The organism is Arthrobacter sp. MOO21 (genome assembly GCF_057369995.2).
This window is the reverse complement of record NZ_CM170671.2, coordinates 2382487-2610971: the sequence shown is the minus strand read 5'-3', so window position 1 is coordinate 2610971 and position 228485 is coordinate 2382487. Positions and strand designations below refer to the sequence as shown.

At 67.5% G+C, this 228485-nt stretch carries 203 protein-coding genes, 1 tRNA gene and 7 pseudogenes (2 of these 211 only partly in view); 92 read left to right on the top strand and 119 right to left on the bottom strand.

Translation table 11 applies throughout. The features are described from left to right. From pdhA to AC2JAJ_RS12070, 6 genes are all read right to left on the bottom strand, one after another. Positions 1-469: the 5' end (the start) of a pyruvate dehydrogenase (acetyl-transferring) E1 component subunit alpha gene (pdhA, locus tag AC2JAJ_RS12095; RefSeq protein WP_486415700.1), read on the bottom strand. The gene continues 602 nt to the left of window position 1, outside the view; the window shows 469 of its 1071 coding nt (coding positions 1-469); it begins with the start codon at positions 467-469; its stop codon lies off the left edge, out of view. Beyond that, on the bottom strand, positions 466-2322 hold the full coding sequence (gene acsA, locus AC2JAJ_RS12090; protein WP_486415701.1) for an acetate--CoA ligase: 1857 nt from the start codon (positions 2320-2322) through the stop codon (positions 466-468). Before acsA ends, pdhA begins: the two co-directional genes overlap by 4 nt. Before the next feature lie 36 nt (positions 2323-2358). Beyond that, entirely contained in the window at positions 2359-3630 is a 1272-nt protein-coding gene (locus AC2JAJ_RS12085; RefSeq protein WP_486416697.1) for an erythromycin esterase family protein, read from the bottom strand. 83 nt (positions 3631-3713) lie between these two features. Then, complete coding sequence (locus AC2JAJ_RS12080) at positions 3714-5054, bottom strand: phosphoribosyltransferase family protein (protein WP_501053474.1); 1341 nt, start codon at positions 5052-5054, stop codon at positions 3714-3716. Positions 5055-5059: 5 nt separating this feature from the next. Next, a complete protein-coding gene (locus AC2JAJ_RS12075; protein WP_221386196.1) occupies positions 5060-5407 on the bottom strand; it encodes a CU044_2847 family protein in 348 nt (115 codons plus the stop codon). A 14-nt stretch (positions 5408-5421) separates the two neighbouring features. Next, positions 5422-5778 carry an SPW repeat domain-containing protein gene (locus tag AC2JAJ_RS12070; protein ID WP_486415702.1) on the bottom strand — a complete coding sequence of 119 codons (357 nt, stop codon included), beginning with the start codon at positions 5776-5778 and terminating at the stop codon, positions 5422-5424. A gap of 243 nt (positions 5779-6021) precedes the next feature. On the opposite strand from AC2JAJ_RS12070, the gene AC2JAJ_RS12065 reads away from it, so the two are divergent. After that, complete coding sequence (locus tag AC2JAJ_RS12065; protein WP_486415703.1) at positions 6022-7170, top strand: alkaline phosphatase family protein; 1149 nt, start codon at positions 6022-6024, stop codon at positions 7168-7170. Between the two features lie 77 nt (positions 7171-7247). Then, positions 7248-8876, top strand: coding sequence for an alkaline phosphatase family protein (locus AC2JAJ_RS12060; RefSeq protein ID WP_486415704.1), 1629 nt, complete (start codon positions 7248-7250; stop codon positions 8874-8876). Positions 8877-8882: 6 nt separating this feature from the next. On the opposite strand, the gene AC2JAJ_RS12055 is transcribed toward AC2JAJ_RS12060, so the two are convergent. Together AC2JAJ_RS12055 and AC2JAJ_RS12050 are read right to left on the bottom strand one after the other, a co-directional pair. After that, entirely contained in the window at positions 8883-10031 is a 1149-nt protein-coding gene (locus AC2JAJ_RS12055) for a carboxylate-amine ligase (RefSeq protein WP_486415705.1), read from the bottom strand. After that, the gene (locus AC2JAJ_RS12050) at positions 10012-10248 is read right to left on the bottom strand and encodes a hypothetical protein (protein ID WP_486415706.1); all 237 of its coding nucleotides are present in this window, start codon (positions 10246-10248) and stop codon (positions 10012-10014) included. Before AC2JAJ_RS12050 ends, AC2JAJ_RS12055 begins: the two co-directional genes overlap by 20 nt. Before the next feature lie 60 nt (positions 10249-10308). Between AC2JAJ_RS12050 and AC2JAJ_RS12045 the strand changes: the two genes are divergently transcribed. Further along, positions 10309-10512 carry a hypothetical protein gene (locus AC2JAJ_RS12045; RefSeq protein WP_486415707.1) on the top strand — a complete coding sequence of 68 codons (204 nt, stop codon included), beginning with the start codon at positions 10309-10311 and terminating at the stop codon, positions 10510-10512. Positions 10513-10638: 126 nt separating this feature from the next. Here AC2JAJ_RS12045 and AC2JAJ_RS12040 read toward each other — a convergent pair whose 3' ends face one another. Together AC2JAJ_RS12040 and AC2JAJ_RS12035 are read right to left on the bottom strand one after the other, a co-directional pair. Further along, positions 10639-12021, bottom strand: coding sequence for a phenylacetate--CoA ligase family protein (locus AC2JAJ_RS12040; RefSeq protein WP_486415708.1), 1383 nt, complete (start codon positions 12019-12021; stop codon positions 10639-10641). A gap of 9 nt (positions 12022-12030) precedes the next feature. Continuing rightward, positions 12031-14466 carry a heavy metal translocating P-type ATPase gene (locus AC2JAJ_RS12035; protein WP_486415709.1) on the bottom strand — a complete coding sequence of 812 codons (2436 nt, stop codon included), beginning with the start codon at positions 14464-14466 and terminating at the stop codon, positions 12031-12033. Positions 14467-14614: 148 nt separating this feature from the next. Between AC2JAJ_RS12035 and AC2JAJ_RS12030 the strand changes: the two genes are divergently transcribed. From AC2JAJ_RS12030 to AC2JAJ_RS11985, 10 genes are all read left to right on the top strand, one after another. After that, on the top strand, positions 14615-15070 hold the full coding sequence (locus tag AC2JAJ_RS12030; protein WP_501053132.1) for a hypothetical protein: 456 nt from the start codon (positions 14615-14617) through the stop codon (positions 15068-15070). Between the two features lie 133 nt (positions 15071-15203). Continuing rightward, the gene (locus tag AC2JAJ_RS12025; RefSeq protein ID WP_486415711.1) at positions 15204-15872 is read left to right on the top strand and encodes a DUF305 domain-containing protein; all 669 of its coding nucleotides are present in this window, start codon (positions 15204-15206) and stop codon (positions 15870-15872) included. Positions 15873-15955: 83 nt separating this feature from the next. Further along, positions 15956-16825 carry a F510_1955 family glycosylhydrolase gene (locus tag AC2JAJ_RS12020; protein WP_501053131.1) on the top strand — a complete coding sequence of 290 codons (870 nt, stop codon included), beginning with the start codon at positions 15956-15958 and terminating at the stop codon, positions 16823-16825. A gap of 70 nt (positions 16826-16895) precedes the next feature. Then, positions 16896-17618: a VIT1/CCC1 transporter family protein gene (locus AC2JAJ_RS12015; RefSeq protein WP_486415713.1), complete on the top strand. Its 723-nt coding sequence runs from the start codon at positions 16896-16898 to the stop codon at positions 17616-17618. Positions 17619-17776: 158 nt separating this feature from the next. Next, a complete protein-coding gene (ctaC, locus tag AC2JAJ_RS12010) occupies positions 17777-18691 on the top strand; it encodes an aa3-type cytochrome oxidase subunit II (RefSeq protein WP_486415714.1) in 915 nt (304 codons plus the stop codon). Next, entirely contained in the window at positions 18691-20445 is a 1755-nt protein-coding gene (gene ctaD / locus AC2JAJ_RS12005) for an aa3-type cytochrome oxidase subunit I (protein ID WP_486415715.1), read from the top strand. The genes ctaC and ctaD overlap by 1 nt, the downstream gene beginning before the upstream one ends. A gap of 238 nt (positions 20446-20683) precedes the next feature. Further along, positions 20684-21739 carry an iron ABC transporter substrate-binding protein gene (locus AC2JAJ_RS12000; RefSeq protein WP_473696286.1) on the top strand — a complete coding sequence of 352 codons (1056 nt, stop codon included), beginning with the start codon at positions 20684-20686 and terminating at the stop codon, positions 21737-21739. A gap of 4 nt (positions 21740-21743) precedes the next feature. Beyond that, the gene (locus AC2JAJ_RS11995; RefSeq protein ID WP_473696284.1) at positions 21744-23333 is read left to right on the top strand and encodes an ABC transporter permease; all 1590 of its coding nucleotides are present in this window, start codon (positions 21744-21746) and stop codon (positions 23331-23333) included. Further along, a complete protein-coding gene (locus tag AC2JAJ_RS11990; protein ID WP_486415716.1) occupies positions 23330-24487 on the top strand; it encodes an ABC transporter ATP-binding protein in 1158 nt (385 codons plus the stop codon). The genes AC2JAJ_RS11995 and AC2JAJ_RS11990 overlap by 4 nt, the downstream gene beginning before the upstream one ends. Before the next feature lie 199 nt (positions 24488-24686). Next, the gene (locus tag AC2JAJ_RS11985) at positions 24687-24914 is read left to right on the top strand and encodes a hypothetical protein (RefSeq protein ID WP_486415717.1); all 228 of its coding nucleotides are present in this window, start codon (positions 24687-24689) and stop codon (positions 24912-24914) included. A gap of 29 nt (positions 24915-24943) precedes the next feature. Here AC2JAJ_RS11985 and nhaA read toward each other — a convergent pair whose 3' ends face one another. Next, the gene (gene nhaA, locus AC2JAJ_RS11980; protein ID WP_486415718.1) at positions 24944-26296 is read right to left on the bottom strand and encodes a Na+/H+ antiporter NhaA; all 1353 of its coding nucleotides are present in this window, start codon (positions 26294-26296) and stop codon (positions 24944-24946) included. 83 nt (positions 26297-26379) lie between these two features. Next, a complete protein-coding gene (locus AC2JAJ_RS11975; protein WP_473696276.1) occupies positions 26380-27054 on the bottom strand; it encodes a PAS and ANTAR domain-containing protein in 675 nt (224 codons plus the stop codon). Between the two features lie 270 nt (positions 27055-27324). On the opposite strand from AC2JAJ_RS11975, the gene AC2JAJ_RS11970 reads away from it, so the two are divergent. From AC2JAJ_RS11970 to AC2JAJ_RS11920, 11 genes are all read left to right on the top strand, one after another. Then, a complete protein-coding gene (locus tag AC2JAJ_RS11970; RefSeq protein ID WP_486415719.1) occupies positions 27325-27666 on the top strand; it encodes a heavy-metal-associated domain-containing protein in 342 nt (113 codons plus the stop codon). A gap of 86 nt (positions 27667-27752) precedes the next feature. Then, entirely contained in the window at positions 27753-29897 is a 2145-nt protein-coding gene (locus AC2JAJ_RS11965; RefSeq protein ID WP_486415720.1) for a heavy metal translocating P-type ATPase, read from the top strand. A gap of 49 nt (positions 29898-29946) precedes the next feature. After that, on the top strand, positions 29947-30354 hold the full coding sequence (locus tag AC2JAJ_RS11960) for a DUF6153 family protein (RefSeq protein WP_486415721.1): 408 nt from the start codon (positions 29947-29949) through the stop codon (positions 30352-30354). A 56-nt stretch (positions 30355-30410) separates the two neighbouring features. Further along, complete coding sequence (locus AC2JAJ_RS11955) at positions 30411-31028, top strand: DUF305 domain-containing protein (RefSeq protein WP_221386173.1); 618 nt, start codon at positions 30411-30413, stop codon at positions 31026-31028. Between the two features lie 114 nt (positions 31029-31142). Further along, entirely contained in the window at positions 31143-31802 is a 660-nt protein-coding gene (locus tag AC2JAJ_RS11950; RefSeq protein WP_486415722.1) for an arsenate reductase/protein-tyrosine-phosphatase family protein, read from the top strand. A gap of 134 nt (positions 31803-31936) precedes the next feature. Next, positions 31937-32698: an LCP family glycopolymer transferase gene (locus tag AC2JAJ_RS11945; protein ID WP_501053130.1), complete on the top strand. Its 762-nt coding sequence runs from the start codon at positions 31937-31939 to the stop codon at positions 32696-32698. Next, positions 32679-33095, top strand: a complete 417-nt coding sequence (locus AC2JAJ_RS11940) for an LCP family glycopolymer transferase (protein WP_501053129.1) — start codon at positions 32679-32681, stop codon at positions 33093-33095. The genes AC2JAJ_RS11945 and AC2JAJ_RS11940 overlap by 20 nt, the downstream gene beginning before the upstream one ends. 31 nt (positions 33096-33126) lie before the next feature. After that, positions 33127-34272 carry an LCP family protein gene (locus tag AC2JAJ_RS11935; RefSeq protein WP_486415724.1) on the top strand — a complete coding sequence of 382 codons (1146 nt, stop codon included), beginning with the start codon at positions 33127-33129 and terminating at the stop codon, positions 34270-34272. Positions 34273-34370: 98 nt separating this feature from the next. Then, positions 34371-36059 (top strand): alkaline phosphatase D family protein, encoded by a 1689-nt coding sequence (locus AC2JAJ_RS11930; protein ID WP_486415725.1) that lies wholly within the window; start codon positions 34371-34373, stop codon positions 36057-36059. 84 nt (positions 36060-36143) lie between these two features. Further along, positions 36144-36950, top strand: a complete 807-nt coding sequence (locus AC2JAJ_RS11925) for a histidine phosphatase family protein (protein WP_473696259.1) — start codon at positions 36144-36146, stop codon at positions 36948-36950. Beyond that, positions 36934-37863, top strand: coding sequence for an NAD(P)H-hydrate dehydratase (locus AC2JAJ_RS11920; protein ID WP_501053128.1), 930 nt, complete (start codon positions 36934-36936; stop codon positions 37861-37863). Before AC2JAJ_RS11925 ends, AC2JAJ_RS11920 begins: the two co-directional genes overlap by 17 nt. Before the next feature lie 179 nt (positions 37864-38042). Here the strand turns inward: AC2JAJ_RS11920 and AC2JAJ_RS11915 are convergent, their stop codons facing one another. From AC2JAJ_RS11915 to AC2JAJ_RS11900, 4 genes are all read right to left on the bottom strand, one after another. Continuing rightward, positions 38043-38465, bottom strand: coding sequence for an Hsp20/alpha crystallin family protein (locus tag AC2JAJ_RS11915; protein ID WP_486415727.1), 423 nt, complete (start codon positions 38463-38465; stop codon positions 38043-38045). 224 nt (positions 38466-38689) lie between these two features. Beyond that, positions 38690-38878, bottom strand: coding sequence for a hypothetical protein (locus AC2JAJ_RS11910; protein WP_221386165.1), 189 nt, complete (start codon positions 38876-38878; stop codon positions 38690-38692). A 148-nt stretch (positions 38879-39026) separates the two neighbouring features. After that, positions 39027-40640 (bottom strand): FAD-dependent monooxygenase, encoded by a 1614-nt coding sequence (locus AC2JAJ_RS11905; RefSeq protein WP_486415728.1) that lies wholly within the window; start codon positions 40638-40640, stop codon positions 39027-39029. Between the two features lie 43 nt (positions 40641-40683). Further along, complete coding sequence (locus tag AC2JAJ_RS11900) at positions 40684-41250, bottom strand: hypothetical protein (RefSeq protein WP_473696253.1); 567 nt, start codon at positions 41248-41250, stop codon at positions 40684-40686. Between the two features lie 152 nt (positions 41251-41402). On the opposite strand from AC2JAJ_RS11900, the gene AC2JAJ_RS11895 reads away from it, so the two are divergent. Beyond that, positions 41403-43634, top strand: coding sequence for a S9 family peptidase (locus AC2JAJ_RS11895; RefSeq protein ID WP_486415729.1), 2232 nt, complete (start codon positions 41403-41405; stop codon positions 43632-43634). Positions 43635-43708: 74 nt separating this feature from the next. Then, positions 43709-46264 (top strand): AMP-binding protein, encoded by a 2556-nt coding sequence (locus AC2JAJ_RS11890; protein ID WP_501053127.1) that lies wholly within the window; start codon positions 43709-43711, stop codon positions 46262-46264. Positions 46265-46278: 14 nt separating this feature from the next. On the opposite strand, the gene AC2JAJ_RS11885 is transcribed toward AC2JAJ_RS11890, so the two are convergent. Continuing rightward, positions 46279-46719: an SRPBCC family protein gene (locus AC2JAJ_RS11885; RefSeq protein WP_486415731.1), complete on the bottom strand. Its 441-nt coding sequence runs from the start codon at positions 46717-46719 to the stop codon at positions 46279-46281. 85 nt (positions 46720-46804) lie between these two features. Here AC2JAJ_RS11885 and AC2JAJ_RS11880 point away from each other — a divergent pair, with 85 nt between their 5' ends. Next, the gene (locus tag AC2JAJ_RS11880; protein ID WP_454482049.1) at positions 46805-47011 is read left to right on the top strand and encodes a hypervirulence associated TUDOR domain-containing protein; all 207 of its coding nucleotides are present in this window, start codon (positions 46805-46807) and stop codon (positions 47009-47011) included. A gap of 4 nt (positions 47012-47015) precedes the next feature. Next, positions 47016-48212 (top strand): NAD(P)/FAD-dependent oxidoreductase, encoded by a 1197-nt coding sequence (locus AC2JAJ_RS11875; RefSeq protein ID WP_486415732.1) that lies wholly within the window; start codon positions 47016-47018, stop codon positions 48210-48212. A 12-nt stretch (positions 48213-48224) separates the two neighbouring features. Here the strand turns inward: AC2JAJ_RS11875 and AC2JAJ_RS11870 are convergent, their stop codons facing one another. Further along, a complete protein-coding gene (locus tag AC2JAJ_RS11870; RefSeq protein WP_486415733.1) occupies positions 48225-49379 on the bottom strand; it encodes an acetate kinase in 1155 nt (384 codons plus the stop codon). A 56-nt stretch (positions 49380-49435) separates the two neighbouring features. Further along, on the bottom strand, positions 49436-49792 hold the full coding sequence (locus AC2JAJ_RS11865) for a VOC family protein (RefSeq protein ID WP_486415734.1): 357 nt from the start codon (positions 49790-49792) through the stop codon (positions 49436-49438). 95 nt (positions 49793-49887) lie between these two features. Between AC2JAJ_RS11865 and AC2JAJ_RS11860 the strand changes: the two genes are divergently transcribed. Beyond that, positions 49888-50181 (top strand): hypothetical protein, encoded by a 294-nt coding sequence (locus AC2JAJ_RS11860; RefSeq protein WP_486415735.1) that lies wholly within the window; start codon positions 49888-49890, stop codon positions 50179-50181. Positions 50182-50261: 80 nt separating this feature from the next. Here the strand turns inward: AC2JAJ_RS11860 and AC2JAJ_RS11855 are convergent, their stop codons facing one another. The 4 genes from AC2JAJ_RS11855 to AC2JAJ_RS11840 form a co-directional block, all read right to left on the bottom strand. Beyond that, a complete protein-coding gene (locus AC2JAJ_RS11855; RefSeq protein WP_486416698.1) occupies positions 50262-51449 on the bottom strand; it encodes a fumarylacetoacetate hydrolase family protein in 1188 nt (395 codons plus the stop codon). Between the two features lie 2 nt (positions 51450-51451). Continuing rightward, entirely contained in the window at positions 51452-52957 is a 1506-nt protein-coding gene (locus AC2JAJ_RS11850) for an aldehyde dehydrogenase (NADP(+)) (protein WP_486415736.1), read from the bottom strand. After that, complete coding sequence (locus AC2JAJ_RS11845; RefSeq protein ID WP_486415737.1) at positions 52954-54300, bottom strand: L-fuconate dehydratase; 1347 nt, start codon at positions 54298-54300, stop codon at positions 52954-52956. Before AC2JAJ_RS11845 ends, AC2JAJ_RS11850 begins: the two co-directional genes overlap by 4 nt. Before the next feature lie 194 nt (positions 54301-54494). Next, a complete protein-coding gene (locus AC2JAJ_RS11840; protein WP_221386154.1) occupies positions 54495-55217 on the bottom strand; it encodes a GntR family transcriptional regulator in 723 nt (240 codons plus the stop codon). A gap of 232 nt (positions 55218-55449) precedes the next feature. Here AC2JAJ_RS11840 and AC2JAJ_RS11835 point away from each other — a divergent pair, with 232 nt between their 5' ends. Further along, positions 55450-56781 (top strand): MFS transporter, encoded by a 1332-nt coding sequence (locus AC2JAJ_RS11835; protein WP_486415738.1) that lies wholly within the window; start codon positions 55450-55452, stop codon positions 56779-56781. Between the two features lie 76 nt (positions 56782-56857). Here the strand turns inward: AC2JAJ_RS11835 and pta are convergent, their stop codons facing one another. Continuing rightward, on the bottom strand, positions 56858-58972 hold the full coding sequence (pta, locus tag AC2JAJ_RS11830; protein ID WP_486415739.1) for a phosphate acetyltransferase: 2115 nt from the start codon (positions 58970-58972) through the stop codon (positions 56858-56860). Positions 58973-59325: 353 nt separating this feature from the next. Here pta and AC2JAJ_RS11825 point away from each other — a divergent pair, with 353 nt between their 5' ends. From AC2JAJ_RS11825 to AC2JAJ_RS11805, 5 genes are all read left to right on the top strand, one after another. Then, on the top strand, positions 59326-59784 hold the full coding sequence (locus AC2JAJ_RS11825; RefSeq protein WP_221386151.1) for a hotdog fold thioesterase: 459 nt from the start codon (positions 59326-59328) through the stop codon (positions 59782-59784). Between the two features lie 6 nt (positions 59785-59790). Next, the gene (paaK, locus tag AC2JAJ_RS11820) at positions 59791-61167 is read left to right on the top strand and encodes a phenylacetate--CoA ligase PaaK (RefSeq protein WP_486415740.1); all 1377 of its coding nucleotides are present in this window, start codon (positions 59791-59793) and stop codon (positions 61165-61167) included. A 58-nt stretch (positions 61168-61225) separates the two neighbouring features. Then, positions 61226-61864, top strand: a complete 639-nt coding sequence (locus AC2JAJ_RS11815) for a TetR/AcrR family transcriptional regulator (protein ID WP_221386149.1) — start codon at positions 61226-61228, stop codon at positions 61862-61864. Between the two features lie 101 nt (positions 61865-61965). Then, positions 61966-63105 carry a S1C family serine protease gene (locus AC2JAJ_RS11810; protein ID WP_486415741.1) on the top strand — a complete coding sequence of 380 codons (1140 nt, stop codon included), beginning with the start codon at positions 61966-61968 and terminating at the stop codon, positions 63103-63105. 31 nt (positions 63106-63136) lie between these two features. Next, positions 63137-63439, top strand: coding sequence for a hypothetical protein (locus AC2JAJ_RS11805; protein WP_486415742.1), 303 nt, complete (start codon positions 63137-63139; stop codon positions 63437-63439). A gap of 85 nt (positions 63440-63524) precedes the next feature. Here the strand turns inward: AC2JAJ_RS11805 and AC2JAJ_RS11800 are convergent, their stop codons facing one another. Together AC2JAJ_RS11800 and paaZ are read right to left on the bottom strand one after the other, a co-directional pair. After that, on the bottom strand, positions 63525-63932 hold the full coding sequence (locus AC2JAJ_RS11800) for a VOC family protein (protein WP_221386146.1): 408 nt from the start codon (positions 63930-63932) through the stop codon (positions 63525-63527). A gap of 138 nt (positions 63933-64070) precedes the next feature. Then, positions 64071-66182: a phenylacetic acid degradation bifunctional protein PaaZ gene (paaZ, locus tag AC2JAJ_RS11795; RefSeq protein ID WP_486415743.1), complete on the bottom strand. Its 2112-nt coding sequence runs from the start codon at positions 66180-66182 to the stop codon at positions 64071-64073. A gap of 142 nt (positions 66183-66324) precedes the next feature. Between paaZ and AC2JAJ_RS11790 the strand changes: the two genes are divergently transcribed. Continuing rightward, positions 66325-66756, top strand: a complete 432-nt coding sequence (locus tag AC2JAJ_RS11790) for a PaaI family thioesterase (protein ID WP_486415744.1) — start codon at positions 66325-66327, stop codon at positions 66754-66756. Positions 66757-66775: 19 nt separating this feature from the next. On the opposite strand, the gene AC2JAJ_RS11785 is transcribed toward AC2JAJ_RS11790, so the two are convergent. Both AC2JAJ_RS11785 and AC2JAJ_RS11780 read right to left on the bottom strand, forming a co-directional pair. Further along, positions 66776-69358, bottom strand: coding sequence for a S1 family peptidase (locus AC2JAJ_RS11785; RefSeq protein WP_486415745.1), 2583 nt, complete (start codon positions 69356-69358; stop codon positions 66776-66778). Positions 69359-69416: 58 nt separating this feature from the next. Then, positions 69417-70148 (bottom strand): tyrosine-protein phosphatase, encoded by a 732-nt coding sequence (locus AC2JAJ_RS11780; protein ID WP_486415746.1) that lies wholly within the window; start codon positions 70146-70148, stop codon positions 69417-69419. A 107-nt stretch (positions 70149-70255) separates the two neighbouring features. Here AC2JAJ_RS11780 and AC2JAJ_RS11775 point away from each other — a divergent pair, with 107 nt between their 5' ends. Next, positions 70256-70864, top strand: coding sequence for a GDSL-type esterase/lipase family protein (locus AC2JAJ_RS11775; RefSeq protein WP_486415747.1), 609 nt, complete (start codon positions 70256-70258; stop codon positions 70862-70864). After that, positions 70861-71175, top strand: a complete 315-nt coding sequence (locus AC2JAJ_RS11770; protein ID WP_486415748.1) for an SGNH/GDSL hydrolase family protein — start codon at positions 70861-70863, stop codon at positions 71173-71175. The genes AC2JAJ_RS11775 and AC2JAJ_RS11770 overlap by 4 nt, the downstream gene beginning before the upstream one ends. Positions 71176-71181: 6 nt before the next feature. Here the strand turns inward: AC2JAJ_RS11770 and AC2JAJ_RS11765 are convergent, their stop codons facing one another. Then, positions 71182-71790, bottom strand: a complete 609-nt coding sequence (locus tag AC2JAJ_RS11765; protein WP_486415749.1) for a GNAT family N-acetyltransferase — start codon at positions 71788-71790, stop codon at positions 71182-71184. Positions 71791-71866: 76 nt separating this feature from the next. Here AC2JAJ_RS11765 and AC2JAJ_RS11760 point away from each other — a divergent pair, with 76 nt between their 5' ends. Beyond that, positions 71867-72100: a DUF6480 family protein gene (locus AC2JAJ_RS11760; RefSeq protein ID WP_221386140.1), complete on the top strand. Its 234-nt coding sequence runs from the start codon at positions 71867-71869 to the stop codon at positions 72098-72100. 18 nt (positions 72101-72118) lie between these two features. On the opposite strand, the gene AC2JAJ_RS11755 is transcribed toward AC2JAJ_RS11760, so the two are convergent. The 4 genes from AC2JAJ_RS11755 to AC2JAJ_RS11740 all read right to left on the bottom strand — a co-directional run bounded on the left by AC2JAJ_RS11755 (position 72119) and on the right by AC2JAJ_RS11740 (position 75832). Further along, positions 72119-73003, bottom strand: a complete 885-nt coding sequence (locus AC2JAJ_RS11755) for a 3-hydroxyacyl-CoA dehydrogenase family protein (protein ID WP_486415750.1) — start codon at positions 73001-73003, stop codon at positions 72119-72121. Then, positions 72996-73808: an enoyl-CoA hydratase/isomerase family protein gene (locus AC2JAJ_RS11750; protein ID WP_486415751.1), complete on the bottom strand. Its 813-nt coding sequence runs from the start codon at positions 73806-73808 to the stop codon at positions 72996-72998. The genes AC2JAJ_RS11755 and AC2JAJ_RS11750 overlap by 8 nt, the downstream gene beginning before the upstream one ends. Further along, a complete protein-coding gene (locus AC2JAJ_RS11745) occupies positions 73808-75034 on the bottom strand; it encodes a thiolase family protein (protein WP_486415752.1) in 1227 nt (408 codons plus the stop codon). Before AC2JAJ_RS11745 ends, AC2JAJ_RS11750 begins: the two co-directional genes overlap by 1 nt. Before the next feature lie 117 nt (positions 75035-75151). After that, the gene (locus tag AC2JAJ_RS11740; protein ID WP_486415753.1) at positions 75152-75832 is read right to left on the bottom strand and encodes a pentapeptide repeat-containing protein; all 681 of its coding nucleotides are present in this window, start codon (positions 75830-75832) and stop codon (positions 75152-75154) included. A 106-nt stretch (positions 75833-75938) separates the two neighbouring features. Between AC2JAJ_RS11740 and AC2JAJ_RS11735 the strand changes: the two genes are divergently transcribed. Further along, the gene (locus tag AC2JAJ_RS11735) at positions 75939-76115 is read left to right on the top strand and encodes a CsbD family protein (protein WP_221386135.1); all 177 of its coding nucleotides are present in this window, start codon (positions 75939-75941) and stop codon (positions 76113-76115) included. Between the two features lie 124 nt (positions 76116-76239). On the opposite strand, the gene AC2JAJ_RS11730 is transcribed toward AC2JAJ_RS11735, so the two are convergent. Next, complete coding sequence (locus AC2JAJ_RS11730) at positions 76240-77307, bottom strand: DNA polymerase IV (protein WP_501053126.1); 1068 nt, start codon at positions 77305-77307, stop codon at positions 76240-76242. Positions 77308-77529: 222 nt separating this feature from the next. Further along, positions 77530-78990 (bottom strand): amino acid permease, encoded by a 1461-nt coding sequence (locus AC2JAJ_RS11725; RefSeq protein WP_486415755.1) that lies wholly within the window; start codon positions 78988-78990, stop codon positions 77530-77532. A gap of 207 nt (positions 78991-79197) precedes the next feature. On the opposite strand from AC2JAJ_RS11725, the gene AC2JAJ_RS11720 reads away from it, so the two are divergent. From AC2JAJ_RS11720 to AC2JAJ_RS11700, 5 genes are all read left to right on the top strand, one after another. Continuing rightward, positions 79198-79959, top strand: coding sequence for a CPBP family intramembrane glutamic endopeptidase (locus AC2JAJ_RS11720; RefSeq protein ID WP_486415756.1), 762 nt, complete (start codon positions 79198-79200; stop codon positions 79957-79959). A 49-nt stretch (positions 79960-80008) separates the two neighbouring features. After that, entirely contained in the window at positions 80009-80449 is a 441-nt protein-coding gene (locus tag AC2JAJ_RS11715; RefSeq protein ID WP_473697645.1) for a VOC family protein, read from the top strand. Positions 80450-80471: 22 nt separating this feature from the next. Further along, positions 80472-81440 (top strand): 1,4-dihydroxy-2-naphthoyl-CoA synthase, encoded by a 969-nt coding sequence (locus AC2JAJ_RS11710; RefSeq protein WP_486415757.1) that lies wholly within the window; start codon positions 80472-80474, stop codon positions 81438-81440. A 13-nt stretch (positions 81441-81453) separates the two neighbouring features. Then, positions 81454-82665 carry an AMP-binding protein gene (locus AC2JAJ_RS11705; RefSeq protein WP_486415758.1) on the top strand — a complete coding sequence of 404 codons (1212 nt, stop codon included), beginning with the start codon at positions 81454-81456 and terminating at the stop codon, positions 82663-82665. 75 nt (positions 82666-82740) lie between these two features. Next, positions 82741-83622 (top strand): 1,4-dihydroxy-2-naphthoate polyprenyltransferase, encoded by an 882-nt coding sequence (locus AC2JAJ_RS11700; protein WP_221386125.1) that lies wholly within the window; start codon positions 82741-82743, stop codon positions 83620-83622. Here the strand turns inward: AC2JAJ_RS11700 and AC2JAJ_RS11695 are convergent. Beyond that, positions 83619-83924, bottom strand: a complete 306-nt coding sequence (locus AC2JAJ_RS11695) for a DUF4229 domain-containing protein (protein WP_221386124.1) — start codon at positions 83922-83924, stop codon at positions 83619-83621. The two genes, AC2JAJ_RS11700 and AC2JAJ_RS11695, sit on opposite strands and share 4 nt — an antisense overlap. Before the next feature lie 61 nt (positions 83925-83985). On the opposite strand from AC2JAJ_RS11695, the gene AC2JAJ_RS11690 reads away from it, so the two are divergent. Together AC2JAJ_RS11690 and AC2JAJ_RS11685 are read left to right on the top strand one after the other, a co-directional pair. Then, a complete protein-coding gene (locus AC2JAJ_RS11690) occupies positions 83986-84375 on the top strand; it encodes a PLD nuclease N-terminal domain-containing protein (RefSeq protein ID WP_473696185.1) in 390 nt (129 codons plus the stop codon). Between the two features lie 5 nt (positions 84376-84380). Beyond that, a complete protein-coding gene (locus AC2JAJ_RS11685; RefSeq protein ID WP_486415759.1) occupies positions 84381-84944 on the top strand; it encodes a hypothetical protein in 564 nt (187 codons plus the stop codon). On the opposite strand, the gene AC2JAJ_RS11680 is transcribed toward AC2JAJ_RS11685, so the two are convergent. The 10 genes from AC2JAJ_RS11680 to AC2JAJ_RS11635 form a co-directional block, all read right to left on the bottom strand. After that, complete coding sequence (locus tag AC2JAJ_RS11680; RefSeq protein ID WP_486415760.1) at positions 84941-86422, bottom strand: dynamin family protein; 1482 nt, start codon at positions 86420-86422, stop codon at positions 84941-84943. The two genes, AC2JAJ_RS11685 and AC2JAJ_RS11680, sit on opposite strands and share 4 nt — an antisense overlap. Then, positions 86419-88302: a dynamin family protein gene (locus tag AC2JAJ_RS11675; RefSeq protein ID WP_486415761.1), complete on the bottom strand. Its 1884-nt coding sequence runs from the start codon at positions 88300-88302 to the stop codon at positions 86419-86421. The genes AC2JAJ_RS11680 and AC2JAJ_RS11675 overlap by 4 nt, the downstream gene beginning before the upstream one ends. Before the next feature lie 63 nt (positions 88303-88365). Continuing rightward, complete coding sequence (locus AC2JAJ_RS11670) at positions 88366-89334, bottom strand: IniB N-terminal domain-containing protein (RefSeq protein WP_486415762.1); 969 nt, start codon at positions 89332-89334, stop codon at positions 88366-88368. A gap of 160 nt (positions 89335-89494) precedes the next feature. Further along, positions 89495-91621 (bottom strand): LuxR C-terminal-related transcriptional regulator, encoded by a 2127-nt coding sequence (locus tag AC2JAJ_RS11665; protein WP_486415763.1) that lies wholly within the window; start codon positions 91619-91621, stop codon positions 89495-89497. 1 nt (position 91622) lies between these two features. Next, positions 91623-93722, bottom strand: coding sequence for an Hsp70 family protein (locus tag AC2JAJ_RS11660; protein ID WP_486415764.1), 2100 nt, complete (start codon positions 93720-93722; stop codon positions 91623-91625). Positions 93723-93920: 198 nt separating this feature from the next. Continuing rightward, complete coding sequence (gene ccsB / locus AC2JAJ_RS11655) at positions 93921-95006, bottom strand: c-type cytochrome biogenesis protein CcsB (protein WP_473696173.1); 1086 nt, start codon at positions 95004-95006, stop codon at positions 93921-93923. Continuing rightward, positions 95006-96766: a cytochrome c biogenesis protein ResB gene (resB, locus tag AC2JAJ_RS11650; RefSeq protein ID WP_486415765.1), complete on the bottom strand. Its 1761-nt coding sequence runs from the start codon at positions 96764-96766 to the stop codon at positions 95006-95008. Before resB ends, ccsB begins: the two co-directional genes overlap by 1 nt. After that, positions 96766-97521, bottom strand: coding sequence for a cytochrome c biogenesis CcdA family protein (locus AC2JAJ_RS11645; protein WP_473696169.1), 756 nt, complete (start codon positions 97519-97521; stop codon positions 96766-96768). The genes resB and AC2JAJ_RS11645 overlap by 1 nt, the downstream gene beginning before the upstream one ends. 11 nt (positions 97522-97532) lie before the next feature. After that, a complete protein-coding gene (locus AC2JAJ_RS11640; protein WP_486416699.1) occupies positions 97533-98093 on the bottom strand; it encodes a TlpA family protein disulfide reductase in 561 nt (186 codons plus the stop codon). Positions 98094-98146: 53 nt separating this feature from the next. Further along, positions 98147-98827 (bottom strand): histidine phosphatase family protein, encoded by a 681-nt coding sequence (locus tag AC2JAJ_RS11635; RefSeq protein ID WP_486415766.1) that lies wholly within the window; start codon positions 98825-98827, stop codon positions 98147-98149. 198 nt (positions 98828-99025) lie between these two features. On the opposite strand from AC2JAJ_RS11635, the gene AC2JAJ_RS11630 reads away from it, so the two are divergent. Together AC2JAJ_RS11630 and AC2JAJ_RS11625 are read left to right on the top strand one after the other, a co-directional pair. Further along, positions 99026-99574 (top strand): YceI family protein, encoded by a 549-nt coding sequence (locus AC2JAJ_RS11630; RefSeq protein WP_486415767.1) that lies wholly within the window; start codon positions 99026-99028, stop codon positions 99572-99574. A 220-nt stretch (positions 99575-99794) separates the two neighbouring features. After that, the gene (locus tag AC2JAJ_RS11625; RefSeq protein ID WP_486415768.1) at positions 99795-100607 is read left to right on the top strand and encodes a YybS family protein; all 813 of its coding nucleotides are present in this window, start codon (positions 99795-99797) and stop codon (positions 100605-100607) included. 94 nt (positions 100608-100701) lie between these two features. On the opposite strand, the gene AC2JAJ_RS11620 is transcribed toward AC2JAJ_RS11625, so the two are convergent. Next, a complete protein-coding gene (locus AC2JAJ_RS11620; protein ID WP_486415769.1) occupies positions 100702-101427 on the bottom strand; it encodes a redox-sensing transcriptional repressor Rex in 726 nt (241 codons plus the stop codon). Between the two features lie 12 nt (positions 101428-101439). Next, complete coding sequence (locus tag AC2JAJ_RS11615) at positions 101440-101694, bottom strand: glutaredoxin family protein (RefSeq protein ID WP_221386111.1); 255 nt, start codon at positions 101692-101694, stop codon at positions 101440-101442. A 78-nt stretch (positions 101695-101772) separates the two neighbouring features. On the opposite strand from AC2JAJ_RS11615, the gene AC2JAJ_RS11610 reads away from it, so the two are divergent. Further along, complete coding sequence (locus AC2JAJ_RS11610) at positions 101773-102591, top strand: HAD family hydrolase (protein WP_486415770.1); 819 nt, start codon at positions 101773-101775, stop codon at positions 102589-102591. Positions 102592-102715: 124 nt separating this feature from the next. Here AC2JAJ_RS11610 and AC2JAJ_RS11605 read toward each other — a convergent pair whose 3' ends face one another. The 8 genes from AC2JAJ_RS11605 to AC2JAJ_RS11570 form a co-directional block, all read right to left on the bottom strand. Continuing rightward, positions 102716-102814: a 30S ribosomal protein bS22 gene (locus AC2JAJ_RS11605; protein WP_003792170.1), complete on the bottom strand. Its 99-nt coding sequence runs from the start codon at positions 102812-102814 to the stop codon at positions 102716-102718. 147 nt (positions 102815-102961) lie between these two features. Further along, positions 102962-103174 carry a helix-turn-helix domain-containing protein gene (locus AC2JAJ_RS11600; protein WP_141946079.1) on the bottom strand — a complete coding sequence of 71 codons (213 nt, stop codon included), beginning with the start codon at positions 103172-103174 and terminating at the stop codon, positions 102962-102964. Positions 103175-103317: 143 nt separating this feature from the next. Continuing rightward, on the bottom strand, positions 103318-104424 hold the full coding sequence (locus AC2JAJ_RS11595; protein WP_486415771.1) for a 3-deoxy-7-phosphoheptulonate synthase: 1107 nt from the start codon (positions 104422-104424) through the stop codon (positions 103318-103320). Between the two features lie 239 nt (positions 104425-104663). Continuing rightward, entirely contained in the window at positions 104664-105683 is a 1020-nt protein-coding gene (locus AC2JAJ_RS11590; RefSeq protein ID WP_486415772.1) for an acetylxylan esterase, read from the bottom strand. Positions 105684-105745: 62 nt separating this feature from the next. Next, on the bottom strand, positions 105746-107218 hold the full coding sequence (locus tag AC2JAJ_RS11585; RefSeq protein ID WP_486415773.1) for a rhamnulokinase: 1473 nt from the start codon (positions 107216-107218) through the stop codon (positions 105746-105748). Continuing rightward, positions 107215-109251 carry a bifunctional aldolase/short-chain dehydrogenase gene (locus tag AC2JAJ_RS11580; RefSeq protein ID WP_486415774.1) on the bottom strand — a complete coding sequence of 679 codons (2037 nt, stop codon included), beginning with the start codon at positions 109249-109251 and terminating at the stop codon, positions 107215-107217. Before AC2JAJ_RS11580 ends, AC2JAJ_RS11585 begins: the two co-directional genes overlap by 4 nt. A gap of 6 nt (positions 109252-109257) precedes the next feature. Then, entirely contained in the window at positions 109258-110424 is a 1167-nt protein-coding gene (rhaI, locus tag AC2JAJ_RS11575) for an L-rhamnose isomerase (RefSeq protein ID WP_221386106.1), read from the bottom strand. Positions 110425-110487: 63 nt separating this feature from the next. Further along, positions 110488-110838 (bottom strand): L-rhamnose mutarotase, encoded by a 351-nt coding sequence (locus AC2JAJ_RS11570; protein WP_221386105.1) that lies wholly within the window; start codon positions 110836-110838, stop codon positions 110488-110490. A gap of 167 nt (positions 110839-111005) precedes the next feature. Here AC2JAJ_RS11570 and AC2JAJ_RS11565 point away from each other — a divergent pair, with 167 nt between their 5' ends. Continuing rightward, positions 111006-112028 carry a LacI family DNA-binding transcriptional regulator gene (locus tag AC2JAJ_RS11565; protein WP_486415775.1) on the top strand — a complete coding sequence of 341 codons (1023 nt, stop codon included), beginning with the start codon at positions 111006-111008 and terminating at the stop codon, positions 112026-112028. A 30-nt stretch (positions 112029-112058) separates the two neighbouring features. On the opposite strand, the gene AC2JAJ_RS11560 is transcribed toward AC2JAJ_RS11565, so the two are convergent. Next, positions 112059-112436 carry a DUF7793 family protein gene (locus AC2JAJ_RS11560; protein ID WP_221386103.1) on the bottom strand — a complete coding sequence of 126 codons (378 nt, stop codon included), beginning with the start codon at positions 112434-112436 and terminating at the stop codon, positions 112059-112061. 282 nt (positions 112437-112718) lie between these two features. Here AC2JAJ_RS11560 and AC2JAJ_RS11555 point away from each other — a divergent pair, with 282 nt between their 5' ends. After that, entirely contained in the window at positions 112719-113279 is a 561-nt protein-coding gene (locus AC2JAJ_RS11555) for an ABC transporter substrate-binding protein (protein WP_221386102.1), read from the top strand. A 50-nt stretch (positions 113280-113329) separates the two neighbouring features. Here AC2JAJ_RS11555 and AC2JAJ_RS11550 read toward each other — a convergent pair whose 3' ends face one another. The 6 genes from AC2JAJ_RS11550 to AC2JAJ_RS11525 all read right to left on the bottom strand — a co-directional run bounded on the left by AC2JAJ_RS11550 (position 113330) and on the right by AC2JAJ_RS11525 (position 118894). Continuing rightward, on the bottom strand, positions 113330-113983 hold the full coding sequence (locus tag AC2JAJ_RS11550; protein WP_486415776.1) for a DUF1961 family protein: 654 nt from the start codon (positions 113981-113983) through the stop codon (positions 113330-113332). Beyond that, positions 113984-114691: a rhamnogalacturonan acetylesterase gene (locus tag AC2JAJ_RS11545; RefSeq protein WP_486415777.1), complete on the bottom strand. Its 708-nt coding sequence runs from the start codon at positions 114689-114691 to the stop codon at positions 113984-113986. It lies immediately after the preceding gene. Positions 114692-114714: 23 nt separating this feature from the next. Further along, complete coding sequence (locus AC2JAJ_RS11540; protein WP_486415778.1) at positions 114715-115587, bottom strand: carbohydrate ABC transporter permease; 873 nt, start codon at positions 115585-115587, stop codon at positions 114715-114717. Positions 115588-115589: 2 nt separating this feature from the next. Beyond that, positions 115590-116564, bottom strand: coding sequence for an ABC transporter permease (locus tag AC2JAJ_RS11535; RefSeq protein ID WP_486415779.1), 975 nt, complete (start codon positions 116562-116564; stop codon positions 115590-115592). Further along, the gene (locus tag AC2JAJ_RS11530) at positions 116565-118094 is read right to left on the bottom strand and encodes an extracellular solute-binding protein (protein ID WP_486415780.1); all 1530 of its coding nucleotides are present in this window, start codon (positions 118092-118094) and stop codon (positions 116565-116567) included. It lies immediately after the preceding gene. 116 nt (positions 118095-118210) lie between these two features. Further along, positions 118211-118894 (bottom strand): YesL family protein, encoded by a 684-nt coding sequence (locus tag AC2JAJ_RS11525; RefSeq protein ID WP_486415781.1) that lies wholly within the window; start codon positions 118892-118894, stop codon positions 118211-118213. 247 nt (positions 118895-119141) lie between these two features. Here AC2JAJ_RS11525 and AC2JAJ_RS11520 point away from each other — a divergent pair, with 247 nt between their 5' ends. Then, positions 119142-120344, top strand: a complete 1203-nt coding sequence (locus AC2JAJ_RS11520; RefSeq protein WP_486415782.1) for a Gfo/Idh/MocA family protein — start codon at positions 119142-119144, stop codon at positions 120342-120344. A 16-nt stretch (positions 120345-120360) separates the two neighbouring features. On the opposite strand, the gene AC2JAJ_RS11515 is transcribed toward AC2JAJ_RS11520, so the two are convergent. The 5 genes from AC2JAJ_RS11515 to AC2JAJ_RS11495 are packed head-to-tail and all read right to left on the bottom strand — an operon-like array spanning position 120361 to position 125479. Next, a complete protein-coding gene (locus AC2JAJ_RS11515; protein WP_501053125.1) occupies positions 120361-121635 on the bottom strand; it encodes an MFS transporter in 1275 nt (424 codons plus the stop codon). 2 nt (positions 121636-121637) lie between these two features. Further along, positions 121638-122267, bottom strand: a complete 630-nt coding sequence (locus AC2JAJ_RS11510) for a Poxvirus protein I5 (RefSeq protein ID WP_486415784.1) — start codon at positions 122265-122267, stop codon at positions 121638-121640. Positions 122268-122279: 12 nt separating this feature from the next. Next, complete coding sequence (locus AC2JAJ_RS11505) at positions 122280-123194, bottom strand: carbohydrate ABC transporter permease (RefSeq protein WP_486415785.1); 915 nt, start codon at positions 123192-123194, stop codon at positions 122280-122282. Beyond that, positions 123191-124144: a carbohydrate ABC transporter permease gene (locus AC2JAJ_RS11500; protein WP_221386091.1), complete on the bottom strand. Its 954-nt coding sequence runs from the start codon at positions 124142-124144 to the stop codon at positions 123191-123193. The genes AC2JAJ_RS11505 and AC2JAJ_RS11500 overlap by 4 nt, the downstream gene beginning before the upstream one ends. Before the next feature lie 45 nt (positions 124145-124189). After that, positions 124190-125479 carry an ABC transporter substrate-binding protein gene (locus AC2JAJ_RS11495; protein WP_221386090.1) on the bottom strand — a complete coding sequence of 430 codons (1290 nt, stop codon included), beginning with the start codon at positions 125477-125479 and terminating at the stop codon, positions 124190-124192. A gap of 172 nt (positions 125480-125651) precedes the next feature. On the opposite strand from AC2JAJ_RS11495, the gene AC2JAJ_RS11490 reads away from it, so the two are divergent. Beyond that, positions 125652-127667, top strand: a complete 2016-nt coding sequence (locus AC2JAJ_RS11490) for a beta-galactosidase (protein WP_486415786.1) — start codon at positions 125652-125654, stop codon at positions 127665-127667. 242 nt (positions 127668-127909) lie between these two features. Beyond that, positions 127910-128896, top strand: a pseudogene (locus tag AC2JAJ_RS11485) (HNH endonuclease); the annotation flags it as partial. Here the strand turns inward: AC2JAJ_RS11485 and AC2JAJ_RS11480 are convergent. The 3 genes from AC2JAJ_RS11480 to AC2JAJ_RS11470 all read right to left on the bottom strand — a co-directional run bounded on the left by AC2JAJ_RS11480 (position 128893) and on the right by AC2JAJ_RS11470 (position 132336). Further along, positions 128893-130251, bottom strand: coding sequence for an ABC transporter substrate-binding protein (locus AC2JAJ_RS11480; RefSeq protein WP_486415787.1), 1359 nt, complete (start codon positions 130249-130251; stop codon positions 128893-128895). The pseudogene AC2JAJ_RS11485 and the gene AC2JAJ_RS11480 sit on opposite strands and share 4 nt — an antisense overlap. A 206-nt stretch (positions 130252-130457) precedes the next feature. Beyond that, positions 130458-131402, bottom strand: a complete 945-nt coding sequence (locus AC2JAJ_RS11475; protein ID WP_486415788.1) for a carbohydrate ABC transporter permease — start codon at positions 131400-131402, stop codon at positions 130458-130460. Continuing rightward, a complete protein-coding gene (locus tag AC2JAJ_RS11470) occupies positions 131392-132336 on the bottom strand; it encodes a carbohydrate ABC transporter permease (protein WP_473696119.1) in 945 nt (314 codons plus the stop codon). Before AC2JAJ_RS11470 ends, AC2JAJ_RS11475 begins: the two co-directional genes overlap by 11 nt. Positions 132337-132821: 485 nt before the next feature. Here AC2JAJ_RS11470 and AC2JAJ_RS11465 point away from each other — a divergent pair, with 485 nt between their 5' ends. The 3 genes from AC2JAJ_RS11465 to AC2JAJ_RS11455 are packed head-to-tail and all read left to right on the top strand — an operon-like array spanning position 132822 to position 137169. Continuing rightward, positions 132822-133982, top strand: a complete 1161-nt coding sequence (locus AC2JAJ_RS11465; RefSeq protein WP_486415789.1) for an acetylxylan esterase — start codon at positions 132822-132824, stop codon at positions 133980-133982. Beyond that, a complete protein-coding gene (locus AC2JAJ_RS11460; RefSeq protein WP_486415790.1) occupies positions 133979-136057 on the top strand; it encodes a DUF6807 family protein in 2079 nt (692 codons plus the stop codon). The genes AC2JAJ_RS11465 and AC2JAJ_RS11460 overlap by 4 nt, the downstream gene beginning before the upstream one ends. Next, entirely contained in the window at positions 136054-137169 is a 1116-nt protein-coding gene (locus AC2JAJ_RS11455; protein WP_501053124.1) for a M24 family metallopeptidase, read from the top strand. The genes AC2JAJ_RS11460 and AC2JAJ_RS11455 overlap by 4 nt, the downstream gene beginning before the upstream one ends. A 75-nt stretch (positions 137170-137244) precedes the next feature. Here AC2JAJ_RS11455 and AC2JAJ_RS11450 read toward each other — a convergent pair whose 3' ends face one another. The 5 genes and pseudogenes from AC2JAJ_RS11450 to AC2JAJ_RS11430 form a co-directional block, all read right to left on the bottom strand. Beyond that, positions 137245-138696, bottom strand: coding sequence for an aldehyde dehydrogenase (NADP(+)) (locus AC2JAJ_RS11450; RefSeq protein ID WP_486415792.1), 1452 nt, complete (start codon positions 138694-138696; stop codon positions 137245-137247). Positions 138697-138730: 34 nt separating this feature from the next. Beyond that, positions 138731-139834, bottom strand: coding sequence for a mandelate racemase/muconate lactonizing enzyme family protein (locus tag AC2JAJ_RS11445; RefSeq protein WP_486415793.1), 1104 nt, complete (start codon positions 139832-139834; stop codon positions 138731-138733). Further along, positions 139834-140739 (bottom strand): 5-dehydro-4-deoxyglucarate dehydratase, encoded by a 906-nt coding sequence (locus AC2JAJ_RS11440; RefSeq protein WP_486415794.1) that lies wholly within the window; start codon positions 140737-140739, stop codon positions 139834-139836. Before AC2JAJ_RS11440 ends, AC2JAJ_RS11445 begins: the two co-directional genes overlap by 1 nt. Then, the gene (locus AC2JAJ_RS11435; protein WP_486415795.1) at positions 140736-141695 is read right to left on the bottom strand and encodes an NAD-dependent epimerase/dehydratase family protein; all 960 of its coding nucleotides are present in this window, start codon (positions 141693-141695) and stop codon (positions 140736-140738) included. The genes AC2JAJ_RS11440 and AC2JAJ_RS11435 overlap by 4 nt, the downstream gene beginning before the upstream one ends. A gap of 9 nt (positions 141696-141704) precedes the next feature. Then, positions 141705-143119: pseudogene (locus tag AC2JAJ_RS11430) on the bottom strand (Gfo/Idh/MocA family protein). Between the two features lie 297 nt (positions 143120-143416). On the opposite strand from AC2JAJ_RS11430, the gene AC2JAJ_RS11425 reads away from it, so the two are divergent. After that, complete coding sequence (locus AC2JAJ_RS11425) at positions 143417-144451, top strand: LacI family DNA-binding transcriptional regulator (protein WP_486415797.1); 1035 nt, start codon at positions 143417-143419, stop codon at positions 144449-144451. Here the strand turns inward: AC2JAJ_RS11425 and AC2JAJ_RS11420 are convergent. Next, positions 144448-145142, bottom strand: a pseudogene (locus tag AC2JAJ_RS11420) (FadR/GntR family transcriptional regulator). The gene AC2JAJ_RS11425 and the pseudogene AC2JAJ_RS11420 sit on opposite strands and share 4 nt — an antisense overlap. A 66-nt stretch (positions 145143-145208) precedes the next feature. Here AC2JAJ_RS11420 and AC2JAJ_RS11415 point away from each other — a divergent pair. Beyond that, on the top strand, positions 145209-146549 hold the full coding sequence (locus tag AC2JAJ_RS11415; protein WP_486415799.1) for an alpha-hydroxy acid oxidase: 1341 nt from the start codon (positions 145209-145211) through the stop codon (positions 146547-146549). A gap of 24 nt (positions 146550-146573) precedes the next feature. On the opposite strand, the gene AC2JAJ_RS11410 is transcribed toward AC2JAJ_RS11415, so the two are convergent. After that, complete coding sequence (locus tag AC2JAJ_RS11410) at positions 146574-147191, bottom strand: ArsR/SmtB family transcription factor (RefSeq protein ID WP_486415800.1); 618 nt, start codon at positions 147189-147191, stop codon at positions 146574-146576. 150 nt (positions 147192-147341) lie between these two features. Here AC2JAJ_RS11410 and AC2JAJ_RS11405 point away from each other — a divergent pair, with 150 nt between their 5' ends. Beyond that, positions 147342-147857 (top strand): hypothetical protein, encoded by a 516-nt coding sequence (locus tag AC2JAJ_RS11405; RefSeq protein ID WP_486415801.1) that lies wholly within the window; start codon positions 147342-147344, stop codon positions 147855-147857. A 25-nt stretch (positions 147858-147882) separates the two neighbouring features. On the opposite strand, the gene AC2JAJ_RS11400 is transcribed toward AC2JAJ_RS11405, so the two are convergent. Further along, positions 147883-149094 carry an acetoin utilization protein AcuC gene (locus AC2JAJ_RS11400; RefSeq protein ID WP_486415802.1) on the bottom strand — a complete coding sequence of 404 codons (1212 nt, stop codon included), beginning with the start codon at positions 149092-149094 and terminating at the stop codon, positions 147883-147885. Between the two features lie 103 nt (positions 149095-149197). Between AC2JAJ_RS11400 and AC2JAJ_RS11395 the strand changes: the two genes are divergently transcribed. Together AC2JAJ_RS11395 and AC2JAJ_RS11390 are read left to right on the top strand one after the other, a co-directional pair. Beyond that, positions 149198-150634, top strand: a complete 1437-nt coding sequence (locus AC2JAJ_RS11395) for a TrkH family potassium uptake protein (protein ID WP_486415803.1) — start codon at positions 149198-149200, stop codon at positions 150632-150634. Positions 150635-150674: 40 nt separating this feature from the next. Further along, on the top strand, positions 150675-151313 hold the full coding sequence (locus AC2JAJ_RS11390; protein ID WP_171059109.1) for a potassium channel family protein: 639 nt from the start codon (positions 150675-150677) through the stop codon (positions 151311-151313). Between the two features lie 3 nt (positions 151314-151316). Here the strand turns inward: AC2JAJ_RS11390 and proC are convergent, their stop codons facing one another. The 5 genes from proC to AC2JAJ_RS11365 all read right to left on the bottom strand — a co-directional run bounded on the left by proC (position 151317) and on the right by AC2JAJ_RS11365 (position 158374). Next, positions 151317-152150, bottom strand: coding sequence for a pyrroline-5-carboxylate reductase (gene proC / locus AC2JAJ_RS11385; protein ID WP_221386072.1), 834 nt, complete (start codon positions 152148-152150; stop codon positions 151317-151319). 234 nt (positions 152151-152384) lie between these two features. After that, complete coding sequence (locus tag AC2JAJ_RS11380; protein WP_221386071.1) at positions 152385-153374, bottom strand: Ppx/GppA phosphatase family protein; 990 nt, start codon at positions 153372-153374, stop codon at positions 152385-152387. Positions 153375-153381: 7 nt separating this feature from the next. After that, positions 153382-153801, bottom strand: coding sequence for an SseB family protein (locus AC2JAJ_RS11375; protein WP_486415804.1), 420 nt, complete (start codon positions 153799-153801; stop codon positions 153382-153384). A 60-nt stretch (positions 153802-153861) separates the two neighbouring features. Next, complete coding sequence (gene topA / locus AC2JAJ_RS11370) at positions 153862-156588, bottom strand: type I DNA topoisomerase (RefSeq protein WP_486415805.1); 2727 nt, start codon at positions 156586-156588, stop codon at positions 153862-153864. A 124-nt stretch (positions 156589-156712) separates the two neighbouring features. Then, complete coding sequence (locus AC2JAJ_RS11365; RefSeq protein WP_501053123.1) at positions 156713-158374, bottom strand: DUF7059 domain-containing protein; 1662 nt, start codon at positions 158372-158374, stop codon at positions 156713-156715. A gap of 44 nt (positions 158375-158418) precedes the next feature. Between AC2JAJ_RS11365 and AC2JAJ_RS11360 the strand changes: the two genes are divergently transcribed. Next, on the top strand, positions 158419-158907 hold the full coding sequence (locus AC2JAJ_RS11360; RefSeq protein ID WP_486415807.1) for a DUF6023 family protein: 489 nt from the start codon (positions 158419-158421) through the stop codon (positions 158905-158907). 51 nt (positions 158908-158958) lie between these two features. Continuing rightward, complete coding sequence (locus AC2JAJ_RS11355) at positions 158959-159534, top strand: DUF6023 family protein (RefSeq protein WP_486415808.1); 576 nt, start codon at positions 158959-158961, stop codon at positions 159532-159534. A 13-nt stretch (positions 159535-159547) separates the two neighbouring features. On the opposite strand, the gene trhO is transcribed toward AC2JAJ_RS11355, so the two are convergent. Beyond that, entirely contained in the window at positions 159548-160444 is an 897-nt protein-coding gene (gene trhO / locus AC2JAJ_RS11350; RefSeq protein WP_486415809.1) for an oxygen-dependent tRNA uridine(34) hydroxylase TrhO, read from the bottom strand. A 150-nt stretch (positions 160445-160594) separates the two neighbouring features. On the opposite strand from trhO, the gene AC2JAJ_RS11345 reads away from it, so the two are divergent. Next, positions 160595-161287 carry a GNAT family N-acetyltransferase gene (locus AC2JAJ_RS11345; RefSeq protein WP_473696074.1) on the top strand — a complete coding sequence of 231 codons (693 nt, stop codon included), beginning with the start codon at positions 160595-160597 and terminating at the stop codon, positions 161285-161287. Between the two features lie 72 nt (positions 161288-161359). After that, positions 161360-163735, top strand: coding sequence for a DEAD/DEAH box helicase (locus AC2JAJ_RS11340; protein WP_473696072.1), 2376 nt, complete (start codon positions 161360-161362; stop codon positions 163733-163735). A 32-nt stretch (positions 163736-163767) separates the two neighbouring features. Here the strand turns inward: AC2JAJ_RS11340 and AC2JAJ_RS11335 are convergent, their stop codons facing one another. The 7 genes from AC2JAJ_RS11335 to ssd form a co-directional block, all read right to left on the bottom strand. Then, positions 163768-164193, bottom strand: a complete 426-nt coding sequence (locus AC2JAJ_RS11335; protein ID WP_486415810.1) for an Rv3654c family TadE-like protein — start codon at positions 164191-164193, stop codon at positions 163768-163770. Next, positions 164190-164534, bottom strand: coding sequence for a TadE family type IV pilus minor pilin (locus AC2JAJ_RS11330; protein WP_486415811.1), 345 nt, complete (start codon positions 164532-164534; stop codon positions 164190-164192). The genes AC2JAJ_RS11335 and AC2JAJ_RS11330 overlap by 4 nt, the downstream gene beginning before the upstream one ends. Positions 164535-164668: 134 nt before the next feature. Next, positions 164669-165064 carry a DUF4244 domain-containing protein gene (locus tag AC2JAJ_RS11325; RefSeq protein WP_486415812.1) on the bottom strand — a complete coding sequence of 132 codons (396 nt, stop codon included), beginning with the start codon at positions 165062-165064 and terminating at the stop codon, positions 164669-164671. Positions 165065-165213: 149 nt separating this feature from the next. Continuing rightward, a complete protein-coding gene (locus tag AC2JAJ_RS11320; RefSeq protein WP_486415813.1) occupies positions 165214-165819 on the bottom strand; it encodes a type II secretion system F family protein in 606 nt (201 codons plus the stop codon). Further along, positions 165816-166640, bottom strand: a complete 825-nt coding sequence (locus AC2JAJ_RS11315) for a type II secretion system F family protein (protein ID WP_486415814.1) — start codon at positions 166638-166640, stop codon at positions 165816-165818. Before AC2JAJ_RS11315 ends, AC2JAJ_RS11320 begins: the two co-directional genes overlap by 4 nt. Beyond that, positions 166637-167983, bottom strand: a complete 1347-nt coding sequence (locus AC2JAJ_RS11310; protein ID WP_486415815.1) for a TadA family conjugal transfer-associated ATPase — start codon at positions 167981-167983, stop codon at positions 166637-166639. Before AC2JAJ_RS11310 ends, AC2JAJ_RS11315 begins: the two co-directional genes overlap by 4 nt. After that, complete coding sequence (ssd, locus tag AC2JAJ_RS11305; protein ID WP_486416700.1) at positions 167980-169014, bottom strand: septum site-determining protein Ssd; 1035 nt, start codon at positions 169012-169014, stop codon at positions 167980-167982. Before ssd ends, AC2JAJ_RS11310 begins: the two co-directional genes overlap by 4 nt. Before the next feature lie 288 nt (positions 169015-169302). Between ssd and AC2JAJ_RS11300 the strand changes: the two genes are divergently transcribed. Together AC2JAJ_RS11300 and AC2JAJ_RS11295 are read left to right on the top strand one after the other, a co-directional pair. Continuing rightward, positions 169303-171042, top strand: coding sequence for a bifunctional 3'-5' exonuclease/DNA polymerase (locus AC2JAJ_RS11300; RefSeq protein ID WP_486415816.1), 1740 nt, complete (start codon positions 169303-169305; stop codon positions 171040-171042). 147 nt (positions 171043-171189) lie between these two features. Then, entirely contained in the window at positions 171190-171381 is a 192-nt protein-coding gene (locus AC2JAJ_RS11295; protein ID WP_221386043.1) for a YegP family protein, read from the top strand. A gap of 13 nt (positions 171382-171394) precedes the next feature. Here the strand turns inward: AC2JAJ_RS11295 and AC2JAJ_RS11290 are convergent, their stop codons facing one another. From AC2JAJ_RS11290 to AC2JAJ_RS11280, 3 genes are all read right to left on the bottom strand, one after another. Then, positions 171395-172072 (bottom strand): NUDIX hydrolase, encoded by a 678-nt coding sequence (locus tag AC2JAJ_RS11290; protein ID WP_221386042.1) that lies wholly within the window; start codon positions 172070-172072, stop codon positions 171395-171397. Next, positions 172069-172863 (bottom strand): endonuclease III, encoded by a 795-nt coding sequence (nth, locus tag AC2JAJ_RS11285; RefSeq protein WP_221386897.1) that lies wholly within the window; start codon positions 172861-172863, stop codon positions 172069-172071. Before nth ends, AC2JAJ_RS11290 begins: the two co-directional genes overlap by 4 nt. Positions 172864-172946: 83 nt before the next feature. Further along, positions 172947-174134 carry a hypothetical protein gene (locus AC2JAJ_RS11280; protein WP_501053122.1) on the bottom strand — a complete coding sequence of 396 codons (1188 nt, stop codon included), beginning with the start codon at positions 174132-174134 and terminating at the stop codon, positions 172947-172949. A gap of 550 nt (positions 174135-174684) precedes the next feature. Between AC2JAJ_RS11280 and acs the strand changes: the two genes are divergently transcribed. Beyond that, positions 174685-176709 carry an acetate--CoA ligase gene (gene acs / locus AC2JAJ_RS11275; protein ID WP_221386896.1) on the top strand — a complete coding sequence of 675 codons (2025 nt, stop codon included), beginning with the start codon at positions 174685-174687 and terminating at the stop codon, positions 176707-176709. A 94-nt stretch (positions 176710-176803) separates the two neighbouring features. Further along, positions 176804-177580, top strand: a pseudogene (locus AC2JAJ_RS11270) (DeoR/GlpR family DNA-binding transcription regulator); the annotation flags it as partial. Between the two features lie 23 nt (positions 177581-177603). On the opposite strand, the pseudogene AC2JAJ_RS11265 reads toward AC2JAJ_RS11270, so the two are convergent. Continuing rightward, positions 177604-178623, bottom strand: a pseudogene (locus tag AC2JAJ_RS11265) (LacI family DNA-binding transcriptional regulator); the annotation flags it as partial. Between the two features lie 14 nt (positions 178624-178637). After that, positions 178638-179840 carry a Gfo/Idh/MocA family protein gene (locus AC2JAJ_RS11260; protein WP_486415820.1) on the bottom strand — a complete coding sequence of 401 codons (1203 nt, stop codon included), beginning with the start codon at positions 179838-179840 and terminating at the stop codon, positions 178638-178640. 182 nt (positions 179841-180022) lie between these two features. Here AC2JAJ_RS11260 and AC2JAJ_RS11255 point away from each other — a divergent pair, with 182 nt between their 5' ends. The 5 genes from AC2JAJ_RS11255 (at position 180023) to aroQ (ending at position 186238) form a co-directional block, all read left to right on the top strand. Continuing rightward, the gene (locus AC2JAJ_RS11255) at positions 180023-180973 is read left to right on the top strand and encodes a carbohydrate ABC transporter permease (RefSeq protein WP_454487102.1); all 951 of its coding nucleotides are present in this window, start codon (positions 180023-180025) and stop codon (positions 180971-180973) included. Positions 180974-180983: 10 nt separating this feature from the next. Then, on the top strand, positions 180984-181925 hold the full coding sequence (locus AC2JAJ_RS11250; RefSeq protein ID WP_486415821.1) for a carbohydrate ABC transporter permease: 942 nt from the start codon (positions 180984-180986) through the stop codon (positions 181923-181925). Positions 181926-181997: 72 nt separating this feature from the next. Next, positions 181998-183335, top strand: coding sequence for an ABC transporter substrate-binding protein (locus tag AC2JAJ_RS11245; RefSeq protein ID WP_486415822.1), 1338 nt, complete (start codon positions 181998-182000; stop codon positions 183333-183335). 146 nt (positions 183336-183481) lie between these two features. After that, on the top strand, positions 183482-185692 hold the full coding sequence (locus AC2JAJ_RS11240) for an alpha-galactosidase (protein WP_501053121.1): 2211 nt from the start codon (positions 183482-183484) through the stop codon (positions 185690-185692). An 81-nt stretch (positions 185693-185773) separates the two neighbouring features. Further along, positions 185774-186238: a type II 3-dehydroquinate dehydratase gene (gene aroQ, locus AC2JAJ_RS11235; protein WP_486415824.1), complete on the top strand. Its 465-nt coding sequence runs from the start codon at positions 185774-185776 to the stop codon at positions 186236-186238. A 4-nt stretch (positions 186239-186242) separates the two neighbouring features. Here the strand turns inward: aroQ and AC2JAJ_RS11230 are convergent, their stop codons facing one another. Then, entirely contained in the window at positions 186243-187427 is a 1185-nt protein-coding gene (locus AC2JAJ_RS11230) for a MarP family serine protease (RefSeq protein ID WP_486415825.1), read from the bottom strand. Between the two features lie 196 nt (positions 187428-187623). Between AC2JAJ_RS11230 and AC2JAJ_RS11225 the strand changes: the two genes are divergently transcribed. The 3 genes from AC2JAJ_RS11225 to AC2JAJ_RS11215 all read left to right on the top strand — a co-directional run bounded on the left by AC2JAJ_RS11225 (position 187624) and on the right by AC2JAJ_RS11215 (position 189725). Then, positions 187624-188301: a Crp/Fnr family transcriptional regulator gene (locus AC2JAJ_RS11225; RefSeq protein ID WP_013602309.1), complete on the top strand. Its 678-nt coding sequence runs from the start codon at positions 187624-187626 to the stop codon at positions 188299-188301. A 102-nt stretch (positions 188302-188403) separates the two neighbouring features. After that, on the top strand, positions 188404-188874 hold the full coding sequence (locus tag AC2JAJ_RS11220; protein WP_364275310.1) for a helix-turn-helix domain-containing protein: 471 nt from the start codon (positions 188404-188406) through the stop codon (positions 188872-188874). Between the two features lie 14 nt (positions 188875-188888). Continuing rightward, complete coding sequence (locus AC2JAJ_RS11215; RefSeq protein WP_479775556.1) at positions 188889-189725, top strand: IS3 family transposase; 837 nt, start codon at positions 188889-188891, stop codon at positions 189723-189725. 603 nt (positions 189726-190328) lie between these two features. Here the strand turns inward: AC2JAJ_RS11215 and arfA are convergent. From arfA to sp36, 8 genes are all read right to left on the bottom strand, one after another. Next, on the bottom strand, positions 190329-191867 hold the full coding sequence (gene arfA / locus AC2JAJ_RS11210; RefSeq protein WP_486415826.1) for an arabinosylfuranosidase ArfA: 1539 nt from the start codon (positions 191865-191867) through the stop codon (positions 190329-190331). 55 nt (positions 191868-191922) lie between these two features. Beyond that, positions 191923-192819, bottom strand: coding sequence for a carbohydrate ABC transporter permease (locus AC2JAJ_RS11205; RefSeq protein WP_221386027.1), 897 nt, complete (start codon positions 192817-192819; stop codon positions 191923-191925). A 2-nt stretch (positions 192820-192821) separates the two neighbouring features. Continuing rightward, positions 192822-193796 (bottom strand): carbohydrate ABC transporter permease, encoded by a 975-nt coding sequence (locus AC2JAJ_RS11200; RefSeq protein ID WP_486415827.1) that lies wholly within the window; start codon positions 193794-193796, stop codon positions 192822-192824. 26 nt (positions 193797-193822) lie between these two features. Further along, the gene (locus AC2JAJ_RS11195) at positions 193823-195157 is read right to left on the bottom strand and encodes an extracellular solute-binding protein (RefSeq protein ID WP_486415828.1); all 1335 of its coding nucleotides are present in this window, start codon (positions 195155-195157) and stop codon (positions 193823-193825) included. A 197-nt stretch (positions 195158-195354) separates the two neighbouring features. After that, on the bottom strand, positions 195355-196356 hold the full coding sequence (locus AC2JAJ_RS11190) for a LacI family DNA-binding transcriptional regulator (RefSeq protein ID WP_486415829.1): 1002 nt from the start codon (positions 196354-196356) through the stop codon (positions 195355-195357). A 58-nt stretch (positions 196357-196414) separates the two neighbouring features. Next, positions 196415-197326, bottom strand: coding sequence for an NUDIX hydrolase (locus AC2JAJ_RS11185; RefSeq protein WP_486415830.1), 912 nt, complete (start codon positions 197324-197326; stop codon positions 196415-196417). 15 nt (positions 197327-197341) lie between these two features. Beyond that, positions 197342-197875, bottom strand: coding sequence for a RidA family protein (locus AC2JAJ_RS11180; RefSeq protein WP_473696010.1), 534 nt, complete (start codon positions 197873-197875; stop codon positions 197342-197344). Position 197876: 1 nt separating this feature from the next. After that, complete coding sequence (gene sp36 / locus AC2JAJ_RS11175; RefSeq protein ID WP_009359196.1) at positions 197877-198032, bottom strand: Sp36 family protein; 156 nt, start codon at positions 198030-198032, stop codon at positions 197877-197879. Positions 198033-198069: 37 nt separating this feature from the next. On the opposite strand from sp36, the gene AC2JAJ_RS11170 reads away from it, so the two are divergent. From AC2JAJ_RS11170 to AC2JAJ_RS11150, 5 genes and pseudogenes are all read left to right on the top strand, one after another. Next, complete coding sequence (locus AC2JAJ_RS11170; RefSeq protein ID WP_486415831.1) at positions 198070-200379, top strand: transglycosylase domain-containing protein; 2310 nt, start codon at positions 198070-198072, stop codon at positions 200377-200379. Between the two features lie 6 nt (positions 200380-200385). Continuing rightward, the gene (locus tag AC2JAJ_RS11165) at positions 200386-201330 is read left to right on the top strand and encodes a metallophosphoesterase (RefSeq protein ID WP_501053120.1); all 945 of its coding nucleotides are present in this window, start codon (positions 200386-200388) and stop codon (positions 201328-201330) included. Positions 201331-201463: 133 nt separating this feature from the next. After that, a complete protein-coding gene (locus tag AC2JAJ_RS11160) occupies positions 201464-203272 on the top strand; it encodes an ABC transporter ATP-binding protein (RefSeq protein WP_486415833.1) in 1809 nt (602 codons plus the stop codon). Beyond that, positions 203269-205096, top strand: a pseudogene (locus tag AC2JAJ_RS11155) (ABC transporter ATP-binding protein). Before AC2JAJ_RS11160 ends, AC2JAJ_RS11155 begins: the two are co-directional and overlap by 4 nt. A gap of 108 nt (positions 205097-205204) precedes the next feature. Continuing rightward, positions 205205-205281 (top strand) — tRNA-Pro (locus tag AC2JAJ_RS11150). A gap of 126 nt (positions 205282-205407) precedes the next feature. Here the strand turns inward: AC2JAJ_RS11150 and AC2JAJ_RS11145 are convergent. Further along, positions 205408-205626 carry a hypothetical protein gene (locus tag AC2JAJ_RS11145; RefSeq protein WP_221386017.1) on the bottom strand — a complete coding sequence of 73 codons (219 nt, stop codon included), beginning with the start codon at positions 205624-205626 and terminating at the stop codon, positions 205408-205410. A gap of 126 nt (positions 205627-205752) precedes the next feature. On the opposite strand from AC2JAJ_RS11145, the gene AC2JAJ_RS11140 reads away from it, so the two are divergent. Then, positions 205753-207018 carry a helix-turn-helix domain-containing protein gene (locus tag AC2JAJ_RS11140; RefSeq protein WP_486415835.1) on the top strand — a complete coding sequence of 422 codons (1266 nt, stop codon included), beginning with the start codon at positions 205753-205755 and terminating at the stop codon, positions 207016-207018. Positions 207019-207076: 58 nt separating this feature from the next. Here the strand turns inward: AC2JAJ_RS11140 and AC2JAJ_RS11135 are convergent, their stop codons facing one another. Both AC2JAJ_RS11135 and purD read right to left on the bottom strand, forming a co-directional pair. Further along, positions 207077-208015 carry a phosphoribosylaminoimidazolesuccinocarboxamide synthase gene (locus AC2JAJ_RS11135; RefSeq protein WP_501053119.1) on the bottom strand — a complete coding sequence of 313 codons (939 nt, stop codon included), beginning with the start codon at positions 208013-208015 and terminating at the stop codon, positions 207077-207079. Position 208016: 1 nt separating this feature from the next. Next, positions 208017-209333 (bottom strand): phosphoribosylamine--glycine ligase, encoded by a 1317-nt coding sequence (gene purD / locus AC2JAJ_RS11130; protein ID WP_486416702.1) that lies wholly within the window; start codon positions 209331-209333, stop codon positions 208017-208019. A gap of 98 nt (positions 209334-209431) precedes the next feature. Here purD and AC2JAJ_RS11125 point away from each other — a divergent pair, with 98 nt between their 5' ends. The 3 genes from AC2JAJ_RS11125 to AC2JAJ_RS11115 all read left to right on the top strand — a co-directional run bounded on the left by AC2JAJ_RS11125 (position 209432) and on the right by AC2JAJ_RS11115 (position 212565). Next, complete coding sequence (locus AC2JAJ_RS11125; RefSeq protein ID WP_501053118.1) at positions 209432-211018, top strand: molybdopterin-dependent oxidoreductase; 1587 nt, start codon at positions 209432-209434, stop codon at positions 211016-211018. Positions 211019-211066: 48 nt separating this feature from the next. Further along, positions 211067-212083 (top strand): asparaginase, encoded by a 1017-nt coding sequence (locus AC2JAJ_RS11120; protein ID WP_501053117.1) that lies wholly within the window; start codon positions 211067-211069, stop codon positions 212081-212083. 80 nt (positions 212084-212163) lie between these two features. After that, a complete protein-coding gene (locus AC2JAJ_RS11115; RefSeq protein ID WP_473695993.1) occupies positions 212164-212565 on the top strand; it encodes a sterol carrier family protein in 402 nt (133 codons plus the stop codon). On the opposite strand, the gene AC2JAJ_RS11110 is transcribed toward AC2JAJ_RS11115, so the two are convergent. Genes AC2JAJ_RS11110 through AC2JAJ_RS11100 form a run of 3 tightly spaced genes read right to left on the bottom strand, consistent with a single transcriptional unit; the run spans position 212562 to position 215673 of the window. Continuing rightward, positions 212562-213317, bottom strand: coding sequence for an SDR family oxidoreductase (locus tag AC2JAJ_RS11110; RefSeq protein WP_486415838.1), 756 nt, complete (start codon positions 213315-213317; stop codon positions 212562-212564). The two genes, AC2JAJ_RS11115 and AC2JAJ_RS11110, sit on opposite strands and share 4 nt — an antisense overlap. 13 nt (positions 213318-213330) lie before the next feature. Then, positions 213331-214074 carry an aspartate/glutamate racemase family protein gene (locus AC2JAJ_RS11105; protein ID WP_473695989.1) on the bottom strand — a complete coding sequence of 248 codons (744 nt, stop codon included), beginning with the start codon at positions 214072-214074 and terminating at the stop codon, positions 213331-213333. Between the two features lie 30 nt (positions 214075-214104). Then, a complete protein-coding gene (locus AC2JAJ_RS11100; RefSeq protein WP_486415839.1) occupies positions 214105-215673 on the bottom strand; it encodes an NCS1 family nucleobase:cation symporter-1 in 1569 nt (522 codons plus the stop codon). A 310-nt stretch (positions 215674-215983) separates the two neighbouring features. Here AC2JAJ_RS11100 and aceE point away from each other — a divergent pair, with 310 nt between their 5' ends. The 4 genes and pseudogenes from aceE (at position 215984) to nboR (ending at position 220518) form a co-directional block, all read left to right on the top strand. Beyond that, positions 215984-218752, top strand: a complete 2769-nt coding sequence (gene aceE, locus AC2JAJ_RS11095; RefSeq protein ID WP_486415840.1) for a pyruvate dehydrogenase (acetyl-transferring), homodimeric type — start codon at positions 215984-215986, stop codon at positions 218750-218752. 100 nt (positions 218753-218852) lie between these two features. Beyond that, a pseudogene (locus AC2JAJ_RS11090) lies at positions 218853-219386 on the top strand (NAD(P)H-dependent flavin oxidoreductase); the annotation flags it as partial. A gap of 16 nt (positions 219387-219402) precedes the next feature. Further along, positions 219403-219840 (top strand): nitronate monooxygenase, encoded by a 438-nt coding sequence (locus AC2JAJ_RS11085; RefSeq protein WP_501053116.1) that lies wholly within the window; start codon positions 219403-219405, stop codon positions 219838-219840. A 33-nt stretch (positions 219841-219873) separates the two neighbouring features. Then, positions 219874-220518: a nicotine blue oxidoreductase gene (nboR, locus tag AC2JAJ_RS11080; RefSeq protein WP_486415842.1), complete on the top strand. Its 645-nt coding sequence runs from the start codon at positions 219874-219876 to the stop codon at positions 220516-220518. Positions 220519-220551: 33 nt separating this feature from the next. Here nboR and AC2JAJ_RS11075 read toward each other — a convergent pair whose 3' ends face one another. The 7 genes from AC2JAJ_RS11075 to AC2JAJ_RS11045 form a co-directional block, all read right to left on the bottom strand. After that, positions 220552-222003 carry an HNH endonuclease signature motif containing protein gene (locus AC2JAJ_RS11075; RefSeq protein ID WP_486415843.1) on the bottom strand — a complete coding sequence of 484 codons (1452 nt, stop codon included), beginning with the start codon at positions 222001-222003 and terminating at the stop codon, positions 220552-220554. A gap of 50 nt (positions 222004-222053) precedes the next feature. Next, on the bottom strand, positions 222054-222704 hold the full coding sequence (locus tag AC2JAJ_RS11070) for a uracil-DNA glycosylase (protein WP_486415844.1): 651 nt from the start codon (positions 222702-222704) through the stop codon (positions 222054-222056). Then, positions 222701-223441: a HEAT repeat domain-containing protein gene (locus tag AC2JAJ_RS11065; protein WP_486415845.1), complete on the bottom strand. Its 741-nt coding sequence runs from the start codon at positions 223439-223441 to the stop codon at positions 222701-222703. The genes AC2JAJ_RS11070 and AC2JAJ_RS11065 overlap by 4 nt, the downstream gene beginning before the upstream one ends. A gap of 41 nt (positions 223442-223482) precedes the next feature. Further along, entirely contained in the window at positions 223483-224463 is a 981-nt protein-coding gene (locus AC2JAJ_RS11060; protein WP_486415846.1) for an aldo/keto reductase, read from the bottom strand. A 105-nt stretch (positions 224464-224568) separates the two neighbouring features. Next, positions 224569-227397, bottom strand: coding sequence for a molybdopterin-dependent oxidoreductase (locus tag AC2JAJ_RS11055; RefSeq protein ID WP_486415847.1), 2829 nt, complete (start codon positions 227395-227397; stop codon positions 224569-224571). A 24-nt stretch (positions 227398-227421) separates the two neighbouring features. Further along, positions 227422-228336 carry an FAD binding domain-containing protein gene (locus AC2JAJ_RS11050; RefSeq protein WP_486415848.1) on the bottom strand — a complete coding sequence of 305 codons (915 nt, stop codon included), beginning with the start codon at positions 228334-228336 and terminating at the stop codon, positions 227422-227424. Beyond that, a protein-coding gene (locus tag AC2JAJ_RS11045; RefSeq protein ID WP_486415849.1) for an XdhC family protein crosses the window boundary here: on the bottom strand, positions 228327-228485 show its 3' end. The gene runs 1080 nt beyond the window's last position; the window shows 159 of its 1239 coding nt (coding positions 1081-1239); the start codon falls outside the window, past its right edge — the gene reads right to left on this strand; it ends in the stop codon at positions 228327-228329. Before AC2JAJ_RS11045 ends, AC2JAJ_RS11050 begins: the two co-directional genes overlap by 10 nt.

Here is a 228485-nt window from a genome sequence, read left to right as displayed (position 1 = left end):
CCGCCACGGCACCTTCGCCGAAGAAGCAGACGGTCACCCGCTGGCGCCCCGCCATCCGGTCCGCGAGCGCCAGGCCGACGGCGAGCGGCAGCCCGCCTGCCACGATCGCGTTGCCGCCGTAGAAGCGGGTGGCGGCGTCGAAGAGGTGCATGGAACCGCCGCGGCCGCGGCAGCAGCCCTCGGCGTGGCCGTACATCTCGGCCAGGATGGACCCTGCGGAGACGCCGCGCAGCAGGGCGTGGCCGTGTTCGCGGTAAGTGGCCACCACGGCGTCCTCCGGTGCCAGGGCTCCCATCACCCCTGCGGCCACGGCTTCCTCGCCGATGTAGACGTGCAGGAAGCCGCGGATCTTGGCGGCGCTGTACAGCTCGATGCATTTTTCCTCGAGCCGGCGCACCCGCAGCATCTGCCGCAGGAGGTGCAGGGCGTGCTCCGGGTCCGGGACGCCCTGGCCGCGCACGCTGCTCATGGCTGCCCTCCTTCGCGTGGTTCCGGCTCGTGTCCCTGCGGCGTTTCCAGCGTGGAGAGGTCGCCTTCGGGCAGGCCGAGTTCGCGGGCCTTCAGGAGCCGGCGGAGGATCTTGCCGCTGCGGGTCTTGGGCAGGTTGGCGGTGAATTCCAGCAGCCGCGGTGCCACCGCGGCGCCGAGCCGTTTCCGCGCGAAGCCGATGATGTCCAGCTGCAGGTCCTCGGTGGCTTCGTTGCCGGGCCTGAGCTCCACGAAGGCTTTGACCACTTCGCCGGCCACGGGGTCGGGCACGCCGATCACCCCGGCTTCGGCCACCGCCGGGTGCTCCATGAGGCAGCTTTCCACCTCGAAGGGGCCGATCAGGTGGCCGGAGGATTTGATGACGTCGTCGCCGCGGCCCACGAACCAGAAGTAGCCGTCGGCGTCGCGCTTGGCCAGGTCCCCGGTGAGGTACCAGCCGCCGGCGAAACAGCGGCGGTAGCGCTCCTCCTCGTTGAGGTAGCCGCGGAACATGGACGGCCAGCCCGGGCGCAGCGCCAGTTCCCCCATTACATCCGGTTCTGTGACCAGCTGGACCCCGCCGTCCCGGACCACCGGTTTGCCGTCCGCGTCCCGGGCCACCAGCGCCGCTTCGATGCCGGGCAGCGGGCGTCCCATGGAACCGGGGCGGATGGGCATGGCCGGGTAGTTGGCAATCATGATCCCGCCGGTCTCGGTCTGCCACCAGTTATCGTGCACCGGGAGCCCGAAGACGTCCTTGCCCCACACCACGGCCTCGGGGTTCAGCGGTTCCCCCACGCTGGCCACGAAGCGCAGGGCCGAGAGGTCATGCCCGGCGGCGCGTTCCGCCCCAGCCTTCATGAGCATCCGCAGCGCCGTAGGGGCGGTGTACCAGACGGTGACGCGCTGTTCGGCGAGGATCCGGTACCAGCGGTCCGCGTCCAGTTCCTCCTGGTCCACGATGGCGGTGACGCCGTGCACCAGCGGGGCGATGATGCCGTAGGACATGCCCGTCACCCAGCCGGGGTCGGCGGTGCACCAGTAGATGTCGTCCGGGTGCAGGTCCAGGGCGAAGCGTCCGGTGGCGTAGTGCGCGGCCACCGCGTCGTGGACGTGGATGGCTCCCTTGGGCGTGCCGGTGGTGCCGCTGGTGAAGTGGAGCAGTGCCATGTCCTCGGGCTGGGTGTCGGCGATGTCCCCGGCCGGATCAGCCCCTGCCGGATCAGCCCCTGCCAGGAGTTCGGCCAGGTCCAGGGTTCCGGGTTCGGGGGCACCGGCGGCGTCCACCAGCAGGACGAAGCGCAGCTCCGGAAGGGTATCCCGGACGGGTGCCACCTTCTTGCGGTACAGCGCCTTGGTGGTCACCAGGGCCCGGCCCGCGCCCAGGTGCAGCCGCTGCCGGACGGGTTCGGGCCCGAAGGCGGAGAACAACGGGCAGAAGACGCTGCCGGTCTTGAAAGTGCCCAGGACGGCGGTGTACAGCTCCGGGCTGCGGCCCAGGAGCGAGAATACGCGCTCGCCGCGGCCCACCCCCAGGGAACGCAGGACGGCGGCGAACCTGCCGGACTGCACGGCCAGGTCGCCGTAGCTCAGGGACGTGGTGGAGCCGTCGGCACGGACGAAACGCAGGGCCTCTTTGCCCGCGTTCGGTCCGGCCGCGTGCCGGTCCACAGCTTCATAGGCGATGTTCAGCCCCCGGCCGCCTGGCAGGCCGGACAGCGCCTGCCGGGCCTGGTCCCAGCTGAAGTCGCGCCGGGCGGCCTCGTAGTCCAGCAGGTTGGGCTGCACGGGGAAGGCGGCCACATCCTTGGTGATGGTGGGCCAGCGGGTGGCGCCCTCGACTCCGGTGGTCATAACGCTCCTCTGGTCATCATGTTCCTTCGGTGTGGGCTAGAAGCCGGTGGGCTCGGTTTCCAGTTCCGGCTCGCCGGGGACGTACTCGTGGTGCAGCGGGCGCAGCGCTTCGGTCCGGGGGTGCCAGAACAGCGCGTCATACCGTTCCCCCATGCGGGTGGGCACGTAGTTCCCCCGCTCCCGGTGCGGGTTGTACACCACCCCGATGGCCCGGTGCCCGCGCCAGGATCCAAGCCACGGGCCGGACCGTTCCGCCCCGAACACCAGCAGCGAGGGCTCCCCCAGCGCCTGGTTGAGGAGTTCCTCATGGCTGCCGTGTGCGGCGGCCGGGACGTCCATGGTCCATTCCGGCGAGCCCCACGATTCCGCGGCCGTGACGGATCCGGCGAAGGATGCGAACCCGGCCAGCACCACTTCGCCCGGATGGCGCTGGCGCACCAGCTGCCCGATGTTCACCATGCCGTCGTGCGCCATGTCCGTGGCCCGGGCATCGCCCACGTGCGTGTTGTGCGCCCACACCAGTCCTTTGGAACCGGGTCCGTGGTGTTCGGCGAGGCGGTCGATGGTGTCGCTCATGTGGTGGTCGCGGATGTTCCAGGACTGCCGGTCACCGCGGACCATGGTGCGGTAATAGCGTTCGGCATTGGTGGCCACGATGGCGTTCTGGACGGCGTCGAAGGCGGCGGGATCGTCATGCACCCGGCCGAGTGCCCGGCGTCGTACTTCTGCCAGCAGGGACACCACGTCCGCTTCGCAGGACTGCGGTACCAGGCGGTTGCTACAGGCATATCGCTGCGGGTCTTCGCGGTACGGCACGAAGCAGCGCCAGGCCTGGTGGGCTGCCGGAAGGGCGTCGGCGGCGTTGGCCTCGAGCCAGGTGAAGATTTCGCGCAGCGAATCCCAGAGGGAGTAGACGTCCAGGCCGTAGAAGCCGGTGCGCTGGTGTTCGGGCAGGCGCAGGTTCCAGCCGCGAAGCCAGGTCAGGAATTCCGCCACCTCGTGGTTGGCCCACATCCAGGTGGGCCAGCGTTCGAAGCCCGCCAGGAGCCGGCGGGCTTCCAGGTCCTGCCCGGCCTCGCCGCGGACCCAGCGGTTGATGCGCCAGCAGTCCGGCCAGTCGCCCTCCACGCCGATCCACGTGAAGCCGTATTCCTCGATCAGCCGGCGGCTCAGCAGCGCACGCCAGTGGTAGTACTCCTGGGTCCCGTGGGACGCCTCGCCCAGGCAGACGAAGCGCGCCGGCGCGGCGAGGCGGACGAGTGGTTCAAGGTCGTCAGCGGAGGCCAGCGGGTGCGCCAGGGAGCGGATCTGCCGGGTCTCCGCGGCGCGCTCCGCCCCGTGTTCCGCCCAGCGGCCTGCGCCGCCGTTGCCAGGGCCGGTGTATCCGCCGCTCACGTCCGTGCCTCCGGGGCGGACCGCACCGCGTGAGCCGGCAGCAGGTACTGCCGGAACCAGTCCGCGGCCAGGGTGGCGGCCATGGCCAGGGTTCCCGGTTCTTCGAAGAGGTGCGTGGCGTCCGGGACCACCTCCAGCCGGGTGGGCGCCGTCATCTGCGCCATGGCCTGCCGGTTCAGCGCCAGCACCTGCGTGTCGGCGCCGCCAACGATCAGGAGGGTGGGGGCCCGTACATCGGAGAGCCGCGGGCCTGCAAGGTCCGGGCGCCCGCCACGGGAGACCACCGCCGCAACCCGCGACCCTGGTTCGGCCGCGGCCCACAGCGCGGCGCCGGCGCCGGTGCTCGCCCCGAAATAGCCGACGCGTCCGGCGTAGGTGTCCTGCCGCGATTGCAGCCAGTCAGTCGCCCGCACCAGCCGCCGCGCCAGCAGGCCGATGTCGAACACGTTGGCCCGGTTGACCTCCTCCTCGGGAGTCAGCAGGTCCAGCAGCACCGTGCCGAGGCCGGATCCGTGCAGGACCGACGCCACGAAACGGTTGCGCGGGCTGTGCCGGCTGCTGCCGCTGCCGTGGGCGAACAGGACCGTGGCCTCGCAGCCGGGCGGCAGGTACAGGCTGCCGCGCAGGGCCACCCGTCCCGCGGAAATCTCCACGTCCTCCTCCACCGCGCCGTCGCCCCCGTCCTGCCGCTGGTGGTGCGCGGGCCGGGCGGCGGCGTCGAGCAGCTGCACCACCTCGCCGTCCTCCGTGGGCGAGAAGTCGTGGTAGTAGTACCCCACGGCCTGGAAGTTCTGCGGCGACAGCAGGCAGACGACGTCGTCCGGTTCCTTAAGCTCCACGACGGCGCGGGCGGGGGCAACGGGCACTGCCAGGATCACCCTGGCCGCGCCGAGCTGCCTGGCCACCAGGCAGGCAACCCGCGCTGTGGAGCCGGTGGCGATGCCGTCGTCAACGATGACGGCAGTGCGGCCGGCGAGGTCTACCCGCCGGCGTCCCTGGCGGAACCGCGCCACCCGGCTTTCCAGGAGCGCGCGCTCCTGCCGTTCCACCTGCCGCAGGTCCGCTTCGGTGACGCGGGCCAGGGAGATGGTCCGCGGATCGATGACCCGCGTGTCCCCTTCCCCGATGGCCCCCATGGCCACTTCCGGCTGGAACGGGACGCCAAGCTTGCGCACCACGATCACGTCCAGCGGCGCGTCGAGGGCTTTGGCCACCTCGTACGCCACCGGGACGCCGCCGCGGGGCAGGCCCAGCACCACCACGTCCTGGCCGCGCAGGCCGGCTAGCCTCTTGCCCAGCCGCCGGCCGGCGTCGGCCCTGTTGAGGAACGCAACCATCCCCGTCACCCGCCGTACGTATCTTCTTCCCCGTGCGGGGCGGCCGCCTCGGGTGTCCAGGTCATGCGGAGGATAAAGTGGGCGTCCGAACTGCTTTTGGCAATCACCGCCCCCGCATCCCCCGCGAGTTTTACGCCGAATTCAACTTCGATCTGTTCGGGGGTGAGCTCCGCCATGGCCTCCAGTGCTGCGCGGGCGGCGGGGCGAACGCTGGCAAGTGCATCTTCCAGGCGCCTGCCCGTGTCCAGGATCCCCTGTTCGTTGCGGGCCGGATGGTCCACGCCGTAGCTGTTGTCCGCAGCCTCGACCAGGACGGTCCCGGAGCCCACTTCATAGCGCATCACTTCGGTCATGGCGGATCCCCGTATCAATGCGAGACGCGGTAGGTGTGGCGGAGGTCGGTGCTCGGCTTAATAGCCACCGCTGTGACCACGAGCGCCACTGCCCCTGCGATCCATGATGTCCAGGCGGCCCCCGTCGCGCCCGTGTACGTCCCCAGCCAAGGCGAGAGGACCAGAGCAGCAGCAATGACAGCCTGGACGTATTCCATGGCCGGCGTGCCGGGCATGGCCAGGTTGATGATGCCGCTGACAATCAGCAGCCCGCCGAACAGCAGCATGAGCGTGGTGGACATGCCTTCCTGCCGGGTGAACAGGACCGCGAGGGCGGTGAAGAGTCCGGCGGCAGCCGCTACATAGTCCTGCCACCGATACCACTTTTTCACTGACTTTCCTTTCTGTCGGGGCGGGAGCCGCCTTCTGCGGCTTCCCGTCCGGCGGGCCTTACTGCCCGCAATTCAAGTCAACTCCCGGGGAGCACCGCCTTCTAGGGCAGAAAGACCTACCGCATGCGGCGCCCGGATTCATGGTGAATTCACAGGTGTTGCCGGTGGCACGGCAGGGGTCCGTGTGCGATAGTGGCCACAACGCTGGGGCGTCAGATGGTGATGAGCAAGCAAAGGCCGAAAATGTTGCGAAGACCGGGCCCAAGACCAGCTGGTGAAGGGTGGGCCGGCGCCCGCCTGCTGCCGGTCCTGGCCCTGCTGCTGTCGCTGCTGACCGCCTGCCAGCCCGCCGATCCCGTGATCGGAAACCCCAGCCAGGCAGGGGTTGGAGACGCAGCGCAGCCCAGCCCGCACCGTGGCCGCACGCCGGGGCACGTGTTCGTGATCAACCTGGAAAACAAGGGGTACGACAAGGTCTGGGGCGACGGCTCCCCGGCCCCCTATCTCTCCCAGACGCTGCGGAAGCAGGGCGTGCTCCTGGAGAACTACTACGGCATCGCCCACAACTCATTGCCCAACTACCTGGCGCAGATCTCCGGCCAGCCGCCCAATCCCAGCACCAAGAAGGACTGCCACACCTACACGGAGTTCATGGCGCGGTCCACGGACAACCTGGGCAGGATGGACGGCGACGGCTGCGTCTATCCGGCCGATGTTCCCACGGTGGCGGGCCAGCTGTCCGCGGCGGGGAAGACGTGGAAGGGCTACATGGAGGACATGCAGCACCCGTGCCAGCACCCGTCCCTCGGCTCCGACGACACCCACGTGAAGGCGACGGTGGGGAACATGTACGCCACCAAGCACAACCCGTTCGTCTACTTCCGCTCCATTACATCAACGCCGGCGTGCAGCCAGAACGTGGTCCCCTTCTCCGACCTGGCCCGGGACCTGGCCTCGGTAGACACCACACCCAACCTGGCGTACATCACCCCCAACCTCTGCCACGACGGGCATGACCGCCCCTGCGTGGACGGCACCCCCGGCGGCCTGCCCACCTCCGACCAGTGGCTGAGCGCGGAGGTGCCGGCCATCCTGGCCTCGCCGGCCTACCGGCAGGACGGGATGCTGGTGATCACCTTTGACGAGTCCGACGGCGGCGCCACCGGCCCGGAGGAAGGCACCCCCGGCAGCGTCCCCGGCGGAACGGGCGGCGGCAAGATCGGGACCCTGGTCCTCACGCCCTTCAGCACCGCCGGGGCAAAATCCGTCCAGCCCTACAACCACTACAGCCTGCTGGCCAGCATCGAGGACTACTTCTCCCTCCCCCGGCTCGGCGGCGCCCGGGACCGCGGCGTCACCGCCTTCGGCGACGACGTCTACCAGGGCTCATAGGGCTGGCAAACACGGTGGCACGACGGCGGCCGGCGGCTCCCTGGCGGCCGGTGACCCGACCGCGTCGTTGGCGGCCGGTGACCCGACAGCGGCTGCTGGCCGCGGCTGCGGCGGTTGCCGCCGTGGTGACGGTGCTGGCAGTAGTGGTTGCCGGCGTCGTACGCTCCGGCCCTGACGCCGGCGGTGCACCGGCAGCCACCGGGATCCACAAGATCAAGCACGTAGTGGTCATTACCCAGGAGAACCGGTCGTTCGACAGCTACTTCGGCACCTATCCGGGAGCGGACGGGATCGCAATGCAGGACGGCCAGCCGGCCGCATGCCTGCCGGACCCCTCCACGGACGGCTGTACGCGGCCGTTCCACAACCCCGCCGACAGCAACACCGGCGGCCCGCACAGCCACGCCGACGCGCTCAAGGACATCGACAACGGCGCGATGGACGGGTTCGTGGCCCAGGCGGCGAAGGCCCTGTCCGGCTGCAAATCCACTGACACCGCGTGCCTGCACAACGCCAAACCCACGGACGTGCTGGGCTACCACGACCGCAACGAGCTGCCCACCTACTGGGCCTACGCGGACAACTTCGTCCTGCAGGACCACATGTTCGCGGCCACCGCTTCCTGGAGCCTGCCGGCGCACCTGTATCTCGTCTCGGAATGGTCGGCCAGATGCACCAAAGCCGGGGACCCGTCGTCGTGCGCCAATGCCATCCAGGATCCTGCCGACGCGCCCTACAAGGTCACCATCCAGGACACCCTGATCGGCAAGTGCCAGGACAGCCTGCACCTGGCACCGTGCCAGGCCGCGCTGTCCGCCGCCGGCATCAGCCCGGACCTCGCGGCGCAGATCGACCAACTGGTCGCTGCCAGCTGCAAGCCCGGCGATACCTACGCCGCCTGCAAAGCCGCCGTGGACGCCGCCGATGTCCCCGCGGACCTGAAGCAGAAACTCGCCGACGCCGCCAGGAAGCTGGACGTGCCCGACTACGCCTGGACGGACCTGACCTACCTGCTGCACAAACACTCGGTGCCCTGGGCCTACTACGTGTTCAGCGGCACCGAGCCGGACTGCCGGAACGACGCCGCCACCTGCGACCCCGTCAGGCAGGACTCCAAAACACCAGGCCACTGGAACCCGCTGCTCTACTTCGACACCGTCAAGGAGGACGGCGAACAGGGCAACATCAAGCCGCTGGACGGCTTCTACGACGACGCCCGTGAGGGGCGGCTGCCTGCCGTCACCTGGGTGGCGCCCACCAACGAGGTCAGCGAGCACCCGCCGAGCAAGGTCAGCACCGGGCAGGAGTACGTGGCCGGGCTCATCAACGCCGTCATGGCCGGGCCCGACTGGGACAGCACCGCGATCTTCCTGACCTGGGACGACTGGGGCGGGTTCTACGACCACGTGGCGCCCCCTGCGGTCGATGGCAACGGTTACGGCATGCGCGTCCCCGGCCTGGTGATCAGCCCCTATGCGAAGCAGGGCTACATCGACCACCAGGTCCTCAGCCACGACGCCTACAACAAGTTCATCGAGGATGACTTCCTCGGCGGCGAGCGGCTCGACCCCGCCACCGACGGCCGGCCCGACCCGCGTCCCGGCGTCCGGGAAGGCAGCCCCGCGCTGGGAAACATCGCCGCCGCCTTCGACTTCAGCCAGTCCCCGCGGCCTCCGTTCCTCCTGCCCAACGCCACCACGTACTGACTTTCGTCACCCGGCTCCGCTGACAGTACATACGGCCGCGTCCGCCACCACTTCCTCGAGGTCCCCGGTGCGGTGCAGCACCTCCAGCTGCCGGGCGGCGCCGGTGCCGCGGGCCAGCGTGCGGTCCACCAGTTCCTCCACCCGGTGCAGGTCCCCGATGTCCGCCAGTGCGTCGTGGATATGGTTCAGGAGCGAATTGACGACGGCGAGCGCCGCGGCCGGACGGTGGGTGTGCGGATCCAGCAGCTCACCGCGCAGGCCCCAGCGGCTGGCCTTCCAGCCGGCCAGCCGGAGCAGCGCCGCCGGGACGGCCACGGGTTCCATCCCCTCCCGCCATTCGCGTGCCGCGGTCTCCACCAGGCCCCTGGCGATCCCCGCCAGCAGCACCGTGTTCTCCGGCCACAGGCACACGTCCGCCACCCGGATCTCCACGGTGGGGTAGTGCCGGGAGAGGCGGGCGTCGAAGTAGATCATTCCCTCGTCCATGGCAACGCCGGTGCTCACCATGTCATGCACCAGCTGGTGGTAGGAGTCCGGGCTGCCCATGATCTCCAGCGGCCCGGCGGACGGCCACCGGTTCCAGACCTGGGAACGGTAGCTGGCGTAGCCGGTGTCCTGGCCGTGCCAGAACGGGGAGTTGGCACTGAGCGCCACCAGCACCGGCAGCCAGTTCCGGATTCGGTCAAGCACCCCCACCGCTTCCTCCGCCGATTCCACCGAGACGTGGATGTGGGAGCCGCAGGTCAGCTGCTCGCGCGCGGTAAGCCCGTACTCCTCCGTCATGGCCCGAAACCGCCGGAGCTGCACGGGGTGGGGATCGGCCGGAAGCGGTGAAGTGCCCAGCGCCGCCACCCGCACACCCACGTCCCCCGCAGCCTGGTGCGCGATGGACCTGCCCGCGATGATGTCCCGCTCCAGTGCGGCCAGGGTGGCGTGCGGCGGCGTGACCACCTCGATCATTTCCTGCTGGAACTCGGCCGTCAGGAGAGGGCCCGCCGCCGCCTCCAGCGGGCGGACGTACAGGTCCAGGAGTGCGCCGGCCAGGGGTGTGGCTTCCCCGGTGGCAGGATCCACCAGGAGCAGCTCCTCCTCGATGCCGAACGTCCGGCTGCCTGCTCCTGCGCCGCCGGTGCCGTTATTGCCGTAGGTGTCCATCGCCGTCGTCCTCTATCCCTTGCATCGTTGCAAGCTCGTCCCGGAAGCGTGCCAGTGCTCCTCCACCGGGCCCGGCGGACGTCCTCGGGAAGCGGCCAGACGCCGCCATGAAATTCAGCTCCCACTGCCGGAAGTGAAGGTAGGCACGCAGCTGGGCGGCGTCGTCGCGGCCGTTCCTGTTGCGGAAACCCGCGCCGTGCTGCGGTGCCTTGTTCATCCCGTCGTTCTCCATACTCTGTGCGGAGGGACATTATGATAAGCACCCTTACCAATTGGTGTGAAGGGCCTTGCCGGCCTGCCCGCTTGTCCGCACGGCCTGTATGTCAGTTGGTGCGCCCTGCACGGATTTACCGCCAAGCCGGACCAGGCCTTCCGGGCCGGGATGCGGCGCTGCGGCGTCGATGTCCGGAATTCGCAGTTGCGGATGAAGGGCCCTGCGGCGGCCGACTATATCCTCAGCAGCTACCCCGACGTCGCCTGACGACTGCTCCTCAGGCGGCCACGGGTTTTGACCCTTGCCAGCCGGAGCAGCGCAGCCTGCAGGCCCTGGCGGCCAACGGGCTCATTGGCCGGGCTCCTGTGCAGTACGCGCCGTACGCGTGCGAGGTCAGCCGCCCGGGGGATGATTTTGCCCCTTGAGCGCCCGCACAAAAGGCGCCTTGCCGAGGGCTGTGCGCTGGAGCTCCGCAACGGGCTCCACGTCAACCGGAACTGCTGCCGCGCCTGCTGCTTCGAGGGCGGCGCCCACTGCGGAACGGATTCCCTGCACGGAATGCCCCGGCACCATGCCGGCCACGAGGACGCGCAGCCGTCCGGCCTCCTGGATCACTTGCCAGCCTGACGTGCCCACCTCGTCCAGTACATGGTGGAACACGTCAGGGTGGACGCTGACGTTCCCTTTTTCCCCCGGGAGCACCAGGACGTCCTCCACCCGCCCCGCGACGTCCTCGAGCAGCCGGAAGGAGCGTCCGCAGGGGCAGCCGCGCCCTCCCAGCCTGATGCTGTCCGACATCTCATAGCGGATCAGCGGCAGGGTGCGGGAGAACAGCACGGTGACCAACACCTTGGCCCCTGTTGTGCCCGGTTCCACGGGGTTGCCGGACTGGTCCACGGGCTCGACAAGCACCAGGTCCTCGTAGACGTGGCGGTTCCGGTGGGTGCAGGGTGAGGCGATGCCGGCTGTTTCCGTGGCCGCGTAAACATCGAAGGGGTCGGTCCCCCATGCCTCCCGCATTTCGCTGGCCGCCTGCCGGGTGAGCACTTCGGAGGCGGACATCACGCCCTCGGGTGCGATGCGCAGCCGCCCCGTGAGCTGTTCGGCCGCCAAGGGTTTCAGGGCGGAGGCGTAGCCCACGAGGACCGTCGGCTGGAACGAATTCAGCGCGGCCACCATCCCGCCCATGGGCGCGGTGACATCCAGCCGCAGGGCAGGGATCAGGCGGGTGTCCAGGGACGCCGCCACCACGGCGGACTGGTGCGTGGGGTTGCGGGAGCTGACCAGTGCCATCTTCACTGGCCGTCCCGGCCCCGGTCCTGTCGAAATGCCTGCCCAGTCGTAGGCCCGCGCATACGAGGCCAGGACCCTGGCCCATTCGGAGCGGTTCCAGGCGAAGATTCCGCGCCTGCCCGTGGTCCCCGCAGTGGCGGCCACCCACCACCGTCCGTTCCACGCCCGCCCCGGGTCGCCGCCGCCTTCGGTGAGGACGCGCAGGTGGTTTTCCAGCCCGGCGAGGTCCAGGTCCGGCGTCGTGATGGCTTCGTCGAAGTGCTCCATCAGGTCCGCCTTGGTTACGGGCGGCAGCTCGCGCAAGGGGGCATCGTGCAGGCCCGCGTGGTGGCGCCGGTAGAACTCCGAGCCGGCGTAGGCCGCCGCCCGCAGCCGGAGCAGGGCGCGCTCCTGGTGGGCGGCGATGCGGGCGGTGTCCCACCGGTCCCTGCGCCGCCACTGCGCCCGCAGGAACAGTACCTGCGGGATGAGGCGGGCGTCCATGGCGGTGCCTCAGTAATGGCCGGCCGGCGCAGGCGAGAGCGGCCGGGCAGGGCGGGCCGTGGTGGCTTCGGGCGTGTCCGGACGGGGAAGCCGGAGGCGCTTGAGGAGCAGGGCGTTCACTGCCACCAGGAAGCTGGAGCCGGACATGGACAGGGCGGCGATCTCCGGGCTGAGGACCACTCCGGCGAAGGCGAAGACCCCGGCAGCGATGGGGAGGGCGATCGCGTTGTATCCCACGGCCCAGCCCAGGTTCTGCCGCATTTTGCGCAGGGTGCCTTTGCCGATCCGCAGCGCCGTGGGAACGTCCAGGGGGTCCGAGCGCATCAGGACGACGTCGGCTGTTTCGATCGCGACGTCGGTCCCGGCGCCGATGGCAATGCCGAGATCGGCCTGGGCCAGGGCCGGGGCGTCATTGACACCGTCGCCCACCATTGCCACTTTCCTGCCGGTGTGTTGCAACTCGGCGATCTTCGCTGATTTGTCCCCGGGCAGGACCTCGGCGATGACGGTGTCGATCCCGAGTTGCCCGGCGATGCGCCGGGCAGTGGCCTCGTTGTCCCCGGTGAGCATGACGACCTCAATACCGGCCTCGTGCAGCGCAGCGACGGCCGGCGCGGCCGTGGGCCGGGCGGCATCGGCCAAGGCAATGACGCCGGCCGCCAGGCCGTCGACGGCGACGAGCACCGCCGTGCGGCCGGTGCCCGCAAGTTCGTCCCGCACAGCCGCGAGGCGGCCCAGGTCGACTCCTTCGTTGGCCAGGAGCTTGCGGTTGCCCACCAGCACCCGGTGCCCGTCCACCATGGCGCCGGCCCCGTGCCCGGGAACGTTGCGGAAACCCTCGGCCGCCAGTGCAGCGGCATCCCGTTCGCGGGCATGCTGGACGACGGCGGCGGCGAGCGGGTGCTCGGATTCCTGCTCCACTGCTGCAGCCAGCGCCAGCAGCCTGTCGCGGTCGATGCCTTCCTCGACGACGTCTGTCACCTCCGGCTCGCCCTTGGTCAGGGTGCCGGTCTTGTCCATCACCACGGTATCGATCCGTGCCGAGACTTCCAGGGCTGTGGCGTTCTTGAACAGGACTCCCCGTTTGGCCCCGAGGCCGGTGCCCACCATGATGGCCGTCGGCGTGGCCAGGCCAAGGGCGTCGGGGCAGGTGATCACCACGACGGTGATGGCGAACAGCAGTGCGGCCTGGACCCCGGCCCCGACCGCCAGCCACGCGGCGAATGTCACGGTGCCGCCAACCAGGGCCACCAGGACCAGCCAGAACGCTGCCCTGTCGGCCAGCCGCTGGCCCGGGGCCTTGGAATTCTGTGCTTCCTGGACGAGGGCCACGATCTGGGCGAGGGCCGTGTCGGCCCCGACCTTCGTGGCACGGACCCGCATGGTGCCGGTGGTGTTGATGGATGCCCCGATCACCTCCGAACCGGCGCTCTTGGTGACGGGGAGGCTTTCGCCTGTGACCATGGACTCGTCCACTTCGGACTGTCCGTCTTCGACCTGGCCGTCGACGGGGATTTTCGATCCGGGCCGGATGTGCAGGAAGTCCCCTGCTTGGACTTCGGAGGTGGGGACCTCCACAGTCTCCCCGTCACGGATGACCACGGCCACCGGCGGGGCGAGTTCAAGCAGGGTGCGGATGGCTTCGTTTGCGCCGCCGCGCGCACGCATCTCGAACCAGTGGCCCAGCAGCACGAAGGAGGCCAGGACGGTGGCGGCTTCGTAGAACACCTCGCCGCCGCCGGTGAGGGTGATCCAGACGCTGTAGAGCCAGCCGGTGCCGATGGCGATGGCCACCAGGACCATCATGTCCAGGGTGCGGGCGCGCAGTGCCCGGTAGGCGCCGTCGAAGAAGATCCATGCTGAGTAGAAGATGACCGGCAGGGACTGGATCAGGGCCATCACGTCGTCGCGCAGGCCGAACGGTGTGGGGGCCGTGAAGCCGAGCATGCTCCTGCCCATGGGCGACCAGAGCGTCACCCCGATGGACAGGACCGCTGCCACGATGAAGCGGTTGCGCATGTCCTTGACCATGCTGTCCATGGACATTCCGGCGTGGCCGCCGTGCCCCATCATGTCCTGTGCGCTGGGAGCCATCTGCTCGTGGGGGACGTGCGCCATCTGCTCGTGGCCAGCGTGGGCCATCTGCTCGCGCCGTACGGGGTGGTGTTCCGCCGGGTGCACGGGCATGTCCTGCATCGGGTAGCAGATGTGGTCCGGTACTGCTTCGCCCCGGCAGTGGTAGCCGCAGTCGCGTACCCAGCCGGCGATTTCTTCGATGGACGTGACCGCCGGGTCGAAGCTAACGGTTGCGGTCTGGGCGACAGGATTAGCCTCGACGCCCTCGACTCCGGGCCGGCGCATCAGGACCTGTTCCACAACCGCTTTCGACGTGGCCCAGTGCAGGCCGCCCACCTCCACGACGGTGCGCCTTAACGTTGGTGGCACGGTTCCTCCTTCCGAGGTGTATTTTCGTTGCTCCCCGCCTGGAGCGTCAGGGTCTTTGGTCCGGCGGGCACAGGCAAAGCCCACCCGCGCCAAGGCGACCGATAGTCTTGACAGTGAAACAGCCGGCTTGCAGGGAAGGAGCGTGGTCATGGCCCTAGGTTCGCTGCCGTCGTCGTTCCTTCGCCGGCTCAGCATGGTTCCGCTGCTCCTGGCCATCATCGGAGGCATCTTCGGAATGCATGTCCTGGCCGGGCACCACGTCCAGCACGGATCGCTGGCGGCCGGTCCTGCCGTCGAGGCAGCCCCGGAGCGCGCGGCAGCCGTGGATGCCCACGGAACGCACGCGCACTCCGCCGCAGCCACGTCCGATAACGCCGGTCAATTGCCGGCCGGCGCCGCTTGCAGTTCCGGCGACTGCGCCACCATGCACGCAGCACCGGCCCTTTGCATACTCTCTGCCGCGGCCGGTTCGCTGGCCGCACCGCCCCCGGGGACGTCCCCCCAGCCACACTCTTCCCCCGCCGCCGCCGCGGCCACTGCGGGCGGCTACCCATATCTTCCCGGCACGCCAACGCCTGCCGAGCTGTGCATCAGCAGAACGTAAAACGTGCCCGGCCGTCCCTTCCCGCGGCACGCACCCACCCGGCGGACCACGCCGCCCCGCGCAGCACCCTGCGCTGACCAGTACAGACTCCCGCGGCGCACGCGCGCCCATTCACGAAGAGGACACGTTTCCCATGAACAAGACCGCCCTCACGCTCTCCGCAGCCGCAGTCGCAGCGACCCTCGCCCTGGCCGGATGCAGCTCCCCGTCCGGCAATTCGTCCGGCGGCAACTCCATGTCCGGCATGGATCACAGCGGCACTGCCATGGCCTCGGCCACCGCCTCCCCGACTGCCCCTGCCTCTGCCTCTGCCTCTGCCTCTGCCGACGCCGACGCCAGCGCCCACAACGCGGCGGACACGATGTTCGCGCAGATGATGATCCCGCACCACCGCCAGGCCGTGCAGATGAGCGACATCATGCTGAAGAAGCAGGACCTGCCTGCCGACGTCGCTGAACTGGCCGGCGAGATCAAAGCCGCCCAGGGCCCCGAGATCGAGACCATGGCCTCCTGGCTGAAGGGATGGGGCGAGCCCACTGAAGCAGCCGCCGGCCACGACATGGCATCCATGGAGGGCATGATGAGCGACGCCGACCTGGCAAAGCTCGACGCCGCCCAGGGCACCGAGGCGGCGAAGCTCTTCCTCGAGCAGATGATCGAGCACCACGAGGGCGCAGTGAAGATGGCCAAGGCCCAAAGCACCGACGGCAAAAACGCCTCCGCTGTAGCCCTCAGCCAGAAGATCGTGGAAGACCAGGAAGCTGAAATCAGCAAGATGAAGGCCTTGCTGCAGAACCTCTAGCCCGCAGCCCACAAGCAGGTGCCGGCCCGGCCAGGGCCGGCTCCTGCCCTCCTCGTTTGTCCCACCGCCCCTGGAGCCCAGCCATGCCTTTCCCCTTCCCTCCCCGGCCTCTGCCCGCCCTTGCCGCAGCGGCCGCCGTCGTCCTTGCACTCGCCGGCTGCACCAGCGCCGGCACCGGCGCCCCCGGCACCGCAACCGCCGCGCCGGGGCTGCCCAGCAGCCACGTCCACGCCCTTGACGTCAACCCGGAAACCGGCCAGGTCCTGCTGGCCACCCATGAGGGCCTGTTCGACGTCACCACCGAACCAGCCCGGAAGATCGGTGCGACGAACGATCTCATGGGCTTCACGGCCGGGCATGACCGGGGATTGTTCTTCGCCTCCGGTCATCCGGGAAAGGGCTCGCAGCTGCCCAACCCGTTGGGCCTGGTGGCCTCAAGCGACGGCGGAGCGACCTGGGAGCCCTTGTCCCGGCAGGGCGAGTCGGACTTCCACACCCTCACCACCACCAAGTCCGGAATCATCGCCTTCGATGGCACCCTCCGTACCAGCCCCGACGGCAAGACCTGGACCACCGTCGATGTCCCCTTCAAACCTGCCGTCCTCGCGGGCCACCCGGTCAGCAACACCGTCCTGGCCACAACGCCTGCCGGAATCCAGCGCTCAACCGACGGCGGCGCCACCTGGGCGCTGCTCAGCGCCGGGCCCGTGATCCAGTTCGCCGGCTTTGCCAGTCCAGATGAAGCCGCCGGAATAGCACCCGACGGTACCGTCCACACGTCCACGGACGGCGGTGCCACCTGGACACCCACCGGGCGGATCGACGGCGAAGTCCAGGCCGTCTCCGTGGTGAAAGGTACCACGGGCAAGCCGTGGATCTGGGCCGCCACCTCTGCGGGGATCTCCGTTTCCACCGACGGCGGAGCCACCTTTAAACCCCACAAACCCGCCTGAACCGGCCCCGAAGGGTTAGGGGATGCAACCCTTCGTGGCACCGGCGCCTGCCCGGTGGTTTACTGCCGACATGTCCGAAACCCTGAAGCAGAGCCACCTCGAACCCCACGACGGCAGCCTGGCCGCGCGGCTGAACTGGCTGCGGGCCGGTGTCCTTGGCGCGAACGACGGTATTGTCTCCGTTGCCGCAACGGTGGTAGGCGTTGCCGGCGTGACGAACGATCTGCCGCCCATCCTGGTGGCGGGCACCGCTGCCGTGGTGGGCGGCGCGGTCTCCATGGCCCTCGGCGAATATGTCTCCGTGAGCAGCCAGAGCGACAGCCAGCGGGCACTGATCGAAAAGGAACGCCAGGAACTGAGGGACGACCCCGAGGGTGAGCTGGCGGAACTGGCGGGAATCTACCAGGCGAAGGGGCTGAGCGAGACCACAGCCCGGACGGTCGCGGTAGAACTGACCGCCAAGGACGCCCTCAAAGCCCACCTCTCCGCTGAGCTGAACATCGACGAAGCCGAGGTAGCCAGCCCGTGGCACGCGGCCTTCGCCTCCGCCGTCGCTTTCACCATCGGCGCCGTGCTGCCGATGCTGGCCATCATCCTTCCGCCTGCCGAAGCCCGTATCCCGGTCACCTTCGCTGCGGTAGTGCTGGCCCTGGCCCTGACCGGAACCGTCAGTGCCCGGATTGGAGGAAGCTCCAAGCGCAAGGCAACACTGCGGCTGGTGCTCGGCGGCGCGCTGGCCATGGCCTTCACTTTCGCGGTGGGAAGCCTTTTGGGCACTACGGGCATAGCCTGACCGGATCGCAGGCCGGGGCGGCGAAAACCCCTTCCCCTCGGCATTTTCCGCGCGTATGGTGGGCCGCATAACCGCTGGCCCCAAGGGGCCGCGGCGGGCTCATGCAGCTGGGCTTCGGGAGCATGCCGGAGGGACCACTTGTGGGTACAAAACCGTTCATGAACCACAGCATGCGGCGCTTCGCGGCACTGGCCGCGGGGCTTGCCACCGTGCCCGCGCTGGCATCGTGCTCTGCCGAAGTGTCCCGCGGCTTCCTGCCGGGCAACCGTGAAACCACCAGCAACACCCCGCTGATCATGGACCTGTGGGTCAACTCGTGGATTGCCGCGCTGATCGTCGGGATCATCACCTGGGGGCTGATGCTCTGGGTGATCATCGCCTACCGGCGCCGGAAGGACACTGTGGGCTTCCCGCCCCAGATCAGCTACAACCTGCCACTGGAAGTCTTCTACCTGTCCATCCCGCTCATCGTGATCGGGGTCCTGTTCGTCTTCACGGACAGGGAGCAGCGCGCCATCGACGAGCGGTTCCCCAATCCCGACGTGGTGATCGATGTCTTCGGCAAGCAGTGGTCCTGGGACTTCAACTACGTCAAGGAGGACGTCCACGAGGACGCCGGGCAACAGGCCCACCTCACCGGCAACTGGGGAACCCCGGACCGGCTGCCCACCCTCTACCTCCCGGTGGGGAAGAAGGTTGAACTGCACCTGCAGACCCGCGACGTCCAGCACTCCTTCTGGGTGGTGGAGTTCCTGCAGAAGCGCGACATGTACCCGGGCCACGAACAGTTCAACCCCTACATCAGCATCACTCCCAACCGCACGGGCGAATACATGGGCAAATGCGCCGAGCTCTGCGGCGAATACCACTCCGAGATGCTCTTCAAGGTCCGGGTGGTCAGCCAGCAGGAGTACGACAGCCACATCGCCGATTTGAAGGCCCGCGGCAACACCGGCCAGCTGGGCGTTGACTACGTCAGGCGGCCGGAGTCGGCACCGGCCCCGGCAGGTCTGGCCTCGGCGGGCGTGGAACCGCAGGCCCTGGACATCCCACAGCAAAGGACGGCGCAGTAATGTCCACCACAAGTCAACGGCCGGGCGGGACCCCAGCAGCTGCCCCGCCACCTCCGGTCCGCCGCGCCAAGGGCGCCATCGTGGTCAACTGGATCACCTCCACCGACCACAAGACCATCGGGTACATGTACCTGATTTCATCCTTCGTGTTCTTCTGCGCCGCGGGCGTCATGGCGCTGCTGATCCGTGCGGAGCTGTTCGAGCCCGGCATGCAGATCCTGCAAACCAAGGAACAGTACAACCAGCTGTTCACCATGCACGGCACCATGATGCTGCTGATGTTCGCCACCCCGCTGTTCGCCGGTTTCGCCAACGTGATCATGCCGCTGCAGATCGGCGCCCCGGACGTGGCGTTCCCGCGCCTGAACGCACTGGCGTTCTGGTTCTTCCTGTTCGGCTCCACCATCGCCGTCTCCGGCTTCATCACCCCGCAGGGCTCGGCGTCGTTCGGCTGGTTCGCCTACGCGCCGCTGTCCAACACCACATTCACCCCGGGCGTCGGCGGTGACCTGTGGGTGTTCGGCCTGGCGCTGTCCGGCTTCGGCACCATCCTCGGCGCGGTCAACTTCATCACCACCATCATCTGCATGCGGGCCCCCGGGCTCACCATGTGGCGCATGCCGATCTTCACCTGGAACACCCTGGTCACCGCGATCCTGGTGATCATGGCATTCCCGCCGCTGGCCGCGGCACTGTTCGCGCTCGGCGCGGACCGGAAGTTCGGTGCCCACATCTTCGATCCCGCCAACGGCGGCGCCATCCTCTGGCAGCACCTGTTCTGGTTCTTCGGCCACCCCGAGGTGTACATCATCGCGCTGCCGTTCTTCGGCATCGTCTCCGAGGTTTTCCCGGTCTTCAGCCGCAAACCGATCTTCGGTTACAAGGGCCTGGTGTACGCCACCATCGCCATCGCCGCCCTTTCGATGACCGTGTGGGCGCACCACATGTACGTCACCGGCGCTGTATTCCTGCCGTTCTTTGCCTTCATGACCATGCTCATCGCGGTCCCCACGGGCGTGAAGTTCTTCAACTGGATCGGCACCATGTGGGGCGGATCCCTGACGTTCGAGACCCCGATGCTGTGGAGCATGGGGTTCCTCGCCACGTTCCTCTTCGGCGGGCTGACCGGCATCATCCTGGCCTCGCCGCCCATGGACTTCCACGTCTCGGACTCCTACTTCGTGGTGGCACACTTCCACTACGTGGTGTTCGGCACGGTGGTGTTCGCCATGTTCGCCGGGTTCTACTTCTGGTGGCCCAAGTTCACCGGGAAGATGCTCAACGAGCGCCTGGGCAAGATCCACTTCTGGATGCTGTTCCTGGGCTTCCATGCCACGTTCCTGATCCAGCACTGGCTGGGCGCCCTGGGCATGCCCCGGCGGTACGCGGACTACATGCCCGAGGACAACTTCACGGGCATGAACCAGTTCTCCACCCTGGGCTCCTACCTGTTGGGCGCGTCCCTGGTCCCGTTCCTCTGGAACGTCTACATCACCTGGCGGACGGGCCGGAAGGTCACGGTGGACGATCCCTGGGGCTTCGGCGCCTCCCTCGAGTGGGCCACGTCCTGCCCGCCGCCGCGCCACAACTTCACCTCGCTCCCCCGGATCCGTTCCGAGCGCCCCGCCCTGGACCTGCACCACCCCGAGCTGAGCATCCGCGAGCATCCACCGGTGCACGGCCCCACGGCGGACGTGCTGGGGGCAGCGGACATCGGCGAAAAGGACGTCCGGTCCCCGAACCCCAACGAGTAGGCAGGGAAGGATCGACGGCGGCACTCACCCGGGTGCCGCCGTCGAACCTTCCGGCGCCGCAACCGCGGCAATTACGTCACGCAACGTTTTCGTAATTGATGTGAACCTCGTCACTTAAAGCGCTTTCTGGCTTTATGCTTAGGTTTGCCTACCCTACAGTTTCCTGACAGGGGCTCCCTTCCCGGACGCCTCCCAGGACGCAGGTCCACGCAGACTTTTTCCCACGAAAGCAGCCTCAATGAAGATCCGCAACAACGCGCTGGCAGGCATCGCACTCGCCGCCACCGCAGCCCTCGGCCTGACCGCCTGCGGCGGCGGCACCCCCGCAGGTGGCAGCTCCTCTGCAGCGTCCGGCGGCTCCTCCGCCGGTGAGATCACGGTCTACAACGCCCAGCACGAGAGCCTCACCAAGGAATGGGTTGACGCCTTCACCGCGGAAACCGGCATCAAGGTGACCCTCCGCCAGGGCGACGACACCGAGATGTCCAACCAGATCGTCCAGGAAGGCCAGGCGTCCCCCGCCGACGTATTCCTCACCGAGAACTCCCCCGCCATGACGCAGGTGGAGAACGCCGGGCTGTTCGCGGACGTGGACAAGGACACCCTGGCCCAGGTCCCTTCCGAGTTCTCGCCGTCCACCGGCAAGTGGACGGGCATCGCCGCCCGCTCCACCGTCCTGGTGTACAACAAGACCAAGCTCACCGAGGACCAGCTGCCCAAGTCCATGCTTGACCTGGCCAAGCCGGAGTGGAAGGGCCGCTGGGCAGCCTCCCCCACCGGCGCCGACTTCCAGGCCATCGTCTCCGCGCTGCTGGAACTCAAGGGCGAGGCCGCCACCGAGGAATGGCTGAAGGCCATGAAGGACAACTCCAAGGCGTACAAGGGCAACAGCACGGCCATGAAGGCTGTCAACGCCGGTGAAGTGGATGCCGCGCTGATCTACCACTACTACTACTACGGCGACCAGGCCAAGACCGGCGAGAACTCCAACAACGTCACCCCGTACTACTTCAAGAACGAGGACCCGGGCGCGTTCCTGTCCGTCTCCGGCGGCGGCGTGCTGAAGTCCTCCAAGAACGCGGCGGCGGCCCAGCAGTTCCTGAAGTTCATCACCGGCAAGAAGGGCCAGGAAGTCCTGAAGAACGGAACGTCCTTCGAGTACGCCATCGGCTCGGACGTCCCCGCCAACGACAAGCTGGTCCCCATCAAGGACCTGCAGGCTCCCAAGGTGGACGCCGCCAAGCTCAACTCCCAGAAGGTCAGCGACCTGATGACCCAGGCAGGACTCCTCTAAGTCAGTGACCACCGATCTATCGGCTCCGCCAAGGCAGGGCACGACGACGGCGGGCCGGGGCAAGCGCCCCCGCCCGCCTTTCGGCGTTTCCGCCGTGTCCATCCTGGCGGTGCTGATCGCCCTGTTCTCCCTCGTCCCCCTGGGGTACGTCGCGTACATGACGGTGGCAACCGGGTGGGACACCGCCGTCGCACTCATCCTCCGGCCCCGCGTGGGCGAACTGCTGCTGAACACCCTGCTGCTGATGGCAGCCACCATCCCGCTGTGCCTGCTGCTTGGCGTGGCGGGGGCGTGGCTGGTGGAGCGGACCAAGCTGCGCGGCCACCGGATCTGGGCGGTGCTGCTGGCGGCGCCGCTGGCCATCCCGGCGTTCGTCAACAGCTACGCCTGGGTCTCGGCGATCCCGTCGCTGGGCGGCCTGGGCTCCGGGATCCTGATCTCCACGCTGTCCTACTTCCCGCTCGTGTACATCCCCGCCGCCGCCACGCTCAGCCGCCTGGACCCGGCCATCGAGCAGTCCGCCGCGGCCCTGGGACTGGGCGCCTGGCGGTCGTTTTTCCGGGTGGTGCTCCCCCAGCTCCGGATCGCGATGACCGGCGGGGCCCTGCTGGTGGGGCTGCACCTGCTCGCCGAATACGGCGCCTTCGCGATGATCCGGTTCGATACCTTCACCACCGCGATCATGACCCAGTACCGGTCCACCTTCAACGGCGCGGCAGGCAACATGCTGGCCAGCGTGCTGGTGTTCTTCTGCCTGATCCTGCTGATGGCCGAGGTTCGCAGCCGCGGCACGGCACGCTACGCACGGATCGGCTCCGGCGCGCAGGCCAAGGCGCTGCGGCTGCCGCTGCACGCCTACCAGGTCCCCGCCCAGCTCTTCCTCCTCGCCCTGACAGCTCTCGCGTTCGGGCTCCCGCTGTACTACGTGCTGCGCTGGACCGCGGCCGGCGGGGCCGGCGCCTGGACCGCAGCCGAGTTCCTCCCCGCCCTCCTGGCCACGTTCTGGTACGGGCTCGCGGGCGCGGCAGCCACCATTGTGGTGGCCTTCCCCATGGCCTACCTCGCCGTCCGGCGCCCCGGCTGGTTCAGCAAGACCCTGGAACTGTCCAACTACGTCACCAGCTCGATGCCCGGCATCGTGGTGGCCCTCGCGTTCGTCACGGTGAGCATCCGCGTGGTCCCCGGGATCTACCAGACGGCGGGGGTCCTGGTGGCGGCGTACGTGCTGCTGTTCCTTCCCCGCGCCCTGGTGAACCTGCGGGCCGGCCTGGCGCAGGCCCCCAAGGAACTCGACGAGGCCGCGCAGGCGCTGGGCAAGCCCCCGCTGCTGGCGTTCATCCAGGTCACGCTGCGGCTCACCGCCCCCGCTGCCGCCGGCGGTGCCGCCCTGGTGTTCCTGGCCATCGCGAACGAGCTCACCGCCACCTTGCTGCTGTCCCCCAACGGCACCAGGACCCTGGCTACCGAGTTCTGGATCAAGAGCAGCGAGATCGACTATGTGGGTGCCGCACCCTACGCGCTGCTGATGATCCTGCTCTCGGCGCCCATGACCTACCTCCTCTTCCAACAGTCCAAGAAAGTAGCCGGACAGTGACAGCACCATCCACGCGCAGGCTGCCCGAGCCGCGGGTCTCTCCCTCCGTGGCAGCAACCACCAACAGCCACCTGCAGATCACGGACGTCACCAAGAACTTCGGATCGCAGGCGGTCCTGAAGGGCGTCAACCTCTCCGTGGCCAAGGGCGGAACCACCGCCATCGTGGGCCCCTCCGGCTCGGGCAAGACCACGCTCCTGCGCCTGATCGCCGGCTTCGAGCACCCGGACACGGGAACCATTTCACTCAACGGAACCCTCGTGGCCGGAGACGGTGCCTGGCTTCCCGCGCACAAGCGGCAGATCGGCTACGTGGCCCAGGACGGCGCCCTGTTCCCGCACCTCACCGTGGGCCAGAACGTCGCCTTTGGCCTGAACCCGGCCAAGCTCGACGGCGGCCGGCGCGCCGTGGCAGGGCGGGTGGCGGAACTGCTCGAGATGGTGTCGCTGGACGCCTCGATGGCCAAGCGCCGCCCGCACCAGCTCTCCGGCGGCCAGCAGCAGCGCGTGGCCCTGGCCCGGGCGCTGGCGCGCGAGCCCGAGCTGATGCTGCTGGACGAGCCGTTCTCCGCTTTGGACGCGGGCCTTCGCGTGGCAACCCGCCGCGCCGTGGCCAAGGTCCTGGCCGAACACGGAGTCACCACCATCCTGGTCACCCACGACCAGGCCGAGGCCCTGTCCTTCGCCGACCAGGTGGCCGTGATGCGGGGCGGGAAGCTGGCGCAGATCGGAAACCCGTTCGTGGTGTACACCCGCCCCGCAGACCGCGCCACCGCGGAGTTCCTGGGCGACGCCGTCATCCTGGACGCCTGGCTGGAAGGATCCCTGGCCACCTGCTCGCTGGGCGGCATCCCGGTCCGCCGGCCTCCGGCCCAGGGCCGCGTCCAGCTCATGCTGCGGCCCGAACAGATCCGCATCGCCGAGGACGGCCCCATCCGGGGCGTGGTGGTGGACACCGACTACTTCGGCCCCGAAACGACGGTGCGGCTGAAGCTGAACGTGCCCAAGGAAGTGGCCGAGCACGCCGACCACCGGTACCCCGGCGGCGGCGAAATCATCACCATCCGGCACTGGAACGCCTCCATCGCCCGGCCCGGAATGGAGTTGTGCCTGCGCGTGGTGGGCGAAGGCGTCGCGTTCCCGGTGGAGGACTGACCAGCTCCGCACGGCCCGCCGCGGCCTGTCAGAACCTTGTTCGCGGGCCCGAACCTTCAAGGCACCGATCAGCGAACAAACCTCTGACCGGCGCCGCCGGTCACCGGCGACACAGAAAAAACACCACGCGGAAACACTTCGGCAACCTGTCCACGGCAAGCTGTGCTTACGGGGATACAACAGCAGGAGGCAGCCCATTATGGAGGCACAAGGAATACGTACGGCCCAGCTTCGCGTCGGGGACCAGATTGAAGCGTGGCACCGGGGCAAGCTCTTCCACCGCGGCCGGGTGACCGACGTCGTACCGGCCTTGGAACTCTTCTGGATCCTGGACGCCCGGACCGGCACGCGCAAGCTGCTGGACCCGGAGGCCCTGGAAATCCGGCACGTTGAGGACACCGCCACGCCGCCGCTGGCCACCGCCTGACCCGACCCCCGGAGTTTCCAGGGGGAAGCTTAGGCGTGTTCCTGGTAGACGTCCGGGACACCGTCCTGGTCCGAATCCACCTGCTCCAGCTCTTCGGCGATCCGGTACTGCCGGTTCCGGGTGCGCAGTACCGCTGTTGCCAGCAGCGCGGCGATCAGCGATGCGGCCAGGATTCCCACCTTGGCGTGGTCGTCGTACAGGCTGCCGTGGCCGAAGCTGAGCTCTGCCACCAGCAATGACACCGTGAACCCGATACCTGCCAGCAGCGAAACACCGAACACGTCGATCCACTTGAAGGACCGGTCCAGGGTAGCCCTGGTGGCTTTTGTCAGGACCCATGTGGTGCCCATGATGCCGATCGGCTTGCCCAGGACCAGGCCCAGGATGATGCCCAGCGCCACGGGGTCCGCCAGGGCCGAACCCAGGCCTTCCCACCCGCCAACGGCCACCCCGGCGGAGAAGAACGCGAAGATGGGGACCGCCACGCCCGCGGAAATGGGCCGGAACCGGTGCTCGAAGATCTCGGCCAGCCCGGGTCCGGCGTCGGGGCCGCCGGCCGCCTGCGACCGGATCACGGGAATGGCGAAGCCGAGGAGCACACCGGCCACGGTGGCATGGATGCCGGAGGCGTGGACCAGCGCCCAGGTCACTGCGCCCAGCGGCAGCAGGATCAGCCATGCGGCGGCGGCGTGCCGGCCGAAGAAGTGCCGGTACTTCTGCGCCAGGAAGGCATAGATGGCCAGCGGGATCAGCGCCAGGAGCAGCGGGGCGGCCTGGATGTCGGTGGAGTAGAAGAAGGCGATGATGGTGATGGCAATGAGGTCGTCCACCACGGCCAGCGTCAGCAGGAAGATCCGCAGCGCGCTGGGCAGGTGGGACCCGATGATGGCCAGGACCGCCACGGCGAACGCGATGTCCGTTGCGGTGGGAATGGCCCAGCCGCGCAGCGTCTCCGGGCTGGTGAGATTGACGACGGCGTAGATCACCGCCGGGACTGCCACGCCTCCCACCGCGGCCGCGACAGGCACGATCGACTTGCTGATCTGCCGCAGGTCGCCGGCCACGAACTCGCGTTTCAGTTCCAGGCCCACCAGGAAGAAGAAGATCGCCAGCAGCCCGTCGGCCGCCCAGGCCCCGAGGCTCAGCTCCAGGTGCCAGGGCTCATAGCCCACCTTGAAGTCGCGGAGGGCAAAGTAGCTGTCCGACGCCGGGGAGTTGGCCCAGATGAGGGCGGCCACCGCCGCGATAACCAGGAGGGCGCCGCCTACGGTTTCCTTGCGGAGGATCTCCCCGATCCGCAGCGCTTCGGCGTAGCTGCCGCGCGAGAAGACCGTGGAGCCCAAAAACTTGTTCCGGCTGGGAGGTGGCGTCGTGGAGTTCATGAAGGCGTCCTTAGATCCGGGTTCGACAAAGCAATGCCGACCAGACTTCCCGGCGCACCTTCTCCCATCTTACGGGAAACGTCCTAGCGGGTGCGGTGGCCTCCCGCGCCCGCCGCTTGCCCGTGCAGCTGGATGGCCCGCACGGCCCGGTCCAGATACCTGCGCGCCTCGGCGGAGTTGGCCAGCTGCACCAGTTCTGCCGCCACCACCACCAGTTTGACGTTGCGGTGGCTGCTGGTGCTCACCAGCATTTGGAAGGCGTCTTCCGAGCCCAGTTTAAGTTGGCCCATGAGGATCCCGCGGGCCTGGTCGATGACGGTCCTCGTCGAAGTGGCACCGGCCACCGCCTCCCGGGCGGTCTGCTCGGTCTCGCGCTGCAGGGTCCGGGTGAGGTCCACCATCACGCCCTCGAGGACTGTCGCCTTCCGTTCCGCGTCCACCATGGCCTCGCCGGAGGTCAGGACCCGCCGGGTGCGCCCCCTGGCGTCCACGATCCGGTGGTACATGCAGAAGAAGCCGCCGGTCCGGGCCACCTGGGCCACGATCTCTTCACACTTGGACCGGTCCTCCGGGTGCTTGTGGGCGAACACAAGCTCCATGGTGGGGACAACCTCGCCGCGCCGGTACCCGTGGAGGCGGAACATCCCGTCCGACCAGAGGATTTTCCGTTCCATGAGATCGATGCGGAAGGTCCCCGCGTCGCACTCGTCGCCATTCAAGGCGCTCGAATAGGTGTACAGATCGCTCAGCTCCGCCACAGGTCCACCTCCCGTGCATCCACCTGCCCCCAGCGGGCCGGCGCTGTGCTCGCTCGTTCCAGTATGGCCTCCCTGGAAGGCCGAAGATAGGGCCGGAAGCCCCAAGCGGCAGGACCGCTACGACGCTTGAGACCCTTGACCTCAATACCCCTAGGGGGTATATTGGGCGGTGTTGTCAGTGAAGTGGTATGTCCCGGCTGGTGCCCAGCACCGCCTTCACAGCCGTTCAACCCCAGCGCCCATTGATCCTCATCAAGGAATGGAACTGACATGAACATCGGAAACCGCCCCCAGCTTCCCCTCACGTCCTCCGGCTGCAGCTGCTGCGGTCCGTCCGCTGCCGCCCACCGCTCCGGCACCGCAAAGGCGCCTGTGGCCGCCGGTGCACCCTCCGACGGCGGAACCTCCAGCCAGCGCAGCTTCGCCGTCGGGGGCATGACCTGCGGGCATTGCGTCCAGAGCGTGGAAGCTGCCCTCTCCGCCCTTGACGGCGTCACGTCGGCGTCCGTGGGCCTGGTGCCTGGCGGCCTTTCACGCCTCACCGTGGAGGGCCCTGCTCCCGACGCGGCAATCCGCGAAGCCGTCACCGCCGCCGGTTACGCCCTGGCCTGACCCGCATTCCACCGCGCCCGAGGGCGCGTCCAGCCGACATCCGCCCGAAACCGCCGGGCAACCACTGCCCTCTCCAAGGAGGAACCATGCAGGACCACCACGGCATGCACCATATGCCTGAGCACGAACACACCGACAGCCAGACACTGACCGAACCGCCGGCCTCCGCCCATGCACACGCGCAGCACGGGGGACCTTCGCAGCATGCCCACCACACCGGCGACGACCACACCGTCCATACCCATGGCCAGCATGCCGGGCACAGCACCGCCATGTTCAAGAACAGGTTTTGGCTGACGCTGGCCCTCTCCGTCCCCGTGGTCTACTTCAGCCCCATGGTGGGCCACATCCTCGGCTACATGGCGCCGGACTTCCCGGGCTCGGCTTGGATCCCGCCCGTTCTGGGCACCGTGATCTTCCTGTACGGGGGCCAGCCGTTCCTGAAGGGCGGCCTCCAGGAGCTCAAGGACCGCACGCCGGGAATGATGCTGCTGATCGGCATGGCCATCACGGTGGCCTTTGCCGCGTCCTGGGTCACCAGCCTGGGGATCGGTGGCTTCGACCTGGACTTCTGGTGGGAACTCGCCCTGCTGGTGGCCATCATGCTGCTGGGGCACTGGATCGAAATGCGTGCCCTCGGCTCGGCGCAGGGAGCACTGGATGCGCTGGCCGCGCTGCTGCCCGATGAGGCCGAACGCATCACGGACAGCGGAACCGAAACCGTGCCCGTTTCAGAACTCAACGCAGGCGACCTCGTCCTGGTCCGCTCCGGCGCCCGGATGCCGGCGGACGGCACCGTGGCGCAGGGGCAGGCGGAGTTCGACGAATCCATGATCACCGGCGAATCCAAGACCGTTCCCCGCGGCCCTGGCGACCCGGTAGTGGCCGGAACCGTGGCCACGGACAGCAGCGTCCGGGTGCGGGTCACGGCCGTGGGCGACGACACCGCCCTGGCAGGCATCCAGCGGCTGGTGGCCGAAGCGCAGGAGTCCTCCTCCCGCGCCCAGGCCCTGGCCGACCGTGCCGCGGCGTTCCTGTTCTACTTCGCCGCCGGTGCCGGTGTCCTGACCTTCATCGCGTGGACGCTGATGGGCAGTGTCCCCGAGGCCGTCACCCGCACCGTCACCGTGCTGGTGATCGCCTGCCCGCACGCCCTGGGCCTGGCCATTCCGCTGGTCATCGCCATCTCCACCGAGCAGGCAGCCCGTGCCGGCGTGCTCATCAAGAACCGGATGGCCCTGGAGCGGATGCGCACCATCGACGTTGTCCTGTTCGACAAGACCGGCACGCTGACGACCGGAGAGCCTGAGCTCATGGACATTGCCGTGGCCGACGGCGGAAATCCGGACGCGCTGCTGGAACTGGCCGCCGCCGTCGAATCGGACAGCGAGCACCCCGTGGCCCGGGCCATCGTCCGGGCCACCCGCAGCCGGAACCTGGCCGTGCCCGCAGCTGCCGACTTTACCTCGCTGACCGGGCGTGGAGTCCAAGCCACCCTGGACGGACGCACGCTGCACGTGGGCGGGCCGGCGCTCCTGCGCGAGCTGGGCGCCGTCGAACCTGCCGAAGTGGCCGCTTCCACCCGCGCGTGGATGGACCGCGGGGCAGCCGTGCTGCACGTGCTCGACGGCGGCCGCGTCCTGGGTGCCGTCAGCCTGGAGGATTCGGTGCGGCCGGAGTCCCGGCAGGCGGTCGCGGCGCTGCAGAGCCGCGGCGTCAAGGTGGCCATGGTGACCGGCGACGCGCACCAGGTGGCGCAGGCCGTGGCGGCTGACCTGGGCATCGACGAGGTGTTCGCCGAAGTGCTGCCCGCGGACAAGGACAAGAAGGTGGCAGAGCTGCAGGGGCGCGGCCTGAAGGTGGCCATGGTGGGCGACGGCGTCAACGACTCCCCCGCACTGGCCCGCGCCGAGGTGGGCATCGCCATCGGCGCCGGGACGGATGTGGCCATGGAATCCGCCGGCGTGGTGCTGGCCGGAAACGATCCGCGCGCCGTGCTGTCCATGGTGGACCTGTCCCGGGCAAGCTACCGCAAGATGTGGCAGAACCTGGTGTGGGCCACCGGCTACAACATCCTCTCCGTGCCGCTGGCCGCGGGCGTCCTGGCCTTCGCCGGCGTGGTGCTCTCGCCCGCCGCCGGGGCGGTCCTGATGTCCGCGTCCACCATCGTGGTGGCGCTGAACGCCCAGCTCCTGCGGCGCCTGAAGCTGAACCCGTCCGGGGTACGTTAGAACAAGACCGCCGCCGCGGCCCGGCACTGCTACGGAAGGAGGGACCGCCATGAGCACGCCAGCCCGCGCCCTGGTGTCCCTGCTCCGTGCTGCCTGGCTGCTCGCAGGCATCCTGGCGCTTATCGCCGGAATCCTGGGGATGCACGTCCTGACGTCCAGCCACGCCTCGCATGCGGCCGCTTCGGCAGGGCACGCGGCAGCCTCGGCGCGGCACGTTCCGGCCTCGCCGGGGCACCTGGCCGGGGACCCCGCCGCGTGCGGCGACACATGCCCCGGCGTGCATGAATCGGGAGCCCCCTGCATCCCGTCTGCACCGAACAGCCCTGTCACCCTCTACCCGCCGCAGGCAGCCCCTGCCCCGGTTCCGGCCCAGCCCGGCCACGGCAGCCCCGCGGCCGCCTATTCCTACTCGCCGCCGGGCCCCACGCCCTGCGAACTGTCCATCAGCCGGACGTAAACCGGACTGCGCCCCCACCACAGGCCCAGTTCCACCAACATCCCTGAAGGACAACCATGAACACCATCAAAACCATGTCCGTTGCCGCTGCCCTCGCCGCCTCGCTCGGCCTCGCCGGGTGCGCCGCCGGCTCCACTGCAAGCCCCATGCCCATGGACCACGGCAGCTCCGGCCCCATGACGAGCACAATGCCCAGCGCTATGCCCGGCGCCAGCGCGGACCACAACCAGGCCGACACCATGTTTGCCCAGATGATGATCCCGCACCACGCCCAGGCCGTGGAGATGAGCGGCATCATCCTGGCCAAGCCGGACATGCCCGCCGAGATCACCGCCCTGGCCACGAAGATCAAGGACGCCCAGGCCCCGGAGATCGAGCAGATGACCGGCTGGCTCCAGGGCTGGAACGCGCCCACCACGGGCGACCACTCCGGGCACGGCATGTCCGGCATGGTGGACGACGCCGGGATCGACAGGCTCAAGGCCGCCACCGGCACGGAGGCCGCGCGCCTGTTCCTGGAGCAGATGATCGGCCACCACGAAGGCGCCATCGACATGGCCCAGCAGGAAATCAGCGCCGGGAAGTTCCCCGACGCGCTCCAGCTCGGCCACGCGATCATTGAGGCCCAGCAGGCGGAAATCACCGAGATGAAGCAGCTGCTCGCAGGGCTCTGACCCGTCCACCACACATCCCTCCCACCTTCCACCGGGAAGGTGGGAGGGATGCGTGTTAAGTTGAAAAGCACGGGCCGGACGGCCCGGGCACCGGCTGGAAAGAGACAAATCCCCGTGGACACATCCGCACCAGTAAGAATCCTGACCGTCTGCACCGGCAACATCTGCCGGTCCCCCGTGGCCGAACGGCTGCTGCAGGCGGGACTCAACCAGGTGGTGCCGGGCGGCTTCGAGGTGTCCAGCGCCGGCACCCGCGCACTCGTGGGTGAGCCGATGCAGCCCATCTCGGCAGACATCGTACGGACCTTCGGCGGCGACCCCGATGGTTTCGCCGCCCGTCAGCTCACCCCCAGGATCCTGCGGGGCGTGGACCTGGTACTCACCATGACCTCGGGCCACCGCGGCGAGGTGCTGCAGCTGGATGCGTCCCTGCTCAAGCGGACGTTCACCATCCGCGAGTTCGCCCGCATGCTCGACGTCCTGGACGAACGGGGCACGGGCGCGTCCCGAACCGCCGCGGAAGACGCGTCCGACGACGGCGGCTGGCTGGCTGCCAACGCCGTGTTCTGGCGGGGCTTGCCGGCACGCGCCGCCGGGGTGCGGCACCTGGCCCTTCCCCCGGACCCGGCCGACAACGACATCGTGGACCCCTACCGCCGGGCGCCGGAGGTCTACCGGCAGATGGAGGACCAGCTCGCGCCGGCGATCGTTTCGATCCTCCGCCATGCCCGCCTCAACGCGGCTGCCAGCCCCGACGCGGCCGCCCAGCCGTAAAGGGGGCACCTGACGGGGCGTCCGGGACCGGCGTCGACGCCTGCCAGATGCTGCGTCCCGCTGCGGGACAGACTGCGGGTTTTCTGTGGATTCCCCCGATGTAAGGCCATTGGAGCCGATGCTAATTTTCCGAAATGGGCATCCAGCTGAACCCTTCCCGCACAGACGCCAGCCGCGCCGCAGTACCGCCGGCGCGCCGCCGACGCCCCCTGCGGACCGCCCTGCTGGTGCTCGCCGGCATAGTGGTCCTGGTAACCGCCGCGGCCGGGGCCTACCTGTTCAACCTGGGGCAGACGTTCGATTCCCAGGCCAGGATCATTGAAAGCCCGTTCCCGCCCGAGTCCAGCCGCCCGCAGCCAGGTTCACAGGCGCCGGCAGGCGAAGCAGCAGGGCAGCAGGCTCCCGACGCTCCAGGGAACGTGCCGGCGGCCGGACCCGCCGCAGCAGAGGGCACCGCCGGAGCAGCAGCCGGCGGCCTGAACATCCTGGTGATGGGCAGCGACAGCCGCGGGGCCACAGTGGATGAGGCGGTATCAGGCAGCAGTTCCAACCAGCGCGCCGACACCCTGATGCTGGTCCACATTCCGGCGGACCGCTCCAACATCTTCGCCATCTCCCTGATGCGCGACCTGTGGGTCGATATTCCCGGGAACGGCCAGGCCAAAATCAACGCTGCGCTCGCCTACGGGGGCGTGCCCCTGATGGTGCAGACGGTGGAATCCTTGTTCAACCAGCGCATCGACCACGTGGCCATGATCGACTTTGAAGGCTTCGTTGGCCTCACCGACGCCCTGGGTGGGGTGGAGGTGAACATCAAGCAGCCCTTCGTCTCCGCGCACGACGGCTTCAACTTCAAGCAGGGGCCCAAGGTGCTCGATGGCCTGGCACGCGCTTGAGTTCGTCCGCGAGCGCTACGCCTTCAGGGACGGCGATTACCAGCGGGTGCGGAACCAGCAGGCGTTTGTGAAGGCGCTGTTCGCCAAGAACCTCAGCGCGGAGACCCTCCTCAACCCGGTGAAGGTGCACAACGTGGTCAGCTCCATGGCACCGTACATCAGCGTGGACAGGGGCCTGAACGCGGCCGCGCTGGCCGGCCTGGCCGTGGAACTGCGCAACGTGCGGGCCGGGGACATGGAGATGTTCACCCTTCCCACCCTGGGCGTGGGCACCTCCGCGGACGGCCAGTCGATCGTCCTGCCGAATTACGCGGCCATCAGGGACATCAGCGAGGCGCTGGCAGGTGACAGTTTGGATACGTATGTAGCCAGCAAAGGGTTGCCCGACGGACACTGATCGCACCTGTTCACAATGAGGTGGAGTCGTCATGAGCATCCCAGGCGGTCCTGATCCATCCGGGCCAGGCGGTCCCGGCAACGCCGGTCCCCCGCGTCCACAGTCCCACCGGCCCGCATGGATTGTTGCCTTGGGCCGGCGCCGCTGGATCGCCGCCCTGCTGGCGCTGGCGCTCGTCGCGGCCGCCGGGATCGCGGTCTTCAGCCTGAACCGTGCGGGCCAGCAGGCGCAGCCCGCCGCCACCCAGACCTCCACTCCGTCACCCAGCGAAACACCGACGCCTACGCCCACACCGTCCGAAACCCCGCCGCCGGCCCCTGCACCGCCGCCACCGCCCGCCCCGATTCCCGAGCTACCGGCCGCACCGATGAACATCCTGATCATCGGCAGCGACATCCGCGGCACTCCCGCGCGGGATGCAGCGGCCCACACGGCGGCCACCGGCGAGTCTTCGGACCAGCGCTCCGATGCGTTGATGGTGGTCCACGTTCCCGCCGACCGGCACGCCCTCTACATCATCTCGATCATGCGCGACCTCTGGGTGGACGTGCCCGGCGTCGGCGGCTCCAAGATCAATGCGGCGCTCGAGTACGGCGGCATCGACCTCACGACCGCCACGGTGCAGCAACTGCTGGGCATCACCATCGACCACACCCTGATGCTGGACTTCGGCGGGTTCAAGGCCATGGTGGACGGCCTGGGCGGCATCGACGTGGATGTCCCCTTCGCTTTCCAGTCCACCATCGAAACCGAACACGCCTTCACCCAGGGGGTCAACCACCTTGACGGGCAGGCAGCCCTGGAGTTCAGCCGCGAGCGCCATGCCTTCACCGACGGGGACTACCAGCGGGTAGTGAACCAGCGCATCATGGTCCGCGCCGTCCTGGCCCGGTTCACCAGCAGCGGCGCCCTCACCGACGTGAACGCGGTCCGGTCGCTGGTGGACTTCGCGTCCTGCTGCCTCACCGTGGACAAGGGCTTCGACCCGGTCCAGGCAGCCATCCTCGCCTACAGCCTGCGGAACCTGGACGTGAACGCGATCGGCACCATGACGCTGCCCACGGCAGGAACGGGGATGGCGGCCGGCCAGTCGGTGGTGTTCCCCGATTACGGCGGCATCGCGGCGGTGGGGGCGGCCCTCCGGGAGGGCAGGATCGCGGACTTCGCGGTCCCGTAGGCGGTGCGCGCCGCAGGGCACCCCGTGTTCAGCATCGGCTCACCTTCAGTTCACCGGCGGGACAGGGTCCGTGCGTCCGCCGGCGGAAACCTGTGGGCATGACCAACAACTCCTCCGTTTCCCGCCGCACCGTCGTCAAAGGCTCCATCCTCGCCGCGGCCCTCGCCTCCGCCCCTTCCGCAGCGAACGCCGGCACGCCGCCACGCCAGTCCACCGGCGTCGCCCTGGTCCGCAACCGGCTCACCCTGCCCAGCGGCATCGCCACCGGCGACGTCACCTCGGACACGGCGGTGCTGTGGTCCAGGGCGTCGGGCGCCGGCCGGATGACGGCGGTGCTGCGGGCAGTGGACGACGGCGGGGAGGTCCTGCGCGGGCGCGGCGCCTTCGAGCGGGTGCTGCGCGGGCCCCGGGCAACCCAGGCCTCCGACTTCACCGCCAAGATCCACGCCGGCAACCTGCCGTCCAACACCCGCTTTGCGCTGGAGATCAGCTTCGAGGACGAAGCCGGTGCTGCCAGCGAAATGGTTCGCGGCAGCTTCCGCACGGCACCGGACGCAGGATCGGTCAATGGCAAGGGCCGCACCGGTGACACCAGCAACGGCGGTGAGGTCCCGGCGTCGTCCGGGCAAAGCTTCGTGTGGACCGGCGACACCGCGGGCCAGGGCTGGGGCATCAACGAGGAAATCGGGGGAATGCGCGGCTACCGGGCCATGCACCAGACCCGCCCCGACTTCTTCATCCACTCCGGCGACACCATCTACGCCGACGGCCCCATCCCCGAATCCGTGGTGGAGAAGGACGGCCGGGTGTGGCGGAACCTGGTCACGGAAGAGGTTTCCAAGGTGGCCGAAACGCTCACCGAGTTCCGCGGCCGGCACCGCTACAACTCCATGGACGCCAACATGCGGGCCATGTTCGCGGACGTTCCCGTGATCGCCCAATGGGACGACCATGAGACCCACAACAACTGGTACCCCGGCCAAATCATTGACGACTCCCGTTACACCGTGCGGGACGTCAATACCCTCGCTGCCCGCGGCCGGCAGGCGTGGCAGGAGAACATGCCGATTGCGGACAGCTCGGCGATCTGGCGCCCGGGAACGTTCGACGACGCCGGCCAGTACCAGCCCGCCCGCATCTACCGGAAGATCAGCCGCGGCCCGCAGCTTGACATCTTCTGCCTGGACATGCGCACGTTCAAGTCCCCCAACACGGACGGCAAGGAACCCTACGCCACCAACATCCTGGGCCAGGAGCAGGTGGACTGGCTGATCCGCGAGGTGACGAAGTCCAAGGCGACGTGGAAGGTGATCGCCGCCGACCTCCCGCTGGGCATCGTGGTGCCGGACGGCCCGGTCAACCAGGAAAGCCTGTCCAACCGCGACGCGGGTGCCCCGCTGGGCCGCGAGCTGGAAATCGCCGGCGTACTGAGCGCCTTCAAACGCAACGGCGTGAAGAACACGGTGTGGCTCACCGCCGACGTCCACTACTGCGCCGCCCACCACTACTCCCCCGAGCGGGCCGCCTTCACCGACTTCGACCCGTTCTGGGAATTCGTCGCCGGGCCCATCAACGCAGGCTCCTTCGGCCCCAACGCCATGGACGGCACGTTCGGTCCGGAGGTGGTGTTCTCCAAGGCCGGGCGTTTCGCCGGCGAATCACCGCGCGACGGCGAAAACCAGTTCTTCGGGCATGTCCAGCTGGGCGGGGACAACAGCTTCACCGTCAGCCTCCGGAACGCCAACGGCGGCACCGTCTTTTCCAAGGTGCTCACGCCCGAGCGGTAGCCACGGCTGTTATTTTCCCCGCCTCCTGGGTACGCCGCTGGTAGTGTTCCTGCATTCGGCACGGCAATCGGACGGGGTGGTTTCTTGACGGGCGATTCTACGAACAGCGCTTCCTCCAAGGAGGACGGTCTGACCGAGGCCGTCCAGGAAGCCGGGGCGGTGGAGCTGCTCCTGATCCGGCACGGTGAGAGCGAAGGCAACGTGGCAGCCACCGAGGCGCGCGCCGCCGGGGTGGAGGTCATCGAGGTTCCCGCCCGGGACGCCGACGTGGACCTGTCCGGCACGGGCAAGGAGCAGGCCACGGCCCTGGGCAAGGCGCTGGCCCGCATCGCCGAGGAGTTCCGCCCGGACGCCGTCGTATCCTCCCCGTACGCCCGGGCCCGCCAGACGGCCGAAATCGCGGTGGACACCGCCGGGTGGCCGCTGAAGGTGCGCACGGACGAACGGCTGCGGGACCGTGAACTCGGCATCCTGGACCGGCTCACCCGGCTGGGCGTGGAAAACCGCTACCCGGGGGAGTCCGAACGGCGGGACTGGCTGGGCAAGTTCTATTACCGGCCGCCGGGCGGGGAGTCCTGGGTGGACGTTGCCCTGCGGCTGCGCTCGGTCCTGGCCGAACTGAACAGCCTGGGCATGGGCCACCGCGTCATGCTGGTGTGCCACGATGCCGTCATCATGCTGTTCAGGTACGTCCTGGAAGGCCTCAGCGAGCAGGAGCTGCTGGACCTGGCGGCCAGGGAGGCCATCCTCAACGCCTCGGTGACCCGGTTCGTCCGCCCGTCCGGCGCTGGCCCGTGGACGCTGGAGAGCTTCAACGTGGCGGACCACCTGACCGAGTTTGGCGCCACCGTGACCGAACATGCCGGAGACACCCGTGTCCAGCCAAAGTGAGACGGCTGCGGCCACGTTGGTGACGCCATCGCTCCTGCGCGGCTGGCCGCTGCCCGCTCCCGGTGAGGACAAGTACTCGCGCGGATCGGTGCTGGTGGTCGGCGGTGCCCGCGCCACTCCCGGGGCAGCCCTGCTGGCGGGTGTGGCCGCCCTGCGCGCCGGCGCCGGAAAGCTGACCCTGGCCGTGGCCGAGTCGGTTGCCGTCCAGGTGGGCGTGGCGCTGCCCGAGTGCGGGGCGATCGGCCTGCCGGAGACGCCTGCAGGCTCAGTTACGGCCGAGCTGGAGCGGATCGGCTCCTACCTGGACCGGGCGGACGCCCTCCTGGTGGGCCCGGGGCTGGATGATGAGGACCTTGCCGCGGAGCTTCTGCAGGCGCTGCTCAAGCGGGAGGACGGCAAGCGGGAGGACACCGCAGGTGCCCGCCCGGATGGTCCCGCCGTCGTTCTCGATGCCTATGCGCTTGGCGCGCTGGCAGGCTTGGAGGACCAGCTGGATCCGTGGCGCGGACGCCTGATCCTTACCCCGAACCCGACGGAGGCCGGCATCCTCCTGGGCCGGGAGCCCGACGACCTGGAAGTGGACGTGGCCGCGATTGCGCGCCGGTATGACGCTGTGGTCAGCTGCCAGGGCTTGATCGCCCGGCCGCCCGGGGATGCACCGGAGGAACCCGAACTGTGGAAGATCACCACCGGCTACGGCGGTCTGGGGACCTCGGGCAGCGGGGACGTCCTGGCCGGGGCCATCGCCGGGGTCCGGGCCCGCGGCACCAGCAGCGCACAGGCTGCCTGCTGGGGAACGCACCTGCACGCCGCGGCGGCTGACCGCCTGGCCAGCCGCCTGGGGCCGCTCGGCTTCCTCGCCCGCGAACTGTCCGACGAACTGCCGGCCCTGATGCTGGAACTCGGCTCCTAAGCCTCCGGCGGCACTGCGGCGGCACGGAGATGGCCCCCGGCCGAAGCCGGGGGCCACCAGGTCGGGAAGCTAAGGCCTCAGCTGCCGGTGCGCTGTCTGGCGCTGTGGCGTGCACAGAGTGGCGATTCGCCCCAAAAAGGCAGTCAACAGATCTACCCGCTTCCCGGTTCTTTCCGGAACTAGGCGGCGATTTCCTGCTTTGCCCCCTTCGTCTCAATCTCGATCTTGCGCGGCTTCGCCTTTTCGGCGACGGGGATCCGCAGCGTCAGGACGCCGGCGTCGTAGCTGGCCTTCACGTGCTCCGTGTCCAGCGTGTCGCCAAGAATCAGCTGGCGGCTGAAAACGCCGCGGGGCCGCTCGGAGGCGATCAGTTCGGTCTCCTTGCCGACGGGATCCGGGCGCTCGGCCCGCACCGTCAGCACGTTCCGTTCAACATCCAGGTCCACCGAGTCCACGGCGACGCCGGGCAGGTCGAAGGCAACCACAAAGTCGTTGCCTTCACGCCATGCATCCATCGGCATCGCCGCCGGGCGTGCAGCCGTACCGAGGACCTGCTGGGCCAGCCTGTCCAGCTCGCGGAACGGATCGGTTCGCATCAACATGGCTTCCCTCCTCGTAAGAGTTGGTCCAACATCGTTTTCCACTCAGCCTGATCTGTATTGGCTGATATAGATTTTTTAGCACCAGAGAGGCAGGTCTTCAAGGGGTTCCGGGAGCGGTTTCGGGAGATTTTTTCGCCGTGGCAGTGCACGGAAAAGGGGGCCTTCCGCCCTGCTGCTGCAGGTGCGGAAGGCCCCCTTTCCAAGGGGTCTTCCTGCCCCGGAATTCAGTCCCTGGTGGGGTCCGGACGGAGCGGCGCTGGACCGGGGTCCGGAATGGGCAACGGCCCGGGAGGCTGCGGTGCAGGGAACGGGTTGGGCGACGGCGGCCCCGGCTGGGTGGGGTCCGGGGAGGTGGGCTCCGGACCGGGCTCGGGCGGGAACGGCTCAGGTTCGTGCACTGGCGGGATGGTCATGCAACTTCCCCTCTCATGCTGGGCGGATGTGCCTTGAACTGAACAGGATACGCCTGCGGCCCCTCGGCAACTACCCTCCGGTTGCTCTATCAGCTTTGGTCGTTAAGACGGCGGTTTAGGGGCCAAAAGTGATAGAGCATCACCGCTGTCAGTCCCGGACAGCGCCTGCCAGCCGCAGCCAGGCGCGCAGCCGGCCAGGATCCACCTCGCCGCAGCGGAAGCCCACGTATCCGTCCGGACGGACCGCAACGATGCCCCGGCCGGGATGGCTGGTGAGCCGGTGGACGTGGACCAGCGGCCCGCGTTCCGCCGCGGCCGGCGCGGCCAGCTCCTTGGCAAGGTCCGTGCCCAGGGCGTCCGGGCCGGCGTCGCGCTCCAGGAAGAGGTGGACCCCGGGCGCCGCGGTCAGCCCGTGCAGGCGGACCGTGCGGCCCCCTGCACTGGCCGGTGCGTCCGGCAGGCGGTCACCGGGCCGCGGCCACCTGCCGTTCCGCGGTGCGGCGTCCAGCGACAGCGCGCTGTGCCGGTACCGGACGAAGGGCTGGGCCAGCAGCCTGATCCCCAGCGACGTGAGGCGCTGCCGGCGGAGCAGCACCGGCAGCAGCGGGGCAACAGCGGGCAGCAGGCCGCGGACCAGGCGGGCGGCGGGATGTGGCGAGGCTTCGAAGAAGAAGATGAGATGCGTCAGGGCAAGCACGCGCCGTGCCGCGAGCCGCCGCTCCTGCCCGTAGCTGGCGAGCAGTTCCGGAAGGGGGCAGCCGGCGGTCGAGGCGAAACCAAGCTTCCAGCCGAGGTTGAGCGCGTCGAGGATCCCGTTGTTCATGCCCTGTCCCCCGGCCGGAGAGTGGGCGTGCGCAGCGTCCCCGGCCAGGAAGATGCGGCCGGCGCCGAACGTGCCGGCCAGGCGGTGCTGGAGCGGGATCTTCGCCGACCAGCGCATGTCCCGGACGGTGGCTCCCAGCCCCGATTCCCGGACCAGCCGTGCCACGTCCGCGGGCGGTATGGCCGGGCTGGGCTGCCCGAAGCGGGCGTCCGGCGACGGTTCGGCCAGGCGGGTGGCCAGCAGGCGCCACGTGGCACCCTCGCCGAGTGCGAACAGGAACGCCAGCCCGGAGCGTCCGACGGCGGCGTGCAGCACACCGGGATCCAGGGCGCCGTCAAGCTCCAGGTCCGCCAGCACTGCCTCCACGGGATAGGGCCCCCCGCGCCAAGGGACACCCAGGACGGAGCGGACGGTGCTGGACTGCCCGTCGCAGCCGGCCAGGAAACGGCTGCGGTGCAGTTGGGGGCCGCGCCCGTTCCTGTGCAGGCCGGCGGAGACGAGGCCTTCCGTTTCCTCCGGCGCCAAGCCCCGGAACTCCACCCCCCAGTCCACCGGCACGCCCCGGGCCTGGAGCTCCCGCCACAGGACATCCTCGACGTCGGCCTGCCGCACCAGGGTCAGGTGCGGAAAGGCTGTGTCCGGCAGGTCTGCGTGGCCCATCCGGGCGTCGACGACCCGCTGGCCCAGGTGGATGCGCGCCTCCGGCCCGGTATCGGCCCTGGCCAGCAGTGCATCGGTGACACCCAGCGGGCGCAGTCCCTCAAGCGCACGGGCGTGAAGCATCATGGCCCGGGAAGGGCGGAACCGCTCCGTCCGCCGGTCCACCACACGCACCGTCGCGCCGTGGGCATGGGCCTGGAGGGCTGTGGCGAGTCCCGCGGGTCCGGCACCGACCACCAGGACGTCCGTGTCCGCCGTCGGACCTTCCGCTGCCACCATGACCCGCCGTTCCTCCGCTACCCCGCACCACTACCGAGCGCCGTTACGCCGGGCTGAGCAGCCGCCACCAGGAGTGGTCCGGTTCCGCTGTGGTGAGCATGCGCGCCGGATCCGCCAGCGCTTCATCCCGGTGCAGCCCGGGCAGCACCTTATAGCTGATGGACCCGGGCACGCTGACCAGTTCCAGGACCCGCCACAGGGCAGCGGCGTAATCCTCCGCCTGCGCCGGACCATCCCACTCGTAGAGGCCGCGGTAGGCGCCGAACGTGTCATGGGCGCACCAGAGCTTGGAGACGAACCCCGGGAAGCCGACGAACAACGGAGTGTTCAGGATGCTTTCGGCCTCGAAGAGCCGGTGCGCCCTGCCCCGCACCAGCCGGAGCCTGAACGAAACAACCAGGACGCACGGCTCCCGGGGCGGTTGACGGCGAACGGCAGTCTCCCGGTAGACACGCGCGGTGCTTCCGTCCGCGAAGCGCAGCATCCTGCCCAACTGCCCCTTCGGCAGGTAGACCCGCCGGCGGGCGAGCAGTGCGCAGCTGGTTCCCATGCAACGGGCAACAGCACGCCATGCCTTGGTTCGTGGTGCCGGACCTGGCTCGGGTGACATGGCATCTCCTTCCTGCCCCCCGCCTGCAACTGTCCTTCCAGCCTGCCGGTACCAGCCAGCACACCCCAGAGTCTTTGGCCCCCTCCGCGCCTCCTCTCCCCCGTCAGCGAACGGCCTGCCTTGTGGCGGGGGCTGGTCTATATATTGAATCCATGACCTCCACTCCCCTGCAGGACGCCACCAACACCGCCATCCCGGCACCCCCGGTCGCCAAGAAGATCCCCACCGAACGGACCCACCACGGGGAAACGTACGTGGACAACTACGAGTGGCTCCGGGACAAGGAATCCGCCGAGGTCATCGAGCACCTGCGGGCCGAGAATGCGTACCAGGAAGCGGTCACCGCGCACCAGGAACCGCTGCGCGAGGCGATCTTCCAGGAGATCAAGGGCCGCACCCAGGAAACCGATCTTTCCGTCCCGCACCGCAAGGACGGCTGGTGGTACTTCAGCCGTTCCGCCGAAGGCAAGGAATACGGCATCCACTGCCGCGTCAAGGCCCGGGACACAGGCGACAAGGTGGCCGACTGGACACCGCCCGCGGTGGAGGCCGGCGTCGAAATCCCCGGCGAGGAAGTCCTGCTGGACGGCAACGTGGAAGCCGAGGGCAAGCCGTTCTTCTCCGTGGGCGGCACTGCCGTAACGATTGACGGCACCCTCTACGCCTACGCCGTGGACAATTCCGGCGATGAACGCTTCACCCTCCGGATCAAGGACCTGCGCACCGGCGAACTGCTGCCGGATGTCATCGAGAACATCTTCTACGGCGTTGCGTTCTCACCCGACGGCACCCGGATCTTCTACACCGTGGTGGACGACTCCTGGCGGCCTTACCAGGTGAAGGCACACGTCCTGGGCACGCCCGTGGCCGAGGACACGGTGATCTACCAGGAGGACGACGCCGCCATGTGGCTGGGTTTCGAGCTCTCCGCGGACCGGCGCCACCTGGTGCTGGGCATCGGGTGCTCGGAGTACAGCGAAACCCGGCTGCTGCGCTTCGATGACCGCACCCGGACCCTGACCACGGTGATCTCCCGCAACGAGCGGGTCCTCTACGAAGCAGAGCCCTTCCTGCTCGAAGGCCCGGACGGGCAGAAGACGGAGAAAATCCTCCTCACGCACAACCGCGGCGCCATCAACTCCATGGTCTCCCTGGCGGACCCGGCCGAGCTGGAAAAGCCCCTGGCCGGGCAGTCCTGGCAGACCGTCGTCGAGCATTCCGACGAGGTCCGCGTCAACGGGGCGGGCGTCACCGCCACGCACCTCATCGTCTCCATCCGCAAGGACACCATCGAACGGGTCCAGGTAATGGGCCTGGCCGGGCTGGGGACGCCGGCGCAGCAGGCACCCGTGGAACCGGCCTTCGACGAGGAGCTGTACACCGCGGGCGTGGGTGGCTCGGACTACGACGCGCCCCTCATCCGCCTGGGCTACACGTCCTACTTCACGCCGTCGCGCATCTACGACTTCGTGCTCCCCACGCCGGAGCAGCCCGCCGGGGACCTGCTGCTGCGCAAGGAAAGCCCCGTCCTGGGCGGCTACGACGGCAGCGACTACGTGGCAACCCGCGAGTGGGCGACGGCGGGGGACGGCACCCGCATCCCGCTCTCGATGCTGCGGCACAAGTCCGTAACGCAGGATGCGACGGCGGCCGGGCTGGTCTACGGGTACGGCTCCTACGAGATGAGCATGGATCCCGGGTTCGGCATTGCGCGGCTGTCGCTGCTGGACCGGGGCGTGGTGTTCGTGATCGCGCACATCCGGGGCGGCGGCGAGCTGGGCCGGCACTGGTATGAGGACGGCAAGAAACTCACCAAGAAGAACACCTTCACCGACTTCATTGATGCCACGGGCTGGCTGGCAGACTCCGGGTGGGTGGATCCGGCCCGGATCGCCGCCCTGGGCGGCTCCGCGGGCGGCCTGCTGATGGGCGCGGTGGCCAACATGGCTCCGGAAAAGTATGCGGCAATCGTGGCGCAGGTGCCGTTCGTGGACCCCCTTACCAGCATCCTCGATCCCGACCTTCCGCTGTCCGCGCTGGAGTGGGAGGAATGGGGCAACCCCATTACCGATCCGGCAGCATACGCGTATATGAAGTCCTACTCCCCTTACGAGAACGTGCGGGAGGTGGCCTACCCGAAAATCGCGGCGGTCACATCCTTCAATGACACCCGGGTCCTGTACGTGGAACCCGCCAAGTGGGTGCAGGAGCTGCGGAACAAGACCACCGGTTCCGAGCCCATCGTCATGAAGATCGAGATGGACGGCGGGCACGGCGGCGCGTCCGGACGGTACGTGCAGTGGCGGGAGCGGGCGTGGGACTACGCGTTCATCGCCGATTCGCTGGGCGCCACCACGCTCCTCCCCGGGGCGGGGCTGAAGTAGGACCCGTATTTCTCCAGCGACTTTCCTATAACGGCGATTTTTGTTAGGTAAGCCTTAACTAATAACATCGACGGATGACCACGCAGCTTGACCACGCGCGGGCATCTTTCGCCGCCGGCCTTGCCGGCTTTGGAGACAGCCCTGCCATCCACGCCGACGGGCTTACCCTGACCTACCGCGAGCTCGCCGGGCGTGTCGAAGACCTCGCCGCCAGGCTGGGCAGGGAACGCCGGCTGGTCGCCCTGGCGGCGTCGAACGACGTCGACTCGCTGGTGGCCTACCTTGCCGCGCTGGCGGGCGGGCACCCGCTGATCCTGCTTCCGGAGGACAAGCCTGCCGCCCTTGCGTCCCTCGTCGCCGCCTACGACCCGGACGTGCTGTTGCAGCCGGCCAGGGGCGGGCTGCAGCTGGATGAACGCCGGCCCGGGACCAGGCACGAGCTGCACCCGGACCTGGCCCTGCTCCTGAGCACCTCCGGCTCCACGGGCTCGCCCAAGCTGGTGCGGCTATCCCACGCGAACCTGCAGGCCAACGCCGAATCGATCGCCACCTACCTCGGAATCACGGCCGCAGACCGTGCGGCCACCACGCTGCCCATGTCCTACTGCTACGGGCTTTCGGTGATCAACAGCCATCTGCTGCGCGGAGCCAGCCTAGTCCTGACCGGCCTGTCCGTGGTTGACCCGTGCTTTTGGGAGCTGTTCCGGCACCGGCAGGCAACCTCGTTCGCGGCAGTGCCCTACACCTTCGAACTGCTGGAACGCGTCGGCTTCGCCGACATGGAGCTGCCGTCCCTGCGCTACGTCACCCAGGCCGGCGGCCGGCTCGATCCCGGCCGTGTACGGCACTACGCAGACCTCGGACGCCGGCAGGGCTGGGACCTTTTCGTCATGTACGGGCAGACGGAAGCCACGGCGCGGATGGCCTACCTGCCGCCGCATCTCGCCACCGCCCAGGCCGGCGCCATCGGCGTCCCGGTCCCCGGCGGGTCCTTCCGGATCGACCCCGTGGACGGGCTGGCCGACGGCGAACTCGTGTACACCGGACCCAACGTGATGCTGGGCTACGCCGAGGACCCCCGCGATTTGGCGCTGGGCCGGACGGTGACGGAGCTGCGCACCGGCGACCTTGCGCGGGTGAACGACGCCGGGCTCTACGAACTCCTGGGACGGCGCAGCCGGTTCGTCAAGATCGTGGGACTCAGGGTCGATCTCGGCCAGGTGGAGCGGCTCCTGGCGGACATGGGTGTCACGGCGGCCAGCACCGGCAGCGACCGGAGCATCGTCGTCGCCGTCGAAGGCCGGCACGACACCCAGCTGCTGGCCAAGGTCCTGGCACAGGGCCTGGGCCTGCCCCGCGCCGCCGTCGACCTCCACGCGGTGGACGAACTGCCACGCCTGGCGACGGGCAAGATCGACTACCCTGCCGTGGCGGCGCTGCCGGCGGCCCGGGATACCCACGCCCCGCGCGACCCCTCCCCCGCCTCCGCGCCGGACACCGTCCGCCGGATCTTCGAGGACACCCTGGAACGGACCGGCATCTCCGGCACGGACACGTTCGTCTCGCTCGGCGGCGACTCCCTCTCCTTCGTGGCGGCCTCGGTCCGGCTCGAGCAGTTGCTGGGGCACCTGCCGCCGGACTGGCACGTCACGGCGGTCCGCGACCTGGAGCCGAAAGCGCAGGCAGCTCCGGACACGAAGATTCCCCTCGGGCAACGGCTCCTCGCACCGATGGACACCAGCATCGTCCTGCGGGCGGTGGGCATCGTCTTCATCGTCAGCACCCATATCGGGCTGTTCGAGTGGCAGGGCATGGCGCACGTGCTGATAGCGGCCGCGGGCTTCAACTTCGCCCGCTTCCAACTGGCCGGCGAAGGTGCCGCCCGCCTCCGCCGCCAACTCACCAGCGTGGCGCGGATCGTGGTGCCCAGCATGGTGTTCATCGCGTTCGCATTCCTGGTCACCGACCGCTACAGCCCTGTGAACATCGTGCTGCTGAACGCCATCCTCGGCCCCGAGAAGGTGACGACGCAGTGGCATTTCTGGTTCATCGAGGTCATCGTCTACATCCTCCTGGCCATGACCGCCCTGCTCGCCATCCCGTGGCTGCACCGCAGTGAGCGCCGGTTCCCGTTCCTCTACCCCCTGGCCCTGTTCGGCGCCGGACTGCTGACGCGCTTCGAACTGGTCGATCCGGACGTCCCGCACACCGTTCCCGCTTTCTGGCTCTTCGCCCTGGGCTGGGCGGTGGCGCGCGCCCGGAACCTTCCGCAGCGCTGCCTGGTCACGGCCCTGGCACTCCTCACTGTCCCGGGCTTCTTCGAGAACCCCAACCGGGACCTCACCGTGATCGCCGGCATCCTGCTGCTCACCTGGCTCCCCACCCTCCCCGTGCCGCGGGCCGCGAGCCGCCTGACCGTCCTGCTGGCCAGCGCGTCCATGCACATCTACCTGGTGCACTGGCTGGTCTATCCCCCGCTGGCCGGCCTGGGGCTGCCCCTGGCGGTGGGCGCATCGCTGGCGGCAGGGGTGGCGTACTGGGCGGCCTGCAACAAGGCCACCGCTCTACTGCACCGGCTTCGGGCCCATTTTGGCGGTGGAGGGCGGACCCCTGCCGCCGTCGAACGCTGACCGCAGCCGGATGATCAGGGTTGCGGGTGCTCGGCCATCCATTCCGCCAGGGTTTCGAGATTGGCCCGGACCGTCCGGCCCTGCGCCCTCTCCACCAGCGGGTCGGCCAGCTTGCCAAAGATGCCGCCGAGGCCGGACGCGGCGTCAATCCGCTGCGTGACGCGCGTCCCGCCGTCGGCAGGTTCCAGCGTGAACGTCACTGCGAAGTCGAGCTTCCCTTCGACCGACCGGGACACCATGCGCCGGGGCGGATCGAATTCGGTGACCTCGACAGTCCAGTCGAAGTGCCGCCCCATGACTTTGCTGGTTCCCCGGCCGCGGGTGGCCCAGCAACAGGTTGAGCTTGGTGTTGGGGGCTGATGGCCCTGGACGCAGCCGGTGTCAACGCCCCCTCCCGCGCTGCCACAGACCTGCCTCCGGTTCGGACCCGCAGCTGCCCAAAACAAGGTAGCCATGCTTACTATTGGCTCCGGGGCGCCCTGGGGTAACCGGGGGCGCAGAACAGCACACACCCACGTATCGCCCAGCGAAGGAGTCCAGATGTCATTGAGCAAGGGAACGCGCGTGGAGTGGAACACCTCCCAGGGCAAGACGCACGGGAAGATCGTGGAAAAGAAGACCAGCGACTTCGAGCTGGACGGCAACACCCACCGCGCGAGTGAGGATGAACCGCAGTACGTGGTGGAGTCGGAGAAGACCGGCGCCCGCGCAGCGCACAAGGCATCGGCCCTGACCGAGAAGAAGTAGCGCCATGGCTGCCCGGCACGAGGTCCTCATCATCGGCGGCGGCAACGCCGGCATCTCCCTGGCCGCGCGGCTACACCGCTACGGCGTCAAGGACGTGGCAGTGATCGAGCCCAAGGACCACCACCTTTACCAGCCGCTGTTCTCGCATATCGCCGGCGGCCGCGCCCAGGCCGGGGAAGCCATCCGGACCCAGGAATCCGTCACGCCCAAAGGCGTCACCTGGATCCATGACGCCGCTGCCGACGTCGACCCGGAGGCCAACACCGTCACCCTCGCCTCAGGCGCCGTGGTGGGCTACGGGCAGTTGGTGGCGTGCCCGGGGCTGCAGTTCGACTGGGCGGCAGTGCCGGGACTGGCCGAGGCCGTGCACTCGCCCCACGGGGCATCACACTACGAGTTCGACCTCGCCCCCAAGGCGTGGACGCTCCTGAGCAGCCTGACGGCCGGCACGGCGGTGTTCACGATGCCTGCCGGGCCCATCAAGTGCGGCGGGGCAAGCCAGAAGCCGATGTACCTGGCCTGTGACTACTGGCGGGAACAGGGGGTACTGGACAAGATCCGCGTGGTGATGGTCCAGCCGTATCCCACCGTGTTCGGCGTCCCGGAAGTGGACCGGGAGCTGGACCGCAAGATTGCCGAGTACGGGATCGAGCTGCGCACCAACAGCGAACTGGTGGCGGTGAACCCGGCCGAACGCAAGGCCACCATCCGTGACAATGCAGCCAACACCACCGAAGACCTGGCGTATGACGTGCTCAACGCCGTACCGCCGCAGTCGGCTCCGGACTGGCTGAAGTCCACTACCCTGCCAAATCCGGGGGATGCCGGCGGATTCGTGGAGGTTGACCGGCAGACGCTCCGGCACCTCCGCTACCCCAATGTCTGGTCCCTGGGCGACGCCGCCGGCACCACGAATTCCAAGTCCGGGGGCTCGCTGCGCAAACAGGCCAAGGTCCTGGCGAAGAACCTCGTGGCGGCGCGGAAAGGCAAGCCGCTGAAAGCCAAGTACAACGGGTACTCGGTGTGCCCGTTCACGGTCTCACGGGACACGGTGGTGTTCGCCGAGTTCGACGACCGCTACCGTCCCATGCCCACCATCCCCCGGGTCCCCACCTGGAACGAGAGCAAGCTGTCCTGGGTGGTGGACCGCGACCTGTTCCCCAGGATCTACTGGAACCTGATCCTCAAGGGCCGCGCGTAGGGAAAGGCAGGATCAACCGCGGACGACGGCGGCCGTCGCCTCAGCGATGGCGCGTTCCTCGTCCGTGGGGACCACCAGGACGGGGATCGCGGACGACGCCGTGGAAATCACCCGGGGTTCCTTGGACCGCCCGGTGTTGAGGCCGGCGTCGAGCTCTATGCCCAGCGCGCCCAGCCGCTCGGCTACCAGCGCGCGGAACTGGTGAGAGTTCTCACCGATGCCCGCGGTAAAGACCAGCGCCTTGGCCCCGCCAACGGCCACGTGGTACCCGCCGATGTACTTGGCGAGCCGGTAGGACGCCACCGCCAGCGCCACGGAGGCCTTGGCGTTGCCGCCCTCCGAGGCCTCCACCACGGAGCGCATATCGTTGTTCCCGGCCAGGCCCTTCAGCCCGGATTCGCGGTTCAGCATGGAGTCGATGTCCTCGGGCGTCCACCCGGCCCGGCCCAGGAACACCAGGATGGAGGGGTCCAGGTCACCGGACCGCGTGCCCATCACCAGGCCTTCCAGCGGGGTGAAACCCATCGACGTGTCCACGGAGCGGCCGCCCTTGATGGCGGTCACCGAGGCGCCGTTGCCCAGGTGGGCGATGACGCCGTCGAACTCCTCCACGGGGATGTCCAGCAGGGCCGCAGCCCGGCGCCCGACGTATTCGTGCGAGGTGCCGTGGAAGCCGTAACGGCGGATCCCGTGGTTGGTGTAGAGCTCGTCGGGGACGGCGTAGCGCCAGGCATGCTCGGGCAGCGTGCGGTGGAAGGCGGTGTCGAACACGGCCACCTGCGGCATCTGCGGCCACTTCTTCGTGATGGCCCGGATGCCCAGGACGTTGGCGGGGTTGTGCAGCGGCGCCAGCGGATTGAGCCGCTCGATGGCGCGCGTGATCTCATTGTCGATCAGCACGGGCTCGGCGAACCGCTCCCCGCCGTGCACCACGCGGTGGCCCACCGCTGCGAGCTCCTGGTCGCCCAGCTCCCGATGGATGGCGGCATCCACCAGCTCCAGCGCCTCCGCGTGGTCCCGCGGGCCCTCGATCTCCCCGTCCCCGCCGCCGCCGTTGCCCATGCCGATCTTCTCGATCAGCCCCTCGGTGAGGACGGTTCCCTGGGCCACGTCGCGGACCTGGTACTTGAGCGAGGACGAGCCGGAATTGATGACGAGCACGAGCATGACGGGCCTCCCGGGGCTGGCTTCTGCAGTTCCACCCAGCCTATAGGCGGCGGCCGTCAGCGGTCGGTCAGCAGCAGGGTGTTGCCGTCCGGGTCCTGGACGGTAATAAAGAGGCAGATGTCGGGCGAACCTTGGACAGGACCGGCGGCGACCCCGCTGCCGGCCAGTTCCGCGCGGCACCGGGCAAGGTCTTCCACCCTGAAGTTGCACGTGGCCCAGGCGAGCCCCGGGCTGGTCTTGATGCCGCTGTCCGGCCCCATCAAGGTCACGGATGCCGTTCCCGCGCCGGAGAGGACTGCGGAGAAGGAATCCGCCTTCACGACGTCCAGGCCCAGCATCGCGCTGTACCACCCGGCAGACGCCACGGGGTTCCGGACGGGGATGAACGCTGTGGTGATAGCGGTTACAGGCATGCCAGTGATGCTAGCCCACCGGGCTCCTTGCGGATGAAGGGCCGCTGTGCGTATGGTCGGCGGGACACGCTGGACCAGGCCGAGAGGACAATTCCATGACGAACGAGCCCACTTCGATCGACGAGAACGACCCCACCAACACGGGATCCAGCAGCACCGCCCCGCTCAACGCGCAGCCGGACTCAGGCTCCGGCAAGCAGGATCCCACGGGTGTAGAGGGAGGCAATCCTGCCCTGGACGACACCGGCAACCTCAAGGCAGCCGAAACCGGCGAAGCCCCGGAGGCGCCGGAGAACCCGGAGGACCTGGACCTCACGCCGCAGGGCCTCTCCGATGAGCCCGCCAAACAGGAGGACAAGGAAAGCCTGGCCAAACCGGACAACAGCTAAGCCAGGCAGGCAAAGGGCGACGGCGGCACCCACCTTGGGTGCCGCCGTCGCCCTTTGCCGTCCACGACCCGCGTTGAACCTCAGGCCCGCGCTTCCTGCCGCTGCTTCGCCAGGTAGTTGAACAGCTCGCGCAGGCCGAAGGACCAGGCGGGCAGCTCCTCGCACGGCCCCACCCGGTTGACCAGGGCGCCCAGGTGGCGGCTGCGGATGGTCACGACGTCGCCGTGCTTGTGAGTGAAACCCTGCCCCGGGACGTCCCGGTCCTGCGTGGGGGCGAACAGCGTCCCCGTGTACAGCGCGAACCCGTCCGGGTACTGGTGATGGCGGCCGTGCGTTGCCGCCACCAGCTCCTCGAAGGGCCGGCTGATCCGGGCCACGCTGTTCCGCCCTTCCAGCACGTACCCGTCCGGGCCTTCCACCCGAAGCAGGATCTCCTCGTCGCGCAGGGTCTCGAGGGTGAAGGACCCGTCGAAGAGCCGGATCAGCGGGCCGAGCGCGCTGGAGGCGTTGTTGTCCTTGGCCTTGCCCAGCAGCAGGGCGCTGCGGCCCTCCACGTCGCGGAGGTTGACGTCGTTGCCCAGCGTCGCCCCCACCACCTGGCCCCGGGACGTGGCGATGAGCACCAGTTCCGGCTCAGGGTTGTTCCAGGAGGAGAAGGCCGGGATGCCGATGTCCGCGCCGAGCCCCACCGAGGACAGCACGGGCGCCTTGGTGAAGACCTCCGGGTCCGGGCCGATCCCCACCTCGAGGTACTGCGACCACAGGCCTTCGGCAATCAGGACCCGCTTGGCTTCCGCGGCCTCGGCCGAGCCCGGGCGCAGGTCCGCCAGGCTGCCGCCCAGGGCACGGCCCACGAGGTCGCGCACCTCGGCGGCCCGTGCGGCGTCGCCCGCGCAGCGTTCCTCGATGACCCGTTCCACCATGCTGTCCACAAAGGTCACCCCGCAGGCCTTGATGACCTGCAGGTCAACGGGGGCCAGCAGCCGCGCGCGGGTGCCGTCCCCTGCCAGGGAAGCGCTGACGACGTCGGCCGTCGCCCACCGCGGTTCGGCCAGGCTGGGATTGGCCAGGGCCGAGCGGACGGTGGCCGCGGGCTCCGGCAGTTCCAGCAGGTCCGCGACGGTCCCGGCGAGGCGGTGCAGGTCGAAGACAGAGTCCCCGCTGACGGCCACGACACGCGGTCCCCCGGTCTCCGGGTCCCAGACGCGGCCGATGAGCAGCGCCTGGTCGGCGTCCTCGGGCAGGACGGAACCTACGGCGTGGGACAGGCTCACTGCAGTCCCTCCTTCACTGCGCGGGCCGGGTGCTGCCAGATGCCGTCCACCCGTTGCGGTACGCGCCAGGGGTTGCTGTCCTGCAGGGGTTCGGGCAGCCGCGACGCCGGGAACTGCTGGAACGCCACGGGCCGCAGGAACCGGCGGATGGCGGCCGTTCCCACCGAGGTGGTGTTCGAGGTCGTGGCCGGGTACGGCCCGCCATGGTGCTGGGCGTAGCTGACGGTGACGCCGGTGGGCCAGCCGTTCCACAGGACCCGGCCGCTGATGTCCGCCAGCCGGGCAGCCAGGGCGGTGACGTCGTCGTCCGCTTCCGCCTGCAGCGTGGTGGTGAGCTGCCCTTCCAGCAGTTCCGCGAGCGCCGGCAGCTCTGCCTCGTCCGCGTACTCCACCACCAGGCTTGCCGGGCCGAACATCTCCTGCCGCAACAGCTCCGGGTTGCTGCGCACTGCCGCGGCCGTGGTGTGCAGGACGGTGGGGGCGGGCTCGTCCGCGAAGTCACCCTCCACGAGGACGTCCACGCCGCCGCTACCGCGGAGCCGGGCGACGGCCTCCGTGTAGCCGGCGTGCAGGCGCGGGCTGAGCAGCCGGGCGGGCGTGAAGCCGGCCAGCGCCGCCTGCAGCTCCCCGCGGATCCCCTCAGCGTGGCCGGCGGGGACGAACAGCAGCCCGGGCTTGGTGCAGAACTGGCCCATGCCCAGCGTGAAGGAACCCGCGTAGCCGCTGATGATCTCCGCGCGCCGGGCCGCCCAGGCGCCCGGCGTGACGAACACCGCGTTGATGCCGCCCAGCTCGCCGAAGAACGGGATGGGCTCGGGGCGTGCGGAGATGCGGTCCAGCAGCGCGCGGCCCCCAGCGGTGGAGCCGGTGAAGCCGACGGCCTTGACCAGTGGGTGGTCCACCAGGGCCTCGCCTGCCTTCCGGCCGGTCACCAGGGAGAACAGGCCCGACGGCGCGCCGGCACCTTCCAGCGCGTCCAGGACGGCCCGGGCCGTCCTGGCAGCGAGTTCGCGGTGCGCATCGTGGGCCTTGTGCACCACGGCGCAGCCGGCCGCCAGTGCCGAGGCAGTGTCTCCGCCCATCACGCTGAAGGCGAAGGGGAAGTTGGAGGCGCCGAAGACCCCCACCACGCCCAGCGGCACGTTGTACCGGCGGAGGTCGGGGCGGGGGCCCATCCCCCATTCCGGGTCCGCGTGGTCGATGGTGGCGTCGAAGTGCTCACCCAGCCGGATCTCGTCGGCGAAGAGCCGCAGCTGGAAGACTGTGCGCTTCAGTTCACCTTCCAGCCTGGCTGGGGCAAGGTGGGTCTCCTTGACGGCTGTCTCCACGAGTCCCGCTGCGTCGTGCTCCAGCCCGGCGGCCACGGCCTCAAGCCAACCGGCGCGGGTGCCGGGGTCAGCGAGGCGGGCCTGTTCGAAGGCAACCTGTCCGGCTTCGACGGCTGCGTTCAGGTCCTCGGCGGTGCTTGGACCGGCCACGACGGTTTCCGGCGCTGCGCTCATCGGCCGGCTCCGGCTGCGCTGAGGGATCCGCCCGTGACGGCGGCGCGGTTGCCCACTTCCTGCCAGCCGGTGCCGCCCGGGAACTCCCAGTGGCTGCGGGAGGCACTGAGCATCTCGGCGCCGGTGCCCGGCAGTTCCGGTGCGGCGTAGCGGCCATCGACGATGCGGACGGGCTCGGCGAAGTGCTCGTGCAGGTGGTCCACGAACTCGATCATCCTGTTGTCCTGGCTGCGGGCCACCACGGCGTAGTCGAAGAAGGAGAAGTGCTGGACCAGTTCGCACAGGCCCACGCCTCCAGCATGCGGGCAGACGGGCACCCCGAACTTGGCGGCCAGGAGGAGGATGGCGATGTTCTCGTTGACGCCGGCCACCCGGGTGGAGTCAAGCTGCAGCACGTCGATGGAACCGGCCTGCAACAGCTGCTTGAAGATGATCCGGCTCTGCACGGCTTCACCGGTGGCCACGCGGACGGGGCTGACACCCTTGCGGATCTCGGCGTGGCCCAGGACGTCGTCGGTGCTGGTGGGTTCTTCGATCCAGTAGGGGTTGAACTCGGCCAGCTGGTTGACCCACTCCACGGCTTCGGACACTTCCCAGCGCTGGTTGGCATCGATGGCGATGGGGAGGTTGCCCACGGCTTCACGGGCCAGGGCCATGCGGCGGCGGTCGTCGTTGATGTCGCCGCCCACCTTGAGCTTGATCATGGAGAACCCGTCGGCGGCGGCTTCCTTGCTGAGCCGCACGAGCTTCTCGTCGCTGTAGCCGAGCCAGCCCGGGCTGGTGGTGTAGGCGGGGAAGCCGCCGGCCTTGAGCTCGGCAATGCGCTGCTCCTTGCCTTCCTGGCCGGCCCGGAGGATCTCCAGCGCTTCCTCGGGGCTGAGGGCGTCGCGTATGTGGGTGAAGTCCACCACGCTGACCAGTTCCTCCGGCGTCATCTCGCTGAGGAGCAGCCAGAGGGGCTTGTTCTCCCGGCGGGCCCGGATGTCCCAGAGAGCACTGACCAGGGCACCGCAGGCCATCTGCGTGACGCCCTTTTCGGGTCCGAGCCAGCGGAGCTGGGAATCGTGGATGAGGAGCCGGGACGCAGCGCCGAGGTCGGAGATCAGTTCGTCGATGTCGCGTCCCACCAGCAGGCGTGCGTAGGCATCGATGGCGGCGGTCAGGATCTCGTTGCCGCGGCCGCAGCTGAAGACGAAACCGTGGCCTTCGTCGCCCGCGTCGGTGCGGATCACCACGTAGGCGGCGGAGTAGTCGGGGTCAACGTTGACCGCGTCTGAACCGTCAAGCTCCAGGGACGTGGGAAAGCGTACGTCCTGGGTCTTGATGGAGGTGATGGATGGCATGGGGCTTCTTCTTTCGTGAAAGGGCGTCATTCGAGGTTCCTATATGAATTACAATAATCATATAGGAACTGTGATGCACGTCAATCCTCCGGCTCCTCCGGAAGGGCCGGCCCCCGGGCCGCACGCCAAAAAGCCCCGGCCGCAGCGAACGGGTTCGGTTGCTGCGGCCGGGGCCATGACATGTGCTTGGCACCCTAGGTGATGATGCGCTTCCGCGGCGGTCCACTGTCCGCCAGCGGCTCCAGTCCGCCCCCGAACGCCTGGGCGAACCTGTCGAAGGAGTTGTGGATATGGGTGGTCATGGCAGCCTCCGCCCCCTCCGGATCGCAGGCCGCGATGGCTTCCCGCACCGCGGTGTGTTCGGCCACCGTGATGGCTCCGTCCACGTCCGCCGGGTACAGCCGGAACGTGTGCAGGTGGCAGTGCGTTTGGGCGAACGCGTGGCGCACCACCGGGTTTCCGGAGGCCGCGAGGATGGTGTCATGGAAGCGCGTATCGTGTGCCACCAGGTCCTGCCGCAGGTCGCCGGCGGACTTCATGGCGTCCCTGAACCCGGCCAGCTCCTTCTCCAGTGCGGCCGCCGGGTTGGCCAACCGGTCGACGGCGGCGGCGCGGGCCGCCCAGGGCTCCACCAGGAGCCGGAATTCGAACAATGACCGCAGCTCGGGCAGGCCGAGCAGCGGCGTAGTGCTGTAGCCGCGGCCAGGGTTGTAGACCACCAGGTTGTCACCCTCGAGCCGCTGCAGCACCTCCCGCACAGGCGTCTGGGACACGCCCAGGCTGCGGGCCACGCCGTCGATGTTGATGCGCGTGCCCGGTGAAATTTCGCCTTCAAGGATGGCGGCGCGCATGGAGGCATAGACGTCCGCGGACGCGGCCTTGCCTCGGGATGTGTCGGACGATGGACGTGGGGGCACGCGTGGACCTCTGGGTTCGAAAAACGGAAGGGACTTGCTGTGGGGAATCATAAGCCACCGCCGCTTCCGGAACGGCTGCCGGACGGATTTTGGGGAAGGGCTTGATCCAGATCACAAAATCTATATGATTAACCAGATTCCTATATGATTTGGCGCCGTGATCTTCGGCGTTCTTCCCCTCCCCGCCGGTGCCCCAGGCACCCAAAGCCATGTTTACGTCGAAGGAGACCGCATGACTGCGCTCGGCAACAACACCAATGCCGCCACCTCCACCGCAGCGCCGCGACTGATGACCCGCAAACGCTGGGTCATCATCTGGCTTGCCTTTCTAGGCCTCAGCATCAACTATCTCGACCGTTCCAGCCTGAGCGTCGCCCTGCCGTTCATGGGCAAGGACTTCGAACTCAGCGCCACACAACAGGGCCTGATCTTCGCCGCCTTCTTCTGGGCCTACGACTTCTTCCAGCTCGCCGCCGGCTGGTACGTGGACAAGGTCGGCCCGCGCCGGTCCTTCTCACTGGCCGCCGTATGGTGGTCCGTGTTCACGATGGTCACCGCAGCGGCAACGAGCTTCTGGTCGCTCTTCGCCGCCCGCTTCCTCCTTGGCGTCGGCGAGAGCCCCGCGCCCAGCACCGCAGCCAAGGTGGTGGCAACCTGGTTCCCCGTCCGGGAGCGCGCCTTCGCCACCAGCATCTGGGACTCCGGATCCCGCGTCGGCGCGGTGATTGCCCTGCCGATTGTCACCCTGATCGTCGCGTTCACCTCCTGGCACGCGGTCTTCATCATCATCGGCGTCCTCGGAATCATCTGGGCGGCCGTGTGGTGGAAGTACTACCGCAGCCCGGAAGAGCACGCCGGCGCCAACGAGGCAGAGGTCAGCTACATCCAGGAAGGCGGCGCCCGCGGTGCGGCAAGCGATGACGAAGGCGCAGCCAAGCTCCCCTGGCGCTCACTCTTCAAGTACCGCACCATCCTCAGCATGATGTTCGGCTTCTTCTGCCTGAACAGCGCCATCTACTTCTTCATCACGTTCTTCCCCAGCTACCTGGTGAAGGAACGCGGTTTCGACCTCCTCAAGCTCGGCTTCTTCGGCGCCATCCCCGGCATCTGTGCCGTCCTGTTCGGCTGGCTCGGTGGCTACCTGGCAGACCGTGCCGTCCGCGCCGGTTCCCCGGTCAGCAAGGTCCGCAAGACGGCCATCGCCGGCGGCCTTGCCGGCGGCTCGGTCATCATGTTCGCCGCGCTGGTTCCGGAGGCCTGGATGGCCCTGGCCCTGCTGTCCGTCGCGTACTCCAGCCTCACGGTGGCCGCCACCGGCATCTGGTCGCTGCCGGCCGACGTCGCCCCGAGCTCACGCCACGTCGGCTCCATCGGCGGCCTGCAGAACTTCGCCTCCAACCTGGCCGGTATTTTCACCCCCATCCTGATCGGCGTGCTGGTTGACCAGACCGGTTCCTTCGTGGCACCCCTTGCCGTGATCGGCGCCATCTCCCTCATCGGCGCTGCGAACTACCTGTTCGTCATCGGCAAGATCGAGCCCCTGAAGGTCAAGGCAGCCGCCTGACCCCAAAGCACCCCACGGATAAGGACGACGCCGGCACCCGCGAAAGTGCCGGCGTCGTCCTTTGCGGGTTGCGGCCTTAGACGCCCGCCGCGTGCGCCGGGCCCTGGTCCCGCGCCGGAACCTGCGCCTGCGCCTGGATCGCCGTAATGGCCACCGTGTTCACGATGTCCTCCACCGTGCAGCCGCGCGAGAGGTCGTTCACGGGCTTGCGCAGCCCCTGCAGGACCGGACCGACGGCGACCGCGCCGGAGCTCTGCTGGACCGCCTTGTACGTGTTGTTGCCCGTGTTCAGGTCCGGGAAGATGAAGACCGTGGCCTGCCCCGCCACCGATGACCCCGGCATCTTCGACGCCGCGATGGAAGCGTCCACGGCGGCGTCGTACTGGATGGGCCCCTCCACGGCGAGGTCCGGGCGCCGCTCGCGCACCAGTTCGGTGGCCTGCCGCACCTCGTCCACCGCCTCCCCGGCACCGGAGCCGCCCGTGGAGTAGGACAGCATGGCCACCCGCGGCTCCACCCCGAACTGCGCGGCGGTCTCGGCAGACGCCAGCGCGATGTCCGCCAGCTGCTCCACGTTCGGGTCCGGGTTTACGGCGCAGTCGCCGTAGACCAGCACCCGGTCCGGCATGAGCATCAGGAACACCGAGGACACGATCTTCACGCCGGGCCGGGTCTTGACGAACTCGAGGGCCGGCCGGATGGTGTGGGCCGTGGTGTGCGCGGCGCCGGACACCATGCCGTCCACCACGCCCAGCTGCACCATCATGGTGCCGAAGTAGCTCACGTCCTGCATGATCTCCAGGGCCTTGGCCAGGTCCACCCCCTTGTGCGCCCGAAGCTCGGCGTACTTCTCCGCGAACGTCTGCCGCAGGTCCGACGTCGCCGGGTCCACGATGTTGATACCCGTGAGGTCGATGCCGCTGGCCGCCGCGAGCTCGCGGACATCCGATTCGGGGCCGAGGACCGTGAGGTCGCAGACACCGCGGCGGTGCAGTATTTCGGCCGCCCGCAGGATGCGCACATCCGTCCCCTCGGGCAGCACCACGTGCCGGCGTTGGGCCCTGGCCCGCTCGATGAGGTCATGAAGGAAGCGCAGCGGCGTCATCCGCTCGGGCCGCGGCAGGTGCAGCCGCTCCACCAGCTCGGTCTCGTCCACCCGGCGCGACCACAGCCCCAGGGCGGACGCCACCTTGCGCCGGTGCCCGGACCAGATCTCGCTGCGGACCTCCGAGACGCGCTTTGCAGTGGTGTAGGTATCGTCCTGCGCGGCGAACACCGGGAACGGGGCCTGCGCCAGCAGCGGATAGATGTTGGCGTCCGGCGCCAGGCCGCCGGTGAGCACCAGGGCCGAGGGAACGGGAAATTCCGGCGAGAACGACGACGCCAGGCAGGCCACCATCACGTCAGCCCGGTCGCCCGGCACGATCACCAGGGCGCCCTCGTCCAGCACGTTGAGGAAGTTGCCCACGTTCATGGCGGCCACCTTGATGTCCTTGACGTCGCGCTCCATGTCCGCCCGGCCCGCGATCTGCCGGACACCAAGCGCCGCGGCCACCTCGCCGGTGGTGGGCCGGGCGATGTCCTCCAGCTCGGGAAAGATGTACACGGGCCGGTTCGAGGCGCCGGGCTTGAGGGCCGCGGCGATCCCGTCCAGGTCCTCCGGGTCCGCGCGGTTCACCATGATGGCCAGCAGCGAGCACCGTTCGGCGGCAAGCTCCTTGCGCGCGACTTCGACGGCTGCGGCGGCCTCGGCCACGGTGCGCCCCTTTGCCCCCACCACGGCCACCACCGGCGTGGCGAGGTTGTTGGCCAGGCGTGCGTTGAGGTCGAATTCGACGGCGGCGTCCTGGCCCGTCAGGTCCGTCCCCTCCACGATCACCACGTCGCAGTGCCGGGCGATCTCCGCGTAGATTTCCACGCAGCGCGCGTCGATTTCGGCCCGGTTGCCTTCGGCCAGCAGGGTGCGGACCTCCTCGAAGGTCAGGCCGCCGCGGCAGAGCCGGTCCTCCAGCCCGAACCGCGATTTCATCAGGGCCACCATGGGGTCGTCGAAGGCCGTGCGGCCGGTGACCACCGGTTTGAAGAAGCCGATCCTGTCCGCGTGCCGGTGCAGGGTGTCCGCCAATCCCAATGCCACCAGGGACTTGCCTGATCCGGGAGTGGTTGCGCTGACGTAGATGCCCTTGGCCATGGTCCGCCCTTTGCTTGTTGCTGGTGCCGGTTGCGTTCCATCCTTGCACTTCCGTCCACGCCGGATGCCACTCCACCCGGCATCGGCTGGTCCGTAGCTGCCGTTTTGAGCAGCCCAAAGGACGACGACGCGGCCCACGCCGGCCGGGTTCCCTTGTGCCTTCCAGCCCAGTTGCTATTTCCCTCCAACGAGCGGCGCGCCGCGGACGACGGCGTGTCCCCGCCTTCGGTCCCTCGAACCGGCCGAGTAAGCGGGCAGGAAGGCACGCATCAAGTCCTCCTCCCCTTGACACCGGACCCCCTGATGGGATTACCTAATGAACATTCGGTAAATAAAGCTGGAGGCAATGACGCATGGCTGAAGCAACAATCTCCGGGGCCACCCACCCCATCCTGGAAAACGACTACGCCTCCGAATGGATGGGAATCGAGGTCCTCGCCCTCAGCGACGGCCACGCCACCATCCGCATGACCCTCCGGCAAGAAATGCTCAACGGCTTCGGCATGGCCCACGGCGGAATGATCTTCGCCTTCGCGGACTCCGCCTTCGCCTTGGCGTGCAACCCCGCCACCCCGGCACCCGGCGAGGAAAACAACATCACCGTGGCAGCCGGCGTCGACATCAATTTCCTCAAGCCCGCCTACCGCGGCCAGGTGGTCACCGCCATCGCCAACCGGCGCTCAACGGTGGGCCGCAGCGGCCTGTACGACATCCAGATCTTCGCCGCCGACCCCACCCAGCAGCCCGCCGCCACCCCGGGCGAACTCATTGCCGAGTTCCGCGGACGCAGCCGCACCATCTCCAAGAAGTAGGAACCCATGACCCTGCATGCCCCCGAAACCCCCGCCACCACCGCTCCCGCCTCAACGGACACCACGGCCACCGACGCCGTCCTGGACCGCGAGGAAACCATCTCCCGCGACGAGCTCGAAGCCCTCCAGCTCAAGCGGCTGCAGGACACGGTGGCGTACGCCTACGACCGCGTGCCGCTGTACAAGCGCAAGTTCGACGAGGCCGGCATCCACCCCAGCGACCTGCGCGAACTGGAGGACCTGGGCAACTTCCCCTTTACCACCAAGGACGACCTGCGCGCCGAATACCCGTTCGGCATGTTCGCCGTACCGCAGAGCGAAGTGGCCCGCATCCACGCCAGCTCGGGCACCACGGGCCGGCCCACCGTCGTCGGCTACACCAAGCAGGACCTGGCGGACTGGGCCAAGCTCGTGGCCCGCAGCTTCCGCGCCTCCGGCATCCGCCCCGGCATGAAGGTCCACAACGCCTACGGCTACGGCCTCTTCACCGGCGGCCTGGGCGCGCACGCCGGCGCCGAAGCCCTGGGCTGCACCGTCATTCCCATGTCCGGCGGCCAGACCGAACGCCAGATCCAGCTGATCCAGGACTTCCAGCCGGACGCCATCCTGGCCACCCCCACCTACCTGCTGACCATCGCCGACGCCATGGCGCACATGGGCATCGACCCCGCCTCCACGTCGCTGAAATTCGCCGTGCTCGGCGCGGAACCGTGGACCCAGGAGATGCGGCACGAGCTCGAGGTCATGATGAACATCAAGGCCTGCGACATCTACGGCCTGTCCGAGGTCATGGGCCCTGGCGTGGCCGGCGAAGCCGTGGAAACCCAGGACGGCAGCCACATCTGGGAGGACCACTTCCGCCCCGAGATCATCGACCCCTTCAACCCCGCCCCAGGCAAGGAAAACGTCCTGCGCGACGGCGAACACGGCGAGCTGGTCTTCACCTCGCTCACCAAGGAAGCCCTGCCGATCATCCGCTACCGCACCAAGGACCTCACCCGGCTCCTGCCGGGCACGGCCCGCCCCGCGCACCGCCGGATGGGCCGCATCACCGGCCGCAGCGACGACATGATCATCCTGCGCGGCGTGAACCTGTTCCCGTCCCAGATCGAGGAAATCGCCCTGCGGATCCCCGAACTGAGCCCGCACTTCCAGCTCGAGCTCACCCGGCCCGAAGGCCAGCGGATGGACCAGCTGACCGTCCGGATCGAGCGCCGGGACGCCGTCACTGTTGAGCAGAGCACGACGGCGGGACGCACACTGAAGGAGCAGATCAAGATCCACGTGGGTTCTTCGTGCACGGTGGACGTGGTGGAACCCGGCTCGCTGGAGCGGTCCAACGGCAAGCTGCGCCGGATCTACGACCTGCGGCCGAAGGGATAGCCGCGGCGGCACCGCACGCGTCCCGGACCTACCGAACGTTCATGAGAAACTAGCCTCTATGCCCAGCCCCACTGAAACCACCAGCACCAACGGCACGGCCGTCAACGGCACAGCCAAGCGGGGCCGGCCCGGCTACGACCAGCAGTCCGTGCTGCGGATCGCTGTGGACGTCTTCAACCGGCACGGCTATGACGCCACCTCAATGGGCATCCTGGCCGAGAACCTGGGCATCTCCAAGTCCGCCATCTACCACCACGTGCCGTCCAAGGGCGATCTGCTCAAGCTCGCCCTGGACCATGCCCTGGGCGGACTGGAGGCCATCCTGGAGCAGCCCGAGGCTACCTCCGGCGCGGCGGACGCCCGCCTGGAGTTTGTGCTGCGCGAGACGGTGGCCGTGCTGGTGGACCGGCTGCCGTTCGTCACGCTGCTCCTGCGGCTGCGTGGCAACACGGAGATCGAGCGGGATGCGCTGGAACGCCGGCGCGCGTTCGACCACAAGGTGGCCGGCCTGATTTCCGCGGCCCGGGACGAGGGCTCGCTGCGCCAGGACATCGACCCCCGGACCGTCTCCCGGCTCCTCTTCGGCATGATCAACTCGATCGTCGAGTGGTACCGGCCGGGCGGCTCCCTGTCCCCCAAACGGCTGGCTGACGACGTGATCACCATGGCGTTCGACGGCCTTCACGCGGACGCATAGGCATCCCGCAGCCCTCCCGGCGCCAATAATAAGCGTGCTTGGTATTTTCCCTGCTCCCCGGCTACGGTGGTAGAAAGCCACCGTCCGCAGGGAGGTTCCAGATGCCACTGGCCACCAGTCCGGCCCGCCCTACCCGGCACCGGACCGCCACCGGAGCAGCGCTGCTGGCTGCCGCCGTCGCGCTTTCCGCCTGCACCGGCTCGCCCGCTCCCCCGGCTCCCACCGGGTCCTCCACGGGCCAGCCATCGGCCTCCGCCGGCTCCGCGCCGGCCCCCTCCACCGCCGGGTCCACCTCCGGGGCGGCCCCGGCAACCGGCACGGACGCGGGCACTGCGGCAGGCAACCTGCCGCAGCTCGTCGAAAACCTCTCGCCCTCCGTGGTCACCATCTTCACCGAGGGCGGACTGGGCAGCGGCGTGGTGTACTCCGCGGACGGGCTGATCCTCACCAACGAACACGTCATCCGCGGCGCCACCAACGTCGAGGTGGGGTTCGCCGACGGCCAGCGGGTGGAAGGGACGGTCAAGGCCAGCGACGCCGTGACGGACCTGGCGCTGGTGCAGGCCAAACGTACCGGCCTGCCGAAGCCCACTTACCAAAGCAACCTGCCCAAGGTGGGCGAGGGCGCCCTGGTCCTGGGCTCCCCCCTTGGCTTTGAGAACACCGCCACCGCCGGCATCATCTCCGGCCTGCACCGCTCCATCCCCGGCTCGGCCTCCAACAGCCTGTCCCTGGTGGACCTGATCCAAACCGACGCGCCGATCAGCCCGGGGAACTCCGGCGGCGCCGTCATCAATATGCGCGGCGAGGTGATCGGTATCAGCGAGGCCTACATCCCGCCGTCGTCCGGCGCTGTTTCCCTGGGCTTCGCCATTCCCGCGGCCACTGCCGTTGACGTCGCCGAGGAGCTGCTGGCCACCGGCAGCGCCAAGCACGCCTACCTGGGCCTGACCCCCGGCGAGCTGACGGCGCAGATCGCCGAGCAGCTGGGCGTCGAGGAAGGGGCCGGCGTCGTGGTGCTCGCCGCCGACGCAGACGGACCGGCGGGGCGCGCAGGAATCCGTCCGGGCGACGTCCTGGAGTCCATGGAGGGGGCGAAACTCACCACTCCCGAGCAACTCCTGGCGGAACTGCGCAAGCGCAACCCCGGCGATACCGTGGGGTTGAAGGTCAAGCGCGGCGACCAGAGCCTGGATGTCAAGGTTGACCTCACCGACCGGCCCGCCGGAACCAACCGATAGTCCAACCACCACCCGATAGGAAGGTAAGAACATGAGCCACAAGGAAGAACCCGACGCAGGCTTCATCGTGCCCGATCCGTCCAAGATCCGCGAGGACATTCCCGGCGATGCCGGCGATGAAGCAAACGTGATCCGCTTCAGCGAGGAGCAGGCCCTGATCGAGGAACAGTCGCACGGTATCAGGCCCGAAACCTACAGCGTTCCCTCGGGAGGGCCCACCATGGAGGAGGCCCGCGGGAACATGGACCTCTCCGACCGCAGCGAGTCCGGCGGCGGCACGGGCCCGGAGGATGACAGCAGCGACGACAGCCTGCACGGCGGCGCCGAAAGCTGAACCGCACCGCATATCTGGGCCGTACGGCACAGACCGCAGCAGGGGCGTCCCGATCCGACCGGGGCGCCCCTGCTGTCTTGTGCAGCTAGAGCTGGTACTCGAGCCTGCCGCCGAGGTTTTCATGGACGCACAGGATATTGTGCTCGGTGTCCATGAACCAGGCGCACTTCTCCGAGTCCGTGGTGCAGATGTGGTTCTCCGTCTTCAGGGTGGGCAGGTTGTAGTCCTGGAACCTGACACCCCGGGCTTCCATGTCCCGGACGGTCGCCTCGATGTCCGTGACCTCGAAACTCAGGGCGGTGTGCTCTGAGTGCTTCCCGTCGGATACCGTCATCAACTCCAGCAACGGGCCGCCGTCGATACCGAGCAGTTCGTTGCCGTCGTCCGTCACTCCGCGGTGCGGCAACCCGAGCTTCTCGGTGTAAAAACGGCGGGCGCGTTCCGCGTCATCGACCGGCAGGATGGTTATGGCCGAGTTCATTGTCAGATGCATGGCGCACCTCCTTGTGAGCAGAATCTTACGCCCGCGAAACCTAAAAGGAACCCGCCCTTCTTCCCCCGATGCTCTATCACTTTTGGTCCCTAAAACCGGGGTTTAGGGACCAAAAGTGATAGAGCAACTGGAGGGTTGTTACTTCTCGACGAGGGTGAGGACGTCGTAGGTGGCCACGATGTCGTCGTCCTGGTTGGTGAGGACGGCGTCCCAGGCCACCTCGCCGTATTCATCGGTTTCGCGCGGGGTGATCTTCTTGGCCGTCAGCGTCACCCGGATGGAGTCGCCCGCTGCCACGGGCGTAATGAAGCGCAGGTTCTCCAGGCCGTAGTTCGCCAGGACGGGGCCCGGGGCCGGCTCCACGAACAGGCCGGCACCCCAGGACAGCAGCAGGTAGCCGTGCGCGACGATGCCCGGGAAGAAGGGGTTGGCTTCCGCGGCCTCTTGGTTGGTGTGCGCGTAAAACGTGTCCCCGGTGGAGTTGGCGAACGCCGTGATGTCCTCCAGGGTGACCTGCCGGAGGTCGGAGCGGACGGCGTCGCCGATCCGGAGGCTGGAAAGGTGCTTCCGGAACGGATGCGTCCCCTCGGTCTCGAGCGTGAAGTTCCGGTCCGCTCCGGCATGCCAGACGCCGGTGACAGCAGTGAGCATGTTGGGCGAGCCCTGGATGGCGGTGCGCTGCATGTGGTGCAGGACGGAGCGGATGCCGCCAAGCTCCTCGCCGCCGCCGGCGCGGCCGGGTCCGCCGTGGACCAGGTGCGGCACGGGCGAGCCGTGGCCGGTGGACGAGCGGGCATCCTCGCGGTTGAGCATCAGGACGCGGCCGTGGTGTGCGGCGATGCCGGTGACCAGTTCCCGAGCCACGTCGGCATCGTTGGTGCACACGGACGCCACCAGCGACCCGCCACCGCGGGCGGCGAGGCGGACGGCGTCGGGGAGGTCCTGGTAGCCAACCACGGAGGATACGGGCCCGAACGCTTCCAGCGAGTGGATGGCTTCGGCCTCCGGGTTGTCCCAGTTCAGGACCACGGGGGCCATGAACGCGCCACCCTCCACTACCCCGGTGGTTCCGTCGGCGGAGGTGACCGACGGCGATTCGAGGGTTCCGTACGCAAGCTCACCGCCGGCGTCGAGCATGGCCTGCACGGCCGCACGGACGTCCTCAAGCTGCTCCACGGACGCCAGCGCGCCCATGGTGACGCCCTCGCCGCGGGGGTCGCCCAGGACAACCCGTTCAGAGATCCGCTTGCCGATGGCGGCGGAGACGGCGGGGACCAGTTCCTGCGGCACGATGGCGCGCCGGATGGCGGTGCACTTCTGGCCGGCCTTGACAGTCATCTCGGTGACCACGGACTTGACGAAGGCCTCAAATTCCGGGGTGCCCTCCACGGCGTCGGGCCCAAGGATCGCGGCGTTCAGGGAGTCGGTCTCCGAGGTGAAGCGGACGCCGCCCTCCACCACATTGGGGTGGGACTTCAGGGACTTGGCCGTGGAGGCGGAACCGGTGAAGGCCACCAGGTCGCGGTAGTCCAGCACATCCAGGAGGCCGCGGACCGAGCCGGAGACCAGCTGCAGCGAGCCCTTGGGCAGGATGTTGGACTCAACGATGGCCTTGACCACGGCTGCTGCAACGTAGCCGGTGGGGGTTGCAGGCTTGACGATGGTGGGGACTCCGGCGATGAACGCGGGGGCGAATTTCTCGAGCATGCCCCAGACCGGGAAGTTGAACGCGTTGATCTGCACTGCGACGCCCGGGATCCGGGTGTAGATGTGCTCGCCGGCGAAGGAACCGTCCTTGGACAGCACCTCCATGGGCCCGTCCACCACCACCTGCGAGTTGGGCAGCTCGCGGCGGCCCTTGGAACCGAACGTGAAGAGGACGCCGATCCCGCCGTCGATGTCCACCATCGAATCGATCTTGGTGGCGCCGGTCTGGTAGGAGAAGCCGTAGAAGTGCTCCCTGCGGGCGTTCAGGTACTGGGCCAGCTCTTTGAGCTTGAGGGCACGCTGGTGGAAGGTCAGCTTGCCCAGCTCGGACTGGCCTGTGGTGCGGCCGTACTCAACCACTGCTCCGAGGTCCAGGCCCTCCGTGCTGACCTTGGCCAGGATCTCCCCCGTGCTCGCATCACGGACAGGGACAGCGGAAGCCGACAATCCGGCGTCGGGCGTCCACCAGGCATCCATGACGAAGCTGGGCACTGTCTCCACGGTGTCGACCGTGGCCTGGGGAGCTGTGGCGGTGGTGGTCATCGTTGACGGGTCCTTCCAACAAGGGTGCAGGAAACAGGCAGATCATTACTGACCGTCCGTTCGGTAATATATTTACCATACAGGAATGTGCCCCGGTGCACACTAGAAGCCGGTGCATAAACCGCCATCCGAAGGAGAGCACATGAGCGTCCCCACCCCCGACCACTCCCCCACCCAGCACGAACTGTGGAAGATTACGCTCGGCGAGCTTGACGAGAAGATGGGCGTGAAGATCCTGGAGGAGTCCGTGGAGCGCGTGGTGGCCACCATGCCCGTGGAGGGCAACCGGCAGTCCTTCGGGCTGCTGCATGGCGGCGCCTCCTTGGCCGTGGGCGAGGCCGTGGGGTCCTGGGCCGCCGTTATCCACGCCAGCACCATGGGCAAGACGGCGGTGGGCGTGGACGTCTCCGCCACGCACCACCGTTCCGCCCGCGAGGGCCAGGTGACCATCACGGCGACCCCGATCCACCTGGGCGGCACGCTGACCACGCATGAGGTGCTGATCACCAACGACGCCGGCCAGCGGCTTTGCACCCTGCGCATCACCAACCTGCTGATGCGGCGCCACAAGTAGCGGCTACCGGGGGTGCCGGCTACCGGGTGGAACGCTTCCGGCGCCGGACCACCACCGTCAGTAGGGCCCCGGCGACGACGGCCGCCACGGCGGCCATCGCTGCGGGGACCAACGCGGAGGAGCCAGTGTATGCGAGACCGCCAGCGGCGGAGCGGCCGGTGTTTCCGCCCGTATCGGCAAGGGCAGCGGGTGCAGTGGCAGGCGGGGCATCAACGGAAAACGTGACGCGGGCCGGGGCCGAATCAACACCGTCCACTGCTTGCGTCACCAGCATGGTGTGGCTGCCGACAGCCAGTCCTGCGGGAAACGGTGCGGTCCATCCGCCACCTGCCACCAGGACCAGCGGCGACAGGGCGTTTCCGGCAGAGCGTGCTCCCGCAGTCCCGGCAACCACCGTGCCACCGGCAGGCTTCCCGTCGATGGACACAGCCACATCCGCGCCGTCCACTCCGGTCCCCGAGATCGTTGCCGGCAGGGCGTCCTGCACGAGGTGCTGCCCCTCGGAAATGCTCGACACCGCCGGGGGCGGCGGCATGACGGCAAAGTTCGCCGATGTTGCAGGGCTGTCCGGGAGTCCGGGGTAGGACTGCACTGCCGTTACGTGCACCGTTCCGTACGCGCCCGGGGTGGCCAGCTTGATCGACCAGCGGCCGTCCGCGCCGACCAATGCCGAGCCGGCGACGTCACCGGACAGGGCCACCGTGGCTCCGGGCGTCCCGGTGCCTTCGACCGTTTCCAAGGCGGGCAACGGATCTGCGGCGGCGGTGATGGTCGGCGCGGGAAGGAACGAGGGGGAAATGGTGACGCTTAGTGGTACCGCACCGGACCGGCTCAAGCCGTTCACGGTCTCGGCCTCGAACGTGAACGGGCCCGGTGCTTCCGGCGCCGTGAAGGACCAGTTGCCGCCGGCATCCACGGGTACCTCAAACGGCTGCCGTCCGGCGTAGGTGATGCGGACCTGCGATCCGGCGGCCACGGCGGAAGCGGGGGCTGCCGGGACGCGGCCGGTGATGCTGGTGCCGGCCTTGAACGTATTGTCGGCTGGGCCCACCAGCGCGGGCTTGTTCAGGAAGAGCTCCAGCTGGTAGCCGGGCAGGACTTTGAGGGAGTCCTGGAGGGTGGCCGCCACGGCAATGTTCTGGGCACCGCCCGACTCCCCGGCGGAATGCGTGCCAACCGCGAAGTTTCCGCTGATCCACGGACCGCCCGAGTCGCCTCCGGCGGACTGCACGTCGTAGGACAGGAACCCGTTGAACGCGCGGATGTCGTTGTGACGGGGATCCGTGGGGTCGTCGACGTAAGTGGGGCCGCCAACCAGGAAGATCCCGACGGCGCTGATGTGGCCGCAGGACCATCCCGTCCTCCACCCGGAGCGGCAGACCGGCATGCCCACCACCGGCGGAGCGGTTCCAATGATTTTGACGTCCGGGCCCGGCTCCGACGGGCTTTCATATGTACTGCTGGCCGGCAATGGGTCCAGGTCCTGCCTGATGTCTCCGATGACTGCAATGTCCGTTCCCACATTGCCCGGGGTGGGGCTGTTTGGATTCAGCACCGGGGTGTTTCCGGGACCGCCAAACTGGCTGAACTGGAAGCTGCCCAGCCGGCCGGCTGTGTTTCCCCCAAGAAGCAGGTCCACTGTGGTTGCTGTCCCATCTTCTGCGCAGTGTCCGGCCGTCAGCACAGCAGGCAGCCCCGCGGGATCGAAGGCGGAGAAGCCTGTGGAACAGGTGAACCCGGTATCGGACCTGTAGCCGACACCGCCGGGGACCTCAGCTTCCGGCTTGAGGGGGGCGGCGCCGTCGAGCACAACGTTGGCGTACCTGGAGACGAACTCGGCCGGTGTTATTTTTCCGGGACTGGCGCCAGCCCCTGCCGTTGCGGGGGCCGCTGCGGGAGCCGTTGCCGTTGCCTTACCGTCACGTGCCGATTGGGCCGCGGCAACTCCGCCCGTGCGGATCACGAACTTTCCGGCGTCTGAAACCACGGCCTGCAACCCTGTTGTCCCCACCTCGCGGAGGTAGGCCTGGAAGAGCTGCTCAGCGCTGACTGCGATTTCGCGGGCAGGAGGCGCCTCGCCAGTTGAAGAACCCTGAGGCTGCTGCGGCACGGTGGACGGTGTTTGCGGTTCCGGTGCAGGGGCGGCTGGAGCCGTCGGGGCCACCACCACGAACTCCGCCCCACCGGACTTGTTCAGTTCATCCACCCGGGCCTGGAGGGCAGGGCCGCTGCCTTGGACCTGGATCTTTCCGTTCCCGAGGCTGAGACCGACGTACCCCGCGATGCCCCGCAGGGAGTCCAGGGCCTGCATCGCTTTCCGGCCAAGCTCGCCGCTGGCGTTGAATTCGGCCAGGCTCATGCCCAGGTCGCGGAGGACCGCCTCGGACAGACCATCGCTGGACAGACCATCGCTGGACAGGCCCTCGCCGCTCAGGCCATCACCGGGGACGGCAGCCGAAGCCGGGGTGCCCGCGGGAGCGGGGCGGGCATCGGGGGTCTCGGCGAACGCGGTGGGCCCAAGGCCGGCACCCAGCGTGAAGAAGACACCGGCCATCGCCCCTGCCGCAAGAATCCTGTTCCTTGGTGCTGCGGTTCTGCTCATGTTCGTCTCTCCGCCGATCGACGTGACTGAGGAACTTGAGCACCTCATGTCACACAGGTCACATGAGCCCCATTGTATCCGCGCCGGCGGCACAGAGTGCCAGGACGGCCTCCAGTTCCGCCTCCCGGAGCCCGTGCGCCAGGAGGAAAGAGCGCGTATCCAGCTCCCGGACAAACGCCACGACGGCCAGTCCGCGCTCCTCCAGCAGCGGTGCAAGGTCCGGCTCCGGCAGGTACCGCTCACGGTCATGCGGCGGCCCGTGGGTGCGGTACCGTTCGTTGATCCCGCGGGCGCCCTGCCGGTAGCCCTCCGCGATGGCGTGGTCCGAGTGGCCCGCGAGGTCCTGGACCATGGCCGCGACGAGCCCGCTGCGGTCCCTGCCCGCGGCACAGTGCAGCACCACGCGCCCCCTGGGGGCCACCAACGCCAGCGCCCGGAACACGCCCACCAGTTTGTCCGGGAAAAGCCGGGCGTTCTCGGCGTAATGGGCGGGATCGTTGAGGTAGGGCCCCGTGACGGCGGCGAACCGCGGGTCGCCGGGCTCCTCGGTGGGCGCGGATACCACGTCGAAGCCGGCCAATGCAGCGGCCGTAATCTTAGGGTCTTTGTCCCGGCGCCGCGCCTCAGCAGCGTTGCGGAGATCGATGACAGTGCGGACGCCGTCGTCGAACGCCTGCCTCCACCCGGCCTCCGTCAGCCATTCGCGCCGTCCCATCCGGTAGACGCCGCCCGCAACGTGCCATGCGTTGACAGCGCCCTCCCAGTCCAGGGGCCCGCGCCGGTTGCTCATCCGCCCAGCTAACCACACGGCGGGAACCCGTGACAGCCGGGACGGACGGGAGTACCGTGGCTGCCACGTGCCCGGGCCGGGGACAGCTGAGCACTGAGGGGGAATTCATGAAGACTTCATTGGCACGACGGCGGCAGCCGGCTTTCGGAGCCACGGCGGCGGCCCTGGCAACGGCCGTGGGCATCGGCGCCGTTCCAGCCGCAGCCGCCCCGCCGTCACCGCATGTTGACGTTGTGGCGCTGGGCGATTCGTACACCGCCGGCACCGGCGCGGGCACCTGGGCCTGGACCTTTCCCTGCATCCAAACGGACGGCGGATACGTGGATGTGCTGGCCGCTGATCCGCTCGTGGAATTGACCCGGAACCAGGCCTGCCACGGAGCGCTGCTGGATTCGGCGGCCCAGCCCGGGAACGTCCCCAGCGTCATGGACCAGGTGCATGCCCTGACGGTTTCCGGGGAGCTGTCCGGGCGGACTGAACTGGTCACCCTCACGGCGGGTGCCAATGATGTGGGCGTAAATACGACGCTGTTCGCGTGCAGCACCGGCACCTACCAGGCCTGCCAGGACGCCGTCCGGACCAGCACCGAGGCACTCTACGCCCTCAAGCCCGCACTCACCCAGGCCTACGTCGCCATCCACGAGGTGGCCCCCGGGCAGCCATCGCCGTGCAGGGGTATCCGTTACTCTTCGACCCCGCCGCCGGCTACCCCGTGATTCCGGTCGAAAACCAGCAACTGGCCAACCACGGCACCACCGCCCTTAACCAGGCGCTGGCGGAAGCCGCCGCGGACGCCACCAACAAGTTCCGGGCCAACGTGAAGTTCGTGGACGTTACCGCGCGGTTCACCGGACACGCCGCAAACTCCCTGGATCCGTGGGTCTACTTCAGCCCTGTTCCGGTGCCGGCTCCCGATGGCAGCCTGACGCCGGACCCGCGGAACTTCCACCCGAACAGCACCGGACACCATCAGTACGCGGCGGCAGTGGAGGCCGTGGTCCCGCTGCCGGCACTTGCCCGGCGGTAACCCAGCCTAGCCGCGACGGTCCAGCCGGTATTCCAGTCCGGCGCGGACGGCCGGCCACTCGTGCTCCAGGATGGAGAACACCACCGTGTCGCGCAGGTTCCCGTCACTGGTTCTTGAGTGGTTGCGGAGCACGCCGTCCTGTTTGGCGCCCAGCCGGATGATGGCCTGCCGTGACTGGTGGTTGAGCCAGTGGGTGCGGAACTCCACCGCCGGGCAGCCGATGGTTTCGAAAGCGTGGCGGAGCAGCAGGAGCTTCGAGTCCGGGTTGGTGCCTGTCCCCTGGGCAGAGGCCGCGTTCCATGTGGAGCCGATCTCCACCCGGGGCGTGGCAGCGTCGATGTTCATGTAGGTGGTCATGCCGATGATGCGCCCGGGGCCGCCACTTTCGGCGTCGATCAGGCGCGAGGTGAACGGCAGCATGGAGCCCTGCTCCTGCAGGTGCAGCCGGCGCCGGATTTCGGCGGCCATGTGTTCGGGGGCCGGCACCGACGTGTACCAGAGTTTCCAGAGCTCGCCGTCTGTTGCCGCCTCCACCAGGCCGTCATGGTGTTCCTCGGCGAGTGGCTCCAGGATTACGTGGCGGCCGGTCAGGGTAAGGGGTTCAAGGAAAGTCACAGCACCCAGCCTAGGCCCGCCCACCAGGGCCGGTTACGCTGGGGCAAGCACCAGGACGGCAACCAAGGGAGTTATCGTGTCAGGCACCAACCCGGATCCGCAGGACGACAAAATCACTGGCCTGGAGCCTGGCGGCGGGGTTCCGCCGGGCGAGACCCCGCCGGGGGAAGCGTCGACGGCAGGCCCGCAGGGGCACGACGAACACGGAACCCGCAAGGGCACGCAGTTCCTGTGGATCGCCATCATCGGCGTCGTCGTCCTGCTGTCCCTGCTCTATTTCATCGGCTACATCGTGGGATTTTTCGACTAGGCCCATGGGCCGGGAGGCTCAGCTGGGCCAGTCGAAAAAGCCCTTGCCGGTCTTGCGGCCAAGTTCGCCCCGGGCCACCTTGTCCTTGAGGATCTGCGGCGGCGCGAAGCGCTCGCCCAGGGTGGAGTGCAGGTACTCCGCGATGCCCAGGCGGACGTCGAGGCCCACGATGTCAGTGGTTCTAAGCGGCCCGGTGGGGTGTTTGTAGCCCAGCACCATGGCGGCATCGATGTCCTCGGCCGATGCCACGCCCTCCTCCACCATCCGCATGGCCTCCAGCGCGATGGCCACGCCCAGCCGTGAGGACGCGAAACCCGGCGCATCGTTGACGACGACGGCGGTCTTGCCGAGTGCCTCCACCCAGGATTTTGCCGCGGCGGCGAGTCCGGGAGACGTGCGCTCGCCCAGCACCACCTCGATGAGGGTCGATGCCGGCACGGGGTTGAAGAAGTGCAGGCCGAGGAAATTTTCCGGCCGCTTCAGTTCGCGGGCGAGGCCGTTGACGGACAGCGAGGACGTGTTGGACGCGATGAAGTCGTTCTCCCCCAGCCGTTCCTCGATGCCCCGCAGCGCGGTGACCTTGAGGTCCCAGTCCTCGGGAACGGCCTCAACCACGAGCTTCCGCCCCGCAAAGTCGTCGTAGTCGGTGCTGACGGTGAGGCGGGAAACGAGCTCCTCGAAGTTGGCGTCCACGCCGCCGCGTTCGATGCTTTTCAATGCTGCGGATTCCACCCGTTCGCGGGCCGCCTCGGCGGAGACGTCGTCGCGCTCCACCACCAGGACGTCGGAGCCCTTGATGAGGAAGGCGTGGGCGATGCCGGCGCCCATGCGGCCGCCGCCGAGCACCCCCACGAAGTGGGGCAGGTCAGTGGGAAGGGCGGGGTTCACTGGTGACTCACTCATGGGTCTGCTTTCCGTCGGCGGGGTTGGCGGCGGCCTTCTTCGCGGCGTTGCGGTCGAGGAACGCCTGCATGCGGTCGAACTTGGCCTGGGATTCGAAGAGGATGCCCTGGGCGAGCTGGTCAATGAGCGGATGCGCTTCGGCCGGGGCGTGGAACACGGACTTGGTGATCCTGACGGCGAGCGGGTCCTGGCGGCCGATCCGGTTGGCGAGGCTGTGGGCCGCTTCCAGCAGATCGGCGGGGTCGTGGATCTCGGTGATGAGGTTGATGGCCCGGGCTTCCTCGGCGCCGAGCACCAGCCCGGCCAGGAGGATCTGCTTGGCCATCGGTTCGCCCACGAGTTCCTTGAGCCGCCAGCTGGCACCGGCGGCCGCGAGGATTCCCAGCCCTGTTTCCGGGTTGCCGATCCGCACGTTGGGGGTGCCGATCCGGAAGTCGGCGGCGTAGGCCAGTTCCGCTCCGCCGCCCAGACAGTAGCCGTCCAGGGCGGCGATGACCGGCATGGGCAGCTTGGCGATGCGGACGAAGATGGTGGAGTTGATGCCCTGCAGGGCGTCGTCCCGGCGCCGTTCCCGGAGCTGGGCGATGTCGGCGCCGGAGGCGAACACCCCGTCAACGCCGGCGATGACCAGGATTTTGGGGTTTTGTTCCAGTGCGGCGCAGACGGTGTGCAGTTCATCCACCATCTGTTGGTCGATGGCGTTCTTCACCTCTGGACGGTTGAGCAGCACCACCACGCGGTCGTCCCGCTCCTCGACCAGGAGGGCGGTGAAATCCTCCGCCGCCAGGTCTACCGGGGCCGCCATCAGATCTTCTCCAGGAGCATCGCGGTGCCCTGGCCGACGCCCACGCACATGGTGGCGAGGCCGATCCTGGCGTCTTCGCGTTCCATCCGGCCCAGCAGGGTGATGGCGAGCCGGGAGCCGCTGGAGCCAAGCGGGTGTCCCAGGGCGATCGCGCCGCCGTCGCGGTTCACGATCTCCGGTTCCAGGCCCAGCCGCCGGATGCAGGCCAGGGACTGCGTGGCAAAGGCTTCGTTAAGTTCGACGGCGGACAGGTCGCCGACGCTGAGGCCGCTGCGCTTGAGCACCTTCTGCGTGGCCGGGACCGGGCCGATGCCCATGATTTCGGGCTCGCAGCCGGCGGAGGCGCCGTCGATAATCCTGGCGCGGGGCGTCAAGCCCAGCCGTTCAATGGCGGCCTCGGAGGCGATGATGATTGCCGAGGCGCCGTCGTTGAGGGACGAGGAGTTTCCGGCCGTCACCACGGAGCCGCCGTGCGCCACGGGCTTCAGGCCGGCCAGGACGTCGAGGGTGGTGCCGGGGCGCGGGCCTTCGTCGGTGTCCACTACGGATTCGGATTTGCGGGTTTTGACGGTGACCGGGACGATCTCGTCCTTGAAGCGGCCTGCTTCAATGGCTTCGAGGGCCAGCTGGTGCGAGCGGACGGCGAACGCGTCAGCGTCCTCGCGGGAAATGCCGTCAACCCGTGCCACTTCCTCCGCCGTTTCCGGCATGGAGTAGGTCATCTTGCCGTCACGGGACAGGCCGCCGTGCTGGAAATGCGGGTTCGTGAAGCGCCAGCCGATCGAGGTGTCGAAGATCTGGCCCGGCTTGGCGAAGGCGCTGGTGGGCTTCTCCTGCACCCAGGGTGCCCGGCTCATCGATTCGACGCCGCCGGCGATGACGATGTCTGCGGCCCCAGCCTTGATCATGTGGCTCGCCTGGATGATCGCGCTCAGGCCGGAGGCACACAGCCTGTTGACGGTGATTCCGGGGATGTGGAGCGGCAGCCCGGCAAGCAGGGTGGCCATTCGGGCAACGTTCCGGTTCTCCTCCCCGGCCCCGTTCGCGTTGCCCAGGATCACCTCGTCGATGCTCTCCGGGTCAAGGCCCGCCCGTTCCACAGCCTCCCGGAGCACGAGGGCGGCCAGGTCGTCAGGCCGTACGGAAGCCAACGCACCTCCGTACCTGCCCACCGGAGTACGGACCCCGCCAACAAGGAAAGCCTGCGGACCTGCACCTGCAGCCATGGAAACACCCTTCACGCGAAAACAGCACTGTCATCGGCGCCGGCATCGCAGACTTAATCCACTTACCGACCGTTCGTTCTGTAAATAGTACATGCCAGCCGGAAGATGCGCACCCGGTTAGAGGACGGTGACACCGAGGTGCGCGGCGAGCAGCGGCGCCAGCAGGCCCAGCTGGTACTCGTCGATCACCAGCCCGGACAGGCTGCCCAGCCCGCTGATGCGGCGGAAAACGGTGCCGCGGATGTCGAAATCCTTCAGCCCGGCGCCGGCAAGATCCAGCGATCCCACGGTGCAGCGCTCCAGCTTCACGCGGGCCGCGGACGCGCCGCCGAGGTCCAGTTCATTGATGATGCAGTCCGTGATGAGCACGTCCGAGAGTTTGGCGCCCCGCAGGTTCAGGAAGTCCAGCTTGCCGCCGTCGATGCGGACAGACTGCCAGCCGCTCTCATACAGTTCGGCAGACCCCAGCCGGGGATTGTGGAATTCGACGTCGCGCCAGGTGGAACGGGCGGCGCGGAAGACCGGCGCATAAAGCTCGGACAGCACGCAGTCGCGGAAGGAGGCGCCGCGGAGCTGGGTGTCATTGAAGGACGCCCCGTCGAACCTGCACTCGGCAAAGACTGCCTCAGCCAGGTCCAGCCCGTCGGCCGACGCCCCGCTGTACCGGACGGCGTCGTGCCTTCCCCCGCGGCGGAAGGCCGTCCCCGGCTGATCCGCGGGCTGATCCAACACCGCAGGCAGCGCCACGGGCGAAAGCCGGGGTGCGGCGGTCTTGGCTGGGGCAGCACGCTTGGTCATACCCCTGAGCCTAGCGGCGGCCTGCAGGGCAAGAAGAAAGTAAGCATGCTTCGTGTTAGGGTGAAAAAGCACTGTTGATCAACGGAAACGAAAGGAGGCCACCACCATGGGCCTCGGAGACAAGATCAGTAACGCTGCAGAAGACCTGGGCGGCAAGGCCAAGGAAGCCACGGGCAACGCCACGGACAACGACCGCCTGAAGGCGGAGGGCCAGGCGGACCAAGTCAAGGCCGATGCCAAGAAGGTTGGCGAAAGCGTCAAGGACGAGTTCAAGCGCGACTAGGTCCTTGGCTGTTGCAGCCGCAGCGAACGGCGTGCTGCAGCAGCCCGAACGGCGGCGGATTCCTACGGGATCCGCCGCCGTTCTGCTGTCCGGGACGTTCCTGCTGGCCGGGCCGTGTGCGTCACTATCCGCTCCGGGTTGGCGTGTGACCCTTCCGTGAGTCTTCGGGCATCGTCATCTCGGCCCGCAGCCCGAGGAGCCGGATGGGACGGCCGGGCTCGATCTTCGACACCAGGTCGAGGGCGCGTGCCAGTACCTCCGCGGGATCCGGGGTTTCCGGGATCTTCCGTGCATAAGTCCTGGTGAGGAACGGGGCGTAGCGGACCTTGAGCGTCAGGCCAATCACCGGCCGCCCTTCGGCAGCGACGTCGTCCATGACGTGCGCCGCCAGGTCCCGCACCGCGTCCTCGATCTGCTGCGGGTCTGTCAGGTCGCGCTGGAAGGTGGTTTCGCGGCTGTGCCCCCGCGCCACCCAGGGTGTGTCATCGACGGTCCTTGAGCCGTCGCCCCGCCCGAGCTGCGCATACCAGGGCCCCATCTTCGGACCGAATTCCGGGACCAGGTCGTCGGGGTTGCAGGCCGCAAGCCCGGCAACGGTCCTGATGCCGAGCTTGGCGAGGCGGGCCGACACCTTGGTCCCCACGCCCCACAGTTCCACCGTCGGCCGGCTCCCCATGACATCGAGCCAGTTGTCCGCGGTGAGCCGGAAAACGCCGGCCGGCTTGCCGAACGTCGTCGCTACCTTGGCCCGGAGCAGGGTGTCGCCGATGCCCACGCTGCAGTGCAGCCGGGTTTCGGCGAGGACGGCTTGCTGCAGCTGCCGGGCGTAGGCCTCGGGGTCCGGAGTCCGCACGCCAACGAACGCCTCGTCCCAGCCGAGCACCTGGACGGTGGCGCCGGGCTGGGAGCGCAGCACCGCCATGACTTTTTCGGAAGCTTCCATGTACGCCTCGTGGTCCACGGGGAGGATGACGGCGTCGGGCACCTTCCGTGCCGCGACGCGCAGCGGCATGCCGGAGCCAACGCCAAACGCCCTGGCCTCGTAGGACGCGGTCGAGACCACCGCCCGCTCGGTGGGATCGCCGCGGCCGCCGACGATCACCGCCTTGCCCGCGAGCTCGGGCCGGCGGAGCACTTCAACGGCTGCGATGAACTGGTCAAGGTCCACGTGCAGCACCCAGGGTTCGCCCACAGCCATAGTCTGCCCCGAGGACGGCCCGTCGCCAAGCAAACACGTGCGTGCTCCCGCCCGGTTACTTGAGCGGAACAGCGGTCCCAGATGGGGACACGCCGCACTCCCCGGCGGGCCGTCACGGGCAAGCGGGCAGGAACGCACGCAGGAAACGCCGACGGCGGGCCCGCCCTCCCCAAGGGGCGTCCCGCCGTCGTACGTTTGCTCAGGAGAGCGCGTGCATCAGGTGTACAGCGCGCTCTTGGGCTCGTTGTTCTTGACCTTCTGCCAGCCCAGCCACAGGAGCACGGCGAAGAACGGAACGGTACCCAGGGTCCAGAGGCCCAGGTAGAACACTTCCCCGTCCTTGCTGGTCATGGTGTCGAAGCCGATGAGCACGGTGATGGCCAGCAGGCCCACCAAGCCCGCCCAGCTGGTCCACGGGGAGCCTGGCATGGGCAGGGTAGAGGCGTTGCCGACCTTCTTGCGCAGCATGATCTGGCTGGCAAAGATGGAGCCCCAGCAGAAGATCACGCCGATGGAGGCGGTGTTCAGTGCCAAGTCGAAGGCGTGCGAGCCGCCCAGCCAGATGTTCAGCAGGATGCCCACCAGGTAGAAGGCTGCGATCGCCAGGATGGCCGCGTACGGGACGTGCCGCTTGGACATTTTGGTGAGCCACTGCGGGGCGTGGCCGTTGTTGGCCATGGTGCGGAAGACGCGGCCGATCGAGTACAGGCCGGAATTGCACGAGGACAGGGCCGCGGTGATGACGATCATGTTCATCACGTCGCCCACCCAGCTGAGGCCCATCTGGCCAAAGACGGTGACGAACGGGGAGGTGCCGGCCTTGTACTGGTCGGACGGCAGGAGCATGGCGAGCAGGGTCACGGAACCGACGTAGAACACCACGATGCGCAGGACGACGGCGCGGATCGCCTTGGGCACTTCGCGTTCCGGGTTCTGCATCTCGCCGGCGGTGATGCCGACGAGCTCGATGCCGTTGTAGGCGAAGATCACGGCATTGAGGACGAGGACCATTACCAGGGCGCCCTTGGGGAACATCCCGCCTTCGGCCGCGAACAGGTTGGCGACGGAGGCGTGGCCTGCGCCGACCTGCGCGTTGGTGACCACCATGAAGGTGCCCACGGCGAGGAAGATCAGGATGGCGCCCACCTTCAGGCAGGAGGCCCAGAACTCGAATTCGCCGAACGCCTTGACGCTGAGCAGGTTGACGGCCACCAGGAGCGCCAGCGCGGCGATGGCCGAGGCTTCCACCGGGACGTTGGGGAAGAAGAACTGGAAGTACAGGCCGATGGCGATGAGTTCGGCGATGCCGGTCATGCCCCAGTTGATGAAGTACATCCAGCCGGACAGGTAGGCGCCCTTCCTGCCGAACATTTCGCCCGCGTAGCTGACGAAGGAGCCGGAGGTCTGGCGGTACATGATGAGTTCGCCCAGGGCCCGCATCAGGAGGTAGGCGATGACGCCGGCGATGGCGTAGGAGAAGATGAGGGCCGGGCCGGTGGAGGCGAGGCGGCCGCCGGCGCCCATGAAGAGGCCGACGCCGATGGCGCCGCCCATGGCGATCATGGTGACGTGGCGCCGGCCCAGCGTCTTGCTGTAACCCTCGGCGCTGAGGGTGGGGTCGACGGCGGTGGATGGTGCCGTGCTGTTCTGCAGTTCTTGGGGGGTACTTTGAGGCACAACGGTTCCTTGTGGGTTGGGGGGTGACCGCATCCGGGATACGAATGATCCAGCTCACAAAATTCGGCCTTTTGGCTATAAGGCCATCGTTTGTGAGCGCGATTGTTCGTGCAGCCGAAGCTTCACGCGGCTCGACTATCCTACTAGACCGCAGCGGGTGGTACGTGACGTGGGCTACACGCCCCCGCCCGGGGATAGGCTGAAGGCATGGCCACAGCCCACCGTTTACCGCCCGCTCCGCAGCCCCAGCTGTACCGGTTCTCGCCGATGGACGGCGCCACGCTGTGCCTCTACGTGGCCATCGCCGCGTTCTTCGCCGTCGCCGGGGACCTGGTGGCGCCGCTGCTCCGGCAGATCGCTCCGTCCCCTGCCGCCGCCTCCTACGCGGTGAACCTGCTGTTTTATGCCTCCGTGGGAATACTCGCGCTTTTGGCCGCGCGCAAGGTGGTGGTGCGCGACCTCAAGGTCCTGGCGACCCGGCCATGGTTCACGCTCCTCATGGTGCCCGCCGCCGTGATCGCCATGATGATCCTCACCGCAGTGGTGGTGGCGGCGAGCGGCCAGGTGGAGACTTCGGTGAACCAGGCCGGGCTGCAGGCGCTCATGCAGCAGGTCCCCGCCTGGCTCATGGTTCCGCTGCTGGTGGTGGTGGGCCCGTTCGTGGAGGAGTACATCTTCCGGCACCTGCTGATCGGGAAGATGAGCCGGCGGGTGAACATCTGGATCTGTTGCGTCCTGTCAGCGGTCCTGTTCGCCGCACTTCACATTGTGGGGCAGGAAACGATCACCCTGGCGGTGCTGCTCCCCTACCTGGCCATGGGCGCCACCTTGGTGTTCGTCTACGTGTGGACCGGCAAGAACGTGATGTTCTCCTACTTCGTGCACGCGGCCAAGAACCTGCTGGCCGTTATCCTGATCTACGCCATCCCGTCGGAACTTTTCGAGCAGATGCAGCACGTCCAGGCCTAGCCATCCGGGCACCTTCCGCAACCCGCGCCTGCCGCTTTACGGTGGTGGCATGGGACTGAACATCCAGATCGTCATCGATTCAGCAAAGCCGCACGAACTTGCCGACTGGTGGGCCGAAACCCTGCAGTGGGAAGTGGAGCCGCAGGACGCGGACTTCATCAGGTCCATGATCGAGCAGGGCTATGCCACGGAGGGCCAGACCATGACCCACCGGGGAAACCTGGTATGGAAGGACGGGGCCGCCATCCGCCCGCCCGAGGAGATCGAGGCGAAGTCACCTGAGCGCCGCATGCTGTTCCAGACGGTGCCGGAGGGCAAGACCGTCAAGAACCGGGTGCACTGGGACGTGCGACTGGACGGCCGGGACAAGGACGAGGTACGCCGCGAACTCGAAGCCCGGGGAGCAAGGTTCCTCTGGACTGCGCACCAGGGGCCGCATTCCTGGCACACGATGGCGGACCCCGAGGGCAACGAGTTCTGCATCAGCTGAGCCCGATTACTAGACTTGGACGGTGAGCAACCAGATCCCCGCCCCGGTGTCCGACGTCTTCGATCCCACCCGCTGGCGGGAGGTGTCCGGTTTCGAGGACTTCCAGGACATGACCTACCACCGGCAGGTGGAGCGGGATTCCGGCGGCGGCTGGGTGCGCGACCTGCCCACGGTCAGGATCGCGTTCAACCGGCCCGAGGTCCGCAACGCATTCCGGCCCGGGACGGTGGATGAGCTGTACCGCGCCATGGACCACGCCCGGATGACGCCCGACGTCGCCACGGTCCTGCTCACCGGCAACGGCCCCTCCCTCAAGGACGGCGGGCATTCGTTCTGCTCGGGCGGGGACCAGCGCATCCGCGGCAGGGACGGCTACCGGTACGTAGTACAAAACACAGCCGACGGCGAGACCCAGGAAACGATCGACCCCGCGCGTGCCGGCCGGCTCCACATCCTGGAAGTCCAGCGGCTCATGCGCACCATGCCCAAGGTGGTCATCGCCGTCGTCAACGGCTGGGCAGCCGGCGGAGGGCACTCGCTGCACGTGGTGGCGGACCTCACCATCGCCTCACGGCAGCACGGCAAGTTCAAGCAGACGGACGCCACGGTGGGAAGTTTCGACGCCGGCTACGGCTCCGCGCTGCTGGCGCGCCAAGTGGGGCAAAAGACCGCCCGCGAGATTTTCTTCCTGGCCCGCGAATATTCCGCTGACGACATGGTCCGCATGGGGGCGGTGAACGAGGCCGTGGACCACGAACGCCTGGAAGAGGTTGCCCTGGAATACGCGGCGGACATCGCCCGGCAGTCCCCCCAGGCCATCCGCATGCTGAAGTTCGCCTTCAACCTCGCCGACGACGGCCTGGCCGGCCAGCAGGTCTTCGCCGGCGAAGCCACCCGCCTGGCATACATGACCGACGAAGCCGTGGAAGGCAAGGAGGCCTTCCTGCAAAAACGCGACCCCGACTGGTCACGCTTCCCGCACTACTTCTAAGGCAGGACGGCATATGAACAGCGAAACTTCCCCCGACCAGGGCCCGGGCGGTCCCCTCAACATCGAGCCTGCCCTGAAAGCCCTGGCGGCCGCGCTTCACGGCGAGGGCCCCGCCGTCGAACTGTCCGTTGGCCCCGACGGCAGCCTCGTCGTGGGGCACGTGGAGACCCCCGGGTGCGACGACGCCGTGGCAGTGGTCCGCACCTCCGGCTCCACCGGCACGCCCAAGGCAACGTTGTTGACGGTGGAATCGCTGGCGGCATCCTCCATGGCCACCGCGCTGCGGCTCAAGGGCGAGGGCCAATGGCTCCTGGCGCTGCCCGTGCAGTTCGTCGCCGGCATCCAGGTGCTGGTGCGGTCCCTGTTCGCCGGCACCCGCCCCTGGGTCATGGACATGTCCGGCGGCTTTACGCCGGAGGCCTTCACCGCCGCCGCCCTGGAACTGACGGACAAGATCCGCTTCACCTCCCTGGTGCCCACCCAGCTGCAGCGGCTCCTCGACGACCCGTCGCCGGACACCCTCGCGGTGCTGCGCAGGTTCAACGCCATCCTGCTGGGTGGGGCCCCGGCGCCGGCATCCCTGCTGGCGGCTGCCCGCGAAGCCGGCGTCCGGGTGGTCACCACGTACGGGTCGGCGGAAACCTCGGGCGGCTGCGTGTACGACGGCTACCCGCTGGAAGGCGTGTCCGTCCGGGTGGATGGGGAGGGCAGGATCCTGCTGGGCGGCGACACCGTCGCCGCCGGCTACATCGAAGCGCCGGATGAGGAAACCGGGACCTTCTTCGAGGAGGACGGCGTGCGCTGGTTCCGCACCAGCGACCTTGGCAGGATCGACGACGACGGCCGGCTCACCGTGCTGGGCCGGGCCGACGACGTGATCATCACCGGCGGCGTCAAGGTGTCCGCCGCCCAGGTTCAGGAAGAGCTGGAAAAGTCCGACGCCGTCAGCGCAGCTTTCGTGGCAGGCGTCCCTTCCGCGGAATGGGGCCAGGCGGTGGCGGCGTACGTCGCACTGGCCGGGGACGGCGCTGCTGCACAGGATGCGCCGGGGCCGGACAAAGCCGGGGACACCGCCGTCGTCCTCCAGCAGCAATGGCGCGGCACGCTGGGGGTCCTGGCGCCCAAAACCGTCCTCGCCGCGCCCGCCCTCCGGATGTTGCCCAACGGCAAGCCGGACCGGCTGGCCATGACCGCCGAACTCAGTGCCCTGCACGAAGGAAAGTAAAGTGGACCTGCACCCCCGCGGCGGGTGCGCCCGTTCCATCCTGCCGTCCTACCGAAACAACATGAGGTACTAACCGTGGCCACAGCCACCCAATGGATCCAAGGCGCCCGGCTCAGGACGCTGCCCGCAGCGATCGCGCCGGTGCTGATCGGCTCTGCCGCAGCCTACGAGATGGACTCGTTCCTTCTGCCCAACGCAATCCTCGCGGCGCTGGTGGCGCTGCTGCTCCAGGTGGGCGTGAATTTCGCGAACGACTACTCCGACGGCATCCGCGGCACCGACGACGACCGGGTGGGTCCGCTGCGGCTGGTGGGCTCTGGAGCGGCCAAGCCGGAGCACGTCAAGTGGGCGGCCCTCGGCACGTTCGCGCTTGCCATGGTGTTCGGCCTGGTCCTGGTGCTCCTCACCCAGGCATGGTGGCTGATCCTGGTGGGGCTCGGCTGCGTCATGGCGGCCTGGGGCTACACGGGCGGTAAGAATCCGTACGGCTACATGGGCCTGGGCGACCTTTTCGTGTTCGTGTTCTTCGGCCTGGTGGCCACGCTCGGCACCACCTACACCCAGGCCGGGCAGATCAACCTGTCCGCGGTGATTGGCGCCATCGGCACGGGGCTGATTGCCACGGCGCTGCTGATGGCCAACAACGTCCGGGACATCCCCACGGACATGCAGGCCGGCAAGAAGACCCTGGCCGTGCGGCTGGGCGACAAGCACGCACGCGAAAGCTACGTCCTGATGCTCGCCGTCGCCATCCTGCTGGTGGTGGTCCTGGCCCCCGGCCGGCCGTGGATCCTGATCGTGCTGCTGCTCATCCCGGCGTGCCTGATGCCTGCCTGGCTGATGATCAACGGCCGCAAACGCAAGAGCCTCATCCCGGTGCTGAAGCAGACCGGCCTGATCAACCTCGGCTACAGCCTGCTGTTCTCACTGGGCCTGGTGCTCAACCACGGGTTCTAGTTCTTCTCGCCCTTGGCGTTGTTGATGGCGATGTCCGGGTTGGCGTCGAGCAGGGCGTCCTCGGCGTTGGCGTCCTGGATCTCGCCCGCTGAACGCAGCGGCTTGGCCTTGCCGGAAAAACGGTGCTGCAGGGCGGCCGTGGCGGCGTCCCGCTGCTTCTGGAAAAACAGGTAGCTGATGGCAAAGGCAATCAGCGCGGCGCAGATCACGGACATCAGCACCCCAAGCTGGAGGAGTGCAAACAGCACGAACAGGGGCACAAAGAGCGCCAGCCGGATCAAGGAATATTTCAAAAAGGCCACTATCCAAGTTTAGCGGCCCCCGCCGGCGGCCCCTGCCCGTCCTGACGATAGACTTAATGGCATGCTCTTCCGTGTGGCTTTGGCCGTGGCAGTCCTCGTCATCTTTGTGTATGGCCTGGTGGACGTGATCCGCACCGAGGGCCGGCTCACCCGGGGAATTTCCAAACCCGCCTGGATCATCGTGATGATCATCCTTCCCGTCCTGGGCGCAATCTTGTGGCTGCTGATCGGCAGGCCACGGGGCACCCGTCCCCAGCCGCAGGCATTTCCGCACCCCACCGCTCCGGACGACGACCCGGACTTCCTGCGCAACCTCGAAGCCCGCCGCCGCAACCAGGCCGAGGCCGAGCGCCTGAGGAAGCTCAAGGACGAACTGGATGCCAAGGCCCGGGAGAACAACGGCAAGGGCCAGCGGGGGACCGACGAACACGATACCGACGGACTGAAATAAGCCACATGGCGTTCCAACCCGGCGGAGAAGAGCGGCGCGCGCCCGCTCCTCCGCCGCGGCCCGGCCCCTCCTACTCAGCCCCGCCGCCCATACCGGCGGTCCCGGCACCTCCGCGCGCTGTCCGCGCCGCCCGGAGGCTGTGGCTGGCCAGCTTCGTGGCCGGGCTTGCCGTACTCGCCGGCTCTTTCCTGACCCGCGACTCCCACCTCCGGCGGCTGCACGGCGTGGTGGAGGACATGGCCCCGGGCAGCAGCGCCGGCGCCGTGGGTGCCGCCGCGGACACGGTCTTCTGGGGAAGCATTGCTGGCCTGCTGCTGTTCATCCTTCTCGAAGCCGCGGTGTTGGCCCTGGTGATGGGCCGCCGGAGGCGGGCCCGCTGGGCGCTGGTCCCACTGCTGGCGGGCCATGCGCTGGTCCTGCTGGTGGCGTCTTCCTTCCTGCTGCCGGAGGGCGAGGCCGGCGGCCATGTGGTGCTGCTGTGGGCAGGTGCGCTGGTCCTGGCGTGTGTGGGCCTGGTGCTCCTGTTCCTGCCCTCGGCCGGCGCCTGGCTCACGCCGCCCAGGCTTTAGGCCACCTTGGCGCCGGACAGCTCCGCCAGCATGCCCTCGCAGCTGCGGATCACCACCCGGCATGTTTCCAGCGCCGAACGGGCGGTCAGCGGGTTGCCGGCCAGCTCCCGCCAGCGGGCAAGGCAGGACCGGGCCTCGGCTGCCAGTTCCGCGGCGCCGGCGTCCGGGGCAAGTCCCAACCGGAGGGACACTGCCGCGCCCTGGCCGCCGATGAGCCGCTCCGCCTCGGCTGCCAGCTCCGGGGAAATCTCCACCGCGGTGCTCCGCAGGTCCGCCAGCAACCGAAGTTCGCGGAACTCGTGGGCGCTGGCCTGCAACCGTTCAAGCGCCGCAGCGAGGGCCTCGGTCCCCTGCCTGGGACGCGTGTGCAGGAGGTTCTCCACTGCCGCCACCGCAGTCCGCGCTTTCAAGGCCTCCGCCCTTGCCTGGAACTGGCGGTCCAGCAGCTCCAGCAGCGCATCCAGCCCGCTGCGGCGGGCCAGCTCATGCGCCAGCGGGGTGGGGTCCGGGAAGCCGTTGCGGATCAGGACCGCTGCCAGGCGGATCCCGAAAAGCCCGTAGCGCTCCAGCAGGGACGTTTTGGCCTCCACGGTCAGTCCCTCCGGGTCCGTCGACCGGCGGAACCTGTCGGCGGAGAGCATCATCCGCTCGCGGGCTTCACGGTCCATTCCCGCGAGCACCTGCAGGGAGTCGAAGTCGGCCTGGCGCAGGGTCCGTGCGCTCTGGGCCAGGAGCCCGGCCACCGGAACCACCCCCAGCGCCAGCTTCCGCAGGCTGTTGTCACGGCTGTACCTGTCGGCGATGACCGCTGCCGAGATGAGTGAATCTATGCGCCCTGCACCCACTTCATCGGCGCGGGAAAGCACCGCGATGGCGTTGACCGTGCCGGGGCGGCCCGCCCCGTCGTCGTGGAACGACTCCAGGAACCGCAGATCGGAGGCGTGCAGGTGCCGCATCAGGTAGATGACGGCGTCGGCTTCCGACGGCGCATCCTCCGGGGCCAGGAACTGCGTGGACCTCGCAGACACATCCTGGGACAGGGAGGCGATCCCGGGGGTGTCGATGAGGGTCATGCTGAGCAGGGCCGGGGACGGCCACTCGACGTCGAGCCGGTCCACGTCCTCGGCCCGCGCACCGTCCAGGACGAAGACCAGGCGGCCGTTGGCCCGCTTCAGCGGCAGGGTCCTGGGTTCCCCCGACTTTGGGTACAAGGTGATCCGGGGTGTGTGTCCGTGCCGGTACCACGTGACGATCCTGGTGCATTCCCCTGTGTCGGTGGGGGCGATCTCTTCGCCCACGATGGCATTCAGGAGCGTGGATTTGCCCGCCTTGACCATCCCGGCGATGGCGACGCGCAGGGGTTCGGCAAGCCGCCGCCGGTATCGTTCCAGTTCCTCGACGGCCGCGGGCTCATCACAGTAGGCGTCCAGCGCCTCCTGGAGCAAGGCTGCGGCGCGGGCCGTGGGGGACGCCGTCATGCCACCCCCGCTGCCGAGGGCGCCCCCACCGCCACGCCGGCGGCCACCGCTTCCGCCGCCCGGTGAAGGGCATCGACCTTCTGCAGTTCTGCCCTGATCTCCCGGATCCGCCCCTCCTTTTCCCGCGCGTAGGAGTTGGCCGCCTTCTGCGCTGCGGCGACCGAGTCCGCCAGTGACCGGTGGTACTCGTCCGCAATCCCCGTGAAGTGGTCACGGATGGTCCGCTGCACCAACCGCAGCCGGTCCTTTAGTTGCTTTCCCACCTGGAAGGTCACGTCGTCAAGCTGGCGCCGCACCAGAGCCTTGGCTTCGTTCTGGCGGCGTTTCAGCCGAACTTCCTTGTCCTCCCGGTAGGCCTTGCGGCCCAGCAGCAACCCGGCACCGACGGACAGGGGGTTGATCAGGGCCATGCCGAAAATGCCCGTCAGGAGACCGAACATCAGGATGCCGCCGTAGGAGCCGCGCATCCCGATCAGGACCTTCTGCACGGGGTTCACGCGCCCGGGATCCAGCCCGGGCATTCCATCCACCGGGTCCAGGGCGTCGCCGGAGTCGGAGACATGCAGCACCGGCAGCGACACCTCGTCAGCGGCGAAGTGTTCGGCCACCTGGGTGGCCAGCCACTGGGACCGCTCGCTGGTCCACACAAAGGTATCGGAGATTGCGGCCGCCACGGATTCCTCCAGCCACTGCGAAAACTGCGGCCAGACCGGCCCGGGATCCCCTTGGTCGATGGCCGATTCGGCGTCCCGCTGGATCCGGCGGAGGCGGTCCCGGAGGTCGTATTCCATGTCGGCGATGAGGTCGTTGATGCCGTCGCTGAGCGTGAGCTGCCACCGCGCGGACCGTTTACGGAGTTCATCGGCCTCAGCCTTGGCGTGTTCCAGGGCGGCCACCATGTGCGGCGTCTGTTCGGGCTTTTCCAGCGCCTCGAGCTCGGACTGCAGGGACAGCCGCAGGTTGCCGGTGACGGACAGCAGGTCCTGGCTGACGGAACGGCGCTGGAGCCGCTGCGCGTTTCCTACGATGTCGTTCCGGAGGTGGGTTACCAGGGCGGGAAAGCCCGACTCGGTGTTGAGCTCGGCGTCCTGCAGCCGCGAGGCCTCGAGGCGGAGATCGGCGGACAGCGGAAACAGCGGAATGTCCGGGGCCACGTTGTGCAGGTGCTCCCGGTCCAGTTCTTCCACCTGGCGCCAGTCCGGGTAGAGGTCCGTCTTCGAGAGCACGGCGGCGACGCTGGGGGTGATGCGCATGGCCTGGCGGAGGAACCGCATTTCTGGCTCGGTGTATTCCTGCGAGGCGTCAGAGACCAGGAGCATGGCATCTGCGGTGGGAAGTGCCGTGAGGGTGGTCAAGGTGTGCGTGGAGCCCATGCCGCCCACGCCGGGCGTGTCGATAATGGTCAGGCCGCCGGTCAGCAGTTTGCGGGGCAGGCAGACCTCTGCCGCCGCCAGTTTCCTGCGGTTACCCGGATTGCCCTGTTCGGAAACGAACTCGGGGAGGTCTGCCAGGTCGATCGGCTGGCGCTCCAGGCCGTTGCCCTCCCCGCCGGCGCTGTCGGCAGCGGGGACCAGGATCGCGGCGGACGCCGGCTCGCCATAGCGGACAATCGTGGGAGTGGAGGTGGCGACGTCGTCATCCACGGGGCATACCGGGGCGTTGACCAGGGCATTGATGAGCTTGCTCTTGCCCTGCTTGAACTCCCCCACCACGATCACCCTGATGCTGGGATCCTGCAGCCGGGCCATGGCCTGGTCCAGGCGTTTGCGGAGGTCGGCCCGGTCACCGGTTCCCACCAGCTGGAGGCCTTGCTCCACCAGCCGCACCAGTTGTCCCGCCAACGCCGGGGCCGGCGGCCTTGCAGGTCCTGCTTCTGCCACAGACTCTCCTCTCCTGCCGGGCTGTGTTCCTTGCGGAACAAGCACATTCCCGGAACAAGCGTGTTACAGCGCAGGGGAGTCGTCAATCACCGAATCGTCGATGCTGGCCTGGTGGTCCACCTCCACGTCGGTCTGGCTGGAGTTGTCCTCCGTGAAGTCGGGCTGGTTGTCGGCGGCCACCCCGTTGTCCTCCACGATGCTGGTGTCCGAATTGTCTTGGAAGGAGTCCGCCATGGTGACGTCCACGGCCGTATCGGTGGAGTTGTCCTCGTTGAAGGAGTCGTCCTGGTTGAAAGAGTCCGCCACGTTCGTGCTGAGGGAGTGGTCGGAGTTGTCCCAGGTATCGGAGTGGTCGGAATCGTCGTTGAAGGAATCATCCATGTCGAAGGCAACGTCGGTGTTGAAGGAGTCCTCGACGCTGGTCTCTTCATTGCCGATGCTGATGCTGGCGCCGGCGTAGAGCGAGTTGTCCGTGGAATTGTCGCTGGAGCCGTCCGTGTTGTAGGCGTCCCTGATGTTGTTGGAGTCCCGGACGTCCGCATGGCCGCCGGCGGCGACCGCCTGGTCGCCGGATGCCACGACGGCGTCGTTGTCGAACCACTGTTCCACGTCACCGTCGGCCCAGATGTTCTGGCTCACGGACTGGTCGGTGATGGTAACCCTGTCGCCCACTATCGCGGTGCTGGCGGTGTAGGAGTAGTGGTTCACCACATGGTGCAACTGCTGGACCGCGTAGGCGTGGTCGTCGTGCCCCTGGTGCCCGCCGGCGGCGGGGGAGACGCTCCAGCCGGTGTGCGCCGTGCCGGCGCCGTTGCTGCCTGAGTGGTCATCCCTGTCGAAGGAGGCGTTGACGGTGATGGGTGCGTAATCGAGGACGACTGGCATTGCAGCGTCAACATCGGCCGAGCCGACGTTGCCCAGGCCGTGGTCCGCGAGCGCCCGCTCCGGGTTCTCCAGGAATTCCAGGGTTGCCTGCGGGTTGCCGAAAAGGTGCATCAGGAACTGGACAAGGTCGTTTGCGAGTGTTGCCATGTGCGTGGTCCTCACATCTTCTCGTTGGCGACGTCCGGCGTCGTTACCTGGTTGCTTCAAACCTAGGTTTGCCGCCGGGCACGGGCATCGGGTCCTTCCCCCTTACCCGTTGGTGCACTTCCGGGGCGCGCAGCCTCCTGCCGATAGGGGCATTAGGGGTTCATTCCTGCTGGTGGTGGTCCGGCCCGAGGGCGAGGCGCAGCCGCGCAAGCAGGTCGGACCGGTTCTCGGCACCGAGGCGGCGGCGGATGCGTGCGATGTGGTGCTCCGCTGTCCGGGGCGAGATGTAGATGGCCTCACCGATCTCCCGGTAGGTCTTTCCCTCGAGGACCAGCCTGGCCACTTCCTTCTCCCGTTCGCTCAATCCCGAGGCATCCTGCTGAACCCCGTTGCCACTGCCATCCCCTGCGGCGCTCCCCCGGGCCGCAGCCGCGCGGGACCCGCCAGTTGCGGGGGTGCCTTGCGGGTGGAGCTCCCGGGCGCAGGAAAGCAGGCGCATCATGTCCCTGCGCTCATCGGCCCGGGCGGCGGCGTGGCCAGCAAGCCGGGCCCCTTCCCACGGCATGCCAACGGCCGCGAGCCCCCGCGCTGCCGCTTCCACGTCTGCCGGCCGGAGCCGTCCGGCGAGCACAGAAACCCAGGCCTTGCCGGCGGCGGTAAAGACCGCGGCGAGATGGCTGTGCACCGAAGCCCTCGCCAGCGCCGCGGCATGCGGGGCGAGCTCTGCGGGGCTTTCGCCCAGGAGTGCGGCCTGGACGGCGGCCCAGTGCAGCGGCACGGACCACAGCAGTGGATCGCCCAGCCGGCCCAGCAGCCGCCAGGCCTCTTCCATGTGATGCGCCACGCGGCGGCCTTCACGCAATCGGGCAGCGGCGATCATCAGTTCGCCCCAGGGCAGCAGGGCGTACAGGTCAACGGACGTGTGCAGCATCGCTTCCCGCGCCCGCTCCCAGGACCTGAGGAGCTCCGGGACGTCCCCGTTCCTGCGGGCAAGACCGACTTCCAGGGCGGCACACAGGATTTCGTCCCTGGGGACCAGTGGCCAGTGGTTTGCCTTGGACGCCTCGGTGGCTGCGAGCCGGGCGTCCTCCAGCTTGTCCTGCATCATGGCTGCCCAGCCCTGCAGCAGGAGGAGCCGGGGTTGGGCTGCGTTGCCTCCCTGGTTGGCCGTGACCGCCGCATGGCAGACCGATTCCGCCAGGTGCGGCTCACCACTGTGCATGGCGAGCAGGGCTGCCAGGGCGGCTGGAGTTTCGGCCAGCGGCAGCGCCACCGCCGCAGAGTTCAGCATGTCCGACGCATGGATCAGGACCGGAATACCCTGCTGGGGATGATCCCCCAGCGAGGCCAGGACGCCCCGCCCGGTCTGCGCCAGGGCAGCGGCCAGGAGCGTGGGCGAAAGGGGCGGCGCGTCCGGCCGGAAGAACGCTTCCGCACCCTGCCGGTCGCCGGAACCGGCAAGGGCGACGACGCCGAGGGGTGCGGATGATCCGATCCGTTCGGCGCCCAGCCAGCTGTAGACCTCCGCTGCACGTGCCAGCATGCCGCGCTGCGCCCAGACCGACGCGGCCACGTCCGCGCCGCGGCGCAGGTCCGGCGGGTCGGCGCGGACCAGGAGGCTGTCGATGATCCGGGCGGCCGCATCCAGGTCGCCGTCACCGGCCGCGGCCTGCGCCCGCCGCGCTGCGGTGCGTATGGGATCGGCACCGGCCAGCAGTGCCTCGTCGTAGAGCTGGACTGCCAGTGCGGGGTCGTGCTCCAGCGCCGCGTCCGCCGCTTCCTCAAGCTCGGCGGCGACGCGGGGATCGGCGAGGCCGCCCCTGGCGAGGTCGCGGGCGAGGGCGCCCAGCGGCTGGCCGGTCGAGGCGAAGACGGTAACAAGCTCGCGCTCGAGTGCATGTTTCTTGGCGATGGGGGTCACGGCGAGCAGTGCATGCTGTACGGTGCCCACCACAGTGCCATCGGGCCGCAGGAGCCCGGAGGCCTCGGCGCGTTCCACCAGTTCGTCCAGGCTTTCCACGGCGCCGTTGCTGATCCTGTTCTGCAGGTCCGCCGGCAAGGGCCCGGGCAGGGCGAACCCGACTGAGAGGGCGAGCAGCAGCTCCCGCACGGCAGCGTTGGCCCCCTTTAACTGCTGGGACATCAGCTCGGCCGTGTGGGGCGGCTGCCCCTGGCGGTCCAGTTCACTACGCCGGTCCAGTTCGCTGCGCCGGCCCAGTTCGCTGTGCCCGTCCAGATCAGGTTTCGGGGACGCCGCCTGCTGCGACTGCTGGAAATGGCCGTCCATGTCAGGCCGCCGGAAGCGTGGTCAAGGCCGTTTCGCTGGCGGTAACGGTTGATGTTGCCCCGGCGTAGGGATCCGGGGTGGGCGTCGCCGTGGGGCCGCTCATCGGCTCGGGGGCAAGCTCCGTGGATGTGGCCGGGTCCGTGGATGTCGCAGGGTCCGTGGCGGCCGGATCGGCTGAAGCCGGATCCGTGGCCGGCGCATCGCTTGTGGCGGACGGGTCCGGTGAGGGAGTGTCCGTGCCGGTCGTCTCACCCGGGGTCGGTTCCGGTGTGCCGGAGCCTGTCGATCCGGGGTCGATGGTCCCGGGGTCGGTCGGCGTGGGCCCTGGCGTGCCGGTTTCCGGGGTTCCCGCGGGCGTTCCGGTGTCCGTGCTGACCGGCCCGGGGGCGGCGTCCAAGACTATGCCGGTTCCAGCTCCCCCGGCCCCACCAGATGCAGCACCGTCCGTGGTGCCGTCCGCTCCGGTGCCTGCGGCCACCGCCCCGGTGCCCGGGACGGACGCGTCGATGCCAGCCTGGGCATCGGTGCCTTTCCTGCTGGCGCTGGCCTCGATGCCTGCGAGCGGCATGGGCGCCGGGACCGCCGCCAGGGTGCCGGGCCCGGTGGCTCCCCCCGGAGTACCGGCCGCAGTGGACTCAGGGGTGGCCCCGCCGTCGGATCCGGCAGAGCCTCCCGTGGTGCTGGCACCGGCCTGTGGCACAAACACCGCTGTGAGGTTGCCAAAGCCGTCGGGGCTCTGCGCCGCCGTGGCGGTGAGGACCGTCAGGAGGGCCGCCGCAGCGGCGACAGCTGTCAGCCGGACCGTGGGCGTCGGCGCGTGGGCACCCCGCTGCCTGCGGGCACCGGAAAGGGCGCCAAGGCCGGCCGGGAGTCCCGCTGGCACCGCAGTCCCATGTTGCCAGCCGGGCCGCCGCGGGATCCTGGGTGCTCCGGAGAGATCGGAAGGTCCGACGCCGGACTGGGCGGCTTCCCCGGTTGCTCCAGGCTCCGCCGCAGACGCCAGGGCATGGGCCGCCGCCTGGTGCTCCAGCAGGGCGGCCACCGCCGCCCCGAGGCAGATCGAGGATTTGGGGTCCGCGTCGACGGCGATGGGCCGGTCCAGCTGTTCCGACACCAGCTGCGCCACCAGCGGGATGCGCGAGGACCCGCCGATCAGCAGCACTGCGGAGAGGTCTGCGGGTTCCAGGTGCAGCTGGGACAGCGATTGTTCCAGCGCATCCACCGTCTCGCGGATCGGTTCCTCGATGAGCGCCTCAAAGTCGGCCCGGACCAGGCGGACCTGTTGCTGGATTCCGGGAAGCAGCACCTGGATGCTGGCCTCGCTGTCCGCAGAGAGGGCCTCCTTCGCTTCCACGCACTCGCGCCGCAGCCTGGTGAGCGCCGGCAGCACGGTGGGGTCCTTGGGATCGAGGCGGGCCAGGACGTCACCCGTGTGGCCGGCGACGTAACGGAAGACGGCGGCGTCGAAGTCTGCGCCGCCAAGGTCTTCGATGCCGTCGGGCCGTCCCACCAGTTCGAAGCGGCTGCTGCCGGATTTCCGCAGCACCGCGGTGTCGAACGTGCCACCGCCGAGGTCGTACACGGCAATGGTGCTGCCCTCCTCGACGCGCACCTGCGAGGCGTAGTGCAATGCGGCAGCCTCAGGTTCGGAAAGCAGCGTGACATCTGCCAGGTCCTGGGCGGCGAGGGCGTCCCGGATGACCGAGAGCCGGTGGGTCCGCCAGGCCGCGGGGTGGGTGAGGAAGACCGCCGACGCCGGTTCGCCCTCACGTTCGGCGGCGCGGTCGCAGACCCAGCGGGCCATGGTGGCGAACACGTCCTCCGGGCGCACGGACAACAGGCCCAGGGAGAATGGAACGTCGTCGCCGATCCGGCGCTTGAATTCGCGGACCACGCGTGCCGGGGAGTCCAGCCCGCGGCGCTCGGCCGCCTCGCCCACTAGGACGGGGCCTTCCTCGGGGTAGTACACCACCGAAGGCACAGAGGTACCCCGGAGGCCAAGGGGCAGGCACTCCGGAACAGGTGAAGCTCCCTGGTTGAAACGCACTACGGCGGCCGCCGTGAAACTGGTCCCGACATCGACGGCGAGAACGTAGCTCATGGGTACCTCGGAAAAGGCTGGTGTTTCGCCTGCAAGCTTCATCACAGGGGAACCCCACCAACGTAGCATTACCGAAGTACGGGCAACACCCCTATTTGCTACATCGAATGGTGATTTGTGGCCGCTACCGGCCGGTACTGCGAAGGTCCGCAGCAGGGGCGCGTGGAATCACCGCCTGAAGGGCCTGAAATGCCGCGTTTAGAGGCCTGAGTAGGAGTGGAGCCCGTTGAAGAACGTGTTCACGATGGTGAAGTTGAAAATCACGCACAAGTAGCCCACGATCGAGAGCCACGCTGCGCGTGTTCCGGTCCAGCCGCGGGTGGCGCGCGCGTGCAGGTAGCCTGCGTAGACCACCCAGATGACAAAGGTCCACACTTCCTTGGTGTCCCAGCCCCAGAACCGGCCCCAGGCCTTTTCCGCCCAGATGGCGCCGAACATCAAGGTGAAGGTCCAGCCGATGAAGGCGATGGCGTTGATGCGGTAAGAGAGGTTTTCCAGGCTCAGCGCGGACGGCACCAGGCGCATGAAGCCGAGCTTGTCCGTGCCGCCGGCGGCTACCGTCTTCTGCCGGTGGGACTGCACCAGCTGCAGGGCGGACATCGCGAACGTCAGGGTGAACAGCGCGGATGAGAGCACGGCAATGGAGACGTGGATGACCAGCCAGTAGCTCTGCAGTGCGGGCACCAGGTGCCCCACGGGGGTCCAGAAGGCCACCGACGCGGCAACCAGCATGATGATCACCAGGCCGACGACGAACGTGCCCAGGAAGCGCAGGTCGCGCCGGATGAGCGCGAGCAGGAAGACGGCCGCCACCAGGAATGCGCCGGTGGTCAGGAACTCGTACATGTTGCCCCACGGCACGCGTCCGGCGCCGAGTGCACGCGTCACCACACCGGCGCCGTGGATCACGGCGCCCAGGACGGTCAGTGCCACGGCTACACGGGCCGGAACCCGGCGCTCCGCAGCGTATTTCATGTCGCCGTCTGCCGTGGCGGCACCCCCGGCGGCGTTTGCCGCTGACTTGGTGGACGACGTCGGCCGTTCAGCCCGGTCGGCGGGCCCACCGAGGCGGGATCCCGCGGAGTCCGCGGCCACTCCGGCGGCTACGGGCACCTTGGCGGCGGATACGGACTGCGCCGCCTTAAGGTCCACCGCGCGCAGGGCCTTGCTGCTCTTGGCCAGGTCCCAGGCGAAGGCGATAAAGGCCACCGTGTAGGTCCCTGCCGCCAGCAGCATGAACAGCTCGCTGTACTGGCCCATGGTTTCGTTGATTCCAAATGGCATTACTGGTCCTTTTCGGGCCCGGTGGGGCCTGCTGGGGTGGTGACGGAGCCCGGAGCATTGTCGGCGGCGTCATTATCGCCCGCCGGGCTGGGAGTTTGCTGGGATTGGGGCGTGCGTTCAGCTGCAGTGTCTTCAGCTGCGAGCTGCCATTCCCCGGAGAACAGCTTGCGCAGGGCCGCGGCCTCACCGGCCAGGCGGTGGTCCTCGCCGCGGGCCAGGAGGCCGTATTCCACCATCGTGCGGCCATCGGCCGCGGTGCCGGTGCGCACCCAGACGCGCCTGCGGTTGACGTAGAGCGAAAGGATCAGGCCGGCCACTGCCAGGAGTGCGAACACCAGGGCGGACACCTGGCCCGGGTTGTGGTGGATGTCCACGCCGATGTAGCGCTTCACGCCGTCGAAGCTGATGGTGCCCTTGCCGTCCGGCAACGTGTACGTGGAGCCCGGGGTCAGGGTGATGCCCTTCGTCGGGAGGTTCCGTGCGTTCAGCGGGGTGAGCTTCTTGACGTCCAGTTCGAAGACGTTCTGCGGGGCACCGGCGTCCAGGCCCAGGTCGCCGTAGTAGGAGTTCAGGGACAGCTGGGGGTTGAACAGCTCGGGGTCGCCGCTGAAGGAAACCCCTTCGTCGGTGACGAACGCTGTGGGCAGGAAGAACCCGGCGAAGCCGAGCTGGTCGGGCTTGGCGTCGGGGACCTTGATCACCACGGAGGAGTAGTAGTTGTCGCCCTGCAGCTTTGCCACCACCGGCCCCTGCATGGCCACGTTGCCTGCGCCGTCGCGGATAGTCACCACCGGGGCGTAGCCGTTGCCCGTGAGGTAGATGCTGGTGCCGCCCAGGGTTACGGGGTCGTTGACCTTCAGGATCTCCTGCTTGGCTGGGGCATCCGGGTTTTCCCTGGTGGTCACCGTGGCCGCGAAGTCGATGGGCTGGCCGAACTTGCCCCTGGATTCGCGGTCGAAGGTGATGTTGAACTTGTCCAGCTGGAGCGAGTACGGCTGCAGCTGGCTGGGCTGGAAGTTGGTGCCGGGGTTGAACTGGTCGTAACCCACCAGGGTGTTCACGAACGTATCGCCCTCCACCAGGATGCGCTGCCCGCTGTACCCGAACAGGCCGCCGGCGGCCACGGACACCAGTACGCCAATAAGCGAAGTGTGGAACACCAGGTTGCCCACTTCCTTCAGGAAGCCGCGTTCTGCACCCAGGGACGGAAGGGCGCCGTCGGTATCCCTGACGTCCACCCGGTAGCCACGTTTCCGCAGCACTCCGGCGGCACTGTTGATGGCGTCCGACGCCGGGATCCCGGCGTCGGAAGGAATCACCATGGTGCCGTATTCGGGGAGCCGGGAGAGGCGCTGGGGCGTACGCGGCGGCTGGGAGCGCATGGCCCCGTAGTGGGCGATGGCGCGCGGCACCACGCAGCCGATCAGCGAGATGAACAGCAGCAGGTAGATTGCCGAGAACCATGCGGAGGAATAGACGTCGTAAAGCTGCAGCGAATCAAGCAGCTTGCCGTAGTCCGGATGGTCCTTGATGTACTGCGTGACGACGGCGGGGTTGGCGGGGCGCTGCGGAAACAGCGAGCCCGGGACGGCCGCGACGGCGAGCAGCAGCAGCAGGAACAGTGCGGTGCGCATGCTGGTCAGCTGGGTCCAGGCCCAGCGCAGCATGCCCTTCGCGCCGAGGGCCGGCAGGGCGGCGTTGGTTTTCGCTTCTGCGGCAGGGGCGGATTGCTTCTTTTTTACCTTCACACGCTCGCTCATCAGATCGGCAACTTCACGTCGGTTTGGAACCAGTACTGCAGCCCGGTCACCCAGGCGCCCCAGACTCCGCTGGCCATCAGGATCCCGAGCACCACCAGGATTGCGCCCCCGGTCCGCTGGATGGCCAGGCGGTGCTTGCGGAAGAACGCCATGACGCCCATGCCCCGGCGCAGCGCCAGCGCGATCAGCAGGAACGGGATGCCCAGCCCCAGGCTGTAGACGAACGCCAGGAAGGCGCCCTTGGCGGCGGAGGAACCGCCCGAGAGGCTCAGCAGCTGGACGGCGGAGTAGGTGGGGCCGATGCACGGCGCCCAGCCCAGCCCGAAGGTCAGGCCCAGCAGCGGCGCACCCCACAGCCCGGCCGGCGGCTTGGCGTGGATTTTCGCGTCGCGCTGCAGCCAGCTGAAGCCGCCCATGAACACAATGCCCATGATGATCACCAGGACCCCAAGGAGCTGGGTGATCCAGGCATTCTGGCCGCCGCTGATCAGGGTGCCCAGCTGCCCGAACGCACCGCCCAGAAGGACGAAGATCACCGAGAAACCCAGGACGAACAGGCCGATCCCGGCCAGCATGCGGCCGCGCTTTTGCTTCTGCAGATCCACGCCGCTGAGCCCCGTGACGTAGCCGAGGTATCCGGGGACCAGGGGCAGCACGCACGGCGACAGGAAGGAAACCAGTCCGGCCAGCAGGGCCACGGGAATGGCAAGCAGGATGGATCCGTTCAGGATGGCTTCGGCGAAGGGGCTGTTCACGTGCCCGTCCCCTACTCGGCCACAGCGGCGGTGATGAGGGCCTTCAGAGTGCCCTTTTCAATTTCGCCGAGGACTCGGGAGGCCACCCGGCCCTGCTTGTCCAGGACCAGCGTGGTGGGTACGGCGCCCGGCGGCACCAGCCCGGAGACGGACAGCAGCACGCCGCCGTCCTTGTCGTCGAAGCTGGGATAGGTCAGGTTGAAGGTTTTCTCGAACGCCTCAGCCGTAGGCTTCTCGTCCCGGAGGTTGACGCCGAAGAACTGGACGCCCCGGTCCTTGAACTCCTGGTGCAGTTCCTCGAGGATGGGTGCTTCCACCCGGCAGGGGGCGCAGGCGGCGAACCAGAAGTTCAGGACCGTCACCTTGCCCTGGAAATCGGCGGGCGTGACCGCGGTGCCGCTGAAGAGCGTGCCCTTGACCTGCACGGGTTCCTTGCGGTCGGCCGCGGCGAATTCGGTGACGGAGCCGTCGCCGGCCACGTAGTTCTTGTTGTCCCCCGCCTTGGCCTGCTTGGCCAGCGCATCCTCCTGGGCGCAGCCGGACAGGCCCATGGTCAGGGCGGTCAGGGCCATGCCGCCCGCCGCCAGGAGGCTGCGGCGGGAAGGAAGGTTGTGGTTGCTCACTGCTAGGCTCCAGGGGTGCTGGCGGCACCGGGAAGAAGGGACGCCGCCGGTTCGGTGTACTCGACGCGCAGAAGCGCGCCAGCGTCGTCGAACACCAGCGACGTGACGGATGTCAGCGTGCACTCACGCTTGCGGGGGTCGTGCCAGAGGGGCCTGCCCTCGGCGCTGAGCCGGGTGGCCCAGATGGGCAGCTGGTGGCTGACCAGGATGGCCTCGGGCCCCTCGGCGCCGAAGTCGCCGGCGGCCAGCTCAATGGCCTGGCGGCGTGCATCCTGCACCGCCGCGGCAACGCGCGCCGCCTGCTGCTTGTACGGTTCGCCCCAGGACGGACGCAGAGGGTTGACCAGCCGCGGCCAGTGCCTGGGGCGCCGGAGTTCGGCCTTGGTGACCTTCATGCCCTCGAAGTAGTTTTCGGCTTCGATGATGCGCTCGTCAGTGTGGATCTGCAGCTGGAGTGCTTCCGACGTCGGCCGCGCGGTTTCCTGCGCACGGTCAAGCGGTGAGGCTGCCAGATAGGTGATGCGGGCACCGTGCTCGGCGCGCTGCCGGAAGTGCTCAGCGAGCGTGCGGGCCATCTCCTGCCCCAGCTCGGAAAGGTGGAAATCCGGGAGCCGTCCATAGAGAACGCCGTCGGGATTATGGACCTCGCCGTGGCGGAGCAGATGGACAGTGGCTTGAGGCATGTTTACCAGTTTCTCAAAGATGGCGTGCGATCCGAAATCTTCTACGTCCAGTAGAACTCAGGTTTTTGAAGAAATGTTCCGAAGCCGGGAACAAAACATGCAAATGCATGTTTATACTGGATGCAGCAGTTAGTTGAGGCTTCAACAGATGAAGCTTCAATTCCATTGACAGCAAGCACAGCACAAAGGAGCAACAACATGGCACTTCCCGCAGACGTCACCACCGGCACCTGGACCCTCGACAACTCGCACAGCGAGATCGGCTTCACCGTCCGGCACGCCGGCATCAGCAAGGTCCGCGGCCAGTTCACCGAAGCCGCCGCCACCCTGGACCTGGCCGAGGATGTGGCCGACTCCAGGATCAACGCCACCATCCAGGCCGCCAGCTTCGACTCGGGCGACGCCAACCGCGACGGCCACGTCAAGGGCGAGGACTTCTTCGACGTGGAGAAGTTCCCGGAGATCTCCTTCGTCTCCAACGGCCTGGTGGCCAAGGGCAACAGCTACGAGCTCACCGGTGACCTCACCATCAAGGGCGTCACCCGCCCGGTCACCCTGGAGACCGAGTTCAATGGCGTCGCCGTGGACCCCTTCGGCAACACCCGCGCCGGCGTCTCCGCCGAGACCACCATCAGCCGCAAGGACTTCGGCCTCACCTGGAACGCAGTCCTGGAAACCGGCGGCGTCCTGGTCAGCGACAAGGTCGCCATCAACCTCGAACTGGCCTTCATCGCCCCCGCGGCATAATTCCGCCCCGGGATTCCCAGGCAGCACGGAACCCCGGCACCGCGCCTCATGGCGTGGTGCCGGGGTTCTTCCCCTTAAGGCTGCGGATGCCTGAATACCCCTGCGGAATCACGCACAAGCACAGCCCCCGGGGGTACGGTGGACTTAAGCCATGCCGGGGGGAGGCACAGGACCGATTCCCGGCAGCCTACCTGGATCCCGACATGCAAAAGGAACGCTCATGAGTACTCCTCCCGTCCCGCCTCCCGTGCCCAATGACCCCCATTCCGGGAACGGCCAGGAAGGCAGCCCCGAGTCCGCCGGCCATGAGCCGCGCTACGGGCAGAACGCACCCCAGTACGGCCAGCAGTTCGGGCAGGGCGCTCCGCAGTATGGCCAAAACCCTCCGCAGTATGGGCAGAACGCACCGCAGTACGGCCAAAACGCACCGCAGTATGGCCAGAACGCACCCCAGTACGGCCAGCAGCCCTACGGCCAGAACGCTCCGCAGTACGGGCAGCAGCCTTACGGCCAGTCCCCCTACGGCCAGTACCCGTCGGAGCAGCCGCAGGCAGCAGTCGCCGGCGGCGTCCCGCAGCTGGTCAACATCTCGTTCTGGCTCCTGATCGCGTCGGGCATCATCTTCGTCATCTCCGTGCTGACCGGGCTGACCCAACTGGATGATCCGGCCTTCAGGCAGACATTCGAGCAGCAGATGCAAACCAGCGGCGCCAGCGGTGTCACCTACGAGGACATCAAGAGCGTCATCGCCGGGACGCTGGTGGTCTTCGCCATCATCGGCGCCGGGCTCTACCTCCTGGTCGCTTTCTTCATCCGCAAGGGCAGGAACTGGGCACGCATCCTGGGAACTGTGTTTGCGGCCCTGTCCGTGCTGGGCCTCTTCGGCGTCCCCACATTCGCCACCCTCGGGACCGTCCTGGGGATCGCGGCCATCGTGCTGCTGTACCTTCCGGCGGCGTCTCCTTACTTCCGGAAGCAGCAGCCGTTCAGCAATCCCTACTCAGGCGGCTTCGGCAACCCGTACGGACGGTAGGCGCCGGCCGAACAGCAAGAAAGCGACGGCCAGGGATTGATTCCCTGGCCGTCGCTTTTTCAGTGCTGGCGCGGCGGAAGCAGGCTGCGCTGCGCTAGGCAGTCTGCCCGGGTGCCTCTGCGGGCTGCGCCGGATCCTGCACGCGCTGGGCGTGGTAAGCCAGGATCTGCAGCTCCGTGGCCATGTCCACCTTGCGGAGGTTGACCCCTTCGGGCACCTGGAGCATCACGGGAGCGAAGCTCAGTATGCTGCGCACACCCGCTGTCACCACCCGGTCGCAGACCCCCTGGGCCACCGCGGCCGGAAGGGCCAGCACCACCATGTTCGCGCCCGTCCGGTGCAGGACGGTTTCAAGGTCCGCGACGTCGCTGACCCGCAGCCATCCCACCTCGTTGCCCACCACCATCTGGTCGGCGTCGAAGATGGCCACGACGTCGAATCCCCGGGATTCGAAGCCGCCGTACCGGGCGAGCGCCTTGCCCAGGTTTCCGGCACCCACAATGGCGACTTTCCAGTCGTGTGTCAGCCCTAAGGCGGCGGCGATGTGGCGGCTGAGGTACTGGACCTCATAACCCACTCCCCTGGTCCCGTATGAGCCCACATGGGAGAGGTCCTTGCGCAGCGTCGAGGAACTGACCCCGGAGGCCTCGGCAAGGGACTCGGAGGAAACGCGCTCCACCCCGTCCGCCATCAGGGTGTTCAAAGCACGGAGATAGAGCGTCAGCCTGGCCACGGCAGCAGGCGGAATCTGCTTGGCGGTCGTACCCGTGGCGCCCGGCAGGTCCGGGACAGGCTGCGGCGTTGAACCCAGCGACGTCACCCGCACCTCCCCCTACTGCGCCATGGCGCGCTGCAGGACGCGTGCCAGACGGGCCTCGTCGATTTTCCAGAAGTCACGCTGCACCCCGTCCACCAGCACCACCGGGATCTCTTCGGCATACCGTTCCCGCAGCTCGGGCTGGTGGTCCACCTGCTCTTCGCTCCAGGACAGTCCCAGCGAGGCAGTGACCCGGCCCACGGCGTCGCGCGCTTCTTCGCAAAGGTGGCAGTCAGCTTTGGTGACCAGGACGACGCGGGGTGTAGCCATGGCTTAACCGTAGCGCCGTTGGCGGCCCGCGGGCGACGCCGACGGCGGCAGTGCGGTGCATTGACTAGACTCAACTCCATGCCCGAGGAGAAATACGTCGCCGTAGTCACGCGGCCCGAACCTGCGCCGCAGCGCGGCGAGGCGGCGTTTTTCGACGTTGACAATACCCTCATGCGAGGCGCCAGCCTCTTCCATGTGGCACGCAAGATGCACCAGCGCGGCGCTTTTACCCTGGTGCAGGCTGCAGGCTTCGCCTGGAAGCAGTTCAAGTTCGTGGCGCGCGGGGAAAACATCGACGACGTCCATGCCGTCCGCGACTCGGCCCTGACGCTGGCCGCCGGCATCACCGTTGACGACGTCAAGGCGCTCGGCGAAGAAGTCTATGACGAGATGATTGCCTCCCGGATCTGGCCCGGAGCCAAGGCGCTGGCCGAACAGCACCTGCGGGTGGGCCGGCGCGTCTGGCTGGTTACGGCCACACCCATCGAGGTTGCAACAGTGATTTCCTCCCGGCTGGGACTGACCGGCGCGCTGGGGACGGTGGGGGAAGTCTCGGAGGGCATGTACACAGGCCGGCTGGTGGGAGACATCCTGCACGGCTCGGCCAAGGCCGTGGCCGTCCAGGCCATCGCCGACGAGGAGGACCTGGATCTCAAGCGCTGCTGGGCCTACAGCGACTCCTACAACGACATCCCGCTGCTCTCGCTGGTGGGCCACCCCGTGGCCATCAACCCGGATGCCAGGCTCCGCCGCCATGCCCGCGACCACAACTGGCCGGTCTACGATTTCCGCGCCGGCCGCCGAGCAGCCACGTTCGGCCTGAAGGCGGCCACGTTCGGCGGTGCCGTCTACGGATTATGGAAGGGCTTCGCCCGCTTCCGTGGCCCGCGTATCTAGGCAGCAGCAGATGTCGTTTTGAGCGCCCAAAACGACACCTACTGCTGCCCGGTTGGATGCCGGGCGACAAAAATGCCCGCCACCTCGTAAGGTGGCGGGCATTTTTACGCTGTTCGAAGTATTGCTACTTCTTGTTGCGGCGCTGGTGACGAGTCTTGCGAAGCAGCTTGCGGTGCTTCTTCTTGGCCATACGCTTGCGACGCTTCTTGATAACTGAACCCACGAAAGTTCCTTACAAACTAGATGCAGTACCTGTCTGATGGAAAAGGTCCGTGGACAGAGCTACGAACTGAACAACTGACAGATTCTTACAATGACGTAAAACGTTCCTTAACAGGGTACCGCCTATCGGGAGCGGCTTAGGACAGGCTCAGGCGGTCTCGGTGTGGCCGTCCACCACGGCGCCCCTGAGATACTGCTCCACTGCGTTTTCGGGGACCCGGTAGGAGCGGCCGAAACGCACTGCAGGCATTTCCCCTGAGTGGACCAGCCGGTAAACGGTCATTTTGGAGACGCGCATGACCTCGGCTACTTCAGCCACGGTCAGGAACTTCGCGTTGGAGAAGTTCTGTTCTGCCGACATTTCCCTATTTTCCTTTGCTGACGGATGGACAACAGTGACCCCAGGTACATGCCAATGCGGTGTTCCGATGCTGAGCCATCCACCAACCACCTATCCAGATACTCTAGATGTTCATGGGGCAGAAGTGAAAGTAGCAAACTACCCTATTTCGCCTGCCGCCGCTTACGGGCCGAGGCCGCAAGCTGCTCCAGGACCGAGGCGGAAACGTCCCAATCCATGCACGCGTCCGTGACGCTCTGCCCGTAAACCAGCTCCGATGTCCCGGCAGCGTTTTCCGCAACGTCCAGGTTTTGGGCGCCGCCCACCAGGAAGCTTTCCAGCATGACGCCGGCGATCGCCTGCGCGGAGGTCCCGCCGTCCTCGAGCTGGGCGCCGATTTCGAGGGCAACTTCCGCCTGCCTGTGGTGGCTCTTGCCGCTGTTGGCATGGCTGGCGTCAACGATCAGGCGCGGGTTCAGGCCCTTGCCGGCCAGCTCGCCGGAGGCCTTTTCGACGTCGGCAGCCGAGTAGTTGGGTCCCTTGCGGCCGCCGCGGAGGATGACGTGGGTGTCGGGGTTTCCGGCGGTGGACACCAGCGCGGCCCTGCCGTCGCCGTCGATCCCCAGGAAGGCCTGGGCCGCCGCGGCGGCACCGCAGGCGTCGATCGCAACCTGCAGGCCGCCGTCGGTCCCGTTCTTGAAGCCGATGGGCATGGAGAGGCCGGAGGCCAGTTGCCGGTGGATCTGGCTCTCGGTGGTGCGGGCGCCAATGGCGCCCCAGGAGATCAGGTCGGCCATGTACTGCGGGCTGATCGGCTCCAGGAACTCGGTGGCCGTGGGCAGCCCCAGGGCCGTGACCTGCTGCAGGAAGTTGCGGGCGGTGCGCAGGCCGGTGACCATGTCGTGGCTGCCGTCCAGCCGCGGATCGTTGATCAGGCCCTTCCAGCCCACGGTGGTACGGGGCTTTTCGAAGTAGGTCCGCATGACGATCAGCAGGTCTTCCTTGTGCTTCTCGGCCTGGCTGACCAGCCGGCGGGCGTACTCCAGGCCGGCCTTGGGATCGTGGATGGAGCAAGGCCCGACGATGACCAGCAGTCGGTCATCCACGCCGTCCATGATGGCGCGGACTTCGTCGCGTCCGCGTTCGACGACGGCCGCGGCCCGGGCGTCAAGGGGCAGCTCGGCGAGAAGCTCGGAAGGCGTGGGCAGCGCGGTGAATTCGCTGACGCGCAGGTTGGACGTGGATGGTGCGGCTGCTGTTGCGGTGCTCATGTTCGGGTCCTGTTCCAGATGGGAAGCGGGCCCGGATTTCAGAACCCGCCGGAGAAACGGCGAAGGGCAGAGAATCATCTCTGCCCTGTTGGCTCTGAAGGAAAGTTGGATGCGTGTCAGTTAGACGCGGGCCCCTCCAGAGCCAACGAAAAATACGCATACCAACGGTTAGTCATGGAAGAGACCATAACCCCGGCTGGCGCCGCCGCAAAATCAGCTGCGTCACATTTCGGCGCAACCTACCCCAGAAGCTTGCGCAGGAACAGCAGCTGCCGGATCCAGTGGTGCTCCTGGCCGCCTTCGTGGTTGTTGAACCGGTACACCTCGATCTCCTTGGCGGCTCCCGTGGCGGACGCGGCGGACGTCCCCGCCCCGTAGGCGTTGAAACTGGCAAACACCGTGGATGCCGGGCAGATGTCGTCCATCAGCGCAGCCGAGTACAGCGCCGGCGCCGTGGCGTACCGGGCCAGGTTGACGCCGTCGAAATAGCGCAGGACCTCGAGCGCGGGCTCGTAGCGTTCCCGGTGCCGGGCCAGGAACTGGGCGATCTCCGGGTAGGGCCCGCGCGGGGTGATGTCGATGGCGTGGGGGAAGTCCTGCAGGAACGGGACGTCGGGTAGCGCGGCGATGACGCCGTCGAGCCGTCCCGCCGCAAGCCCTGCCGTGGCAACCACCAGCCCGCCGCCCTGGCTGACGCCGGCCAGCACCACCTTGGCGGGATCGACGGCGGGATGGGCCTGTGCGGCTTCAACGGCGCGGAAAGCGTCCACGTAGACGCGCCGGTAGTAGTACTCCTCCCTGCTGGCGATACCCCTGGTCATCAGGCCTGCGTGCGCCACGTCCCCGGCGGAAGGGTGCGGATCCGGCGTCTCCCCCAGGGTGAAGCCGTACCCCTGGCCGCGGGTGTCCATGATGAAGTGCGCGTACCCGGCCTGCGCCCAGCGCGTGTCCTGGTTGACCACGCCGCGGCCGCCGGAGTAGCCGATGTAGTTCACCACCACGGGAAGCGTGGCCCCTGGTTCCCGGTTGGCCGGAAGATGCAGCCATCCCTTGACCGGCGCCCCGCCGTAACCTGCGAACGTGACATCGTAGCTTTCGATCACTGTGAGGTAGTTCTCCACGTGCTCGAAGGACGCCTCCAGCGGGAACGCGCGGGATTCCGCGACCGTGGCATCCCAGAACGCGCCCAGGTCCTCCGGCGGCGTGACCTCGGAGGTGTAGCTGCGCAGCTGGGCCAGGGGAAGGTCGAAGAGGGGCATCGAAAGTCCGTTCTATGGGTGTTCGCCGCTTGCCTGCAGCCTACTGCAGGTTCAGTAAGCGGTCAGGTCCAGGGTTCGTAACGGCGGAGGCTGGTTCCTGCACCGATGATGGCGCGCAACTGCGGCAGCCCGCCGGCGGCAGCCCCGGCGGCCCGGGCCTGGACCAGGACGTTGCCCAGTGCGGTGGCTTCGACCGGCCCGGCGATGACGGGTTTGCCTGCTGCCTTGGCGGTGAGCTGGCAGAGCAGGGTGTTCTGCGAGCCACCGCCCACTACGTGCACCACGTCCGCCCGACGGCCGGCGAGGCATTCCGCGGCGCTGATGGTCCTGGCGTATGCGGTGGCGAGGCTGTCCATGATGCAGCGGGTGATGGCCGCGGGATCGTTAGGCAGGACGTCGCCGGTGCGGCGGACAGCCGCGCGGATGCGCTCCGGCATGTTGTCCGGGGAAATGAAGTACGGATCGTCCGGGTTGATCTGGGTGCCGCCCGGTGGCAGCGCTCCGGCGGCGGTGAGCAGTGCGGTCAGCCCGGGCCGGAACCCTTCCTGCGCCCAGGTCCGCTGGCACTCACTGAGCAGCCAGAGGCCCCCCACGTTGCGCAGGTAGCGGATGGTGCCGTCCACGCCGCGTTCGTTGGTGAAGTTCGCCTCGCGGCTGGCCTCGGTGAGGACCGGATGATTGAGCTCCAGGCCCACCAGGGACCAGGTGCCCGAGGAGATGTACGCGAAGTCCTCCCCGCCGTCGCCTGCTGTGGCAGGCACGGCGGCGACGGCCGAGGCGGTGTCGTGGGAGCCCACGGCCACCACGGTGGTTTCGCGGGGCAGCCCGACGGCGGTGGCGATGTCCGCCAGCAGGTTCCCGTAGGTTTCCCCGGGCTGGATGAGCGGCGGGAACAGGTTCCTGCGCAGTCCGAGGGCGGCAAAGAATTCGGTGGCCCACTCCCCCGCCACAGCGTCGAAGAGGCCCGTGGTGGAGGCGTTGGTGGCCTCGGTGCGGCGGACACCGGTCAGGAGGAACGCGATCAGGTCCGGGATGAGCAGCGCCTGGAGGCCGTCCAGGTCCTGCTCGGTGGCCAGCTGGTAGATGGTGTTGAACTGCAGGAACTGCAGGCCCGTGGTCCGGTAGAGGCGTGCCGGGCCCAGCTTCCGGTGGACGGGTTCGACGGCGGCACGGCTGCGGTCATCCCGGTAGCTGAAGGGCTGGGCCACCAGCGTCCCCGAGCGGTCCACCAGCCCGTAGTCCACGGCCCAGGTGTCGATGCCGATGCTGGCGATCTTTTCGCCCTGCACCGCGGCGATCGTAGCCGCTGCGCGGAGGCCCTCAAGCACCTCCACGAACAGGGCGTCGAAGTCCCAGCGGAGGCCGCCGTCGAGCTCCACCACCCCGTTGGGGAAGCGGTGCACCACCTCAAGCTGGACACCTGCTCCTGTCACCCGGCCCAGCATGACCCGGCCGGAGGAGGCGCCGATGTCGACGGCGGCGAACACGCCCGGGGTGGGCACGCCGCCGTCGGCACCTGAAACCTGGGCGCTCACCGCAGGAAGGCTGCGGCCACTCCGGCGTCCACGGGGATGTGCAGGCCGGTGGTGTGGGACAGTTCGTTGCTGGTGAGGACGGCGGCGGCGTTGGCGACGTGCTCGGGCAGGACCTCGCGCTTGAGCAGGGTGCGCTGGGCGTAGTACTCGCCCAGTTTTTCCTCGTCCACGCCGTACACGGCGGCGCGCTTGGCGCCCCAGCCGCCGGCGAAGATGCCGGAGCCGCGGACCACGCCGTCGGGGTTGATGCCGTTGACGCGGATGCCGTGCTCGCCCAGTTCGGCGGCGAGCAGGCGCACCTGGTGGGCCTGGTCCGCCTTGGTGGCGGAGTAGGCGATGTTGTTGGGGCCGGCGAACACGGAGTTCTTGGAGGAGATGTAGATGATGTCCCCGCCCAGGCCCTGGGCGATCATGACCTTCGCGGCGGCCTTCGCCACCAGGAAGGAGCCCTTGGCCATGACGTTGTGCTGCAGGTCCCAGTCCTTTTCGGTGGTTTCCAGCAGCGGCTTGGAGATGGACAGACCGGCGTTGTTCACCACCAGGTCCACGCCGCCGAACGCCAGGACGGCGGCGTCGATCGCGGCCGCGACCTGGGCTTCGTCCGTGACGTCGGCCTGGACACCTACAGCGATGTCGGGTCCGCCGAGTTCCTCGGCGACCTTCTGGGCGTTTTCCAGGTTCAGGTCGGCGATGACCACGCAGGCGCCCTCCGCGGCGAGGCGGGTGGCGATGGCCTTGCCGATCCCAGAGGCCGCACCGGTCACCAGCGCGATCCGGGTGGCGTGCGACTTCGGCTTGGGCATCCGGGCCAGCTTGGCCTCCTCCAGCGCCCAGTACTCGATCCGGAACTTCTCGGATTCCTCGATCGGGGCGTAGGTGGAGATGGCTTCGGCGCCGCGCATCACGTTGATGGCGTTGAGGTAGAACTCACCGGCAACCCGGGCGGTCTGCTTGTCCTTGCCGAAGGAGAACATGCCCACGCCCGGGACCAGGACGATGGCCGGGTCAGCGCCGCGCAGGGCAGGGCTGTCAGCATCTTTGTGGCGGTCGTAGTAGGCCTGGTAGTCCTCGCGGTAATCCGCGTGCAGCTCCTGCAGCCGCGCAATGGAGTCCTCGACGGACGCGTCCGCGGGCAGGTCCAGGATCAGCGGCTTGACCTTGGTGCGCAGGAAGTGGTCCGGGCAGGAGGTCCCCAGCGCTCCCAGGCGCGGGTGCTCTGCGGATTCCAGGAAATCAAGGACGACGGCGTCATCGCTGAAGTGCCCCAGCTGCGGCTTGTCCGTGGAGGCCAGGCCGCGGATCACCGGTGCCAGGGCTGCGGCCTTGGCGCGGCGCTCGGCCTCCGGCAGGGCATCGTAGCCGGGCAGCGTGGCCCCGAAGGGCTCGGCCTTGCCGTTCTCTCGGATGTATTTCTCGGCCTGGTCGATGATCCACAGCGAGTTCCGCTCCGCCTCTTCGCTGGTGGCGCCCCAGGCCGTGATGCCATGGCCGCCCAGGATGGTGCCGATGGCCTGGGGGTTGGCGTCCTTGATCGCGGCGATGTCCAGGCCCAGCTGGAACCCGGGACGGCGCCAGGGGACCCACACCACCTTGTTGCCGAAGATCTTGGTGGTCAGCGCCTCGCCGTCCGCCGCCGTCGCAATGGCAATGCCGGAGTCCGGGTGCAGGTGGTCCACATGCGCGGCGTCCACCAGCCCGTGCATGGCAGTGTCAATGGAGGGGGCGGCGCCGCCCTTGCCGTGCAGGCAGTAATCGAACGCAGCCACCATCTCGTCCTCGCGCTCAACACCGGGATAGACACCCTTCAGGGCGTTCAACCGGTCCAGGCGGAGCACCGCCAGGTTCCCGGCCTTCAGGGTGCCGAGGTCCCCGCCGGAGCCCTTGACCCACAGCAGTTGGACATCCTCGCCCGTCACGGGATCCTTTGCCATGCCCTTGGCCGAGGTGTTGCCGCCGGCGAAGTTGGTGTTCCGCTTGTCCGCACCCAGGCGGTTGGAACGGGAAATCAGGTCTTCAACAGTCTTGTTCGTCATCACTAATCAGGCGCCCCATCCGGCTTGCTGGCCGCCCACGCGGTCCTCGTTGATCTTCTTCTGGTAGCCGCTGGCCTTGAAGGCAGCGATCGGGTCCGCGGGCAGGCCGCGGGATTCACGCCACTCGGCCAGGACCGGGCGGACGTCGGTGTAGAACGCGTCGTTGAAAATGGCATTGGCCGCAAGGACATCTCCGGCGCGCTGGGCCTCGTTCAGCGCTGCCGTATCCACCAGCAGGGCGCGGGCGGTCATTTCCTGCACGTTGAGCACGGAGCGGATCTGGCCCGGGATCTTTTCCTCGAGGTTGTGGCACTGGTCCAGCATCAGGGCGACGCCTGAATCCTTGCCGAATCCGCCGCCCCTGATCACCTCGTGCATGATGCGGAACAGCTGGAACGGATCGGCGGCCCCCACAATAAGGTCGTCGTCGGCGTAGAAGCGGGAGTTGAAATCGAAGGACCCCAGCTTGCCCAAACGCAGCAGCTGCATCACGATGAACTCGATGTTGGTGCCCGGGGCGTGGTGCCCGGTGTCGAGGCAGACAAAGGCCTTCTCCCCCAGTGCCAGGGTCTGGGCGTAGGAGGTGCCCCAGTCCGGAACATCGGTGTGGTAGAAAGCCGGCTCGAAGAACTTGTACTCCAGCACCAGCCGCTGATCATCCCCCAGCGCGGCGTAGATCTCCTGCAGCGACTCGGACAGGCGGTCCTGGCGGCCGCGCATGTCATCCTGGCCCGGGTAGTTCGTGCCGTCTGCCAGCCACACCTTCAGGTCCCTGGATCCTGTGGCGTGCATGATCTCGATGCAGTCCAGGTGGTGGTCGATGGCCCGGCGCCGGACGGCCTCGTTGGACGAGGTCAGGGAACCGAACTTGTACTCGTCGTCCTGGAAGGTGTTGGAGTTGATGGTGCCCAGGCCCACGCCCAGGCCCGCCGCGTAATCCTTCAGGGCGGCGTAGTCTTCAACCTTGTCCCACGGGATATGCAGGGCCACGGTGGGAGCCAGGCCGGTCAACTCGTGGACCTTGGCGGCGTCGGCCAGCTTCTCCTGGACCGTCCGCGGCGTGCCGGGAGTGCCGAACACCTTGAACCGGGTGCCTGAATTTCCATAGGCCCACGAAGGGACCTCGATGGCGAGCTCTTCGAGCCTGCCCAGCGCCGTTGCTACGTCGTTCATGATGGTTCTTTCCGGTGTCTAAAGGTCTGGTTGCTGCCCCGCTGCTGGAGCGTACTGCTGTTGTTAGTGGGAACCGGCCGCTGCCAGTTGGCTGTCCAGGTTGAAGACTTCCTCGAGGACCTGGAACCCTTCATCGGGCGCCTGCCCTGGGTCTTCTGTGTTTTCGAACAGAGATGCCATTTCCGCCTGCCACCGGGCGTTGACCTCCGTCAATGCCATCCGGGCACGGGCGGAGTCGAAGTCGTCGCACTCCACGTAACCCACCAGGAGCCCGTCCGGTGCCAGGAACAGCGAGTAGTTGTTCCACCCGGCGTCCTTGAGCGCCTGCAGCATCTCCGGCCACACGGCCGCGTGCCGGCGCCGGTACTCGTCGATCAGCGCGGGCTGGACCGAGGAACGGAAACACACCCTCATCGGGACTCCTCTTTTGAAACTTCCGAATTTGAACTTCCGAAGTTTTGAATCGTTTCATTGGTACGATTCAACGTACTCTTGGATTTGAGCAGGTGTCAAGCAATGGCAGAAACTTTTAGTACCCACCCGGGTAACTACTGCAGCCGGCAGAGCAAGCGCGGAGAATCATGAATCGGACAGCCAGCATCAAGGACGTGGCCAACCACGCGAGCGTCGCCGTGGGAACCGTGTCGAACGTCCTGAACTACCCGGACCGGGTATCCCAGCGCACCAAGGAACGGGTCCTCCGCGCCATCGATGAGCTCGGCTTTGTCCGCAACGACGCCGCCCGCCAGCTCCGCGCGGGCCACTCCCGCACCATTGGCCTGATCGTCCTGGACGTGGGGAACCCCTTCTTTACCTCCGTGGTGCGGGCGGCCGAGGATGCCGCCGCCCTGCAGGGCAGCGCGGTCCTGCTGGGCGACAGCGGCCATGATGCCGGCCGGGAGGCCAACTACATCGATCTCTTCCAGGAACAGCGGGTGCAGGGACTGCTGATCTCCCCGGTGGGTGACGTCACCGAGCGGCTGGACCTCCTCCGCGAGCGCGGGGTGCCCACCGTGCTGGTGGACCGGCTGGCCGACGAGTCGAAGTTCAGTTCCGTGGCAGTGGATGACGACGCCGGCGGGTACCTCGCCGCCCGGCACCTGCTGGACACCGGCCGCCGCCGGCTCGCCTTCGTGGGCGGGCCCACCTCCATCCGGCAGGTGGCGGACCGCCTCCAAGGCGCCGAGCGGGCCGTCAAGGAGGAACCTGATGCCACCCTCGAGGTGCTCGATTCGGCGGGCCAGACGGTCCTTGCCGGACGCAGCGTGGGCGACATGCTGGTGGAACGCGGCAGGGCGGAGCTGCCGGACGGGATCTTCTGCGCCAACGACCTCCTGGCCCTTGGCGTCATGCAGTCCCTGACCATGACCCACACGTTCCGGATCCCCGAGGACGTGGCACTGATCGGGTATGACGACATCGACTTCGCCGTCTCCGCCGTCGTTCCACTGTCCTCCATCCGCCAGCCAACGGAACTGCTGGGCCGCACCGCCATCGAGCTGCTCTCGGAGGAAGTCGAATCCAGGAACCCTGTCCACCGCGCGGTGGTGTTCACGCCGGAACTGGTAATGCGGCAGAGTACCGCCACACCGGGCGAGGGCTGACAGTATCCGGGGGACGGCCAGGGACGGCGGTCAGGTCGCGGTCTGCTGGAGCCACTTCATGGAGTCGTCCCGCGAGGTGAAGAAGCGGGTGGGACATGGCGGTACATGGACGCCCAGGAAGAAGTTCGCGAGGATCCGGTCCACCGGGCTGGCCCCAAGCAGGGCAATGCGGTTGGCCGCACACGGAATGGAGAACACCGACCGGGCCTGGATGCTGACGCTCTCGGTTGTGGCCATGTCCACGAGCATCGGATAGGTGCCGCCCCCGGCGATCCGGTTCACCGCAGCCATCGCCGCCTGCGCGTCCTCCTTCTCGATCCGGACCCTCGGCTCCCACACCAAGTGGATGACGCCATCGGGACGCAACTCCACAGTTCCCTTGCCGCCGTCGACAATTATGGGTTTCAAACCCTGCCTCCCTCCAGTGGGCAGTTAGTGCCTTCCTATCTTGCCCCAACGCCTGCGGATGCGCGCACCGGCCGGCAACTGCACCGTCGGGCAGTTTGACTAATCAGCATGCTTACTATTAGGTTGGACGGCGTGCCAGTGGCCTGGATCACCTTCCAGCGCCGCGCGTCGCGGCCCGTCAGGGCTGCATCTGCAAGGAACAGTTCCGCCGGCGCTCCCTATGGGGGCGGAGCACCGGGGGGTTCATGCGCCGTTATCCGGCGCTGAGAGGAACAAACCAACATGCGTACCAAGGTCTCAGCAACAGTCACAGCTATTTCCCTGTCCGGGGCCATGCTCTTTGGCATGGCAGGCCCGGCGACGGCAGCCACACCTACGGCTCCCACCGTGGCCTCCCAGTCTTCTTCACAGGTTGCCAATGTCACGGCAACAATCAACCAGACCATCGACGGCGTGGGTACCTTCGTGGGTTCATTCACCCCGTCCGGATTCGACGTGCAGGACGGCCAACTGACGGTCACGGGGCTGGTTGAAGGCACCTTCACCGACCTGGCGGGTGTGGCCACTCCGGTCAGCCAGACGGTGACGACCACGGCGGCCGCTGCACCCAACACCATGGCGTCCGGGGGCGGTTGCGACGTGGTCAACCTGGTCCTCGGACCGCTGCACCTGGACGTCCTCGGCCTCAACGTCGATCTGAACCAGGTGGTGCTGGACATCGTGGCCCAGTCCGGCGCGGGCAAGCTGGTGGGTAACCTCCTCTGCGCCGTAACCGGACTCCTGGACGGCGGGACCGGACTGAGCGGCCTGGCCAACCTGCTCAACCGCCTCCTGGGGCTCTAGTTTCCGCGTAACAACGGCGGGCGGTCCATCCGGGCCGCCCGCCGCTGCCGTTAAAGCACTTCCACCACCAGGTTGCGGTACGCCGCCCGCAGGGGGGCCATCTGGCGGAACCCTATCCGGCCGCCGCCCAGGACCTTGTCCGAGGGATCATCCCACGTGAACAGCTGCAACCCGTTGATGGCGAAGGCAACCCGCGAACCGTCCTTCACCATCTCCAGCCGGTAGAAGTCCGCCGCGTCTTCTGCCTGCGGCAGCGGGTCGGCACCCTGGGCAACCAGTTCGAATCCCGCGCTCCTGCGCAGGTTGCAGGTCCGGAACGCGCGCTCGGACCGGTACTTGTGCCGGAAGTAGGAGACGTGCAGGGCGTCGATGTCGCCGGAGTGGTACTGCGGGTAATAGCCCGTCCTTGGCGCGAGCTCCGGGCTGAAGAGGTCCAGTCCCCCGTGCCCGGAGGCAGCGAAGAACAGCATGGCCAGGCCGGGCTCGGCAAGGGGCAGGAACTCCCAGCTGATGCGGATGCGGTCGGGGAACTCCTCCGGGCACCAGAAGGTCCAGTGCGCATGGTCGCCACATTCCGCGTCATCCAGGGCGCCGGAGAGTTCGAGGGCGTCCGCGTGGCTGCCCAGGCGAAGCGGCCCCTCGGCCACCCAGGCGGCGACGTCCGCCGGGCCTGCCAGGGCGTTGCGGTACAGGACGTTTCCCACCTAGCCGCGTCCCGCCGTCGTACCCGCCAGCTGATGCTGTGGGCCGTAGCCCAGCTGTTCAAGCTGCCGCGCCACCTCCCCTGCCACCAGCGCGGCGCCCTCCTGTGAGAAGTGCGTATTGTCGGCCAGGCCGTCGGGCCAGTGCGCGTGCTCCCCCGGCGCGAAGTGGCAGAACAGCGCCTTGGAGTCCTCCCTCCCCAGCCGCAGGTAGAGCTCCCGCGTCCAGGCATTAAGGTCGACGACCGGGACCGCCAGCTCCAGGCCGAGCTCGCGGACCACGTCGGGATAGTCGTCGAGGCTCGCCTCCAGTCCTGCTTCACCGGCAGCAGCGCCCGACGACGGTGAGTCCAGGAAGTGCCGGCGCTCCACCGAAGTGCACAGCACCGGGGTTGCTCCCGCCGAGCGCACGTCGCCCACCATGGTGCGCAGGTTGGCCGCGTAACCCGTGCGCGCCGCGAGGTGCTGCCTTTTTTGGTCGTTGTGGCCGAACTGGATCAGGACAAGGTCATCCGGGCCCGCTATTCCCAGCAGGGCCGCCCACAGCCCCTCGTCCCGGAAGGATTCGGTACTCGCTCCCCCTTTGGCGACGTTGTGCACGGTGCCCCACCGGTAGGTGCGGGGTGCCAGCTGCGCTCCCCAGCCGCTCATCGGGTACTCGGACGTGGGGCAGTTTGCCACCGTGGAATCTCCGGCCAGCAGGATTTTCATGCGCTTCCTCCTCGAATACGTGGTCAGCCCTTGACGGAGCCAATGAGCATGCCCTTGGCAAAGTGCTTCTGCAGGAAGGGGTAGAAGATGAGGATGGGCAGGGTGGCCACCACGATCACGGCGAACTTGATGCCCTGTTCCGGCGGGATGTAGTTCGGATCCACGTTGCCGGTGCCCAGCAGGTCCGAGGCGGCGGTGACCTGGCGCAGGTACATCTGCAGGGTCCACTTGGAGTTGTCGGACAGGTACAGCAGGGGTGACATGAAGTCGTTCCAGATGCCCACCGCATAGAACAGGGCAAAGGTGGCCAGGACCGGTTTGGACAGCGGCAGCAGGATCCGCCACAGGATGCCAATCTCGGTGGCGCCGTCCATCTTGGCGGACTCTTCCAGTTCGGCAGGGAGCTCCTGGAAGAAGTTCTTGATGATGATCAGGCTGAACGGGTTGATGGCCGCCGGCAGGACCAGGGCCCAGTAGGAGTTCAGCAGGCCCAGGTCCTTGACCAACAGGAACGTGGGGATCATGCCGCCGGAGAAAACCATGGCGAAGACCACCAGGGACAGGATGACCTGGCGTCCGCGCAGCGTCTTCTTGGCCAGCGGGTAGGCCATGGTCACCGTGGAGGCCAGCTGGACCAGCGTGCCCACGAAGGTGACCAGGACCGTGGTGACCAGCGCCCGGATGAATGCCGGGGTGGAGAAGATGTACTCGTAGGCGCCCAGGGTGAACTGTTCGGGCCAGACGAAAAACGCGCGGCTGGTTATTTCGGCCTCCGTGGCGAAGGAACCGGCGAAGACGTAGACGAACGGCAGCAGGGTGACGATGCCCAGCAGCGACAGGAAGACGTAGTTGGCGGCGTCGAAGATGCGGCCGCCGGTGGTGTTGTGGATTTTCATGGCTAGAACAGTCCGCTCTGGTTGAATCGCTTGGCCAGCCAGTTCGTGCCGAAGATCAGCACGATGCCCACCACGGATTTGAACAGGCCCACCGCGGTTGAGTAGCTGTAGGCGCCCTGGGTGATGCCCACGAAGTAGACGTAGGTATCGAAAACGTCGGCCACGTCGCGGTTCAGGGCGTTGGTCATCAGGTAGATCTGCTCGAACCCGGTGTTGAGCATCTGCCCGATGGCCAGGATCAGCATCACGATGATGGTGGACCGGATCCCGGGGAGGGTGATATGCCAGACCCGCCGGAACCGGCCGGCGCCGTCAATAATCGCCGCCTCGTACTGGTCCTGGTCCACCGTGGCCAGTGCCGCGAGGAAAATGATGGTGCCCCAGCCGGTGTTCTTCCAGATTTCCTGCAGCACGATCAGTGGCCGGAACCAGGCGGGGTCGGACAGAAAGTCGATGTGGGTCCCCATGACGCCGTTCAGGAATTGGAACAGCGGGCCGATGTCCAGAGCGAACATCAGGAAGCTCAGCGACGCCACGATGGTCCAGGACAAAAAGTGCGGGATGTACACGAGCGTCTGGACGGTGCGCTTGAGGACGGACAAGCGGACCTCGTTGAGCAGCAGCGCCAGGATGATGGTCAGCGGAAAGGCGATGCCCAGGTTCAGGAATGCAAGGATCAGGGTGTTGCCCAGCAGCCGGGGGAAGTCCGGGTTGGAGAAGAAGTCCTGGAAGTTCTGGAAACCCACCCAGGGGCTGCCGTTCACTCCGAGGAACGGGACGTAGTCCTTGAACGCAATGGTGACGCCGTACATCGGGGCGTAGCGGAACACCGCGAAGTACACCACACCCGGCAACAGCAGCAGGTACAGCCACTTGTAGTGCGCGAAGTGGACGGAGAACTTGCCCCGGTTCCGGGGAGCAGGCGCGCCCTTGCGAACCTGCTCCCCGGCACGGGCCTCAACGACAGGGGCTGCCATTTATTTGTTGTCCTGCCACAGCTTGTTGATCTCTTCCTTGACCTTTTCGCCGCCGCTGGTGTTCCAGAGCCGGATGGCGTCCTTGAGGCCCTGCTCGTCGATCTGGCCCGCGAGGTACTTGATCCGGGCGTCGGCCACGATGTTGTCCAGTTGCGCACCCTTGGCAACGTAGGTCTCGGACACGTAGGGGGCGGCGGGGTTGTAGACGGCGCTCTTGAGGTCTTCGGCCATCACCGTGGTGCGCTTATCGAAGACCTGCTGCTCGTACTCCGTGGGCTGCTTGACCGGGTAGAAGTTGTTTCCGGCCACGTTCATGCCCAGTTGTGCGTAGCTCTTGATGTCGGTGCTGACCGCCTTGCCTTCCCCGGTTTCGGGCTTGATGGTGGCGGCCTTGCCGTCCTGCACCGTGAAGTTGACGTTTTCGATGCCGTTGTTCAGCAGGACTGCGACGTCCTTGCCGTTCATGGTGTCCAGGAATTGCAGCACCTTGTCCAGCTCAGCTTCGGTGCCGACGCTGGACTTGGGGATGGCCAGGAAGCCGGAGTAGCCGTCGGTGGGGTGGGCGTGCAGTTCGCCGTCGGGCCCCTCGAGGTTGCCCACGAAGCCCACCTTGTTCTGGAAGTTGTTCGGATCCGCCTGCTTGAACAGGTTGATCAGGACGCTCACGCGGGAATCGACGTCGACAATGATGCCGCCTTTGCCATTGAGGAACGGCTCGTTCCACTTGGTGGGGTCGAAGGTGGCGAAGTCCGGGTTGATCAGTTTCTCGTCCACCATCTTCTTGACGAAGCGGTTGGCTTCCAGGAACTCGTCCGTTTCGAAGCTTGGGACGAGCTTTCCGTCCTTCTCGGTCCACCGGTTCCCCGTGCCGTACCACTCCTCGATGAGGTCGTAGGGGCTGTTGGTGCCCAGGGCCCCCCACTTGGGAATGGTGATGCCCCAGGTGTCGTTCTGGCCGTTGCCGTCCGGGTCCTGCTCGGTGAAGGCCTTGGCCACCTTGTAGAGGTCCTCCGTGGTCTTGGGCGGCTGAAGGCCCAGCTTGTCGAGCCAGTCCTGCCGGAACATCACGGCAGCACGCATCGGAGAGCGGCCGCGGAACACCCCATACACCTTGCCGTTGACACTGGCGTTCTGCTGGATGTCCGGGAACGTGGTCTTGAGGTTGGGGTACTTGTCCAGCTTGCCGGTCAGGTCCCAGAAGGCACCGGCCCTGGCGTTCTTGACGAAGCCGGGGCTCTTGCCCTGGATGACCATGATCTGCGGGATCTCCGACCCCGCCAGGGTGATATTGGTCTTGTCCTCGTAGGAGGCGTTCGGTGCCCAGGTGATGTTGACGTCCTTGCCGGTGAGCTCCTCCAGCTTCTTTTGCACTGCGCCGTCGGCGCTGGGCGGCTGCGCCTCGAGGAACGGCGCCATGATGGACACGGATTTGAGGTCGGCGGCGGGCGTTTCCCCGCTGCCGCAGGCGGTGAGGGACAGGGCTGCAGCGGTGACGACGGCGGCAGCCAGGGTGAGGTTCCTGCGGGTCATGGTTGTTCCTTTTCCACTTCGTTGGGGTTCAGGAGGGCCCCAGGCCCTCCTTTTGATACGTTTCACACAAATTGGGGCAGCATCGTCCCCACGCAGGGCGGGTCGGGCTGCGATGGTCAGGCGGCAGAGGCCCCGCGCAGCACGGGTTGCCGGTCCAGCACTTCAGGATCCAGCCCCGCGGCCGCAGCGACGGATTCGTCATTTGCCGTGAAGAAGCGGTCGCAAAGCCAGCCCGTGAGGAAGAGCCAGGTGCCAACACTGAAGAACGGGATGAGCCCCGGGAGAACGCTGCTGGCATACAACACTGCGCCGGAAACAAACAGCAGGATGACGGTCCCCGCGAGGTGGCGCACGGCAAAGCGCGGGGACATCAGGAGGTACCGCGCCAGCGGCAACTCGTACCGGGCGTACATGGGAAACAGGTAGCAGGCGGCCCCGGCCAGGAAGATCGCCGATACAAAGATCCCCGCCGCCAGCAGCTGCGGCAACACGCCCGCACCGGCCGAAAAGTAATTCCAGTTCAGGACAAGCACCGCGGCCACCGCCAACACCGGCAGGGCCAGGATGTTGGCCCTGCCGAAGTTCCGGAAGTACGCGCCGGCGAAACTCCGCAGCAGGGGCGCGGCCTCTCCGGAGGCGCGTTTCCGCACCAGGATCTGCGCCGCGGCCGTGGCGGGTCCTGCACCCAGGACACCCACGCCCAGGAGGGTGAAGGCGATCCACAGCAGGTTCAGGCAGGCAATCCAGGCCAGGGTGTCAAAGAACGAATAGGCGCGGGCACTCAAGGTTCCGGACAGCATGCACGACTCCCTTCTCTTCTCCATCGTTGCAGAGGCGAAGCGGAAAGTGGTCCGCATCACGCTGGTAATCGGTTTCTCGAAAATCTAGCGCCAAGCCGACAGTGGGTCAAGCCATTTTTTGAATCGTTACACTTCTGGACTTCGCCGCGCTTCATGCCGCACACTGAATGATGGAAAGCGTTTGCCGCCGCCTTTGCGGGGGCGCATCCGCGAGGCGGCCGGCGCCTGCCGGACAGACTGGAGGACCATGGGAACCGCAACTGAAGCTGCCACCGCAGCGGGCGCTTCGAGCAGCACCGCATCGCGGGTGGCACTCGTGGGGGTGCACGGCTTCGGCACCCACCACCTGCGGAACCTTGAGCGCCTCCAGGCTGCCGCCGCCGTCGAACTCGTGGCGGTGGCCGACCCCACCCCACCGGCGCCCGGCTCGCTGCCGCCGTCGTCAGCCGTTTTCCCGGGCCTTGCCGAACTGCTCGCCGGGACGGACCAGCTGGATCTGGTCATCGTGGCCACGCCCATCCAGTCCCACGCGCCGCTGGCGCTGGCGGCACTTGCCGCGGACGCCGACCTCTACCTGGAAAAGCCTCCCGTGGCGTCCCTGGCCGACTTCTGCCGCCTGTGCGATGCCGCCGCGGCCTCAGGCCGGAGCGTGCAAATCGGCTTCCAAAGCCTGGGCTCGCATGCGCTGAAGGCCATCGAGGACCTCCTCGCGGCCGGCACCATCGGAACGCTGCAGGGCATTTCCGCCACCGGCCGGTGGGTTCGGGACAAGGCCTACTACAAGCGGTCCCGCTGGGCCGGGAAGCGCAGCATCGACGGCGTGGACGTGGTGGACGGTGTTGCCACCAACCCGCTGGCGCACGCCGTGGCCACGGCTTTGCGCATCGCGGGCGCGCGCACCACGGCGGACCTGTCGTCCGTGGAGACGGAGCTGTACCGGGCCAACGACATCGAATCGGACGATACATCAGTGATCCGCATCCGGACCGCCGCCGGGCTGCCCATCACCTGCGCCCTGACCATCTGCGCCGCTGAGTCGGTGGAGCCGTACATCACCCTGCAGGGCTCCACCGGGACCGCTGTCTTCCACTACACGGAGGACCGGCTCAGCGTCGAGACGCCGTCGGGCCGCTCCGAGCAGGCGTACGGCCGCGACGACCTCACCGAAAACCTGCTCGCGCACCGGGACGGCGGTGAGCCGCTCATCAGCCCGCTCGTGGACAGCGGCGCTTTCATGCTGGTGCTCGAAGCGATTCGCACGGCGCCGCCGCCCACGCCCATCGATCCCGCCGCCATCAGGTGGGAAGGCGAAGGCGGGACCGCGCACGCCGTCGTCATCGACATCGAAGGGGCCCTGGAGCGTTCGGGCCGGGAGCACGCCACCTTCAGCGAGCTGGGACTGTCCTGGGCCGTGGCTGGGCCGGAAGCCTTCGAATTGCCCGCTTCCTGAGGGTGCGGGCCAGCCCTCACGCCTGCCTGGCTGCTTCCTGCCAGCGCCGGCCGTGCCACCACAGCAGCACCGCGATGACGGCCGCGGAGAGCATGCCCAGGCTCCCCGTCACCACCAGGCCGGTCCGCACGCCGAACTGCTCCGTGAGCCAGCCCGCCAGCAGCCCGCCAAACGCATGGCCGCCCAGCAGGAGCGGCAGGTACAGCGCCATGACCCTGCCGCGGATAGCCGGACCGGCCTCCAACTGCACCACGGTGGCCGCGCTGGTCAGGAACAGGAGCGTCATAATTCCCACTACTGCCAGCATGGCCACGAACAGCACCAGGGTGGGCATGAGGGCGGCCACCAGCTGGGACAGTCCAAAGAGACCTGCGGCCGCCACGATGCCCTTGCGGCCCATCCTGCCCAGCCGCGCCGCCAGGAGCGCTCCGGCCAGCGCGCCCAGGGCGCTGACCGTGTTGAACAGGCCGAAGCCTTCCACCCCGTTGTGCCACACGCGCTCCGCGAAGGCGGCGAGAACCACCGGACCGTTCATGCCAAAGGCCCCGAGGAGTCCGGCCAGGAGGATGAGCAGCAGCAGGCGGGGTCTTTCCCTGACGTACCGGAAGCCGGCCAGTACCTGCCCGCGCCCCCGCTCCGCAGGCGTGCTTGGATGGAGTTCGCGGGCCCGGATGGCACCGATCAGCCCCAGGACGAGAATGCCGATCGCCGCGTTGGCGGCAAAAGCTGCCAGCGGGCCGGCATGCGCAATCAGGACACCTCCCAGCGCCGGACCGGCCATGGCCCCCAGCTGGGACAGTGCGTTGTTGAGTCCGATGGCGGGGCGGAGGGCGGCGTCGCCCACCACTTCATTCACGAAGACCTGCCGGGTGGGCTGGTCAACGGCAGCGGTGACGCCCAGCGCGACGCAGCTGGCGTAGACCACCGCCACGGTAATGGTGCCGCTGGCAGCCCAGGCCGCCAGGCCCACGCCCAGCAGCACAATGACGGACTGGCACACCATCATGATCCGGCGCTTGGGAAACACGTCCACCACCAGCCCGGCGAGCGGACCCACGACGAGCATGGGAAGGAACTGCAGGGCCACGGCCACTCCCACGGCAGCGGGGCTTCCGGACAGCTGCAGCACCAGCCAGTCCTGTGCCAGCCGCTGCATCCATACACCCAGGCTGCCTGCCAGCTGCAGGCCGAGGAAAAGCCGGTAGTTGTGCTGGGTCAGCGGGTGGTACCACCGGGGCGGGGTTTCGGTAGGGCGGAGGGACAGGCCGGAGCGCGCGGGGTCGGCAGGCACGGTCAGCCTTGGCGGCTGGAGCGTATTTTGACTGCGGCGGCAGCGAGGAGCAGGGTTCCCGGCACCACGACAAACAACGCTGCGAGCATCCAGACGAACACCACCGCGCAGAACAGGGCGGCGGCCAGCAGCAGGGAGCCGGTCCAGTCGCGCAGGGAGACGGACTTGCCGGCATCCAGGGCGGCCCGCCAGGTGTCCTTGCCTCCGCTCCCGGGGCCGGTGGCGTCGGACCAGGCGGCCGCGGTGCGCAGCAGCAGGATGGCGCCGGCCGCGGCGAGGAGGAGGGTGGCGGGCAGCACAACCTGGCTGCCGGGAAGTTGCCCAACCCATGCGAGGAGAAGGTTAAGGACAATCACGACGCCGGCTGCCGCCGTCGTGATTCCAAGTTTCCTGCTGCCCGGCAGTGCAGCCTTGAAGAGGTTCCACAGGCCCCGGACGGAGTCGTCCCGGCCGGCGAGGTGCCGCTCCAGGTGGGCGGTTCCGGCCGCGTAGGCGGCGGGAATGGTGACGAGCGGGATGGACAGCACCAGCACCAGCACCCCCGCCAGGAGGGTTTCGGAGAACAGGGCGAACCGGTTCACCGGGATGGGCTCGTGGCCGGGGGTGGGTGTGGTGCTGTCCATGACGCTCATTTTCATTTTTCCCTAGCCCTTGAGTCCCTGGGTGGAGACGCCTTCGACGATGTAGCGCTGGAAAATCAGGAAGAAGAGCAGCACGGGGAGCAGGGCCAGGACGGACATGGCGATCATCGCGCCGTAGTCCGAGGACTGAGTCTGGTCCACGAAGAGGCGCAGGGCCAGCGGCAGCGGGTACTTGTCCGGGGTGTTCAGGTACAGCAGCGGGCCCAGGAAGTCGTTCCAGCTCCAGATGAAGGAGAAGATCGAGGTGGAGATCAGTGCCGGCTTCATCAGCGGCAGCATGATCGAGCCGAAGATCCGGGCATGCCCGGCGCCGTCGATCCTTGCCGCCTCGTCCAGTTCCGCCGGCAGGCCACGCATGAACTGGACCATGAGGAACACGAAGAACGCGTCGGCCGCCAGGAACTTGCCGATCAGCAGCGGCACGTACGTGTCCACCAGGCCCAGCTGCTGGAACACGATGTACTGCGGAATGATCACCACGTGGAAGGGCAGCAGCAAGGTGGCGATCATCATGCCGAAGAACAGGCTGCGGCCGGGGAAGTTGATCCGGGCGAACGCGTAGGCCGACACACTCGCGGACAGGATGGTTCCGACGACGGCGCCGAGGGCCAGGATCAGCGAGTTGGTGAAGAACTGCAGGGTGGACACCCCGCCGATCCCTTCCATCGCCGTGACGAAATTGTCGAAGCTGAAGTTGTTGGACCACAGCGACGTGTTCTGCCCGCCGATTTCCGCGTTCGGTTTGAAGGACGAGGCGATCATCCACAGGCCCGGATACAGCACGATGGCGGTAAGGACCAGGGCCGCGGCGTGGAAGATGATGCTCTTGGCCCGCTTCGCGCCGGCGGACTCCGATTTGGGGTTATAGTCGGGGGCTTTGGCGCCTGCGGACTGGGTGGGTGTTGCCATCGTTGTCATCGTGAATCACCGCTGTAGTGGACCCAGGACTTGGACGTGCGGAAGAAGATCAGCGTGATGATGCCGACCACGATGACCAGCAGCCATGCCATGGCCGAGGCGTAGCCCATCCGGAAATCGCTGAAGCCCCGCAGGTACAGGTAGAGGGTGTAGAAGAGGGTGGATCCGGCCGGGCCGCCTTCACCGTTGGAAATGATGTAGGCCGACGCAAAGATCTGGAACGCGTGGATGGTCTCCATCAGCAGGTTGAAGAAGATCACCGGGGAAAGCATGGGCCAGGTGATGTTGAAGAACTTCCGCACCGGCCCGGCGCCGTCCATGGACGCCGCCTCGTACAGTTCGTTCGGGATCTGCTTGAGCCCGGCCAGGAAGATCACCATCGGGGCGCCGAACTGCCACACCGTCAGCAGGATGAACATCGGCATGGTCATCGCGGGGTTGCCCACCCAGCCGCCGAGGTTGATCCCGAAGAAGGACAGGCCCTGGTCCACGGGGCCCGAATCGCCGAACATCGCCTTCCACACGATCGCGATCGACACGGACGCGCCGATCAGGGACGGGGCGTAGAACGCGGACCGGTAGAAGCCCTGGCCGCGGCGCTTGCTGTTCAGCAGCATCGCCACCGCCAATGCGGCGGCCAGTTTCAGCGGGGTTCCGAAGACCACATAGCCAAGGGTCACGCCCACGGACTGCAGGAAGCGTTCGTCCTGGAAGAGGGTGGTGTAGTTGTCCAGGCCGATCCACTTGGGCGGTTCGAACAGGTTGTAGTTGGTGAATGACAGGTACAGCGAGGAAATCATCGGCCCCACGGTGAGGGCGATGAATCCCAGCAGCCAGGGCAGCAGGAAGGTGTAGCCGGCACGGGCGTCCGCCCCGTTGCGCTTCGACCTGCGAAGCTGTGCGGGGGCGGGCGCCGTGGAGCGCCTGCTCAGGGTTGGGCTTTGAGTCACGAGTTCATTCCGTCAGTCGAGCCTGGATCGGGCATTGATGCTTGCTCAGGCGTTCTGCTTGATGAGGTCTTCGGCTTCCTTGAACCAGGCATCGGTTGCACCGTCGACGGTGAGCTTGCCGTAGTTCAGGTCCGAGGCGATGCGCTTGAAGGAGGCTTCCAGCGTGCCGAAGCCGACGATCGGCGGCTCGGGGGCGTCCTTGAGGTACTTCTCGATGGACTTCTCGTAATCGACCACGGCCTTGTCCGTGCCGTCGAAAGTGGTGCCGTCACGCTGGGTCTTCGAGGCGGGAACGCCGCGGGAGGTCTTGAAGATCTGGCCCACCTCGGGGTCGTTGACCATGAAGTCGATGAACCGGGCGGCAGCGTCCTTGAACTTGGTCTTGGCGCTGGCCACCATGAGCATGGACGGCTTGAGGAACAGTCCCAGGTTGTCCTGGTTGTCGGACGGGACAGGGACGAGCTTGAGCTCCTTGGCGCCGCTGTCCCCCAGGTAGCCGGCCATGAAGTTGTCCCAGGTGACCTCTGTTGCGGTGGCGTTGGAGCCGAACGGGGACTTGGGGGCCAACTGGGTGACGCGGTCCTCGGGGATGATGGCGCCGGTGCCGCGCAGGCTTGCGGTGAGGTTCCACCACTTCTTCAGGTCGTCCTTGCTGAAGCCCAGCTTGCCCTCCGGGGTGAAGGCCTGGATGTTGTTCTGCCGGAGCCAGATGTTGAACATCCACCAGACGCCGGTGTAGTCGGTGCCGCCATAGAGGGCACCGTTGCTCTTGCTGCCCACCTGGCTCAGGAAGTCGTTGAATTCCTTGTAGGACCAGCTGCCGTCGGGCTCGGCAATGCCCAGCGAGGCCAGCTTGGCGGGGTCGTAGTAGACGGCGAAGGCGTTGGTGCTGGTGGGGATGCCGTAGGTCTTGCCCTTGATCTGGCCGGACGGCAGGAGTGACTTCTCGAACGCCTCAGTGTTGATCTTGACGGTGCTCAGGTCCAGCAGCTGGTTGCGCTGGCCGTAGTCGCGCAGGTAGGACAGGTCCCACTGCATGACGTCGGGCAGGCCGCCGCCGGCAGCCTCGGTGGCGCGCTTCTGCCAGTAGCCGGCGAAGTCGGTGAAGTTGCCGTTGACCTTGATGTCCGGGTTCTTCGATTCGAAGAGTGCGATGGCCTTGCGGGTGCGCTCGGCGCGGTCGTCGTTGCCCCACCAGGTGTAGTTGATGGTGACGGGCTTTTCGGCGGTTCCGGTCTGCCCGGAAGAGCTGGATCCGTTCCCGCATGCCGCCAAGGCTGCGGCGGATGCGGTGCCGACGGCCACGGTTGTGAGGAAATGCCTTCTGTTGATCACGGGAGCCTCCTTGCTCGATGTGTGCTGGCCCGGTCCGCCTACCAGGGGAGGTAGTGAGCTGGCTAACACTGCTTCTGAAACGATACAATAGCTGCTGTGCGATGGTTGGGCAAGCGTTTTCCAAAGGTCTGACATCAGCTACCTTCCGTTCGCGAGCAGACAAAGGAGTCCCATGACCATGCAGGAAACCACGAGTGCACCGAACGTCTGGAGCAACGTCCAGGGCATCGCTTTCGGCGGCGACTACAACCCCGAGCAGTGGCCGGCCAGTGTCCGGCTGGAGGACCTGGAACTGATGCAGGAAGCGGGCGTTAACTTTCTTAGCGTCGGCATCTTCTCGTGGGCCCTGCTGGAACCGGCCGAGGGAAAGTACGACTTTGGCTGGCTGGACGACGTCATGGACAACCTCGCGGGGATCGGAGTGAAGGTGGCCCTGGCCACCGCCACCGCCGCTCCCCCGGCGTGGCTGGTCCGGAAACACCCGGAAATCCTTCCGGTGACGGCTGACGGAACCGTGCTGGGACCGGGCTCGCGGCGGCACTACACGCCGTCGTCGGCCGTTTACCGCCGCTATGCCGCGGGGATCACCCGCACCATCGCTGGACGGTACAAGGACCACCCCGCCCTGGCACTCTGGCATGTGGACAATGAACTTGGCTGCCACATCTCCGAGTTCTACGGCGAAGAGGACACCGCCGCCTTCCGCGCCTGGCTGGAGCGCCGGTACGGGACCATCCAGGCCCTCAACGCGTCCTGGGGCACGGCGTTCTGGTCCCAGAACTACGGCTCCTTCGATGAGATCCTGCCGCCCGCCGTCGCGCCCTCCACGCTGAATCCGGGACAGCAGCTGGACTTCCAGCGGTTCAACTCCTGGGCGCTGATGGACTACTACCGCGAGCTGGTGGCGGTGCTGCGTGAAGTCACACCCGATATTCCGTGCACCACCAATTTGATGGCCTCCAGCGCCACCAAGTCGATGGATTACTTCGGCTGGGCCAAGGACCTGGACGTGATCGCCAACGACCATTACCTGGTGGCGGCGGACCCCGAGCGGCACATCGAACTCGCGTTCAGCGCGGACCTTACCCGCGGCATTGCGGGCGGCGAACCGTGGATCCTCATGGAACACTCGACGTCGGCCGTCAACTGGCAACCGCGCAACCAGCCCAAGATGCCCGGGGAGATGCTCCGGAATTCCCTGGCGCACGTGGCCCGGGGCGCGGACGCTGTGATGTTCTTCCAGTGGCGCCAGAGCTTCGCGGGCTCCGAAAAGTTCCACTCGGCCATGGTGCCGCACGCGGGGCGCGACACCCGGGTGTGGCGCGAAGTCGTGGAGCTGGGGGACGCGTTGAAGCGGCTGGCGCCGGTGCGCGGTTCGCGCGTGGAATCGCGCGTTGCCATTGTCTTTGACTACGAGGCCTGGTGGGCGAGTGAAATCGATTCGAAGCCCAGCATCGATGTCCGGTACCTGGACCTGCTGCGGGCCTTCCACCGTGCCCTGGTCCTGCGCGGCATCTCCGTGGACATCGTGCATCCGTCCGCGTCCCTTGAGGGGTACCACCTGGTGCTGGTGTGCACGCTCTACGCCGTCTCCGATGACGATGCCGCCAACATCGCCGCCGCTGCCGCCGCGGGCGCCACGGTCCTGGTGAGCTATTTCAGTGGGATCGTGGACATGCAGGACCACGTGCGGCTGGGAGGATATCCCGGTGCTTTCCGTGAGCTCCTCGGGGTGCGCGTGGAGGAGTTCCATCCCCTGCTGGCCGAATCCCGGCTGAAGCTGAGCGACGGCACTGTTTCGTCCATCTGGAGCGAGGATGTCCATCTGGCCGGCGCGGAGGCGGTGCAGACCTTCACCGAATACCCGCTGGAGGGGGTTCCGTCCCTCACACGCCGGGCTGTGGGGTCCGGGGCCGCCTGGTACCTGGCTACGTTCCCGGACCAGGACGGGATCGAGTCCCTTGTGGACAGGCTGCTCGCTGAGTCCGGCGTGGCTCCCCTCGCCGCGGCCGACCCCGGCGTGGAGCTGGTCCGCCGGCGTTCGGCCGACGGGCAGGGTTTCCTCTTCGCCATTAACCACACGCGGGCGGAAGCCTCGGTTCATGCGTCCGGCACGGAACTGTTAACGGGCGGCGCATTTTCCGGCACAGTTCCGGCAGGTGGTGTCGCGGTCATCGCGGAGGGCTAGAGTCCCGGGCAGAAGTCCGACGACGGCACCCACCCTGGGTGCGGCCGTCGCGTCCCTGCACAGCGGCTTCGGAGGGTGCTTTTACCGTTTTCCACATAGGGGTTTTGGGTGGCTGTGGTTGTCAGACCGTGGTGGAAGACTTTGGTTATGGAAGCGGTTTTGGGGACGGTGGCAGTGCAGCAGGCGGTGCAATGCGCCGCCGAACTGTCCGCTGTTGGTGCCACTCCAAACCCACCCGCCACCCCTTCGCCCACGGCGTCGCCACCTACGCCGCCCTCACCCGGAACGCGGACACCGCCCGGTCAGCCGGGGATGACCGGAGCCGGGGGGAGGTCATGGCCGACACCCTGGTCGAACGCGTCACCGGCACCCCCGGCGGCATCACCGGGGTCGAGATCCAGCTCGTCATGACCGACCGCACCCTCCTGCAGGCAGACGCCGAACCCGCACGCCTCCCCGGCTACGGCACCATCCCCGTAGCAACCGCCCGCGACCTCGCCCTCACCGGCAAGAACAGCACAGACGACGCCCTCACAAGTGGTACCACCGGGAGTGACACCGGCAACCCGGAAACCGGCCCTCAAGACCTGGATCTCTTTTTCCGCAGGCTCTACACCGCCCCCGGCACCGGGGAACTGGTCGCGATGGATTCCAAAGCCCGGCTCTTCCCGGCAGGATTGCAACGCTTCCTCCAGGTCCGGGACGACACCTGCCGCACCCCGTACTGCGCCGCACCGATCCGGCACCACGACCACGTCGTCTCCTGGCAGGGCGGCGGACCCACCACAGCGGCCAACGGCCAGGGCCTCTGCGAAGCCTGCAACCACACCAAGGAAACCCTGGGCTGGACCGCACAACCAGAACCAGGCACGCGGCACACCGTCACCACAACCACCCCAACCGGCCACACCTACCGGTCAACAGCATCACCTTTGCCGGGATCTGCACATGCCGGACCAGACCAGCATCGCTACGCCGCCTGCCGGTCCACAGCTGAACAAGCCCTGCCTCCCAACGCCGTCCATGTTTTAGGGAGGGTAATACCGCCCTCGCATTCATGGGCGGAAGCGTGGCACCGCCCTCAAGACCGGCATTCCGTAAGGGTCCCAAGTGATCAACATCCAAGCCGGCAATTAAACAGCTCCACCCCGGCAGGAACCATGGTTCCTGCCGGGGTGGAGCTGCCATCCGCCGTCGGACGGCAGGAAGACCAACCGCGGGAAGACTAGCTGGCGATGGCGGACTTCATTTCATCGGTGGCCTTCTTGCCTGCGTCCTCGGGGGACAGCCGCTCGAACAGGACTTCAGAGGTGTACCGTTTGATGATTTCCTGGATGGCACCTGCACCCTTCGGCGGCGGCGCCGGGGCCTCGCCGAGTTCGTCCTTGATCTGGTCGATGAAGGAGACCACCTTGACGTCCGCCGGGGTCAGCTTGGGCTGGATTGCCGCCCGCACCTCGGAGTTCGGGTAGACGCCGCGGTCGGCCAGGAGGGCCTCGCCGGCCTTGACGTTGTTGGTGAGGAAGTTGATGAACTTCGCCGTCTCCTGGGGGTGCTTGGTGCGCGAGGAGGCGGACCAGAACTGGGATGCCTTGTACCAGAGCCCTGCGTCGGCAGCGGAGCCGGTCTTGGTGGGGAAGCGCAGGATCCTCAGGTCGCCGCCGGACGCCTTCTCCAGCGCCGGAGCCTGGTTGGACCACCAGAAGGCCATTCCGTTCTTTCCGGTCGCCAGCCCGCTCTGGTCAAGGGGAGCGGCCTCGGCTTCAACCACCTCGGAGGCGGAAGGCACGGCTTTGTCCTGGCTCAGCTTCTTCAGGAATGCCCACCACTCAGCAATATCGCCCGGTTCGAAGCCCAGCTTGCCATCGGGCGTGTAGAGGGACTTTCCGTTCTGCCGAAGCCACACGCCCAGGGAAGCTTCGTCCGTCCCATAAGCCGCCGCGCCATAGGTGCCCTTGGGCGACTTCGCCGTGATCTCCGCGGCGATGCGCCCGAAGTCCTCCCAGGTCCATTTCGAGTCATCCGGGAGCGGGACACCGGCGGCTTGGAAGACGGCCGGGTTGGCCAGGATGGTGGCGGCGTTAATACCGGCTGGGATTCCCGTCAGTCCGTTCTCGCCCTTGCCCGCATTGAGGGCCGCCTCGTCGAGCTTGGAGGTGTCGATGTCGTACTTGGACAGGTCCAGGAGGGCGCCGCGGCTGGAATACTCCGTGATGTACTTCTCGTCCATCTGGATGACGTCCGGGGCGTCGTTGGCAGCCACCTGGGTGGCAAGCTTGTCCCAGTAGCCGCTCCAGTCGCCGAATTCCGGCTTGATCTTGATCTTCGGGTTTTCGGCCTCGAACTGCTTGATCGCCTCCTGGGTCAGCTGGGCGCGCTTGTCGCCACCCCACCAGGAGAAGCGCAGCTCAACGGCGCCATCGGCATTCTGTGGCGAGGCTCCCCCGCCGCAGGCGCTGAGGGCCATGACGGCTGCGACGGCGGCGGCGACTGCGCCTGCTTTACGGGTGCGCCGGGAGGAGCCCGGTGAAGGTCTGCCTGCCGGCTGCTTTGCTGCAGACGCAGGGCGGGGAAAAAGCGGCACTGTGTACTCCGATCTTCGTTGATCTTGGGGATTTGGGGGTGGAGGTCGGTGAGGGGTCCGAGTGAAGAGAAAGCGCTTTCTGCAACTAAGAGTACAAGCGTCATACTTGTAATACAAGATGTTTCGGCGCGGGATTTCCCCTACAAAACGGCCGAGCGGCCCGCCACCAGGCGGGCCGCTCGGTCAGGGTTCGCAGGGGCAATCTGCTATTTGATGCCGGTGGTGGCGATGCCCTTGATGAGGAACCGCTGGCCGAAGAGGAAAACCAGGAACACAGGCAGCAGGGACACGATGGACATGGCGAACAGCGAACCCCAGCTCGTCGCGGATTGGGAGTCCACGAAGGCCCGCAACGCCACCGGAACCGTGAACATGTCCGGGTCCGTGAGGTAGATCAAGGCTCCGAAGAAGTCGTTCCAGGTCCAGATGAACGTGAAGATGGTGGTGGTGGCCAGGGCCGGCACCATCAGGGGCAGGATGACGCGCAGGAAGATGCGCGGGTGGCCGGCGCCGTCGATCCTCGCAGCCTCGTCCAGCTCGCGGGGAATGCCCCGGATGAACTGCACCATCAGGAACACGAAGAACGCGTCCGTGGCGAGCAGCTTGGGGACCAGCAGCGGCCAGAAGGTGTTTACCCAGCCGATCTGGGAAAACAGGATGTACTGCGGAACGATGACCACATGGAACGGCAGCATGATGGTCAGCAGCATGATGCCGAAGAACAGCTTCTTTCCCGTGAACTGCAGCCGGGCAAACGCATAGGCGGCCATGGAGCACGAGACCAGGTTTCCCAGGATCGACCCGATCACCACGATCGCGGAGTTGAGCATGTAGTGGCCGAACGGGTGCGTCAGGGCGGACCAGCCGGAGGTGTAGTTGCCCATTTCCAGGCTGTTGAGCCACAGGCCCGGCTCCCGGAAGATCAACTCGTTGGGGCGCAGCGAGGACACCACCATCCACAGCAGCGGGTAGATCATCAGGCCGCCGGCCAGGATGAGGATGCCGTGCTTCATCAGCGATTTGCCGCGCTGGGCCCGGCTGAAGGCCAGGGTTCCACGGGACTCGCGGACCCTGGGTTTGTGGTTCGTAGGCTTGCCGGCGCCTGCGGACTTCCTGTCCGGGGCGGGCAGCGTCTCCAGCTTAGTCGTCATAGAAAACCCAATACTTAGAAGCGATGAAGTTAATGGCGGTGAACACGCCGATGATGAGCAGCAGCACCCACGCCATGGCCGAGGCATAGCCCATGTCGAACTGGCCGAAGCCCTTTTGGTAGAGGTACAGGGTGAAGAACATGGTGGAGTCGGACGGACCGCCGTTGCCCCCGGAGACGATGAACGCCTGCGTGAATGACTGGAACGAGCCGATGATCTGCAGCACCAGGTTGAAGAAGATGATGGGGCTCAGCATGGGCAGCGTGATCCGCCAGAACTGCTGGAGCGTGGTGGCGCCGTCAACCCTGGCGGCCTCGTAGTACATGTTCGGGATCTGGCGCAGCCCGGCCAGGAAGATGATCATCGGGGCGCCGAACGTCCAGACGTGCAGCAGGATGATCGAGCCGAGCGCCGTGCTGGGGTCCGAAATCCAGCCGGGGCCCTGAATGCCGAACATTGCCAGGACCTGGTTGACCAGGCCGGTGGTGCCGAAGATCTGCTTCCACAGGATGGCAACGGCCACCGAGCCGCCCAGCAGGGACGGCAGGTAGAACACGGAACGGTAGAACGGGAGGCCGCGCAGCCCCTTGTCCAGGACGAGTGCGATCAACAGCGCCACAGCCAGCTGCAGCGGAACACCGACAAACACATAGGTGAAGGTGACCCGCAGCGAGTTATGCAATCGGGCGTCGCTGAGCATCCGGGTAAAGTTATCCAGCCCGGTCCATTCAGGCGGCTGAAGCAGGTTGTAATCAGTGAAGGAAAGGTAGAGGGACATCAGCATCGGGCCGATGGTGATGGCCACCAGGCCTACCAGCCACGGCAGCAGGAAGATGTAGGCGGCCTTGTTGTCGCGGCTGTTCGCTTTCTTCTCCGCGGCAGTAACCTTGCCCTTCCGCCGGCTCAAAGAGGAAAGTTCGCTGATGGCGCTCACGCGGACTGCTCCGTCCCGTGCGCCACGCCCGCGGCCGGCGTTGCTGCCGGCCGGAGCGTCCTGGGAATGTGTTGTGCGGCCATGTGGTCTCCTTTGGTCATCGTGGCCTGCAGATTGCGGCCAGCGCCGGGGCGATGGGGTGAGTCATCACCCGGCGCTGGCTCCTCCGCCACTAAGCGGTTGCGGGAGCTTTCGATTGCCGCCGGGGATGGTCTTCAAAAAGCGGCTCCGTACCAAAGTAAACGGTTTCTTGACTCCTGTATAGCCCTTTGCTAATTTTTCAGAAAGCGTTTTCTGCTCCGCGCTGACCTGCGCAAGGCAAACCATAATGAGGGGCAGGACAATGAAGTTTGGTCTCAGTAAATCGGCCAAGGTCACAGCCGGCCCGCGCGGCGCTGACACTGGCCCTCCGAAACCAATCAAACCCCGCGCAACCGCTTCGTACGGATGTGGAGCACCGGAGCCGGACGAAAGGAGGCAGCCAGATGGATGAGGCAACGCGGCCCAGTGCCATCGCCGGCTACGAGGACTGGCCGGCCTATGTGCGGAGCCACCCGCGACACACTGCTCCCGCTCCCCGGGCGCAGGAACTCGCGGATGCCCTGGGAGTTCCGGCGGCATCCGGACTGCCGGAGGTCACCGTCCACTGGGAAGAAACGTACGACGGCGCCACCACCTCCGAGCTGAGCTGGCAGTTGGGCTTCGGGCCCCGGACTACTGGCTGGCTGGTCCGTCCGGCCGGAAGTTCCGGCAGCCTGCCGGGAGTGCTTGCCCTGCACTGCCATGGCGGCAACAAGTTCGGCGGCGCCGACCGGCTGGTGGAGCTGCCGGCGAACCACCCGTCAGCTGCCGCCGCACGCGCCGGGCTTTATGACGGCCGGGCCTTGGCCACCGACATCGCACGCCGTGGCTTCGCCGTACTTGCCCACGATTCGTTCGCCTGGGGGAGCCGCAAATTCGACCTCTCCATTCCCCCGTGGCGCACGGCCTCCGCACTGGAGGCGCGGCGTGCGCTGTGGCGGCAGGACGGCGTCGTACCGTCCGAAGCGGATGACTACAACGCCGCCGCGGGCTTCCACGAGGACACTGTTGCCAAGACCGCCGGGCTGCTCGGCACCAGCCTGGCGGGCATGGTGGCGTACGACGACCTCACTGCCCTGGACATCCTGGCAGCGATACCCGGCGTGGACAGCTCCCGGCTGGGCTGCATCGGTTTCTCCGGTGGCGGCGGCCGCTCACTCGTACTGGCCGCCCTCGATTCCCGGGTCCGTGCGTCGGTGGTGGCCTGCATGATGACCACCTTCGAGTCTTTGCTGCCCGCCTACCTTGACGCCCACTCGTGGCTGCTGCAAACTCCCGGGCTGTGGAAGCTCGGCGACTGGCCTGAGCTCACCACCCGCGCAGCCACGGCCACATTCCTGGTGCAGTATGCCCTGGCGGACCAGCTCTTCCCGGAGGACGGCATGCGCCGGGCCCACGGGATGCTGGAGTCCCTGCACGCAGGCACCGCCCGCTACACGGGCAGCTTCTGGTCCGGCGGCCACGTCTTCACGTCCGCCATGCAGGATGAAGCCCTCGACTTCCTGGCTGCAACGCTGGAACCTTCAGCCACAGACCCCGACCAACACCTCCTAGGAACCCCGTGACCGCTCAGCACCCCGCCTCCGAACCCGGCAAGCTGCCGGGCGCCGGCACCCTTTCCACAGACGTTCCCAGAATTGCGCTCGTTGGCGTCCACGGGTTCGGCGAACGGCACCTCGCCAACCTGGCCCGGCTGCAGGAGGCGGGGAGGCTGGAACTGGTGGCCGTCGCCGACCCCACCCCTCCAGGGCCCGGCACCCTCACCGAATCTGTGGCAGTGTTTCCCGACCTTGCCGCCCTGCTGGCCGCACAGCCGGACATCGATGTCGCCATCCTCGCCACCCCCATCCAGACGCACGCGCCGCTGGCTGTTGCGGCTTTGTCGGCGGGCTTGGACGTCTATGTGGAGAAGCCGCCCGTGGCTTCCCTGTCCCAATTCGAGGACGTGATGGCGGCGGCCCGGAATGCAGGCCGCCTGGTCCAGGTGGGCTTCCAGAGCCTGGGGTCGGCTGCCCTGCCGGCCATCGCGGAACTGGTGGCAGGCGGAGGAATCGGCGACGTCCTGGGCCTCAGCGCCACCGGCCAGTGGGTGCGGAGCAAGGCGTACTTCAAACGCTCACGCTGGGCCGGCCAGCGAAGCCTGGACGGCGTGGACGTGGTGGATGGCGTGGCCACCAACGCGCTGGCCCATGCCGTGGCCACAGCCCTGCACGTTGCAGGAGCCCGCACGCTGGCTGACGTCGCGTCCGTGGAAACGGACCTTTACCGGGCGCACGACACCGAAAGCGACGACACCTCCGTGCTGCGGATCCGTACCGCGCAGGGAACCACGCTGCTGTGTGCCCTCACGCTCTGCGGCCCCGAACAGCTGGACCCTTCCGTCACGGTGCACGGCACCCTCGGCGACATCAGCCTCTACTACACGCGGGACGAGATGGTCATCACCACCTCCGACGGCGAGCGCCGCGAAACGTTCAGCCGCACCGACCTGCTGGAAAACCTATTGGATGCCAGGTCAACGGGGGCGCCGCTGCTCTGCGCCCTGGAGGATACCGGTGCGTTTACCGCCGTCCTGGAAGCCATCCGCACCGCACCTGAACCGGCGCCGATCGACGCTGCGCACGTCAGCTGGGAAGGCGAGGGCGACAATGCCCACCCAGTGGTGCACGGCATCAGTGCCCTGATGGACCGCGCCGTTAAGGCGCAGGCAACCTTTGCCGAACTCGGCGTGCCCTGGGCACGGCAGCTTCCGCCGGCCCGAACCCTCACCCTTGACGGCCGTCCCGTGGCCGGGTATCAGGACGGAAGCCACATACGGGCCGTCTCCTCGCCGCGTCCCTACCTGCATCCGGTCCGGACGCTGAACGGCACGGTGGTGACGGACCACCAGCCGCTGGACCACGTGTGGCATCTTGGCGCCGGGGTGGCGCTGCAGGACGTGGACGGGGTGAACTTCTGGGGCGGCCGCACCTACACCCGCGACGCCGGACAGTACACCTGGCGGCCCGACCACGGCAGCATCGCCGTCACCGCTACCGCTGTTGAGGAAACCGCGGCCCGGTCCGGCGCCGCCGCAGGAAAGCTGCAGCAGAGCCTGAGCTGGAACGGCCCGGACGGCGCCCCGGTCCTGCTGGAGGAACGCACCTGGGCGTGGTCCGGCGTCGCGCCTTCCATCTGGCGCCTGTCCCTGGACTTCGCGCTCTCCCCTGCCGGTGATAAGCCGGTCAGCCTGGGCAGCCCCGGGTCCAACGGCCGCTTTGAGGGCGGCTACGGGGGCTTCTTCTGGCGGCTGCCCGAATGCGCGGACGCCACTGTGTGGACACCCGCCGGCAGCGGCGAGTCGAAGGCCCACGGCAGCACCACGCGCTGGCTCGCCTGGTCAGGAAAATTCGGCGGGTCCGGAACGTTCGACAGCGGACCGGCCACCCTGGTCTTCGTGGCACCGGAGGGCTCGACGGACCCCTGGTTCGTCCGCGTCGACGGCTACCCGGGCGTCGGGCAGTCGCTGGCGTGGGACGCGCCCGCCATCGCAGAACCCGGCAGTCCGGTGCGGCGGCAGATCACCGTTTTCGTGGCCGACGGCATCCTGGCCACCACCGACATCGAAGCTTTGATCAACCAGCAGGGGGACCCGTCATGACGCAAACTACAGCCGTACCCGATCGACAGGTCCAGGCGCGCCGGGCGCCGGCCTCCCCGGCTGACCGGGCCGTCAAGCGCCAGCGCGTCCTGGACATCCTGGACGCGGCGGGCCGGAACTCGGTGCTCCTCACCACGCACACCGCGCTGACGTGGTACCTGGACGGCAGCCGCGTGCACATCAGCCTGGCCGGCGACCCGATCGCCGCGCTGCTGGTGGACCGCGACGGCGACCACCTGGTGACGTTCAACAACGAGGCAGGCCGGATCGCGGCCGAGGAGCTCCCGCCCGGCGTCAACCTGCGCACCGTCCCCTGGTATGGAAACCTGCACCAGGCCGCGGCCGCCGCCGGGAGCGGCAACGGGCTTCCGCTGGCCGAAACCGAGGTGGCTGCCGAACTCCGGGCCGCCCGCCAGCAGCTGCTCCCGGCCGAAAGCGCCCGGTATGCCCGGCTCAGCGCGGAGGTTGCGGTGATGATGACGGATGTCCTCTCCACCACCCGGCCCGACACTACGGAATTCGAGGTGGCCTCGGCGCTGGCAGCCCGGGTGGTGGCCGCAGGCGCGGAGCCGCTGGTCCTCCTGTGCAACGGCAGCTCCCGGAGCGGATTCCGGCACCCGTTGGCTACCCACTCCCCCTTGGGCCGCCGGGCCATGGCCGTGGTCTGCGCCCGGCGCGACGGGCTGGTAACCAACATCACCCGCTGGGTGAGGTTCAACGCCGGCACGGCCGAAGAGCTCGACGCCGAAGCACGCATCGCTGGGGTGGAAGCGGACATCTTTGACGCCACGGTCCCGGGCGCCCGGCTGGACGGGATCTTCGCGGAGATCAAGGCAGCCTACCTGCGGCATGGGTTCGGCGCGGACCAGTGGGAACAGCACCACCAGGGCGGGCCCGCCGGTTATGCAGGCCGTGATCCCCGGGTCACGTCGGCCGTCACGGACCTGGTGGTGCCGGGCCAGACCTTCACGTGGAACCCGTCGGGTCCCGGCGTCAAGATCGAGGACACGGTGCAGCTCACCGATTCGGGGCTGCGGGTGCTGACGGTGGATCCCCGCTGGCCCACCACCGCCGTGAACGGGCTGCAGCGTCCGGTGACACTGCAACTGTAGGACGTTCCCAAAGATGCCGGAAAACCCCGGGACCGAAGCGGTCCCGGGGTTTTCTTTGCGTGCGGTGGCTGTCGGCTAGGGAAGCTGCAGTTCCCCGTCCACGCGGCGCGGGATGCGCAAGGGGTTGCTTTCGTGCAAGGCCGGGTGCAGCACCGTTTCCGGCGCGTCCTGGTAGGCGACGGGACGCTGGAAGCGCCGGACCGCCGTCGCGCCCACCGAGGTGAACAGCGACGTGGTGGCCGGGTACGGGCCGCCGTGCTGCTGGGCCCAGTTCACAGCCACGCCGGTGGGCCAGCCCTCGAACAGGACGCGTCCGGCGAGTCCGGAGAGCTGCTCCACCAGATCCCCGATGCCTTCGCCGGGCTGGGCGTGCAGGGTGGCGGTCAGGCTGCCCGGCACGCTGGCCAGGACCTCGGACAGTTCGGCCTGGTCCTGGTATTCGACCAGCATCGTGGTGGGTCCGAAGCACTCCTCGAGCAGCTGTTCCGGCCGCTCCAGCACCCTGGCCGCGGTGGTGGAAAACACCACCGGCGCCGCCCCGTTGGCCGCCGCGTCCTGGTCGACGCTGCCGCTGACCACGTCCACGCCCTCCACCGAGGCGAAGCTGCGAAGCCCGTCCGGGTACGCTTCCGCGATCCGGCTGGTCAGCATGCCCAGGGCCGGCTTGTCCTTGCTGGCCTGTGCCACCTGGGCGGCGAAGTCCGTCCCGGCCGGAATGAAAACGAGCCCGGGCTTCGTGCAGAACTGTCCGGCGCCCAGGGTGAAGGATCCGGCGAGGCCGGCCGCGAGTTCCCCGGAGCGTTCCTGCAGAGCCGCGGCCGTGATGACCACGGGGTTCAGGCTGCCGAGCTCCCCGTAGAAGGGGATGGGCTCAGGCCGCGAGGTGGCGAGGTCGAACAGGGCACGGCCGCCCGGGATGGAGCCGGTGAAGCCGACGGCTTTGATGGCAGGGTCCTGGACCAGGGCTGTGCCCACTTCGCGGCCGTGCACCAGGGCGAACAGGCCGTCCGGTGCGCCCGCGCCACTGAGGGCCTCCGCCACGACCTCCGCGGTCCGTTCGGAGAGCCGCAGGTGGCCGGAGTGGGCCTTGACGATCACGGAGCAGCCAACGGCCAGGGCGGAAGCGGTGTCGCCGCCGGCCACCGAGAACGCGAACGGGAAGTTCGACGCCGAGAAGACAGCCACGGGACCGATGGGCTTGAGGATTCGGCGCAGGTCCGGCCTGGGCGGGGTGGCGGCGGGATCAGCGTGGTCGATGATGGCTTCCAGGTAGGAGCCCTCGGTGATGACCCGCGCAAACAGGCGAAGCTGGCCGGTGGTGCGTGCCACCTCGCCCGTCAGGCGGGTGATGCCCAGGCTGGTTTCGGCATCCGCGATCTCCACCAGTTCGGTGGCGTTGGCGTCCAGGGCGTCCGCCACGGCATGGAGCCAGCCGGCGCGCTCGGCGTCGGACGCAGCCGCGGAAAAGCGGGCGGCCTCCGTTGCGGCGGCCGTGAGCCCGGACAGGGAAAGCGTTGCAGTTGTCACGTCAGATACCTGTTCTGTGGATGTACGTACGTTGTTACAGCCCGTCCCGGAAGCGGAAGCCGAGTCCGGGTTGGTCCGCAAGGGTCAGCCTGCTGTTGCTGAACCGCACCGGCGACGGCCCGTCCAGGATGCCCAGCTGTTCGAAGGACGCCTCCTCGACGTCCTCCACCATGGTGGGCTCCGCCAGGGTCAGTGCCAGCTGGCCTGACAGTTCCGGCAGCAGGTGCGGCATCACCCTGATGCTGTGGGTCCGCGCCAGCTCCACGATCCGCCGGAACGGGGTGATCCCCCCTACCCGGATGATGTTTGGCTGGATGATGTCCACCGCCTCTGCCTCAATGAAATCGCGGAACCGGTAGATGGTGTGCAGGTTTTCGCCAAGGGCGATGGGTACCGGCGAGTGCTTGCGCAGCCGGCGGTAGGCCCAGAGGTCGTCCGCCCTGATGGGTTCCTCCAGCCACTCCAGCCCGAATTCGGACAGCACGTCCAGCGCCCGGAAGGTGGTGGCCAGGTCCCAGCGCTGGTTGGCGTCGATCATGAGCCTGCGGTGCGGACCCAGGACGGAACGGACGGCCGCCACCCGCTCGGCGTCCTCGCGCAGGTCGGGCTTGCCCACTTTGATTTTCACCGCCTGGTGGCCGGCGGCAACCCACCGCTCGGCCTGCGCCACGAGCTCTTCCAGCGTGTAATGCAGGTTCACCCCGGATCCATAGACCTCGGCGGATTCCTGCCGCTGGCCCAGCATGCCGGTGACGGAGGCCCCGGCCCGGCGCGCCTGCAGGTCCCACAGGGCAAGGTCGACGCCGGCCATCGCGATGGTAGTGAGCCCGCCGCCGCCTGCCTCATGGAGCCGTTTCCACAACGCGTCCCACACCGTTTCCGGGTTCACGGGCAGGCCCGTGATGAACGGCGCGATGTCGTAGTCAAGCAACGCCTTGACGGCCTGGGGGCCAATGGTGGGCGTCCAGGAGAAACCGTGCCCGGCACCGCCGTCGTCCGTGTGGATCCCGGTGGCGATGACGTGGTTCTCGGGCGCCTCCGCACCCCAGTGCCGGCGCAGCGGAACGGTGATGAGGCGGGTGGAGAGCCCGGTGATGCGGGGTGCGGTGCGGACCGCTTCGGCGGCCGGGGCGCCCATCAGCGGCCGGCCAGCTCGTAGCCCTTTGCGAGGATGGCCTTGAGCTGGACCAGCTGCTCCTCGGTAGGGTCCATCAGGGGTGGGCGCACGGAGCCGACGGGAAGGCCGGCCAGGCGGAGTCCGGCTTTGATCAGCGAAACACCGAAGCCGGGGGTCTGGTCGCGGAGCCGGACCAGGGGCGCGTAGAAGCCTTCCAGGAGGGCGTTGCGGCGGTCCTCGTCACCGGAAACGTAGGCGTCGTAGTATGCCGTGGCGATTTCCGGGGCCATGGCGAACGCCGCGGACGAGTACAGCGGGATCCCCAGTCCGCGGTAGGCGCCCTGCGTCAGCTCCGCGGTGAGCAGACCGTTGAAGAAGGCAAAGTCCTCCCTGCCCGCGGCGCGGACAGCGGCCACGATCTCCTGGGCCAGGCCCACGTCGCCGAGGCCGTCCTTGAAGCCGATGACCTTGGGGTTGGCGGCAAGCCGCGCCATGGAGGCGGCCGTGAACTTGGCGTTTCCGCGGTGATAGACGATCACCGGCAGGCTGCTGGAATTGGCCACCGCCTCGATGTAGGCCACCAGCCCGTCCGTGGGTCCGGTGACGAGGTAGGGCGGCAGCACCAGGAGGGCGTCGGCGCCGGCTTCCTCCGCCGCCCTGGCGGCGGCAAGGGCGTGGCCCAGGGGTCCGCCGGTTCCGGCCACCACCGGAACCTTGCCGGCAACTACCTCGACGGCGGCGGCCACCACGGTGCGCACCTCGTCAACGCTGAGGGCATGGAATTCCCCGGTGCCGCACGCGGGGAACACCCCGCCGGGCCCGTACGGGAGCCGGGAGCTGATGTGCTCCTTGAGCAGTTCCACGTCCACGGTGCCTTCGGCGGTGAAGGGTGTGACGGGGAAGAACAGTACGCCGTCGAATTTCATGGTGTCTCCTTGGTTCCGCTGCCGGCGGTCACCAGCGCGGAGGTCTCGTCATTGGGCGTGGTCTTCAGTTCGGTGCGCCAGGTGCGCTTCGGCTGCCAGCCCAGCAGTTCCTGGGCCTTGGCGATGGAGAACGCGGGGCTGGTGCCGGTGAGGCCCGCGCTGAGCGCCGCGCTGCCCGGCAGGAACCGGGGCATCAGCTCCGCCAGCGGTGCCGTGGCCAGGGCGTCCGCCGCCCCGACGAAGAACGTCTCGCCGTTGGGAATGGACTCCATCTTCCGCAGCAGCAGGTCCAGGAAGTCCGCCACGTCCCGGGCGTCCACGTAGTTGAACAGCGCAGGGGCGGACAGTGCGGGATCGGCGAGGCGCTCGGCGAGGGTGTGGCCCTGCTGGGTGGGCGCGCCTTCCCATTCCTCCGGCGAGATGACGAAGCAGGGTCTGAAGGCTGCGTAGCGGATCTTCTCCCCCTGCGCCGCGGCGAACATCTGAACCGTCTGCTCGGCGATGAGTTTGGACAGGGCGTAGGCGTTCCAGGGCTTCGGCGGCGTCCGCTCGTCCAGCGGGAACGTCGGCGGCAGCCAGCCCGCCGGGGACCCGTAGCCGAGGACGGTGGGGCTGCTGGCGGTGATGATCTTCGGGACCCCGAGCTTCGTCGCCGCGCTGATGACGGCGAAGGCGAGCCGCGTGTTGGTGCCGAAAATGACGTTCTCGGGCGCACTGAACGGCACGGCGATCGCTGCAAGGTGGATGACGGCGTCGGGCTTTGCTGCGCCCAACAGCCGCAGCGCCTCCCCGGGCGCCAGGAGGTCCGCTGTCTCCTGCACGACGCCTGCCGGCAGCAGTTCCGCGGGCACGGCGTCGCGGTCAACGGAGACCACCTCGTGGCCCGCCTGGGCCAGCCCTGCCACAACGCTCCTGCCCAGCCGGCCGGAGCCGCCGGTAACGAATATCCTGCTCATGGTTCGTCCTTACTTGCCGCGGCGGAGGTCGGCGCCGAGGTCCAGGTCCCCAATGCGCACGGGGAGGGAGGTTTCGAGCGACTGGTTGCCGGCAATACCCACGGAGACGGACCTCAGCCCGTCCAGGTAGCCGGAGAGGCCAGGCCCAGCGGATCCTCGCCCGGTCCGTTGAAGAGGTCCGAGAGCAGGAGCTCGTCGCCGCCGCCGTGGCCGCCTTCGCCGTTGACGATGGGCACCTCGTAGGCAGCCTCCCAGTGGCGCTGGACCACCAGGCGCTCACCGTTGCGGCGCACGGCGTCCTCTTCCTCGACCGGGGTGGCACTCGGGTCCACCACAGTCTTCCTGTCGGTGCTGTGCAGGACGGCGGCGCGTTCCACCACTTCCAGCTCGGCGCGTCCTTCGGTGCCGTTGACCGCCACCCGGTACCCCTCCCAGGGGCTGTGGGCGTTCAGGGAGTAGCTCAGGCGCGGACCGCCCTGGTACTCCACCACGAGCGCCAGGTTGTCCTCGATGGTGATGCCGCCGGTGAACACGTCCTGGTCGCGGCGGTAGCCGTCGTAGTGCTCGTTGTCGAGGAAGAGGGCCTTGAGCCGTTCGTCCTCCCTCAGGTCCAGCGCGAACGGATCCTTTCCCGCGTTGGGGGCGTCGGCGTCGGGCGTTCCGCGTTCAGGCCGGGGACCAAGCCCGCGCTCGGCAGCGTTCTTGTCGCCGTAGAACTTCAGGCCGCCGGACGCGAAGACCCGTTCCGGGACGTCGTCGATCCACCAGTTGACCAGGTCGAAGTGGTGGGACGCCTTGTGGATCAGCAGGCCGCCGGAGTTCTTCTTCTCGCGGTGCCAGCGGCGGAAGTAGTCCGCGCCATGGACCGTGTCCAGGACCCAGCTGAAGTCGATGGAGGTGACCTTGCCAATCACGCCGCTTTGGATGATTTCCTTGAGCGCGCTGTTGCGGGGTGAGTAGCGGTAGTTGAAGGTGACCACCACGTTGCGGCCGGTCTCGTGCACGGCCTGGGTGATGCGGCGGCAGCCCTCGGCGTTAATGGTGAGGGGCTTTTCGACGACGACGTCGGCGCCCGCGCGGAGCCCTTCGACGATGTAGTCGGCGTGGGTGTAGTCAGGCGTGGTGACGATGACGCGGTCGATGTTGTTGGCCTGGATGAAGGCGGTGAGGTCTGCGGGGTCGAACGACGCGACGGGCCCGGGGGCGCCGAGTTCCTGGATGAGCTTTTGGTAGAACTCAACGCGCCCCGGGTTGACGTCGGAGAAGGCCACCAGTTCCGCCGTGTCCGCGTGCTTGCCAAGAATGGCGCGGATATACATCTCGGAACGGCCGCCGGTGCCGATCAGGGCAAGGCGGGCCTTGCCGGTTGCCGCGCCGGCGTGGGAAGCAGCTCGGGCCGGCGTCGTCTCGGCTGTGTTGACCATGGGGTCCCTTTCGAAGGCTCGTTTACCCGGCCGGGGAACGGCCGCTGGTGTTGGGCGGCGGCACCTTGCTGCACCGCATCAGAAAGCGTTTTCTCAGTTCGCTAATAGCAGTTGTACCAACCGCGGAGCCGATCCGTCAACCGTTCTCCGCGCTGGAGGAAAGCGTTTTCTAACGCGGGACGGCCTCCGGCCGGGGTAGTGCCCGGGAACGGGGGCGGAAAACCGGGGAAAAGCATAGAAATCGCTTTCCCATCCCGGTATATGCTGTGTTCCAAAGCGCTCAACGAAGGGTTCCCCATGGTCAGGAAGTCGGCAAGCGGCCGGATCGGCATCGCTGATGTCGCAATTAAGGCCGGGGTCTCGCATGCCACGGTCTCCCGGGTCATGAACGGCAACTTCACGGTGGACCCCGACATCGCCGCCCGCGTCCGCGCCGCAGCCGCGGAGCTGAAGTACCAGCCCAACCCGGTGGGACGCAGCCTGGCCCTGGGCAAGACGGACACCATCGGCATCGTGGTGCCGGACCTCGCCAACCCCACATTCCAGGCCATCCTCCGCGGCCTGAGCCGCGCGGCAGCCCAGGACGGTTACCGCGTCCTCATCGCCGACTCCTTCGAGGTTTCCAGCGAGGAGACCATCCTGGCAGGCGAGGCGCGGCGCCGCTGCGACGGGCTGGTGCTGTGCGCCCCCCGCATGAGCGATGCGGAGCTGGAAGAGATCGCGCCGTCACTGCATCCGCTGGTGCTGATCAACCGCACCACCTCCGCCCCCGGTGTTCCCAGCCTGGTGGTGGACTACGGGCAGGGCGTGCAGGACATCGCCGGGCACCTGGTGGAACTGGGCCACACCCGCCTGGCCTTCCTGGCCGGCCCGCCGCGCAGCGCCTCCAACGGAATGCGGCTCAAGGGCCTGGAGACCTTCAAGGCCGCGCACCCGGAGGTGGAAGTCACCATGCTTGAGGGCGGCTCCGATTTCGACACCGGGCACGAAGCGGTGGACGCCGTGCTGGCGAGCCGCGCCACCGGCATCCTGGCCTTCAACGACCTCGTGGCCATGGGGCTGATGAGCGGCCTGCACGAGCGCGGCCTGGACGTGCCGGGCGATATCTCGGTGACAGGCTTCGATGACATCCCGTTTGCCAAATACACGACGCCGGCGCTCACCACTGCTGCCGTCCCCATCACCGAACTGGGCGAGCAGGCGTGGCACCAGCTCCGGGCGCTGATCCGCAAGGAAGGGAACGAGGCCCCGGGCAGCAGCTACCAGCCGCGGCTGGAAGTGCGCGCCAGCACCGGCCCCGCCAAGGCCCCGCGGAGCACGGTCCACGGCTAGAGGCCCGCGGCCAGCCCGGCCTCTTTGTAGTACCCCTCAATATGGGCGGCCACCAGCGTGGCCGCCCGGCCGCCGTCGCCCTCCCTGATCGCCGCCAGGATCTCCCGGTGCTCCGTCCGCAACCGGGAGGCCGTAGCATCCCAGTCCGGCAGCCCCGAGGTCAGCTCGGCCGCATAGCCCTGGATGGATTCACGGAGTGAGCCCATCATGGCACTGACCACGGCGTTGCCCGCCGCATTCGCGAGGGCCAGGTGGAAACGGACGTCGAGCGCCAGGAAGCCGCTGATATCCAGGCCCCCGGAGGCGTCCATGGCACGCAGCAGATCGGCCGCCTCATCGAGCTCGGGCGCGTCCGGCCGCGCCTTGCCTGCGGCCCATGACTCCAACAGGACCCGCGTCTCCACGATGTCCGCCACCGGCAGGTGCTGCGTGGCCACGTGCAGGCGCAGGGCCGAGCCGAGCGCCGCCGTCGGATCCGATATGACCACAGTCCCCGCCTCCGGACCGGACCCCACGCCCGCCCGCACCACACCCATCGCCTCCAGGATCCGGATGGCCTCCCGCACGGAAGTCCGCGATACCTTGAGGTGCTCAGCCAGGCTGCGTTCGGGCGGCAGCCGGCCCCCCAGGGCCAGCGGCCGGCGGAGAGCTCATTCTCGATCCAGGACAGGACAAGCTGGTGCGTACGCATGGATAAATAGTAGTTGATGTGGTTGGACCACATGACCTAGAGTGTGGTTAGACCATAGGAGGACACGTGACCCACACCATCCAGCCCAGCAATCCCGAGACGACCCCGGCCCCGGACACCACCGACGTTCCCGCGGCCGCTTCACCCGCCGCGGCTCCGGCGTCGTCCGCCGTTGTGCCGGCGGCACTGAAGCGCCGCATCCCCAAGTACTCGGACCTCGCCCCGCTGATGCAGTTCAAGAAGCCGGAGTTCAGCAAGGAAGCCCGGCTCAAGCGTGCCAGCACGGTGTGGGAACTGCGGGACATCGCCAAGCGCCGCACGCCGCAGGCACCGTTCGACTACACCGACGGCGCCGCGGAAGGGGAAATCACCCTCCGCCGCGCCCGCCAGGCCTTCCTGGACATCGAGTTCCGCCCCGGCATCCTGCGCAACGTCTCCTCGATAGACCTCAGCACCGAAATCCTGGGCAAGCCGTCCCGGCTTCCGGTGGGCATCGCCCCCACCGGCTTCACCCGGATGATGCAGTCCGAAGGCGAGTACGCAGGATCCCAGGCCGCCGAGGCCGCCGGCATCCCCTACACGCTTTCCACCATGGGCACCGCGTCCATCGAGGACGTCGCCGCTGCCGCCCCGAACGGCCGCAACTGGTTCCAGCTGTACCTGTGGACGGACCGCGACCGGTCGCTGGAGTTGATCGAGCGCGCCGCCAAGGCCGGCAACGACACCCTCATGGTCACCGTGGACACGGCCGTGGCAGGGGCCCGGCTCCGCGACGTGCGCAACGGCATGACCATCCCGCCCGCGCTGACCCTGAAGACCGTCCTGGACGCCTCCTACCGGCCCGCCTGGTGGTTCAACTTCCTTACCCACGAACCGCTGACCTTCGCCTCGCTCTCCCGCTACACCGGCACCGTGGCGGACCTGATCAACTCGATGTTCGACCCCACCCTCACCTTCGGGGACCTGGACTGGCTGCGCGAAACCTGGAAGGGGAAGCTGGTGGTCAAGGGCATCCAGACCGTGGAGGACGCCCGCCGGGTGGTGGACCACGGCGCGGACGGCGTCGTCCTGTCCAACCACGGCGGGCGCCAGCTGGACCGTGCCCCGATTCCGTTCCACCTGCTCCCCGAGGTAAAGCAGGCCTTCGAAGCGGACAACACCGATGCCGCGATCATGCTGGACACCGGCATCATGAGCGGCGCGGACATTGTCGCCGCCCTGGCACTGGGCGCCGACTTCACCCTGATCGGCCGCGCCTACCTGTACGGCCTCATGGCCGGCGGCCGCGCCGGGGTGGACCGTACGCTCCAGATCCTCGAAAAGGACATGGCGCGCACCATGGCCCTGCTGGGCGTCAGCAAGGTTTCCGAACTGACCCCGGACCACGTGCGGCTGCTGGGTAAGTAGGCCGCTGCTGCCTGCGGCCGGGACCTACTTCTTGCGCCCGAACTTGGGCAGGGTGGGAAGGTTGGCCAGCAGGTCGGCTGCCTTGGTGGCCGCCCGGCCCACGGTGCGGCCGATCTGCTGGGGAACGCTGTCGTCGCTGAGCGGGGTGCCGGTTCCCCCCGGGATGACGACGGCGGGACTCAGCTCAGCCCCTTCGCGCACCAGGACGGGCGTGGGGACTTCCTCTTTGCTCGCCTGTGCCGGCGCCGGTTCCGCCGGTGCCGCTTGCACGGCCCGGCCTGCAGGCGGCAGTGAAGCGGCGGCAGCGGCGACGCCTTCCTTCAGGTGGGCCGACACTGCCTGGTCCGTGGCGGCCCGCGCGGCGGCGGCTTTGGCACCGGTGCCGACGTCGAACGTTTCCAGCCAGCTCGCGATGCCCTCAAGGGGCCCTCGGTTGAGGGCGTAGTACCGTTTCTGCCCCTGGGCGCGCATGCTCACCAGCTGCGCTTCCCGCAGGACCTTCAGGTGCTTGGAAATAGTGGGCTGGCTCGCCGCCAGTTCCTCCACCAGTTCGCCCACGGCCTTGTCTCCGGAACGGAGGGACACCAGGATGTCACGCCGGGTCGATTCCGCAATGACGGCAAATACGTCGTCTGTCACCATGCCTCCCACCCTAGCGACATATACGCCGAAAGGCATCAACTATTTCGCCCGGACCGGAAGCGTTGCCGGGATTCTCCCGCGGTGCTACAAAAGTGTGACCGTTGCCGCGGACTGAGCGGACATTGGCCCCTGTGAGGTGAAGGGTGGGTGATGATGGATTTCCTCCGGCAGCAGCTGTTCAACATCATCGCGTTTGTGTTTCTCGGCCTTTTTGTGGCGGTGTGGGGGACCGTTCTGCTGCGCGTTGGGTTCTGGGTGCCTGACGGCCGGACCGCTGCCCCGGCCCTTAACGGAGCCCTGGTTACGGCTGCCGGCGTGCTGGCCACATCATTGAGTTCACTGACGGCCTCGGCCCTGGGTTTCACCATTGCCGAGGTGCGCCGCGGCGATGGTGAAACCCAGGACCGTGGGGGTACTGCCCCCGCAGGCGAACGTGGGCACGGCAGCGCCGCCATGGTTAATCCCTCCGACGTTGTGGCCAGCCTGTCGGGGCGGATCGTTGCAGCCATCGTGGTGTACCTCGCGGTGGGCCTGCTGGTCCTGCTTCTGTGGCTCGTCAAGGGGACCGCCTCCACCGACCTGATCGGCGCGTTCGCCCTGTCGCTGTTGGGCTGGCTTATTGGCGCGGCAGGCGTGGTGTTCCAGACGGAGAAGCCGTCAGGCTGACCGGCAGGGCCAGGAGTCCGCGCTTTTAGTCGAACCAGGGGTCGAGGCCGTGCAGCGGGAAGACCGCCTTGCGGGTGGCCATCACAGAGCGGTCCACGGCGTCGTTGGGGTCGAAGCCGACTTCCCAGGACCGCCACCACAGCTCCACGTCGTCACCCATCAGCACTGGCGCAGCGGTGCCGAATTTCTCCTCGACATAGTCGCGCCAGTCCTGCGGCACGGGGGTCCGCAGCGGAACGGGCCGTCCGGCGGCGATGGCCACCAGGTGGCTCCAGGCCCGGGGCACCACGTCCAGGACGTTGTACCCGCCCCCGCCGGTGGCGATCCAGCGCCCGCCGCAGTACCGTTCCGCCAAATTTCCGACGGCGGTGGCGGCCTCGCGCTGGCCGTCCACGCTCAGGTTGAGGTGCGTGAGGGGGTCGGTGCGGTGCGAATCGCAGCCGTGCTGGCTGACGATCACCCCGGGCTGGAAGGCCCCCACCAGCTGCGGCACCACGGCGTAAAAGGCCCGCAGCCAGCCGGCGTCGGCCGTTCCCGCCGGCAGGGCCACGTTCACGGCGGTGCCCTCCGCTCCCGTGCCGCCGAGCTCATTGGCGAACCCGGTTCCGGGAAACAGGGTCAGCCCGGTTTCGTGGAGTGACACGGTGAGGACGCGCGGATCGTCCCAGAAGATGTTTTGCGTTCCGTCCCCGTGGTGGGCGTCAACATCGATATACGCCACTTTGTCCACTCCGCCGTCGAGCAGTGCCTGCACGGCGAGGGCGGCGTCGTTGTAGATGCAGAACCCGCTGGCCCGGTCGCGGGAGGCGTGGTGCATGCCGCCGCCGAAGTTCACAGCATGCACGGCAGTACCCTGCAGCACGTGCTCGGCTGCCAGCAGGGAGCCTCCGGCCAGTCGTGCCGCGGCCTCGTGCATCCCGGCAAATGCGGGATCGTCCTCGGTTCCCAGCCCGCGGGATTCGTCCGGCTGGGAGGGGTCCGCGCTGACTTTGCGGACCGCCGCCACATAGTCAGGTGCGTGGACGGACTGCAGCTCGGCGTCGGATGCCACTTCCGGCGCCGCCACGTTGACGTGGTCAAGGTCGAGGATCCCCAGGCTGCGGGCCAGCCGCGCAGTCAGGTCCATCCGCTCCGGTGCCATGGGGTGGCCCGGGCCGAAGTTGTACGCGGTCATGGCGGGGCTCCACGCCACCATCGTTGGCGGCGCGGGCTTTCTGAGACCGGGCAGGTACGTCATCAATCACAGGCTACCCGAGCGTGAGCCGCTGCCCGCCCGGCCATTACGCCGGCATTAGTGGTTTACTACTGGGGGAAGAAGTTTCGACCGAGGAAAAGCCAACATGACGCAGAGCCAGTCGAGGCCCCGTACCCCGGCCAGCTGGCACCCCCCGGGGCAGGAGCGGGAGGGCGGCCTCCGGATCTTCACCCGGTTGCGCGACTTCATCGACGACATCGCCAACGCAACCCCTGCCAGGCTTGCCCTGACGGCGTTCGCCGCCGTGTGCGTAGTGTTCACCTTCCTGCTGTCCCTGCCGGTTTCGTCCGCCAACGGAACGGCCACCCCCATCCACCAGGCTTTGTTCACCGCCGTCTCGGCCGTCTGTGTCACCGGGCTTACGGTGGTCTCGACCGCGGTCCACTGGTCCTTCTTTGGCCAGCTGGTGATCCTCGTGGGCATCTTCATCGGCGGCCTCGGCACGCTGACCCTCGCCTCGCTGCTTGCGCTGATGGTGAGCAAGCGGCTCGGCGTGCGGGGCAAGATCATTGCCGCGGAGTCCATGAACACCGCCGGCCGCCTCGGCGAGGTGGGCACCCTGCTGCGGATCGTCATCACCACGTCGGTGGCCATCGAAGGCATCCTGGCGCTGGTGCTGGTGCCGCGGTTCCTCACCCTGGGCGAGCCGTTCTGGCAGTCCGTGTGGCACGGCATCTTCTACGCCATCTCCTCGTTCAACAACGCCGGCTTCACCCCGCATTCGGACGGCATCGTCCCCTACGAGACGGACCTTTGGATCCTGCTCCCCCTGATGGTGGGCGTGTTCATGGGCAGCCTGGGGTTCCCGGTGGTGATGGTGCTGCAGCAGAACGGCCTGAACTGGAAGAAGTGGAACCTGCACACCAAGCTCACCATCCAGGTTTCCCTCATCCTCCTGGTGTCCGGGGCGGTCCTGTGGGCGCTGACGGAATGGGAGAACACCCGGACCATCGGCTCCATGAGCCTCGGTGACAAGGTCACGCACGCGTTCTTCGCCTCCGTCATGATGCGGTCGGGCGGCTTCAACCTGGTGGACCAGAACCAGATGGAGTCCACCACCATGCTGCTGACCGACGCCCTGATGTTTGCCGGCGGCGGATCCGCCTCGACGGCCGGCGGCATCAAGGTGACCACCATCGCCGTCATGTTCCTGGCCATCATTGCCGAGGCCCGCGGCGATGCCGACGTCAAGATCTACGGCAGGACCATCCCGCAGGGCAGCATGCGGGTGGCCATTTCCGTGATCGTCGCCGGCGCCACCCTGGTGTCGGTATGCGCATTCCTGCTGCTGCACATCAGCGGCCAGCCCCTGGACCGGGTGCTGTTCGAAACCATCTCCGCGTTTGCCACCGTGGGCCTCAGCACCAACCTCAGCGCGGAAATAGCGCCCGAAGGGGTCTACGTGCTCACGGCATTGATGTTCGCGGGCCGCGTGGGTACCGTAACCCTCGCCGCAGCCCTCGCCCTGCGCCAGCGCAGCCAGTTGTACCACTACCCCGAAGAAAGGCCGATCATTGGCTAGTTCCACCGACGCCCCCCGGCGCCCCGCCCACAACGCCCCGGTGCTGGTGATCGGCCTGGGCCGCTTTGGGTCATCCACCGCCGAACAACTGGTCAAGCAGGGCCGGGAAGTGCTCGCCATCGAGCGCGACCGGAGCCTGGTCCAGAAGTGGGCGCCCCTCCTGACCCACGTCGTGGAAGCGGACGCCACCAACATCGACGCACTGCGCCAGCTGGGGGCACAGGAGTTCAGTTCCGCCGTCGTGGGTGTGGGCACCTCCATCGAGTCCTCGGTGCTGATCACGGTCAACCTGGTGGACCTGGGCATCGAACACCTCTGGGTCAAGGCCATCACCCCGTCCCACGGCAAGATCCTCACGCGCATCGGCGCCAACCACGTCATCTACCCGGAGGCCGACGCCGGCGTCCGGGCCGCGCACCTGGTGTCCGGGCGCATGCTGGACTTCATCGAGTTCGACGACGACTTCGCCATCGTGAAGATGTACCCGCCGCGCGAAACGGTGGGGTTCACGCTGGACGAGTCAAAGGTCCGGTCCAAGTACGGTGTGACCATCGTGGGCGTGAAGTCCCCGGGTGAGGACTTCACCTACGCCCGGCCGGAGACCAAGGTGTCCTCGCGGGACATGCTGATCGTCTCCGGCCACGTGGACCTGCTGGAACGCTTCGCGGCCCGGCCCTGATGCTTAGCCCAGCTGCTTGGTGATTTCCGCCGCCCGGTCGGCCGCTGCGCGGGCGCCGGCGGCGATGATCGCGGGGATGCCCTGCTCATCGAACGTGGCGATGGCCCGTTCGGTGGTGCCGTTGGGGCTGGTGACCGCTTTACGCAGCGCTGAGGGATCCGCGCCCGGCTCGGCAAGCATCAGGCCTGCCCCGGCCACGGTTTCGCGGGCCAGCAGCAGGGACAGTTCGCGGTCCAGTCCCAGTTCCTCCCCCGCAGCGGCCATCGCCTCTGCCAGGTAGAAGGCGTAGGCGGGGCCCGACCCGCTGATGGCGGACAGGGCGTCCACCTGTTCCTCCGGGACCTCAACGACTGTTCCGGCGCCCTGCAGGATGTCCTTGACCTTCCGGAGCTGGTCCGCGGAGCAGTGGGTCCCGGGAGACACCGACACGACGCCGCGGCCCAGCTTTGCGGGGGTGTTCGGCATGGTGCGGATGACGGGCTGCCCGGCCGGGAGCGCGGCTTCGAGCTGGGCGATGGACACGGCGGCAGCCACGCTGACCACCACAGTTCCGGGTGCGAGTACGGGGCTGATTTCGCGTGCCAGGTCGGCAATGCCAACGGGCTTGACGCCAAGAATGACGACGGCGGCCCCCTTGGTGGCCTGCCTGTTGTTGTCCGGCTCTTCCTCGCCGGCGATCGCGGTGATGCCGTGGTAGCGCTCGGCCAGTTCGGCGGCCCTCTCAGCACGGCGGACAGTGGCCACGACGTCACCGGGGTCGGTACCCGCCTCCAGCAGGCCGCCAAGGATGGCTTCGTTCATGGATCCACAGCCAAGGAATGCGATTCGGTTGCTCATGCCTCCATCATTGCAGTTCGCAACCATTCACAGGCAACTCCCATGTTCACTGCAGGAAGCGCACAAGTTGGTTTCTTACTGTAGGTATTACCTCATTGAGGGTGCGAGTGATGCGGCAGGCATGGGGATGCCTGCCAGGGCACCGGTGGCACGGCAACAGGTTTTCCCCCATTTTCCTGTTACCGGCCCCGGTGCTTCCGCGCTTAACGGGTCTGGATGGTGAACGCAGCCGCTCTAGACGGCGGCTTCCACCGTCTTGGATGGCGCCACGTGCGGCGCCGGTTCGAGCGGGCCGTCAAACACCAGCTGGTCCAGGCGGCGCAGGATCAGGCCTTCGCGCAGCGCCCACGGGCAGATGCGCAGCTTCTTGAACTTGAACATTTCCAAGGCAGCCTCGGCAACCATAGCGCCGGCGAGCAGCTGGTGGGCCCGCGCTTCCGACACGCCAGGCAGGTGCAGGCGGTCCTCGGAACTCATGGCGGAGATCCGCTGGGTCCAGATGCCCAGGTCCGAAGCGTGCAGTTCGCGTTTCACGTAGGGACCTTCGGCGCTGGGAGCGGCACCTGCGATCCTGGCCAGGGAACGGAACGTCTTGGACGTCCCTGCCACCACGTTGGCCCGGCCCAGGCCGTCGAACTCCCGGACCGCGGGCTTGAGCGTGGCCCGGATGTAGCGCCGGAGTTCCTTGACGCTCTTGGCCGACGGCGGATCCTCCGCCAGCCAGTCGCGGGTGAGGCGGCTGGCGCCCAACGGTACAGAGGTGGCCACTTCGGGAAGCTCGTCCTGGCCGAAAGCCATTTCGAAGGAGCCGCCGCCGATGTCCAGGTTGAGGATGGGGCCGGCGCCCCAGCCGTGCCAGCGCCGGACCGCGAAGAAGGTCATCGACGCCTCCTCGCTGCCGGTCAGTTCCTGGAGGGTCACGGTGGTTTCGTGCTTCACGCGGGCCAGGACGGCCGGTCCGTTGGTGGCCTCGCGGATGGCCGAGGTACAGAAGGCCAGCAGGTCCTCTGCCTTGTGCCGGGCGGCAAACTCCCAGGCTTCCAGGACGAACTCAGCCAGTTCATGCTGGCCCTGATCGCTGATGCTCCCGTCGGGTTCGAGGTACTGCACCAGGGACAGGGGCCGCTTGTGTGACGCGAACGGAACCGGTTGGGCACCGGGGTGCGCATCCACCAGGAGCAGGTGGACAGTGTTGGACCCTATGTCGAGGACGCCTAGCCGCATGGAGCCATTATTCCTCGTCGGCGCGCTTGAAGTCGCGCCTGATGTTGGCCACGCCCTCCGGATTGATTTCGAAACCGTACGCGGCTCCTGGATTGATCACCAGGCCCAGTTCATCGCCGATGTTGGCGATGATGGCCGCGCCCTGGGTGCCCAGCACGTTCGGGGCAGCCTCCAGGTACGGCTGGTCCACCCGGCTGGGGTGTGAGAAGACCGCCAGGACGGGGTCGCCGTCGGCGTTGGCCAGGACCAGGGGCTCCACCTGGGAATCCTCGGTCTCCACCGTGTCCGGGCTGATGATGTAGACCTCGCTGTTCAGGAAGGACAGGATGACGTCCACCGGGTCCGCGTCGGGCTGCCCGCCGGTGGCGAGCTTCTCCTCAAGGTCGTTGAGCGGATTGGTGTCGTCGATTCCCTGCTGTTCAGTCATACACCTACTCGATCACGTTGGACTCTCCACCGCAATCCGGCCAAATGCTGTTACGCGGGGCTACTTCTTGGCCGTTGCCTTCTTCTTGGCCGGCGCCTTGCGTGCGGCCGTGCGCTTGACCGGGCCCTTGGCGCGCTTCTCGGCCAGCAGTTCCACTGCCTGCTCCCGCGTGAGCTCCTCAAGGGAGGTGGCGCGGGGAACCGTGATGTTGGTGATGCCGTCGGTGATGTAGGGCCCGAACCGGCCTTCCTTCACCACGATGTTCTTTTCGGAGACGGGATCCGGGCCGAACTCCGCCAGCGGCGGCACTGCTGCCCGGGCTCCGCGCTGCTTCGGCTGGGAGTAGATCTCCAGGGCCTGGTCCAGGGTGATGGTGAAGATCTCTTCCTCGGAGCCGATGGACCGGGAGTCGGTCCCCTTCTTCAGGTACGGGCCGAACCTGCCGTTCTGCACCGTGATCAGGTTGCCTTCGGCGTCCTCGCCCAGGGCGCGGGGCAGGCTCATCAGCTGCAGCGCCTCGTCCAGGGTCACCGACTCCACGGTCATGGACTTGAAGAGCGACCCGGTGCGCGGCTTGGCCTTGACCGGCTTCTTCGGCGGCTTGGGCTTGCCGTTCTTGTAGTACTCCACCGGCTGGGCGGCGATCTGTTCCTCGGTCATCTCGGGGATGACCTCGGTGACATAGGCGCCGTAGCGGCCGTTCTTTGCCACCACCGTGTGCCCGGTGTGCGGGTCGGTGCCGAGGACGCGTTCCTCCGGGGCCGCCGTCTCCATCAGTTCGATGGCCTTGGCCGCGGTCAGCTCGTCCGGCGCCAGGTCCTCGGGCACGTTGGCGCGCGCCGATTCGACGATCTCGCCCGTCTTCGGGTCCACCACGGCGGCGGAGCTCTCCAGGTACGGGCCGAACTTGCCCACCCGGAGGGTGATCTCGTCGGTGATCGGAATGGAGTTGATTTCCCGGGCATCGATCTCGCCCAGGTTGTTCACGATGCTCAGCAGGCCGGGATCGGAATCCTCGCCAAAGTAGAAGTGCCGCAGCCAGGAGGCGCCGGCTTCCTGGCCGTTGGCGATCTTGTCCAGGTCGCCTTCCATGTCGGCGGTGAACTCGTAGTCGACGTAGTCGCTGAAGTGCTGCTCCAGCAGCCGGATCACGGAGAAGGCAATCCAGCTGGGCACCAGCGCCGACCCCTGTTTCCGCACATAGCCGCGGTCCTGGATGGTGGAAATGGTGGAGGCGTACGTGGACGGGCGGCCGATGCCGCGCTTCTCCAGCTCCGCGGTCAGGGACGCTTCCGTGTACCGCGGCGGCGGCGAGGTCTCATGCCCCACTGCCACGATGTCGGCGGCGGTCAGGGAGTCGTCCTTGGCCACGTTCGGCAGCCGGCGTGCTTCGTCCGAGTCGTCGTCGCCCCGGGTTTCGTCCTTGCCTTCCTCGTAGGCGGCGAGGAAGCCGGGGAACGTGATCACGGTGCCGGAGGCGGAGAACTCGGCGTCACGCCCGTCGGTGGACACGGCACCCAGGCGGATGGTCGCCGTCGAACCCTTGGCATCGCCCATCTGGGAGGCGACGGTGCGCTTCCAGATGAGTTCGTAGAGCCGGAACTCGTCGCCGGAGAGCTGGGAGGCCACCTGGGCAGGAGTGCGGAAGGAGTCACCGGCGGGCCGGATGGCCTCGTGCGCTTCCTGGGCGTTGGCCGCCTTGTTGGAGTAGACCCGCGGTGACTGCGGGACGTATTCGGGGCCGTACAGCTCCGAGGCCTGCCGCCGCGCGGCCGTGATGGCTTCGTCGCTCAGCGCCGAGGAGTCGGTACGCATATAGGTGATGTAGCCGTTTTCATACAGGCGCTGGGCGATCTGCATGGTGCTCTTGGACGAGAAACGGAGTTTCCGTCCGGCCTCCTGCTGCAGCGTGGAGGTGGTGAACGGGGCGGCCGGCCGGCGGGTGTAGGGCTTGGTGTCAACGGAACGGACACGGAACGCAGCGTCCTGCAGCCCGGCTGCCAGGGACGTGGCCAGCTCCTCGTTGAGGTGGGCGACGTTCTTCGAGGTGAGGACACCGTCGTCGTTGAAGTCACGGCCGGTGGCCACCTTGGCCCCGTCGACGGCGGCGAGCTTCGCCTTGAAGGAGCCCGAGTCCGCGCCGAACTGGCCGGTGAGGTCCCAGTAGGAGGCGGCCTTGAAGGCCATCCTTTCGCGTTCGCGGTCCACCACCATGCGGGTGACCACGGACTGCACGCGGCCGGCGGACAGGCCGCGTGCCACCTTGCGCCACAGCACCGGCGAAATCTCGTAGCCGTAGAGGCGGTCCAGGATGCGCCGGGTTTCCTGGGCATCCACCAGGGCGGAGTCGACGTCGCGCAGGTTGCCCATGGCGCGCTGGATGGCTTCCTTGGTGATTTCGCCGAACGTCATCCGGTACACCGGGACCTTGGGCTTGAGCACTTCCAGCAGGTGCCACGCGATGGCTTCGCCCTCGCGGTCCCCATCTGTTGCGAGGTAGAGTTCGTCGGCGTCCTTGAGCGCAGCTTTGAGCTCGGTCACCTTTTTCTTCTTGTCCGGGGACACCACGTAGTACGGCTTGAAGTCGTGGTCAACGTCGACGGCGAACTTGCCGATCGAGGTCTTCTTCAGCTCGGCGGGGAGCTCGGACGGCTGCGGCAGGTCGCGGATGTGACCGATGGAGGCCTCTACGATGAAGCCCTCGCCCAGGTACTTGGCGATGGTCTTGCTCTTGGCCGGAGACTCCACAATCACGAGTTTCTTGCCGGTTTTGGCCTTGCTTGGCACGGTGCTCCTACAGAAAAAGATTGCTCGGGCAGATGCGCCCATGTTCGCCTAGTTCACCATATTTTGCAGAATTCTGCGCATCCATGTGGAAAAGAGGGGGGTTGCCGGGGAGGCTTCCCCGGCCTCATTCCACGGCCGGAACCAGGAAGCCGTCGCGCACCAGATTGGCCACATCGGTGAGGAGGGCACGCCGGAAGGAACCGTCGTCGAACCCGTCCCCGTCGCCGGCTGCACCGCCCAGCAGCGCCTCCAGCGCGCCGGCGATCTGCCCGGCCGAAAGATCGCCGTCGCACGCCGAAACGAACCCGGCAAGTTCGGTGCTCAGCAGGTTGGTGCGGCGCAGCCCGGCGCCCTGCCGGAGCAGGATCACGCCCGGGTGCTCGGCGCCCGGCCGCTGGTGGCGTTCCTCGGTGACGTCGTCCGCCACGAGCAGGTATGCATCCTCAAGGCTGTGCGCTGCCAGCCAGTCATGGCGTTCGACGGCGGCGCCCAGGTGGGGGCCAATGGGCTGCTCAATGGGGTACGTGATTTCCTCGAACCGGCTCAGCGCCGACTGCACGGACGCCTGTCCCCCGGGCACGGGCCGGCGCAGCCAGACCATGCCGAAACCGATCCCTTCCACGTTCCGCGTCTCGAAATCGGCGAGGTAGGCGGCGTAGGCATCCCGGTAGTGCTTCCGGTCCCGGGACTCGGAGGCGTCCTGCAGCCATGTTTCGGCGTATTGTTCGGGGCTGACCTGCTCGCGCTGGATGAACCAGGCGTCCACGCCGGGGCGCACCCATGACCTCGGCCGGTCCTGCCATTCACCGCCGGCGGGAACCTCCCAGTTGCCGAGCATCTGTGCGGTGCCGCCCGGCGCCAGGATACCGGGCAGGTCGGCCACCAGGGCGGAGACAATCCCGTCGCCCGCCAGGCCGCCGTCGCGGTAGGTGAACTGGTCCGCGGCGTCCTCGCCGGCGCTGCGCGGGGTGATGACGAACGGCGGGTTGGAGACCACCAGCCCGAATTCCTCCCCGGCTACCGGCTCCAGCAGCGAGCCCAGGCGCAGGCTCACCCGCTCTTCGAGCCGCTCCGGGTCCACGGAGAGGGCGTCGGCGTTGAGCAGGATGTTGAAGCGGGCGTAGGCGAGGGCGCGTTCGGAGATGTCAGTGGCGGTCACATGCTCGCAGTGGTGCAGGAGGTGGAACGCCTGGATGCCGCAGCCGGTGCCGAGGTCCAGCGCGCGGACGGTGTGGCGGCGGACGGTGGTCTGCACCAGGGTGGTGGAGGCCTGTCCGATGCCCAGCACGTGGTCGTGCCGCAAGACGCCCGCCTGCTGGTGGGCCGCGAGGTCGCTGGCCACCCAGAGTTCGGCACCGCCGCTGCCGTCCTCGTTCTGGTCCCAGCCGTACGGCCGCAGGTCCGCCTTGGCTGTGAGCAGGGATGTGCCGGGTACGGGCTGCACCAGCCCCAGCGCCAGGAGTCCGTCCCCGCGGAGCCCCGGCAGGGCGTCGTCGAGCGTTTCACGTTCCTGGGGCTCGGCGAGGAGCCAGAGGCGGACGACGGCGGCGAGCGCCGCTGCGCCCCTGTCCGCCAGGACAGCCCGCTCGGCAGCGAGCATCGCGGGGATCACCTGGTCCCGGTTCAGCGCCGCGGAGGCCGTCGGGCCCAGGAGCCGGGCGACACCGTCGAGCGTGTAGTCCAGCCGGCGCAGGTCCGCGGCCAGCGCGGCGAGCAGTCCGGGTGCATCGCTGCGGGGGGCGTCGGGGATGTTGCCGGCGGTGAACTCGTAAGGGGATCTAGGCACCGCTCAAGTTTAGTCCGGCCGGTGTGCGGGGGTACGGTGGAGCCATGCCTTCCCGCCTTTCCCTCGTTTCGCGCGCCCGCCGGGCCTCCGGAACGGTGCGGCGGTCGACGCTGCCGGCAGCCGTGTCCGCCGGGGTCCTGGGCCTTGCCGCCGTCTTCGGGCTGGCTGGGTGCTCGTCCACGTCCTCGGTGGAGAACGCGGACGTTCCGAAGTGGCGGGCCACAGCGCTGCCCGAGGCGCCGGGCGTTGTGCTCCAGGATTCGGGAAAGATCCTCAACCGGGACCGCACCGTGCAGCAGGCGGCCACCGTTCCTGCGGGCAGGTATACGCTCACGCTGGTGTGCGACGGCAGCGGCAAGGCCTTCTTTGATGTGACGCTGGACGGCAAGGCGGTGGCGGAAGCCGGGGCGGCCTGCAACGGCAGCCGGGAAACCACCAGGATTTCCCTGCCTACGGCCGGACGGGTGGAAATCAGCGGCGCCAGCGTCGATGCCCCGCTGGTCTACGCGTACCAACTGGCACCGGCGCAGTAACCGCCCGTGCCGGCTCTGGCCCGCCGCCTGCCAGGGGCCTAAAGTCGGACTATGCCCAGTGTGCGGAGGTTCTCCGCGCCCCGTCCTGCCAGGACGCCGGGGGCGCCCCCGGCAGTGAGGCCGGCGCCCGCCGTCGCGCTTGGGCTTGCGCTTGGGATGGTGCTGGGGGCGGGAGCGCTGGCTGGCTGCGAATACACGTACGACGACGGACGGGCCGGCAACGTGCGGGGCACCGCCACCGCGGCCCCCGAGGCACCCTTCACCCGGGACCCGCTGCAGCAGGATCCGGTCAGCGAAGCCGGGCTGGGTGAGTGGGTGTCCTGGACATTCCCGGACGTCCCCCAGGAGGTGGTCCATGCCGACGCCGGGCTGCTGGCCTCCGGCGAAGTCAGGACCCTGTCCTCACCGGTCCTGCACACCGGAACCTACATGCTTGCCCTCGCGTGCCGCAGCCAGCGGCGGGTCACCTTCACCGTCCGTACCGAGACGCTCACCCTGGTGGACCTGGGGCTGCGGTGTGGCGTCAACCGTGAGAACGTCATCTATCTCTCCACGGACAGCGCCCTGTCTGTGAGGCTGGAGGCACACAGCGCGGCCAATTTCGCTTTCCGCCTGCGCCGGCTTTGAGCCTCCTGCTGCCTCAGGCCGCTGCGCAGCCCCCGGGACAGCGGAGCGTCTCGGGGCTGGAGGCGCATCCGGCGCAGTACAGTGTCAGGGTCCGGCAGCTGGGATTGGAGCAGTTCTCGAACTTACTGGTCGGCGCTGAGCAGCGGGCGCACTGGCCGATGGTCTTGGCCTGGTCGCTGAACTCGAGGTGCATGCGCTTGTCGAAGACGTAGAGCGAGCCCTCCCAGAGCCCCTGGTCCTTGAAGGCCTCGCCGTAGCGGACGATGCCGCCGTCCAGCTGGTAGACCTCCTTGAAGCCGCGGTTCACCATCAGGCTGGAGAGGACCTCGCACCTGATGCCGCCCGTGCAATAGGTGACCACCGGCTTGTCCTTGAGGTCGTCGTACTTGCCGGATTCGAGCTCCTTGATGAAGTCGTGGGTCGTGGCGACGTCGGGGACCACTGCGTCCTTGAAACGGCCGATCTGCGCTTCGAAGGCGTTCCGGCCGTCGAAGAAGACAACGTCCCCGCCCTCCTGCTTCTTGGCCTGCACCAGCTCGTGCAGTTCCTCCGGCTTGAGGTGCTTGCCGCCGCCAACCACGCCGTTCCCGTCCACTTTGAGCTCTCCGGGGGCGCCGAAGGAGACGATCTCGTCCCGTACCTTGACGCTGAGCCTCGGGAAGTCCTCCGCGCCGCCGTCGGACCATTTGACGTCGATGCCCCGGAAGCCGGGGTACTCGCGGGTGGTTTTGACATACTGCTTAACGGCCCGGATTTCGCCGCCGACCGTGGCGTTGATGCCGTCCTTGGAAATGAGGATGCGGCCCGTCAGGCCCAGTTTCTCGCAGAGGGCGCGCTGCCAGAGCCGCACCGCGTCAGGGTCTGCGATGGGGGTAAAGCCGTAAAAGAGCACAATCCGGTTCAAAGCCACGTATTTAAGGGTACCGGCTGGTACAAAAGTGGCTGGCGGCGGGAACGCGAATCATGCCCGCAGGGCCGCCCACACCCGGTGCGTATCACGATTGCATAAGCTCTTTCCTGCCCCCTGTTGCTGGCGATCGCGCTGGCATAGTCTCAAGTCATGAGCCCGGAAACCATTGTTGAAGACATCACTGGCCTGCTTGAAGTCTGGGTTGCCGGCTGGGCGGGCTGCCGAGGATATCGGACCTCCACCGAGGGCCGCTTTCCCACTGCGTTCCGGGCGGATACGAGCGGTGAGTGGGAAGTTTTCGCGTCCGAACCCACAGATGCCGAGTTCGCATTCCTGGCTGCCAGAACGGCCCAGTCCCCCGCGCGGGTGCTGACAATCCTGACCAACAATCCCGCCCGGTACACGGCGCTGGCGGCCCAGCACGGGCTTAACGTGACCTCCGATACGCAGACGATGATGATCGTCGACATGGAGACCCAGGACGCCGAGGATCCGTGGCTTTCCGACGACGACCTCCGCCTGCACACGTACGAGGAGGAGGGCGTCCACTACGCCGAGGTCCGCTCCGGGGACACCATCGCGGCCAGCGGCCGGGTGTTCGTGGTTGGCGACACCGCGGTGTTCGACAAGATCATCACGCAGCCTGCCTTCCAGCGCAGGGGCCTGGGCAGTTTCATCATGCGGGCGCTGGCCGCCCAGGCCTTCGGGCACGACGTGCAGACCGGGCTGCTGTTGGCGTCCGCCGACGGCCAGAAGCTGTACTCGCATCTTGGGTGGAGCACCATCGCCCGGGTCCTGATGCTCTCCGCATCGTATGAGGGAGCGGACCTCTCGCTGAGCTGAATTCCGCCGGGCGCGCTGCCTTTCCCGGCGAACCGTGACTGCGCGGCTGGTGCCGGATGAAACAATGGTGGGGTGAATCCCCATGACTCCCTGCTTCCCCTGCTGGGCCGTGGCCCGGACCCGGAACAGCTGCGTCATGTCCGGACCATTCCCGCCCGTGCCGCCATCCACGAACCCTGGCCGAAGTGGGTGCACCCGGACCTGGTGAAGGCCTACGGGTCGCTCGGCATCCGGGAGCCTTTCAGGCACCAGGTGGAAGCTGCCGATATCGCCCACTCCGGGGAGCACGTGGTGATCTCAACGGGTACCGCTTCCGGAAAATCACTGGCCTACCAATTGCCCGCGCTGGACGCCATCCACCGCTCCGAGCTGCGGGTCCTTGCAGATCCGGGAAAGATCCACGGCGACGGCGCTGTGACGCTCTACCTCTCCCCCACCAAGGCGCTGGCCGCCGACCAGTTGAACGCCATCCGCGCCCTGAAGCTGCCCACGGTCCGGGCGGAAACGTACGACGGCGACACCGATCCCGCCTCGCGCCGGTGGATCCGGGACCACGCCAACTTCATCCTGGCCAACCCCGACATGCTGCATTTTGGCATCCTCCCCAACCACGCCTGGTGGGCCGGGTTCTTCCGCCGGCTGCGTTACGTCATCGTGGACGAGGCCCATAGCTACCGCGGCGTGTTCGGGTCGCACGTTGCGAACCTTCTGCGGCGGCTGCGCCGCATCTGTGCCTATTACGGCGCGGGAACCTCATTTCCCGAGCCGGTGTTCATCGCAGCGTCGGCAACAGCCTCAGAGCCTGATGCCTCGTTCTCCCGCCTCATCGGCGCCCCGGTCCAGGCCGTGTCCGGCGACTGTTCCCCGCACGGAGCCACCACCGTGGCCTTCTGGGAGCCGGCACTGACTGACATCAAGGGCGAGAACGGCGCCAGGGAACGGCGGACGGCGGTAGCGGAAACCTCAGACCTGCTGGCCAACCTGGTCTCCGCGCAGGTCCGCACCATCGCCTTCATCAAGTCCCGGCGCGGCGCCGAAACCATCTCCGCCATCACCAAGCGGCTGCTCGATGAAGTGGATCCCAGCCTGCCGCAGCGGGTGGCGGCCTACCGCTCCGGGTACCTGCCGGAGGAACGGCGCGAGGTTGAGAAGTCCCTGCGTTCAGGCCGGCTCCTGGGGGTTTCCAGTACCTCAGCACTGGAACTGGGAATCGACATCTCCGGCCTCGACGCAGTCCTGGTGGCCGGGTGGCCGGGAACCCGGGCATCCCTGTTCCAGCAGATCGGCAGGGCAGGGCGGGCCGGGCAGGACGCGATCGCCGCGTTCGTGGCCAGCGACGACCCGCTGGACACATTCCTCGTGAACCACCCCGAGGCCATTTTCGACGTGTCGGTTGAGGCGACGGTCTTCGATCCCTCCAATCCCTACGTGCTGGGTCCCCACTTGTGCGCGGCGGCAGCAGAACTGCCGCTGGGTCCGGCTGAGCTCGACCTCTTCGGCAGCACCGCGGAAATGCTCCTGGACCGACTGGTGGCGCAGGGCTATCTCCGGCGGCGGCCCGCGGGCTGGTTCTGGACCCATTCCCAGAGCGCCGCGGGCATGGTCAGCCTGCGGGGCGACGGCGGGGGCCCGGTGAGCATCGTCGATGCCGAGACCGGTTCCCTCCTGGGAACCATGGACTCACCGCAGACGCACTACCAGGCCCACACCGGGGCCGTCTATGTCCACCAGGGCGACACCTACGTGGTGGAGGACCTGAACGAAGACGACCACTGCGTCATGGTGCGCCGGGCGAATCCCGACTACTACACCACAGCACGGGACGTGACCCAGATCGAGGTGCTGGATACGCAGCGGAGCATGCAGTGGGGGGACGTGACAGTCCACTTCGGTGACGTGAAGGTGACCACCCAGGTTGTCTCCTTCCAGCGCAAGGCCCTGATTTCCAACGAGGTGCTCGGCGAGGAACCGCTGGAGCTGGGAGCACGCGACCTGTTCACCAAAGCCGTGTGGTTCGTCGTGGACAACAGGCCGCTGACAGCGGCGGGACTCATCGAGGCCCAGTTCCCGGGCGCACTGCACGCGGCCGAACATGCCGCGATCGGGCTCCTGCCGCTGGTGGCTTCCAGCGACCGGTGGGACATCGGCGGAGTGTCCACGGCACTGCACGCCGACACCGGGGTGCCCACCATTTTCGTGTATGACGGGCACCCCGGCGGCGCGGGGTTCGCCGAGCGGGGCTTCGACAAGGCCAAGGTCTGGCTGACGGCCACCCGGGATGCAATCAAGGCCTGCGAATGCGATTCCGGCTGCCCGTCCTGTGTCCAGTCACCCAAGTGCGGCAACAAGAACAACCCGTTGGACAAGGCCGCGGCTGTGACCCTGCTGGACGTCCTGCTCAAGGACGCCGCCGAAGCTCCCGGCCTGCCGGTGGAGGCCCAGAGGTGAAGGGATCTCTTTCCACCCCAGGTCTGATGCGCCTAGGGCGGCGGCCCGGCGCGCGCCTGCCCGGTTGCCGGCCCCAGCACTGACCTTTCCTCCAGCTCAGTCCGGACTTCAAGGGTTTGGTCGCTGCCCTCGGCGCAGCTGAGCAATGCCGCCGCGTGCCGGGCTGCCACCTCGGCGGCGACGGCGCACGGCTCCCCCTGGGTAACACCCCTCAGCGCATCCGCTCCCGCCAGCGCCGCGAGGTCCGCTGCCGCAGCGGCACGGCTTGCCAGCACGGCCGACTGGGCCAGCAGCAGAACGACGGCCATGGCCGCCATGACCACGAGTGCAAGACCGGCGGCCAGGATGGTCCCGGAGCCCCGCTCCCGAACGTTCTGTTCCTGCGGATTTCCGGTCCCACCGCTGCCCCCGTCATCCTTGGCCTTCCGGGGCCCCGGGTTCCGCCATACCCCCGTCAAGAGCCGCCTCCCGCCGCTGACCCGCCGGCAGTACCGCTCCCTGCCGTTTCGCTGCGTGCCGATGCCCGGGCTGTCAGGGTCCAGGGGATGGCGGAGCCGAGGGGACCGGGAACACGGTCCGAGACAGTGATACGCAACCACTCGCCGTCGGCGGCCACCGAGGCGGAGGCGGACCCGCCGGCAAGTGTCCTGACTGTTCCTTCCACGGCTGCCGGACTGTCACCCCGGGCCAACGCCCTTGCTCCGGCCCGGGCGCCCTCTTCGATCCGCAGTTGCGTCATGCCTGCGGCGGCTGCCGCGAGCAGCATGGCCAGCAGGGCCACGACCGCAGGCAGGGCCACGGCAAACTCGGCCGTTACCGTCCCGCGGCAGTCCGGCCCTCCAGCCGTTGGCCCGCTTGCACCTGCAGCACTCGCGTTCACGCCGCAGCCGGCCGGGCGGGAACCTGGCCACCGCAGCCCTGCCGGCACGCGGATCACGGCAACGCCAGGGCGGTACGGATCAGGTTCAGCAGGAATCCGCGCACCTCGTCACTGCGGAGGATGAACACGAGCAGTCCGGCGAAGCCCACGGCAGCCAGGGTGGCGATGGCGTACTCCGCGGTGGCCATCCCGGCTTCCGACCCCCGCAGCCTTATGCCTTGCCGTGTCCGCGGCGGACGGCAGCCGGGATACAGCTCAACGACGTTATCCTGCACCGGCCCTGGCTGGTGCCCCACGCCGCCATCGTGCAGGCTGCCCCGCATTCCCGGCGTGCCCTCCGGGGAAGTCCCGGGGGCCGGACTGCCATCCGTGGAGGCAGTCCCGTTCATGAGGACAGTTCCGCTGCTGCAGGCGGTGCCGTTGGTGAAGTTGGGTTGGTGGATGGACATCTGGATTCCTTTCGTGATGGACCGGCGGATTACCGGCAGTCCTGACTCTTCCCGGAGCTGCCGTAGCGGGTAAGGGACGGGGCTGGCTAAGTGGATAAGCGGGCCTCTTCCACGGCTGTGGAGGAATTGTCCGGGGCCAGGTGCCGCTGCTAGGAGCCGGACGGCACCAAGGCCAGCAGCACGGGCACGACGCCCAGGCAGATGAAGGCGGGCAAGGAACACAGGCCGAGGGGAACCACCAGCTTCACGCCCAGCGAGGCGGCACGCTTCTCGGCCGCGCGGAACCTTTCCCGCCGAAGCCTTGCCGCCTGGGCGTACAGGATCGCCGAGGAAGGGGCGCCCGTCAGCGCCGCAAAGCCCAGGGCGTCGCGCAGCTCCAGGACTTCGGGGAGGCGGACCGCAGAGCTGCGCCACGCCGTCTCCCAGTCAGCACCGATGGCCAGCGCAGAAACCACCGGCCGCAGTGCATCCCTGTAGTGGGGCGAGGCGGAACCGGCCACCAAGGCGAGGGAACGGCCGATTCCAGCACCGGCGTCCAGCATTGCCGCCACGAGTTCGAGCATCATCGCCGTGTCGGCCAAACCGCCCACGGGCCAGCCCGCTGCGGGAACGGCGGCTGCTTCCCGGTCCGGCAGGCGCTGCCGGCACACCCGCAGGAGCCGTCTCCTCGGCCCGCCCTGTCCCGGGCAGGCAAGCCACACACCGGCTGCGAGCAACAGGAACAGCAGCGGTACCTGAGCCCATGTCCCGGTCATGGTGTTCCGGCCCCTGCCGCCACGGACACGAGGCGGGCGGACCACACCCTGCCGGCGACAGTCAGTGCAACCCCGCCAACGAGTGCGGCCAGCCCCAGCGGCGTGCCAAGCAGTGTTGCCAGCGGGTCCACTCCCAGTGCCGTCCCCAGTCCCAGTCCCATCAGCGGAAGCCAGGTCAGGAGGCGGACCGTTGCCCTGGGCCCTGCCAAGGCGGTCTGCCGGGCAGCGTCGGCGTCCTCCTCCGCTTCCAGCTGGGCCGCGAACCTGGTCAGCACGTCGGCGAGCGGACATCCGCTGGCTTCGGCAATATCGCAGCATGCTGCCAGGTCGGACCAGGTCCTTGCCTCCCTGGCTCCTTCCCTGCCGGGAAATGCCGCGGGCAGGGAACGCCGGATCGCTTCCGAAACCGGCGCTCCCGTCATTGCGGCAACACGGGCGGAGGCCAGGACGGCAACGGAACCGCCCGACAGGACGGCCGCTGCCGGACGACCGGCGGACTGAAGCAACTGCCCCTCCTGCCCGGCCCCGCCGTACAAAGTCCACAGTTCGTCCCAGAGCCGCCCCGGCGTCCGGCCACCCCTGAGCAGCGCAGCCAGCTGCTGCACCAACAGGATCAGCCCCGGCCCGCGGTGCACCTTCCCGGTTCCTGCGGCCAGCCTGGCCCGCCGGATAGGCCGGTGCCGGGCAAAACCAGGATCTGCCCGCGCTGGAGCGGCAGGCCCCCTACCGGCTGCCGCAAGGAGCCTGGCGGCCGCACCCACCGGTGGCTTGAGCAGCAGCACCACCGCCGTGCACAGGAGCACGGCCAGGATGACCGTCACGGGCCATCCCCCGGCCCTATCGCCAGCCGGGCGGCCAATGCGGGCCATGCCGGGCCGGGCGAGCCTCCTTCAACGAGTGCCGGCGCGACCGCAAGGCCGTCCGGACCATCGCTGAAGACGCCCACGCACAGCACTTCCGGGCCCCGGGACGTCCTGCCGACATGGACCACGACGTCGAGGGCGCTCGCAGCCTGGAGCCGCACCGCATCAGGGCCCATCCCGGCGAGCGCGCCCAGCGCCGTCAGCCGGGCCGGGACCGCTGCTGCGGTGTTGGCATGGATGGTGCCCCCTCCGCCGCTGTGCCCCGTGTTCATGGCGGTCAGGAGTTCCCGCACCTCGGCACCCCGGCACTCGCCCACCACCAACCTGTCCGGCCGCATCCGCAGCGCCTGCCGGACCAGCTCCCCCAAGTCCACGGTGCCCCCGCCTTCGAGGTTCCCGTGGCGCGACTCAAGGGCCACAACGTGGGGGTGCACCGGGTTCAGCTCAGACGCGTCCTCGATCAGGACCAGGCGTTCCTCCGCCGGACACAGACCCAGCAGCGTGGACAGCAGGGTGGTCTTCCCCGAGCCCGTGGCGCCGCTGACCAGGAAGCTGAGTCTTCGTTCCACCACCCTCTCCAGCACCGTCTGCACCAGCGGACCGAACATTCCCCCGGCACGCATCTCCGCCATGGTGAAGACCCGCTCCCGGCGGATGCGGACACTCAGCAGCGTCCCTGACGTGGAAACCGGCGGCAACACGGCGTGGACACGGTAGCCGCCGGCCAGCCTGACATCGACACAGGGTGAGCCGTCGTCCAGGCGTCGGCCACCGGCGGCCACCAGCCTGCAGGCCAGTGCCCGCAACGGGGCTTCACCCTCGAACATGACGGGGACGCGCTCGATGCCGCGGCCCCGGTCCACCCACACCGATTCGGGAGCGTTGACGAAGATATCGGTGACGGCGGGATCCCGTGTGAGCTCCTGCAGCGGCCCCAGCCCATTCAATTCGGCGCTGATCCGCTCCGCAGCGGCGAGCGAACCGGCAGTCCCCAACAACTTCCCCGTGGCCTGGACAGCGGCAGCAACGCGGGACGGTGTCACGGCACCCGCGTCAGCCATCATGGATTCGCGGACGGATTCCAGGAGTCCGTAATCGACCGCGGCACGACCGCCCGCCGCCTCCCGCCGCCGTAGCTGCCGGTTCACCTGGTTCACAGAGTTCGCCTGGCTCGCATCGTTCGGTTGGCGCGCATAGTTCGCCTGGTTTGCCTGGCCCGCTTGGTTCGCCTGGTTCGCCTCGAGCAGCCGGGCACTGCGTCGGGCCCCTATCCCTGCTCCCCCGGGGCCGGGCCGGCTCATGCCAGCTCCCCTGCCGGCAGGTCATCCCCCAGCCAGTCGAGTACCGATGCCGCGAAGTGCCGGACGTTCCGCCGCTTCCCAAGGTCCAGCAGGCGGCCTGATTCCACGGCTCCCGGGACGGCCCTCAGTTCAGGCACCCGCCCCTGGACTGGCAGCCCGACCGCGTCCGCAATCAGGGAACTGTCCAGCGCCGTCCCCGGACGCCCGCGGACCAGGAGTGCGGCCTCCACGGGCGGAAGCTCCTGCAATACGCGCACGGCAGCCACCGCTGCCTTCAGTTGTGCTGGAACCACCACCATGATGCGGTCACAGTCCCACGCGACCGTCCGGAGCGGCTCGGCACCCCGGCCCACGTCCACCACCACCAGCTCATAACCACGGCGGGCAGCGTCGAGCACGCCGGCCGTGGTGGCAGCGGCGACGGGGACAGGTTGTTCCCGGACTGCCGGCCAGGACAGGAACGCGAAACCACCGGCCACCGGCAGGGAGTCCGCCAGCTGCAGGGGGTCGATGCTGCCCCTGGCCCCTGCGAGGTCCGGCCAGCGCAGGCCAGGATTTTCCTCGGCCGCGAGCGCCAGCTCCAGCCCGCCTCCCCAGGGGTCCCCGTCCACCAGCAAAACCCGGACGCCCAACCCCGCAGCGGCCTGGGCGATCCAGATGGCGGCCGTGGTGGCGCCTGCCCCACCGCAACCGCCGGTAACACCAAGCACCACACCGCCGGGGCCCGGTGACCGGGACCTGCTGAGGTGGTCAGCCAGCCAGGCGGCGGCGTCCGGCAGCACGGCAACCCGTTCGGCGCCGAGGGCAGCTGCCAGGTGCCAGAGGCTGTCGCCTTCCCCGTCGAGTCCCACCAGGACAGCCGGCCTGCGGCGCCTTGGCGGCAGTTCCTTCACGTCGCTGCCGACCAGGACTGCAGACACCGCGTCCCAGTGCCGGCCGCCCTCGACCGTATCGGCTGCAACACGCAGGTGACCGCCGGCGGCGGCCACGATCCGCTCCACCTCGCCGCGGAGAACGGCGGACGAAGTTATCAGCAGCACTTCGCTGCCGTCCGGGAGCCAGGCGGCACCGTCCCCCGCCGCCTGGTCCACCCAGCCGCCACCGGCCGGTGGCGTTTCGGCGCCGCGGGACCGCACAAAGGGATCAGCGCCGGGCGCGGTTTGCGGGGCATTCAGTTGGTGCCTGCTCATGGGGCCACTCTGCCGGGGCGGCGGACCGGAGGTAAGGCCGCAGCAGCCGTATGTGGATAACCGGCGGCCCGGGAAAGGCCCCAGAAAGGCCCGGAAAGGCCCAGGACAGAAACAGGGCACAATTGGAACATGTACCTGCTGCTCGCCGCCCATCCAGGCGGCGCCGCAGTCCAGGAACTCACCCCGGCCGGACACGCCCGGCCGGCCGCCCCCGAACCGCGCGTGGTCCCCCACGGCGAGCTCCCCGCCGTCGTCCGCCAGCTGGAAGCCGCGCGGCCGGACGGACAGCCGCCACGCTGGATCTGGCACCGCACGCAGGACTGGTATCCGGCACTGCTGGCGGCCGGCGTCGAGGTGGAACGCTGCTACGACGTCAGCCTTTGCGGCAACATCCTGGCCTTCTCGCAGTTCACCGCGCACACCGAATATGCCCGGAACTCGGACCGGGTCCCGGCCGAGGATCCGCTGCTTCCCCCAAGGGCGCTGCAGCCGCCGCCCCCGCCGGCGGACCAGGACGCGCTGTTTGATGACCTTGGCGGCACTGGCCCGGCACCGCGCTGGGGCCTGGCAGAGCTGCGGGCCGAATATGCCGCCCAGCAGGGCGCGCTCGCCGCCGTCGATTTGGAGGAGAACCGCAGGGGCAGGCTGCAGCTCCTGCTCGCTGCCGAGTCCGCCGCCGCCATGGTGGCCGCCGAGATGCAGCACGCCGGCGTTCCGTGGCGCGAGGACCTGCACGAGCAGATGCTCGCGGATTGCCTCGGCCCCCGGCCACACCCCGGGCAACGGCCGGCCCGGTTGGAAGCACTGGCGCATGAGCTGCGTGCCCTGCTCAACTCCCCCGCGCTGAACCCGGATTCCCCGCAGGAACTGATGCGTGCCCTGCACCGCAACGGCATCGAGGTGAAGAGCACCCGGAAATGGGAACTGCGGGAGTCCAGCCACCCCGTCATCGAGCCACTGCTGGAGTACAAGAAGCTGTCGCGGCTGCATACGGCCAATGGCTGGACCTGGCTGGACGCGTGGGTGCATGGCGGCCGCTTCAGGCCTGAATATGTGGTGGGCGGCGTGGTATCCGGGCGCTGGGCCTCCCGCGGCGGAGGTGCCCTGCAGATCCCCCGCCTGGTCCGCGGTGCGGTGCACGCCGATCCCGGCCACAAACTGATCGTCGCCGACGCCTCCCAGCTGGAACCGCGCGTCCTGGTGGCACTCGCCCGGGATTCCTCGATGGCGGAGGCCGCACGCGACCAGGACCTTTACGCCGGCATCGCCGCCAAGGGGTTTGGCGGCGACCGTGCCAAGGCCAAGACGGCCCTCCTCGGTGCGATGTACGGGGCCACGTCCGGCGAAGCGGGCCGCCTCATGCCCCAGCTGGCCCGGACGTATCCCCGCGCCGTGGACTTTGTGGAGCGGGCGGCGCGGGCGGGCGAATCCGGCGCAACGGTGACCACCAGGTTGGGCCGCAGCACGCCTCCGCCGTCGGAACTGTGGTTCCGGAGCCAGCGCTCGGCCACGGCAGAGGAGCAGCGGCGGGCGGAGTCGATTGCCCGGTCGAGGGGCCGCTTCACCCGGAACTTCGTGGTGCAGGGTTCGGCGGCGGACTGGGCGGCGTGCTGGCTGGCGGAATTACGACGGCGGCTGCGCGCCTGGCAGCCGGGCGGCACCACCGGGACGGGCGGCGCCGTCCGGGCGGAGCTGGTCTTCTTCCTCCACGACGAGGTTATGGTCCATGCGCCGGTCGGGGCTGTTGATGCCGTCATCGGGGCCATCGAGGAGGCTGCCAGCGCGGCCAAGGAGTTGCTGTTTGGCACGATCCCGGTTGAATTCCCGGTCAGCGTGGCGGTTGTGGACTCCTATGACAAGGCGAAATAGGAGCGCGGAGGCTGCCCCGGAACGGGAAGTAACCTACCCGGGAGTAGTTCGACTGGCAGGGTGACGGAGGTTACAGTTCAAGTCGCGACTGAAGCAGACCGGTCACAAGCTGATGCAACGACGCATACCAGGGAGGCAGATCCGTCCATGGCGGGCAGATTCGAAATACACCGTGAAAGCGATGAGGCGTACCGGCTGCGGCTGACCGACGGGGACGGCAACATCGTCGCCGTGTCGCCCACCTTCAGGTCCCTCAGCCTGCTCCGGGATGGAATCAAGGCCATGCGGGAAAACGCGGCCACGGGAATCGTGGTGGACCTGCGCCAGCAACAGGCCTGATCCTGCAAAGCCCCTAGGCGCCGATAGGGTGCAGCCGGTCCTGGTCCCAAGGTACTGCCCAGCCGAGCTGGTCGAAGAGGCCGCTCAGCACGATGCCGGTAAACCCCCACACCAGCACGCCGTTGACGGTGAAGGCAGGGCTGTCGAAGGTGCGGCCTGCGCGATGGACGGTGGCCATGACGCGGTTATCCGGGTCCAGCAGGTCCCGGACCGGGACCCGGAAGACCTGGGCGGACTCTCCGTAGTCCACCACCCGGACCGGGGAAGGCGACTGCCACCAGCCCAGGACGGGCGTCACCAGGAAGTTGGTGTGGGCAAGGCCCAGCTCCTGGAGCGTGCCCAGGACTTCAACCCCGCCCGAGTCCAGGCCCGTCTCCTCCTCCGCTTCCCGAAGCGCCGCCTCCACGGGTGTCTCCCCGCGGTCGATGCGGCCGCCGGGAAAGGCGACCTGCCCCGGATGCGAACCCAGCGTGTGGGCGCGCTCCAGGAGCAGGACGTCCAGTTCCGCGGGCGCCAGGGGCTTGCCGGATTCTGCCGGGACGTCGTCGAGCACTCCAAAAAGCATCAGGACGGCGGCCCTGCGGGCCCGTGCAGCGTCAACCGTCAGGGCAGCCCAGCGGGGGTCCGGGGGCCCGGAGGTTCCCGCCGCAGCCCGCCGGGCCAGGTTGGCGAGGTCTTCGCGTGCGCTCACTGTGTCCTCTTTTGGGACGCCATCCTGATCTCGGCCGCACGGTGGGTTTCCGCCAGGAGCTGGTCCAGCAGGGCCTCGTTGCCGGGCGCGAGTTCGTACTTCAGGAGCTTCGCGGCCTTTGCCGCGTCGGTCTCGCCCAGCCCGTAACTGGGGCACCAGTTTGCCACTGGGCAGGCGCCGCAGGCGGGTTTGCGGGAGTGGCAGACGCGCCGGCCGTGGAAAACCACCCGGTGCGAGAGCATGGTCCAGTCCTTGGGTTCGAACAGTTCCGCGACGTCGTGTTCGATCTGAACCGGGTCCTCCGACTGCGTCCAGCCGAACCTGCGGGCCAGCCGGCCGAAGTGCGTGTCCACGGTGATGCCCGGGATGCCGAAAGCGTTCCCCAGGACCACGTTGGCGGTCTTCCGGCCCACGCCGGGCAGGGTCACAAGGTCTTCGAGCCGTCCCGGTACGACGCCGTCGTAGTCATCCACCAGTCGGGTTGCCAGGGCGATGAGGCTCCGGGTTTTGGCCCGGAAGAAACCCGTGGGTTTGATGATTTCTTCCAGCGCAGCCGGCTCCGCCTCCGCCATGGCCCTGGCATCCGGGTAGCGCGCGAAGAGCAGCGGGGTGATCTGGTTGACTGTGACGTCCGTGGTCTGCGCGGACAGGACCGTGGCCACCAGCAGTTCGAACGGGTTGGTGAAGTCGAGCTCCGCGTGCGCGTAGGGGTACTTCTCGGCAAGGGCCCTGTTGATGCGCCGGGCCCGCCGTTTCAGTGCAAGCAGCGACTCGGAGGAGACCACCGGCATGCCGGTGGCCTGGCCGTCGTGGATGCCCTGCCCGGCGGGTGCCTTCCCGCCAGGCTTGGCTGTCCGGAGCCCGGCCATGGGCCTTAGCCGCGCTCGATGTTGCTGAGGTCCCGGAGGACTCCCAGCCGCCCGTCGGTGTGCTGGACCAGGAATTCGTGGCCCCGGTCCTCAAGGGCGAGCACCCAGCCGCCGGGTTCAATCACGAACGCGGGCGCCCCGGTACGCGGGTCGAACGCGGTGCGGTGCTGCGCAACGGCGAACCAGAAGGCCTCATGGATGGGGACTTCGTCCGCTTCGTCGTGGCGGCTGGAGGGGTCGACCGTCGCTCCGATGGGTTCTTCGGGGCGGATTTGCTGGTGCACGGCGGTAGCGGCCGGCGGCTCCCAGGTGGCGCGCGGAGCGGAAGCGCCGGTGGCTCCCCCGGCACCCGATGCCGCGGACGTGGAGGTCGCGGCGTCAGCAGTGGAGGCAACAGGCGTCTGGGCAGGGCGTACGACGTCGGCCGCCTGGGTTGGCGGGCCCGCGTCAACGTCAGGGGTACGGTCCGTTACTTCCGGTGCTGCCGGGACCGGTGCGGCAGTGGCACTGCCGGCGCCTGCTCCGGTGGTCGGAACGGCGGCAGTGGCCGGCTGGGCGGCACGGGCAGGCTCAGGGGTGGAACGGGCAGGCTCGTGGGCGGCACGGGCAGGCTCAGGGGTGGAAGCGCCAGGCTGCACTGCCGAGGAGCCTGCGCCCGCTCCGCCAAACATGCCGGCACCCTTTCCGCCGTTCTTCGGCTGCTGGGACGTGGACTCCGGCTTGGGCTGCTTCGGTGCCCGCGGCGCCGGAACCGGAACGGCGGCGTCCCGGGCCACCAGGTGCGCCGGCGTTTCGGCCCGCCCCTGGAAGTCGCCGGCCAGATAGGGCAGGAACCGGCCCAGCACGGTGGCTGCAAAAAGGATTACCGAGCCAACCAGCGCCACGAGCAGGACATGGACGTAGGCGACGGCGACGGTCAGGAAGAAGAAAGCGACCGCAAAGGACGCCACCACCGATGCGAACTGGTCGATGGACAGGGATCCGATCCGGATCTTGGTGGCAGGTGCCAGCCTGCGTGCAGCGAACAGCGCGCTCACAATCAGCGGCAGGACGATCCCCAGGCCAAGGAAGAACAGGTTGCTCAGGTTCCACAGGTTGTAGCGTGCACCGAAGATGGGCAGCAGGGAGGCGATGAAGAGGATGAGCGTCGCAGCGAACACGGTCAGGTCCCGCACCGTGAACGGGCCCAGCACCGCCTGGTTCCCGTCCTTGGAAAAGCGGGACGGCGCCGCCTTGCCTGCGGACGCGGCCGGCCCGCCCCGCTGGCGGCACCCACCGCGCGGGCACCTGACTCCGGGTCGGGGCCGGTTCGCTGGCCGAAGCTTTGCTGGTTCATTCTGCTCTCCTTAGCGTGGCGGCACCGGGCCCGGTGCGGGCCCGAAAACTGTGCCGTCTTGACATGCGTCCCGGCCCTCCCAGGCAGCGTTGGCGCCTGGCGGAGCGGTCCGAAGTGAAGTCACAATTCCATCTCAGCCTAGTCAACAGCCAGGCTGATCACTAGCTGGCACAGGTCCGCGGGCGCGGCCCGCGGCAGCGGAAAACACCACTCACCGCTTAAAAAATGCCGCTCACTGGCGCATCTGTGACGGGGGGCACAGTGCATGGGCGGCAAGCATTAGGCTTGGTTGCGGAACAGCTCTTTGCGGTATGCCCGTCCCGGCTGGAGCCCGACGCCGTGCAGGCGGAGGGCCCTGCGCCGGACAGCGTCCCGCGCGGCAAAGATCGATGAATGATGAGGTTCACATGTCCCAGGACACCCCCAGCTCCACCGCCACCGTTCCGGCCGCGTCCACCCAGCAGGAAGGCCAGCAAGGCGGGCACCAGGGCGACGCCTTTGCAAACCTCCTGCATGAGACCCGCGCCTTCCCGCCAACGCCGGAATTCGCAGCAGACGCCGTTGTCACCGCTGCCGAATATGACGATGCCAATGCCGACCGGCCAGCGTTCTGGGCCAAGAAGGCCCGCGAACTGCTGACGTGGAGCAAGGACTTCACGCAGGCGCTGGACTGGTCCAACCCTCCGTTCGCCAAATGGTTCGTCGGCGGTGAACTCAACGCCGCTTACAACGCGCTGGACCGGCACGTCGAGGCCGGCAATGGCGACCGCGTCGCCATCTACTTCGAGGGCGAACCGGGCGACACCCGCACCTACACGTACGCGCAGCTAACCGAAGAGGTCAAGAAGGCAGCCAACGCGTTCGAGTCCCTGGGCGTCGCCAAGGGTGACCGGGTGGCCGTGTACCTGCCCATGATTCCCGAGGCCGTCATCACGCTGCTGGCCTGCGCCCGGATCGGCGCCGTCCACTCCGTGGTCTTCGGCGGCTTCTCCGCCGAAGCCCTCCGCTCCCGGATCGACGATGCCGAGGCCAAGCTCGTGGTCACCGCCGACGGGACCTACCGGCGCGGCAAGCCCAGCCCGCTCAAGCCCGCTGTGGATGACGCCCTGGCGCACGACGGGCACACCGTGCAGAACGTGGTGGTAGTCAAGCGCAACGGCCAGGACGTGGACTGGACCGAAGGCCGGGACCACTGGTGGGACGACACCGTCGGCGCCGCGTCCGCCGAGCACACCGCCGTGGGGCATGACTCCGAACACCCGCTGTACATCCTCTACACCTCCGGCACCACCGGAAAGCCCAAGGGCATCCTGCACACCACGGGCGGGTACCTCACCCAGACCGCCTACACCCACAAGGTTGTCTTCGACCTGCACCCGGAGACGGACGTGTACTGGTGCACGGCCGACGTCGGCTGGGTCACCGGACACTCCTACGTCGCCTATGCTCCGCTCATCAACGGGGCCACCCAGGTTATGTACGAAGGCACCCCGGACTCCCCGCACCAGGGCCGCTGGTGGGAGATCGTGGAGAAGTACAAGGTCTCCATCCTCTACACCGCTCCCACTGCCATCCGGACGTTCATGAAGTGGGGCGCGGAGATCCCTGCCAAGTACGACCTCTCCTCCCTGCGGGTGCTGGGCTCAGTGGGTGAGCCGATCAACCCCGAAGCCTGGATGTGGTACCGCAAGGTTATCGGCGGCGACAAGGCCCCCATCGTGGACACCTGGTGGCAGACCGAGACGGGCGCCCAGATGATCGCCCCGCTGCCCGGCGTTACCGCCACCAAGCCCGGTTCCGCGCAGGTGCCGCTGCCCGGCATCGCCGTGGACGTAGTGGACGAAATGGGCGAGTCGGTCCCCAACGGGCACGGCGGCTTCCTGGTCATTCGTGAGCCCTGGCCGTCCATGCTCCGCGGCATCTGGGGCGACCCGGAACGCTTCAAGGACACCTACTGGTCCCGGTTCGAGAACATGTACTTCGCCGGGGACGGCGCCAAGAAGGACGAGGACGGCGACATCTGGCTCCTGGGCCGCGTGGACGACGTCATGAACGTCTCAGGCCACCGGCTCTCCACCACGGAAATCGAATCCGCCCTGGTCAGCCACCCCGCCGTCGCGGAGGCCGCCGTCGTGGGCGCCACGGACGAAACCACCGGCCAGGCCGTCGTCGCGTTCGTCATCCTCCGGGGCGACGCCGCGAACAACGGCGATGCCACGGTACAGGAACTGCGCAACCACGTGGGCAAGGAAATCGGCCCCATCGCCAAGCCCAAGAACATCCTGGTGGTGCCCGAGCTGCCCAAGACCCGGTCCGGCAAGATCATGCGCCGCCTCCTCAAGGATGTCGCCGAAGGCCGGGATCCCGGTGACGCCACCACCCTCTCCGACCCCACGATCATGCAGCAGATCGCCGCCTCCCTCCGCAGGTAACCGGCAGCAGATTGCGACGGCGCCGCCCGGCCTGGGCGGCGCCGTCGCCGTATGCTGGGAGCAGACTTGTCCCCTGCCCCGAAGGAACTTCCAGATGCTCGCCGTCGCACGACACCAGGCAATTTTGGATGCCCTTGACCGGGAGCGGGTCGTGCGGGTCTCGGACCTTGCCCAGCAACTCGGTGTCTCCCTGATGACCGTGCGGCGGGACATCGAAGTGCTGGAAGAGGGCGGCAAGCTCGAGCGCATCCACGGGGGCGCCAAGCTGCCCGGTGACGCCAGCACGCATGAACCCGGGTTCGAGTTGAAGTCCACGCAGCTGACCGCGGAGAAGCGCGCCATCGCGGTGGAGGCGGCCGCCCTGGTCCACGAGGGCATGGCGGTGGGTTTGAGTGCAGGCACCACCACGTGGGCGCTGGCCAAGGAACTGGTCGGAGGTCCCCGGATTACGGTGGTCACCAACTCGGTCAGGATCGCGGACCTCTTCCACCATGCCGCCTCATCCGGCTCAACCCGCTCCACGTCCACGGTGATCCTCGTGGGCGGCGAGCGCACGCCGTCGGACGCCCTGGTGGGCCCCATCGCCACAGGCGCACTCAAGCAACTGCATCTGGACGTCCTGTTCCTGGGCGTCCATGGAATGGACGCCAACGCCGGTTTCACCACGCCCAACCTGCTCGAAGCGGAAACCGACCGCGCCTTCGTGGCGGCCGCGCGGAAAACCGTAGTGCTGGCCGACCACACCAAGTGGGGCATGCTGGGCATCAGCTCCATTGCCGCACTCGACGACGTGGACGAGGTCATCAGCGATGCCGGGCTCAGCGCCGAGGCCCAACGCGTCCTGGGCGAGAGGGTAGGCCGTCTGCGGCTGCCTGCAGTGCAGCAGGCCGGCGAGGGGCAACCGCAGGACTGCCGGACATGCAGTTGGGTCGAAAAGATCCGGTGCCGTGGCTTCTCGCCCCTGCTGGCTCCAACCAAAGCCTCCACGGCGGCCTCCGCCATGGCCACCACGGGCTGCTCCACGGTCGTCAGTGCGGGCCAGGAGTATTCGGAGTCGGCCGACCCGTCGAAGGATGCCACTGCGATATCCCCGGGTACGGACAAACCTGCCTCGTGGATGGCCCGCAGGAGCCCGATGCCCTGCATATCTGAGGTGGCAAAGATTGCCGTTGGCCTGTTTACCGACGCCAGCAGCCGCTGCCCGGCAACGTAACCTCCGGGCCGAGTGAAGGCGCTGTAGGAAATTGGCCCCTCGGGCAGGCCCGCCTCCTGGAGGGCCTGCCGCCAGCCCACCTCGCGGCCGTCGGTTTCCCCGGAGACGTTGGTTCCCATGGCCAGGCCGATGTTTGTGTGGCCGTGACCGATCAAGTGCTGTACAGCGATTTTGGCACCGGCCGCCAGGTCCACGCCGATGCTGTTGAAGCCCGGCGCATCCCGTTCCTGGTTGAGCAGAACCGACGGGATGTCCGCCGTTTCCAACGCCTCCAGGTCGGGCTGGAACAGGACACTGGCCAGCAGCACCCCATCCACCTGCCGCGCCGCGAGGTTCCGGATGTTCCGGCGCTCCTTGGCAAGGTTTCCGTCCGAGTTGCTCAATACGAGCGCATATCCCAGATCCGCGGCGGCGTCCTCCACTGCGTGCGAAAAAAGCGAGAAGAAGGGGTTGGAGATGTCCGGAACGATCAGCCCCAGCGTCTCGCTTGAACCCAGCTTGAGCGCCCGGGCGGCGGCGTTGGGCCGGTATCCGAGCACGCGGATGGCGTCCTGGACTTTTGCCTCGGTGGCCGGTGCCACTTTTTTGGGCCCGCCATTGACCACGTAGCTGACGACGGCGGTGCTGACGCCGGCATAGCGCGCGACGTCCTTGCGCGTCACGGGGCCGCCGCGGGGGGCCCGTAAGGCCGGTGATGTCATGCTGTCCATGCTAACTACGAGTTGGCCGGGGCATCGCCGAAGTCGCGGATGGACAGCCTTGTGCCGTTTTGCAGTGCGGACTGATGGGCCACGATGCCGGGGAGGGTGAAGCGGGCAGCAACCCAGGCGTTGACCGGCGGCAGCGTGCGGTTGTTCACGGCAGTCACGAAGTCATCCACCAGGAAGTGGTGGCTGCCTTCGTGACCGTTGGGAGCACCAAGGAACTCCGCGGGCAGCCGCTCTGCGTCATGGACCGGGGAGAGTCCTGACACGAAGGCGTCCCGGAGTTCCGGGGCCACGTTGGCCAACGAGGGGTCGTCCAGGGGAATACTGGGCCGGGCTTCCATCTGTTCGGAGATGTCGTGGACGTTCTGCTTGTCCTGCCATACGGTGACCTTGGCGAGCTGTTCGAAGCTCGCCTCCGTTCCGAAGAACCGGAACCTGGATTCACGGATATGGGAGGGGTAACCCACCCGGCGCATCTCGTTGGTGCGCATCACTCCGCCGTCGCTCAGTTCGAAAAGGGCCGTGGCGTTGGAAAAATCGTTGCCGAACATGCTGATGTCCTTGTCGAAGACTCCATCGTTCCGCTGGTCCCGGACTCCGATACAGCTGACGCTGACGGCGTGGGCCGGGAGGGCCCCGAGCACCCCTCCGATGGCGTGGGTGGGGTAGAGCATGGGCGGATAGCTGGCAGTTTCTTTCCAGCGCTCACCGCCGCTGTACTGGTAAGCATCATAAAAGCCCAGGTCCATGTCGTGGACGTAGTCACCCTCGGAATAGAAGATGCGGCCGAACTTGCCTGCGGCGTGCTGCTGGCGTGCGTAGACGGTGGCGGGGTTGTAGTAGCTGGTCTCCCCCATCATGTAGACGTTCCCGGTATCGCGGACGGCATCGATAATGCGCTCGATTTCCTCTTCCGAACTGGCCATGGGCACTGCCGAATAGACGTGCTTGCCGGCCCGCAGCGCCCGTTCCACCAGCGGCCCGTGGGTCCAGCGCTGGGTGAAGATAGCTACCGCGTCGACGTCCGAGGCGAGCAGTGCCTCGAAGTCCGGTTCCTGCCCTGCGAGGTGGTAGCGGTCGACGGCCTCAGCGGCCCTTTCGGGGCGCTCGTCCACCACATAGACGGCCTTCACGCCCGGGTGCAGGTTGAAAAGGTGTGCGAACTGGGAGCCGAACTGGCCGGCGCCCACGATGCCGATGGAGAACGTCATTGTTGTGCCTTTCGCGAGGGGTCAACCGAGTCTTTCACCCACTTCTACTCGAGTCAATATCAAAGGAATGTATAAAACCGGCGGCAGGTAAAAGAAAAAACAACTCTTGCCAGCGCATAATCTACTCGTGTAGATTCGCTGCCAGCTTGTTACTCCCATCACACTCGCCGAAAGGGTCGACGATGACCACCCTTACCAGGAATCCCCGCTTGGGGGAGCACGGCCTGACGCGGACGCTGCTGAAGCGGACAGGACACAACAGCACAGGGCGAAGCGACGCAAAGATCGCTTTGTTTTTCATCGCACCGGCCCTGATCGGGTTTGTCCTCTTCTACCTGGTGCCCACCGTCCGCGGCATCTACCTCAGCTTCACCGAATACAACATTCTTGGAGATCCGGAATGGATCGGCCTGGAGAACTACGAGGCAATCGCCAAGGATCCCCTGTTCTGGAACTCCCTGGCCGTCACGGGCCAGTACGTGCTCCTGAACATCGGGCTGCAGACAGCGCTGGCGCTCGGCCTGGCACTGCTGATGCACAATGTGGCCAAGTCCACCATAATCCGCGGCGCCCTGCTCCTGCCCTACCTGATGTCCAACGTCATCGCCGCGTTGCTGTGGTTTTGGATGCTGGACTACCAGATCGGCGTGGTGAACCAGTTCATCGAGTGGGCAGGCCTGCCCCGCGCCGCGTTCTTCGGCAGCGAGGAATGGGCCATCCCCACCCAGGCGCTGATCAACACATGGCGGCACATGGGCTACACGGCGTTGCTGATCTTCGCCGGCCTGCAATCCATCCCCGGCCACGTCTACGAGGTGGCCAAACTGGACGGCGCATCGGCCTGGCAAACCTTCCGCAAGATCACCATCCCGCTGCTGCGTCCGGTCCTGGTACTGGTCCTGGTGGTCACCGTCATCGGTTCCTTCCAGGTGTTCGACACCGTCGCCGTGACCACTGGCGGCGGTCCGGTCAACGCCACCCGCGTCATCCAGTACTACATCTACCAGCGCGCCTTCACGGAGTCGGACTTCGGCTACGGATCCGCCATCGCCGTCATTCTCTTCCTCATCCTCGCCCTGGTGGCCTTCATCCAGATGAAGTTCCTCAAGGGCAACGAGTCGGACCTGGACTAAGGAGTCCTCCATGACCACCACCGCAAGCCGCACCCCCATGACCGAGCCGGCCACCCGCCGTCGTCCGTCCAGGCGCCGCCCCTTCAATCCCCGCCGCGCCGCAGCCTGGGCACTGCTGGTCCTGGCCATCGCCGTCTCTGTCCTTCCCTTCCTCTGGGTGCTGCGGACGGCGTTGTCCACCAACAACGCCCTGGCCGGCAACGCCACCAGCCTCCTGCCTGCGGAATTCACCTTCGGCGCCTTCCAACGCGTCTTCGGGCTGCAGTCCCCGGCCGAAGCCGTCGCGGAAGGCGGCTCCGGCGCTGCGATCGACTTCTGGGTCTACCTGCGCAACTCCGTGGTCTTCTCCTCGATCACCACGGCCGGGGCCGTATTCTTCAGTGCGATGGCTGCCTATGCCTTCGCCCGCCTCCGCTGGAAGGGGCGCAACGCCGTCTTCAGCCTCTTCCTCGGCACCATGCTGGTCCCGCCGATCTTCACGGCGCTGCCGAACTTCCTGCTGATCAAGAACCTGGACCTGCTGAACACCATGCTTGGGATGGTCCTCCCCTATGTGTTCATGACTCCGTTCGCCATCTTCTTCCTCCGGCAGTTCTTCCTGAACATGTCCCGCGAGGTGGAGGAGGCGGCCATGCTCGACGGCGCCAGGCACCTGCGCATCTTCTTCCAGATTGTCCTGCCCAACGCCGCCGCCCCCCTCGCCACCCTTGCCCTGCTCACCTTCATCGGGCAGTGGAACGAGTACTTCTGGCCACTGCTGGTCGGGTCGCAAGACGATGTCCGCGTGCTCCAGGTGGGACTGGGCGTCTTCAAATCCCAGTCGCCGCAGGGCGCGCCGGACTGGTCCGGTCTGATGGCCGCGACGCTCGTCTCCGCGCTGCCCGTCCTTGCCCTCTTCGCCGTATTCGGCAAGAAGATCGTCAACTCCATCGGCTTCTCCGGCATCAAGTAATTCCCGCTTCACCTACCGCTAGCTCCGCGCGGGCCATGGTGGCCTGCCCGGAAACCCCTGAAAGGACCTGTCATGAAGAAAAAAGCAACCGCAATCGCTGCTGCCGCCGCAGCAGTCCTGGCCCTCTCCGCCTGCGGCAACGGCGGTTCGGCTGAATCGGCGAAGGGCGAGATCAGCTACTGGCTGTGGGATGCCAACCAGCTTCCCGCCTACCAGCAGTGCGCCGACGACTTCCACAAAGCCAACCCCGACGTCACCGTCAAGATCACCCAGCGCGGCTGGGACGACTACTGGAGCACCCTCACCAATGGATTCGTCGGCGGAACCGCTCCCGACGTCTTCACCGACCACCTCGGACGCTACGGCGAACTGGCCAAGAACAAGCAGCTGCTTCCCATTGACGACGCCGTCAGCAAGGACAAGGTGGACCTGTCCGCCTACAACGAAGGCCTCGCCGACCTGTGGGTGGGCCAGGATGGCAAGCGCTACGGCCTTCCGAAGGACTGGGACACCATCGGCCTGTTCTACAACAAGGCCATGCTCACCGCCGCCGGCATCTCCGAGGACCACATGAAGGACCTGACCTGGAACCCCGAGGACGGTGGCAGCTATGAGAAGGTCATCGCCCGCCTCACCGTCGACAAGAACGGCAAGCGTGGCGATGAGGCCGGGTTCGATAAGAACAACGTTGCCGTGTACGGCCTGGGCCTGAACGGCGGGGGCGATTCCTCCGGCCAGACCGAGTGGAGCTACCTGACCAACACCACCGGCTGGTCCCACACGGACAAGAACCCGTGGGGCACCCACTACAACTATGACGACCCGCGCTTCCAGGACTCCATGAAGTGGTTCGCCGGGCTCGCGGATAAGGGCTACATGCCCAAGCTGGAAACCACAGTTGGCGCCAGCATGGCCGACACCTTCGCTGCCGGGAAGTCCGCGATCAACGCCCACGGCTCGTGGATGATCGGCCAGTACACCGGCTACAAGGGCATCGAGGTGGGCATCGCGCCGACGCCTGTGGGCCCTGAAGGCAAGCGCGCTTCCATGTTCAATGGCCTGGCCGACTCGATTTGGGCCGGATCCAAGAAGAAGGACGCTTCCATTAAGTGGGTGGAGTACCTGGCTTCCTCCGCCTGCCAGGATGTCGTGGCATCCAAGGCAGTCGTGTTCCCAGCGCTGAAGGCTTCCTCTGACAAGGCCGCTGAGGCGTTCAAGGCCAAGGGCGTGGATGTCACCGCCTTCACCGAGCACGTCAAGAATAAGACCACGTTCCTGTACCCCATCACCGACAACACGGCCAAGGTGAAGGGCATCATGGAGCCCGCCATGGACGCTGTGGTGTCCGGCAAGGCGCCTGTCAGCTCCCTGACCCAGGCCAACGAACAGGTCAACGCCCTGTTCAAGTAGCCGCCGCACGTGGCTGCGTATGTGGTCGCAGCCACGGCCCGGTGCCGCCGTCCCCCTCCTCGCGGCGGCGGCACCGGCCCCCCCCTCCCCCCTGACTTTGCCCGCGTACCTTCAACGCATCCCTGAACACTGAAAGAGACCTCCCTATGGATCCCTTGTACCTCCGTTCCGCCGGCACCAGCCTGGTGATCAGCTTCGACAGCGGGGAGGCTGAGGTCATCCACTGGGGCGCCGACCTCGGTGCCGGCCTGCCGGACCTGGCGATCCTGGCCGGGCCCGTCGGGCATTCCTCCGTGGATGCGCGCGTGCCCGCCGGCCTCCTCCCCCAGGCTTCCTCCTCCTGGCGGGGCCGCCCTGGCCTGCGCGGGCATCGGATGACGGGTGACGGCGCCGGGTTTGATTTCTCGTCCCGCCTCCGCGTTACATCCGTCAGCGCTGATGGTGCCGCCGCCACCATCGTGCAGGCCGACGCCGACGCCGGCCTCAGCGTCTCGTCTTCAATAACGCTTCACGCAGGGGGCTTGCTGGAACTGCGCCACACCGTCACCAACGAGGGCACCTCCCCCTTCCAGGTGGACGAACTGGCCACCGTCCTCCCGGTAGCGCCGGACGCCGTCGAACTCCTTGACCTGACCGGCCGCTGGTGCCGGGAACGCCACCCGCAGCGGCGCCCCATCCAGCAGGGCACCTGGGTCCGCTCCGGACGGCACGGCCGCACCGGGCACGATTCCTCCCTGCTGTTCGCCGCCGGCACGAAGGACTTCGCCAACCGGCACGGCAAGGTCTGGGCCACCCACCTGGCCTGGAGCGGCAACCACGAGCAGTTCGCTGACACCATCGGCGACGGCCGGACCATGATCGGCGGCTCGGAACTGCTGGGGCCCGCCGAGGTCGTCCTGGAGCCGGGCGCCAGCTACACGACGCCGGCCCTCTTTGCCGCCTACTCGGACCGCGGCCTGGACGGCATCACGGAGGCCTTCTACGGCTGGTTCCGTTCGCGCCCCCACCACGTCCTGCCTGCCGCCTCCACCGGCCTGCCGGCCGGTAAGCCGCGTCCGGTGGTGCTGAACACGTGGGAAGCCGTGTACTTCGACCACAACCTGGACACGCTCATCGAGCTGGCCGACTCCGCCGCGGACCTGGGCGTGGAGCGGTTCGTGCTCGACGACGGCTGGTTCCGCGGCCGCCGCGACGACCACGCAGGCCTGGGCGACTGGTACGTCGATGAAACCCTATGGCCCAATGGGTTGACCCCGCTGATCGAGGCCGTGACGTCCCGCGGGATGGAGTTCGGGCTCTGGGTGGAACCGGAGATGGTCAACCTGGATTCGGACCTCGCCCGGGCCCACCCGGACTGGGTCGTGGGCCCGTCGGCTGCCGCACACAAGGACGGTGGCAGGCTGCCACTTGAGTGGCGCAACCAGCACGTCCTCGACCTGGTCAACCCCGACGCCTGGCAGTACATCTTCGACCGGATCGACGCACTGCTGCGCGAGAACGACATCAGCTACCTGAAGTGGGACCAGAACCGGGACCTGCTGGAGCACGGGAACGCCGGCCGCGCCTCCGTCCACCAGCAGACCCTCGCCGCCTACCGCCTGTTCGACGAGCTCAAGAAGGCGCACCCCGCCGTCGAAATTGAAAGCTGCTCCTCCGGCGGTGCCCGCGTGGACCTGGGCATCCTGGAGCGGACGGACCGGATCTGGGCCTCGGACTGCAACGACGCCCTGGAACGCCAGACCATCCAGCGCTGGACGGGCGCCGTGGTGCCCCCGGAACTGGTGGGCAGCCACATCGGCCCCACCACCTCGCACACCACAGCCCGCACCCACGATCTGTCCTTCCGGGCCATCACCGCGCTGTTCGGGCACTTCGGCATGGAATGGGACATCCGCAGCGTGCAGGGCAAGGAGCGTGAGGAGCTGCGGCGCCTGGTGGGCCTGTACAAGGGTCACCGGGACCTCATCCACAGCGGCCGCCGGGTCAACGCCGACGTCGCCGACGAGTCATTGCTGCTGCACGGCGTGGTGGCCGGAGGGCCACCTGCGGGAGGTGCCGGGCTTCCAAAGGGCACGACGGCGGCGCTGTTCGCCCTGGTCAGCACCCGCACCTCGGCGGCAGAGGCCCCGGGCCGGACCGGCTTCCCGGGATTGGAACCGGAACGCACGTACCGGGTGGAGGCTGTCTTCCCCACTGGGAACGACCCCGACTACGCCCACACCTACACCCAGGCCCAGCCTCCCGCATGGCTTGCGGAGGGTGCCGTGGCCAACGGCCGGTTCCTCGCCGAGGTGGGGCTCCCGATGCCCATCCTCAACCCCGAGCATGCGCTGCTGCTGAAGGTCACCGCTGCCTAGAACCGCCGCAGAGCCCTTCCCGCCGCGCATTCCGGGCGTAAGAATGCGCGGCGGGCGGGGGCAGCCGCTAGATTTGCAGGCATGACTGAAGCCTCCTCCGCCGCCGAAGCCGGCCGCGGCACCATCCTTGTGATCAACGGCCCTAACCTCAACCTGCTGGGTACGCGCGAACCGGAAAAGTACGGCACGTCAACCCTTGCCGATGTTGAACAGCTGGCAGCGTCCGCCGCGGAGAAACACGGCTTCGTGGTGGAGTGCGTCCAGTCCAACCACGAGGGCGTCCTGCTGGACGCGATCCACGCCGCCCGGGAAAACGCCGCGGGCATCGTCATCAACGCCGGCGCCTTCACGCACACCTCCGTGGCACTGCGTGACGCCCTCGCCGCCGTCCAGCTTCCCGCCGTCGAGGTGCACATCACCAACGTCCACCAGCGCGAGGAGTTCCGCCACCACTCCTACCTGTCCCCCGTGTGCGCGGCAGTCATCGTAGGAGCCGGAGTCACCGGGTACCGGCTGGCCATCGACTACCTGGCTGACGTCCTCTAGACCGCTACTTCTGGATGCATTGCCCGGAGGAGACCGCTGCGGACAACGCCGGGGCCTGCTCCGCGACCGGGTTGAGGTCGTTCATGGTGATGGCAAACCCCACTTCCGCGTCGGAGGTTGCCTTGGCGAAGATCACGCCGGCCACCTGGCCCTCCGGGGTCAGCAACGGGCCGCCGGAATTCCCGGGCTGGACGTCGCCGGCGAGCCGGTAGATATCCTCCGGCGAGGGGTTGTTGCCGTAGATGTCCGGGACCAGCACCGTGGCGATGTCCTGCACCGTGGCCGGCTTGGACTGGAAGGGGCCTCCGTGCGGATAGCCGGCGAAGGCGGCCTGGCTGCCGCCGGGAAGGTCGGCGCTCAACGGCAACGGCTGCGACGGCAGGTTGTCCACCGCCAGAACCGCAAGGTCGTGGCGGGTGTCGAAGTAGACGACGCGCCCCGGCATCGCTCCGCCGTCGGACATCTCCACCACGGGCTGCGAGACCCCGGCGACGACGTGCGCGTTGGTGACCACCCTGTCTTCGGACACCACGAAGCCGGTGCCGGTCTGGTTTTGGCCGCATTCGTAGGCGGTGCCCGCGATCCTCAGGACGGACTGCGCCGCCTTGTTCAGGGCCGGCGTATTGGTGCTCGTGTTGGGCACCTGCACCCTCTGGCCCTGGTCCAGGCCTTCGATCAGGGTGGGTATCCCGTTGCCGATCACCGTGGACCGAAGCTCGGCCATGGTGGCCTTGACGGGGGTGGGAGTCAGCCCGTCAATGAAGCGGATCACCTTGGACTCGGCCAGCTGCTGCGAGATGACGGGTACGCCCAGGGAGCTGATGCTGAACGCGAGCATGGACATCACCAGCGCGGAAACCACCAAGTTCAGCGCCCCGCCCACCAGGCGGTCCACCGCGCGCAGCGGCCGGATGCGCACAACCCCGCGCAGTTGCCGTCCCACCATGGTGCCCAGGCCATGTCCCAGCGCCATCAGGACGACGGCGGCCGCGATGATGGCGGTCAGCCTCCATCCGGAATCCTCAACGAAGCCGCTGACCAGGGGAACGGCGAAGAAGGCCGCGACAGCACCCGCGGCGAAGCCCACGAGCCCGCCCACGGTGACCAGGAACCCATTGCGGAGACCGTAGATCAGGTATGACAGCAGCGCCAGGATCAGGACAATGTCCAGGACAGTCAAGCCGACCACAAAGGCTCCTTATTAACGGTTGAACCCCCATTCTATCGGCGCACACTGGTAGTCCCCTGAGCTCCCTCCCTCCCCTCCGAAGGCCCTTCATCCAGCTTTCTTCAGGCGTTTCGGCTGCCAAGTTCGTCACAGAACCTTGAAAATTCTGAAACAATGGCACAAGCGCCACAGCCGATACTTTTACTCAGGAGATTTCATGGACATCGAGGTACTGCGCCGAGCACCCCTTTTCGCCACGCTCGACGACGACGCATTCCGTCTGCTGACGGACGAGCTGACCGAGGTGGACCTGTCCCGTGGCGCATCGGTGTTCCGCGAGGGCGACCAGGGTGACCAGCTCTACTTCATTGTCTCCGGCAAGGTGAAGCTCGGCCGCACCTCCCCCGATGGCCGCGAATCCCTCCTTGCCATCCTTGGCCCGGGAGAGCTCTTCGGCGAGATGGCCCTGTTCGATCCCAGCCCGCGCACCGCCACCGCCACCGCGGTGTCGGAGACCCGGCTGGCCGGGCTCAAGAACGAGAGCCTGAACACCCTCCTGCGCACCCGTCCCGAGGTCTCGGCCCAGCTGCTGCAGGCCCTGGCCCGCCGCCTCCGCCGCACCAACGATTCCCTCTCCGACCTGGTCTTCTCCGACGTTCCGGGCCGCGTGGCAAAGGCCCTGCTGGACCTGGCCGACCGTTTCGGCCGCCCGGCAACCGACGGCGTCCTGGTGGCACACGAACTCACCCAGGAGGAGCTCGCCCAGCTGGTGGGCGCGTCCCGCGAGACCGTCAACAAGGCCCTGGCCGAATTCGTTCAGCGCGGCTGGCTCCGCCTCGAAGCCCGCGCCGTGGTCATCCTGGACATGCAGCGCCTCCGCCAGCGCTCCCGCTAAGCTCCACGAAAAAGGCCGCCCCGAGTGAACTGCTCCCCGAAAGTTGGACTGAAAAATCAGTTCTGACTTTCGGGGAGCAGTTTTATGCATGGAAGAAGTTCGTTGTCCGAGGAACAGCGCGAGGCCGCGGTGGCGCTGTTTGAGATCGGGTGGGGCTCCAGAGCTGTAGCAACCAGGCTCGGGGTGCGTCGGAAGCCGATCCTCCGGTTACACGACAGATGGCGCGTTCGTGGGGATACTGCTCTTGTGACCAAACCAGGCAACCGCGTGTATTCATTCGAGCTCAAGCTCAACGCCGTGCAGCGATATATCTCCGGCGAGACCAGGGTCGCACTGGCCAAAGAGCTCGAACTATCCTCGCCACACCTGATAGCCGTGTGGGCAATGCAGTACCGGGCTCAGGGCGAGGAAGGCCTCCGTCCGAAACCTAAAGGCCGCCCAAGGAAGAACCCAGATACCCCGCCGCAGCAGGAACCGGAGCTGCAGCGGCTGCGACGTGAGAACGAACGCCTGCGTGCAGAGGTTGCTTTCCTGGGAAAAGTAAACGCCTTGAGGGGCAGGGAGCAGCGCTAAAGGTTCGCGCTGTCATCGCTCTCAAGGCTGAGCACCGATTAGAGGTTCTGCTGGACGTGGCCGGGTTAGCCCGGTCCACGTTCTTCTACCACCAAGCCAAACTCAATGGCCCCGATCCACGGGCGTCCCTGAAGGCCGCTGTCACTGACATTTTTACGAAGAACCACGGCCGGTACGGGCATCGCCGGATCCATATTGAACTGTTGAAGCAAGGATGGACGGTCGCTAAGAAGACGGTTCTGAAGCTGATGCGTTCCCTCCGGCTGGTCTGCAAGGTCCGAAGCAGGAAGCGATACAACTCCTACCAGGGCGAGCAAGGCATCGTGGCCCCGAACCTGCTGAAACGCCAGTTCGACGCGGACGCCCCAAACCAGAAGTGGGTGACCGATGTGACCGAGTTCAGCGTCGGCGACAGGAAGCTCTACCTCTCACCGATCATGGACCTGTTCGACCGGCAGATCATCTCCTACGCCATTGGGACCTCGCCCAACCTGGAACTGACCAACTCCTCATTGCGCGGCGCCTTGGCCACGCTGGAGAACGGGCAGAAACCCCTCGTCCACTCAGACCAAGGGTTCCAGTATCAGCACAACTCTTGGCGCACACTCTTGGCGAACGCCGGCGCCGTCCAATCGATGTCACGCAAAGCCAACTGCTACGACAACGCCGTCATGGAGAACTTCTTCGGACACCTGAAGGAAGAGCTCTTCCACCGCGTCCGGTTCCTCAACACCGACGCACTCGCATCAGCGCTGCACGCATACATCAGCTGGTACAACACCGAAAGAATTTCCACCAAGCTCAAGGGCTTGAGCCCGGTACAGTACCGTGCTCAGATGCTTGCGGCTTAGGTCCCAATTAGAAGCACAGCTGGACTAGGGTCCCCCCATTAGACCGCAGCCAAACGCGCCCTTGCCTGTCTGCACGACGATAAAAACTCTGGCTTCGGCAGAAGGCTCCTGAGCAAATATCTCGCCCCCTCCGGCTGTCCTACCTTGAGAGGTTAGGGCGGATACATCGTGTTCGGCGGGCTGTGGGTTGGGACCACAGTTATATTCGCGGTCGGCAAACTGCACTCTGGACGGAACTTCCTTGGGCGACAGGACCCAGTCCGATGTCTGTTGATGGACGTTCCATAGCCGGACGCCAGCAAAAATGCCCGCCAGCACCAACACGGAAACCATCAAAGACAAAGCGATTCGCGTCCCCCGGCTCATGGACCAAACGATCCACGAATACGGCATGAAGGTCAATGAACGGGCTAAACCCAGGTGCAGCTCTCGCCCCCCTGGCTTGGCAGGTGGTTCAAACACGCAGAAGTCCCCGTCCCACTTGGGACGGGGACTTCTGCGAACAGCCGATAGCTGGCCGCTAAAGTGGATACATCGCATTTGCGAGTCCAACTTTCGGGGACCAGTTCAGAGGGGCGGCCTTTTTGTGTGCCCTGGGCAGGATCAGTTCTTCACCACGTCCAGTTCGACGACGGCCCATGACAGGGCAGGCAGGCTGAGCCGCAGCTCGGACCCGCTCGCCTTCGCTCCCTCCAGCGGCTTCAGGCCTACCCGGTCCGGACTCTCCTGCGAGTTGGCCGTGAAGCGGTCCCCGCCGTCGGGAATTTCCAGGACTTCCGCCCGGAGCACGCGCCGGGCGTCAAAGCCGCGCAGGGCGACCTCAACGTCCGCGGCCTCCTCCAGGCCGCGGTTGGCAAGGAACAGGGCCACGCGTCCCGTTTCCTCGTTCCACGTTGCGCTGACGTCCACGAGGTCGGTGTCGCCGAACCGGGCGTTGCCGTACCTGTCCGAATCGACGGAGAGCCGGAGGATCTGCCCCTTCGCCAGCTCAGCCATGCGGGCAAACGGGTGGAAGATGGTCTGCCGCCAGGCCGGGCCGTTCTCCTCGCTGAAGATCGGGGCGATCACGTTGACCAGCTGGGCCTGGTTGGCGATCTTGACCCGGTCGCCGTGGCGGAGCAGCGAGTTGAGCAGGGTGCCGACGACGACGGCGTCCGTCACGTTGTACTTGTCCTCGATAACGCGGGGGTGCTCGCGCCAGCCGGCCTTTGCCACGTTGTGCGGCTGGTCCTCGGTGTCCCTGCCCCGCTGGTACCAGACATTCCACTCGTCAAAGGAGAGGTTGATGTGCTTCTTGTGCTTGCCCTTCGCGCGGACGGCGTCCGCCGTGGCGATGACCGATTCGATGAAGTAGTCGGTGTCGACGGCGCTGGCGAGGAAGCTGCCGACGTCGCCGTCGCGTTCCTGGTAGTAGGCGTGCAGCGAAACATAGTCCACCTCTTCGTACGCGTGGGTCAGCACCGTCTGCTCCCAGGCGCCGAACGTCGGCATGCCGGAGTTCGAGCTTCCGCAGGCCACCAGTTCGATGTCCGGATCCACGAACCGCATGGCCTTGGCGGCTTCCTGGGCAAGCCGGCCGTATTCCTCGGCCGTTTTATGGCCGATCTGCCACGGCCCGTCCATTTCGTTGCCGAGGCACCACAGTTTGATGTTGAAGGGGTCTTTGTGGCCATTCTTTGCGCGCAGGTCGGACAGGCGCGTGCCGCCGGGGTGGTTGGCATACTCCACGATGGCCCGGGCGGCATCCACTCCCCTGGTGCCCAGGTTGATGGCTTCCATGATCTCGGTACCCGCCTGGCGGGACCAGTCCACGAACTCGTGCAGGCCGAAGGCGTTGGTCTCAACGGTATGCCAGGCGCCGTCGAGCCGCCGGGGCCGGTCCTCCCGGGGACCAATGCCGTCTTCCCAGTCGTAGCCGGAGACGAAGTTGCCTCCCGGGTAGCGGATGACGGTGGCGCCCAGCTCCTTGACGAGCTTGAGGACGTCTTGGCGGAAGCCGTTCTCATCGGCCTCCGGGTGGCCCGGTTCATAGATGCCGGTGTAGACGCAGCGGCCCATGTGCTCCACGAAGGAGCCGAACAGGCGCCGGGGCACTTCACCGATGGTGAAGTCGCGGTCGAGGGTGATTCTGGCGCGGGACATGTGGACTATCTCCTTGGTTGTGCAACGCGTACGTGATGGATAGCGAAGGTGGGCGTCAGGTCCCCGCGAGTCCCGTCGTCGCAACGCCCTTGATGATCTGGCGCTGGAAGAACAGGAAGAGCAGGATGAGGGGCAGGGCCGCGAGCAGCGCTGACGCCATGTTCTGGGCGTACTGGATGCCGTAGGCACTCTTGATGGTCTGCAGCCCCACGGGGAGGGTCAGGATGGATCCGTCGTTGGTGGCGATGAAGGGCCACAGGAAGTTGTTCCAGGCGCCGATGAACACGAAGATCGCGACGGCAGCCATGATGGGGCGGGACAGGGGCAGCACAACCTGCAGGAAGATCCGCATGCGGCTGGCACCGTCCATGACGGCGGCTTCCTCGAGTTCACGCGGGATTTGGTCGAAGAACTTCTTGAGGACGAACACCATGGCGGGGTGGATGACCTGCGGCAGGATGATGGCCCACGAGGTATCGATCATGTGCAGTGCCACCATCTGGTAGAACAGCGGAATGATCAGGACCGGCGGGGGAACGATGATGGACGCGATGATCACCGTCATCAGGACCTTCTTGCCCCGGAAGTCGATGCGGGACAGGGCGTAGGCCGCCAGCGCGGAAATGACCAGCGTGATCACGGTGATGGCCGCCGACGTGTACAGGGAATTCCAGGTCCAGAGCGGAATGTTGCCGTCCTGGAATACCTTGACGAACGCGTCGGCGGTAAAGCCCGACGGCGGGATCCAGTTGATCTTCGGAGAGGCGGCGTCCGTCTCGCTCTTGAAAGCGGTGACGGTTGCCCAGGCGAAGGGCACCAGCCAGAGAACGGCCAGGAGCGCGGCGACTGCCAGGACGACGACCCGGCCGGGTGTCATCCTGCGGCCCGGTTTGCGGCGGACTGCGGGATTGGCGGTGGAAGCAACGGGGCGGGCGAGGGTTTCAGTTGCCATGGCTATGCGCTCCTGCGGCGGGTGATGAGGAACTGGATGACGGACACGGCCACGATCAGTCCGAAGAAGATGTAGGAAATGGCCGCGGAGTATCCCAGCCGGTATCCGGTGAACCCGGTTTCGAAGATGTACTGCACCACGGGCCGGGTGGCGCCGCCGGGGCCGCCGGCCGTCATTTGGTAGACCTGGTCAAAAATCTTGAGCGAAGCCAGGATCTGGAGGAGCACGATCATCACGGTGGTCGGGGCCAGTTGCGGCAGTGTGATCGAGAAGAACTGCCGCCATGCACCGGCGCCATCCAGCGACGCCGCTTCATAATGCTGGGCCGGGATGTTTTGCATGGCAGCCAGGTACAGCAGGAAGTTGAATCCCACGGTCCACCACAGTGTGGCGATGACGATAGCCCACATCGCTACGCCCGGGTCGTTCAGCCAGGCCACCTTCGGCAGCCCGATCTTCGCCAGAGCGTCGTTGATCAGGCCCAACTGCGGGTTGTACATCCAGGTGAAGAACAGGGATACGACCGTCGACGCCAGCAGGTACGGGGCAAAGTAGGAAAGCCTCCACAACCATTGCGCGGGCAGCCCGACGTTGAGCAGTGCCGCCATGACGAGCGCGACGACCACCAGCGGGACGGTGCTGATGACGGTGAAGTACAGGGTGTTGCCCAGCGAATGCCACATGTCGGGGTCTGCCAGGGCCTCGGTGTAGTTGGCGAGGCCGATGATGCTGTCATTGGCGCCGGTGAGTGACTTGCCGGTCAGGCTCATGTACATGCCGTAAAGGAGCGGCCACACGAGGAAGACCAGGAAGAACACCAGGAACGGTGCGGCGAACGCCCAGCCGTTGAGGTTGTCCCGGCTCCGCTGGGCCAGCGCGGATGCGGGCCGCGCCGGGGTGGACGGCTTTCGACGGGACAGCCCGGGCAGCGAAGCGGCCCGTCCCTCACTGTCTTGCGATGTAGCTACGGAACTCATTCGGGACTCCTATGTCGCTGGGCGGTTCAGACCGGGTTGGGCCGGGAAAGGAGGGTGTTGGTGCGCCGGACGAAGGCTTCCCAGCCATCAGCTGCCTTGTCGCGGCCCAGGAGCACGTTCTGAACGGTCTCCGCGAAGTAGGTCTGCCAGTCCGAACCGGACCCGCTGAACCATGCTTCGGGGTCGTAGGCGATAATTTCGGCAGCGTTGGCATAGTGGATCTGCGGCGTGAGGTCACGGTACGCCTGGGACTGGACCACCGGCTGGTAGGCGGGGATGTGCCCCGCTTCGGCCCAGGACAAGGACCCCTTGAGGATGTCGCTCACGAACTTGTAGACAGCGCGCCGTTTCCCGTCGTCGACGTTCAACTGGCGGGGAAGCACGAAGGAATGTGAGTCGGCGTAGGACGCCGGGGTTCCGTAGAGCGTGGGGATGGTGGCGGCGTCGACGGGGAGTCCGGCCTTCTTGAAGGTGGGAAGCTCCCAGACTCCGCTGAAAAGCATGCCTGAACCGCCGCGGGCGAATTCCGCGATGCCCGTGCTGATGTCCCCGCTCTGCGCCGCGATGGTGTCGTCGAAGAGCGATGTCATGAACTCCAGGGACTCAATCGCGGCGTCGTTGTCGGCAACCATTGGCTTGCCGGGAGTCAGTTCCATAGTGGCCCCGTGCTGCCGGTAGAGCGTGTAGAAAAGGCGCCACATCTGGGAACCGCTGCCAAGGTAGCCGAAGGACAGGCCGTGGGCCTGGGTCACCTTCTGCATCTCCCTGGCGATGGTGAGGAATTCCTGGGGGGACGTTGCTTCCTGCAACAGGCCGTTGCCGCCTAAAAGTCCTGCCTTTTCCGCCACCTCCCGGTTGTAGAACATGACGAAAGGGTGCGAATCCAGGGCAATGGAAAAGACTTTCCCGTTGTGCTGGCTCTTGTCCCAGATCCTCGGTGCGAAGCTCTGGGCCGTGACGCCGTGTTCCGCCAAAAGGTCCAGGTCCCACGGGTCGATGAGTCCGCCGGGCGCATAACCCGGAACCCGGCTGGCATGCATGATGGCCAGCTGCGGCGGACGGCCACCGGCTGACGCCATGGCCAGCTTGGTGTAGTAGGGAGGGCCCCAAGCCAGGACGGTGGGATGCACCTTGAACCCCGGGTTGCCCTCATTCGCCTTGCTGATCATGGCCTGCATCTTGATGCCGTCGCCGCCGGACAAGAGGTGCCAGAACTCGATGTCCCGCACGGCTGCTGCCGATGCAGCGCCGCTGCATCCGGTGAGGCCCGCAGCGGCCAGGACACTGCCCAGGGCCACAGTGCCAGCAAGTACTTGTCGCCGGGATACCTGTTGTCCGGCGGGAAAATCAAACTGCTTCACCCGTCACTCCTTTGGATGGGTCCGCTGAAAGTCATTCCTGCGCCGCGGAGCCCTGCCTGTGCGGGAGATGTTGCTGCTGCCTGCTCAGGGGGCCGGTGTGACGCAGGACTCACATTACATCGATGTAATGGCAAGTACAACGAAAAATTGTTAGCGTTCACCAAACGAGTGGAGGGTCTTGTTTTGCGCTCGCCGGCTTAGCCCGACGTGCTGTCCCGCTCCACCACGGCGTAGTCGAGGGCCACTACCCGCTGCGGTCCCCCGCGGTCCGCCATCCGCTCGGTCAGGAGGCGCAGGGCTTCGCTGGCCACCTTGCGTTTGTCGAACGAAACCGTGGTGAGCGAAGGCACGGCGTACTGGCCGTCGGCGATGTCGTCGAATCCCGCCACGGCAATGTCCCCGGGAACCGTGATTCCCCGTTTCCACAGCACGCTCAGGGCGCCGATGGCCATGGAGTCGGTGAAGCAGAAGAGCGCTTCCGGCAGCGGGTGGGAGTCAAGATACGCGGAAAGCACCTTGGCCGCCGTGTCCGGGCTCCACTTTTCGCACGGGATGACCAGCGAAGCATCGAAGTCGATGCCGAGCTGTTCCAGCGCAGCCTGGTAGCCGCGGGTGCGAAGGACCGCTGCGGCCGAACCCCGGCCTCCGGGGGCGCCCAACACGGCGATGCGCCGCCTGCCGGTCCTGGCAAGGGCCAAGGTCATGTCCCGTGCAGCGGCGACGCTGTCCACCCACACGCGGTCCGCCAGTTTTTGGGACACCTCCCCCAGCAGTACCACCGGAGGAAGGGACACCCCCACCTTGACGGCGCTTTCGTCCAGCACCACGGGGTTGAGGATCAGCCCGTCAATCAGGTTGGACCGCGCCCGCGACATCAGGTCGTATTCGCGCCCCGGATCCGATCCCGTTTCCTCGATCTGGACGCTCCACCCCTGTTCATGGGCCACTTCGACGACGCAGTGGGCAATCTCGGCGGAAAAGGGTGTCGCCAGGTCCGGCAGCGCGAGGGCGATGACCCCTGACCTGCCATTGCGCAGTCCGCGGGCAGAAAGATTGGGGACGTAGTCCAGTTCCGCCATTGCCTGCTCAACCCTGAGCCGCGTGGGACCGCTGACGGGAACGATGCCGTTCATGACGTTCGAGACAGTCTTGGGTGATACCCCGGCGAGGCGCGCTACGTCCTTGACCGTTGCGCGCAAAGGCGCCCCCTAGCTCCCGGTGTTGCTTTATTGTCGATGGTACTGCGCTGTTGAAGCGTCAGCGCTCCCGCTGGGGGTCTCCCGCCACAGTCTTCGCGGCCTCGACCTCGAGCAGGAGCTTGCCGTCCTCTTCGACGAGGCTGGGCTGGTAGACGTGGGGTTTGCGTTTGTAGCTCAGGTAGGCGATGCAGCCATTGGCGGCCGCCATCTTTTCCAGCATGATCTCGGAGCCTGGAACCAGCAGCTCGCCCAGGGTGCGGCCCGCGGTGTTTTCCTGGCCGGCTTCGTCGCCAAGGGCGGTGGTGTCCCGCTCCTGGACAGCTTGCGCCGCATTGACCCAGCGGCCCCAGACACCTTTGCCTTCAAGCAGCGAAGGTTCCTGGCCCATGGGAAGGGTGGCGGCGAAGTAGCGGGTGTCGAACCGCCGGTGCGCGAAGTCCGGGCTGCGCCAGTTGACCAGGGATTTGAGCAGGTCGGTGCGCAGGGACAGTCCGCGCTTGCCCAGCACCTGGGCAAGCGTCTTCTCCTGGTCGGCGACCGCTACGCGTGCACGCATCCATTCAGAGGTGGACGTGGCCTCGACCGTGCTGGACATGTCCGGGCCTGCCAGCAGCACGCCCGTCTCCTCAAAGAGCTCCCGGATGGCACCCACCACGTGGCGGCGCGCCAGCCCGACGTCGTCCGTTCCCATCTGCTCAGCCCAATGCTGGGGCGACGGGCCCAGCCATCCCATGGCTTCGTCGTCGGCCGCGTCGAGCGAACCGCCGGGGAAAGCGAGGACCCCCAGCGGCGAGGAACCGGGCCGGTAGCCCAGCCATGTCTCCAAACCGGTGGGGGAATCACGCAGGAGGACTACTGATGAGGCGTAGCGCGCGGCCCGCGGGGTCCGCTCGCCGTGTTCGAGCCAGCTCTGCGCTGCCCCTTCAAGATCCTGGGGAAGTGCGAAAAGGCGTCGTGCGAGGTGAGGCAAGGGAGGTGTCCGGTCCTAGCTGAATTCGGCGATCAGCTCGACCTCTACGGGAGAGTCGAGCGGAAGAACGGCAACGCCGACGGCGGAGCGTGCGTGCTGGCCTGCGTCACCCAGGACGCGGCCTAGCAGTTCCGAAGCGCCATTGACGACGGCGGGCTGGCCGGTGAATGACGGATCGGAGGCGACGAATCCCACCACCTTGACGATGCGGGTGATGCGGTCAAGGTCTCCGATGACGCTCTTCACGGCAGCCAGCGCGTTCACGGCGCACACGGCGGCGTACTTCTGGGCATCTTCCGGGGAAACGGTGGGCTCGTCGGCGAAGCCCTCGGTGCCGGCCGAAACCTTACCGGTAGCTTCGAGTTTGCCGTTAATAAAGGGCAGCTGGCCGGAGGTGTAGACGTGGCTGCCGGAGACCACGGCAGGGACGTAGGAGGCAACCGGGGCAGCAACTTCGGGAAGGGTGATTCCCAGTTCCGCCAGGCGCTTCTCGACGGCGGACGTGGGCGCCGTGGCGGCGCTGGACTGGGCTTCTGCGGGGGTGCTCATGCTACTGCTTCTCCCTCTTGAGGTAGGCGACAAGGCCGTTGCCGTCAGGTCCGGGGACTACTTGGACGAGCTCCCAGCCGTCCTCTCCCCACTGGTCCAGGATCTGCTTTGTAGCGTGAATAATGAGCGGAATCGTCGCGTACTCCCATTTGGTCATGAAAGAAAGACTAGTCCTTGCCGGTAAAGTGGAAAACATGGCCACTCGCAAGAACCCCTTATTCGACACTGCCACCACGCTGGGTAAGATCCTTGTTTTCCTTGGTGTGAGTGCTGTTTGCGGTGTCCTGGTGGCGGGCCTGCTGGTCCCGGCCGCCGCCGTCTCCGGCAGTGCGGCGAGCGGTTCCATCCAGTTCTTCGACGCCCTTCCTGCCGAACTGAAGGTCGATCCCCCCAGCCAGACCACCCGGATCCTGGCCGCGGACGGAAGCGAGATCGCCAGCGTCTACACGGAGAACCGCACCAAGGTTGCGCTTGACCAGATTTCCCCGAATATGAAGAACGCCATCATCGCCGTGGAGGACAGCAGGTTCTACGAGCACGGCGGCGTGGACACCACGGGCATCCTCCGCGCCCTGGTCAGCACCGCGCGCGGCAACAAGCAGGGTGCGTCAACCATCACCCAGCAGTACGTGAACAACGTCCTCAACGCCAACCTGGCCGCCGCGGGCGAAGAGGACCAGATCAAACTCAACGGCGTCAACAAGGGCGTTGGCGACAAGCTGCGGGAAATGAAGCTGGCCATCGCGCTGGAGAAGGAATTCAGCAAGGACCAGATCCTCGAGGGCTACCTCAACATTGTCTTCTTCAACCGGGACGCCTACGGCATCGAAGCGGCCTCCCGCTACTTCTTCAGCACCACCGCCAAAGACCTGACCCTGCCGCAGGCGGCGCTGCTGGCCGGCCTGGTCAACAGCCCCTCCGCCTTCGATCCGATCACCAACCCGGAGAAGTCCAAGCAGCGCCGCGACCTGGTGCTGGGCCTGATGCTGAACCAGGGCAAGATCACCCAGGAAGAGCACGACGCCGCCGTCGCCACCCCTGTGGAACCCAAAGTGACCCAGCCCAAGCAGGGCTGCGCCTACGCGGCTTCCGCCCCGTACTTCTGTGACTACATCCTGCACCTGCTCGAGAACAATCCCGCGTACGGCGCGGACGTGAAGGAACGCCAGCGCCTGATTTACGGCGGTGGCCTGACCATCACCACCACCCTGGATCCCAAGGCCCAGGCCGCCGCCCAGGAACAGGTCAACGCAGCCACCGGGGCCAACCCGGATAAATGGGGCTCCTCGATGGTGTCCGTCCAGCCGGGCACGGGAAAGATCATTTCCATGGCCCAGAACACCACGTTCCTGCCGGGCCAGGGCTTTGACTCGCAGTTGAACTTCAACGTGGACAAGATGGACAAGGACGGCAACGACCTCAATGGCATCGGCGGCTTCCAGCCGGGGTCCACCATGAAGCCGTTTACCTTTGCCGAGTGGCTCAACGAGGGCAAGTCCATGAACACGGTGGTCAATGCCGCGCAGCGCGTTTACCCCATCGGTTACCAGTGGCGCAATACCTGCGGCAAGGTGCAGGGCGCCTACAGTACGGCGCAGAAGAACCAGGGCCTGGATGCCGCTGACGACCTCCAGAACGCCGAACCGCAGTGGTACAGGCCGCTGTCGGTGCTGGAGGGCCTCTACAACTCCATCAACACGGTGACCTTCGCGTCCGCAGCGCAGCTGGACTTCTGCGGTATCCAGAAGATTGTGGACGCTGTTGGCCTGCACGGCGGGCTGCCGTCCGCCGATGGCAGCGACCCGAACCCGAGCATCAACATGATGACCCTGGGCAACCTGCTGGGTTCCACCCAGACCGCTCCGCTCACCATGGCCAGCGCTTTCGCCACCTTCGCGAACGACGGCAAGTACTGCGAGCCGATCGCCATCACCTCGGTCACCGATGCCTTGGGCAAGCAGCTCCCCGCCCAGTCCAGCAGCTGCCGCGACGCCATCAAGCCGGACGTCGCCCGCGGTGTGAACTATGCGCTGCAGGAAGTCCTGAACCGCGGTTCGGGCTCCCTGATCCAGCCCCGGATCTCCACCAGGACCAGCTTCCCCATCGGCGCAAAGACCGGCACGTCCAACAACAACGGCTCCACCTGGGTGGTTGGCCACACCACGGGCCTGGCGACCGCTGCCTGGTTTGGTGATCCCCTGGGCAACCAGAGCCGGGCCGGACAGAACATCACGGTCAACGGGAAGTTCTACCAGGGCATCGACGGCTACATGATCGCAGGGCCTATGTTCTCCAACTTCATGGCGAAGATTGCCCCCGCCTACGGCACCAACCCGTTCCCTGCGCCGCCGAGCAACATGGTCAACGGAACCACCGCCCCGACCCGCCCAACCACGCAGGCCACCCAGGCGCCCGCTCCTGCGGCGCCGGCCACCCAGGCACCGAAGGAACCGGCACCCGGGCCGACTAAGAACGGCAACGGCAACGGCAACGGGAACGGCTAGGCGCGGATGAACACCAACACCCTGGCAAGCCGCGTCCGCTCCATCGGGCGCGGCTTTGCCGTCGGTGCCGGGGCGGGGGCCGCCGCGGGGATGGCTGCCTTTGGTTACGGGCTGTGGGAAAAGAACCAGTTCGTCCTGCGTGAGGAAACGCTGGCGATCCTGCCTGCCGGCCGGAACCCGTTCCGCATCCTGCACCTGAGCGACATCCACTTCGTGCCCGGCCAGAAGAAGAAGGCCGACTGGCTCGGGTCGTTGGCCGACCTCCGGCCCGACCTGGTGGTCAACACGGGCGACAACATGAGCCACATCAAGGCCGTGGAGCCGGTGCTGGAAGCCCTGCGCCCGCTGCTGCAGTTTCCCGGCGTCTTCGTTCCGGGCTCCAACGACTACTTCGCCCCCACCCCGAAGAACCCGGCGGCCTACCTCCTGGGTCCCTCGAAGGTGAAGCCGAAGCCTGTCCCGCTGGACTGGCCGCGGCTGCGCTCGGCTTTCGGCATGGCCGGCTGGGTGGACCTGACCAACCGCCACCAGTCCCTGGTGCTCAACGGCATGCGCTTCGATTTTTCCGGCGTCGACGATCCCCACCTGAACAGGGAACGGTACGCCGGCTGGCCCAGGGGAACCGTCAACCAGGACTCGAACGACCACCTCAGGATCGCCGTCATCCATGCCCCCTACCAGCGGGTGCTGGACCACTTTACGGAAAGCGGCGCTGACCTCCTGCTGGCCGGCCACACGCACGGCGGCCAGTTGTGCATCCCCGGCTACGGGGCGGTCGTCGCAAATTGCGACCTGCCCACCTGGCGGGCCAAGGGGCTCCACGACTGGTCAAGCAATGGAAGCACGACGCCGGTCAACGTCTCGGGCGGCATCGGCACCTCGCGCTTCGCACCCGTGCGCATCGCCTGCAAACCTGAGGCCGTCCTGCTCACCCTCACCCCAGGCAGCTAGTTCACCGCATTACAGACCGCAATAACTGTGCGAGCCCCGAAACCGTCCCGCAATCCCTGTGAACGGGCTCACGTGATGGCATAGGGTAGTTGCTAGAGGAAACTACATTCGTTTTAGAGCTTGAGAAGCGGGCATGGCCAAGCAGACTCCATTTTTCAGATCGATCCGCCGGCTCTATCCCCATGTGCGGCCCATCCTCCCCCGGCTGCTGCTCGGGCTTCTCTGCGCACTCCTGGCCAGCATCGTTGCCCTGACCATCCCGCAGGTCCTCCGGGTCCTGGTCAACACCGTGCTGCAGCCCGGCGGCACGGCGGAGGCGGTCTGGGTGTCGGCGGGCGTCATCCTGGTCCTGGGCATCGCCGAAGCGGGCCTGGTGGCGCTGCGCCGGCAGTTCGTCATCAACCCGGCCACCAGCGTGGAGACCAGGATGCGGGTGTCCCTCTATGACCACCTGCAGGACCTGGCCGTTTCCTTCCACGACCGATGGGGATCCGGGCAACTCCTGTCCCGGGCCATGACGGACCTGAACTTCCTCCGCCGCTGGATGGCGTTCGGCGCCATCATGCTGGTGGTGACCACCCTGACGGTGGTCATCGGCATCGTTGCGATGTTCTCGATGAGCTGGCAGCTGGCCCTGATCTTCCTCGCCGCCGCCGTCCCGATCACCATCAACAGCTTCCGGTTCCGGACCCGGTTCAGCAAGGTTGCCCGGCGCAGCCAGGACCAGGCCGGGGACCTGGCCACCACCGTGGAGGAGTCCGTCCACGGTATCCGCGTGCTCAAGGCCTTCGGCCGCAGCCGGGAGGCCCTGGAGAACTTCAACGAGCAGGCCGAGGAACTGCGGCAGACGGAAATCGCGAAAGCCCGGCATCAGGCCACGTTCACCATGGTGGTCACCCTGCTGCCCGAGCTCGCACTGGGCGCCGCGCTGGTGGTGGGCATCATGCTGTGCGCGGGCGGTCAGCTGAGCATCGGCGCCCTGGTGGCCTTCTTCGCCACCGCGGCGGTCATCGCCTCCCCCGTGGAGTTCTCCGGCATGCTGCTGGCCATGGCACTCACTGCCAAGACCGCCGTCGACCGCCACTACGAGGTGATGGACACGCAAAACACCATCACCAGTCCCGCCGAGCCGCGCCGCCCCGGACAGCTGGCCGGCGCGCTCAGCTTCCACAACGCAACCTTCGCCTTCGAGGACGCGCCGGACAAGCCGATCCTCAAGGACATCAGCCTTGATGTCCGCCCCGGCGAAACCATGGCCCTGGTGGGCATCACGGGCAGCGGCAAGAGCGCCCTGATCCAGCTGGTGCCCCGCCTCTATGACGTTACCGACGGCGCCATCAGCATCGACGGCGTCGACATCCGCGCGTTCGACGTCGAGGAACTGCGGCGGACCGTGGCGGTGGCCTTCGAAGACACCACGCTGTTCTCCAATTCGGTCCGGGACAACGTCCTGCTCGGAGCCCCGGCGCGGAGCGACCAGGTACTGGACGAAGCCCTCGACGTTGCGCAGGCGCACTTCGCGTATTCGCTGCCGGAGGGGGTGGACACGCTGATCGGCGAGGAAGGCCTGAGCCTTTCCGGCGGGCAGCGCCAGCGCATTGCCCTGGCGCGGGCCATCGCGGCGCATCCCCGGGTCCTGGTCCTGGACGATCCCCTCTCCGCCCTGGACGTCCATACCGAGGAACTGGTGGAGGCCCGCCTCCGGGAGGTCCTCAGGGACACCACCACCCTGATCGTCGCCCACCGGCCCTCAACGGTGGCGCTGGCCGACCGCGTGGCGCTCCTGGAGGACGGCCGCATCGCCGACGTCGGAACGCACACCGAATTGCTGGCCCGCAATGCCCACTACAGGTACGTGATCGCCAGCCTGGACCGTGAGCCACGGGACCTGGATTCGGAGTTGTCTGCCCTGGAAGACCAGGCAGAGGAAGTGACGCGATGAGCACGGCAACGTTCGGCACTGCGAACGAGGACAACGCCCACCTCAGCAGGAGTGACAGCAGGGCAGTACGACGGCGGTCACTCGCCTTGCTGGGATCGCTGATCCGTCCGGTGCGGCTGCGGTTTTGGCTGACCATTGCGATGGTGGTCCTATCCCAGGCTGCGCGGGTCGGCCGGCCCGGCATTGATCGCCTTCGGCATCGACCACGCGCTGCCCGCCCTGCAGGCCGGCGACAACCTGCCCCTCGTGTTCACCGGCGCCGCCTACCTGCTCGCGGCCATCGCGACGGCGGGACTCACCGCCCTGTACGTCACCACCACCGCGCGGCTCAGCCAGGCCATGCTCCTGGACCTGCGGGTAAGGGTGTTCCGGCACACGCAGAGGCTGAGCCTGGAGTTCCACGAGAAATACACCTCCGGCCGGATCATTGCCCGGCAAACCTCGGACCTTGAGGCCCTTCGTGAACTCCTGGATTCGGGCGTCAGTTCGCTGGCGTCGGGAATCCTCTTCATGGCTTTTACCGCGGTGACCATTTTTGCCCTGGACTGGCGCAGCGGCCTGCTGGTCTTGGCCGCCGGCGTGCCCATGTTCTTCCTGGCGCGCTGGTACCAGAAGCACTCGCAGATCGCCTTCCGCGAGTCCCGGGTGGTCTCGGCCCGGCTGATCGTGCACTTCGTGGAAACCATGACCGGCATCCGCGCCGTGAAGGCCTTCCGCAAGGAGCGGGAAAACTCGCAGACGTACGGCCGGCTCGCCGAGGACTACCGCCGGGTCACCGTGCGGTCCATCAACCTCAACGGCATCTTCCAGCCCGGCCTGGTGCTGATCGGCAACGTCTGCGTGGCCGTAGTGCTGCTCTTCGGCGGCTTCCGGGTGCTCACCGGGGACCTGGCCGTGGGCGTGCTCCTGGCGCTGATCCTTTCCACCAAGCGGTTCTTCCAGCCGGTGGACCAGATGGCCATGTTCTACAACTCGTTCCAAAGCGCCCAGGCGGCCCTGGAAAAGGTCTCCGGGCTCCTGGAGGAGGTGCCCACCGTACGGCCGCCCAAAAACCCCGTTCCCCTCTCCGGCGCCAAGGGCGACATCGACTTCAGGGACGTGGAGTTCCGCTACGGGGACGGGCCCGTCGTGGTACCGAGCCTCAACCTGCACATCCCGGCCGGGCAGACCGTAGCCCTGGTGGGCCAGACCGGCGCCGGAAAATCGACGCTGGCCAAGCTGATCGCCCGCTTCTACGACGTCACCTCAGGAAACCTCACGCTGGACGGCATCGACCTGCGGAACCTGGGCACCCAGGACCTGCGCCGGAACATCGTCATGGTCACGCAGGAAGCCTTCCTGTTCAGCGGATCCGTGGCGGACAACATTGCCCTGGGCCGGCCGGAAGCGACGCGTGCCGAGATCGAGGAAGCCGCAAAGGCCGTCGGGGCCCACGAATTCATCCTGCAGCTCCCCGAAGGCTACGACACCGACGTCAACAAGCGCGGTGGCCGGGTTTCCGCCGGGCAACGTCAATTGATCAGCTTCGCCAGGGCTTTCCTGGCGCGGCCGGCGGTGCTGATCCTGGATGAAGCCACCTCCTCCCTGGACATCCCCTCCGAACGCCTGGTCCAGGCCGGACTGGCACGGCTGCTCGCCGGGACGGACGGGGCGCGGAGGACCGCGCTGATCATCGCTCACCGGCTCTCCACGGTAGAGACGGCGGACCGGGTGCTGGTGGTGCACGACGGCCGAATCGTGGAGGACGGCACTCCGGCTGACCTCATCGGCGGCGGCGGCCGCTTCGCCGACCTGCACGGGGCATGGAAGGATTCGCTGGTCTGACCACTGGTCCGGCAGGCCACCCCGGACCATGGAGACGTGCCATCGAAGCTGGATTTCGCATCGGAGCCCGGGATCGGCTATCCTTGTAAAGTTGCTTTTGCAGCGGATCGGGATGTAGCGCAGCTTGGTAGCGCGCTTCGTTCGGGACGAAGAGGTCGCAGGTTCAAATCCTGTCATCCCGACCAAAATGGAAAGAGGGTCTCCTTGCGGAGGCCCTCTTTTTTGTTGCGATCCGGTCACGGCGGAAAACAGGACAGCCCCGGAGCTGGTGCTCCGGGGCTGTCCATCGCCTCCTGGTGCGAGGAAGCTGTTTATGCGGGATCGGGCCAGTTGCCGATGTAGGTGGTGTAGGTGGTATCGGTCTTCTTGTCCTTCTTCACCTTGGTGGAGGCGGGGTCAGGCCAGTTTCCGATTGCTACCGACGTACCCGAGTTATCGGCGATGGAACCTGCAGACAGGACGGCCGGAGCCGCCGCGGAAAAAGCCAGGGCCCCAGCCAAGGCGGCCGCGGTTGCGATCTTCTTCAACATATAAGTTCCTCAATACGAGTCGGATTCGTTACAAAGCCAGCACTGTCCTTGTTGACACACATTGTAAAATATTTTCCACAGGGGCTGTCAAGCATTCGGCCCCAGCTGTCCAGAAGGAGGAAACGCGTGGGCAACGGATTCGGAGAAAAGCTCCGGGCGGAGCGCCTTGAGCGTGGACTGACACAGGCCGAACTGGGCAAGGACCTGTATTCACCCAGCTACATCTCGCTGCTCGAAACCGGCCGAAGGGAACCGACGGCCGAAGTAATCGAGGAACTGGCTCGCAGGCTGGAGCTGGCACCCAAGGCACTGGAGGCTTGGAGCCAGCCCATTTCCGTGAGCGACGCTGAATACGTTCTCGCAGGGCTGTACGCGCGCCAGGCGTGGGACTTGCGCGACTACCCCCTGGCAGCCAGCCACGCCGCGGCTGCCGCGCAGATAGCACTCGACGGCAAGAACACCAGCGCCTGGTGGAATATGACGTACATGCAGGCTGAATGCCTCATGAAGCAGGGTGACCTGCAGGAGTGCCGGAAGATCATCGAACGCCTCCTTGAACACCCCATGGCAACGGAATCGGTGGGTCTTGGCGTGCGTGCCCGCCAGATGCTGGCTGCTGTGTGCCACGGCCAGGGCCAGCTCTCCGTGGCTGTTGAGCACGCGCTCGAAGCTGTCAAGCTGTCTGTCAACCTGCCCCGCGGTTCAACGGTGGCCATCGGGGCGCACCGCATCCTGATCGGTGCCCTCGCGGAAAGCGGGCGGCTGGATGAGGCCTGGAAGTATTGCCAGGCCCTGCTCGAACAAGTGGATGAGCATGCCATGTCCCAGCTCGCCGGCGAGGTGGCCTGGGTGATCGGCAACGTGGCCTTCATGCGGCACGACTATGCAGAAGGCGTGAAGCACCACGAGCGGGCGGCCCGGCTGCTCTCCCCCGCCAATGACATCGAGCTGTGGGCGCGCTTCAACAAAGCCTCCGCCGCCGTCCGGCTTTCCTCGGGAATCGTGGAGCCGGAGACCCTGTCGGCCATCGAGCGCGCTGAACTCGCCTTCTCCATCGTCGGAGGAACCAAGAGCGATGAGCTTGAGGTGGCCTTCATCCGGGCGCGATGGCTGTACCTGACCGGGGACATCGTGGCCGCCGTCGAGAAGCTGCGCGAGATCCATGCCGAACGCGGTGCCCTCGGCAAGCACACGGCCGGCGAGGTGTCGCTCCTCCTCGGAAAGTCGTTGAAGGCCTCGGGCGAAACAGACGAAGCCCTGGTGCACCTGGAGGAAGCCCAAAAGGCATTCGCCGCCGCCGGTGCACAGGATCGCGTGCAGCAGGCGCTGGACGCGATCCTCGAAATCAGGCTCGCCCAAAAGCGGGCCGCCGCGGCCGCGCAAGTGAGCTAAAGGCAGGCGAGCTAAGGAGAGCTAAGGGCGGGCCCGGGACTCCCGGGCCCGCCCTTGTTTATGTGAAGCTCTTCCCCGTAATCTTCTCGTACGCCTCGACATAGCGGCTGCGGGTACGCTCCACCACGTCTGCCGGAAGCGCCGGCGGAGGGGTGTCCGAGGCTTTGTCCCAGCCGGATTCGGCCGAGGTCAGCCAGTCGCGCACGTACTGTTTGTCGTAGGAAGGCTGCGCCTGGCCCGGCTTGTACGTGGCGGCATCCCAGAACCGTGAGGAATCGGGGGTGAGCACCTCGTCGCCCAGGGTGATGGAGCCGGAGACGGCGTCGTACCCGAACTCCACCTTGGTGTCGGCCAGGATGATGCCGCGCTCCCGGGCGATCTTTTCCGCCGTCGTGTAGATCTTCAGGGTCAGCTCGCTGAGGCGGGCAGCGATGTCGTCCCCCACGAGCGCCACCACAGCGTCGTAGGTGATGTTCTCATCGTGCTCGCCGATCAGGGCCTTCGCGGACGGCGTGAAAATGGCATGGTCAAGGCGCGATCCGTCCACCAGGCCCTCGGGCAGCGGGATGTTGCAGACCGTGCCCAGTGCCCTGTACTCCTGCAGCCCGGAACCTGTGAGGTAGCCGCGCGCGATGCATTCCACGGGGAACATGTCCAGCTTCTTGCAGATCATCGCCCGGCCCAGCACCTCTGCCGGCACACCGTCCTCCTCGGTGGAGCCCAGTACGTGGTGTTCAACGCCCAGCTGGTCGAACCACCAGAGGCTCAGCTGGGTGAGGATGCGGCCCTTGTCCGGGATCTCGCTCGAGAGCACGTGGTCGTAGGCGCTGATGCGGTCGCTGGCGACCACCAGCACGCAGTCCTGGCCAAGCCGCTGCACGATCGACTCGTCAGCCGGCTCGTACAGGTCGCGGACCTTGCCGGAGTAGACATGGGTCCATCCGGGCAGGTCCAGGGTCTTGGCGGCGTACCCGCGGTTCACCGGCGTTTCACTCATGTCAGGCCTTCGCTTTCACTGCGGGCAGCGAGCCGGTGGCGCCGTAGGGGACCTTGATTTCGCCCCGGGCGGCCTTGCGGCCGATGTCGCTGCGGAACTGGGAGCCTTCCAGTTGGATCAGCTCCACGCCGTCGTATGCCCTTTCCCGTGCCTCCACCAGGTCGCTGCCGAGGGCGACGACGGCCAGGACGCGGCCGCCTGCGGACACCACCTTGCCGTCCGCGTCCAGGGCGGTTCCGGCGTGGATGACGTGCACGCCGTCCAGGGCCTCCACCTTCTTGAGCCCGCGGATGCGGTCGCCGGTGCGGGGAGTGTCCGGGTAGTTTTCCGAGGCGATGACGACGGCGACGGCGGTCTCCTTTGCCCACCGCAGCTCCTCTGCCTTGTCCAGTTCGCCCTTCGCGGCTGCCATGAGCAGGGAGCCGAGGGGGGTTTTGAGCCGGGCGAGGACTGCCTGGGTTTCGGGGTCGCCGAAGCGGACGTTGAACTCGATCACGCGGGTGCCGCGCGAGGTCAGGGCAAGGCCGACGAACAGCACGCCGACGAACGGGGTTCCGCGCCGGGCCATCTCGTTGACGGTGGGCTGGGCAACGCGGTCCAGGACTTCCTGGACCAGGCCTTCCGGTGCCCATTCAAGCGGGGTGTAGGCGCCCATGCCGCCGGTGTTGGGGCCTTCGTCGTTGTCGAAGATGCGCTTGAAGTCCTGCGCAGGTGAGAGTGCCACGGTGTTCTGGCCGTCGCAGAGGACAAACAGGGAAACCTCCGGCCCGTCCAGGAACTCCTCGATCACCACGGAGCCGCCGGCGTCGAAGCAGGACTGGGCGTGGGCGAGGGCTTCCTCCCGGTTCCGGGTGACCACCACGCCCTTGCCGGCCGCGAGGCCGTCATCCTTCACCACGTACGGCGCGCCGAAGGTGTCCAGCGCGGAGGCTGCTTCATCGGCGTTGGCGGCGACCATGGCCATGGCCGTGGGGACGCCGGCTTCCGCCATGACTTCCTTGGCGAAGGCCTTGGAGGCCTCGAGCTGGGCGGCTGCCTTGCTGGGTCCGAAGACGGGGATGCCGGCTTCGCGGACGGCATCGGAGACCCCTGCAGCGAGCGGCGCCTCGGGGCCCACGACCACGAGGTCCACGGCGAGCCTGGTAGCCAGCTCCGCAACTGCCTCGGGATCATTGCCGTTGATGTTGTAGGTGGGGACCAGCTTGCTGATCCCGGCATTGCCCGGCGCCGCGTGGACCTCGGACACGTTGGGGTCGGCAAGCAGGGAGCGGACAATGGCGTGTTCGCGGCCTCCGGGGCCAATGACGAGTACCTTCACAGTCTCCAAGGGTACTTTGTGCACCCTGCCCGCTCCTAAGCTGTGACCTTCCCTGCCCGGCGGTCAATCCGGGTGGCCGCCCGCTCCGAACCATACACATGACAACGCTTCGAAACCGGAAAATCGGCCCCGCCGCCATGGCCGCGCTGGCAGGCGTGGTGGCAGCCGCCGTCGTACTTGCCGTTGCGGAGCTGATTGGCGCGTTCTTCACCGCCCGGGCAACCCCGCTGTTCGCCCTGGGGTCCACCTTCATCGACTTCACGCCGCCCTGGCTGAAGGACTTTGCGATCGCCACGTTCGGCACCAACGACAAGGCTGCCCTTTTCGTGGGCATGGGCCTGACCATCGCGGTGCTTGCCTGCATTCTTGGCGTGGTGGCCTACCGGAAGTGGGTGCTGGGCGTCCTGGGTGTGCTGTTCATGGGCGCCGTGATCGTGGCCTGCGTCGTGACCCGGGCGGGCGTCGGCCCCGCGGACGCCATTCCGTCCGTACTGGGGACACTGGCGGGCCTGGTGGCCCTGCACCGGTTGATGGTGCCGCTGTGGGGGATGAAAAAATGGCCCGAAGCGCCGGCGGACCAAGCAGCCGACGACGACGCGCGGCAGCAGGGTGGAGGCACCAGCCGCCGTGGCTTCTTCACAGCCGCCGGGATTACGGCGGCAGCCGCCGGTATTGCGGCCACGGGCGGACGGCTGCTGGGTGCCGCGCGCAACAACGTGGCCCAGGCCCGGGAGGCCCTGCGCCTGCCGGCACCGGCAAAGGCCGCCGCTCCTGTGCCCGCGGGCGTCCAGTCCCCGGTGCCGGGCGTGACCCCGTGGCTGACGCCCAGCAATGAGTTCTACCGCATCGATACCGCCCTGAGTGTTCCGGAAATCAACGTCGACGACTGGGAACTGCGCGTGCACGGGCTGGTGGAGCAGGAAGTGACGCTTACCTTCCAGGACCTGCTGGATGCGCAATTGATCGAATCGCATGTCACCCTGACCTGCGTGTCCAACCCGGTGGGCGGCAATTTGGCCGGCAACGCAAAGTGGCTTGGCCTTCCCATCCGCGAGGTGCTGGCCCGGGCCAAGCCGAAGGATGGCGCGGACATGGTTTTGTCCACATCCATTGACGGGTTCAGTGCCTCCACTCCCTTGGAGGTGCTCCAGGACGACCGCGACGCCATGCTGGCCATCGGCATGAACGGCGAACCGCTGCCGCTGGAGCACGGCTACCCGGTGCGAATGGTGGTCCCCGGGCTCTACGGTTTCGTGTCCGCCACCAAATGGGTGGTGGACCTGGAAGTCACCCGCTTCGCCGACAACAAGGCCTACTGGACAAATCGCGGCTGGTCCGAGCGCGGCCCCATCAAGACCATGGCGCGCGTGGAGGTGCCCAAGTCCTTTGCGAAGGTGCCGGCCGGGAAAGTGGCCGTCGGTGGCACCGCCTGGGCCCAGACCCGGGGCATCACCAAGGTGGAAATCCAGATCGACAACGGCGACTGGGTGGAAACGACCCTTTCCGCGGAAGCCTCCACCATCACTTGGCGCCAGTGGTCATACGAATGGGACGCCACGCCCGGCCCCCACTACATCAAGGTCCGGGCCACGGATGGCACCGGCGAGGTCCAGACGGACCAGCGGGCTGATCCGGTTCCGGACGGCGCCTCCGGCTGGCAGTCGGTGATGGTCACCGTGCAGTAGGCGTCGAAGTATCCAGGCTTCGGCCGCGGCGGCCCATAGACTGGCAGCATGCCGCATAATCCGCATGCCACCTTCACCGTTGGCTCCGCCGTCGAACTGGCCGTAATCGAACGCAGCGGCTTCGTGGAGTCGCGGCATATCGGCTCCGCGGTGCTGCTCTCCGCCGACGGCTCTGTGGTCACCGAGCTGGGCGACATCAACACCCCGATTTATGCCCGGTCCGCACTGAAGCCGTTCCAGGCGCTGGCCGCCATGCAGTCCGGCGTGCCACTGCGCGGCGCACAGGTGGCCATCGCGTGCGGGAGCCACACGGGGTCGCTGGACCACATGGATGTTGTTGCCGGGATGCTCAAGGCGGCCGGGGTCCGCGAGGACCAGCTGCAGTGCCCGGAAGCCTGGCCCCAGGATGAAACGGCGCGGAACTGGCTGGTGCGTTCCGAAAAGGGAAAGTCCCGGCTGGCCTACAACTGCTCGGGCAAGCATGCGGCGTTCCTCTGGGCGTGCACGGAGAACGGCTGGGACACTCACAGCTACCTGGAGCCCAACCACCCGCTGCAGCAGCGCGTGCGCACCGCCATCGAGGAATATACGGGCGAGAAGATCGCGCACCTGGGGATCGACGGCTGCGGTGCGCCCGTGGCCGCCGTGTCGCTCACGGGGCTGGCCCGCGCCTACTCCCAGCTGGCCAAGGCCCCCGGGGACCACAGCTTCAACGCCAGGGCCGCCACGATTGCCACCTCCATGCTGGATTATCCATGGGCTGTTCAGGGCCGCGGCGAGGCAAACACCCTGGTGATGGACGAGCTGGAAATCATTGCCAAGATCGGCGCTGAAGGTGTCCTGGCGATGGCGACGCCGCAGGGTGTCTCCGTTGCCGTCAAGATCCTGGACGGCAACATCCGGGCAACATCGCTGGTGGCCCTGACGCTCCTGGCGGCGGCCGGCGCGGTGGAGATCCCGGGCGTGGCGAGCGTCCTGGAAAAGGTGGTCGAACCCGTGCTCGGCGGCGGCCGGCCGGTGGGGAAGATCCGGCTTGGCCCCGCAGTTTCCGCGCTCCTGGACTGAACAGACACGACTGAACAGGCCCGACTGAACAAACCCGACCGGCACCAACCCTGCCTGCACCAAAAAGGAAGACTCCAAACATGGCCGTAGCCCGCCGTCGTATTGACGCCCAGGAAGGTAAAGCGGCGCTGGCTGCATGGCTCGAAGGTGCCGGGCCGTCGTCGGACCTTCCCGTTCCCAGGCCAGTCGTGGCCACTGCCGTCCGCTACACCCTTGAGGAGGTCACCGCCCGGGCGCCGGGCAACTCGGTGGAAGTGCGCGTCCCGCCGTTCGGCGTCACGCAGTGCGTGGAGGGCCCGCGGCACACCCGCGGCACCCCGCCCAACGTCATCGAGTGCGACGCCGCCACCTGGCTTGCGATGGCCACCGGCCAGTTGAGCTGGGCGGACGCCGTGGCCTCGGGGAAGGTGGCGGCCTCCGGCCTGCGCGCGGACCTCTCGGCCCTCCTGCCTCTCTCGGCGCCCGCCCAGCCGGGGAGTTAGCCGCGGCCGATGAAGGGCATTCCGGCGGCGGTGACCACCACTGACCCGACGCTGGCCGAGGCCGGCATGTTGGCCATCATCAGCACCGCCCGTGCCGCGTCCGCTACCGGAAACATCGGCTCGACCTTCCGGCTGCCGTCGGCCTGGAGTGCCCCCGAGCCGACGCCGATGGTGTCCATGATGTCAGTGGCCGTGTTGCCGATGTCGATCTGGCCGCAGGTGATGCCATAGCCCCGGCCATCCAGCTCGATGCTCTTGGTCAGGCCGGTCACCGCATGTTTGGTCACCGTGTACGCGACGGTGCGCGGACGGGGCGAATGGGCGGAGATGGAGCCATTGTTGATGATCCGGCCGCCCTGCGGCTCCTGCGCCTTCATGGCACGGACGGCGGCCGCGGCGCACAGCATCGATCCGGTGAGGTTGACGGCGAGGGTGGCGTTCCAGTCATCCAGGCTGATTTCGTCCACACCGGCCGCGGGGCCGAAGACGCCGGCGTTGTTGAACAGCACGTCCACGCGCCCCCACTTCTGGCGGACGGCGTCAAAGAGGCGTTCGACGTCGGCCGCCCGGGTGACGTCGCATGGCACCGCCAGCGCCTCCGGGTGGCCCTCCGCCGTTTCCAACAGCTGCGCCTCCCGGCGGCCGGCGAGTGCCACCCGGTAGCCGTCGGCCAGCATTTGCCGGGCTACCTCCCGGCCGATCCCTGAGCCTGCCCCGGTTACGACGGCGATGCGGGAAGGGGTTGTGCTCACGTGTTCTCCTGGTCTACAGCTGCACCGGCATGGCCGGTTTGTTCAGCGGCCAGCCTATGACGGTTTTGGGCCGCGGTGCGGCGAAGGTCCGGACCTTGGAGGTGGAAAGACCCATCCGGACCAGGGATTCGGCGATGGTCACCGCGGAAGCGACGCCATCGACCACCGGCACCCCGGCCCGCTGCCGGATCTGCTCGTCCAGGCCGGCCATGCCGCCGCAGCCGAGCACGATTACTTCCGCCTTGTCATGGGTGACTGCCAGCATCGCCTGGTCGATGATGGCTTCCACGGCGCGGTCCGGTTCCTCCTCCAGCTCCAGGACCGCCATGCCGCTGGCCCGGACGGACGCGCATCGGGCGTCCAGGCCGGCGAGCTTCAGCCTGTCCTCGATCAACGGCACGGTACGGTCCAGGGTGGTGACCACGGAGTACTTGTGGCCCAGGAACATGGCCGTGCTGGCTGCCGCCTCGGTGATGTCGACGACCGGCACATCCAGGAGCTCCTGCAGCCCTTCGCGCCCGTGTTCGCCGTACCCCGCCTGGATGACGGCGTCGAACGGCTGCGGGTAGGAGGTGACGGCGTCCATGACGGCGATGGCGGCCAGGTAGCTTTCGAAGTTCCCCTCGCAGGAGTCCGCCCCGAAGCGGGGCGTGATGCCGACAATCTCGGTGCCCGGGGCAGCGACGCTGCGGGCCGAGGCCGCTATGGATTCGGTCATGGAGGAGGTGGTGTTGACGTTTGCTACGAGAATGCGCACGGGGCTTCCTTGGCGGGCGGGATGGGTGTGTCAGTGGGTGCTGGCGACGGCGATCGTCTCGCCGTCGCGGTCTTCCAGGCGCTGGTTGCGGTCTGCGATGAAGAAATAGACAACGGCGGCGATGCCTGCCGCGAAGAACCAGGCGAACGGGGCCGCGGATGCCAGCCCGGGGACGAAGGCAATCAGCAGGGCGAGGACCGCCGCCGGGACCATGGCGATGATTGCCCGCGGGTTGACGCCTTTCCGGTAGAAGTAGGCCCCTTCAGTGGATGCCGTGTACAGCTCCGGCACATTGACCTTGCCGCGGCGGATCAGCCAGTAGTCGGCCATGACGACGCCGAACAGCGGCCCGAGCAGCGCGCCAAGACCGCCGAGGAAGTACACGATGACCAAGGGGTTGTTGTAGAGGTTCCACGGCAGGATGACCAGCCCGATGGTGGCGGAGACCATGGCTGCCCGGCGGAAGTTCAGCCGGGTGGGGAACAGGTTGGTCAGCGCGTAGACCGGGGCGACGAAGTTGGCCATCAGGTTCACCGCGATGGTGAGGATCAGCAGGGCGAGGCAGGCCAGGACCAGGAAGAGCGTGTTGGGGATGGTCTGGACGATGTCCGAGGGGCTCTTGATGATGGTGCCGTTGATCTTGAACTGCCCGCCGGCCATGACCACCACGATGGCGCCGAAGACCAGCATGTTGATGGGGATGCCCCAGAAGTTGCCGCGGACCACGGCTTTCCTGGATACCGCCGAGCGGGTGAAGTCGCAGAAGTTCAGGACGAAGGTGCCGTAGATGGAGACCCAGAGGGCGCCGCCGGCAAAAATGGTGAGCCACATTTCCGGCCCTTCAAGGGCCTTGTTGGACGACCAGGCGATGGTTCCCCCGGCTTCCACGAAAATCCAGATGGCCATTGCGGCCATGGTGGCAAGGATGACCGGGCCGGCGAAAGCCTCGTACTTGCGAATCATCTCCATGCCGAAGCTGACGATCACCAGCTGGACCACCCACAAGGTCACAAACGCCGCCCACCCCAGTGTGGACAGGCCCAGGATGGAATCCTTGTCCAGCTCCGCCAGGGCCGGGAACATGGCCGTGAGCATGACGCGGAAGACGACGGAGGCGAGGTAGGTCTGGATCCCGAACCACGCCACCGCCACGGCACCACGCAGGAGGCTTGCGATCTGGGCTCCCCTAATGCCGAAGCTGATGCGGCTCATGACCGGGAATGGAACTCCGGTCTTCACTCCCATGAAGCCGGAGAGGGTGAGCAGCCCGAACAGCAGCGCGGCGCCGATTCCCAGGGCCAGCAGGATCTGCCATCCGCCCAGGCCGAGGGCAAACAGGCCGATGGCGAACGCGTAGTTGCCCAGGCTGTGCACGTCGTTGGCCCAGAGGGTGAAGATGCTGTAGCTGGACCAGCTGCGGCCGGCACGCTTGGTGGGGGCAAGATCTGCGTTGTAGAGGGTGGGGCTGATGGCCACGCCTGATGCTTCGCTTGCGGCATTGCACAGGGTTTCTACGCTGGCTGCGGTAGGGGCAGGAGCATCCGACGACGTTGTCAGGTCCCTGGCCGCCTCAACGCCCGCCGGGGGTGGGGTCTGCATAAGAAATCTCAATTCTTTGGGGATTCCGGTGGTGAGGCCGACGCGGAGGTCGTTTCTGTTATTCCACAAGGCGGAATCGAGATATTGAATAGTGAAATAATGCTATGACCTGCATCACTCGCGGTCAAGCCGTAGCGCGCCTTCGCGGCAGTCACAAACGGTTGGTTTCCAGCGCCAAGGCCCGGACCTTGCCAGCTTGGCAGCCCTGCGTTGACCGGGCGCGCCACTCGAACCTAATCTCATAGAGCAATAATTTTTTCTCGCATAACGAAAACTGATGCCGAGTATTCAATGATGAAAGAAGGCTGCCATGGCTGCAGGAGAAGATACCTCCCATATCCTCAGCGGGTTGACTAACCAGCTGCCTGATCGTGATCCGGAAGAGACTGCCGAGTGGGTTGAGTCCCTGGATGCGTTGATCAGGGAACAGGGCACCGAGCGTGCCCAATACATCATGCGGAGCCTGCTGCAGCGCGCGGGCGCGCAGAGCGTCGGGGTGCCGATGGTGACCACCACGGATTACGTGAACACGATCCCGGTGGACCAGGAAGCCGAATTCCCCGGCAACGAGGAATACGAGCGCCGCTACCGGGCCTACATGCGGTGGAACGCCGCGGTCATGGTGCACCGGGCGCAGCGGCCCGACATCGGCGTTGGCGGACACATCTCCACCTACGCCGGGGCTGCGACCCTGTACGAGGTCGGGTTCAACCACTTCTTCCGCGGCAAGGACGCCCCCGGCGGCGGGGACCAGGTGTTCTTCCAGGGCCACGCCTCCCCCGGCATGTACGCCCGGGCGTTCATGGAAGGCCGGCTCTCCGAGGAAGACCTGGACGGCTTCCGGCAGGAAAAGTCCAAGGAAGGCCACGCCCTCTCCTCCTACCCGCACCCGCGCCTGATGCCCAAGTTCTGGGAATTCCCCACCGTGTCGATGGGCATCGGGCCGATGAACGCGATCTACCAGGCCCAGTCCAACCGGTACCTGCACAACCGCGGCCTGAAGGACACCTCCGACCAGCAGGTCTGGGCGTTCCTGGGCGACGGCGAAATGGACGAGCCCGAGTCCCGCGGCCTGCTCCAGCTCGCCGCGAACGAGAACCTGGACAACCTGAACTTCGTGATCAACTGCAACCTCCAGCGCCTGGACGGGCCGGTGCGCGGCAACGGCAAGATCATGCAGGAACTCGAAGCGTTCTTCCGCGGCGCGGGCTGGAACGTGATCAAGGTCGTCTGGGGCCGGGAATGGGATGACCTGCTCACCCGCGACACCGACGGCTCGCTCGTGAAAATCATGAACGAAACCCCCGACGGGGACTACCAGACCTACAAGGCCGAATCCGGCGGGTTCGTCCGCGAACACTTCTTCGGCAAGACCCCGCAGACCAAGGACCTCGTCGCGGACCTGACCGATGACCAGATCTGGAACCTCAAGCGCGGCGGCCACGACTACCGCAAGGTCTACGCCGCCTACAAGGCAGCCACCGAATTCAAAGGCAAGCCCACCGTCATCCTCGCCAAAACCGTCAAAGGCTACGGCCTCGGACCGCACTTCGAGGGCCGCAACGCGACCCACCAGATGAAGAAACTGACCCTGGATGACCTGAAGAAGTTCCGCGACCACCTGCGCATCCCGGTCACCGACGAGCAGCTTGAGAACGACAACTACCGTCCGCCGTACTACCACCCGGGTACTGACGCACCGGAAATCAAGTACATGATGGAGCGCCGCGCCGCCCTGGGCGGGTCGGTGCCGGAGCGCCGGTCCACGCACGCCGAGATCGTGCTGCCGGACGCGAAGTCCTACGAGGTGGCCAAGCGTGGCTCCGGAAAGCAGCAGGCCGCCACCACCATGGCGTTCGTCAGGCTCCTGAAGGACCTGATGCGGGATAAGAACTTCGGCAAGCACATCGCCCCGATCATCCCCGACGAGGCACGCACGTTCGGTATGGATGCGTTCTTCCCGACGGCGAAGATCTACAACCCCAAGGGCCAGAACTACCTGTCCGTGGACCGCGACCTCGTCCTGGCCTACAAGGAATCCCCCGCGGGCCAGCTGATCCACCCCGGCATCAACGAAGCCGGCGCCGTCGCAGCGTTCACCGCCGCAGGCACCGCCTACGCCACCCACGGCGTGCCCCTGGTCCCGGTCTACGTCTTCTACTCCATGTTCGGCTTCCAGCGCACCGGCGACGCCTTCTGGGCCGCCGCCGACCAGATGACCCGCGGATTCATCATCGGCGCCACCGCAGGACGCACCACCCTCACCGGCGAAGGCCTCCAACACGCCGACGGACACTCACCCCTGCTGGCCTCCACCAACCCGGCCGTCATCACCTACGACCCCGCCTACGGCTACGAAATCGGACACATCGTCCGCTCCGGCCTCGAACGCATGTACGGAGATGAGTCCGAAGGACACAACGGCGACAAGAACGTCATGTACTACCTCACCGTGTACAACGAACCCATCATCCAGCCCGCAGAACCCGAGAACCTCGACATCGAAGGCGTCATCAAAGGCATCTACCTGCTCAACCCAGCGAAGGCCGCAGGACTGAATGAAAGCAGCCCCCGCACCCAGATCCTCGCCTCCGGCGTCTCCGTGCCCTGGGCCCTCGACGCCCAGCGGATCCTCGCCGACGACTGGAACGTCTCCGCAGACGTCTGGTCCGTCACCTCCTGGAACGAACTGCGCCGCGACGGCCTCGCCGCCGAAGAGGAAGCCTTCCTCAACCCCGGCCAGCCCGCCCGCGTCCCCTTCGTCACCCAGCAACTCGAAGGCGCCACCGGCCCCGTCGTCGCCGTCTCCGACTACATGAAAGCCGTCCCCGACCAAATCCGGCAATTCGTCCCCAACGAATTCGCCACCCTCGGCGCCGACGGCTTCGGCTTCTCCGACACCCGCGCAGCAGCCCGCCGCTTCTTCAAAAACGACACCCACTCCATCGTCGTCAAAGCGCTGCAAATGCTCGCGGCAAGGGGCGAAGTCGAGGAGGGCGCGCCGTCGTACGCCATGGACCGCTACAAGCTCCTGGACGTCAACGCCGGAACCACGGGCGGGGCAGGCGGAGACGCCTAAGCCGCAGGCAGGGTGCAGACAGGGCTTTGTGCCTATTGACGTTCCCGTTTTCGCGTCCTCTACTGGCCTGTAAAGCCGTCCTGCCGTTAAAGGAACCTCCATGGCCTCGACGCTGCGAACCCCTGTTTGCGACCTTCTCGGAGTAGAGCACCCCATCATGCAGGCGGGCATGGGGCCATTCGGCAGCGGTGCATCGCTGGCTGCCGCCGTTTCCCATGCCGGCGCCCTGGGCAGCCTCGGAGGTGCCCTCCGCACCTCCGAGGAGCTCCGGGCAGGCATCACGACCATCCGGGACCAGACCAACCGGCCCTTTGTCGTCAACTTCACCCAACCCTGGCTTCAGGGACACCCCGGGTCCTTCGACCTGGCCCTGGAGCTGGGCGCGCCCGTTGTGTCCCTGGCCTTGGGCGATCCCGGGGAACTTCCGGCAAAGGCCCACGAGGCGGGCGCCCTCTTCATCCAGCAGGTGCACACCGTGCGGCAGGCCCGCCTTGCGGCGGACCGCGGCGCCGACGTCATCATTGCGCAGGGGACCGAAGCAGGCGGCTTCGGCGGCACCATCTCAAGTTTCGTCCTGGTGCCCCAGGTGGTGGATGCGGTGAGTCCCTTGCCGGTCCTGGCAGCGGGGGGGCGTCGCAGACGGGAGGGGCGTGGCCGCGGCCCTCACACTCGGCGCCCAGGGCGTGAATATGGGCACCCGGTTCCTCGCTTCCGTGGAAGCGTCGATCAGCGACGGCTGGAAGCAGGCCCTGGTTGCTGCCGAAGCCGAGGATGCCGTGAAAGTGGAGGTCTGGGACGACATCTTCCCAAAACCGGCAAATGGGGCTTTCGACGTGGTGCCCCGGGCACTGCGCACACCCTTCATCAGCAAGTGGCAAACCGACCGGTCTGCGGCGGCACGGCAGGCCGCAGACCTCCAGGAAGACCTCGCGGCCGGCATGCGTGAGGGCCGGATGGAGGAATACGTCCCGTTCACCGGCCAGTCGGCCGGACTGATCAGCAGCATCCTTCCGGCTGCGATGATCGTGGAACAGCTCGTGGCAGAGGCCGTCGGCGCACTGCAGCGCATGCAGAAACTTAGCGAATAGGACCTGTCTCCGGCGGGCCGCTACAGTGCAACTATGAGGAGGATCGGCAGCGCAGCGAGCCTGGCCAGCGGCGGGGCGACGGGCATTGTCCTCGCAGCCGGCGCCGGAACGCGGCTGGGCCTCGGCCCCAAAGCACTGCTCCCTTTCCACGGCCGGCCGCTGGTGGAGGCCATCGCCCGCGCACTGCTTGACGGCGGTTGCCGGGAAGTGGTGGTGGTTCTAGGCGCAGGAGTGTCGGACGTTGAGGCGGCTGCCAACCTGGACCGCTTCCGCGTGGTGACCAATGCAGGCTGGGAGTCGGGGATGGGAAGTTCCTTCCTGCTCGGCAACCAGGCCGCTGATCCTGCAGACCACGTCCTGATCGCCCTCGTGGACCAGCCCGGCCTCACCGCGGAAACGGTGGCGCGGCTGCTGGCCCGGCACCGTCCGGGACGCATCACTGCCGCCGCGTACCGCCGCAGTGATTCCGGCGACGGTGGCGGGGCGGCACTCCGCCGCGGACACCCACTGCTCATCGACGCCTCCCTGCGCGAACCCGTGTCTGCAACGGTAACGGGCGATGCCGGGGCTCGCGGCTTCCTGCGCAGCCATCCAGACCTGGTGGATGAGGTGGACTGCACCGACCAGTCCAGTGGTGAGGATGTGGATACGCCGGACCAGCTGCGCCTTCTCCACTAGCACCTGCAGGTCGTCACCAGCATCTGAAGCCGGTCAGGCGGGGGCGCGCAGGAACCGCGCGAGGGCCTCTTCCCAAGGCGACCCGCCGTGGTGAACGAGGTCGATGCCGCCGGCTGGCAGTCCCCCGGGCCATCGTGGTGGTTCCCAGTCCTGGTGTTCGCTGGTGTAGCGCCTGCCGCTGGGTGAGGTCCAGCCGGGTGGTTCGTTTTTGCCGGCCGGGGTGGGTGCCCAGCCGGTAGTGTGCCGGAGCCGGTGGTGCTTGCGGCAGGGCTGTCCCAGGTTGGAGATCCCGGTAGTGCCGCCGTTGGCCCAGGCGAGGATATGGTCGGCGTCGTTGTCCAGGGAGTTGTTGCTGCACCCAGGGAAGGGGCATTTGCCGTCCCGCATCCTCAACCAGGCCCGCATCGCTTTGGTGAGCCGGTAACTCGTCTGCCCGATCTCCAATGGCGCAGCATGCCCCAGCTGCGCGCTGACACCTTCGCTGAGGCGGTCCTGGGCAACTGCGGCCCCGCCGGCGTTGCCGGCGCGGACGGCAGTGGAGATGCTGGTCTGTCGTCGCGGATCCGGGCGCAGGTGCTGGTCACGGTGCCGGTGTTCTCGCTGATGGGCTCGACGGACGAGCCGGCTTTGTTGGACGGGTATGGGCCCATTCCGGCGTCGATGGCCCGGGACCTGGTGGCGAACGGGGCGGGGTCGTTTTATCGGGTGTTGGTGGATCCGCGGGATGGGGCGGGGCTCGTCGGGGCCCTGCATGCTCCGGGCGAGGGCGGTGAGCCGGTTCCAGCCGGCCAAGGCTTGGTCGGCGGGCAGGTGCGCCGACAACCACGTCATCCCGTCCTGGTCCGGCCGGAACTCCACCCGCCGATCCGCCACAGACTTGGCGTGGCGGATTTCGATGCTCTCGGCATGATGACGTTCCCGCCACGTCCGGGCCTTGCCCCTGAACCGGTGCGCGGGCATCTGCCCCACCGGGCATCCCCTGGCAGGGTCCGGAGCGTCAGGGTCCAGGAAATGGGCCTCCAGCGCGCCGGCACCGGCGGCATCAAGGCTGGCCGTCTCGTCGACCATGGCCAGGGCATGCTGCCACGACAGGGCCCCGGCCTCCAAGGCCGCAAAGGTCCTGGGCAGCGTGGTGGCAAGGGCGTGGGAGGCGGCCAGGAACGATGACGCCGCCCGCGGCCCCAGAGACAGCACACACCCGACCTCGGCCGCGACAGCCATCTCCTGCGCCTGCACCGGCACATCCGGCCCGGCAACAGCGTGGGCGCTCTCCGCATACTTCACAGCGGCCTTCGCCTTCAGCGCCGCGAAACCGGCTTCGGCTTCCCGGGCACCCCCAAGAATATCCAGGCAACCATCCGCCAACCCCGCCAACGGATCAGCCGCCGAAAACGGCTCGGGACCCCATCCCTCGACCTCAGCACTGAGCACAGCAAGGGCAGCACGGATATCCGCATACGCCTTGGCCACCGCCGCTTTCCCCATAAACACATCATGGCAAAGGGGTACGACATTCCCTCTGTGAAGGCTTCAGCTCAAGCCTGCATCGCGCTGTCCAACAGTTCCTGCAGCCCCTGCTTGAAGCCTTCGCGGCCGCCGTGGGCCGGGTGCCGGATCTTTGGAACATCCAGGCCGACGCGCTTCAGGCTGTGCTGCGCTACGTTGCCCACCGCCACAAGGGTCTCTATGCCAAACAACTCCGAGAGTTCCTGCCAGAACGGTGTCCCCAGCTTCGTCTCGGAAGGCCTGGGTGTCCGGTTGGTCTGTGGCAGCCCGGGCCGGTGCGAATGCCAGGGGAATGCGCTCCACAGCAACGGAAGGAAGTCGAGCTCAGCCAGGACCTGCCACAGGACAGTTGCCGTGGGTTCGGCTGGAACCCCTGCAGCTTCGGGCGGCAACACGTACCCCTTGCCGGGGCCGAACAACCCAAAGCTGTTGGCGGGGCCTGCAAGGATGGTCCGGTTAGTGAAGGGAACCCCCGTGATGCGCATGCCCCGGAAGCCAGGGGCCTCCCCCACCAGCAGCACTTTTGGCCGTCGGTCCAGCATCTCCTGCAGGTAGAGTTCCAGGTTTCGCCGGCGCAACCCATTCGCCGGAACCGCATGGTCGAAGAAATTAGTGGAATCCGGCCCCGTTTCCACGGCGGCGAGCCGGTCCACGAAGGCGCTGACAGCAGGGTCTCTCACGCGCCGGACCGTTCCAGGATGGCAGTCAAACGTTCCGCCGCGGTCGGATCGGCCTTCGCCAGGCGCGCTTTCCGAAGGTTCTCGCGCACGATCCAGCGCACGTCCCGGTCCTGGCTCCGTGCCCACTTTTCGAGGTATGCGAAACCTGCGGGCGGCGCAGCGGCGACGGCAACGCTCCAGCAGTACCCAAGCCCCTGGCGCAGCACGCGGAAGTGCTCAGACCGCCGGGCTGCAGGATCCGTTGCTTCCACCGCAGCGGTAATCCTGTCGAGGGCCTGAACTGCCCTGGCGGCATCCTCCGGAGCGCGGAGCAGCCGGGGCTCACAGATACCGGCCGCAATGGCCCGTTGCACCAGCGGCCCGCCGTCCGCCCATTGTTCCGTCAACGCCCACAACGCCGCCATGTCCGCATCCCCGAGTTGCTGCAGGGCCATCGCTGCCCCCTCGCGCACCCGCCAGCGGCCGTCTTCGGCCAGCGTCCGCAGGGTTGCGGCTGCACCAGAATCGCCCTCCACAAGCAGGCGGCCGAGACCAACGGCGCCACACATGGCAAGGTACTCGTCAGGACTTCCAGCGCACAGCCGGATCAGGGCGGGGTCCGCCACATCGGAAAACGCCTGCGCCAGTTCGATGTTCCCGCGGGGTCCGGGAAGCCCGGATTCAGCGTTGAGGTAGGCCGTCCATTGTCCGGGCGGCAGCGATTCCAGCACCGCCCGGTAATCCGACCGTTTACTCACCGGAACCTCCTCGCGTGAAAGCTGCGGACCCCCGGCGAACGCTACCAGCGCGGGTGGATGGCTTCGCGGAAGTAGTGGTCGTAGATCCACCGGACGCCGTCGTCGAATTCCTTGCCGATACTGACCGTGGCCGCGGCGGCGTTGGCCCGTGCCTGCTCCACGTTGCGGGCGCCCGGGATAACGCTGGTGACGCCGTCCTGTGCTGCAATCCAGGCAATGGCTGCCTGCGCCGTTGTGGCGCCCGAAGGCACCAGTTGCTCGAACTCCGCCACGGCCTTCAGGCCCAGCTCGTAATCCACGCCGGAGAAGGTCTCGCCGACGTCGAAGGCCTCGCCCTGGCGGTTGTAGTTGCGGTGGTCGTTCTCCGCGAAGGTGGTGTCCTTGGAGTACTTGCCGGACAGCAGGCCGGACGCGAGCGGCACCCGGGCGATGATGCCCACCCCGGCGGCCTTGGCAGCGGGAAGGACCTCGTCCAGCGGCTTGAGCCGGAAGGCGTTGAGGATGATCTGGACCGATGCGGTGCCCTCGTGTCGGATCGCCTCCAGCGCCTCGTCAGTCCGCTCCACGCTGACGCCATAGTTCCGGATCGCGCCTTCAGCCACGAGGGTGTCCAGGGCGTCGTACACCTCGTTGCTGCTGTACACCGGGGTGGGCGGGCAGTGCAGCTGGACGAGGTCAAGGGTGTCCGTGCCCAGGTTCTTGCGTGAGCGGTCCACCCACTGGCGGAAGTTGGCCAAGGTGTAGTTTTCCGGCTTCTGGTCCACGCGGCGGCCCATCTTGGTGGCCACCGTGACGCCGAGGCCAGGGTTGTCCGCCAGGAACTTTCCGATGGCCTGCTCACTCTTGCCGTCGCCGTACACATCGGCGGTGTCGAAGAGGGTGACGCCGGCCTCCACGGATGCCGCGAGGATGGCCTGCGCCTGTGCCGGGTCCACGTTGCCCCAGTCCGCGCCGAGCTGCCAGGTCCCCAACCCCACAATGGAGACGCTACGTCCGGTCTTACCTAAAATCCGCTGTTCCATCCCCTGACTATATGCAACGATGCAACGCGGGGTCAGATCCGGCCCGCAGGACGCACCCAATCCGACCCCGCCTTGCCCTGGGAAATATTGCTCCGGACAAGCGTCCTAGGAAAGAACGTGCTCAAGCTTGGGCACCAACCCCGCTTCCTTAAGGCCCAGGTAAATCCGGTCCCGTGCAATGGGCAGGGACGCGAACCGCACGCCGGTGGCGTTCCGGATGGCATTGGCCAGCGCAGGCGCCACGGGGTTGAACGGGCTCTCACTCATCGACTTGGCGCCCAGCGGCCCCATTTTGTCGTTCGTGTCCGCGAAGTACACCTCGCTGCGCGGCACGTCCGCGAACGTAGGAATGTGGTACTGCCGCAGGATGTCCGTGGTGACCTTCCCGGCGTCGTCCACCACCACTTCCTCGTACAGCGTGGCACCCAGGGCCTGGGCAATCCCGCCCTCAATCTGTCCGCGGCACTGGCGGGGGTTGACCACCACGCCGGCGTCCGCCGCCTGCACACTCTGCAGGATCTTCAGTTCGCCGGTGCCGCGGTTCACCGCCACCCGGAAGCCGTGGACGTTGAACGCCACGGAGCGCGGCGTGCCGCCCCATCGCCCTTCGGCGGCGAGTTCGACGCCGGCTTCCGCGGCTTGCTGCGCGAGTTCCGCCAGTGCCACGGGCGTCCCGTCGATCACCACGGCGTCGCCGTCCAGCACGCAGGCGGAGGCCTGGGTCTGCCGGATGCCGGCGGCGAAGGCCCGGATCCGGACGGCAAGCTCCTCCGCTGCCGCCAGCGTGGCCTTTCCGGCCACCACCGTCCCGGCCGACCCGAACGCGCCGGTATCGTGCTCCACCAGGTCCGTGTCCGACTGCCGCACCACAACTTTCGACGCCTCCGTGGACAATGCGGTGGCAGCGAGCTGGGCATGCACGGTGGTGGTGCCGTTGCCGAACTCGGCGGTCCCGACGTCGGCCTGGTACGTTCCGTCCGGCAGGAGCCGGACGTGGGAATGGGCAAAGTGCCCCCGCGGCGGCACGGTGTCGATCATGGACAGTGCGGCACCGTCGCCCACCATCCAGTCCGGGCCTAGGTCGTCGAGGCCTGCGTCCCGGTACCTTTCCTTGCCTCGGTCCAGGGCGTCCCGCACCAGGTCGAGGCACTGGTCAAGTCCGTAGCTGCCGTAGTGGACATCCTCTTCCGGATCCGGCTGGGTGGACAGCATGCGGTCCCCCTCGCGGACCATATTCCGACGGCGGAACTCCAGCGGATCCATGCCGATCCCGGCTGCCAGCTCATCCATGGCGGACTCGATCGCGAAGATCATCTGGCTGAGCCCGTAGCCCCTGAACGCCCCGGCGGGCACCGTGTTGGTGTACACCGAATGTGCGTCCACCTTCTTGTTGGCGCAGTTGTAGACCGCCAGCGATTCGCCGCAGCCGTGGAACATCACGCCGGGGCCGTGGTTGCCGTAGGCGCCGGTGTTGGTGACCACGTCCAGTTCCAGGGCCGTCAGCGTCCCGTCCTTGGCGGCTCCTGCCTTCAGCTTGATGGTGAACGGGTGCCGGGTGGTGGTGGCAGTGAACTGCTCGGTCCGGGTGAGTTCCAGCTGGACCGGCCGCTTCAGTGTCAGGGCCGCGAGCGCCACGAGGTCCTCGGTCAGGACTTCCTGCTTGCCGCCGAATCCGCCGCCCACGCGTCCGGCCACCACATGCACCTGGTCCTCGTCCAGGCCGAAGACCCGGCACAGGGTGCGCCGCACCAGGAATGGCACCTGGCTGGAGGTCCGGACCTGGAGGCGCCCCTCGGCGTCCACCGAGGCGATGGCAGCGTGGGTTTCCAGGGCGACATGCTGGACGCGCTGGGTGCGGTAAGTCTGTTCGTGGATGAAGTCCGCCGCAGCCAACCCCTCGGCCACGCTCCCCAGTTCGGAATGAAGCTCGGCCACCACGTTCCGGTCCGGCCGGGAGATGCGCGAACCTGTGGCGTCCTTGTCCCCATGGACCAGCGGCGCACCGGGCAGCAGGGCTTCCTGCGGCGAGAAGACGGCGGGAAGTTCCTGGTATTCCACCCGGAGTGCCCGTACACCGGCTTCCGCCGCGGCAACGGTTTCGGCCACGACGGCGGCCACCCGCTGGCCGCGGAACCGCACCACGTCGTCCAGCACCCGGGTGTCGTCCGGGTCATCGGTGAAGAGCTCATGCTGGGCCGTGGAGAACAGCTGTTCCGGGGCGTCCCGGTGGGTGAAGACGGCCACCACACCCGGGAGTTTCAGGGCCGCCTCGGTATCAATGGACAGCACCCGGGCGTGGGCGTGCGGCGAGCGCAGGATCTTCAGGTGCAGCAGGCCCTGGAGCTGGTCCGCGGGAACGTCCAGCGTGTACCGGGCAGCACCGGTGACCACCGCCCGGCTGGCCGGGGCCGGGACGTCGTCGCCCAGCTGTCCCGGTTCGGGATCCGGCTGCCCCGGCCCGGCAATGCCGGACCCCTGCCCGGCCGGATCCGGGTGGCCGGCGTCCCCGCACACGGCATCGGCGATGGCCCGGTAGCCGGTGCACCGGCAGAGGTTGCCCTTGAGGTTCCGGGGCAGGTTCTCCTTCTGTTCGTCGTCGAAGGTTGCCGCCGTCATCACCATGCCCGCGGTGCAGAACCCGCACTGGAAACCCTGGCGCTGCATGAACTGTTCCTGGACAGGGTGCAACTCTGTGCCGCCCGCAGCAGACGCCAGCCCCTCGATGGTGGTGATGGCATGCCCCTCGGCCCGGACAGCCGGGTAGATGCAGCTGTGGACGGGCGTCCCGTCCACGTGGACGGTGCAGGCGCCGCAGTCCCCGCCGTCGCAGCCCTTCTTCACGCCGGTGTTGCCCTGCTCGCGCAGGAAGGTCCGCAGGCATTGCCCGGGGCGGGGCGCTGCGTCGGAAACCGTTCCGTTGATCTCGATGGCCATGCTCAGGCCCCTTCCTGCTGTGCACTAAATTGCCGGGCATCGGTGCCGCGGTGCGCCGGGCGGCCAGAAATCGCCGGAAACCCGCAGGCCGTGCTCCCCCTCGGGGGCGGTGAGTTCTGCGCGGATTTCCTCGGCCAGCCGGTAGGTCATGTCCTGCCGCCAGGCCGGCAGCCCGTGGATGTCGTCGTGGTAAAGGTCTGGTGGGATGGCGGCGCCGATGGATACGGCGAGCCGGTCCGCGTCCGGCAACCCGTCGAAGCGCAGCTGCACGGGCCGCTTCGTGGCCGCGGTGACGGTCAGGACCAGGGAGGTGCCGCCGTCGAGCCGTCCCACCAGCAGCACCCCGGACCGGCCGAGGTTGCTGAGGGACAAGCGCCGGAACGCCACCCTCGAGGACAGGGCCGACGCCGGGAGGTGGACGCTGCGGAGCAGCTCTCCGGGTGCCAGGCAGTTCCGCGCGTCGCCGGTGACGAATTCGGCCACCGGGACGGTGCGGCTGGTGCCGTCGGGGGCGAGGATGGTGGCGGTGCCGTCCAATCCGGCGCACAGCGAAATCATGGGACCGGCTGGCAGCGACGTGCAGAGGTTCCCGCCCACCGTGGACATGTTCCACACCTTGAACGAAGCCACGAAGGAATCGCAGCACGGACGGACCAGGTCCAGCGCAGGCCAGGCGCGGCCGGACACCTCAGGCGAACCGGGCAGGCTGTACAGCTGGGCGATGGTGCAGGTTGCGGCAAGTTCGATGCCGTCATCGGTGACGGTGACCGGCTCCCAGCCGGCTTCGCCCAGGTCAAGGAGCCGTTTGAGGGGCTCCGGACCGAAGGCGTAGCTGCCATAGGAGAACAGGACCGTGCCGCCGGCCAGCCAGGCGTCGCCGTCGCGCCATTGTGCGGGGTCGGTGGTGCGGACCACCGCCTCGATGGTGTTCATGTCCATGCGATCTCCTGCTTGATGAAGTCTGTGGGCGCCGGCGGCGCGGTTTGGTGGATAGGGCCGGAGGTGTCCCGGAGCGGCGTGCAGCCTGCGGACCGGGAGCGGGCGGCGATAAGTTCGGCGGTGATGGACACCGCCACTTCGGCCGGGGT

Bases quoted from the DNA above. Each gene is read 5' to 3' on its own strand.
- AC2JAJ_RS11845 (WP_486415737.1), bottom strand. From the start codon at position 54,300: ATGCCATCCATCACCTCCATCAAGACCCAGGACGTACGCTTTCCCACG.
- AC2JAJ_RS11960 (WP_486415721.1), top strand. From the start codon at position 29,947: ATGAGCACGCCAGCCCGCGCCCTGGTGTCCCTGCTCCGTGCTGCCTGG.
- AC2JAJ_RS11245 (WP_486415822.1), top strand. From the start codon at position 181,998: ATGAAGAAAAAAGCAACCGCAATCGCTGCTGCCGCCGCAGCAGTCCTG.
- acsA (WP_486415701.1), bottom strand. From the start codon at position 2,322: ATGACCACCGGAGTCGAGGGCGCCACCCGCTGGCCCACCATCACCAAG.
- AC2JAJ_RS11610 (WP_486415770.1), top strand. From the start codon at position 101,773: ATGCCCGAGGAGAAATACGTCGCCGTAGTCACGCGGCCCGAACCTGCG.
- AC2JAJ_RS11320 (WP_486415813.1), bottom strand. From the start codon at position 165,819: ATGACCGGGACATGGGCTCAGGTACCGCTGCTGTTCCTGTTGCTCGCA.
- AC2JAJ_RS12040 (WP_486415708.1), bottom strand. From the start codon at position 12,021: ATGGACGCCCGCCTCATCCCGCAGGTACTGTTCCTGCGGGCGCAGTGG.
- AC2JAJ_RS11240 (WP_501053121.1), top strand. From the start codon at position 183,482: ATGGATCCCTTGTACCTCCGTTCCGCCGGCACCAGCCTGGTGATCAGC.
- ccsB (WP_473696173.1), bottom strand. From the start codon at position 95,006: ATGCCATTTGGAATCAACGAAACCATGGGCCAGTACAGCGAGCTGTTC.
- AC2JAJ_RS11900 (WP_473696253.1), bottom strand. From the start codon at position 41,250: ATGTCACCCGAGCCAGGTCCGGCACCACGAACCAAGGCATGGCGTGCT.
- AC2JAJ_RS11940 (WP_501053129.1), top strand. From the start codon at position 32,679: ATGGCCTGGCACGCGCTTGAGTTCGTCCGCGAGCGCTACGCCTTCAGG.
- AC2JAJ_RS11785 (WP_486415745.1), bottom strand. From the start codon at position 69,358: ATGAGCAGAACCGCAGCACCAAGGAACAGGATTCTTGCGGCAGGGGCG.
- AC2JAJ_RS11865 (WP_486415734.1), bottom strand. From the start codon at position 49,792: ATGCCTGTAACCGCTATCACCACAGCGTTCATCCCCGTCCGGAACCCC.
- AC2JAJ_RS11625 (WP_486415768.1), top strand. From the start codon at position 99,795: ATGAGTACTCCTCCCGTCCCGCCTCCCGTGCCCAATGACCCCCATTCC.
- AC2JAJ_RS11540 (WP_486415778.1), bottom strand. From the start codon at position 115,587: ATGAAAATCCACAACACCACCGGCGGCCGCATCTTCGACGCCGCCAAC.
- AC2JAJ_RS11530 (WP_486415780.1), bottom strand. From the start codon at position 118,094: ATGACCCGCAGGAACCTCACCCTGGCTGCCGCCGTCGTCACCGCTGCA.
- ctaC (WP_486415714.1), top strand. From the start codon at position 17,777: ATGAACCACAGCATGCGGCGCTTCGCGGCACTGGCCGCGGGGCTTGCC.
- AC2JAJ_RS11055 (WP_486415847.1), bottom strand. From the start codon at position 227,397: ATGGCCATCGAGATCAACGGAACGGTTTCCGACGCAGCGCCCCGCCCC.
- AC2JAJ_RS11170 (WP_486415831.1), top strand. From the start codon at position 198,070: ATGGCCACTCGCAAGAACCCCTTATTCGACACTGCCACCACGCTGGGT.
- arfA (WP_486415826.1), bottom strand. From the start codon at position 191,867: ATGTCCCGCGCCAGAATCACCCTCGACCGCGACTTCACCATCGGTGAA.
- AC2JAJ_RS11895 (WP_486415729.1), top strand. From the start codon at position 41,403: ATGACCTCCACTCCCCTGCAGGACGCCACCAACACCGCCATCCCGGCA.
- AC2JAJ_RS11600 (WP_141946079.1), bottom strand. From the start codon at position 103,174: ATGTCGGCAGAACAGAACTTCTCCAACGCGAAGTTCCTGACCGTGGCT.
- AC2JAJ_RS11825 (WP_221386151.1), top strand. From the start codon at position 59,326: ATGGCTGAAGCAACAATCTCCGGGGCCACCCACCCCATCCTGGAAAAC.
- AC2JAJ_RS11125 (WP_501053118.1), top strand. From the start codon at position 209,432: ATGACAACGCTTCGAAACCGGAAAATCGGCCCCGCCGCCATGGCCGCG.
- AC2JAJ_RS12050 (WP_486415706.1), bottom strand. From the start codon at position 10,248: ATGAACAAGGCACCGCAGCACGGCGCGGGTTTCCGCAACAGGAACGGC.
- AC2JAJ_RS11800 (WP_221386146.1), bottom strand. From the start codon at position 63,932: ATGCATCTGACAATGAACTCGGCCATAACCATCCTGCCGGTCGATGAC.
- AC2JAJ_RS11535 (WP_486415779.1), bottom strand. From the start codon at position 116,564: ATGGCAGCCCCTGTCGTTGAGGCCCGTGCCGGGGAGCAGGTTCGCAAG.
- AC2JAJ_RS11395 (WP_486415803.1), top strand. From the start codon at position 149,198: ATGACGCAGAGCCAGTCGAGGCCCCGTACCCCGGCCAGCTGGCACCCC.
- resB (WP_486415765.1), bottom strand. From the start codon at position 96,766: ATGAGCGAGCGTGTGAAGGTAAAAAAGAAGCAATCCGCCCCTGCCGCA.
- AC2JAJ_RS11955 (WP_221386173.1), top strand. From the start codon at position 30,411: ATGAACACCATCAAAACCATGTCCGTTGCCGCTGCCCTCGCCGCCTCG.
- AC2JAJ_RS11355 (WP_486415808.1), top strand. From the start codon at position 158,959: ATGCCCAGTGTGCGGAGGTTCTCCGCGCCCCGTCCTGCCAGGACGCCG.
- AC2JAJ_RS11930 (WP_486415725.1), top strand. From the start codon at position 34,371: ATGACCAACAACTCCTCCGTTTCCCGCCGCACCGTCGTCAAAGGCTCC.
- AC2JAJ_RS12055 (WP_486415705.1), bottom strand. From the start codon at position 10,031: ATGGACACCTACGGCAATAACGGCACCGGCGGCGCAGGAGCAGGCAGC.
- AC2JAJ_RS11890 (WP_501053127.1), top strand. From the start codon at position 43,709: ATGACCACGCAGCTTGACCACGCGCGGGCATCTTTCGCCGCCGGCCTT.
- sp36 (WP_009359196.1), bottom strand. From the start codon at position 198,032: ATGACCAAATGGGAGTACGCGACGATTCCGCTCATTATTCACGCTACA.
- AC2JAJ_RS11410 (WP_486415800.1), bottom strand. From the start codon at position 147,191: ATGGTGACAGACGACGTATTTGCCGTCATTGCGGAATCGACCCGGCGT.
- AC2JAJ_RS11595 (WP_486415771.1), bottom strand. From the start codon at position 104,424: ATGAGCACCGCAACAGCAGCCGCACCATCCACGTCCAACCTGCGCGTC.
- AC2JAJ_RS11075 (WP_486415843.1), bottom strand. From the start codon at position 222,003: ATGGGGAAAGCGGCGGTGGCCAAGGCGTATGCGGATATCCGTGCTGCC.
- AC2JAJ_RS11205 (WP_221386027.1), bottom strand. From the start codon at position 192,819: ATGGCAACTGAAACCCTCGCCCGCCCCGTTGCTTCCACCGCCAATCCC.
- AC2JAJ_RS12015 (WP_486415713.1), top strand. From the start codon at position 16,896: ATGTCCGAAACCCTGAAGCAGAGCCACCTCGAACCCCACGACGGCAGC.
- AC2JAJ_RS11690 (WP_473696185.1), top strand. From the start codon at position 83,986: ATGCTCTTCCGTGTGGCTTTGGCCGTGGCAGTCCTCGTCATCTTTGTG.
- AC2JAJ_RS11570 (WP_221386105.1), bottom strand. From the start codon at position 110,838: ATGAGGGTGTGTTTCCGTTCCTCGGTCCAGCCCGCGCTGATCGACGAG.
- AC2JAJ_RS11180 (WP_473696010.1), bottom strand. From the start codon at position 197,875: ATGAGCACCCCCGCAGAAGCCCAGTCCAGCGCCGCCACGGCGCCCACG.
- AC2JAJ_RS11905 (WP_486415728.1), bottom strand. From the start codon at position 40,640: ATGGTGGCAGCGGAAGGTCCGACGGCGGACACGGACGTCCTGGTGGTC.
- AC2JAJ_RS11400 (WP_486415802.1), bottom strand. From the start codon at position 149,094: ATGACGTACCTGCCCGGTCTCAGAAAGCCCGCGCCGCCAACGATGGTG.
- AC2JAJ_RS11325 (WP_486415812.1), bottom strand. From the start codon at position 165,064: ATGTCCATCCACCAACCCAACTTCACCAACGGCACCGCCTGCAGCAGC.
- AC2JAJ_RS11165 (WP_501053120.1), top strand. From the start codon at position 200,386: ATGAACACCAACACCCTGGCAAGCCGCGTCCGCTCCATCGGGCGCGGC.
- AC2JAJ_RS11745 (WP_486415752.1), bottom strand. From the start codon at position 75,034: ATGGCTGCAGGTGCAGGTCCGCAGGCTTTCCTTGTTGGCGGGGTCCGT.
- AC2JAJ_RS11525 (WP_486415781.1), bottom strand. From the start codon at position 118,894: ATGCTGTCCGGAACCTTGAGTGCCCGCGCCTATTCGTTCTTTGACACC.
- AC2JAJ_RS11740 (WP_486415753.1), bottom strand. From the start codon at position 75,832: ATGACCAAGCGTGCTGCCCCAGCCAAGACCGCCGCACCCCGGCTTTCG.
- AC2JAJ_RS11115 (WP_473695993.1), top strand. From the start codon at position 212,164: ATGGCCGTAGCCCGCCGTCGTATTGACGCCCAGGAAGGTAAAGCGGCG.
- AC2JAJ_RS11555 (WP_221386102.1), top strand. From the start codon at position 112,719: ATGCGTACCAAGGTCTCAGCAACAGTCACAGCTATTTCCCTGTCCGGG.
- AC2JAJ_RS11635 (WP_486415766.1), bottom strand. From the start codon at position 98,827: ATGCCTCAAGCCACTGTCCATCTGCTCCGCCACGGCGAGGTCCATAAT.
- AC2JAJ_RS11935 (WP_486415724.1), top strand. From the start codon at position 33,127: ATGAGCATCCCAGGCGGTCCTGATCCATCCGGGCCAGGCGGTCCCGGC.
- AC2JAJ_RS11060 (WP_486415846.1), bottom strand. From the start codon at position 224,463: ATGGAACAGCGGATTTTAGGTAAGACCGGACGTAGCGTCTCCATTGTG.
- AC2JAJ_RS11545 (WP_486415777.1), bottom strand. From the start codon at position 114,691: ATGAAAATCCTGCTGGCCGGAGATTCCACGGTGGCAAACTGCCCCACG.
- AC2JAJ_RS11630 (WP_486415767.1), top strand. From the start codon at position 99,026: ATGGCACTTCCCGCAGACGTCACCACCGGCACCTGGACCCTCGACAAC.
- AC2JAJ_RS11360 (WP_486415807.1), top strand. From the start codon at position 158,419: ATGCCTTCCCGCCTTTCCCTCGTTTCGCGCGCCCGCCGGGCCTCCGGA.
- AC2JAJ_RS12080 (WP_501053474.1), bottom strand. From the start codon at position 5,054: ATGGTTGCGTTCCTCAACAGGGCCGACGCCGGCCGGCGGCTGGGCAAG.
- AC2JAJ_RS11615 (WP_221386111.1), bottom strand. From the start codon at position 101,694: ATGGCTACACCCCGCGTCGTCCTGGTCACCAAAGCTGACTGCCACCTT.
- AC2JAJ_RS11880 (WP_454482049.1), top strand. From the start codon at position 46,805: ATGTCATTGAGCAAGGGAACGCGCGTGGAGTGGAACACCTCCCAGGGC.
- AC2JAJ_RS11750 (WP_486415751.1), bottom strand. From the start codon at position 73,808: ATGGCGGCCCCGGTAGACCTGGCGGCGGAGGATTTCACCGCCCTCCTG.
- AC2JAJ_RS12000 (WP_473696286.1), top strand. From the start codon at position 20,684: ATGAAGATCCGCAACAACGCGCTGGCAGGCATCGCACTCGCCGCCACC.
- AC2JAJ_RS11715 (WP_473697645.1), top strand. From the start codon at position 80,009: ATGGGACTGAACATCCAGATCGTCATCGATTCAGCAAAGCCGCACGAA.
- AC2JAJ_RS11915 (WP_486415727.1), bottom strand. From the start codon at position 38,465: ATGTTGATGCGAACCGATCCGTTCCGCGAGCTGGACAGGCTGGCCCAG.
- AC2JAJ_RS11200 (WP_486415827.1), bottom strand. From the start codon at position 193,796: ATGAGTTCCGTAGCTACATCGCAAGACAGTGAGGGACGGGCCGCTTCG.
- AC2JAJ_RS11665 (WP_486415763.1), bottom strand. From the start codon at position 91,621: ATGGACGGCCATTTCCAGCAGTCGCAGCAGGCGGCGTCCCCGAAACCT.
- nboR (WP_486415842.1), top strand. From the start codon at position 219,874: ATGAGGAGGATCGGCAGCGCAGCGAGCCTGGCCAGCGGCGGGGCGACG.
- AC2JAJ_RS11780 (WP_486415746.1), bottom strand. From the start codon at position 70,148: ATGAGCAACCGGCGCGGGCCCCTGGACTGGGAGGGCGCTGTCAACGCA.
- AC2JAJ_RS11490 (WP_486415786.1), top strand. From the start codon at position 125,652: ATGACCATGCAGGAAACCACGAGTGCACCGAACGTCTGGAGCAACGTC.
- AC2JAJ_RS11970 (WP_486415719.1), top strand. From the start codon at position 27,325: ATGAACATCGGAAACCGCCCCCAGCTTCCCCTCACGTCCTCCGGCTGC.
- AC2JAJ_RS11670 (WP_486415762.1), bottom strand. From the start codon at position 89,334: ATGGCAACACTCGCAAACGACCTTGTCCAGTTCCTGATGCACCTTTTC.
- AC2JAJ_RS11860 (WP_486415735.1), top strand. From the start codon at position 49,888: ATGACGAACGAGCCCACTTCGATCGACGAGAACGACCCCACCAACACG.
- AC2JAJ_RS11660 (WP_486415764.1), bottom strand. From the start codon at position 93,722: ATGAGCTACGTTCTCGCCGTCGATGTCGGGACCAGTTTCACGGCGGCC.
- nhaA (WP_486415718.1), bottom strand. From the start codon at position 26,296: ATGAACTCCACGACGCCACCTCCCAGCCGGAACAAGTTTTTGGGCTCC.
- AC2JAJ_RS12065 (WP_486415703.1), top strand. From the start codon at position 6,022: ATGTTGCGAAGACCGGGCCCAAGACCAGCTGGTGAAGGGTGGGCCGGC.
- AC2JAJ_RS11375 (WP_486415804.1), bottom strand. From the start codon at position 153,801: ATGACTGAACAGCAGGGAATCGACGACACCAATCCGCTCAACGACCTT.
- AC2JAJ_RS11705 (WP_486415758.1), top strand. From the start codon at position 81,454: ATGAACAGCGAAACTTCCCCCGACCAGGGCCCGGGCGGTCCCCTCAAC.
- AC2JAJ_RS11300 (WP_486415816.1), top strand. From the start codon at position 169,303: ATGTACCTGCTGCTCGCCGCCCATCCAGGCGGCGCCGCAGTCCAGGAA.
- AC2JAJ_RS12020 (WP_501053131.1), top strand. From the start codon at position 15,956: ATGCCTTTCCCCTTCCCTCCCCGGCCTCTGCCCGCCCTTGCCGCAGCG.
- AC2JAJ_RS11505 (WP_486415785.1), bottom strand. From the start codon at position 123,194: ATGACAACGATGGCAACACCCACCCAGTCCGCAGGCGCCAAAGCCCCC.
- AC2JAJ_RS11815 (WP_221386149.1), top strand. From the start codon at position 61,226: ATGCCCAGCCCCACTGAAACCACCAGCACCAACGGCACGGCCGTCAAC.
- AC2JAJ_RS11260 (WP_486415820.1), bottom strand. From the start codon at position 179,840: ATGACGTTCTCCATCGGCATCGTGGGCGCCGGCCAGTTCGGCTCCCAG.
- AC2JAJ_RS11590 (WP_486415772.1), bottom strand. From the start codon at position 105,683: ATGCCCCTCTTCGACCTTCCCCTGGCCCAGCTGCGCAGCTACACCTCC.
- AC2JAJ_RS11810 (WP_486415741.1), top strand. From the start codon at position 61,966: ATGCCACTGGCCACCAGTCCGGCCCGCCCTACCCGGCACCGGACCGCC.
- AC2JAJ_RS11775 (WP_486415747.1), top strand. From the start codon at position 70,256: ATGAAGACTTCATTGGCACGACGGCGGCAGCCGGCTTTCGGAGCCACG.
- acs (WP_221386896.1), top strand. From the start codon at position 174,685: ATGTCCCAGGACACCCCCAGCTCCACCGCCACCGTTCCGGCCGCGTCC.
- AC2JAJ_RS11965 (WP_486415720.1), top strand. From the start codon at position 27,753: ATGCAGGACCACCACGGCATGCACCATATGCCTGAGCACGAACACACC.
- AC2JAJ_RS11835 (WP_486415738.1), top strand. From the start codon at position 55,450: ATGACTGCGCTCGGCAACAACACCAATGCCGCCACCTCCACCGCAGCG.
- paaK (WP_486415740.1), top strand. From the start codon at position 59,791: ATGACCCTGCATGCCCCCGAAACCCCCGCCACCACCGCTCCCGCCTCA.
- AC2JAJ_RS11735 (WP_221386135.1), top strand. From the start codon at position 75,939: ATGGGCCTCGGAGACAAGATCAGTAACGCTGCAGAAGACCTGGGCGGC.
- AC2JAJ_RS11755 (WP_486415750.1), bottom strand. From the start codon at position 73,003: ATGAGTGAGTCACCAGTGAACCCCGCCCTTCCCACTGACCTGCCCCAC.
- AC2JAJ_RS11145 (WP_221386017.1), bottom strand. From the start codon at position 205,626: ATGTTGAAGAAGATCGCAACCGCGGCCGCCTTGGCTGGGGCCCTGGCT.
- AC2JAJ_RS11910 (WP_221386165.1), bottom strand. From the start codon at position 38,878: ATGACCATCCCGCCAGTGCACGAACCTGAGCCGTTCCCGCCCGAGCCC.
- AC2JAJ_RS11295 (WP_221386043.1), top strand. From the start codon at position 171,190: ATGGCGGGCAGATTCGAAATACACCGTGAAAGCGATGAGGCGTACCGG.
- AC2JAJ_RS11100 (WP_486415839.1), bottom strand. From the start codon at position 215,673: ATGCAGACCCCACCCCCGGCGGGCGTTGAGGCGGCCAGGGACCTGACA.
- AC2JAJ_RS11945 (WP_501053130.1), top strand. From the start codon at position 31,937: ATGGGCATCCAGCTGAACCCTTCCCGCACAGACGCCAGCCGCGCCGCA.
- AC2JAJ_RS11640 (WP_486416699.1), bottom strand. From the start codon at position 98,093: ATGGCCCTGACCGCCCTGACCATGGGCCTGTCCGGCTGCGCCCAGGAG.
- pta (WP_486415739.1), bottom strand. From the start codon at position 58,972: ATGGCCAAGGGCATCTACGTCAGCGCAACCACTCCCGGATCAGGCAAG.
- AC2JAJ_RS11255 (WP_454487102.1), top strand. From the start codon at position 180,023: ATGACCACCCTTACCAGGAATCCCCGCTTGGGGGAGCACGGCCTGACG.
- AC2JAJ_RS11885 (WP_486415731.1), bottom strand. From the start codon at position 46,719: ATGGCTACCTTGTTTTGGGCAGCTGCGGGTCCGAACCGGAGGCAGGTC.
- AC2JAJ_RS11875 (WP_486415732.1), top strand. From the start codon at position 47,016: ATGGCTGCCCGGCACGAGGTCCTCATCATCGGCGGCGGCAACGCCGGC.
- AC2JAJ_RS12025 (WP_486415711.1), top strand. From the start codon at position 15,204: ATGAACAAGACCGCCCTCACGCTCTCCGCAGCCGCAGTCGCAGCGACC.
- AC2JAJ_RS11985 (WP_486415717.1), top strand. From the start codon at position 24,687: ATGGAGGCACAAGGAATACGTACGGCCCAGCTTCGCGTCGGGGACCAG.
- AC2JAJ_RS11160 (WP_486415833.1), top strand. From the start codon at position 201,464: ATGGCCAAGCAGACTCCATTTTTCAGATCGATCCGCCGGCTCTATCCC.
- proC (WP_221386072.1), bottom strand. From the start codon at position 152,150: ATGAGCAACCGAATCGCATTCCTTGGCTGTGGATCCATGAACGAAGCC.
- AC2JAJ_RS11135 (WP_501053119.1), bottom strand. From the start codon at position 208,015: ATGAGTGAAACGCCGGTGAACCGCGGGTACGCCGCCAAGACCCTGGAC.
- AC2JAJ_RS11870 (WP_486415733.1), bottom strand. From the start codon at position 49,379: ATGCTCGTGCTCGTCATCAATTCCGGCTCGTCCTCGCTCAAGTACCAG.
- AC2JAJ_RS11050 (WP_486415848.1), bottom strand. From the start codon at position 228,336: ATGGACATGAACACCATCGAGGCGGTGGTCCGCACCACCGACCCCGCA.
- AC2JAJ_RS11720 (WP_486415756.1), top strand. From the start codon at position 79,198: ATGGCCACAGCCCACCGTTTACCGCCCGCTCCGCAGCCCCAGCTGTAC.
- AC2JAJ_RS11790 (WP_486415744.1), top strand. From the start codon at position 66,325: ATGAGCGTCCCCACCCCCGACCACTCCCCCACCCAGCACGAACTGTGG.
- AC2JAJ_RS11225 (WP_013602309.1), top strand. From the start codon at position 187,624: ATGGACATCGAGGTACTGCGCCGAGCACCCCTTTTCGCCACGCTCGAC.
- AC2JAJ_RS11465 (WP_486415789.1), top strand. From the start codon at position 132,822: ATGGATGAGGCAACGCGGCCCAGTGCCATCGCCGGCTACGAGGACTGG.
- AC2JAJ_RS11565 (WP_486415775.1), top strand. From the start codon at position 111,006: ATGAATCGGACAGCCAGCATCAAGGACGTGGCCAACCACGCGAGCGTC.
- aceE (WP_486415840.1), top strand. From the start codon at position 215,984: ATGGCTGCAGGAGAAGATACCTCCCATATCCTCAGCGGGTTGACTAAC.
- AC2JAJ_RS11685 (WP_486415759.1), top strand. From the start codon at position 84,381: ATGGCGTTCCAACCCGGCGGAGAAGAGCGGCGCGCGCCCGCTCCTCCG.
- AC2JAJ_RS12030 (WP_501053132.1), top strand. From the start codon at position 14,615: ATGGCCCTAGGTTCGCTGCCGTCGTCGTTCCTTCGCCGGCTCAGCATG.
- AC2JAJ_RS11445 (WP_486415793.1), bottom strand. From the start codon at position 139,834: ATGGGCGCCCCGGCCGCCGAAGCGGTCCGCACCGCACCCCGCATCACC.
- AC2JAJ_RS11805 (WP_486415742.1), top strand. From the start codon at position 63,137: ATGAGCCACAAGGAAGAACCCGACGCAGGCTTCATCGTGCCCGATCCG.
- AC2JAJ_RS11850 (WP_486415736.1), bottom strand. From the start codon at position 52,957: ATGAGCGCAGCGCCGGAAACCGTCGTGGCCGGTCCAAGCACCGCCGAG.
- AC2JAJ_RS11440 (WP_486415794.1), bottom strand. From the start codon at position 140,739: ATGAAATTCGACGGCGTACTGTTCTTCCCCGTCACACCCTTCACCGCC.
- ctaD (WP_486415715.1), top strand. From the start codon at position 18,691: ATGTCCACCACAAGTCAACGGCCGGGCGGGACCCCAGCAGCTGCCCCG.
- aroQ (WP_486415824.1), top strand. From the start codon at position 185,774: ATGACTGAAGCCTCCTCCGCCGCCGAAGCCGGCCGCGGCACCATCCTT.
- AC2JAJ_RS11380 (WP_221386071.1), bottom strand. From the start codon at position 153,374: ATGCGGCTAGGCGTCCTCGACATAGGGTCCAACACTGTCCACCTGCTC.
- AC2JAJ_RS11310 (WP_486415815.1), bottom strand. From the start codon at position 167,983: ATGAGCCGGCCCGGCCCCGGGGGAGCAGGGATAGGGGCCCGACGCAGT.
- AC2JAJ_RS11520 (WP_486415782.1), top strand. From the start codon at position 119,142: ATGGGAACCGCAACTGAAGCTGCCACCGCAGCGGGCGCTTCGAGCAGC.
- AC2JAJ_RS11435 (WP_486415795.1), bottom strand. From the start codon at position 141,695: ATGAGCAGGATATTCGTTACCGGCGGCTCCGGCCGGCTGGGCAGGAGC.
- AC2JAJ_RS11250 (WP_486415821.1), top strand. From the start codon at position 180,984: ATGACCACCACCGCAAGCCGCACCCCCATGACCGAGCCGGCCACCCGC.
- AC2JAJ_RS11510 (WP_486415784.1), bottom strand. From the start codon at position 122,267: ATGAGCGTCATGGACAGCACCACACCCACCCCCGGCCACGAGCCCATC.
- paaZ (WP_486415743.1), bottom strand. From the start codon at position 66,182: ATGACCACCACCGCCACAGCTCCCCAGGCCACGGTCGACACCGTGGAG.
- AC2JAJ_RS11680 (WP_486415760.1), bottom strand. From the start codon at position 86,422: ATGACGGCGTCCCCCACGGCCCGCGCCGCAGCCTTGCTCCAGGAGGCG.
- AC2JAJ_RS11405 (WP_486415801.1), top strand. From the start codon at position 147,342: ATGATGGATTTCCTCCGGCAGCAGCTGTTCAACATCATCGCGTTTGTG.
- AC2JAJ_RS11345 (WP_473696074.1), top strand. From the start codon at position 160,595: ATGAGCCCGGAAACCATTGTTGAAGACATCACTGGCCTGCTTGAAGTC.
- nth (WP_221386897.1), bottom strand. From the start codon at position 172,863: ATGCCGGTGGTCTCCTCCGAGTCGCTGCTTGCACTGAAACGGCGGGCC.
- AC2JAJ_RS11120 (WP_501053117.1), top strand. From the start codon at position 211,067: ATGCCGCATAATCCGCATGCCACCTTCACCGTTGGCTCCGCCGTCGAA.
- AC2JAJ_RS12075 (WP_221386196.1), bottom strand. From the start codon at position 5,407: ATGACCGAAGTGATGCGCTATGAAGTGGGCTCCGGGACCGTCCTGGTC.
- AC2JAJ_RS11475 (WP_486415788.1), bottom strand. From the start codon at position 131,402: ATGACGACTAAGCTGGAGACGCTGCCCGCCCCGGACAGGAAGTCCGCA.
- AC2JAJ_RS11580 (WP_486415774.1), bottom strand. From the start codon at position 109,251: ATGACGAACAAGACTGTTGAAGACCTGATTTCCCGTTCCAACCGCCTG.
- rhaI (WP_221386106.1), bottom strand. From the start codon at position 110,424: ATGAACGACGTAGCAACGGCGCTGGGCAGGCTCGAAGAGCTCGCCATC.
- AC2JAJ_RS11455 (WP_501053124.1), top strand. From the start codon at position 136,054: ATGACGCAAACTACAGCCGTACCCGATCGACAGGTCCAGGCGCGCCGG.
- AC2JAJ_RS11425 (WP_486415797.1), top strand. From the start codon at position 143,417: ATGGTCAGGAAGTCGGCAAGCGGCCGGATCGGCATCGCTGATGTCGCA.